The 230,686-nt window shown below is 58.9% G+C and carries 167 protein-coding genes and 3 tRNA genes (2 of these 170 only partly in view); 95 read left to right on the top strand and 75 right to left on the bottom strand.

The genetic code is table 11. The annotated features are described in order from the left end of the window. The 3 genes in view from ABEB25_RS05035 to ABEB25_RS05025 are tightly spaced (at most 41 nt apart) and all read left to right on the top strand, a layout consistent with a single transcriptional unit that may run on beyond the window. A protein-coding gene (locus ABEB25_RS05035) for a DUF1800 family protein (protein WP_345735288.1) crosses the window boundary here: on the top strand, nucleotides 1-2,394 show its 3' portion. The gene continues 7,092 nt to the left of window position 1, outside the view; the window shows 2,394 of its 9,486 coding nt (coding positions 7,093-9,486); its start codon lies off the left edge, out of view; it ends in the stop codon at nucleotides 2,392-2,394. Between the two features lie 41 nt (nucleotides 2,395-2,435). Next, entirely contained in the window at nucleotides 2,436-4,142 is a 1,707-nt protein-coding gene (locus ABEB25_RS05030; RefSeq protein ID WP_345735287.1) for a DUF1501 domain-containing protein, read from the top strand. Nucleotides 4,143-4,161: 19 nt separating this feature from the next. Beyond that, entirely contained in the window at nucleotides 4,162-4,764 is a 603-nt protein-coding gene (locus ABEB25_RS05025) for a hypothetical protein (RefSeq protein WP_345735286.1), read from the top strand. 113 nt (nucleotides 4,765-4,877) lie between these two features. On the opposite strand, the gene ABEB25_RS05020 is transcribed toward ABEB25_RS05025, so the two are convergent. After that, nucleotides 4,878-5,873 (bottom strand): OmpA family protein, encoded by a 996-nt coding sequence (locus ABEB25_RS05020; RefSeq protein ID WP_345735285.1) that lies wholly within the window; start codon nucleotides 5,871-5,873, stop codon nucleotides 4,878-4,880. A gap of 165 nt (nucleotides 5,874-6,038) precedes the next feature. Then, nucleotides 6,039-6,455 (bottom strand): thiol-disulfide oxidoreductase DCC family protein, encoded by a 417-nt coding sequence (locus ABEB25_RS05015; protein WP_345735284.1) that lies wholly within the window; start codon nucleotides 6,453-6,455, stop codon nucleotides 6,039-6,041. Between the two features lie 137 nt (nucleotides 6,456-6,592). On the opposite strand from ABEB25_RS05015, the gene ABEB25_RS05010 reads away from it, so the two are divergent. After that, nucleotides 6,593-7,672: a dienelactone hydrolase family protein gene (locus tag ABEB25_RS05010; protein WP_345735283.1), complete on the top strand. Its 1,080-nt coding sequence runs from the start codon at nucleotides 6,593-6,595 to the stop codon at nucleotides 7,670-7,672. A gap of 88 nt (nucleotides 7,673-7,760) precedes the next feature. Then, complete coding sequence (locus tag ABEB25_RS05005) at nucleotides 7,761-8,624, top strand: DUF4159 domain-containing protein (RefSeq protein ID WP_345735282.1); 864 nt, start codon at nucleotides 7,761-7,763, stop codon at nucleotides 8,622-8,624. A gap of 81 nt (nucleotides 8,625-8,705) precedes the next feature. Here the strand turns inward: ABEB25_RS05005 and gltB are convergent, their stop codons facing one another. The 5 genes from gltB to ABEB25_RS04980 form a co-directional block, all read right to left on the bottom strand. Beyond that, nucleotides 8,706-13,289 carry a glutamate synthase large subunit gene (gene gltB / locus ABEB25_RS05000; RefSeq protein ID WP_345735281.1) on the bottom strand — a complete coding sequence of 1,528 codons (4,584 nt, stop codon included), beginning with the start codon at nucleotides 13,287-13,289 and terminating at the stop codon, nucleotides 8,706-8,708. Nucleotides 13,290-13,643: 354 nt separating this feature from the next. Further along, nucleotides 13,644-13,910 carry a hypothetical protein gene (locus ABEB25_RS04995; RefSeq protein ID WP_345735280.1) on the bottom strand — a complete coding sequence of 89 codons (267 nt, stop codon included), beginning with the start codon at nucleotides 13,908-13,910 and terminating at the stop codon, nucleotides 13,644-13,646. A 24-nt stretch (nucleotides 13,911-13,934) separates the two neighbouring features. Further along, complete coding sequence (locus tag ABEB25_RS04990; RefSeq protein ID WP_345735279.1) at nucleotides 13,935-15,311, bottom strand: tetratricopeptide repeat protein; 1,377 nt, start codon at nucleotides 15,309-15,311, stop codon at nucleotides 13,935-13,937. A gap of 37 nt (nucleotides 15,312-15,348) precedes the next feature. After that, nucleotides 15,349-16,935, bottom strand: coding sequence for a hypothetical protein (locus ABEB25_RS04985; protein WP_345735278.1), 1,587 nt, complete (start codon nucleotides 16,933-16,935; stop codon nucleotides 15,349-15,351). Between the two features lie 176 nt (nucleotides 16,936-17,111). Next, complete coding sequence (locus ABEB25_RS04980; RefSeq protein ID WP_345735277.1) at nucleotides 17,112-17,870, bottom strand: hypothetical protein; 759 nt, start codon at nucleotides 17,868-17,870, stop codon at nucleotides 17,112-17,114. A 151-nt stretch (nucleotides 17,871-18,021) separates the two neighbouring features. Here ABEB25_RS04980 and cdaA point away from each other — a divergent pair, with 151 nt between their 5' ends. From cdaA to glmM, 3 genes are read left to right on the top strand one after another with little or no spacing between them, the layout of a single operon-like run. Beyond that, on the top strand, nucleotides 18,022-18,825 hold the full coding sequence (cdaA, locus tag ABEB25_RS04975; RefSeq protein ID WP_345735276.1) for a diadenylate cyclase CdaA: 804 nt from the start codon (nucleotides 18,022-18,024) through the stop codon (nucleotides 18,823-18,825). Beyond that, nucleotides 18,806-18,961 (top strand): hypothetical protein, encoded by a 156-nt coding sequence (locus tag ABEB25_RS04970; protein ID WP_345735275.1) that lies wholly within the window; start codon nucleotides 18,806-18,808, stop codon nucleotides 18,959-18,961. The genes cdaA and ABEB25_RS04970 overlap by 20 nt, the downstream gene beginning before the upstream one ends. A 58-nt stretch (nucleotides 18,962-19,019) precedes the next feature. Beyond that, nucleotides 19,020-20,384: a phosphoglucosamine mutase gene (gene glmM / locus ABEB25_RS04965; protein WP_345735274.1), complete on the top strand. Its 1,365-nt coding sequence runs from the start codon at nucleotides 19,020-19,022 to the stop codon at nucleotides 20,382-20,384. Between the two features lie 352 nt (nucleotides 20,385-20,736). Here the strand turns inward: glmM and tsaD are convergent, their stop codons facing one another. The 4 genes from tsaD to ABEB25_RS04945 all read right to left on the bottom strand — a co-directional run bounded on the left by tsaD (nucleotide 20,737) and on the right by ABEB25_RS04945 (nucleotide 25,633). Next, nucleotides 20,737-21,738 carry a tRNA (adenosine(37)-N6)-threonylcarbamoyltransferase complex transferase subunit TsaD gene (gene tsaD / locus ABEB25_RS04960; RefSeq protein WP_345735273.1) on the bottom strand — a complete coding sequence of 334 codons (1,002 nt, stop codon included), beginning with the start codon at nucleotides 21,736-21,738 and terminating at the stop codon, nucleotides 20,737-20,739. A gap of 16 nt (nucleotides 21,739-21,754) precedes the next feature. Next, nucleotides 21,755-22,789, bottom strand: coding sequence for an L-threonylcarbamoyladenylate synthase (locus ABEB25_RS04955; RefSeq protein ID WP_345735272.1), 1,035 nt, complete (start codon nucleotides 22,787-22,789; stop codon nucleotides 21,755-21,757). A gap of 82 nt (nucleotides 22,790-22,871) precedes the next feature. Continuing rightward, nucleotides 22,872-24,533, bottom strand: a complete 1,662-nt coding sequence (gene recN / locus ABEB25_RS04950; protein WP_345735271.1) for a DNA repair protein RecN — start codon at nucleotides 24,531-24,533, stop codon at nucleotides 22,872-22,874. A gap of 137 nt (nucleotides 24,534-24,670) precedes the next feature. Further along, entirely contained in the window at nucleotides 24,671-25,633 is a 963-nt protein-coding gene (locus tag ABEB25_RS04945; protein ID WP_345735270.1) for a PstS family phosphate ABC transporter substrate-binding protein, read from the bottom strand. 170 nt (nucleotides 25,634-25,803) lie between these two features. Between ABEB25_RS04945 and pstB the strand changes: the two genes are divergently transcribed. The 4 genes from pstB (at nucleotide 25,804) to ABEB25_RS04920 (ending at nucleotide 34,437) form a co-directional block, all read left to right on the top strand. Beyond that, nucleotides 25,804-26,595, top strand: coding sequence for a phosphate ABC transporter ATP-binding protein PstB (gene pstB, locus ABEB25_RS04940; RefSeq protein ID WP_345735269.1), 792 nt, complete (start codon nucleotides 25,804-25,806; stop codon nucleotides 26,593-26,595). A gap of 76 nt (nucleotides 26,596-26,671) precedes the next feature. Beyond that, nucleotides 26,672-31,522, top strand: coding sequence for a vitamin B12 dependent-methionine synthase activation domain-containing protein (locus tag ABEB25_RS24450; protein ID WP_425571972.1), 4,851 nt, complete (start codon nucleotides 26,672-26,674; stop codon nucleotides 31,520-31,522). Between the two features lie 107 nt (nucleotides 31,523-31,629). Next, nucleotides 31,630-32,760, top strand: a complete 1,131-nt coding sequence (locus ABEB25_RS04925; protein WP_345735268.1) for a glycosyltransferase family 2 protein — start codon at nucleotides 31,630-31,632, stop codon at nucleotides 32,758-32,760. Between the two features lie 51 nt (nucleotides 32,761-32,811). Beyond that, a complete protein-coding gene (locus ABEB25_RS04920; RefSeq protein ID WP_345735267.1) occupies nucleotides 32,812-34,437 on the top strand; it encodes a sodium:solute symporter in 1,626 nt (541 codons plus the stop codon). A gap of 72 nt (nucleotides 34,438-34,509) precedes the next feature. Here the strand turns inward: ABEB25_RS04920 and ABEB25_RS04915 are convergent, their stop codons facing one another. The 5 genes from ABEB25_RS04915 to ABEB25_RS04895 form a co-directional block, all read right to left on the bottom strand. Further along, nucleotides 34,510-35,175 (bottom strand): bifunctional nuclease family protein, encoded by a 666-nt coding sequence (locus ABEB25_RS04915; RefSeq protein ID WP_345735266.1) that lies wholly within the window; start codon nucleotides 35,173-35,175, stop codon nucleotides 34,510-34,512. An 83-nt stretch (nucleotides 35,176-35,258) separates the two neighbouring features. Next, nucleotides 35,259-35,570 carry a hypothetical protein gene (locus tag ABEB25_RS04910; protein WP_345735265.1) on the bottom strand — a complete coding sequence of 104 codons (312 nt, stop codon included), beginning with the start codon at nucleotides 35,568-35,570 and terminating at the stop codon, nucleotides 35,259-35,261. A gap of 104 nt (nucleotides 35,571-35,674) precedes the next feature. Next, nucleotides 35,675-37,114, bottom strand: coding sequence for a DNRLRE domain-containing protein (locus ABEB25_RS04905; protein WP_345735264.1), 1,440 nt, complete (start codon nucleotides 37,112-37,114; stop codon nucleotides 35,675-35,677). Continuing rightward, nucleotides 37,111-37,629 (bottom strand): sigma-70 family RNA polymerase sigma factor, encoded by a 519-nt coding sequence (locus ABEB25_RS04900; protein ID WP_345735263.1) that lies wholly within the window; start codon nucleotides 37,627-37,629, stop codon nucleotides 37,111-37,113. The genes ABEB25_RS04905 and ABEB25_RS04900 overlap by 4 nt, the downstream gene beginning before the upstream one ends. Nucleotides 37,630-37,700: 71 nt before the next feature. Beyond that, nucleotides 37,701-39,905 (bottom strand): protein kinase family protein, encoded by a 2,205-nt coding sequence (locus ABEB25_RS04895; protein ID WP_345735262.1) that lies wholly within the window; start codon nucleotides 39,903-39,905, stop codon nucleotides 37,701-37,703. Nucleotides 39,906-40,193: 288 nt separating this feature from the next. Between ABEB25_RS04895 and ABEB25_RS04890 the strand changes: the two genes are divergently transcribed. From ABEB25_RS04890 to ABEB25_RS04875, 4 genes are all read left to right on the top strand, one after another. Continuing rightward, nucleotides 40,194-40,604, top strand: a complete 411-nt coding sequence (locus ABEB25_RS04890; RefSeq protein WP_345735261.1) for a DoxX family protein — start codon at nucleotides 40,194-40,196, stop codon at nucleotides 40,602-40,604. 134 nt (nucleotides 40,605-40,738) lie between these two features. Further along, entirely contained in the window at nucleotides 40,739-42,142 is a 1,404-nt protein-coding gene (locus ABEB25_RS04885) for a hypothetical protein (RefSeq protein ID WP_345735260.1), read from the top strand. Further along, a complete protein-coding gene (locus ABEB25_RS04880) occupies nucleotides 42,139-43,584 on the top strand; it encodes a hypothetical protein (RefSeq protein WP_345735259.1) in 1,446 nt (481 codons plus the stop codon). The genes ABEB25_RS04885 and ABEB25_RS04880 overlap by 4 nt, the downstream gene beginning before the upstream one ends. Continuing rightward, nucleotides 43,581-44,465, top strand: coding sequence for a DUF58 domain-containing protein (locus tag ABEB25_RS04875; protein WP_345735258.1), 885 nt, complete (start codon nucleotides 43,581-43,583; stop codon nucleotides 44,463-44,465). The genes ABEB25_RS04880 and ABEB25_RS04875 overlap by 4 nt, the downstream gene beginning before the upstream one ends. A 2-nt stretch (nucleotides 44,466-44,467) precedes the next feature. Here the strand turns inward: ABEB25_RS04875 and ABEB25_RS04870 are convergent, their stop codons facing one another. The 3 genes from ABEB25_RS04870 to ABEB25_RS04860 all read right to left on the bottom strand — a co-directional run bounded on the left by ABEB25_RS04870 (nucleotide 44,468) and on the right by ABEB25_RS04860 (nucleotide 47,071). Continuing rightward, nucleotides 44,468-45,571: a site-2 protease family protein gene (locus ABEB25_RS04870; protein ID WP_345735257.1), complete on the bottom strand. Its 1,104-nt coding sequence runs from the start codon at nucleotides 45,569-45,571 to the stop codon at nucleotides 44,468-44,470. A 90-nt stretch (nucleotides 45,572-45,661) separates the two neighbouring features. Then, entirely contained in the window at nucleotides 45,662-46,585 is a 924-nt protein-coding gene (locus ABEB25_RS04865) for a hypothetical protein (protein WP_345735256.1), read from the bottom strand. 72 nt (nucleotides 46,586-46,657) lie between these two features. Then, the gene (locus ABEB25_RS04860; RefSeq protein WP_345735255.1) at nucleotides 46,658-47,071 is read right to left on the bottom strand and encodes an RrF2 family transcriptional regulator; all 414 of its coding nucleotides are present in this window, start codon (nucleotides 47,069-47,071) and stop codon (nucleotides 46,658-46,660) included. A gap of 90 nt (nucleotides 47,072-47,161) precedes the next feature. Between ABEB25_RS04860 and ABEB25_RS04855 the strand changes: the two genes are divergently transcribed. Then, the gene (locus ABEB25_RS04855; RefSeq protein ID WP_345735254.1) at nucleotides 47,162-47,626 is read left to right on the top strand and encodes a group III truncated hemoglobin; all 465 of its coding nucleotides are present in this window, start codon (nucleotides 47,162-47,164) and stop codon (nucleotides 47,624-47,626) included. A 66-nt stretch (nucleotides 47,627-47,692) separates the two neighbouring features. Further along, entirely contained in the window at nucleotides 47,693-48,268 is a 576-nt protein-coding gene (locus ABEB25_RS04850) for a globin domain-containing protein (RefSeq protein ID WP_345735253.1), read from the top strand. A 75-nt stretch (nucleotides 48,269-48,343) separates the two neighbouring features. Here ABEB25_RS04850 and ABEB25_RS04845 read toward each other — a convergent pair whose 3' ends face one another. From ABEB25_RS04845 to ABEB25_RS04830, 4 genes are all read right to left on the bottom strand, one after another. Then, a complete protein-coding gene (locus ABEB25_RS04845; RefSeq protein ID WP_345735252.1) occupies nucleotides 48,344-48,601 on the bottom strand; it encodes a GreA/GreB family elongation factor in 258 nt (85 codons plus the stop codon). Between the two features lie 115 nt (nucleotides 48,602-48,716). Further along, on the bottom strand, nucleotides 48,717-49,061 hold the full coding sequence (locus ABEB25_RS04840) for a hypothetical protein (protein ID WP_345735251.1): 345 nt from the start codon (nucleotides 49,059-49,061) through the stop codon (nucleotides 48,717-48,719). 277 nt (nucleotides 49,062-49,338) lie between these two features. Continuing rightward, complete coding sequence (locus ABEB25_RS04835) at nucleotides 49,339-50,055, bottom strand: HPP family protein (RefSeq protein ID WP_345735250.1); 717 nt, start codon at nucleotides 50,053-50,055, stop codon at nucleotides 49,339-49,341. Nucleotides 50,056-50,062: 7 nt separating this feature from the next. Further along, nucleotides 50,063-50,743 carry a class I SAM-dependent methyltransferase gene (locus ABEB25_RS04830; protein ID WP_345735249.1) on the bottom strand — a complete coding sequence of 227 codons (681 nt, stop codon included), beginning with the start codon at nucleotides 50,741-50,743 and terminating at the stop codon, nucleotides 50,063-50,065. A 136-nt stretch (nucleotides 50,744-50,879) separates the two neighbouring features. Between ABEB25_RS04830 and ABEB25_RS04825 the strand changes: the two genes are divergently transcribed. The 3 genes from ABEB25_RS04825 to ABEB25_RS04815 are packed head-to-tail and all read left to right on the top strand — an operon-like array spanning nucleotide 50,880 to nucleotide 52,519. After that, complete coding sequence (locus ABEB25_RS04825) at nucleotides 50,880-51,311, top strand: MarR family winged helix-turn-helix transcriptional regulator (protein WP_345735248.1); 432 nt, start codon at nucleotides 50,880-50,882, stop codon at nucleotides 51,309-51,311. A gap of 57 nt (nucleotides 51,312-51,368) precedes the next feature. After that, complete coding sequence (locus tag ABEB25_RS04820; RefSeq protein WP_345735247.1) at nucleotides 51,369-52,127, top strand: exodeoxyribonuclease III; 759 nt, start codon at nucleotides 51,369-51,371, stop codon at nucleotides 52,125-52,127. 38 nt (nucleotides 52,128-52,165) lie between these two features. Continuing rightward, nucleotides 52,166-52,519, top strand: coding sequence for a toxin-antitoxin system YwqK family antitoxin (locus ABEB25_RS04815; protein ID WP_345735246.1), 354 nt, complete (start codon nucleotides 52,166-52,168; stop codon nucleotides 52,517-52,519). A 27-nt stretch (nucleotides 52,520-52,546) separates the two neighbouring features. Here ABEB25_RS04815 and ABEB25_RS04810 read toward each other — a convergent pair whose 3' ends face one another. After that, a complete protein-coding gene (locus ABEB25_RS04810) occupies nucleotides 52,547-53,728 on the bottom strand; it encodes a hypothetical protein (protein WP_345735245.1) in 1,182 nt (393 codons plus the stop codon). 317 nt (nucleotides 53,729-54,045) lie between these two features. On the opposite strand from ABEB25_RS04810, the gene ABEB25_RS04805 reads away from it, so the two are divergent. Both ABEB25_RS04805 and ABEB25_RS04800 read left to right on the top strand, forming a co-directional pair. Continuing rightward, the gene (locus ABEB25_RS04805; RefSeq protein WP_345735244.1) at nucleotides 54,046-65,778 is read left to right on the top strand and encodes an autotransporter-associated beta strand repeat-containing protein; all 11,733 of its coding nucleotides are present in this window, start codon (nucleotides 54,046-54,048) and stop codon (nucleotides 65,776-65,778) included. A 117-nt stretch (nucleotides 65,779-65,895) separates the two neighbouring features. Beyond that, a complete protein-coding gene (locus ABEB25_RS04800) occupies nucleotides 65,896-67,158 on the top strand; it encodes a DUF5722 domain-containing protein (RefSeq protein WP_345735243.1) in 1,263 nt (420 codons plus the stop codon). A 3-nt stretch (nucleotides 67,159-67,161) separates the two neighbouring features. Here ABEB25_RS04800 and ABEB25_RS04795 read toward each other — a convergent pair whose 3' ends face one another. Beyond that, a complete protein-coding gene (locus tag ABEB25_RS04795; RefSeq protein ID WP_345735242.1) occupies nucleotides 67,162-68,442 on the bottom strand; it encodes a dihydroorotase in 1,281 nt (426 codons plus the stop codon). 226 nt (nucleotides 68,443-68,668) lie between these two features. On the opposite strand from ABEB25_RS04795, the gene ABEB25_RS04790 reads away from it, so the two are divergent. Genes ABEB25_RS04790 through ABEB25_RS04780 form a run of 3 tightly spaced genes read left to right on the top strand, consistent with a single transcriptional unit; the run spans nucleotide 68,669 to nucleotide 73,323 of the window. Next, nucleotides 68,669-69,835 (top strand): efflux RND transporter periplasmic adaptor subunit, encoded by a 1,167-nt coding sequence (locus tag ABEB25_RS04790; protein WP_345735241.1) that lies wholly within the window; start codon nucleotides 68,669-68,671, stop codon nucleotides 69,833-69,835. A 6-nt stretch (nucleotides 69,836-69,841) separates the two neighbouring features. After that, complete coding sequence (locus ABEB25_RS04785) at nucleotides 69,842-73,006, top strand: efflux RND transporter permease subunit (protein WP_345735240.1); 3,165 nt, start codon at nucleotides 69,842-69,844, stop codon at nucleotides 73,004-73,006. Next, on the top strand, nucleotides 73,003-73,323 hold the full coding sequence (locus ABEB25_RS04780; protein WP_345735239.1) for a low molecular weight protein tyrosine phosphatase family protein: 321 nt from the start codon (nucleotides 73,003-73,005) through the stop codon (nucleotides 73,321-73,323). The genes ABEB25_RS04785 and ABEB25_RS04780 overlap by 4 nt, the downstream gene beginning before the upstream one ends. Nucleotides 73,324-73,383: 60 nt before the next feature. Here ABEB25_RS04780 and ABEB25_RS04775 read toward each other — a convergent pair whose 3' ends face one another. After that, on the bottom strand, nucleotides 73,384-73,743 hold the full coding sequence (locus tag ABEB25_RS04775) for a hypothetical protein (protein ID WP_345735238.1): 360 nt from the start codon (nucleotides 73,741-73,743) through the stop codon (nucleotides 73,384-73,386). A 91-nt stretch (nucleotides 73,744-73,834) separates the two neighbouring features. On the opposite strand from ABEB25_RS04775, the gene ABEB25_RS04770 reads away from it, so the two are divergent. Together ABEB25_RS04770 and proC are read left to right on the top strand one after the other, a co-directional pair. Continuing rightward, nucleotides 73,835-74,206: a TSUP family transporter gene (locus ABEB25_RS04770; protein WP_345735237.1), complete on the top strand. Its 372-nt coding sequence runs from the start codon at nucleotides 73,835-73,837 to the stop codon at nucleotides 74,204-74,206. A gap of 42 nt (nucleotides 74,207-74,248) precedes the next feature. Next, complete coding sequence (proC, locus tag ABEB25_RS04765) at nucleotides 74,249-75,052, top strand: pyrroline-5-carboxylate reductase (RefSeq protein WP_345735236.1); 804 nt, start codon at nucleotides 74,249-74,251, stop codon at nucleotides 75,050-75,052. Nucleotides 75,053-75,067: 15 nt separating this feature from the next. On the opposite strand, the gene ABEB25_RS04760 is transcribed toward proC, so the two are convergent. Next, on the bottom strand, nucleotides 75,068-78,088 hold the full coding sequence (locus ABEB25_RS04760; RefSeq protein WP_345735235.1) for an ABC transporter substrate-binding protein: 3,021 nt from the start codon (nucleotides 78,086-78,088) through the stop codon (nucleotides 75,068-75,070). 105 nt (nucleotides 78,089-78,193) lie between these two features. Further along, on the bottom strand, nucleotides 78,194-79,921 hold the full coding sequence (recJ, locus tag ABEB25_RS04755) for a single-stranded-DNA-specific exonuclease RecJ (RefSeq protein WP_345735234.1): 1,728 nt from the start codon (nucleotides 79,919-79,921) through the stop codon (nucleotides 78,194-78,196). Between the two features lie 67 nt (nucleotides 79,922-79,988). Between recJ and ABEB25_RS04750 the strand changes: the two genes are divergently transcribed. Further along, a complete protein-coding gene (locus ABEB25_RS04750) occupies nucleotides 79,989-80,480 on the top strand; it encodes a DUF3592 domain-containing protein (protein ID WP_345735233.1) in 492 nt (163 codons plus the stop codon). A gap of 13 nt (nucleotides 80,481-80,493) precedes the next feature. Here ABEB25_RS04750 and ABEB25_RS04745 read toward each other — a convergent pair whose 3' ends face one another. The 5 genes from ABEB25_RS04745 to ABEB25_RS04725 all read right to left on the bottom strand — a co-directional run bounded on the left by ABEB25_RS04745 (nucleotide 80,494) and on the right by ABEB25_RS04725 (nucleotide 84,193). Next, a complete protein-coding gene (locus ABEB25_RS04745) occupies nucleotides 80,494-80,982 on the bottom strand; it encodes a hypothetical protein (protein WP_345735232.1) in 489 nt (162 codons plus the stop codon). Nucleotides 80,983-81,014: 32 nt separating this feature from the next. Further along, complete coding sequence (fmt, locus tag ABEB25_RS04740) at nucleotides 81,015-81,959, bottom strand: methionyl-tRNA formyltransferase (RefSeq protein WP_345735231.1); 945 nt, start codon at nucleotides 81,957-81,959, stop codon at nucleotides 81,015-81,017. Between the two features lie 11 nt (nucleotides 81,960-81,970). Further along, nucleotides 81,971-82,600: an adenylate kinase family protein gene (locus tag ABEB25_RS04735; RefSeq protein WP_345735230.1), complete on the bottom strand. Its 630-nt coding sequence runs from the start codon at nucleotides 82,598-82,600 to the stop codon at nucleotides 81,971-81,973. 78 nt (nucleotides 82,601-82,678) lie between these two features. Next, on the bottom strand, nucleotides 82,679-83,596 hold the full coding sequence (locus tag ABEB25_RS04730) for a glycosyltransferase family 9 protein (RefSeq protein WP_345735229.1): 918 nt from the start codon (nucleotides 83,594-83,596) through the stop codon (nucleotides 82,679-82,681). Nucleotides 83,597-83,602: 6 nt separating this feature from the next. Then, nucleotides 83,603-84,193: a hypothetical protein gene (locus ABEB25_RS04725; RefSeq protein ID WP_345735228.1), complete on the bottom strand. Its 591-nt coding sequence runs from the start codon at nucleotides 84,191-84,193 to the stop codon at nucleotides 83,603-83,605. A 73-nt stretch (nucleotides 84,194-84,266) separates the two neighbouring features. Here ABEB25_RS04725 and ABEB25_RS04720 point away from each other — a divergent pair, with 73 nt between their 5' ends. From ABEB25_RS04720 to ABEB25_RS04680, 9 genes are all read left to right on the top strand, one after another. After that, complete coding sequence (locus tag ABEB25_RS04720; RefSeq protein ID WP_345735227.1) at nucleotides 84,267-85,358, top strand: helix-turn-helix transcriptional regulator; 1,092 nt, start codon at nucleotides 84,267-84,269, stop codon at nucleotides 85,356-85,358. A gap of 153 nt (nucleotides 85,359-85,511) precedes the next feature. Next, nucleotides 85,512-87,593, top strand: coding sequence for a TonB-dependent siderophore receptor (locus ABEB25_RS04715; RefSeq protein ID WP_345735226.1), 2,082 nt, complete (start codon nucleotides 85,512-85,514; stop codon nucleotides 87,591-87,593). 4 nt (nucleotides 87,594-87,597) lie between these two features. Then, a complete protein-coding gene (locus ABEB25_RS04710) occupies nucleotides 87,598-88,725 on the top strand; it encodes a PepSY-associated TM helix domain-containing protein (RefSeq protein WP_345735225.1) in 1,128 nt (375 codons plus the stop codon). Beyond that, nucleotides 88,722-88,901 carry a hypothetical protein gene (locus ABEB25_RS04705; protein WP_345735224.1) on the top strand — a complete coding sequence of 60 codons (180 nt, stop codon included), beginning with the start codon at nucleotides 88,722-88,724 and terminating at the stop codon, nucleotides 88,899-88,901. The genes ABEB25_RS04710 and ABEB25_RS04705 overlap by 4 nt, the downstream gene beginning before the upstream one ends. A 98-nt stretch (nucleotides 88,902-88,999) precedes the next feature. Then, a complete protein-coding gene (locus ABEB25_RS04700; RefSeq protein WP_345735223.1) occupies nucleotides 89,000-94,903 on the top strand; it encodes an alpha-2-macroglobulin family protein in 5,904 nt (1,967 codons plus the stop codon). Nucleotides 94,904-94,917: 14 nt separating this feature from the next. Then, nucleotides 94,918-95,289, top strand: coding sequence for a glyoxalase superfamily protein (locus ABEB25_RS04695; protein ID WP_345735222.1), 372 nt, complete (start codon nucleotides 94,918-94,920; stop codon nucleotides 95,287-95,289). Nucleotides 95,290-95,374: 85 nt separating this feature from the next. Next, a complete protein-coding gene (locus ABEB25_RS04690) occupies nucleotides 95,375-96,244 on the top strand; it encodes an ABC transporter ATP-binding protein (RefSeq protein ID WP_345735221.1) in 870 nt (289 codons plus the stop codon). Nucleotides 96,245-96,292: 48 nt separating this feature from the next. After that, the gene (locus ABEB25_RS04685) at nucleotides 96,293-97,171 is read left to right on the top strand and encodes an ABC transporter permease subunit (protein WP_345735220.1); all 879 of its coding nucleotides are present in this window, start codon (nucleotides 96,293-96,295) and stop codon (nucleotides 97,169-97,171) included. Further along, on the top strand, nucleotides 97,172-97,930 hold the full coding sequence (locus ABEB25_RS04680) for a hypothetical protein (protein ID WP_345735219.1): 759 nt from the start codon (nucleotides 97,172-97,174) through the stop codon (nucleotides 97,928-97,930). 29 nt (nucleotides 97,931-97,959) lie between these two features. Here the strand turns inward: ABEB25_RS04680 and ABEB25_RS04675 are convergent, their stop codons facing one another. Beyond that, on the bottom strand, nucleotides 97,960-98,640 hold the full coding sequence (locus tag ABEB25_RS04675; RefSeq protein WP_345735218.1) for a hypothetical protein: 681 nt from the start codon (nucleotides 98,638-98,640) through the stop codon (nucleotides 97,960-97,962). A gap of 216 nt (nucleotides 98,641-98,856) precedes the next feature. On the opposite strand from ABEB25_RS04675, the gene ABEB25_RS04670 reads away from it, so the two are divergent. Then, nucleotides 98,857-99,654, top strand: a complete 798-nt coding sequence (locus ABEB25_RS04670) for a polysaccharide lyase (protein ID WP_345735217.1) — start codon at nucleotides 98,857-98,859, stop codon at nucleotides 99,652-99,654. On the opposite strand, the gene ABEB25_RS04665 is transcribed toward ABEB25_RS04670, so the two are convergent. Then, complete coding sequence (locus ABEB25_RS04665) at nucleotides 99,655-101,604, bottom strand: GAF domain-containing protein (protein ID WP_345735216.1); 1,950 nt, start codon at nucleotides 101,602-101,604, stop codon at nucleotides 99,655-99,657. Between the two features lie 8 nt (nucleotides 101,605-101,612). Continuing rightward, nucleotides 101,613-103,190: a TolC family protein gene (locus ABEB25_RS04660; RefSeq protein ID WP_345735215.1), complete on the bottom strand. Its 1,578-nt coding sequence runs from the start codon at nucleotides 103,188-103,190 to the stop codon at nucleotides 101,613-101,615. Between the two features lie 135 nt (nucleotides 103,191-103,325). On the opposite strand from ABEB25_RS04660, the gene ABEB25_RS04655 reads away from it, so the two are divergent. The 4 genes from ABEB25_RS04655 to ABEB25_RS04640 all read left to right on the top strand — a co-directional run bounded on the left by ABEB25_RS04655 (nucleotide 103,326) and on the right by ABEB25_RS04640 (nucleotide 106,678). After that, nucleotides 103,326-104,291, top strand: a complete 966-nt coding sequence (locus tag ABEB25_RS04655; RefSeq protein WP_345735214.1) for an NHL repeat-containing protein — start codon at nucleotides 103,326-103,328, stop codon at nucleotides 104,289-104,291. 44 nt (nucleotides 104,292-104,335) lie between these two features. Then, on the top strand, nucleotides 104,336-104,914 hold the full coding sequence (locus ABEB25_RS04650; protein ID WP_345735213.1) for a hypothetical protein: 579 nt from the start codon (nucleotides 104,336-104,338) through the stop codon (nucleotides 104,912-104,914). Nucleotides 104,915-104,923: 9 nt separating this feature from the next. Further along, nucleotides 104,924-105,337: an OsmC family protein gene (locus tag ABEB25_RS04645; RefSeq protein WP_184204378.1), complete on the top strand. Its 414-nt coding sequence runs from the start codon at nucleotides 104,924-104,926 to the stop codon at nucleotides 105,335-105,337. Nucleotides 105,338-105,412: 75 nt separating this feature from the next. Continuing rightward, entirely contained in the window at nucleotides 105,413-106,678 is a 1,266-nt protein-coding gene (locus ABEB25_RS04640; RefSeq protein ID WP_345735212.1) for a Gfo/Idh/MocA family protein, read from the top strand. A 168-nt stretch (nucleotides 106,679-106,846) separates the two neighbouring features. Here ABEB25_RS04640 and ABEB25_RS04635 read toward each other — a convergent pair whose 3' ends face one another. After that, on the bottom strand, nucleotides 106,847-107,368 hold the full coding sequence (locus ABEB25_RS04635) for a PH domain-containing protein (protein ID WP_345735211.1): 522 nt from the start codon (nucleotides 107,366-107,368) through the stop codon (nucleotides 106,847-106,849). Between the two features lie 700 nt (nucleotides 107,369-108,068). Here ABEB25_RS04635 and ABEB25_RS04630 point away from each other — a divergent pair. The 8 genes from ABEB25_RS04630 (at nucleotide 108,069) to ppnP (ending at nucleotide 116,344) form a co-directional block, all read left to right on the top strand. Continuing rightward, entirely contained in the window at nucleotides 108,069-108,344 is a 276-nt protein-coding gene (locus tag ABEB25_RS04630; RefSeq protein ID WP_345735210.1) for a hypothetical protein, read from the top strand. A gap of 77 nt (nucleotides 108,345-108,421) precedes the next feature. Then, on the top strand, nucleotides 108,422-110,095 hold the full coding sequence (locus ABEB25_RS04625) for a hypothetical protein (protein ID WP_345735209.1): 1,674 nt from the start codon (nucleotides 108,422-108,424) through the stop codon (nucleotides 110,093-110,095). A gap of 80 nt (nucleotides 110,096-110,175) precedes the next feature. Next, nucleotides 110,176-111,063 carry a hypothetical protein gene (locus ABEB25_RS04620; protein WP_345735208.1) on the top strand — a complete coding sequence of 296 codons (888 nt, stop codon included), beginning with the start codon at nucleotides 110,176-110,178 and terminating at the stop codon, nucleotides 111,061-111,063. A gap of 204 nt (nucleotides 111,064-111,267) precedes the next feature. After that, nucleotides 111,268-111,873: a polysaccharide biosynthesis/export family protein gene (locus ABEB25_RS04615; protein WP_345735207.1), complete on the top strand. Its 606-nt coding sequence runs from the start codon at nucleotides 111,268-111,270 to the stop codon at nucleotides 111,871-111,873. 93 nt (nucleotides 111,874-111,966) lie between these two features. Further along, the gene (locus tag ABEB25_RS04610) at nucleotides 111,967-114,210 is read left to right on the top strand and encodes a tyrosine-protein kinase domain-containing protein (protein ID WP_345735206.1); all 2,244 of its coding nucleotides are present in this window, start codon (nucleotides 111,967-111,969) and stop codon (nucleotides 114,208-114,210) included. Between the two features lie 169 nt (nucleotides 114,211-114,379). After that, the gene (locus ABEB25_RS04605) at nucleotides 114,380-115,378 is read left to right on the top strand and encodes a sugar phosphate isomerase/epimerase family protein (protein ID WP_425571968.1); all 999 of its coding nucleotides are present in this window, start codon (nucleotides 114,380-114,382) and stop codon (nucleotides 115,376-115,378) included. 122 nt (nucleotides 115,379-115,500) lie between these two features. Further along, nucleotides 115,501-115,908: a Minf_1886 family protein gene (locus tag ABEB25_RS04600; protein ID WP_345735204.1), complete on the top strand. Its 408-nt coding sequence runs from the start codon at nucleotides 115,501-115,503 to the stop codon at nucleotides 115,906-115,908. A 106-nt stretch (nucleotides 115,909-116,014) separates the two neighbouring features. Continuing rightward, complete coding sequence (gene ppnP / locus ABEB25_RS04595; protein WP_345735203.1) at nucleotides 116,015-116,344, top strand: pyrimidine/purine nucleoside phosphorylase; 330 nt, start codon at nucleotides 116,015-116,017, stop codon at nucleotides 116,342-116,344. A 39-nt stretch (nucleotides 116,345-116,383) separates the two neighbouring features. Here ppnP and ABEB25_RS04590 read toward each other — a convergent pair whose 3' ends face one another. The 4 genes from ABEB25_RS04590 to mntR all read right to left on the bottom strand — a co-directional run bounded on the left by ABEB25_RS04590 (nucleotide 116,384) and on the right by mntR (nucleotide 118,724). Beyond that, nucleotides 116,384-117,064: a GDSL-type esterase/lipase family protein gene (locus tag ABEB25_RS04590; protein ID WP_345735202.1), complete on the bottom strand. Its 681-nt coding sequence runs from the start codon at nucleotides 117,062-117,064 to the stop codon at nucleotides 116,384-116,386. Nucleotides 117,065-117,091: 27 nt separating this feature from the next. Continuing rightward, nucleotides 117,092-117,889 (bottom strand): right-handed parallel beta-helix repeat-containing protein, encoded by a 798-nt coding sequence (locus ABEB25_RS04585; RefSeq protein ID WP_345735201.1) that lies wholly within the window; start codon nucleotides 117,887-117,889, stop codon nucleotides 117,092-117,094. Nucleotides 117,890-117,934: 45 nt separating this feature from the next. Further along, on the bottom strand, nucleotides 117,935-118,213 hold the full coding sequence (locus ABEB25_RS04580) for a hypothetical protein (RefSeq protein WP_345735200.1): 279 nt from the start codon (nucleotides 118,211-118,213) through the stop codon (nucleotides 117,935-117,937). 64 nt (nucleotides 118,214-118,277) lie between these two features. Continuing rightward, complete coding sequence (mntR, locus tag ABEB25_RS04575; protein WP_345735199.1) at nucleotides 118,278-118,724, bottom strand: transcriptional regulator MntR; 447 nt, start codon at nucleotides 118,722-118,724, stop codon at nucleotides 118,278-118,280. 134 nt (nucleotides 118,725-118,858) lie between these two features. Here mntR and ABEB25_RS04570 point away from each other — a divergent pair, with 134 nt between their 5' ends. The 15 genes from ABEB25_RS04570 to ABEB25_RS04500 all read left to right on the top strand — a co-directional run bounded on the left by ABEB25_RS04570 (nucleotide 118,859) and on the right by ABEB25_RS04500 (nucleotide 147,984). Further along, nucleotides 118,859-119,671, top strand: a complete 813-nt coding sequence (locus ABEB25_RS04570; RefSeq protein WP_345735198.1) for a transporter — start codon at nucleotides 118,859-118,861, stop codon at nucleotides 119,669-119,671. 11 nt (nucleotides 119,672-119,682) lie between these two features. Next, nucleotides 119,683-120,582, top strand: a complete 900-nt coding sequence (locus tag ABEB25_RS04565) for a metal ABC transporter substrate-binding protein (RefSeq protein WP_345735197.1) — start codon at nucleotides 119,683-119,685, stop codon at nucleotides 120,580-120,582. 6 nt (nucleotides 120,583-120,588) lie between these two features. Continuing rightward, complete coding sequence (locus tag ABEB25_RS04560) at nucleotides 120,589-121,497, top strand: metal ABC transporter ATP-binding protein (RefSeq protein WP_345735196.1); 909 nt, start codon at nucleotides 120,589-120,591, stop codon at nucleotides 121,495-121,497. Next, nucleotides 121,494-122,345 carry a metal ABC transporter permease gene (locus ABEB25_RS04555; RefSeq protein WP_345735195.1) on the top strand — a complete coding sequence of 284 codons (852 nt, stop codon included), beginning with the start codon at nucleotides 121,494-121,496 and terminating at the stop codon, nucleotides 122,343-122,345. The genes ABEB25_RS04560 and ABEB25_RS04555 overlap by 4 nt, the downstream gene beginning before the upstream one ends. Then, nucleotides 122,342-123,187 (top strand): metal ABC transporter permease, encoded by an 846-nt coding sequence (locus tag ABEB25_RS04550; RefSeq protein WP_345735194.1) that lies wholly within the window; start codon nucleotides 122,342-122,344, stop codon nucleotides 123,185-123,187. The genes ABEB25_RS04555 and ABEB25_RS04550 overlap by 4 nt, the downstream gene beginning before the upstream one ends. Before the next feature lie 104 nt (nucleotides 123,188-123,291). Then, nucleotides 123,292-123,366 (top strand) — tRNA-Asn (locus ABEB25_RS04545). Between the two features lie 14 nt (nucleotides 123,367-123,380). Then, nucleotides 123,381-123,455 (top strand) — tRNA-Met (locus tag ABEB25_RS04540). A gap of 505 nt (nucleotides 123,456-123,960) precedes the next feature. Beyond that, nucleotides 123,961-131,355, top strand: a complete 7,395-nt coding sequence (locus ABEB25_RS04535; protein ID WP_345735193.1) for a lamin tail domain-containing protein — start codon at nucleotides 123,961-123,963, stop codon at nucleotides 131,353-131,355. A gap of 41 nt (nucleotides 131,356-131,396) precedes the next feature. Continuing rightward, on the top strand, nucleotides 131,397-140,216 hold the full coding sequence (locus tag ABEB25_RS04530; RefSeq protein WP_345735192.1) for a choice-of-anchor I family protein: 8,820 nt from the start codon (nucleotides 131,397-131,399) through the stop codon (nucleotides 140,214-140,216). 144 nt (nucleotides 140,217-140,360) lie between these two features. After that, complete coding sequence (locus ABEB25_RS04525) at nucleotides 140,361-143,621, top strand: hypothetical protein (RefSeq protein WP_345735191.1); 3,261 nt, start codon at nucleotides 140,361-140,363, stop codon at nucleotides 143,619-143,621. 253 nt (nucleotides 143,622-143,874) lie between these two features. Continuing rightward, on the top strand, nucleotides 143,875-144,549 hold the full coding sequence (locus tag ABEB25_RS04520; protein WP_345735190.1) for a pilus assembly FimT family protein: 675 nt from the start codon (nucleotides 143,875-143,877) through the stop codon (nucleotides 144,547-144,549). Further along, nucleotides 144,546-145,058, top strand: a complete 513-nt coding sequence (locus ABEB25_RS04515; protein ID WP_345735189.1) for a type IV pilus modification PilV family protein — start codon at nucleotides 144,546-144,548, stop codon at nucleotides 145,056-145,058. Before ABEB25_RS04520 ends, ABEB25_RS04515 begins: the two co-directional genes overlap by 4 nt. 6 nt (nucleotides 145,059-145,064) lie before the next feature. Then, nucleotides 145,065-146,024: a PilW family protein gene (locus tag ABEB25_RS04510; RefSeq protein WP_345735188.1), complete on the top strand. Its 960-nt coding sequence runs from the start codon at nucleotides 145,065-145,067 to the stop codon at nucleotides 146,022-146,024. Between the two features lie 41 nt (nucleotides 146,025-146,065). Next, nucleotides 146,066-146,803 (top strand): hypothetical protein, encoded by a 738-nt coding sequence (locus ABEB25_RS04505; RefSeq protein WP_345735187.1) that lies wholly within the window; start codon nucleotides 146,066-146,068, stop codon nucleotides 146,801-146,803. Between the two features lie 323 nt (nucleotides 146,804-147,126). Beyond that, the gene (locus ABEB25_RS04500; protein ID WP_345735186.1) at nucleotides 147,127-147,984 is read left to right on the top strand and encodes a hypothetical protein; all 858 of its coding nucleotides are present in this window, start codon (nucleotides 147,127-147,129) and stop codon (nucleotides 147,982-147,984) included. Between the two features lie 6 nt (nucleotides 147,985-147,990). Here ABEB25_RS04500 and ABEB25_RS04495 read toward each other — a convergent pair whose 3' ends face one another. From ABEB25_RS04495 to ABEB25_RS04470, 6 genes are all read right to left on the bottom strand, one after another. Beyond that, a complete protein-coding gene (locus ABEB25_RS04495; protein WP_345735185.1) occupies nucleotides 147,991-148,671 on the bottom strand; it encodes a ubiquinone/menaquinone biosynthesis methyltransferase in 681 nt (226 codons plus the stop codon). A 32-nt stretch (nucleotides 148,672-148,703) separates the two neighbouring features. Next, nucleotides 148,704-148,788 (bottom strand) — tRNA-Leu (locus ABEB25_RS04490). Between the two features lie 107 nt (nucleotides 148,789-148,895). Continuing rightward, nucleotides 148,896-149,546, bottom strand: coding sequence for a prepilin-type N-terminal cleavage/methylation domain-containing protein (locus ABEB25_RS04485; protein ID WP_345735184.1), 651 nt, complete (start codon nucleotides 149,544-149,546; stop codon nucleotides 148,896-148,898). Between the two features lie 22 nt (nucleotides 149,547-149,568). Beyond that, nucleotides 149,569-150,846: a type II secretion system F family protein gene (locus ABEB25_RS04480; RefSeq protein ID WP_345735183.1), complete on the bottom strand. Its 1,278-nt coding sequence runs from the start codon at nucleotides 150,844-150,846 to the stop codon at nucleotides 149,569-149,571. A 116-nt stretch (nucleotides 150,847-150,962) separates the two neighbouring features. Continuing rightward, nucleotides 150,963-152,621, bottom strand: coding sequence for a GspE/PulE family protein (locus tag ABEB25_RS04475; RefSeq protein ID WP_425571966.1), 1,659 nt, complete (start codon nucleotides 152,619-152,621; stop codon nucleotides 150,963-150,965). Between the two features lie 49 nt (nucleotides 152,622-152,670). Further along, nucleotides 152,671-154,314: a GspE/PulE family protein gene (locus tag ABEB25_RS04470; protein ID WP_345735181.1), complete on the bottom strand. Its 1,644-nt coding sequence runs from the start codon at nucleotides 154,312-154,314 to the stop codon at nucleotides 152,671-152,673. Between the two features lie 556 nt (nucleotides 154,315-154,870). Between ABEB25_RS04470 and ABEB25_RS04465 the strand changes: the two genes are divergently transcribed. Then, nucleotides 154,871-155,908 (top strand): DUF3500 domain-containing protein, encoded by a 1,038-nt coding sequence (locus ABEB25_RS04465; protein ID WP_345735180.1) that lies wholly within the window; start codon nucleotides 154,871-154,873, stop codon nucleotides 155,906-155,908. A gap of 393 nt (nucleotides 155,909-156,301) precedes the next feature. On the opposite strand, the gene panB is transcribed toward ABEB25_RS04465, so the two are convergent. Then, nucleotides 156,302-157,072, bottom strand: coding sequence for a 3-methyl-2-oxobutanoate hydroxymethyltransferase (gene panB, locus ABEB25_RS04460; RefSeq protein WP_345735179.1), 771 nt, complete (start codon nucleotides 157,070-157,072; stop codon nucleotides 156,302-156,304). A gap of 283 nt (nucleotides 157,073-157,355) precedes the next feature. On the opposite strand from panB, the gene ABEB25_RS04455 reads away from it, so the two are divergent. After that, nucleotides 157,356-158,426, top strand: a complete 1,071-nt coding sequence (locus ABEB25_RS04455; protein ID WP_345735178.1) for a dipeptidase — start codon at nucleotides 157,356-157,358, stop codon at nucleotides 158,424-158,426. Between the two features lie 120 nt (nucleotides 158,427-158,546). Beyond that, nucleotides 158,547-160,061, top strand: a complete 1,515-nt coding sequence (gene proS / locus ABEB25_RS04450) for a proline--tRNA ligase (RefSeq protein ID WP_345735177.1) — start codon at nucleotides 158,547-158,549, stop codon at nucleotides 160,059-160,061. A 243-nt stretch (nucleotides 160,062-160,304) separates the two neighbouring features. On the opposite strand, the gene ABEB25_RS04445 is transcribed toward proS, so the two are convergent. The 12 genes from ABEB25_RS04445 to ABEB25_RS04390 all read right to left on the bottom strand — a co-directional run bounded on the left by ABEB25_RS04445 (nucleotide 160,305) and on the right by ABEB25_RS04390 (nucleotide 181,364). Beyond that, on the bottom strand, nucleotides 160,305-160,895 hold the full coding sequence (locus ABEB25_RS04445; protein WP_345735176.1) for a hypothetical protein: 591 nt from the start codon (nucleotides 160,893-160,895) through the stop codon (nucleotides 160,305-160,307). Nucleotides 160,896-160,916: 21 nt separating this feature from the next. Further along, nucleotides 160,917-162,635 carry a DUF1501 domain-containing protein gene (locus ABEB25_RS04440; protein WP_345735175.1) on the bottom strand — a complete coding sequence of 573 codons (1,719 nt, stop codon included), beginning with the start codon at nucleotides 162,633-162,635 and terminating at the stop codon, nucleotides 160,917-160,919. 40 nt (nucleotides 162,636-162,675) lie between these two features. Further along, entirely contained in the window at nucleotides 162,676-167,523 is a 4,848-nt protein-coding gene (locus ABEB25_RS04435) for a DUF1800 family protein (protein ID WP_345735174.1), read from the bottom strand. A gap of 372 nt (nucleotides 167,524-167,895) precedes the next feature. Further along, nucleotides 167,896-169,425 (bottom strand): SGNH/GDSL hydrolase family protein, encoded by a 1,530-nt coding sequence (locus ABEB25_RS04430; RefSeq protein WP_345735173.1) that lies wholly within the window; start codon nucleotides 169,423-169,425, stop codon nucleotides 167,896-167,898. 315 nt (nucleotides 169,426-169,740) lie between these two features. Then, nucleotides 169,741-171,414, bottom strand: a complete 1,674-nt coding sequence (gene rpsA / locus ABEB25_RS04425; protein ID WP_345735172.1) for a 30S ribosomal protein S1 — start codon at nucleotides 171,412-171,414, stop codon at nucleotides 169,741-169,743. A 292-nt stretch (nucleotides 171,415-171,706) separates the two neighbouring features. Beyond that, the gene (locus ABEB25_RS04420; RefSeq protein WP_345735171.1) at nucleotides 171,707-172,693 is read right to left on the bottom strand and encodes a GDSL-type esterase/lipase family protein; all 987 of its coding nucleotides are present in this window, start codon (nucleotides 172,691-172,693) and stop codon (nucleotides 171,707-171,709) included. A 67-nt stretch (nucleotides 172,694-172,760) separates the two neighbouring features. Beyond that, a complete protein-coding gene (locus ABEB25_RS04415; protein ID WP_345735170.1) occupies nucleotides 172,761-174,227 on the bottom strand; it encodes a DUF1501 domain-containing protein in 1,467 nt (488 codons plus the stop codon). Beyond that, entirely contained in the window at nucleotides 174,224-176,905 is a 2,682-nt protein-coding gene (locus ABEB25_RS04410) for a PSD1 and planctomycete cytochrome C domain-containing protein (protein WP_345735169.1), read from the bottom strand. Before ABEB25_RS04410 ends, ABEB25_RS04415 begins: the two co-directional genes overlap by 4 nt. A 200-nt stretch (nucleotides 176,906-177,105) precedes the next feature. Beyond that, complete coding sequence (locus ABEB25_RS04405) at nucleotides 177,106-178,560, bottom strand: LamG-like jellyroll fold domain-containing protein (RefSeq protein ID WP_345735168.1); 1,455 nt, start codon at nucleotides 178,558-178,560, stop codon at nucleotides 177,106-177,108. Beyond that, entirely contained in the window at nucleotides 178,557-179,090 is a 534-nt protein-coding gene (locus tag ABEB25_RS04400) for a sigma-70 family RNA polymerase sigma factor (protein WP_345735167.1), read from the bottom strand. Before ABEB25_RS04400 ends, ABEB25_RS04405 begins: the two co-directional genes overlap by 4 nt. 74 nt (nucleotides 179,091-179,164) lie before the next feature. Then, nucleotides 179,165-179,953: a class I SAM-dependent methyltransferase gene (locus ABEB25_RS04395; protein WP_345735166.1), complete on the bottom strand. Its 789-nt coding sequence runs from the start codon at nucleotides 179,951-179,953 to the stop codon at nucleotides 179,165-179,167. A gap of 13 nt (nucleotides 179,954-179,966) precedes the next feature. Next, nucleotides 179,967-181,364 carry an FHA domain-containing protein gene (locus ABEB25_RS04390; protein ID WP_345735165.1) on the bottom strand — a complete coding sequence of 466 codons (1,398 nt, stop codon included), beginning with the start codon at nucleotides 181,362-181,364 and terminating at the stop codon, nucleotides 179,967-179,969. 214 nt (nucleotides 181,365-181,578) lie between these two features. On the opposite strand from ABEB25_RS04390, the gene ABEB25_RS04385 reads away from it, so the two are divergent. From ABEB25_RS04385 to ABEB25_RS04375, 3 genes are read left to right on the top strand one after another with little or no spacing between them, the layout of a single operon-like run. Beyond that, the gene (locus tag ABEB25_RS04385) at nucleotides 181,579-182,859 is read left to right on the top strand and encodes a Gfo/Idh/MocA family protein (protein WP_345735164.1); all 1,281 of its coding nucleotides are present in this window, start codon (nucleotides 181,579-181,581) and stop codon (nucleotides 182,857-182,859) included. 18 nt (nucleotides 182,860-182,877) lie between these two features. Then, entirely contained in the window at nucleotides 182,878-183,696 is an 819-nt protein-coding gene (locus tag ABEB25_RS04380) for an SGNH/GDSL hydrolase family protein (RefSeq protein ID WP_345735163.1), read from the top strand. Between the two features lie 13 nt (nucleotides 183,697-183,709). Then, entirely contained in the window at nucleotides 183,710-185,263 is a 1,554-nt protein-coding gene (locus ABEB25_RS04375) for an N-acyl-D-amino-acid deacylase family protein (RefSeq protein ID WP_345735162.1), read from the top strand. 3 nt (nucleotides 185,264-185,266) lie between these two features. On the opposite strand, the gene ABEB25_RS04370 is transcribed toward ABEB25_RS04375, so the two are convergent. The 4 genes from ABEB25_RS04370 to ABEB25_RS04355 form a co-directional block, all read right to left on the bottom strand. Continuing rightward, on the bottom strand, nucleotides 185,267-185,710 hold the full coding sequence (locus ABEB25_RS04370) for a YiiD C-terminal domain-containing protein (RefSeq protein ID WP_345735161.1): 444 nt from the start codon (nucleotides 185,708-185,710) through the stop codon (nucleotides 185,267-185,269). A 7-nt stretch (nucleotides 185,711-185,717) separates the two neighbouring features. Then, nucleotides 185,718-186,146 (bottom strand): ribose 5-phosphate isomerase B, encoded by a 429-nt coding sequence (gene rpiB, locus ABEB25_RS04365; protein ID WP_345735160.1) that lies wholly within the window; start codon nucleotides 186,144-186,146, stop codon nucleotides 185,718-185,720. 30 nt (nucleotides 186,147-186,176) lie between these two features. Then, nucleotides 186,177-186,854 carry a histidine phosphatase family protein gene (locus ABEB25_RS04360; RefSeq protein WP_345735159.1) on the bottom strand — a complete coding sequence of 226 codons (678 nt, stop codon included), beginning with the start codon at nucleotides 186,852-186,854 and terminating at the stop codon, nucleotides 186,177-186,179. Nucleotides 186,855-186,966: 112 nt separating this feature from the next. Then, nucleotides 186,967-187,938: an alpha/beta hydrolase gene (locus ABEB25_RS04355; protein WP_345735158.1), complete on the bottom strand. Its 972-nt coding sequence runs from the start codon at nucleotides 187,936-187,938 to the stop codon at nucleotides 186,967-186,969. A 301-nt stretch (nucleotides 187,939-188,239) separates the two neighbouring features. Between ABEB25_RS04355 and wrbA the strand changes: the two genes are divergently transcribed. The 3 genes from wrbA (at nucleotide 188,240) to ABEB25_RS04340 (ending at nucleotide 191,235) form a co-directional block, all read left to right on the top strand. Next, nucleotides 188,240-188,839, top strand: coding sequence for an NAD(P)H:quinone oxidoreductase (gene wrbA / locus ABEB25_RS04350; protein ID WP_345735157.1), 600 nt, complete (start codon nucleotides 188,240-188,242; stop codon nucleotides 188,837-188,839). Between the two features lie 140 nt (nucleotides 188,840-188,979). Beyond that, a complete protein-coding gene (locus ABEB25_RS04345; protein WP_345735156.1) occupies nucleotides 188,980-190,257 on the top strand; it encodes a hypothetical protein in 1,278 nt (425 codons plus the stop codon). An 81-nt stretch (nucleotides 190,258-190,338) separates the two neighbouring features. Next, a complete protein-coding gene (locus ABEB25_RS04340) occupies nucleotides 190,339-191,235 on the top strand; it encodes a metal ABC transporter solute-binding protein, Zn/Mn family (RefSeq protein WP_345735155.1) in 897 nt (298 codons plus the stop codon). Between the two features lie 49 nt (nucleotides 191,236-191,284). On the opposite strand, the gene ABEB25_RS04335 is transcribed toward ABEB25_RS04340, so the two are convergent. Beyond that, complete coding sequence (locus tag ABEB25_RS04335) at nucleotides 191,285-192,493, bottom strand: class I SAM-dependent RNA methyltransferase (RefSeq protein WP_345735154.1); 1,209 nt, start codon at nucleotides 192,491-192,493, stop codon at nucleotides 191,285-191,287. Nucleotides 192,494-192,640: 147 nt separating this feature from the next. Between ABEB25_RS04335 and ABEB25_RS04330 the strand changes: the two genes are divergently transcribed. Further along, nucleotides 192,641-194,377, top strand: a complete 1,737-nt coding sequence (locus ABEB25_RS04330) for a hypothetical protein (protein WP_345735153.1) — start codon at nucleotides 192,641-192,643, stop codon at nucleotides 194,375-194,377. 58 nt (nucleotides 194,378-194,435) lie between these two features. On the opposite strand, the gene ABEB25_RS04325 is transcribed toward ABEB25_RS04330, so the two are convergent. After that, nucleotides 194,436-195,434: a sugar phosphate isomerase/epimerase family protein gene (locus tag ABEB25_RS04325; protein ID WP_184204329.1), complete on the bottom strand. Its 999-nt coding sequence runs from the start codon at nucleotides 195,432-195,434 to the stop codon at nucleotides 194,436-194,438. Between the two features lie 198 nt (nucleotides 195,435-195,632). Between ABEB25_RS04325 and ABEB25_RS04320 the strand changes: the two genes are divergently transcribed. The 10 genes from ABEB25_RS04320 to ABEB25_RS04275 all read left to right on the top strand — a co-directional run bounded on the left by ABEB25_RS04320 (nucleotide 195,633) and on the right by ABEB25_RS04275 (nucleotide 209,926). Further along, complete coding sequence (locus ABEB25_RS04320) at nucleotides 195,633-200,459, top strand: PVC-type heme-binding CxxCH protein (protein ID WP_345735152.1); 4,827 nt, start codon at nucleotides 195,633-195,635, stop codon at nucleotides 200,457-200,459. 54 nt (nucleotides 200,460-200,513) lie between these two features. Beyond that, nucleotides 200,514-201,131, top strand: a complete 618-nt coding sequence (locus ABEB25_RS04315; RefSeq protein WP_345735151.1) for a GNAT family N-acetyltransferase — start codon at nucleotides 200,514-200,516, stop codon at nucleotides 201,129-201,131. A gap of 38 nt (nucleotides 201,132-201,169) precedes the next feature. Then, nucleotides 201,170-202,498: a GntT/GntP/DsdX family permease gene (locus tag ABEB25_RS04310; protein ID WP_345735150.1), complete on the top strand. Its 1,329-nt coding sequence runs from the start codon at nucleotides 201,170-201,172 to the stop codon at nucleotides 202,496-202,498. 78 nt (nucleotides 202,499-202,576) lie between these two features. Then, entirely contained in the window at nucleotides 202,577-202,867 is a 291-nt protein-coding gene (locus tag ABEB25_RS04305; RefSeq protein ID WP_345735149.1) for a cupin domain-containing protein, read from the top strand. A gap of 265 nt (nucleotides 202,868-203,132) precedes the next feature. Next, on the top strand, nucleotides 203,133-204,548 hold the full coding sequence (locus tag ABEB25_RS04300) for an efflux transporter outer membrane subunit (protein ID WP_345735148.1): 1,416 nt from the start codon (nucleotides 203,133-203,135) through the stop codon (nucleotides 204,546-204,548). 22 nt (nucleotides 204,549-204,570) lie between these two features. Beyond that, nucleotides 204,571-205,899 carry an efflux RND transporter periplasmic adaptor subunit gene (locus tag ABEB25_RS04295; RefSeq protein ID WP_345735147.1) on the top strand — a complete coding sequence of 443 codons (1,329 nt, stop codon included), beginning with the start codon at nucleotides 204,571-204,573 and terminating at the stop codon, nucleotides 205,897-205,899. Continuing rightward, nucleotides 205,896-206,600, top strand: coding sequence for an ABC transporter ATP-binding protein (locus tag ABEB25_RS04290; RefSeq protein ID WP_345735146.1), 705 nt, complete (start codon nucleotides 205,896-205,898; stop codon nucleotides 206,598-206,600). Before ABEB25_RS04295 ends, ABEB25_RS04290 begins: the two co-directional genes overlap by 4 nt. A 10-nt stretch (nucleotides 206,601-206,610) precedes the next feature. Next, a complete protein-coding gene (locus ABEB25_RS04285) occupies nucleotides 206,611-207,825 on the top strand; it encodes an ABC transporter permease (RefSeq protein ID WP_345735145.1) in 1,215 nt (404 codons plus the stop codon). An 8-nt stretch (nucleotides 207,826-207,833) separates the two neighbouring features. After that, the gene (locus ABEB25_RS04280; protein WP_345735144.1) at nucleotides 207,834-208,484 is read left to right on the top strand and encodes a response regulator transcription factor; all 651 of its coding nucleotides are present in this window, start codon (nucleotides 207,834-207,836) and stop codon (nucleotides 208,482-208,484) included. Beyond that, nucleotides 208,481-209,926, top strand: a complete 1,446-nt coding sequence (locus ABEB25_RS04275; protein ID WP_345735143.1) for a sensor histidine kinase — start codon at nucleotides 208,481-208,483, stop codon at nucleotides 209,924-209,926. Before ABEB25_RS04280 ends, ABEB25_RS04275 begins: the two co-directional genes overlap by 4 nt. A 6-nt stretch (nucleotides 209,927-209,932) precedes the next feature. Here ABEB25_RS04275 and ABEB25_RS04270 read toward each other — a convergent pair whose 3' ends face one another. The 3 genes from ABEB25_RS04270 to ABEB25_RS04260 all read right to left on the bottom strand — a co-directional run bounded on the left by ABEB25_RS04270 (nucleotide 209,933) and on the right by ABEB25_RS04260 (nucleotide 214,112). Continuing rightward, a complete protein-coding gene (locus ABEB25_RS04270; RefSeq protein WP_345735142.1) occupies nucleotides 209,933-212,230 on the bottom strand; it encodes a protein kinase domain-containing protein in 2,298 nt (765 codons plus the stop codon). Nucleotides 212,231-212,376: 146 nt separating this feature from the next. Next, nucleotides 212,377-213,138: an RNA polymerase sigma factor gene (locus ABEB25_RS04265; protein ID WP_345735141.1), complete on the bottom strand. Its 762-nt coding sequence runs from the start codon at nucleotides 213,136-213,138 to the stop codon at nucleotides 212,377-212,379. 50 nt (nucleotides 213,139-213,188) lie between these two features. Continuing rightward, the gene (locus ABEB25_RS04260; protein ID WP_345735140.1) at nucleotides 213,189-214,112 is read right to left on the bottom strand and encodes a LysR family transcriptional regulator; all 924 of its coding nucleotides are present in this window, start codon (nucleotides 214,110-214,112) and stop codon (nucleotides 213,189-213,191) included. 84 nt (nucleotides 214,113-214,196) lie between these two features. Between ABEB25_RS04260 and metE the strand changes: the two genes are divergently transcribed. Together metE and metF are read left to right on the top strand one after the other, a co-directional pair. Beyond that, nucleotides 214,197-216,536, top strand: a complete 2,340-nt coding sequence (gene metE / locus ABEB25_RS04255; RefSeq protein WP_345735623.1) for a 5-methyltetrahydropteroyltriglutamate--homocysteine S-methyltransferase — start codon at nucleotides 214,197-214,199, stop codon at nucleotides 216,534-216,536. Nucleotides 216,537-216,540: 4 nt separating this feature from the next. After that, nucleotides 216,541-217,461: a methylenetetrahydrofolate reductase [NAD(P)H] gene (gene metF / locus ABEB25_RS04250; protein WP_345735139.1), complete on the top strand. Its 921-nt coding sequence runs from the start codon at nucleotides 216,541-216,543 to the stop codon at nucleotides 217,459-217,461. A 56-nt stretch (nucleotides 217,462-217,517) separates the two neighbouring features. On the opposite strand, the gene ABEB25_RS04245 is transcribed toward metF, so the two are convergent. Continuing rightward, the gene (locus ABEB25_RS04245) at nucleotides 217,518-218,531 is read right to left on the bottom strand and encodes a hypothetical protein (RefSeq protein WP_345735138.1); all 1,014 of its coding nucleotides are present in this window, start codon (nucleotides 218,529-218,531) and stop codon (nucleotides 217,518-217,520) included. A gap of 20 nt (nucleotides 218,532-218,551) precedes the next feature. Next, nucleotides 218,552-219,016: a flavodoxin domain-containing protein gene (locus ABEB25_RS04240; protein WP_345735137.1), complete on the bottom strand. Its 465-nt coding sequence runs from the start codon at nucleotides 219,014-219,016 to the stop codon at nucleotides 218,552-218,554. A gap of 148 nt (nucleotides 219,017-219,164) precedes the next feature. Between ABEB25_RS04240 and ABEB25_RS04235 the strand changes: the two genes are divergently transcribed. Continuing rightward, nucleotides 219,165-220,394, top strand: coding sequence for an outer membrane protein assembly factor BamB family protein (locus ABEB25_RS04235; protein ID WP_345735136.1), 1,230 nt, complete (start codon nucleotides 219,165-219,167; stop codon nucleotides 220,392-220,394). Between the two features lies 1 nt (nucleotide 220,395). Here the strand turns inward: ABEB25_RS04235 and kefF are convergent, their stop codons facing one another. Further along, nucleotides 220,396-220,929 carry a glutathione-regulated potassium-efflux system oxidoreductase KefF gene (gene kefF, locus ABEB25_RS04230; RefSeq protein WP_345735135.1) on the bottom strand — a complete coding sequence of 178 codons (534 nt, stop codon included), beginning with the start codon at nucleotides 220,927-220,929 and terminating at the stop codon, nucleotides 220,396-220,398. 149 nt (nucleotides 220,930-221,078) lie between these two features. Further along, complete coding sequence (gene tkt / locus ABEB25_RS04225; RefSeq protein WP_345735134.1) at nucleotides 221,079-223,055, bottom strand: transketolase; 1,977 nt, start codon at nucleotides 223,053-223,055, stop codon at nucleotides 221,079-221,081. Nucleotides 223,056-223,267: 212 nt separating this feature from the next. Here tkt and ABEB25_RS04220 point away from each other — a divergent pair, with 212 nt between their 5' ends. After that, the gene (locus ABEB25_RS04220; RefSeq protein ID WP_345735133.1) at nucleotides 223,268-225,145 is read left to right on the top strand and encodes a DUF1592 domain-containing protein; all 1,878 of its coding nucleotides are present in this window, start codon (nucleotides 223,268-223,270) and stop codon (nucleotides 225,143-225,145) included. A 12-nt stretch (nucleotides 225,146-225,157) separates the two neighbouring features. Here ABEB25_RS04220 and ABEB25_RS04215 read toward each other — a convergent pair whose 3' ends face one another. Beyond that, nucleotides 225,158-225,850, bottom strand: a complete 693-nt coding sequence (locus tag ABEB25_RS04215; RefSeq protein ID WP_345735132.1) for a M23 family metallopeptidase — start codon at nucleotides 225,848-225,850, stop codon at nucleotides 225,158-225,160. A gap of 111 nt (nucleotides 225,851-225,961) precedes the next feature. Between ABEB25_RS04215 and ABEB25_RS04210 the strand changes: the two genes are divergently transcribed. The 5 genes from ABEB25_RS04210 (at nucleotide 225,962) to ABEB25_RS04190 (ending at nucleotide 230,632) form a co-directional block, all read left to right on the top strand. Continuing rightward, nucleotides 225,962-226,432, top strand: coding sequence for a Fur family transcriptional regulator (locus tag ABEB25_RS04210; protein ID WP_345735131.1), 471 nt, complete (start codon nucleotides 225,962-225,964; stop codon nucleotides 226,430-226,432). A 130-nt stretch (nucleotides 226,433-226,562) separates the two neighbouring features. Next, the gene (gene argH, locus ABEB25_RS04205) at nucleotides 226,563-227,930 is read left to right on the top strand and encodes an argininosuccinate lyase (RefSeq protein WP_345735130.1); all 1,368 of its coding nucleotides are present in this window, start codon (nucleotides 226,563-226,565) and stop codon (nucleotides 227,928-227,930) included. Then, a complete protein-coding gene (locus ABEB25_RS04200) occupies nucleotides 227,927-228,553 on the top strand; it encodes an NUDIX hydrolase (protein ID WP_345735129.1) in 627 nt (208 codons plus the stop codon). Before argH ends, ABEB25_RS04200 begins: the two co-directional genes overlap by 4 nt. Nucleotides 228,554-228,588: 35 nt before the next feature. Then, nucleotides 228,589-229,746: a twin-arginine translocase subunit TatC gene (gene tatC / locus ABEB25_RS04195; RefSeq protein WP_345735128.1), complete on the top strand. Its 1,158-nt coding sequence runs from the start codon at nucleotides 228,589-228,591 to the stop codon at nucleotides 229,744-229,746. A 370-nt stretch (nucleotides 229,747-230,116) separates the two neighbouring features. Beyond that, nucleotides 230,117-230,632 carry an RrF2 family transcriptional regulator gene (locus tag ABEB25_RS04190; RefSeq protein WP_345735127.1) on the top strand — a complete coding sequence of 172 codons (516 nt, stop codon included), beginning with the start codon at nucleotides 230,117-230,119 and terminating at the stop codon, nucleotides 230,630-230,632. Here ABEB25_RS04190 and ABEB25_RS04185 read toward each other — a convergent pair. Beyond that, on the bottom strand, nucleotides 230,610-230,686 hold the final stretch of the coding sequence (locus ABEB25_RS04185) for a DUF1501 domain-containing protein (RefSeq protein ID WP_345735126.1). 1,204 nt of this gene lie beyond the right edge of the window; only the last 77 of its 1,281 coding nucleotides appear in the window; its start codon lies off the right edge, out of view; its stop codon occupies nucleotides 230,610-230,612. The two genes, ABEB25_RS04190 and ABEB25_RS04185, sit on opposite strands and share 23 nt — an antisense overlap.

The raw sequence follows: 230,686 nt of genomic DNA, 5'->3' as shown, positions 1-230,686 counted from the left end.
ACGGTGGCCGTCGGTGACAATGAAGCCGCCCAGCCATCCGTGAACGTCACGCCCACCACGGGCAGTGTCACGGAAGGTGGTGCCACCTTCACCTACAACATCACGCTCGGTGCAGCTCCCCTCAGCGGCGCTACCGTCCGTGTGACTCCGGCCGCCTGGCTCCTGAATGCAGCGAACGGCACTGCCCAGGTGACCTTCAACCCCACATCGGTGGACTTCACCAGTGCCACCTCTGGCGGCACCGCCTGGAATCGCACCGCTACCATCACCGTCACGGCTGCGGACAGCACGGCTGCCGAGGCGGCCCTGGACCTCATCATTGTCAATTCCACCTCCATCATTGCTGGCACCGATGCTCGCTACAATGGCATGGTCGCCGCCGATGTGGCGGTGACGGTCAATGACAACGACACCTCGGGAAGGATCGTCATCACCCAGACGGCCAATTCCACACTCGTTATGGAAGATGCCGGTACGGATACGGTAGACATCGCTCTCACAGGTCCGGTGCCTGCGGCAGACGTCACCGTCAATCTGGGCCGTGCGAGCACGCAGTTCCGCTACCGTGTGAATGGCACTTTGGTGGACACCACCGCTCTGACCTTCACCCCTGCTAACTACACCACAGCCCAGACCGTGACGATCATCTCGACCGCGGACACGGGCAGTGAAGGCGTGCATACCGATACGCTGAATGCCACCACCCTGGCCAGCAGCACGGCTGGTTATGCCAGCCTCACCACCACGGTGCCCGTCCGTATCCTCGACAGCGATGATCTGGCTCGCGCGCTCATCTCCATCGTTCAGTCCGGCGGCAATACCCGCGTGGTTGAGGGGGGCGGCACAGACTCTTACACCGTCGTTCTCCGCCGTGCGCCCTCGGCTGATGTCACCCTCTCCTGCTTCTACAATCCGACGCAGGTCAGTCTCTCCGCCACCAGCCTGGTGTTTACCCCTGCCAACTGGAATCAGCCCCAAACAGTCACCGTCACTGCGGTGGATGACACCGACATTGAGAACGCCCACAACTCCACTGTCAACTACGTGGCCAGCAACACGGGGGGCTACCGGGTCACAGACACCGTCAGCACGGGCGCCATCCTGATCGGGGACAATGACGTCTATGGCAGCGCGATGGTGAACATCACCCAAAGCGGTGGCTACACCTGGCTGGCGGAAAACAGCCAGCCTTCAGACACCTACACCATTGTGCTCGGCTCCAAGCCGCAGGGGAATGTCACCATCACTCCTCAGGCTAACAATGCTATCGGCGGCGCGAATCTTGTGAGCTTCTCCCCGGCCTCCATCACCTTCACCGATGCCAACTGGAGCACACCACAGACAGTTACCGTCAATCTGGCTGCCAGTGCGTCTAACAACTCCAGCCGCGCCGTCTTCATCGGTCATAAGATCGCCTCGGTGGACCTGAACTACCAGTTCTACTCCGTGCCCAGCGTTAATGCCATCATCTCGGATGCCAATGAAACATCCGCCACTGTCGGCATCGTCCCCACGGGCACTGGCACCATCGTCAATGAAGGAGCTGTGGGGAATTCCGACACCGTCTATGTCTTCCTGAGGAAGGCCCCCACTGCCACGGTGACCGTCACTCCCACCGTGGCCGCAGGCCAGGCCACCGTCTCTCCTGCGACGCTTACCTTCACCACGGCGAACTGGAACCAGCCGCAGATCCTCACCCTGACCGCCGTGGATGATGCCACGCTTGAGGCTCCGCCTCAGACGGCCGTGCTCACCTGCACGCCAAATGCGGTGGGCGGTTACGCTGTGACCGGTGTGGGCACCCTCACCGTCACCATCAATGACAACGACGCGCTGGGCCGCCTCATCATCACGCAAAACGGCACCGAAGTGCAGGAAGGAGATTCCATCACCTACACCATCAAGCTCTCCAGTGCGCCGACCGCCCCCGTCACCGTGACTATCATCACCGAGAAGCATGTCCGGCCAAATTCCAATCTCGCCTTCGAGTTTGGTTACTTCGCCAGCGATGCCGCTGGTAGCAATCAGCAGAAGGACAACCTTCTCTTTGACTGGTCTGAGCTCACCGGCATCTACACGACGGCCTACCATGCAGCCCGTGGAGCCACGCCGGAGTCCACCACCACCGCACCCGCCGGACATTTGGCCGGATCCAAAGCGGTGATCGACAAGTTGGACCTCTACTGGGGCGGCGGCCGCTTCAAGGCCAAGTGGCCTGATGTCGCCCCCGCGACCGACAATCCACGTCTCGCCATCATCGAAGCCATCCACAATAGCTACAGCCTCACCCGCCTCTCCACCGATGCGACAAACTTCCCCAATGAGGTGCGCGACCGCTGCCGCTTCGCTGCCTACCTCATGTCGGTTTCACCTTCCGCTGTCACCTCGCACTGATCGGTTCACGAACGTCATCGCAACTTTAGATCCACACCCTTATGAATCTTTCTCTTCGCAAGACCCTTGACCGCAGCAAGCCCAACCGCCGCGATTTCCTGGTGCAGAGCTCCTGCGCCACGCTGGGGATCACCAGCATGGTGAACACCCTCTCCCAGCTTCAATTGGTGGGATCCGCCGCCGCTGCGGGTGGCCCCAATGATTTCAAGGCCCTGGTCTGCATCTTCCAGGGCGGTGGTAACGACTCGAACAACCTGCTCATTCCTCGGGGGCCCAGCGCGGCCCGTTCCCACTATGAGTTCTACCGCGGCATCCCCACTTATGCAGGCGGCAGCGGTGGCCTAGCCGTGCCCACGGCGGAGTTGGCCCTCACCGCCATCACGCCGGACAACCCCGGCACCTTTGATCCGGGCGCTGGCTACACGAACAATGACCTCGCCATCCATCCGGCCTGCGAAGGATTGAAGTCCCTCTTCGATTCTCAGGACCTCGCCTTTGTCACCAACGTCGGCACTCTCACCCAGCCCGGCGTCACCCGTGCCAATTTCGCGGCGCTCGCGCCCACGAAACCACCGCAGCTCTTCTCCCACTCGGATCAGGTGTTGCAATGGCAGTCATCCATCGCCGACCAGCCCTTCACCAGCGGTTGGGGCGGTCGCATTGCCGATCTGCTGGATGCCGCCAGCAACACCAACTCCGCAGGTCTCGCCATGGGTGTTTCCATCGCTGGGGTCAACAGCTTCCAGGTAGGCACCAGCGAGCAGCCCTTCGTCATGAGCACCGCCGGTGCGCTCGACTTCGATGGTTATGGCCCAGGCAATGTGGGGTATGCCGATGCTCTCACCAACGTCACGCTGAAACCCTTCCTCGCCGGAGCCAATGGTTATGACCCGCTGACGAGCACGAACTACAAGACCACCGGCCAGGGCTGGCGGCTGAAGGCCCTGGAAAAACTCATGGCCATGAACCATGCCAACCTGTTTGACGCCTCCTACCAAAACACGGCCAAAACAGCCCGTGTGACCGAAGGGGTCGTGGCAGATACCCTGGCCTATACCAACGGCACGGGTGGCCCGGTCTTGGACACCTACTTCACCGCCGCTTTTGGGGGCAACGCCACTGCTGCCAACACCGACTTTGCCAACCAGCTCAAGATGGTGGCGCGTCTCATCATCGGCAACTACGCCCTCCTCCAGGATGGCAAGCCCGCCAACAATCGCCAGACCTTCTTCATCCAGCAGGGCGGTTACGACACCCACGCTTCGCAGATCGCCATCAATGGCAACAACACCGTCAATACGGGTGTGGGCCAGTTTGCCCTGCTGAACGTGCTCAGCCGGTCCATCAAGGGCTTCTATGATTCCATCATCGGCCATCCCCGTGGTGGTGTCGCCCTATGGAATGCGGTCATGGGCTTCACCGCCTCCGACTTCACCCGCACCTTCACGCCTAACAAAACAGATTCCACTGGCGGTTCCGACCACGGCTGGGGCGGCCACATGATGGTCATGGGCGGCGCAGTGAAAGGCAAAAAAATCTACGGTACTTTCCCTCTGCTTGAAGTGGATGGCGGCATTGACTGCACCGGCTCCCGTGGCCGCTGGATCCCCAGCACCTCGGTGGATCAGTATGCCGCCAAGATCGCCGAATGGGTAGGTGTGCCTCCGGCCCAGATTGATGCCGTTTTCCCGAACCTTTCTCGTTTTGGAGCCGGAACCAATCTGGATTTTGTTGACCTGACGATCTGATTTCGGTCACACTTCAGTCATGTCAGGTGCCAGACCAGCTCGTTTCCATCTTTGGGTGGCGGTAGCCGCCGGGGCCGTGGTGGCGGTCTTTGTTTCCACATGGTTGGCGTTGGCTCCCGAGGAGCCCGCGCCACCTGTCGTGGCCAAAAAGACCAAGCCCATCCGCCCGCCGGCAGACCCGTTGCCACCCGTCATCGCCCCCAGGGTTTCCGCTCCGCCGGACCCGATGAGCATTGATCCCGAGATCCAGAAGATGGCGGATGATCTTTCCGCCAAGGTTCACTCCCCCGCCCGGGATCTTGAGTTGGTGGATGAGTTCCTCGACCTCTACCGCCGAGTGTTTCAGCAAGGGAATCCCATCGGCCTGAACGAAGACATCACCGCCGTGCTCACCGGTCGCAATGCTCGCAACGGCATCCTCTTTCCACCAGCCAGCCCCCTCATCGTCAAAGGCCAGCTTGTGGACCGCTGGGGCACGCCCTACTGGTTTCACCCGAACAGCAGCTATCAGATGGAGATCCGCTCCGCCGGCCCCGACAAAAACCTCTTCACCCAGGACGACGTCGTCAAAAACCCCGGCCCCGACAACATGGGCATCGGCGTAGGTATCTCCCAGCCTTAGAGCGGGCGATATGAAAAGGCAGCGGTGAAAGGCATTCAATGCCTAACCAATCATGAGATGATTGGCTGCCACACCTGCCTTTTGACGAGGTCTCCGAGGTGGGTTCGACCTTACTACTCCTTGGCTTCCTGGGGCATCAGCACAACGCGGCGGTTTTTGGCGCGGCCGGGTTCGGTGGTGTTGGTGGCGACGGGGGCCAGGAAGGCGACGCCGGCAGGGGCGAGGCGGTCGCTGGCGATGCCGTGCTGATTCACCAGGGCATTGACCACGGCCTTGGCCCGGCGGTCGGAAAGATCCATATTCGAGGGCAGGCTGCCGATGGCATCTGTGTGGCCGACGACGTAGAGCCGCAGCGCGGGCTGCGCTTTCAGCAAAGCCGCGATCTGTTCCAGCGTGGGGGCGGATTCGGGCTTGAGGCTGTCCTTGTTAAAATCGAAGTAGATGCCGTAGAGCGAGATGCTGCCATCCGTGTCCATGCGGCGCTGCATTTCGTCGGATTTCACCACGACCATGCGGGTATCCATGCTGCCGACGGTGATGAGATCCAGCAGGGCGAAGGGGGCACCTCGGGGTGCCCAGTGAGGCCGGATGGAGGCGGTCTTGCCAGCCCAGAGAGAGGCATAGATTTCCGTGCCCTCGGCGGTGGTTTTTTTGGCGGAGAGGTAGAGGGTCTCGGCGGACAGGCTTTGCAGCGAGGAAGTGAAATCATCGTCAATGAAAGTGATGCCGCCTCGTGTCTGAGTGCCATCTTCCAGCAGGTAAAGCGTCTCAAACCCGGCTGCGGTCAGCTCCTGCTGGTAGTTGCGGAAAAGTTCCAAGGTGGAGCGGTCCGCCTCTGTGCTGTGGTAGGCACGCCGGGTCACGCGGCCTTCCAGCATCAGAGACTTTTCATATTTACCTTCTTTAATTCTGCCGGACTTTAAGGCCTTGCCCAGAGGTAAAAGGTAACGGTCAAAGTCCTTGTCCGAGTAGCGGGAGATGAAGGTGCCGTGATAACGTTTGATGGTGGGGTCGTCCTTTGCGCCCTCCACATCGGCGGCAGGGGGTGCGGCCTGGAGTGAAAGCATGGGGGCCGCGAGCGCCAGGAGAGCGATAAGGGGGAATTTCATGTGGGTGATGGATTCTTACCCATTAAGTTACGCGATCCTGGCGGTGAGGTGTCACTGCACGGCAGGAAAGTTTCAATCCATCACCCAACGGGGTAACGACACGATCCTGGTACCCATGATACTAGGCGCAGTAGACCCTGCGGGCTTTTTGTCACTTGGATCGAATCAACGCAGAAAGCGGCCACGCCATTCCGGGCGGGGCAGGGCACATTGATCATGCTTGCCAAACCACTGGTACCGGTGATCTGCGACAAAGCGGTAGGCGGTATCACGAATGGCACGGGGGATGACCTTGAAGATTTTGGCGAGGCTCCAGGGGAAACCGAGATGGCCGGCGATCTCCAGGGCGGCGTCGCTTTGATGAAACACGCCCTGGGGGCTGATGAAGAGCATCGTGTGGGGCTTTTCAGGGTCCAGCCCGTGCTGGCGGTAGAGCTGGCTGCCGGTTTCGGACTGAATGGAGCCGAAATGGATGCGCCCCTGGGTGTCATGCTTCAGGACGAACTGCACGGCTCCATCGCAGAGATTGCACACGCCATCGAAGAGCAAAAGGTAGGGGTGATCCGATGGGGTGGCTGTCATGGGGGGACGAGGGCTGGCGAAGTGGTGACAAGATACCTACGAATGGAGGGATCTCAAGCGATGCTGCGTGAGCCATGCATGTGGACCGAGACAAATTCGGCCGAAGCTTAGGCATTCCGGCAGCGTAAGTGTGACTCATGAAGAACCTCCGTCTCCTGCTCGTGCTGGCGTTTGGCGTCTCAGGCCTGGGGGCGGCAGAGATCGCGCCCATCCGGGGGCTGAGCCGCACAAATTTGCTCGAGTATCGGGATGAGGCGGGAAAGCTGAAGACAGCTACGACGGTGGCCGAGTGGGAAGTGCGCCGGAAAGCCGCCGTGGCAGCTTTTTTGAGCATGACAGGTCCCCTGCCTGGAGAGGCGATGCGCTGCCCGCTGGATCTGCAGATAGAAGAGGAAGTGGACTGCGGCAGCTATGTGCGGCGGCTGATCAGCTATGCCTCCTCTCCAGGGGGACGGGTACCTGCCTATCTGTGCATTCCCAAAGCCGCGCTGGGCGGAAAACCTGCGCCCGCCGTGCTCTGCCTGCACCCCACGGAAAACGTCATCGGGCACAAGGTGGTCGTCGGTCTTGGGGGCAAACCTCACCGGCAGTATGCGGCTGAACTGGCAGAGCGGGGTTACGTGACTTTGGCCCCCAGCTATCCGCTGCTGGCTTTGTATCAGCCGGATTTGAAGGCTCTGGGATTCACCAGCGGCACCATGAAGGCTGTGTGGGATAACATTCGCGGGCTGGATCTGCTGGAGACGCTGCCGTTTGTGAAAAAGGAAGCAGGTTTCGCCACCATTGGCCATTCCCTGGGCGGGCATAACAGCATCTTCACCGCCGTGCTGGAGCCTCGGCTGAAGGCTATCGTGTCCAGTTGCGGGTTTGATTCCGTGCTGGATTACAAGGATGGCAACATCAAGGGCTGGGTGCAGGAGCGCTACATTTTAAAGATGGGAGACTACCTAGGGCGGCCCCAAGATGTGCCGTTTGATTATTATGAACTCATCGCCTGCCTAGCCCCGCGTGCCTTTTATGTGAATGCGCCGCTGAAGGATTCTAACTTCAAGTGGGACAGCGTGGACCGCATCGCCACTGCGGCAGAGGCCGTCTATAAGCTGCATGGGGCCGAGGGGCGTGTGACCATCCGTCACCCGGACTGTGACCATGACTTTCCCGATACCGAGAGATACGAATCTTATGGGGTGATCGAGAAGGTGCTGGGCAAACCGTGAGCGGTTCAGGGAAAATGGGCTGAAGATTGGGCGCTTCTCTGCTGTTCTAAGCTGGTGCCCTGCGGGGCGACGTGAGATAAAAAACGCGATGAAACTCCTGCCTGCCCTTTTTGCTCTCGCTGCGCTGGGGTTTTGCCTGGCGGAAGATGCACCTTCGCCAACCAACTTTGGTATCAAAGATGGCTCCGTGCCGGAAGATCCGCGTGAAGCCGGGCGCGGCGGGCAGTTCCTGGACTTTCCCACCTGGCCGGTGAGCAAAGAGTTACCGAACGACGTGTTCACCTTTGCCCGGCTGCGGTACAATTCCGAGAGCTGGGGCCGCAGGCGTGGTGGTGGCAAATGGACGACGGACTACCCGGATGCGGACCTGAACTTCAGCTACCGGCTGCAGCAGCTCACTTCCCTACAGGTGAGCCCCAAAGGAGCGGTGGTGGACATTGATGCGGAGCAGATGCGCAACTACCCGTTCATCTACATGATTGAGCCTGGGAACATCAGCCTAACCGAAGGTGATGCCAAAGTGATGCGGGACTACATGCTGAATGGTGGCTTCATCATGGTGGATGACTTCTGGGGAGAGGAGGAGTGGGACACCTTTTACGTCGCTTTGAAGCAGATCTTCCCGGACCGAGAACCGCAGGAGCTGCCGCTGGAGCACGAGGTGTTTCACATGGTGTTCCCGCTGAAGGTGAAACCCCAGATCCCCAGTGTGGGCCATGCGATGGCGGGACGTTCTCAAGGCATCACAGCCGAGCGTTTTGATGCGCAGACGCCGCACTACCGCGCGATCTTTGATGACAAAAAGCGCATCGTCATGATGATCTGCCACAACACGGATCTGGGCGATGGCTGGGAAGAGGAGGGGACGGATCCCTGGTACTTCCGTGAGTTCTCCGAGAAGTATGCTTATCCGCTGGGCATCAACATTGTGTTCTACGCGCTGACGCATTGAGCGGAGCGGACGGAGGGTGGGGCCACAAAAAACCCGCCCTCCTGACGATGCAGAAGGGCGGGTGAATGGAGGGCTAAACGCTTACGCGTTGGCTGGGGTGCCTTCGATGACGGGCAGTTCCTCTTCAGCCGGGACCTGGACGGGTTCGGCCTTGCTGGTCACCTTAACGAACTGAGGCAGGTAGGTGGCCCAGTTGTCGAGGATGTCCTTGGCGCGCAGGCTTTCGGTCTTCTCGAAGTGGTCGCTCACCAGCTTCTTCAACTGGTTGATGTCTTCCGGATCGGTGACTGCGTCGCCTTTGATCATCTCCGAGTTGTGGAGCTGGCCGAAGGCGTTGGTGTCATCCAACAGGTAGGCGACACCGCCGCTCATGCCAGCACCGAAGTTTTTGCCAAAGGTCCCGAGGACCGCGACGACACCGCCAGTCATGTATTCACAACCGTGGTCACCGATGCCTTCGACGACAGCCGTGGCCCCGGAGTTACGGACGCAGAAGCGTTCGCCAGCGCGGCCCGCTGCATAGAGATGGCCACTGGTGGCACCGTACATGACGGTGTTACCCATGATGCTGTTTTCCCAAGTGTTGCAGACTGGGTTGAGCAGCGGGCTCGGGCGGATGATGATTTCACCACCGCAAAGGCCTTTGCCGACATAGTCATTCGCTTCACCGATGAGGGTAAGTTTGACTCCACCACAAAGGAAGGTGCCAAAGCTCTGGCCTGCGCTGCCTTCGCAGGTCACGTCCACGCTGCCTGCTGGCAGACCATGGTTGCCGTGGTGAAAGGCGATCTCACCGCTCAGCTTGGTGCCGATGTTGCGGAAAGTGTTTTTGATCTTGTAGCGGACGGGTTTGACCTTGCGCTTGTCGCTGATGGCGAACTGCGCGTCCTGGATGATCCGGTCGTCCAGCGGGTGCTGGTCGAGGCCGTCATTCTGGTTCATCTGGCAGGTGCGCGGGACGTCCTGATGGAGGTCCTTGCCCACGTCTTTGAGGACGCGGCTAAGGTCGATCATGTTGGCCTTCTTGTGACCGGGGACTTCGCGCTGACGCAGGAACTCGGGACGGCCGATGAGGTCGTTCATGCGGGCCACGCCAAGCTGGGCCATGATCTCGCGGACTTCCTGGGCGACGCCGTTGAAGAAGTTCACCACGTGTTCGGGCTTGCCTTTGAACTTGGCGCGGAACTTCGGATCCGTGGTGGCAACGCCCACAGGGCAGTTGTTCAGGTGGCACTGGCGCACATACACACAGCCGAGGGCGATGAGGGCGATGGTGCCGAAGTTGAACTCTTCTGCGCCGAGCATGGCGGCGATGGCGATGTCGCGACCGTTGCGGAGACCGCCATCGGTACGCAGGGTCACGCGCTCACGCAGACCATTGAGCATGAGCACCTGCTGGGCTTCGGCGAGGCCGAGTTCCCAAGGGAGACCAGCGTGCTTGATTGAGCTGAGCGGGCTGGCACCCGTGCCGCCATCGTGGCCGGAGACCAGAATGATGTCGGCATTGGCCTTGGCCACACCGGCAGCCACGGTGCCGACGCCGGATTCGGCGACGAGCTTCACGCAGACGCGGGCACGGGGGTTGGCTTCCTTCAAGTCATGGATGAGCTGGGCCAGATCTTCGATCGAGTAGATGTCATGATGCGGCGGCGGGCTGATGAGCATGACGCCAGGCGTGGTATTGCGCAGGCGGGCGATCATGCGATTCACCTTCATGGCGGGGAGCTGGCCGCCTTCACCGGGCTTGGCACCCTGGGCCATCTTGATCTCGAGTTCCCAGGCGTTGGCCAGATACTCGGCAGTCACACCAAAGCGACCGGAGGCCACCTGCTTGATCTTGGAGTTCGCCCAGTCACCGTTTTCGTAAGGCTTGAAGCGTTTTGGATCTTCACCGCCTTCACCGGAGTCGGACTTGCCGCCGATGCGGTTCATGGCGATGGCGAGGGCTTCGTGAGCCTCAGGGCTGATGGCGCCCAGGGACATGGCGGCCGTGGTGAAACGGACTCGGATGTCTTCGATGGATTCCACCTCGTCAATCGGGATAGGACCGTCGGAGCTAGGCACGAATTCCAGGAGGTCCTTCAGGGCCACCGGTGTATTCTGAAGCTGGGCAGCCACATAGCTGCTGTAGTCTTCGGCAGAACCGGTTTTGACAAAGGTGTGGAAGTTCTTGATGACCGGGCCGGTGATGGCGTGCGTCTCTCCCTTCTGGCGGGGGCGGTAGTAGCCGGGGTCACCCAGGTCCACATTGCTGGCAGCCGCCTCAGGGGAGGGGACGGGCTGGCCAAAGCCGAGGGCGTGGCGGGCGAGCGCTTCTTCAGCGATCTCGTTGAAGCCGATGCCTTCGATCTGGCTTGGGGTGCCGGTGAAGGCGAATTTCATCACCTCACTGCCGATGCCGACGGCTTCAAAGATCTGAGCGCCGGTGTAGCTGCTGAGCACCGAGATGCCCATTTTGCTCATGATCTTCAGCACGCCTTTTTCCAGGCCTTTGCGGAAGTTGTATAGCGCCTTCGCGTAGTCCACGCCTTCGAGGGCGGGCTTACGGGCGGTTTTGTCATTTTCCAGGACTTCCTGGATGGTGTCAAAGGTGAGGTAAGGGCACACGGCACTGGCGCCGAAGCCGAACAGACAGGCCATCTGGTGGGTGTCGCGGGCTTCGCCAGTCTCGATGACGAGGCTGAGGCGCATGCGCACCTGCTTGCGGTTCAGGTGATGGTGGACAGCACCGGTGGCCAGCAGGGCCGGGATGGCCGCGCGGTTTTCATCCAGACCCCGATCGCTGAGGATGAGGATGCGGACTTCATCATTGACGGCGGCTTCGGCTTCATAGCAAAGGCGGTCCAGGGCCTTCTTCATGCCCGCAGCGCCTTCAGAGATCGGCCAGGTGGCATCTAGCACGCGGTGCGGGAAGTCAGGCAGGGCCTTGATGTCGGCCAGCTCGCTCTCAAAGAGGAACGGGGAGGTGAGGTGAACGACACTGGCGTGTTCCGGAGTTTCACCCAGCCAGTTGCGCTGCCAGCCGAGGACGACGTCCAGGCTCATCACAGCGCGTTCGCGGATCGGGTCAATCGGTGGATTGGTGACCTGGGCGAAGAGCTGTTTGAAGTAGGTGGTCAGCAGGCGCGGGCGCGTGCTGAGGATGGAGAGAGAAGCATCGTCCCCCATGGAGTAGATGCCTTCTTCACCCTTCTGCAGCATGGGCACGAGGGAGAAGTCGATCTCCTCCTTGGTCCAGCCGTAGGCGGCCTGGCGCTGGGAGAGCGGCAGGATGTCCAGCACTTCCTTCGGCGTCTGTGGCGTCTGGACCGTGAGGTTTTTCCGGTTGTTCAGCCACTCGCCGTAAGGCTGCTGCTGGGCGAGGGCGGACTTGATCTCGTCATTGAAACGGACCTTGCCCTTCAGGATGTCCACTTCCAGCATTTCGCCAGGAGCAAGACGGCCTTTTTTGATGACCTTGGCGTCGTCAATGTGGATGATGCCGACTTCAGAACCGAGGGCGAAAACGCCATCTTCCGTCAGTTTCCAGCGGCTCGGGCGCAGACCATTGCGGTCCAGGCTGGCGACGACGCTGAGGCCATCGGTCAAAACCATGGCGGCAGGGCCATCCCAAGGCTCGCTGAAGCACTCGTGGTATTCGTAGAAGGCCTTCAGCTCGCTGGAGGTCGTCGGGTCGATGCCATAGGCGCTCGGCACCAGCATGCCCATGGCATGGGTGAGGGAGCGACCGCTGAGCACGAGCAGTTCCAGGGCCTGATCCAGGCTGGCGGAGTCCGAGCTGTTGGCATCCACGAGGTCCTTCAACAGCCATTCTTCGCTGTCCCAGACTTCGTTTTCGAAGTCGCTGGCGCGGCTGGAAAGCCAGTTGCGGTTGCCGCGCACGGTGTTGATTTCGCCGTTGTGCGCCAGCATCCGGAAGGGATGGCTGAGGGCCCAGGTCGGGAAGGTATTCGTGGAGAAACGCTGATGGAACAGGGCCATCGAGGTGTCGTAGTCATCGCTCTGGAGATCCGTGTAGAATTTCTCCAGGGAGGACGGCAGCAGCAGCGCCTTGTAAACGATGGTGCGGTGGGACATCGAGGCGATGTAGAACTCGGAAAGCTTGGCTTCCTTGGCCTTGATGCGCAGTTCCCGGCGCACGAGGTAGAGCTGGCGCTCAAAGGAGTTGTCATCCATGGCTTCAGGCCGCTCCATGAACAGGTGCTGGATGAAGGGCATGGTGCGGCGGGCTTTTTCGCCCAGCTCATTCGGGTTCACCGGCACGTCACGCCAGCCCAGGACCTTGATGTCGCGGTTGCGCAGGATGCCTTCAGCCACGAGCTGGATTTTCAGGCGCTCCGTCTGGTCATGGGGCAGGAAAAAGACGCCCACGGCGAGGTCCATCGGATGTTCTAGCTTGTGGCCCATCTTTTCCACTTCGGGCATCAGCACCTTGTGGGGGATCTGGGTCAGCACGCCTGCGCCGTCACCGGTTACCCGGTCGGCATCCACCGCGCCACGGTGCTGCACGCTGCAGACGCCGCAGATCGCCTTGTCCAAAATGTCACGACTACGTTTACCATGGATGTTCGCAACAAAGCCGACGCCGCAGGCATCGCGTTCCATGTCCATCAAGTGGAGCGAGCCTTCGTTGGGGATATCCTGGTCGTAGAATGGGTATTTCATGGGGCAGAAAACCCCTCTGCCAGACGACAGCCATCTGGTCGGAGGGGCGGGTAGTTTGTAACCGTCGAAGCCAATTGGCAAGCAACTAGAGTGCCAAGGAGATAATCTGGCGTTCAGGGAGCTGAGGATATCGGGGCTAGAGGAAGCCGCTTTGCATAAATAGGGAGTCGCCCCAGCTTGGATTTTCGAAGGTGAGCCGCAGTTTTAGCCCCGGAAAAGCACTTTTACTGAGGCTGAAGAAGCAAAAACGAAAAATCTTTGTGAGGCCGTGGGTGCGGGGTATGCCCTAGCACCCACTGACCTTAGCTGCGGGGGAGGCTTCCCCAAAAGATGGTAGCCAAGCTGCCGGGAGGGCTAGACGGGCCGGGTGATGATGACAATCGGCGCAGGGGTCTGTGATCCCTGCGGCTGCTGAGACCACGGTGGCAAACCTGGGAGGACCTGCGGAGGTGTGGGGCGTGGGAAGCGCGGCGTGGCCTGCGGCGGTGCCGGTTTCCAAGTGCGTTTGAAGAGGCCGGCTGTGCGGTCAAATTCTTCTTCGGCTTTCACGGTGCCTGCTTGCAGCGAGATCGCGCTGAGCGAAACGAAAGCGATGGCCAGAATGGAGAGAAACTTTTTCATGGGGTAGATTGCCAGAGGTTGAGATCAATAACGGTATCTGAGGCCCAGGCCGACGATGTGGCGCTGGTATTCGGCGAAGGCGACGGAGGAGTCGGCAATGAAGTAGTGGTAGCTGAGCTCGACGCTCAGGTTCTCGTTGAAGATGGGGCGGGAGAGCGAGGTGGAGACCATCCAGGCATTATCCAGTCGTTGAGGATCCGGTGTGTACTGGGTGAAGTCCTCGCTGGAGTAGCTGAGGGCCCCGCGCCAGGTGAGCTTCCAGGGCAGGGAGACTTGTACGGAGGTGTTCACGCTGTGGGCACTGGTTTCAAACTGGGTGCCGCGAGTGTCGGCCCAGCGGTAGGCGTAGCCCAGACCCAAAATGAGGCGGTTTTCACAGAGGTAGAAGTATTGGTCCACTCCGGCGGTCTGGTAGGTGCCATCGCGGGAAAAGGTGCCGGGGGTGGCTGTGTCGTCATTGAAGTCCTTGTCGTCGAGACCGTAGTGGAGGGAGGTCATGGCCCAGGGCTTCCACTGAAGGTCAAAAAGGGTCTTGAAACCGACGGCGTGGTTGAAAAATTCGTTGCCCACCTCGGTGTATTCCCAGTTGCCGGAAAGGCGGGCCCGGTAGGGCAGGGTGTCCAGCTTGCCCTGGCGATCCAGGTAGGCACCGACGATATTTTGATTCACATCAAAATCGTTCAGGGCCTGGCGTTCGTGCCAGCTCTGGTAGCCGTCCAGGGTGAGACCGAGGCTGAAGGGGCCGGAATCCAGCGCCTGATGCAGCGGTGTGTAGTCGAGCGCCCAGCCGAGCAGCACGCGGCCTGAGGCCTCGGGGCCGGTGAGGGGGGAATTGGAAGCACGCGCTGCTACGTTGTCATCGTATTCCATAGCCAGACGCAGTTGAGCCTTAAAGCGCCTCTCGGCCCCGGCTGGGGACTCGATCATGTTGGAGCCGAGGGAGGTGTCATAAAAGGGGGAGATTTCCGCCAGCATGGGGCGCAGCTCAGGCAGCACCACATCCGCCCGGCGAGCATATTCAGAGTCAGGCGCACGCAGTTTCACCTCATCCAGTAGCCGAACCGATTCAGCGACATCGCCATTCGTGCCCAGCGCTTCGGCCAGGTAATAACGGCAGGCGACGCTGTCGGGGTCGATTTTCAAGGCTTGACGGAGCAGGGCAATGGCTTCCGGCAACTGCTCCTTTTCCATGAGGGCGATGGCCTTGGCCCGCAGGGCGGTGACGTCTTGGGGTTGTTGGCTCAAAAGCGCATCCGCCGCCAGGATGGTCTGGTCGGGATCTCCGGCGTTCATGGTGGCAGCCAAGCGCTGATGAGCGGGGCTGAGTTCGGCCTGCAGCGGGGAGGCGAGCGCCAGCAGGAGGGCGAAGGAGCCGAGATGAAGGAGACGGGAGCAATGCATAGGGAGATGAAAGGGGAGTGTGCTGTGGGCCGGGTCTTTAGTATTTATCGTAGCCGGGTTTTTCCATATCTTTGACGGTAAAAGGATCTTTGAAATTGATGGTGCCGCCGCCTTTGTTGGCCAGTTCTTCAGGGTCGCAACCAGCACCGACGGCGACTTTGCTGGGAGGTGGGGCATCAGAGGTATCCACAAATTCTTCGGCGTCGCGGTTTTCCCCAAGAAGGTCTTCGTTGAGCTGATCCTGGAGAGGGCGGATCTGGTTTTCATTGATGACGGAGGGGCCTTTTTTGCCGCCGCCTTTGGAGTGATTTTCGTCGTAGATTTCGGGCTCTGGAGCGGGAGCGGGTTCAGGTTCGGGAGGCTTTTCACCACCCCCGAGGCCGACTTTTTCTGCAATCCATTTCACGCCTGCCGTAACTCCGTCTGCGATGGCCCGACCAGCCCCGGTGGCGGAGAGGGCATAACCAATGGCCATGCCCAGGATGCCGCCGCCGACAAAACCGAGGATGAGGCCGATGGCGAGATCTGAAGCGAGATTGCCCGCAGCGGTGGCACCCGCATTCACCATGCCCGTGGTGTCACCATTGGCAGCAGCCTCCACAAAGGAGCCGCTGCCAGGCAGCAGAATGTCGGCCCCTTTGCCTGCGGCCTGGCCCAGGCTTTCAGACTGCATGAGACCGCCCACCTGCTCCATGGTCTTGCCTCCTTTGCCACCGTAGGCCTGACCAGCGGTACCCAGCCAGCCGCCCGCTTCTCCCAGCGCGCCGGAGGGATCGGTGGCAGGATTGTTGGCAAAAGGGGATTCCCCTTGGTAGCGTTCTTCGCCCGTGTCGTGGTTGAGGTCGGGGCGTTGAAGCCCGCCCTGAAAGCCACCTTTGAGTCCACCGATGCCATCCTTCCCTGGCAGGCCGGTGCCGGGGAGTTCGGCCCCACCTTTGGGAAGCTCCACACTGGGCCGCTCCGGCACCTGCTGGAAGACTCCGAGGTCCAAAGGCCGGGGGTCAATCTGTGGCCCGATGCGCATGTCCTCGGCCTTGATGGTGGGCAGGACCGCGGTACTGGGAGGGGGCAGGTCATTGACCTTGTTAGGCGGAGAAGTGACCGTCTCTGGATTCAGCGGCAGACTTTCGGCGGGGCTTTCCAGCGGGAACACCTTTTTCTCAGGATCGCGTCCGCGGCTGGCGGCGGGCTTTGGCGGCTCCGGCTCAGGCAGGCGGTCGGGGCGCGGTTTGGCCTTGGGCTCCTTGGAGGTGCCGGTGGCGCTCTGGGTGCTGACGCCGCCGCCGGAAGATTTCTTTTTCGGCTCCGGCTGATCCTTGGCTTTGTCGAAGAGGGACTTGATCTTGTTTTTATCGACGGTCTTCGGCTTGTCGGGATTGAGGGAGGAAGGCGGGCGGCGGACGTCGGAGGGACGGACATCAAAGGGCCGCGACGGGTTGGGATTGACCGTGGGCGGGACCCTGGGATTGGGCGTGATGGGGAAATACTCCCGCTCTTGAGAAACGGCCCCGAACGGGAGGCTGAGAAGACTAACCAAAAGAATGGCAAGTAGGACGACCTTGCGACCCTGCACAGGGAGGCTGGCAGGGCGTTCCGCCGCTTTTGAAATTTGTTCGGCGTTCATGCTCGCAACATCCTGTTAGGCGGATGTTTGTAAAATTTTATAATTTCAACGGCAACACTTTAATCTGAGGGGCCGTGGAAACGATGCGCCATGGAAAGAGTAGGGTGGGCGAAAGGCTACTTTGCAGCGGGTGATCGGCGGGTCTTGCAAATCGCCAGGAAACAATTGCGTGGAAGTCAGCCCTGCTTCGCTTTGACGACGATGTCGCCATTCACCAGCAGCCCATGCAGACTGCGGCGATAGACATGCTGTTCGGGCCGCAGCATGCCATGGGTGAGGCCGCATTTGGCAAAGCTGACGGCGAGCTTGGGCGACTCCTCCCATTTGGAGAGATCGTGCCGGGTGCTCTTGCAATATAGCGTGTGGTCGAAGCGCTCTTTCTCGTGAATCTTGCCGTCGTGGATGTGCAGGGTGGGAAAGAAGATTTCTGCGGGCCGCGCTGTGGGAAAGGTGAAGGCCATGGGCTGGATCTTGGAATGGCCGGGCTTCAGCTTGAACACAGCAAAGCCAAACTCGGGATAGCCAGGGAGCTGGGGCCAGACATCGGCGGGCAGGCGGAAGCGCTCATCCAGACGGGTGAAGTCGGCGATGCCGGGCACATAGCTGGCATCGAAAGCCCCGACGGAGACGACCTTTAGGTTGCCCCTTCCGGGCGCAGGCGCGGGAGCGGCCCCAAACGTATCGCTGTACGTGCTTGCAGGCACCGGAAAGGCTTTGTGAAGATCGTCGAAGAGCGCTGGATAACCCTGCAGGTCATGAAATGTGACGGCTTTCTCCCCTTCCCCAGCCTTCACGGGAATAGGCAGGACCATGGCGACTTCCTGGTCCGCCTGGATACCCATTTGATAAACGATGGCCTGATGTCCCCGCTGACCGACCCTGGCAAAAATGCGGGTGTTTTTGACTTCATGGACGGGGCCAGAAAAGCAGCACATGAGCGGCTTTGTATCAGAAAGGGTGGGGCTTTGTCATGAGCATTCTGGAGCCTGGGCCTCAGGAAGTGAGAAAAGGCGGGGCAAATGCGCCGGAACATCATGAAATCCTTGCATACAGCCTTTCGTTAGGCTTTGAGCAAGAACAGCCACCATGTGGGAAATCCTAAAACAGCATTGGCGCGATGGCGTGGAGATTCTCATCCTCGCCGTGCTGGTCTATCAGGCCTACCTGTTCTTCCGCGCCACGCGCGGGGCACGCATCCTCACGGGGCTGCTCATGCTACTTCTGGGGCTGGCGCTGGTTTCGCAGCTTTTGAAGCTGGAGGTGATCACCTGGCTGCTGCAGCGCATTTCGGTTTTCCTGGCCATCGCCCTGGTGGTGCTGTTCCAGCCGGAGCTGCGGCGCGTGCTGGCGGAGCTGGGCAGCCACCGCATGTTTTCGCTGAACCGGCCGGATCCAGAATCGCTGGACGTGCTGCTGGAGGCGATGCAGCAGCTTTCCGCCCGCCGCTGTGGGGCGCTCTTTGCCATCAAGCGCGGCATTGACCTGCGCCTGCTGGCGGAGACGGGGGTGAGCGTGGATGCACGCCTTTCACCGGAACTCATCACCACCATCTTTCATCCGAAGACGGCCCTGCACGATGGCGGGGCCATCATCGACCAGGGCCGCATTGCCTCAGCGGGCTGCGTTTTCCCCGTCAGCCAGAGGGAGGTGCGGGACCGCGCCATCGGCCTGCGCCACCGCGCCGCCATGGGCGTGACCGAAGAGACCGACGCCATCGCCCTCATCGTGAGTGAGGAAAGCGGAGCCCTGTCCCTGGCCTACCGGGGCAAGCTGGAGCACGACCTTGAGCCAGAGGAACTACGCGACCGTCTGAATGAGCTGCTGACCTTTGGCGCTGCCGCCCCCGAACCCGTGCAGGAGGAACCGACCCGTGACCTGGGACCAGTTTAAAAACTTTTTCACCCGCAACTGGCGCGAAAAATTCGTGGCGCTGCTGCTGGCCTTTCTGTTTTGGTTCATGATCAAGAGCCAGATCAGCGTGGGGCCGCGCGACTATCCGCCCCTGCCGCCCCTGCGTGCCGTGTGAGCGACTTTGTGCGGCGGGCTTTGACACTGGGGCAGTCCTGAGGTAAACCGCGCGCTCTATGTCTGAAAAGCGTCAATTCTTCGGCACCGACGGCGTCCGCGCCGTGGCCAATCGCCATCCCATGACCCCTGAGTTTGTCCTTCGCCTGGGGCAGGCGGCGGCGGCTGTGCTGGGAAGCCGGACTGAAGGGGGCGACCGGCCCCGCTGCATCATCGGGCGGGATACGCGCGCTTCCGGGGAGATGCTGGAGTCTGCCCTCATCGCAGGTCTGAACTCCGCCGGGGTGGATGTCGTCCTCGCAGGCATGGTGCCCACCCCTGCCGTGGCCATGCTGGCCGCGCAGACCGGGGCTAACTTTGGCGTGGTGGTCAGCGCCTCGCACAATCCTTTTGAAGACAACGGCATCAAGTTCGTCCACGGCAACGGCCGCAAGCTGAGCGACAAGACGGAAATCGCCATCGAGAAGATCGTCCTCGGCAATACCGAAGAGGCCACCCGTCCAGAAGGGCGTGGCATCGGCCGAGTAAGCCGGATGGCAGACAGTGTGGAGCGCTACGTGGCCCACGCGGTGGCCAGCATGGGCGGCCTGCGGCTGGACGGCATGCGGGTGGCGCTGGACAATGCCCACGGCGCTGCCTCCTACACCAGTGCGCTGGCGCTGGAGCAACTGGGTGCGGACGTGCAGGTCTTTCACAGTGAGCCGGACGGCTTTAACATCAATGAGGAGTGTGGCTGCACGCACAGCGAGGAGCTGGAGCGTCTGGTGCGCCAGTCCCAGGCGCAGGCCGGCATCGCCCATGATGGGGATGCGGACCGCATCGCCCTGTGTGACGAGGAAGCCATCGCCCTGGATGGGGATGAACTGATGGCCATCGCTGCCGAGTCCATGCTGCGCAAAGGCACGCTGAAGCAGAACACGCTGGCCGTGACCATCATGAGCAACTACGGCCTGGACGACCTCGTCTCCCGCCTGGGTGGCCGCGTGATCCGCACCAATGTGGGCGACCGCTACGTGCTGGAGGAAATGCACTCCCGCGGTCTGAACCTGGGTGGCGAGCAGAGCGGCCACATCATCTTTGGCGACTGGGCCACCACGGGCGACGGCCTCATCGCCGGCCTGCAGGTGCTGAAAATCATGAAGGAAACAGGCGAGCCGCTGAGCCACCTGCGCAAGTGCCTCAAAAAATTCCCCCAGGCCGCCCGCAACCTGCGCGTGCGCAGCAAGCCGCCGATCACAGAGCTGGCCGATGCCCAGAAGATCATCAAGGAAACGGAGAAGAAGCTGGGCGACTACGGTCGTGTGCTGCTGCGCTACTCCGGTACGGAGTCCCTCATCCGCCTGCTCATTGAAGGCCGCGACGTGGAGTACCTCGAAGCCCAGGCCGACAAGATCGCCTCGGCGATCCTGGCGCAGATCGGGTGATCTCGGAAGCCCGGCGAGATCTTTCGTTTCGCGGATTGGTTGCCGTGAAGGAGTATCGTGGGTGATTTGGGGGGCGGGTTTGGACTTGGCAGGGTTTAGAGCTTCCAAGGCTGGAACCCCTCACCCTGGCCTCTCCCACAGGGGGAGGAGGGTTTTGTGGTCGCCTTGTATTTCTGGAGCGGACGAGAATCCGCCCGGCTCTCTTGGCAGAAACAAAGCCCGCTTGCTTCTAGATCATGAAGTCCAAACGCCCCCCTCTCCCTGGGGTGCGAAGCCGCGAAGCAAAAGGCCAGGGAGAGGGGCTGCTTGGCTGTCCTGGAGAAAACGGCCCTTGAAGATGATCGACAGGGGACTACACCAAAGCCAAATTCGGGTCCACATCCGCTTCCAGTGGCGAGGTGTGGCCTAACGAAAAGCGTTGGGCGGCGGCGAAGGCGATCATCCCGGCATTGTCCGTGCAGAGGTCTGGGCGGGCGAGCAGAAGGGTGAGGCCCTCTTTGGCGCAGCGGGCGGTGAGTTTTTCCCGCAGGCCGCGATTGCAACTGACGCCGCCGCTGACGGTGACGAGGGTTTCGCCCGTCTGGCGGGCCGCGAGGACGAGCTTTTCCACCAGCACTTCGGTGATGGCCTCCTGCACGCTGGCGCACACGTCAGCGAGGACGGTGGGGTTTTCGAGGTCGAGCTTGGGCAGCTCGTACAGCACGGCGGTCTTCAGGCCGCTGAAGCTGAACTCCAGGCTCTGGCCATCCATGAAGCTGCGGGGGAAGGCGTAGGCGCGGGGATTGCCCTCGCGAGCTTGTTTGTCAATCTCCGGCCCGCCGGGATAGGGCAAGCCGATCATTTTGGCCACCTTGTCAAAGGCCTCGCCCGCCGCATCATCGCGTGTGCGGCCTAACAAACGATAATCGCCCACGCGGCGCACCTGCACGAGCATGGTGTGGCCGCCGCTGACGATGAGGGCGATGGAAGGGCGCACGGGGCCGTTTTCGCCCATGAAGGGGGACAGCAGGTGGCCCTCCATGTGGTTCACGGCGAGGAAGGGCTTTTTCTCCGCCACGGCCAGGGCCTTGGCCATGCTGGTGCCGATGAGCAGGGAGCTGACCAGACCGGGCCCGCTGGTGGCGGCAAAGGCAGCGATGTCGCCGAGCTGCATTCCTGCCTCCGCCAGAACCTCGGCGACGAGGGGGCGGACGTGGAGGATGTGATTGCGCGAGGCCACCTCCGGCACCACCCCACCATAGAGGCGGTGGATGTCTGCCTGGGAGGCGATGCGGGAGGCGAGCAGGCGGCCCTCTGGCGTGCAGATGGCGGCGGCGGTCTCGTCGCAGGAGGACTCGAGGGCGAGGATGGCCATGCGGTGGGAGGGAAAATCAGGCCGGGCGCACGGAGGCACGGCGCAGTTTGTCCATCATGGCCACGCCCATGCCGTGTTCCAGCATCGGTTCGGCGATGATTTCATCCACGCCCAGTTTGTCCAGCTCGCGCAGGACGTAGAAGAAGCGCACTGCCGCCTCCGGCAGCTTGCCATTGCCAGGACTGAGGACCATGACCTGCTCAAAATCAGCGAGGTCGAGGTAGCCGTCCTTCTCTTCGCCACGGTAGCTCATGAGGGCGTAGCGTTTGCCCTCTTCGGGGGTGAAGTCGGAGGGTTTGCTGAGCAGGCGCAAAGGGGTGCGTGGGGCGTAGTGGGAGGCGAGCTGGCCGGGGGCCTCGCTGGCACCATCCACCACGGTGCGCGTCATGCGCTCAAGGCGGCCGTAGAGCTTCAGATCTTCGGGCGTCACCGGGCCGGGACGCACGATGGTGATCAGATTTTTTGGGGTGGCGGGCGTCACCTTGATGATGGTGGACTCCAGGCCATGCAGGCAGGCACCACCATCCACGATGAGGGGGATGCGACCACCCAGTTCGGCCAGCACCGCGCTGGCGGAGGTGGGGCTGATGGCTCCAAAACGGTTCGCGCTGGGCGCGGCGATGGGCTTGTTCAGCGCGCTGGCCACCCGTTTAAAAATGGGGTGGCTGCTGATGCGGACAGCCACGGTGGGTAGGCCAGCGGTGACGAGATCCGGCACGCAGGCTTTCTTCGGCAGCAGCAGGGTGAGAGGGCCGGGCCAGTAACGCTCAATGAGGCGGGCGACGGTTTTTTTCACTTCTTCCGGAATGTCCGCCACCAGGTCCAGCATCTTGATGTCGGCCAGGTGAACGATGAGGGGGTCGAAGGTGGGACGCTCCTTGACCTCAAAGATTTTCGCCACGGCCTGGGGATTCAGGGCATCGGCGGCGAGGCCATAGACGGTCTCTGTGGGCAGTGCCACCACGTCCCCGGCCTGGAGCAGGCGCACAGCCTCCTCCACGGCATGATGCAAAAGGGGCGGCTGGTCGGTCGGCAGGATCGGGGTGGACATGAACCCGCACGTTCCGCCAAGATCCGGCGATTGCAAGAGGGGAGGGGGAGGAGCGCGATGGCACGTCTTCAGTAGCTTTCTCTCAAGCCCGCCAAGCCAGCAGATTCCGCGCGTGTTCACGCGCGGATTCCAGCTTACCGCCGAGCATGCGGGCGAGTTCTTCGATGCGTTCCCCATCAGCGACTTCGCGGATGTGGGATTTGGTGCGGTCGCCTTCGATTTCTTTGGTGACGACGAAGTGGCTGGCGGCCAGGGAGGCCACCTGGGGGAAGTGGGTGATGGCGATGACCTGATGCGTGCTGCCCAGGGAGGCCATCTTGTGGCCCACGGCCTCGGCGATGTTGCCACCCACGTTGGCGTCGATTTCGTCGAACACGAGAAGTGGCACGGCATCCTGCTTGGCCAGGGCGCTTTTCACGGCCAGAAGCACGCGGGACATTTCCCCGCTGCTGGCGGTGAGGCGCAGGGGTTTCAGCGGTTCGCCCGGGTTGGGGGCAAACTGGAAGTCCACCTCCTCCAGGCCCTGGCGGGCGGGTTCGGCCAGGGGTGAAAGTTGGGTCTCGAAGACGCTGCGTTTGAAGCCGAGATCGGCCAAATGGGTGGCCACTTCTTTGGCCAGCTTGGGCGCGGCATCAGCACGTTTTTTGGAAAGCTGTTTGCCGAGTTTTTCCACCTCGGCCCGGCGATCCTTGACGAGTTTTTCCAGGCGCTCCAGTTCCTCGCCTCGGTTCTCGATCTTTGCCAGTCGCTGCTCGGCCTCCTGCTGGAATTCAAGGATGGCGGCGACGGTGGGGCCGTACTTGCGTTTCAGGGTCTGGATGGTGTGGATGCGCTGGTCCAACTGCGCCAGCTCGGCGGGGTCGGTTTCCAGGTCGTCGGCGTATTCCTGCACACTGCTTTCTAGCTCAGTGAGCTCGATCTGGGCGGACTTGAATCCCTCAAACATGGCGGTGGTGCCGGGATCAATCTTTTCCAGCTCATGGATGTGGCGGCTGATTTCGCGCAGGGCATCCAGGATGCCGCCTTCACCCTCGCCCAGACGGGCGGTGATGGCGGCGCAGACTTCGGCTAAGCGGGCTCCATTGGCGGCGATGCGGTGGCGGGCTTCGATCTCCTCTTCCTCGCCCGGCTTCAGCGCGGCGGCGGCGATTTCCTGGGCCTGAAAGCGCAGCATGTCCACCTGTTGGCTGCTGCTGCGTTCGCTGTTGGCCAGGTCTTCCAGCTCGCTCTGGGCGGCACGCCACTGCTGCCAGACGGCTTGGTATTTGTGCAGGGTGTCTTCGCTGCCGGTGTATTTGTCCACCATCTCAAGCTGGCGGTCTTGGGAGTTCAGTGACTGGTGGTCGTGCGGCCCATGCAGGTCCACGAGGTGCTCGCCCAGGGCTTTCAGCACCTGGATGGTCACGGGGGAACAATTGACGAGCTGCTTGTTCGCGCCGCTGGTGCTGATGCTACGCTTGATCAGCAGTTCGCCATCCTGGCAGGGCTCCAGTCCGGCCTCCTCCAGCACGGCATCCACGGCGCGGGTATCCTTCAGATGAAAGCTGGCCTCCACGGTGCAGGTGTCCTGGCCATTGCGGATGAGGCTCCGGTCGGCCCGTTCGCCCAGAATGAGTTTCAGGGCACCGACGATGATGGACTTGCCCGCTCCGGTTTCACCGGTCACTCCGATCAAACCTGCTCGTAAATCCCAGGTGACATCCTCGACGAGGGCCAGGTGACGGATCTTGATGAAAGAGAGCATGGTGGGAAAGGTTTGGCGGAGCGATTATGCGTAGATCTCTGCGGCATTTCAACCGCAAGTACAATTCATTTGAACATGAAAATGCGTCAGAGACGAATCTCTGACGCATGCACAGGAACCAAGATGAACGATGAAACTTACTTCGCCAGGGTGGATTGAGTTTCTTCGATGACTTCGAGCGGGATGGGGTAGTAGCCGTCCTTCACCACCACCTGCTGGCCGTCCTTGCTCTGGATGAACTTCACAAACTCGGTGGTCAGCGCGTCGAGGGGCTGGCCGGGCTTTTTGTTGATGTAGATCAGCAGGAAACGGGCGAGGGGGTATTCGCCGCTGAGGCAGTTTTCATAGGAAGGCTCGGCCAGTTTGTCAGCGCTTTCGCCAATGGGCAGGGCGCGCACGCCGGAGCTGATGTAACCGATGCCGGAGTAGCCGAGGGCAAACTCGTCCGTGCTGATGCCCTGCACCACAGCGGAAGAACCGGGCTGCTCTTTCACGCTGCTCTTGAAGTCGCCTTTGCCGAGAGCGTGCTCCTTGAAGAAGCCGTAGGTGCCGGAGGCGCTGTTACGGCCAAAGAGGGAGATGGCGCGGCCCTTCCAGGAGTCCACACCCAGTTGACCCCAGTCGGTGAGGTCCGCAGGAGCACCCAGCTTGCGGGTGGAGGAAAAGATGGCGTCGATCTGGGCCAGGGTGAGGCCTTTCAGGGTATTGTCCTTGTGGGCAAAGACAGCCAGGGCATCCACCGCCACTTTGATCTCGGTCGGTTTGTAGCCGAATTTTTTCTCAAAGGCGTCCAGCTCTTCCTGCTTCATCTCACGGCTCATCGGGCCTAGCTGGCTGGTGCCGCTGATGAGGGCCGGAGGGGCGGTGGCGGAGCCTTTGCCTTCGATCTGGATGTTCACGTTCGGGTACTTCGCCTTGAAGCCTTCCGCCCAGAGAGTCATCAGGTTGTTCAGAGTATCGGAGCCGATGGAAATGAGGTTGCCGGAGACTCCGCTCACCTGCTTGTATTCAGGGATGGCGGCATCCACCTCAGCGCTGCGGGCGAAGGAGGCCAGGCTGCCGAGGCTGAGGGCGATGAGGAAGGAAGTGCGAGTCATCATGCTTTGCGTAGGTTGGATTGGAGCGTGGCTGGACTCATGGCGGAAGCTTTGTCACATGGCGCGTAAAGACGTGTGACAGTTTTGTCACGTGCCTGGGCGGCATGTATCAGCAATGTGACAAGAAGGGCAGTTGCCAAGTTGACGGCCCGGTTCATCATCTTGCCCGCTCCATGGCTGCCCCCGCAAAGAATCCCGTCTCACACCTGCCTACCTCCATCCAGGTCCGGGATGTGGACTTCTATTATGGCAGCAAGCAGACGCTGTTTGATGTGACGATGGATATTCCCCGGCATCAGGCCACGGCTTTCATCGGCCCCTCGGGCTGCGGCAAGTCCACCCTGCTGCGCTGTTTCAACCGCATGAACGACCGTGTGGATGGTGCTGGCGTGCGCAAAGGAAGCATCAGCGTGGAGGGCACGGACATTCACAGCACCGCGCTGGATGTGGTGCAGCTCCGCCGCCAAGTGGGCATGGTCTTCCAGAAATCGAACCCCTTTCCGCGCAGCATTTACGAAAACATCGCCTACGGCTTGCGCCTGCATGGTGAGAAACGCAAAGACTACCTGGACCACGTGGTGGAGGAGAGCCTGCGCGGCGCGGCCCTGTGGGATGAGGTGAAAGATCGCCTGGAACAAAGCGCCTATGGCCTCTCCGGCGGCCAGCAGCAGCGCCTATGCATCGCCCGCGCCATTGCGGTGAAACCGCAGATCCTGCTGATGGATGAGCCTTGTTCCGCGCTGGATCCCATCGCCACCGCTCGGGTGGAGGACCTGTTTCATCAGCTCAAGGAGACCTACACGCTGGTCATCGTCACTCACAACATGCAGCAGGCGATGCGAACCGCGGACTTCACCGCTCTGTTTTACCTGGGCAAGCTGGTGGAATACGATGAAACCATGGCCCTGTTTGAAAATCCCAAGCAGAAGCTGACGGATGATTATGTGCGGGGTCGGTTTGGGTGAGGCTATTTTTCACATCCTCAAATCATGATGCGTTGATGTGTTATTGACGCATCGCCGCCAGCGGCTATTTTCACCCATGCCCGCCCGCCCCAACGTCCGCTCTGAACTCGAAGCCGCCATGCGCCAGCGCATCCTGGTCATTGATGGAGCCATGGGGACGACGATTCGCGGCTATGGCCTCAAGGAAGCCGATGCCCGTGGGGACCGCTTTCTGACCAATGACAAGGACCTGCTGAACAACGGCGACATCCTTTCCATCACCCGCCCAGACATCATCGAGGACATCCACCGTCGCTTCCTGGAAGCCGGAGCGGACATCATCGAGACAAACACCTTTTCAGGCACCAGCATCGCCCAGGCCGAGTTCTTCCGCGAGGTGCCGCATGGCCGCCGCAAGGATCCTGAGTTTTTCCAAGAGATGCTGGAGGACCAGTTCCTCAACGACATCGCCTGGGAGATCAATTTTAACTCCGCGCAGCAGTGCCGGAAGTGGGCTGACTTGATCGGTGAAAAGTCAGGCCGCAAGCGCTACGTCGCCGGGGCCATCGGGCCGCTCACCGTGTCCCTCTCTCAGTTCCCGGACCTGACGGACCTGAGCTTCCGCTACGTGACCTTTGACCAGGTGAAGCAGGCGTACAAACACCAGATCCGCGCCCTGATCGCCGGTGGGGTGGACACCCTGATGGTGGAGACGATTTTCGACTCGCTCAATGCCAAGACCGCGCTGGTGGCCATCCGTGAAGTGTTCGAGGAGGACGGGCTTGAGTTGCCAGTGCAGATCAGTGCGGCGGTCGGTCCTGGGGGAGAGACGATGATCTCTGGCCAGGTGACCGAGGCCTACCTGAACGCGATGCGCCATGTCAAACCTCTGTCCATCGGTCTGAACTGTTCGTTAGGCCCGGACAAGATGCGTCCCTTCCTGGAGGAACTGTCCGCCAAGGCCGACTGCTTCGTTTCCGCCTATCCAAATGCGGGGATGCCCAACCCACTGGCACCCACAGGCTTTGACCTGCTGCCGCCGGACATGGCCGCGTATGCGAAGGACTTTGGTAGCAGCGGTTTCGTGAACATCATGGGCGGCTGTTGCGGTAACACGCCCGAGCACATCGCCGCCATCGCCAAGGCCGTGGAGAATCTGCCGCCGCGCCAGGTGCCTGCGGATAGGCACACCATGCGCCTCAGCGGCTCGCAGCCGTTTGTGTTTGATTCGGGTGACAAGGACGTGCGTCCTCCTTACCTCATGATCGGCGAGCGCACGAACGTGGCGGGATCGCCCAAGTTCGCGAAGCTGATCAAGGAAGGTAAGCTGGAGGAGGCCGTCACCATCGCCCGCCAACAGGTGGAGAGCGGGGCCAACGTCATCGACGTGTGCATGGACGAAGGCCTGATCGACGGCGTGCCGATGATGACCAAGTTCCTCGTCCTCCTGCAGACGGAGCCGGAGGTGAACAAGGTGCCCATCATGGTGGACTCCTCGAAGTGGGAGATCATTGAGGCGGGTCTGAAGTGTCTGCAAGGCAAGGGCATCGTGAACTCCATCTCGCTCAAGGAAGGCGAGGAGAAGTTCAAGGAATACGCCCGCAAGATCAAACAATACGGCGCGGCCACCGTGGTCATGGCCTTTGATGAGCAGGGCCAGGCGGCGACCTATGAGGACAAGATCCGCATTTGCGAGCGTGCCTACCGCATTCTGGTTGATGAGGTGGAATTCCCACCTGAAGACATCATTTTCGATCCAAACATCCTCACCGTGGCCACGGGCCTGGAGGAGCACAACAACTACGCGCTGGACTTCATCAACGCCACTCGCTGGATCAAGGAGAACCTGCCGTATGCGAAGGTGAGCGGCGGCGTCAGCAACATCAGCTTCAGCTTCCGTGGCAACAACAAGGTGCGTGAGGCCATGCACAGCGTCTTCCTCTACTATGCCATCAAGGCGGGGATGGACATGGGCATCGTCAATGCAGGCATGCTGGAAGTTTATGAAGAGATCCCGCAGGACATGCTGGTGAAGGTGGAGGACGTCATCCTCAACCGCCGCCCAGATGCCACGGAGATCCTGGTGGACTATGCCGAGCAGTTCAAAGGCCAAGCCGGTGCCGCGAAGAAGACGGAAGTGGATATGTCCTGGCGTGAAGCCCCCGTGGCCAAGCGTCTGGAGCACGCCCTGCTGCGTGGCATCACCGATTTCATCAATGAAGACACCGCCGAGGCGCTGACTCTCCTCGGCAAGCCTTTGTCCGTGATCGAAGGTCCGTTGATGGATGGCATGAGCGTCGTTGGCGACCTCTTTGGCGCGGGCAAGATGTTCCTACCGCAGGTGGTGAAAAGCGCCCGTGTGATGAAGCAGAGCGTGGCCTATTTGCAGCCCTTCATGGAGATCGAAAAAGCTCGCAAGGCGCGTGAGCGCGAGCTGCTGGTGGAGATCGCCGGTAAGACTGCCGAGGCCTTGAAAACCGGTGGTGAAGTGCAGGTGAGCGAAGGTTTTAGCTATCTGCCATACCCAGGTCTGACCCTGGAAGAACGCCGCATGGAGGTGAAATTCGCGGCTGAACTGGCGGCAGATCTGGGGGTTTCGGAGAAAGAATACAAACGCCGTTTTGGCATCATCCTCGACCGCAATAGCGTGCAGGAGATGAGCGCCGACTACGCCGCCTCCCGCGAAAGCCGCCAACGCTGGAGCGTGGCGACGCTGGAGCCAGCGGGGGCGTTTGTGGACTGGATGTTTGACAAGTGTCTTCAATCCGCCAAACCAGGGGATGCCATTGTCTTCAATGCCGGAGGCCAAGGCAGCGGAAAAACGACCGCCACGGTCGGTCTGCCTCTGCGGGAAGGTGTGATTGCGGTAATGGACGGCACGTTGCAGAACTATGGCCGTAGTGAAGAGCATTTTGCCCAGGCTCTCGCGGCAAAATGCGCCGTAGACGTTCGTTTTGTGTTTGCTCCCTGGCCACAGGCGATCCGCAACATGGTACACCGCTCCATTGAAGGGCTGGGCAGAGTCGTTCCTCTCAAAAGAGCTGCCGGCGGTCACTTCAATGCCGCCCGCACGACTTTGGCCCTGGTTGAGAAATTTGGGCATTTGCCGGATTTCACCATCACCCTTTTGGATAACAGCCAGCATGGTCATCCCGAGGTCAAGCCTCTGGAATGGCTGGCGGAGCGGTTTTATAAATCCGTTGAAGAACTGCTGATTTTAGGCGAACAAACTCTCAAACAAGAATTCTATGAAAACAAACTCCAGCCCGCCTACACTGACCGGCTCCTGGCGCAATTTCTCTCCCAAACTGAGTCCGGAAACGGCGACTCTGTTCAAGCAGATCGAACAGGACAGCCTGGAGAATCTTCGCCGGGCGGGGCAGGCCGTGCTCATGGAGCCGCAGGCGGAGTATCAGGTAACTCCCAAGAAGCCCTAACTGCCGAAGATTTCATCCCGGCTGAAGCGGCCCAGCAGGGCGGCGGCAAGATCGTCCTCGCGACGGTGAAGGGGGATGTGCATGACATCGGCAAAAACATCGTCGGCATCGTTCTTGCCTGTAACGGTTTTGAAGTGACGGACATGGGCGTGATGGTGCCCTGTGCAAAAATTCTGGAAAAGGCTGTGGAAGTGGGGGCCGATGTCATCGGCCTCAGCGGCCTTATTACCCCATCTCTGGATGAGATGGTGCACGTAGCCTCAGAGATGGAGCGCCTGGGCATGAAGCAGCCGCTGCTCATCGGCGGTGCCACGACCAGCGCGGCCCATACCGCCATCAAAATCGCCCCGCACTACAGCGGCACCATCGTCCACGTGCTGGATGCCAGCCGCAGTGTGCCGGTGACGACGTCCCTGCTCAGTGAAGAGCAGCGCGAAGACTACATTCGCAACAACGAGGCCCGTCATGCTCGTCTGCGTGAGGAGTATGGCAAGAAGAAGGACCGTCAGTTGCTGAGCATCGCTGAGTCCCGCGAGAAGGGCTACAAGTGCGACTGGGCCACCCAGGAGATCGCCACCCCAAGCTTCACGGGGACGAAGAGCTATGAGGGGCCGGATCTCGTCGCCACCCTGCGGCCCTTCATTGACTGGTCGCCCTTCTTCCACTCCTGGGAACTGCGTGGTCGTTGGCTCGCGGCCGAGGGCCGGTTCAACTCCGCCCATGAAGATCCTGAGATGAAAATTCAGGCGGATGAGCAGGCGCTGAAGCTTTATCACGATGCCAACGAACTGCTGAATCGCATCATCGCGGAGCAGCGCTTCCAGCCGCGTGGCGTGTTCGGCTTTTACCCGGCCAACAGCATCGGGGATGACATCGAAATCTACACCGATGAGTCCCGCAGCGAGGTGCGCACCACCTTCCACACCCTGCGCCAGCAGGTGATCAAGAAAGATAACCCGAACTACGCCCTCAGCGACTACGTCGCCCCGAAAGGCAGTGGCCGGGCGGACTACATCGGCGGCTTTGCCGTTGGCATCCATGGCGCGGATGAATTTGCCAAGGAGTTCGATGCCATCCAGGATCCTTACAGCGCCATCATCGTGAAGGCGATTGCCGACCGTCTGGCGGAGGCCTTTGCGGAATACCTGCACCAGCAGGCCCGTTTTGCTTGGGGTTATGAAAAGCCCGGCGACCTGACCCATGAGGAAATGGTGAAGGAAAAATATCGTGGCATCCGCCCTGCCCCAGGTTATCCCGCGCAGCCTGACCACACGGAGAAACCCCTCCTGTTTGACCTCATCCAGGCCACGGAGCAGACTGGGGTTGAGCTGACGGAAAGCATGGCCATGCATCCGGGCAGCGCCGTCAGCGGCCTGTATTTTGGACACCCGGAGGCGCATTACTTTGGCATCAGCGTGGTGGGCAAGGACCAGGTGGAAGACTATGCTGTCCGCAAAGGCATGACGGTGGAGCAGGTGGAAAAATGGCTCGGCCCTTGGTTGGGCTACTGATTCATCTTTTTTACTAGGGGATGAGGTATTGTTAAATTTGAATCTGTTATCATAGTTTTAGACAATTCGCTGGCGCTCGTCCCCAGTCTCGCCATTCAATCACCCCAATGGACCTGACCTTCGTCTTCCCCTGCCTCAATGAAAGCCGCACCATTGCACTTTGCATCAATGCGGTCCGCGCATCGTTGGAGTCCGATCCCTCGCTGAAGTACGAGATCGTTGTCGCCGACAACGGCAGCACGGATGATTCCCGGCAGATTGCCGCGGGTCTGGGTGCCCGTGTGGTCCCAGTGCCGCAGCGTGGTTACGGGGCGGCCCTGCGTGGGGGCATTGAGGCGGCAGAAGGCAAGTACGTCATGTTTGCCGATGCCGATGGCACCTACTTTTACGAGAATGCCCTGGAGCTGTATAAAACCACCTCAGCGGCGGATGCGGACATGGGCATCGCCTCCCGCATGAAGGGGAAGATTGAGCCCGGAGCCATGCCTTTCCTGCATCGCACGCTGGGCACTCCAGTGCTGACGACGCTGATCAACCTGCTTTTCAAAGGCAAGCTGAGTGACTGTAACTCCGGCTTCCGCTGCTTGAAAAAGACGGCTTACCTCACCTGGGACATCCGGGCGAGCGGCATGGAATTCGCCTCCGAACTGCTAATCAAGGCCCTCAAGCACAAGGCCAGCACGGTGGAAATCGTCTCCGGTCTGCGCCCTGCCCCCGTGGACCGCGTGCCACACCTGCGCACCTGGCGGGATGGCATGCGCCACCTGCTTTTCATCCTGTCCGAGCGGCCACGTTTGTTTGAACTGAAGGGCCTGACCCTCATCATCCTGGCCTCCGTGCTGCAGGCGATTGCCGCCTTCACTGGCCCCATCAACTTGGCGGGTCTGAACATCTTCAACATCCACAGCCAGGTCCTGCTGATGCTGGCCGCGCTGCTGGGCACGCAGATCTACATGCTGTCGGCGGCCATGTTCCTGCAAAAGACGGAGCAGCCGCGCTCCATCACGCGCAAGCTCATCGAGATGGATGAAGGCAGCCTGTTCTTCCTGCTCGCGAGTTTGCTGACCGCCATCGGCGGGGTGATCGCCTGGCTGTTCACCGTCTGGGCCCTTTCTGGTTTTGGCGGCCTGAATGAGGCGGGGCCACTGGTCATCTGGCTGCACTTCCTGGCCGTGCCGGCGGTGATCGCCTTTGGCCTTCTGGGCGTGCACATCCTGCGTAAAGGGCGTCTGGGTTAAGTCTGCATAAATTTCTTGGCGACCTGGGGCATCTCCTGCGAGATTGCAGGCATGCCCTACCTTATCGACGCGCTCGTCATCCTCGCCTACTTTGGGATCATCATTGGCATTGGCCTGTCCCAGCGCAGCAAGAGTGGCAGCCTGGAGGGGTTCACCCTCGGAGACCGGCAGATCGCGTGGTGGGCGGTGCTCGCTTCCATCCTGGCGGCGGAGATCAGCGCCGGGACGTTTTTTGGGGCTCCTGGGGAAGGGTACGCCCTGCGTAACTACACGTACATTCAGCTCATGGCGGGGTATCTCCTGGCCCGGCTGGTGGTGAGTGCCGTTTTCATTCCGGCTTATTATCGTTATGGCGTGGTGAGCGTTTATGAATTCCTGGGCATTCGTTTCGGGCCGCTGACACGGCGCTGGGCTTCAGGCATCTTTTTGGTCACCCGGTTGCTGGCCAGCGGATCGCGTCTTTGGGTGCCTACAGTGATTCTGGTGCTGGGATGGAAGCTGTTTGTGAATCCAGACACCACCCCGATGCAGGAGTTTTGGCTCTATGCCGCCGCGTTGGTGGGCATCACGGTGCTGACGGCGATTTATACCACCTTGGGTGGCATTCGTGCCGTGATTTGGACGGATGTGATTCAGATCGGCGTACTTTTTTCAGCCTTGGGTTTTGCCCTCTGGTACTTGCTCAGTCACACCGGAGGCTGGGGGGCTCTTGAAGGTGCCATCCAGGAACCCATGGTCATTGACTGGGGCCGTCCGGATCCTGCTCATCCAGGGGCCTGGGGTTGGGTGAAAGGCATCCTGGAGACGGAGTACACCATTTGGGCAGCGTTCATCGGCAGCACCTTTGTCACTCTGGCCACTCATGGCACCGACCAGGACATGGTTCAGCGCATGCTGACTGCCAAAAACAAACGCCAGAGCGGCGTGGCCACCATCCTTTCTGGAGTCTGTGATATCCCGGTGAATTTCATGGTGCTGAGCATCGGTATCCTCCTCTATGTTTACTTCCAGGCAAACCCGGCTGAACTGCTGCCAAAGAACGCAGCAGGTGCGGTGGATAGCAGTCAGGTCTTCCCCTACTTCATCCTGAATGTGATGCCGCAGGGCCTGCGTGGCCTGGTTGTCGCCGGGGTTCTGGCTACGGCCATGGGGTCTCTGAGCACGGCACTGAACTCACTCGCTACCAGTTATGCCCGTGACTTCCACTTCCGCTGGTTTGGTGAGCCTGAGACCGATGCGGGTCAGGTCCGCGTGCTGCGCTTTAGCACCGTGCTGTTTGCTTTCCTACTCATCGCTGTGGCCTTGGCGACAGCCTGGGTCAAAGCGCACAATCCCAGCCTGCGCATCATCCCCATCATTCTCGGTGTTTTTGGTTATACCTATGGCTCTCTGCTAGGCGTCTTCATGGTCGGCCTCTTCACCAAAACCCGTGGCAATGACCTGGGCAATGGACTCGGCATGTTGGCGGGGTTTCTGGTGGTGGCTTACCTCAGCGGTTTGGATCAAGGGCTGGCGGCCACGGTGGGTTGGGGGCAGGGGATATCACGTCCAGACTGGATGCCTGTGGTGGAGTTCCCGTGGCGCATCTTTTTCGGCACCGTCGTGACCTTTGCTGTGGCCGTCTCTTTCCCTACCTCACTGGGCATGCAGCGGCATCGTTACCTGGCCGAAAAATAGCGGTCGGGCTCGGCTGAGGCGGGTCGCCTCAGCCTTGGGTTGCATGGCGAAGAGACAAGGCTCCGAAACAAATCAGGATTTTTTCCATTCTTCGCCTTCGTCGTCGTCATCATCGGAGCCCGTATAACCGTCGCTGTAGCCGTCGTCCGCTTCGTCCTCATCATCCTCTTCATCCAGGCTCAGGCCTTCGAGAGCCTCCAGATCCAGGTCATCGGGGTCGATCTCTTCGAGGTCTTCGTCTTCCTCCTCCTCGTCATCGGAGGTTTCCTCTTCTTCGGCAGCGGCGGCTTCTTCCAGGCCGCGTTTTTCGATCTGGGCCAGGGTCTCGGTCACGTCTTCCACACTGTCCCACACCTTGCGGGCCACAAACAGGGGCGCCCCCTGCTGCACGGCCATGGCGATGCTATCGCTGGGGCGGGCATCCAGTTCGATGAGCTTTTTCTGATGCAGCTCATTGGAGGCAGAAAGGATCATGCGGGCATGGAAAACGCTGCCTTCCACATGATTGATGATGACGCGCTCCACCTTGGCACCAAAGGCTAGTAGGACACTGCCTAACAAATCATGAGTCAAAGGGCGGTCTTTGGAGACGCCGCGCATGAACATGGAGATGGCCGTGCCCACGGACTCATCCACATAGATCACGAAGGTCTTGTCCGAATTTCCCAGGAAAACGGCAAAACTGCCGTCCAGGGGCAGGACTGCACGCACTTGGGCTTCGACGACTTCGCGGTTCATGCCGGAATTTAAGCCGTGCGTGGCCTTGATGGCAACACGCCCCGTGAAATAATACTGCGCTATTTCAGGCTGCTGGGATCAGATCACCACGTCTGACGGCTGATCTGGCGGTCCAGTTGCTGCCCGTAATTGCGCATTTTCTGGTCCTGGGACTCCACCGAGGAGTAGGGGGCTGGACCTGCTGAGTAGTTGGGCGTGTATGCTGGGGCACCGCTGCTGTAGGTCGCCCCGCTGTAGCTGGAGCCGCTGCTGTAAGATGGGCGGCTTGTGCTGCTACGAGGGCTGGTTTTTACGCCTAGCCAATTGACGTCATTGGAGCCGTAGAGAAAGGTTTTGCAGCTCGTCAGGCTGAGGCAGGAAGTGACAAGAAGGAGGCAGTAGATTGAGACTTTCATGCGTCGTCATGTAGGATTTGTCCAAGAAGCGGTCAACCAAACATTCACTTTGATTTTAGATTTAACCTAAAGGTTGTATTTATAAATCAGTAAGTTTCCTCGATTTACTCCTCCGTCCGTACTTTCAGCATCGGGGGGGCGTTGCGGGTGTTTTCCTTGGTGGCAAAGGCATGAACGAGGCCGTTGCGTGCATGTTCGTCGGTATCGCGGATGACGATGAAGGTGACGAGGCCATTGCTGTCTGTGCGCAGGAAGTCCGCCAGCACATCACCCTTCAGTGTGAAGGCTCCGCGCGTGGTGCCCTGGGGGATGTGCAGTTCCCCCAGCTTCCGCGCCTGGCTGGCCACTGGGGCTACCCGGTGCTCCTGCGCTTCCGAATGAGCGGGGGCCTTTTCCCAGCGGATCTCTTTTTCATCCCAGGCATCCTGGGTTTCCTCGGTGAGGCCATAGATGGAGAAAACGGCGTCCGGCACCAGGGAAGCAAATCCAAGGTCGCTGGGCTCCACATGCAGGGTCAGCTCGGCCTCGGCGATGCGCTTTCCTTGGAAGCGGCTGAGGTCAAAGCCCAGGTAGGCCTTCCTTTCCAGATTGGTGTTGTGCGTGCTGTGCTTGATGCGCACGTAGGCTTCCCGACCGGTGACGTGGTATTTCGGGTCGGACTGGATCCAGGTGTCCTTGCCCTGGCCATAGGCTGTGGTGAGAATCTGCCAGCCATCGCCCAGGTCATTGATCGGGCCGGGGAGCCAGCGGCCCGGCTCCGGCTGCTCCGCCTGGTCGTTGGCATCTGGGTAGGTGGCGCTGTGGAGAAAGCCGCCGTAGTCCACACGTTCTCCTGCCCGCAGTTCCTGGCGGCCGGGTTTGCCCTGGCGCTCCACCTCCACCAAGCCCTCAATCACGTGAACGAGGCACTTGCCATCGTCCCCGGCACTCACGCCAAAGCGGGTCCCATAGTCCACAACTTTGGTATCCGGCGTGTGGATGGTGAAGCCCTTGGCCTGAGGCGGGACTTCGGCCACGACGGTGCCCTTTTTTACCCGGCATTCCATGGCGGAGATGACTTCCAGTGTCACGGGCGCTTCGAGGGCGACTTCGGCCCCGCTGGCAAATTTCAAGGTGGCGATGCCATCCAGCAACTCCAGCATGCCGGGCTGTAGGTCGGCTCCTTCCAGCGTGGGCAGGGCGCTGTTGCCCCACTTGCAGTCGCTTGCTTTGGCCAGCGTCGCCACGGGGGCGGGCTCGCGGGCGATCAGCCAGACTGCCCCGGCGGAGACGACGGCGGCGGCCATCGGTAGAAGGATGCGGGCGAGGCGGGAAGATAAGCGCGAGTTTGTCAGGCTGGCGGCGGCCGGGGCCGGGTCTGCCTCTTCACTGAAGTACCCTGTGCGCATTTCTGCGGTCATCAGGGAGGCCTCGGCGATGAGCCGACGTACCTCTGGCTGGTGAATAAGCGCCTCGTTGAGCTGGCGCTGCTCCTCCTCATTCACGGCGTGGTCCTGGGCGCGCTCCCAGAGTTCCAGCCAATACCAGGTTTCGTCGGGTTTCATGGTTGGGCCTCCATCTGTTTCTGCATGCACTGCATCAGGCTCATGCGTACCCGGCTGAGGGCCCGGTAAACGGCGGCCTCGGTGCGGTTGATACGGTCAGCCACTTGCTCGATCTCCAGTTCGTCAAAGTAGCGGAGGTTCACCATCTGGCGATGCTCGGTGGGGAGCTTGGCCAGGCAGGTGCGCAGGGCATCCTGGCGGCAGGAGCCCTCGTCGGCCAGTTCAGACACGGCGTGGCCCAGGGCCTCAAGGGCCTCTTCATCCAGGGGCAGGTGCGCTCGCTTTTTGAGCCGCCGATGGCTGAGGATCTGGTGAAAGGCGGTCTTGCGTGCCCAGGCGATGAAATGGGTGCCGAGGGTGAATTCATCGAAGTGCTTCCACAGCAGCAGTTTGGTCTGCTGCAGGATGTCCTCGGCCTCGCTGTCGCGGGGGACCAAGCCATGCACATAGAGGGAAAGTGACCGCTCATGCGTGGTCAGCAATTCCAGAAAGATGGTGGTCTTGTCATCGGCCATTCCAGGAGGATAGGCCTGTCATCGCTCGGATTGGACAAAAAAGTGGTCCGTTGGCCTGCGAATCCTTCTTTTTACAGATCTTGTTTCAAGGTGGAGCTGGGCGGCTGCAGCAGGCTGGGGCTGCGGGCAGGCGGTGTTTCCGGCGGCAACGTGGGGACGCTGATCTGCGGGGCTGCCGGGCCGCGAGGCGGTTCAGGCGCCAGGGGGCGTGCCCCTGATTTTGTGGCCGGGAGGGGCGCTGTATTTTCCACGGGCACCGCCTTGATCACGGGGCGTTTGAGCCAAAAGGCATCGCCGGAGGCATGGGCGAGGATGGCACCGATGACGATGGAACCACCCAGGAAGACGGCCGCACGCAGCCAGAACGGCACAAACTCGCTCGGGGGCAGCAGGACCTCGCCTGGGTTGATGGTGGGCGGGGCATCGGCGGCGGTTTTGGCCCAGTCATGCCTGCCACCGCTCTCGGTCACGGAGGTGTCGCGGAAAAGGAGCTCGGCAAAGCCAATGGTGGGCTTTTCTGAAACAGGAGCGAAACCGCTAGTGAGTGCCTGGGGGGCTCCTTCAAGTGCGGTCGGCTTATTGGCGGCAGGGTCTGCGGAGATGGTGCGAGTGCGGGCACCGGCTTTGGGCTGCAGTCCCAGAGGCTCTGAGGCAGGGGCCGCAGCGGGCTTCACCGTTTCGTGATGCTGCACGATGCGGGCATAGCGGGCCAGAAAGTCTTCGCGCAGGCAGACTTTGCCCTCGCGTTGGCGATGGATTTCCTCATCAAAAAGACGGGCCAGTGCTTCGCGTTCCCGCCGCTCTCCAGGTGGCTCGCCCGTGTGGCCAGGGAGAGGCGCAAGCCCGACGAGGAAGCGACCGATGGCCGAAAGCCAAGCTCCGTTCCAGAGGCCGGGCCTGGGGGCTTTGATCGTGGGGAGCAGGACGGCGGGATCCAGTCCACGTCCGGCCATGGAGGCCAGGGTGGGGTGGGCCCGCAGGACGATGGAAAAGGCAGGCCATTCGTTGAGCTTCGTCAGCAGCAGCTTGGCCGTGCGGGCATCCTCCCGTGGGAACCCGGTAAGCAGGAAGATGTCTTCCAGCCGCAGGCGTTTGGGATCCAGGCCGGATTTTTCCAAGGAATCCAGAGCGCCGTCGAGTCCGGCAAGCACCAGATAGGCCTCATGCACACTCAGTGCGCGCCGTTCGCGGAGGAGATCGGCTAAGCTAACTCCCTCGACAAGTTCCTCGGCGAGGCAGGTGATCTCATCTCCTTCGTGGAGGAGGACCATGGGGATGAGGCTGGGGAACTCGCGCTTTTTGGCCAGTGCCAAGCCTTGGTCATCCATGGCGCGGACGCTGCTGCCCACTAGGCGGGGCGGGGGCACCTGCTCCACCAGCACAGTGCGGCCCGTCTTGGTAAGGGTGCCGCGCATGGAGTAAGGGTTGGCCATGTCCAGCCGCTGGCTTTGGATGCGGATGAGATTCACCACGCCACGAGCCACTTCCTGGTAGCTGGCAAAATGAGGAGCCAGCAGGGCGCGGGGTTTGTGCGCGGTGGGGATTTCTCCCGTGAGCTGGTCCGGAGCCAGCTTTTGCAGGGCGTTCTTGAGATCGGTCAAGGCGGTGACCACACTCCGGGCAGCCGCTGCAAGGCAGGCGGCCAGCAGTTCCATGAAATCAGCGCCGGGCAGTAACTGGTCGGGCAGAGTAGGGCCGCCGCCAGACTGTTCCTGAAAGAAGGTGCGCAGGAGTTTAGCCGACTTTTCAAAGGCAGGTTTCAGAACCTTGGCTTTGGCGGCTTCACCGGTCAGGAGCCGATAATCGGCCATTTGGATCTGCACCTGCTGGGAACCTGTCTGGACCACCCGCAGGCCATTCAGCACGTTTTCGGGCAGGCAATCGGTGTTTTCGACCAGGGCGATCACGGCTTCCAGTGCGCGGCAGGCGATCATCACCGCCAGCCAGCCGGGGATTTCCTGCTGGCGGGCGAGGTAGGAGCGCAGCGTCTCGCCATCCACATTGCCAGTGATGTAGAAGGGGTTGCCCTCGTCTTCGCCAGAATCGAGCAGCCTGGAAAGCAGGGGGTGGCCATGGGCCTGGAGACGGCGGCAGGCCTCTTCAAAGGCGGCTTTGTCCGCCAGCGGCTCCAGCAGAACGTGGCAATGGACGAACTCCTGCTTCAGGGTATCGAAGGCGAGCACGGCGACCTGGTCAGCATCGCGGAGCAATTCGACGTTATTCCCGTCCGCGTCCTGGACGATCTGATAGTGCCTGAAAAGACTGGGTTCCGGCATGGGACTGCGTGGGGAAGAAAGGATGGTGCCAAGTGTCCGCTCGGAGGCGAGCTTTTCAACCACAGACTCAATCTGACATGAATTGAGCTGTCCGACGTTCTGGCCAGAGCTGGTGAGTACAGTATCTTCAGAAAACGGGCCAAATCATGAAGCTTTCCTGAACGGCTGAGCCGCAAAGGGTTCAAGTGAGTGGACAGCGCGCAAGGTGGGACGTTCATCATGAGGCGGATGAAGTGACAATCTTTCAGCTTGCCGGAGGTGCCAGGCCTGCCGCATTCTGAGGCCTCTATGATGAATCTCCTGCGACTTTCTTTTGTCCCCCAGTCCGTGGATCTTGGGCTGCTCATCCTGCGCGTCTCTATGGGTTTATCCATGCTGATCCTGCACGGCTGGGACAAGTTTCAAAATTTCAGTGCTAAGGCACCGGGTTTTATGCGGCTGTTTGATATCGTGCCTTCCAATATCAGCCTGGGAATGGCGATCTTTGCCGAAGTGGTGTGCTCGGTCCTGCTCATCGTTGGTTTCTTCACCCGTTTTGCCGCGCTGAACTTGGCCATCACCATGGCGGTGGCATTTTTCATCCAGCACAAAGGCGTGCTCTCGGGCCCGGGATCAGGGGAGCTGGCCTTGGTTTATCTCATCGGTTTTGCCACGCTGGTGTTTGCTGGCGGTGGCAAGTATGCCGCTGACGGAAAGTGAGGCCCCTCAGGGAATGCCAAGAGAGGTTGCCAGCGCCTCTTCGGGTGTTTTGTGACTGTGCTGGTGGCATCGGATCTGCGCCGTGTGGCCGGGAAGTATGGCCTGCGATATCAGATCTCTGGTGGTGAACTCTCATGACAACCGTCACTCCTCTCACTGATTTTCCAGACCTGCTTTCGCCCATGGTGGTGAAGGAGCTGCGTCAGGGGCTGCGGACACGGCTCTTTGGCGGGGTGCTGCTAGTGCTGCATGCCCTGCTGGTGCTCATCACGCTGATGGGGGATGCCTCATCGAACGGGACGGAGGTGCGGGGCTTGATGGATGGCCTGCTGGTCTTTGTGCTGTACTTCATTTTCCCGCTGAGCGGTTTTTCCGCGTTGGCGGGTGAGATGAAGGCCAACACGATGGACATGCTGGTGCTCACCCGGCTGTCGGCCGGGCGCATCGTTTTGGGCAAATGGGCCTCCATCATTGTGCAGTCCCTGCTAGTGACGGTGAGCGTGGTGCCCTACATCGTGGCCAGATATGTGTACGGCGGGGCAGACCTGTTTCAGGACATCCTCACCCTGGGTTTCCAGTGGGTGGCGAGCGCGGTGCTGACGGCCGGCGTCGTGGCGCTTTCCACGCAAAAGCAATTTTGGTTACGCGCCATTTTCATCGCCGTGCCCCTGCTGCTGAGCGGCGTTTCTTCGGTGGGCTGGATGCTCATGGGGACGATGAGTCGCACGATGGCTTCCGGAGGCACCACCACCACGGCCATGGGGTGGCAGTATGCAGGCTGGATCTTCGGTGCGGCCTGGCTGATTTTTGCCCTGCTGAGTTTTGGCGCCTCCCGCATCGCGCCTGCCTCCTCCATGCTGCCGGTGATCAAGCGTCTGGTGAATCTGGCGGCCCTGTTTCTGATGGTGCTGATGGCGTGGCTGGTGGCGGGGATGGCCTCGGTGTCCTCAGCTCTCCCCGAGGTGCTGGTGGTGGTGCTGGTAGTGGCGAGCGTGGATGCCATGACGGACGATGTGCGCAAGCTGCCCTCCATTTATCTGCCGTTCTTCAAGCGCGGCTGGTGGGGCCGGCTGGCGGGGCTTTTTTTGGCCCCTGGCTGGATGCATGGCTTTCTGTATTCTCTGCTACTGGCGGGGATCTGCATCGCCTTGGTCAGAGGGCCGGATGCAGCGAACATCTGGCTGGTGGGCTGCTGCATGTGGGCCTCGGTATTTTTCGCCCAGTTGCTGGCCTTTCGTCGCACGGGTGAATACCTCAGCGCCACCTTTGCTGGGGCATGCATGCTGGCCTTTTTTACCATGCTGATTTTCATGGTCCAAACATCCTCCCGTAAGGAGGAGCTGAAGTGGCTGAGCAGCCTCTTCCCCATCAACACCATGTCCATGCCCCATCACGGCAGTACGGCGGGGATGAATTATTACGATCTAGGCCTCATTGCCAACGGGGTCTGGCCTTTCCTGCTGCTCCTCCTCGCTCTGCGGGCTTTCCGCCAAACTCGTCCGGCCCGCCTGGAAGCCCATCAACTGGCCAGATCATGAACACGTCTCCATTGACCCTCCTGCGTGACTTTGACGACCGCCTGAGCCCCATGGTGGTGAAGGAGCTGCGTCATGGGCTGCGCACACGGATGTTCACTTCGGTGCTGACGGTGATCCAACTCTGCATGATCCTCATCGTAGGTTCAGGAGTTCTCGGGGTGGACATGGAGGTGATCGGCAATCTCTTTTGGGGTTTTGCCCTGGCTGCGCTGCTGGTCGCGCTGCCGCTGCGGGGATTTGGCACCCTGTCGGGAGAGTTTGGCAGCGGGACGATGGATATGCTGACGCTGACTTCCATCCCCTCGCTGAGGATCGTTTTTGGGAAGTGGTCCGCGCTGTTCAGCCAGTCGCTGCTGCTCGCCGTTTCCTTGCTGCCCTACATGGTTGGGCGGTATCATTTTGGCGGGGTGGAAATCTTCCAGGAGGGCATCGCCCTGCTGGTGACTGTGCTGGCATCCGGCTTGGCCACGGCCGCGTTTGTGGCTTTTTCCTCCCAGCGTTCGGTGATCCTGCGCCTGTTTTTGGGAGTGGGTCTTCTGTTCTCGCTCATCCCCGTGACGGCCTTCGTTTTTGTGATGATCAATGAGTCCGGCGGTGACCGTGCGCTGAGCGAGTTTCTCGCCCTTAGGATGTGGGAGCAGGTGGGCATCGTCGGCGGGCTGCTGCTGGTTTCCTGCTATGGGGTTTATACTCTTCTGGCTCTCGGAGCCTCGCGGATCGCCCCCATTTCCGAGAACCACAGCACGGGCAAAAGGCTCATCCATCTGGCGGTGTTGGGCCTGCTGGCCGCTGTGGGGACGGCCCTGTGTTTTCACTCAGATGACGGCGCTTTCTTTTTCGTTTATGTACCCTCCATTGTTCTGACTTTCGTGGTGGGGGTGGATGTGCTGACGGAGGATATGCCGCGCTTTCCCAGCGTGGTGCAGGGGCTGGTGAGGTGGGGGAAGCCGGGCCGCCTGCTGTATCCTGGCTGGGCGAGCGGAGTGTGGTTTTATTCTTTGTTAGGCGCGCTGAACCTGGGCATGCTGACCCTTTATGTCGTCCAAAGATCGGGGTCGGATCTGGAGGAGTCGTTTTTATGGGTCGCTTGCATGCTGCTGTCGGCGGTGCTGCCGGTCTGCCTGCGGATCAACAAGACCAACCGTTTTGCCAACTGGTGGGTGGTCAACATGGGGCTGGGGGTGGCGGGTGTGCTGCTGTCCATCGTTGTGAATATCAGCGACGCCAAGACGGGGAGTTTTCTTGGGTGCATCACTCCGGTGACCGGGCTTTTTGTCATGACAAACCATTACCAGTTTAAGGACGAAATCCTGGTGGCCACCGCCCTGGTCGGCATCGGCTGGCTGGTGGCGGCCCTGGCACTGGTGTCCCGTGAAAACAAGGTTTACGCCCTTTTGGAAACTGAGGCCAAGGAGCTGGATGACGGTTCCAAAAGTTCATGAACACACTGCCTGACATGGCCGAACTGCAGAGGCTCCAGGCGCAGGCGCGGGAGTGGGCGCGTGTGCTGAAGCTGCCTTTTCGCCAGCAGCGCTGGCGGGGCCACAGCGGTGAATTCCAGGGCACGGGCGTGGGCAGCAGTCTCGATTTTCAGGATCACCGCGTTTACATTCCCGGGGATGATCCGCGCCAGATCAACTGGCAGGCCTATGCCCGCACGGGCACCTACACGATGAAGCTCTACCGAGAGGAAGTCCGCCCGCTGGTGGACCTGATCCTGGATGTGTCGGACTCCATGTTTGCCTACCCGGCGAAACAGCAGCGTGTGCTGGAACTGCTGGCCTATGCGGCGGAGGCGAGCCTGCAAACTGGGGCCACGCTGCGGTGTTTTGTCGTACGCGGTGCCGGGCACAGAATGCTGGAAACGGACCTGCTTTTGTCGGGGCGCTGGCCGTCGGAACTTTCCTCCCTGCCCGCCAGTGCCGAGGCTCCTGCTTTGGCCCGCCTGCCTTTGCGTGCCGGGGCTTTGCGGCTGTTCATCAGCGATCTGCTGTTTGCGGCGGAGCCTGAGACCCTGCTAGGCTGCCTGAGTCAGCGCAATGGCCGGGGCATTGTGCTGGCACCCTTTGCCGAAGAGGAGGCCAGCCCGGCCTGGGATGGCAATTACGAATTCCAGGATGCTGAGACGACGCATCTGCATGAACACCGGATCGAGCCGGACATTCTCCGGCGTTATCTTCAGGCCTACGCCCGTCATTTTCAGCTTTGGAAAACGGCGGTGGCCAAGCACGGTGTGGCTCTGGTGAGGGTGCCTGCTGGGCTGGGCTTTGTGGAGGCGCTGCGGACGGAAGGGATTCCCTCCGGCGGCATTGAGGCGGCCTGAGGTCAGGTCTCTTTGCGACCGCGCAAGGCGGCACGAACCATGAGCACCTCGCCCACGTTTTCCGCCGTCAGCAAGCCGACGAGCTTGCCTGAAACGGGATCAATCACCGGCATGGCAGGGCAGGGGGTGGCACGCAGCCTCTCAAGGCCCTCTCCCAGGCTGATGACGGCGGTGACAGAGTCTGGGCAGGTTTCCAGCACCTGAATGGCGGGGTGCATGGGGCCGTGTTCGCTGAGGGCAGAGACGAGGCGGTTGCGCGTGAGCACGCCCAGCATGTTGCCACCGGGGTCCAACATGGGAAAATCCTGCTGACTGCCGGCAAGCAGATGAACGACGGCATCTCCCAGCGAGGCATCCTGGGGCAGGGTGCGGAAATCGGTGAGCATGGCATCGCGCACCCGCAGCCCTCGCGTGGCCTCTTCCTGAGTGACGGCGGCGGCCTCCTGCCCAGCGGCCATGAAGATGAAGAAGGAGATCAGGAGCAGCACGGGATGGAATTCACGGGAGAACAGCATCCACAGCGCCACGGTGAGGGCGATGCCCTGGCCCAGCGTGGCCGCCCAGCGGGTGGCGCGGCCATAGTCGGTAAACATGGCCAGGAAGGCGCGCAGCACACGGCCGCCATCCATGGGAAAGGCAGGGATCATGTTGAAGGCGACCATGAGCAGGTTCCACAGCATCAGTTTCTCCCAGAAATGCCCGGGCTGCTCAAACCGGTACTCGGGATTCACCACCATCTGGAGTCCCAGCGCCAGCTTGATGGCCGCAGCGATGGCCACATTGACCAGGGGGCCGCAGATGGCCACGACGAACTCATGCGAAGGTTTTCTGGGCATGCGCTCTAGCCGCGCCACCCCGCCGATGGGCAAAAGCGTGATGTCGGGCGTGCGGATGCCGTAACCGCGCGCCGCAAAGACGTGGCCGAACTCATGCAGCAGCACGCAAAGGAAGGCGGCACTCACAAACAGAAGGGCATCCACAGCCCCTGCGGTGCCCTGACCTCCGCCCATGCCCTGCACGGCCACCAGGAGCAGAAGAATGAAGAAGGTCACATGGATGCGGACCTCCGTGCCAGCCACCGTTGCGATTTTGAAAGACCATTTCATACGGCCTGCACCTTGCACGCGCCATGCCAGGATGCAAAGGGCGCATGGAGGGTTTCTCCATGCGCCCGGATTCAGACAGAGGATCGAGGATTAAAAGCGGATGCTGACGTCGAGGGTGAATCGGTCATCGGTCAGGCCGTTTGGCTCGATGATGGCTTTTTCATAGGCGAGACCGAGATCCACATTTTTGAAAATGCGCGAGCGGAAGCCCACCGCGAGGGTTCCCTGGGTCACGCCATCGGCGCCGCTGGAGCCGAAGTTGATGACATCGTAACCTTCGCTGTTGAGGGCGATGTTGTTGCCTTCGTTGACCACGGTGTAGGCATTGAAGGCCAGGAAGGGAATGAACCAGCGGCAGGTGTAGTAGTCCGCCATGAGGCTGTAGTGGACGAGGGTGCTGTTTTCATCGCTGTTGTTAGGCAGGCGCAGGCCCAGATTGCCTGAGAGGTGAAAGTCTCCGAATCCTTTTTGGGCCGCCATGAAGAGGTCCCATTCGCCGCCCCCACGCCCCTGGAAGACTTCGCGATCCCCTGTGGGGACTTTGAAGGTGAAGCCTGGGGTGAGGATGAACTGGTGGGCTTCATCATCGATGAGCGCATACTTCAGACCCAGGGCCAGGTCCATCCAGCCTTCAGGATTGGCGATGGCATCGTTGTTGATGTCAAAGTAACCATCCTGGGTGGCGATGATGGCCAGGCGATCTGTCAGCGCGTAGCGGATCTGCAAGGCGTAGAGCTGGGCATTGCCACCGCCGAGGAAGGAATCGTCAATGTTGTGGTAAACAAAGACGGGGCGCAGTTCTGACCGGATCACCGCATCTTCATGGAAGAAGGGATTAGCCACGGGTGAGATGGTGTGCTCCTTCCAGCTCACTGCTTCCACCGGGGTGGTGGGAGCTTTGGCGGAGATGTCCGGAGTGCCGGCCTGGGCGGCGGTGATGAGTGAAACGGCTGCACAGGTGCCCAGGCTGAGGCTGCGCAACCACCGAGGGTGGGAGTATGAGTGATGGTCCATGCATCGAATCAAGCATGGTCTGCCTCTGCATGATCCTCCCGCCTTGGCATTGAGTGAGCCTGGATTTGCAGGCTAGGGAATCAGGCTTTCATGGGAGGCGAGTTCCCGGACCGTCTGTGTATCCAGTACGTCATAAAAAGCGCGGCGAGCCTGGTAGAGCAGGGGCTTGAGGCGGCAATTGTGCGTGATGGGGCAGCTATTGGTCGCGGGAGTGAAACACTCCACCAAGTCTCCGCTTTCGATCAGGCGAACAATCTCTCCGATCTTGGTGCCAGGGGTGTGAGCGGCCAACATCAGCCCGCCACCGGCACCTCGGCTCGTTTTCAGCCAACCGCCCTGGGTCAGCCTTTTGGCCACCTTGGTGAGGTGATTGAGGGAGATGCCATAAAAGTCAGCCATCTCCCGGGTGGTCACATTTTTATCCGGATGATTCATCAGGTAGATGAGCAGCCGGAGGGCGTAGTCGGTGTGGTAGGTGAGCTGCAAAGCGGGTGGAACTGACGATATAAGGAAGCCTTTTTGAAAGTCATTGAAAGAACGCTTTTCAAAATAGGTATTTAATATACCTATTAAAACATGCAAAGCACAAGTTCTCATCTCCCAGACCTCGAGGGCCGTGCCGAAATCGAGCAGCTCGTGAATGCCTTTTATGATCGTGTGCGGGGCGACGATGTTCTGGGTTTTATTTTCAGTGAGGTGGCGCATACGGACTGGGCTGCGCATCTGCCAAAGATGTACGCCTTTTGGGAGCAGGTGATTTTTCGCACCGGCGGTTACACGGGCAATCCGCTGGCGGTGCATGCACGGTTGGTGCCGCTGACTGCGATGGGGAGGCCTCAATTTGACCGCTGGCTGCAGATTTTTCAAAGCACGGTGGACTCCCTGTTTTCGGGGCCAAACGCCGACCACATCAAAAACTGCGCGGCCGACATGGCTCAGGTGATCCATCGCCGGATCAACCCCGATGCAGATCATAGCGCCCACCCTGTCGGGCTGACTCCAGAACAGCGTGCTCGTTATGCCGCTGCCGGTCAGAGCTGACCACCCTTTCGCGTTTTTTCCCTTACCCGGCAAAGCGCGTGAACCCAACCCAACACCACCCCTACCATGAAAAAAGCAGTCCTCCTGTTCTCCTTCGGCCTTTGCCTCACAGTCTTTGCCGCGGAGCCCGTTGCCCCCAAGCCGCTCAACACCACCTGCCCGGTCAGTGGCAAGGCGGCAGATCCGAAGATCACCTGGGTTTATGAAGATCAGACCTTCGCCTTCGCCGACGAAGCCAGCCGCCAGAAATTCGAAGCAGACCGTGCGGCCAGCCTTTATCAAAAGCTGGGAGGCAAGGCGGCGCTTGAGGCGGCAGTGGAGCTTTTCTATGTGAAGGTGCTGGCCGACAAACGGGTGAACCACTACTTCGAAGACATCAGCATGATCAAGCAGAAGCGGAAGCAGAAGGAGTTTCTGGCCGCTGCACTTGGCGGGCCAAACCCGTATGTGGGCAAGGATCTGCGCACGGCACATGCCGACCTGGACGGTCTCAATGACACCCATTTTGATGCCATTGCCGAGCATTTGCAGGCCACGCTTCAGGAGCTCAAGGTGGATCCTGCGCTCATTGCCCAGGCGATGGCCATCGTCGGCAGTACCCGCGATGCAGTGCTGAACCGGCCACAGTCTGCCAAGCCCTGATCCTGGGAGCCTGGCCATGAGATGCCCTACCGGTGTGATGGCCGGTAGGGCATGCTTTTGGTTAGGGGATTCCGGTCAGGCAGTCAGGGCGTGCTTTTCAATGCTGATGATCTGCATGGCCATGCGCTGGCCTTGGGCCTTGAAGGTGATGGTGTCGCCCTCTTTCCGGTGCAGGGCGGCCCTGCCCACGGGGGCATCGGCAGAGATGCGGCCGGCGACGGCATTGGCCTCATGAGGATAGACGATCTGGATGAAAAGGTCATCATCCTCGGAGGATTCGATGGCATTGAGGGAGCGTAGGCGTACGCGGTCGTAATAATGAATTTTGGACATAGTTTGTTAGGTTGAAAACGTGAAGTGATGCCAGGTCGGAGGCCTGGAATGAAGGCATGGACTCTCCCTCCCGGTCGGAATGCCGGGTGTCAGGGGAGCCGTGGGAAGCGCCGGATCAGCCTTCGGCGGCCTTGACGGCCTTCAGGCTGGAGATGGCGAAGTCAGGGTGGGCCTCAAGCATCCGCTGGGTGGCTTCGGCCAGCGCAGCTTCCTGAGTCGCTGCATGGATGCAGTGACGGGACTCTGCGGTGAGCCTGCCAAAATCAGCCTGGCAGGTCAGGGTGCCGGTGACCTTCCAAAGCGATTCATGCGAAGGCGCATCCAGTGCGCTGCCGACATGGACGGGAGGATCCTCCAGCCCCTGCCAGGTTTGTTTCAAAGATGTAATGAGCCTGCTGACAAAGGATGCAAGAGACGAGGGGAAGGCCTCGGGGGCCTTCTGCAAATGGACATGATTCATGATGTGAAAAGAGAAATCGCGGCGATGCCATCAGGCGCGCAGCGGAGTTTGTCTGAATGCCAGTTGAGAGGTGCGGAGCAGCCCGGAAGAACACCAGGGCTGTCCGCTCACGCCCGGCTTGCGCCCAGGCGGTGGCAGAAGGGCACGCCCATGCCTTTCGCTGCCGTGCAGGCGCGATGGCTATTGTGAGGCGTCTCTTTGTTCACGATGAGAAAAAGAATAACACGGCTTCGCCCAAAGGCAAGCCATTCACATCCTCTTTTGGTTCTTTTGTTGGTTAGGTGAGAGCCGCCTGCCTCTTTTCAGGCGTTCTCTTTGGCGCTGTCTTTTGAGGGACGGACAGCAGTTCACAGAGGCGTATGAGGTCGTCCTCGGTGATGTCCACAAACGAGTCCAGGCTGCGGAGCGCAGCCACGATTTCTTCATGGGTCGGCTCCGGCTTGGCCCCTTTGGGTCGCCGGGGACGATGGGTCAAAAAGGCTGGGTAGCGCCGCCAGCGGAAGCAGAGGTTCAGCAGGACGGCCAAGCCAACCATCATGAGGGCATTGGTGAGAATGGGAAACAGCACAAAGCCAAAGCCCAGATCACGAATGCCGGGGCCGCCAATGACCGCCATCAAGGCCGTGGCTCCTCCGGGTGGATGGATGCATTTGAACTGGTGCATTACCCCGATGGCCAGGCCCACCGCGCAGGCACCTGCGACCGCCTGATGAGGAATGTATCGTGCGCAGAGAACACCGACGAGTGCGGACAGTCCATGGCCCGCGATAACGGGCCACGGCTGGGAGAGCTGGCCGTGAGGCACGGCGAAAAGCAGCACCGCCGTGGCTCCCATGGAGGCCACCACCAGACTGCCGTCCGTGCCATCCAGCCCGTGCTGAACCAGCAGGATGAGGAGGAAGATCGAGAGGATCCCACCCGCGGTGGAAATGAGCTTTTCCTTGTAACTGACGGCGCTGAGTTCAATGCCGAGCTTTTCTTTCCATGATTCCATAGGGCGTTTAAAAAATGCCGGGGCTTTTGTCCGAGAGACTGGCAGCCTCCGTGGGGCGGGCCCACCAATCGCTGTACAGCCTGCCCCAGTCGCTGACGCTGCGCTGACGGCACACAAAACCCTCGCGGCAGAGCATGGGGTCTGGCTGGGTGATAGCGGAGGCGGTGATGCCTGTGGCCTTGCGGAAGAAAGCATACAGGAGTCGCAACGTCAGCCACGAGCGGAATCGGCTCAGCGGTGGGCCTGTCACCTGGAAATCTGCCTGCAACCACTGGGCATTGGGGGTGGCGGCCCGGGCCATTTTCACGATGAGGCTGCGCAGCTCTTCCTCACGAAAGCAGTCCAGAAAAAAGCAGGTGACGATGAGGTCAAAGGTGGCTTCGGGAGGTTGCCATTCCCTCGCATCGGCCTGCACAAAAGTGATGCCGGAATGTGCGAACCCGGCCTGCGCGAGCCGTTTGAGTGTCCGCTGCAGCATGCCTGCGCTGGAGTCCACCACCGTCGCCCTCGCGTAAGGAAAGGCGCGACGGTACTCAAGCAGGAAGCGCCCGTCACCCTCACCTAAAATCAGGGCGTTGGCAGGGGGATGCAGCATGGGTAGAAAGGCGGTGCGGCAACGCTGGAGTTCCTTCCCGGCAAACAACCATTCCATCCAGTGATAGTGGGGTGCCAGGGTATCGAAACTCATGAGGAGGAGCAGCAAATTTCCAGGGACTGAGAAGCGGAGGTGCAGGCTCCAGGTAAAATGATGGCCCTGCGATTATATCGTGACACGATAAAAGTCAATCCTGGCATGGTTCGTGATTCATCGGCATCACGCAGCTATGCCCAAGCCCCGAAAAATCTCCCAGAGCCAGTATGAAACCCTCGCCGCCTTCCGCTTTGCCCTCCGGCAGTTTTTGCGCTTCAGCGAGCAGGCGGCCCAGGGTGCGGGGCTGACACCGCAGCAGCACCAGGCCATGCTGGCTATCAAGGGCTTTCCCGGCCGAGCCAGGGTGACGGTGGGGGAGCTGGCGGAGCGGCTGCAGATCGCCCATCACAGCACGGTGGGGCTGGTGGACCGACTGACGGCGGAAAAGCTGGTGACTCGGGAGCCTTCCAAGGAGGACCGCCGTCAGGTTTTCGTCAGCCTGACTAAGCGTGGGGAGCGGCTGCTGGAAGGGCTGTCTTCCGTGCATCAGGAGGAGCTGCGACGCATCGGCCCGGAACTCCGGGAACTGCTGGAGGAAATGACCGGCGGGGAAGGGGACAGCTGAATGGAGACTGTCATCCGCAGTTGAACAAACACGCAGCCGGGCCTAGCAAATGGGCCCATGAAACTCTCGACCTGGAACGTCAATGGCATCCGTGCCTCCCTGAACAAAGGCCTGCGTGAATATCTCCTCGGCAGCGACGCCGATGTGATCTGCCTGCAGGAAACCAAGGCGATGGAATCCCAGGTGGACTTGGCCTTTTTGTCCGGTTACCAGGCGGTGTGGAACAGTGCGGAGAAAAAAGGGTACTCAGGCACTTGCATCCTCAGCCGGGTGCCATGGAAGGGCCACACCCTGGGCCTGGGAATCGGCGAACACGATCGCGAGGGCCGTGTCATCACCACGGAGTTCCCAGACTTTTATCTCGTCACGGTCTATACGCCCAACAGCAAGGCGGAACTCGCCCGCCTGCCTTACCGCCTGCAGTGGGATGCGGCCTTTCGCCATTATCTGAAAAAGCTGGAGGAGAAAAAGCCGGTGCTGACCTGTGGCGATCTGAACTGTGCCCACCAGGAAATCGATCTGGCCAATCCCAAGTCCAACCGCATGAATCCAGGATTCAGCGATGAAGAGCGTGCCAGTTTCACCCAGCATCTGGAGGCCGGGTTTCTGGATGTTTTCCGCGAATTCGACAAATCGCCTGGACGCTACACGTGGTGGACACAGCGCACCCCAGATGCGCGGGCCAAGAACATCGGGTGGCGGCTGGACTACTGGCTGGCTTCCGCAGGCTTGCGTCCTGCTATCACTTCATGCACGATCCGGGACGACATCCATGGCAGTGATCATTGCCCTGTCGAAATGGTGATCCAGCCCTGACATTTCCCGTTATGAAAACGTTTCTTTTCGCCGTAGTCATGATTGCCGCAACTCTGCACGGAGCTGAGCCGCCGAAGCCGACGGAGGCAACTTACAAAGAACTGAAGTGGCAGGATGACGTTTACTTTCTCAATGGTAAACCCTTCTCCGGCCTGGCGCGTGACAAGCATAAGGATGGCAAACCCAAAGGCGAATACCCCTTCACCGAAGGCAGGCTGCATGGAGTCGTCCGCGAGTGGTGGGAGAACGGGCAGCTTTCCACCGAGACCCATTTTGAAAAGGGCCAGCGCCATGGCCTGAACCGCTATTGGTCAAAGAGCGGCGAGCTGATGAAGGAGCAGGTTTATGAGCGCGACAAATCGGTGAGCGAGAAGCACTACGACGTCAAATAGCACGATGGGAGGATAAGCCTTGGTGGCTTATTCGGATTCCAGCCTACCCTGTTTGTGCCGGTATCCTTGAATCATACCCTGGCCAAGATCGAGGTTGTACATTTTTTGTAGGTCCTTAAGTTCCAGCAGGGTCCAGGGAACGAGGGGATTGGCCCCGTTTTTGGTGTAAACGAGGTCATCTGCCAGGTAGATGCAGGAGTGGAAGGCATTGCCTTTGGGATTGATGAACATCAGCACATCTCCAAAGCGATAAGGGGCCTCCACTTGCTGGAAGTTTTCCAATACCGCGCTGGAGGCGAGGTGGGAGTCCAGGTAGTAGTCCTGTGCCGTGAACTTGAAGAAGTTCAGCGTCGTCCAGTGGCAGTCCGGGAAGCGGATGTGCGTGGTGAAGTCGTCGCCTGGAAAGGTGTACAGCAGTTTGCGGGGCAGGGCAGGCAGGACATGGAGGAGGTCCAGGTGCTCAATGCCAGACACGGCGGCGGTGGCTCGGAAGAGCGGCTCCAGCTCCTTGCGCCGGAGGTTCAGTCCGGTGGACCAATAGTCGAGCATCTCCGGTAGATTGCTGCCAGGGTTTACCTCCAGGCGGGCAATCAGGGTGCGGGTGCGGGTGAGCTTCTTTTTGATAAGCTGGGCTTCCGAGTTCGATTCGGCCAGTCCTAGTAAGAGGGGAATGTCACTGAAAGCGAGGGTGTCTCCCCGGTGGTACGACAGGTGGCGAATGGCGGAAATGAGCTCCGGCCGGAGGCCAGAATCCTGAGCCCATTCGTCCACATTCCCGCCCAAGAAGAAGATGGGGAATTCATAAAATTCGTTATGAGGGTAGCTGGCCAGCCTGGCATAGATCCGCTGCCGTTCGGTCTCACTGAGAGCTTCAATGAGGGCCGCGCTGGGAAAAAGGTTGGCGATTCCATTGCGCCGGATCACGGCCCTTGGGTTGAACAAAGGGCTGACCAAATCATTGGTTAGTTCCGTTTCTGAAATGAGGGCCTCAAAATCTGCCAGCCTTTCTTCCGGGATGCGCCAACGGGGCTGTGTGTCGGGCGTGGGTGCGCGTGAAACCACGCTGTCCGGGGCTTCGAGATAAAAGTAGTAGCACTGAATCTTCCCCCAAGGGCCTTCTTTGGTGAAGAAGGAACGCTCTGGAGGTAAGGCATCTTCCTGCCCCCAAATGGATGTAGAAAGGACAAAGGCAAAGAGCCAGGTGCTCATAATGAGGACCTTTGAAAGCGGGCGGCTGGAGCAGATGGGGGGTGCCAGTTGCATGGTTAGGCGGAGGGATACTCAAGTCGCGAAGACGATGTTTCCGCAAGCCTGGATTGATAAAGCTTTGGCGTATTGATGGGGGTCAAAGCTTTGCCTTGGAGTTGGTCAGACCTTAGCCGCAGACAAGCCATCGTCTAATAGCCGCAAGATGCCGAACCAGTTCAAAATTCGAACTGAAATTAAATCGGTAGCGGCCTCAGAGGCACTGCCGATCCGCCTTTTGCACGGTCGACAGTCCATCTCAACCAGCCCCAACCAGCCTGATGAATCCACCTTATCACACCCTTTCCTGCCGCCGTCTATGGCTGGCCATCAGCTTGTTAGGCACCTTCGTTCCATCGGCATGGGCCTTGGATCCCACGACACCCGCAACAGGCTCCTGGAATCTCACCTCGGCCAATGGAAACTGGAGTGACGTTACGCGCTGGCAAGGGGCTGTTCCCAACGGGATGGACCAAGTCGCCGAACTCATCAACAACATCTCTGCAAACCGCACGGTGACCATTGATGCCGCCATCGCTGGCACGAACGTGACTCTTGGCGGGCTGCGGATAGGAGACCTCAGCGGAGGCAACTCCTTCACCCTGGCGGGTGGCACGCTGACGATGCAAGCCTCGGAGGGGAATGCTTTCATCACCAAGCAAGGTAAGAGTGGGAATGATACGATCAGCTCGGCCATTCAGCTCAACAGTGCGGTAGATTTTTTGATTGCCGATACCAATGGCAACAGCCTGGGGCTGACATTGGCCGGAAAAATATCCGGCGGTGTCACGGGCACAGCCATGATGAACCTCGCCGTCAATGATGGGGAGAACTTCGTCCGTCATCTGTTACTGAATAACAATACGAATGACTTTGCCGGGCAGATTGTCGTGAATTCCGGCTTGCTGAGGCTGGAGGGAGGTGCACGTGGAAGTTCAAATGACTTTGGGGCAAGCGCCGCCGGATTACGCGGTGTGGGCAATGAAGTCATCATCAACAACGGTGGCCGCGTGGATCTGCGTGACAGCGACTATGATGTGCAGGCCGATGACACGGAGATTTTCATCATCGCTGGCGCCGGGATGAACGGTCTGGGCGCGCTTGTGAACACCGCTGGCACGGCGTCTCTTTCGCATCTGACCCTTTCAGGCGATGCTTCTGTGGGCGGTTATTCCAGCACGGAACTCAAGCGCTACCTCAATGCTACCGGGGATGAAGAAATGGCTGCCGTTTTCGACTTGGGCGGCCATGATCTCACCAAGATCGGCACGGCGAACCTAGTGATTGAAAATGCGGACATCCGCAATGCGGCGGGTTCATCCATCAACATCCACGAAGGCGCGGTCATGTTCCGCAACAAAGGCGGGTTGCTGGGGGGTGCCCTCATTGGCGGTACAGACCGGGGCAACCAGATTGACGGCATGACCATCAATGTGGCCTATTATGAAGGCACTTTTGACGGGGTGGACCTCACGCAGGGAAGCCGCACGTCGGATCCCTTCAATCCCAACCGTCTCGCGAGTGATCTCTCTGGCAATGCCGTGACAGCCGCTCGGCTTATTTTCCGGACAGACTGGGGCACGGGCAATACCCACGTTCCTAACCAAAAGGTGGTAGAGACCTATGACAATATCACCATCAATCTGAACTACGGGTCGCTGATCCGTGAGGGCAATGGTGAAACCGGGCGCACCTTTGATCACATCTTCGGGCCAGGGACGACTGTTAACTTGGTCGGCGGCGGCATGGGTGAAAACATCTTCAGCATGGGTGGCGGGGCGGTGGGGTATAACAGTGCTACGGACAGCTATGATCATCCTGGGTTGACCGAAATTCAGGGAGTCATTGACAACACTTCGGGTGACAATGAAGGCACTGGCTTTACCAAAAGAGGTAACCGTGAACTGAGGCTGACCGGCAACAATGCCAATTTCAATGGTGACGTGCATGTCAAACAAAGCACCGGGCGTTTCCTTCCTTCGCAATACACAAACACCTCTCCGACAGGGGCTGCGGAATCGCAGTACTTTAGTCTCTCGCTGGCTGGGCCTCAGGGCAGCCTCAATCAGGCCGATTCCATCACCCTCAGCCGCTGGGGCTCGCTGGCCCTGCTGAACAATTCGGGAAATGCCGTCTATGCGAGCGCCAACAACAATGACCGTCTTAATGACAATGGGCTGCTGAATTTGCGGAACGGATACCTGACCTTGGAAACGGATGTCACGGTGGCCAATACGGAAAACTTTGGTCACGTGGCAGTGACTGCGGGCACGAATTATTTGTACCTCGACACCCGAGCCGGTGGCCAGTTCGATGGCAGCTTTGCTTCGCTCACCCAGAGCAACGGCGGCATCCTCAAAATCTACAATCTGAACGGCAGCCACACCTGGGGGACTGGCGCTGCGGATGACCGGCTGAAGCTTAACGATACAAGCGGACTGCCTTTGGTTGGGGCCAACGCGCCAGGCAGTAGCACGCAGCAGGTGATCCCAGGGCTTTTCGGCGGCAGTCTGCCTGCCAGCTTTGCCGCAGCCACCGGGGCGGCGGCCAATCGCACGGCTTACACCATCCAAAATGCCTACGCCTTCGGTGGCTCTGGCCTCGGGCTGATGACGTTGGATAACGGCTATCTCCGGCCTCTGACAGCCAGTGAGTACAGCGTGGGCGGCACTCCGGTGGCTGGGACAAACTGGTTGTTAGACCGCTACATTGATCCGGAAAGCGCCGGGGGCCGCAATAACTATGCCAACCGGAATGTGACCCAGGATGTGATGGTCAATTCCCTGACCATCGGGTTCAATGCAAGCACCTCAGGGCAGGCTGTGCCTGTGGCCGCCCGTGACTACCTCATCATTGAGCCAGGGCGCACGCTCACCATCAATTCAGGCATCATCAATTTCACCTCCTTCATCGAATCTGTAAACACCAACCCTGAGGCCGTGATCCGTGGCGGTAGCATCAGCATGAACGGTCAGGCGGCCATCATCAATTCCGCCCTTTCTCGTCATGATCTGGATGCCAATAGCGGTTCCTTCGGCACCTTCATGCCGGGCAGCAATGCCTTCCTGCGCAGCAACATTATCAACGCCACCGACCTGGTGAAAACGGGGCGCAATAACCTCTACCTGGACACTTGGAACCAGTTCTCTGGCAATGTCTATGTGAGCGAGCAAGGGGGCCTGCTGGTACGCCATCCGGGTGCCCTGGGGGCTGGCGCGGAAGGCCGCGAAGTGGTGGTGGGTGGTGCGGGCAATTTTTACCTCGAGTATGGCACCAACATCAGCGGTGTGAACCTGCGCGTTTCCAACACGTTTGACACCACCCGCACTGTTCTCCGCAACGAAGGGGCCTCGCACAGCACCTGGGGAGGTGATGTCATTTTCGACCTCGCAGATGAATCCGGCTCTGGGGAATTCCAAACCCACGTGATCACCGCCCGCAATAACGGCACGCTGACTCTCTATGGCAATCTCTACACCGCCAACAATCAGAACATGTCCGACAATGACACGTGGAACGACCCAACGGTCATTTCCACCTCTATCGGAGAAAGTGCCACTTTGAATTTCCGTGGCCAGTTTCGCGACACGGAGGCTGGTTCCCTGGCCAATGTGGGTGCCACAGGTGACAATGCGACCCGGCTGGACCGCAACCACTCACTGGTCTTTCAGATGCGTGGGCACGACGAGATGAACGTCAATGTCTTCCAGCAATGGGATGCCACGGGATCGATCTTTGCCACCCAGGGATACTTCCGCATCCAGTATGATCCTGCCGCAACCGGCCTGGACGGCACAGGCTTTCAGACCAGCGATGCGCTGGCGGCAATCACCCAAGACAACACTTGGAATCAAATGTGGTTAGGTGGTCCGCAGAACTCTCTCGGCGTAGCCAATTCCGCCACCAACGTTTATCATGGCCATGTCCTGCTGACTCGGGCAGATCAGGTGCTGAACTACGCGGACCGCATCAACATCAGCAACAACAACCGCAACCACACGCTCACCCTGGGCGGCGAGCACACCAGCGGAACGGCCTACATAGGCAGTGCCGACAACAGCCTTTCTTACCGGATTCTCTTTCAGAACTCCAATACGGAGAGAGACCTCCGCTTCCTTCAGGTGCGCGGCGGCACGCTGGTGGTCAATGCCCGGCTGGAGGATAGCAACACCACGGCGGACAGCTTCAATGCCTCCGTTTCTCTCGTGGGTCCTGGGACGGTGGTCTTCAATCGGAATGCGGTGGGGAACTCCAATGTGGACCGCTGGAACTTCATGGCAGGAACTGCCGTCTGGAGCGGTATGAACGGAGATAACCAGTTTGCCCGCACACGCACCACTGGCACCAATGCCCTTGCCTCTATCACCACCTGGGGCGGAGGAAACCTGGTGCTGGAACAGCCTGTGGGCACGGCCATGCGAACCCAAACTGTGGATGGAAACATCTACCTAATGAAGGGTGCGAGCTCCGCCACTACCCAGCAGAATACAACCCTGACCCTGGGTGCGGCTACCCGTGTGCTGAGGCGTGACTCAGGCTCATCGTTGGCCTTTATGGAAAATGGCAATGGAGCGATCAACATCAGTGCCACCGATCTGAGCACCACGGCTGGGGCTTTCATCGGCGGCTGGGCCGTTTATGGCAGCACCGCCAGCGGTGTCACGGACTGGGCGGGGCGGCAGGCGACAACTGGGGTACAGGCCTTTGCTGCCTACACGAACGACTCATTCGGTGCGGCCAATCACACTAATCTTACCGCCAGCATGGCCCTTTCAGGCAGCACGGAGAGCCAGACATTGCGTTTTGGGGCTGCGGGTCAGCTCGATATCGGGGCGGGGAGTACATTGTCTTTGTCCCAGGGAGGTTTGCTGGTGCCTGCGACGCTCGCGGGCAGTGTCAGCATTCAGGGGGGCAGCCTCACCAGCACCTGGGCTCAAGGCTCCAATGATCTAATGCTTTATAACTATGGCCAGGGGGTAATGACCATCGGCTCAGTCATTGCCAATGATGGGGCGAATAAGGTGAACCTCGTCCACGCAGGCAGCGGCACCACGGTGCTGACGGCAGACAATACAATGACAGGCAACGTCTACCTAAACAATGGGGTGCTTCAGATCAGCAGCGACTCCCAGCTTGGTCAGGTCAATGGCTCCATCTCACGGGTAGTGCTCATTAATGCGGGCAGCAGCTACACCGGTAGCCAGACTGGTGCCGCTGCTTCGTTGCTAGGCGGCAATGGCAGTGGTGCCATAGTCACCTTCAATACGGGCACGAGTACCGTCAGTGCGATCAATGTCACTAACGGGGGCAGCGGCTACACCAGTGGCGTACTTGTCACTCTAGACGGCACTCCCGCGGGTAATAATGCAGGGGCATGGGCTATCCTTGATAGCGGAAATTTGCACTTCAATGGGGGCACTTTGCATGTCACCGAAAGTCTAAAACTCAACAGCGGTCGCACCATTTTCCTCGGTGGGAATGGTGGCACCCTGCGTGTGGATCCGAACAAGGTGCTGACCTTCGATGGTTTCATCAGCGGTGATTACAATCTTGTAGATACCGACAATGGTTACACCCTCTCAGACAGCCTGGGCACTCCTTGGGAGGCCTCCTCTGTTCGGAATCCGGATATTGGAGATCTCACCATCAATGGTGGCGGTACGGTGGTGTTTCGGTATGCGCCTTTGGGGGATGGCTCCACCCCTGCCAATATGGGCCATGCCTATGGCGGCATCACCTGGATCAATGACGGCGTCCTCAGCTTGCAAGGGGTAGGCAGCACCGGGGTCACTGGTGCTCTGGGCACTCACCGCTCCTTCCTCGACAGCACGGTCATCGGTGGGAACGGGAGCCTGGACCTGTTCTTTACTTCGTCAGATCCCACCATTGCCGAATGGCTGACCCTGCGAGGCAGCGGTTTCGAAGGCGGCGGCACCATCCGTTCCATGGTTACAGGTACGGGTCGTGCATACAACCTCACGGGACAAATCCATGTCGAAGAGGATGCCCTGCTGAAGATCTTCAACTCGCATAGCATCTACCTCAACAATGGCGGTGGCGACATGTTTGGCACGGGCAACATCACCCGCATCGGCAACGGTGAACTGCGGCTCTATGGCAACACCCCTGAGTGGACTGGGGCTTTTCTTTCCGCCAGCGGTACATCGCGACTCATCGGCGCCGGCAGCGTGGGTGGTTTGACGCGTATGGGGCTGGACCGCAATTCGATCTTCTACCTGTCCACCGGCGGCACCTCGATTGATGAATTCCGGGATCGTCTTCCAGACAATCTGCCCATCACCGCCGATGGCTACATTCGCCTGCGCATGGATGCAACAGGCGGCGTCCATTCCGGTTTTGAGAAAGCGGGCATCCTCACGGCGCAGGCCGGGGTGCTGGGGCTGGAGTACAACCTGGGTGCCGACTACCTAACCACCTCGGGTGTCACCGCGAACCGTCTGCAGGGCGATTATGCGGGCTGGCATTTCACGGAGATCGTTCGTCAGCCCGGGGCTTCGGTACATCTGCGGAATCTGGATTCAGGAACGACCTTTGCAGGACGTGATTTCTTCAGCGGCAATGTCACGGACAAGGCTGTCCTGCGGGTGGATGTGGCTCCCCTTGCCATTGGCACGGGCAATGGCCTCAATGGCAATGCGCCTGTTGTTCCTGGTTTCTTCGGCGGCACCCGCGATCTGCTCGTCGCCTCTTCGGATGGTGTGACTCAGCGCTTTGACGAATCCTACACCTCGTTCAGGCTGGTGACGTTGGACAGCGATGGCAACGGCAATCATTTTCTGCGTCCGCTGGAGCTGTCCGAATACAAGACGTTGGCAAATCCAGACGGTGCCGTCACCACCACAGTATCACTGGATGACCAGGGCCTAACTAATGATCAGAATCTGCGAATTGTGGGTCGTGATTCGGATTCGCTTCAGTCTGGGCAGTTCGGTGCCACCCGGCAAAATTCACTGTTAACGCTCAATGCCTCGAAAACGGTGAACTCACTCAGTTTCAACTCTGAAACCTACGTGCAGAACGGGGCTGCGAACCCCACCTCTGCCGCGACCCAGGGTGGAGACCACACCACGTTGCAGATGCGGGATGACACCAAGCTCACCGTCGCTTCGGGTATGATTCAGGCGGCTAACTTTGGTGTGCTGGACCGCATGGGCATCACCAACAGCGGCAACTCGAATCTCGACATCCGTTCCCAGATCAACGGCGGTGAACTCGATTTCGCCGGGCAGGAAGCGCACATTTATGTGGGCGGCTTTTTCACCCGATATGATACGGCAGGCCAGCCGAAGGGGTATGAGGGCATTGACGGTGACAATACCACCCTGACCATCGCCTCAGGCATCACCAACTCCAATGGCTTGGTCAAGACCGGTCCAGGCGCTCTCATACTGACTGGCTACAACACTTATTCCGGGGCCACCCATGTGAACCATGGCTCGCTCTATGCGCGCAGTGACTTTGCCCTCGGCCAGAGTGACAGCGTGAATGTGACCGGCGGCGGCAATTTTTATCTCAGCCATGGGGCAAGTGTTTATGGAGCTGACATCCGTGTGGGCACCATCAGCGGGAACAACATCGCCTTGTCGATTGAGCAGGGCGGCACCTGGGGTGGAAACATCGTCTTTGACAACGTGGACAGCGCCGGAGCCACGGGCTACACACGCAGCTTCATCCCGCGTGTCTTGGTGAACTCGACCAACATTGGTACTGTCGAGGGCGACATTTATGGCGGGGCCGGTCTTCTTGCCGCAGGCGTGCAGGCCACAGAGTCCCGTATTTTCACCACTTACACCGGGGCTGCCGGCATTCTCGATTTCCGGGGGCAGATCCGTGATAATGCCTCGGGGGCCATCGGGGCACCCGTCACTGCGGCCAATCAGAACCAAGTGCTGCGCATGGAAGTCATCGCCACCACCAATGAGGCCAATGTTCAGCTCTGGCAGCCTTATGATTCTGCGGGCCAGATCATCCTCAAGCGTGGCTACTTGCGCTACTCCGGCTCGGGGGATTTTTACACCACCGGTGCAGCGGCAGCATTGAACCCGGACAATGCCATGTCCGGTTTCCACATAGGTGGGCGCGGCCTCATCGCCAGTGGTACGGCGGATGGTCTCACGACCTCCAATGCCACTTTCGTGCTGGCCAATGAAGGTTCGGTTTTCAATCTCTCTTCGTGGACTGTCGGCGGGGACATCACAGACTCAGGCAACATCTTTGGCCACGGCAACTGGGGGCTGGGCAACACCACTGGCAACTCCACCATCGGCGGTGAAAACCGCTCGGGAGAAGTCGTCTTTGGCACGGGCACAGGCACACTCCGGTTCACCCCTTACACGACCTTGGCCGACAGGGATCTGCGGCTCTATGCCGCCCCTGGGGGTGAAGTCAGCATTCGCGCAAATCTAGTGGATGGCGGCACGGCGGCCAATCCGGTCAATACCTCGATCACCAAAATCGGGGCCGGGCAGGTGAATCTGCAAGGCTCAACCGCCGGGGCGGGCTCCGTCGAAGGAGTGAATGTGCTGGGCGGGCTGTTGCTGCTGGAAGGCTATGATGCAGCACCCGGCCGCCGTGTGGGGCTGAATGCCAGCCTGCTCCTGGGTGGAGGCACCTTGGCTGTGGACGGTGGGCAGGAAAACTTTGGCACCTTGCAGATCCGCGCAGGTGGTTCGGCCTTGGCGGCCATCGGGGCGGGCCAGCTTGACATTGCTGCTTTGGGCACCCGCAGCAGTGGGGGGGCTCTTCATTTGCAGGGCATCGCAGGCGGCAGCATCCGGTTGGGCGATGTGGCTGAAGGAACCCGCCTGGGTTCTTACGCTACTTTTGGTTCGGCTGCGGACAGCCAGCCTTTTGCCACCGACTGGGCCTCGGTGAATGCTTCGGGTCAGGTAGTGGCCTTTGCCGGTTACGCCAATGATTCTCTCGGGGCTGGCTTGCACACGGACCTCCAGGGTTCCTCGATGGTCGCTGGCGTCACGGAATCGGTGCGGTTTAACACCCCCGGCGCAGCCTTCACCAGTGGCAGTCTGACGGTGAATGATGGGGGACTGCTTTTCACCAGCAACTACGCTGGCGGTGTGGCCATCGCCTCTGGGGTGGGTGTCATCACCGCCGCTGGTCGGGATCTGATCCTGCACAACTATGCCTCAGCACCTGTGACCTTGGCCGGCAATATCACGGGTAGTCAAAATGTGGTCTTCACTGGCATCGGCGAGACGGTCCTCACGGGCAGCAACAGCTACAGCGGCAGCACCTTTGTCACTGGTGCGTCCACACTGACCATGGATGGCATCAGCCGTCTCGGCACCGGCCCGCTGAACCTCAATGGTGGAACAGTGAGCCTGACCGGCACCGGGACTGATACTTACTCCGCCAACGTGGTGCTGGGCAGCGGCGATGGCACCGTAAGAGTGGTAGATGAAGACAAAGTGCTGGTATTTCGGGGCGTCATTTCCTCGGAGGCCAATCCGGTGGCCAGCCTCAGTGGCAATCCCAACAGCGGAGGCCTGCGTATTGAGGGGGCTGGAACGGTCCAGTTCGGTTCACGCACCGATGGTGCCACCCTGGTGGGGGTGGCCAATACTTACACGGGCCTGACCATCCTGGGCGATGGAGTCAACTCCCTGCGGGTGGACCTCCAGGGCGGTGGTGCGAACAACACCCAGCACACGCCCTTTGGCAGCACGGACTCCTGGACGGATGGCACCATTGTGAAGAACAATGTGACCATCGAATTTTCGCCTCAGGAAGGTTCTCCCGCAGGGACGGACCAGGTGCGCTACCGTGAGTGGATGCAGTTCGGCGAACAGGCGGGTGACCAGATCTACCTCAATCACACCACCCGTCGTCAGATCGTTATGGACGGTTTTTACAACCTCGTGGGGGACCTGAACATCCGCACTCAAAATGCGCTTCTCCCCGGCAGCGGCACGGGCAACCGGGAGTTTTATTTCAATCCGAATGAAGGTGGCCTCACGGGCGCGGGCAACATTGTTAAAACAGGCGCAGGCTCGCTGTATCTTTACAACAGCATGACCCAGTGGACCGGTGACCTGGATCTGCGCGAAGGGCTGACTCTTCAACTCATGTATCCCGGGGCGTCTCTCGAGAGTACGGGGAATATCTTGTTAGGCGATCCCACAGGAGTCTCCACCTCGACTGTGCAGTATCGTGTGCAGGCCAGATATGGCAACAGTGACACGGCTGTGGACAGCGGGCGCCAGACTTACCTCATCCCTCGCGATTTCAGTGTGCGCGATAACATCAACCAGGAAGTGCGCATCGCCGGTAGCTACGCCCCAGAATCCACCCTGGACTTCACGGGCGACATCTACCTGGGTTCCGGCAGCACGGGCGGCGGCGGGGCCCTTTCGCCCAATCATGTGCGCTTCTACTATGAGGACTCCACCGCCTACAATGCTGCCGTGGTGGGACATCAGCAGCATGTGCTCATGAATTTCCGGGGCAATCTCAGCGGCTCCAACAACCTCATGCTGGACAATACGGAAGACGGCAGCGCGAACAGCGATCCTTATGACCAGTTTGTGACCTTTCTCTTTGCAGGCGACAACAGCGACTTCACCGGCAGGGTCACCATCGGGGCAGAGCAGGGGGTTGGTACCAACAACTTCGACCGCGACGACAATGAGATCTTCCGCGCAGGCTCTGCCACGGCGCTCACCTCGGCCAACATGGTGGAGATGCGCAATTTGAGCACCTTTCAGACAGGCGGCCAGGGGCTAACGATCGGCGGCCTCATTTCGAATGACGGTGCCAGCACCTCCGGGCTGTATTCATTCACCAGTCCTACCTGGGATCCCACCCGCCAGACCACGGCGGATCTGGCTGCCATCAATGCCAATGTGGATCCGGCTTCGGGGACATTGCACGGAGCCACCGGCACGGCCAACTACACTCCGGTCGGCAACAGTTCGGCCATCGTCGAAAATGCCTCCACCACACCAGGCACCCTGCGCATTGTCCAAAATGGGGACACCGCCTGGGATGTCTATTTCCGTGATGGAGTGCCTTCAGCTCAGTATGAAAAAAGCGCCGCGACGCCAGGCTCCCTGAGCATTGAAAAACTCGGCACAGGTGCCGCCACTCTGACCATCTTCAATGATTACACGGGCACCACCACCGTCTCCGCTGGCACGCTGCAGGTAGGGCAGGGCGGTACGGGCGAATGGGGTTTCGTCAGCCAGGGAAGCACCAATGCATTCACCGCCCTCACGAGCACCAGCGGGCGGATCGCAGGCAGCACTGGAACAGGCATGACGACCGTCATGGCTGGTGCCACGCTCAGCGGCACGGGGCATGTGCGCGGCGGGCTCACGGTTCATGGCACTCTGGCCCCGGGGGATTCGGTGCTGACAGTGGTCGGGGTAGGGAGGGGGACTCTTTTTGTGGGCGATGGCAATGGTGGCGACCTGGTCCTGAATCCGGGAGCCATTCTTTCCATGCAGGTGCTGGGAGCCACGCTTCTGGATTCGGAGCTCGCTGCCGGAAATTTTGTCATCGGTGGCTTTGAGTATGAGGACTACATCTCTTTGCTGCCCTGGATCAATCCTTCCTCCAGCGCCTTCCCAGACTACTTCGGGCAGACTGTCCCCAGCAGCACCGCCATTGTATCGGCTGCGCACGATCACCTCGAAATTGGCGGTGGCCTGACCTGGAATGGAGGCCGCATCGAGGTCCTTCCTACCGATACAGGGTTCATCCCCAGCGCAGGCAATGTTTACAATTTGCTGGATTGGTATGGTGTCGCCGATTGGGGCAGCTTCGATGCCGGATCCAGCCGTTATCTGGTGGGCAACGGCGATGACAATGGCGATCTCAATCTTCCCGATCTCTCCGCTTATCCTCACTTGCGCTGGGACACGGGCCTCTTCAACAGCCACGGCGTGCTGGTCATCGCGGTCGTTCCAGAACCCAGCCGCGTGCTGCTGCTGGTGGTCGGCGTGGCCTTCCTGTTTTTCCGCCGTCGCCGTTAGGCTGCTGCCGATTGGTCGGATGAAGGACGGGCTTCCTGGGTTTTTGTTCCTTCATTCGGCCAGGAATGATTCTTGCCGTTATAACTGGGCGGGCCGGAGCGTTAACTGCGCCCCTTCATGCTCCGCCTTTTCATTGCCTGCCTTTTCTCGGTCTCCGTTTTTGCTGCGCCAAACGCGGAACCTTTCCCCACACCTCCCAGCATCAAAGGACTGCAGGTGCAGATGGTGCCGGATGCCTTGGAACTGGGCATCCACCATGCGGGAATCAACATCAACCTCACCGCCCTGCCGGACCTAGCGAAGAAACCTGGCAATCCCACGCATACGGTGGAAGGGCAGACCTTCGCCTTTAACGCCGCTTATCTGGCCAGTCTGGATAGACAAATCAAACCCCTATCGGACAAAGGCGTCGCCGTTTACCTCATCCTCATCGCTTACCCTTCGAAGGAAGCTGTGCGTGATGCTTTGGTGATTCATCCCCGGGCCCGTGCGGACTACAAATACAGCGTTGGTGCCTTTAACAGCGTGACTCCCGAAGGACGGCTCTGGCTTAGGGCGGTGACGGAATACCTGGCGGCGCGTTGGTCGGGGGACCAGCCACAGCATGGCCGTGTGTGGGGATGGATCGTGGGCAATGAGGTCAATTCTCACTGGCTCTGGTACAACCTCGGCAAGATGCCACTGGCCGAGGCGGCCAGCCATTATGAAAATGCCTTTCGCATCGTCCATCAGGCCATTCGCACCGCCTCCGCACACGCACGTCTCTACATTTCCTTCGATCATCACTGGGCAGTTTCCATGCATGGCATCAGCGCGGAGGAGGCCACCCCTGGCCGTGATTACCTGGACACATTTGCCCGACTCGTGCGCGAGCGTGGAGACATAGATTGGCATGTCGCTTGGCACCCCTACCCGGAGGACCTGGGCAATCCACGGGCCTGGGCGGACAAGAGCGTAACCAACGATGATACCACGCCAAAAGTGACTTTCAAAAACCTCCAAGTCCTACCGAAGCATCTGGAACAAAAGGAACTGCTTTATCAGGGGCAGCCCCGCCGCATCATCCTGTCAGAGCAGGGCTTTCACACGCTGCTCACGCCGGAGGGGGAAAAGCTCCAGGCCGCCGCTTATGCTTACGCGTGGGAAAAATGTCTCACTCTGCCCACGGTGGATGCGTTCATCTACCATCGTCATGTGGATCACGCGCAGGAGGGCGGTCTGCGTTTAGGTCTCTGGCGCAATGCGCCCGGGAGCATCGCCGATCCTCATAGCAAAAAAGCCATCTGGGAACTGTTTCAGAAAGCCGGGACGCCTGAGTGGAAAGCCGCCGCCGCTCCACTGCTGCCAGTCACGGGATTGAAGGATTGGACTCAGCCTTAAAGTTTACCGCGCCAGCAGTTCCTCACCGCGATAGATCACTCGCTCAACCAGCCCCTTCAGCGTCTTGTTCAAGAAGGGGGTGTTGATGCTCTTCGACTTCATGAACTCGGGGGTGAAGGTGGTCGTGCGATTTGGATTGAAGAGGATGAAATCGGCGATGCCGCCTTGCTTCACAGGCACGAGCTCTAGTTTCATCAGGCGGCGCGGCTCCGCGGAGTAGCGTTTGACGATGAGGCCCCAGTCCAGGATGCCTTTTGAGATGAAACAATCAAAGAGGCTTGGCAGCGCCGTTTCCAGGCCGGTGATGCCGAAGGGGGCGCTGGCGAAGGCCTGATTCTTTTCAAACGGCGTGTGGGGTGCGTGGTCGGTGGCGATGACATCGAACCAACCATCCTTGAGCCCTTGCAGCAGCAGCGCATTGTCTTCCTTCGTGCGTAGCGGTGGGTTCATTTTGTAGTGCGTGTCATAGTCGCCGATGTCTTCATGGCTGAACATGAGATGGTGGGGGGCGATCTCGCAGGTGACGCGGATACCCCGGTCCTTGGCGCGTTTGATGGTGCCCATGCCTTCGGCGGTGGTCACGTGCTGGATGTTCAGATGCACGCCCGTATATTCTGCGAGGCGGATGTCCCGAGAGATGCAGATCTCTTCGCTGATGCTGGGGATGCCTTGCAGGCCGAGGGCGTAGCTGATTTTTCCCTCATGCATGCTGCCTTTGCCGCTGAGTTCCTTCACCTCGCAGTGACTGGCCAGGGGAATGTCAAAGTCGCGTGCGTATTCCATGGCGCGGCGCAGCACTTGCGGGTTGTCCACGGCGTAACCATCATCCGTCAGCATCACACAGCCGGCGGCTTTCATGCCGGCGATGCCTGCCAGCTCCTCCCCCTTGCGGCCTTTGGTGATGGCTCCGGAGGTGTAAATGCTGGCCCCGATGCGTGTGCGGCGTGCAGTTTCCAGCACCGTGCGGACGACCCCGGCATTGTCGATCGCCGGGGAGGTGTTCGGCATCATGACAAAACCCGTCACCCCTCCATTGATGGCTGCCTCGGCACAGGTGGCGATGTTTTCTTTGTCCTCCTGGCCCGGCTCACGGGCATGGACGTGGATGTCAAAAAGAGAGGGCAGCAGGATGCGGCCCGTGCAGTCAATAACCTCGGCATCCGCCACCCCGGTGATCTCAGCGGCTACGCCGATGATGCGATCCCCCTCCACCAGAACATCCCCGCGCATCAGTTGGGCGGAGTCTTCGGAGGCGATCTGGGCGTGGCGGTAGAGACGTTTCATGAATGATGAACATGATATGACGCGCGAAAGCCGAGTGGCAAGGGGGACGCTGAAAGTTTGCACGCCCCTGAGCAGGGGATGTTTGTCTCCCAGGATTTTTTTTCGGGGCTACGGAATATCTTTGTCTGTTGGCGGCTCCCAAAGTGCGGGTGGAATTTGCCGTTCCCAGACGTAACCAGTCAGGAAACGGCGAAAAATCCCCTCCCGCGCCGTAATTCTCCCCCCAATGCAAAGACTCCTTGCCCTCAGCCTGGTGCTGGCCGCGCTTTCCTCTTGTGAGCGCGCTCAGCAAAAGACCGCCGCCGCACCGCCGCCCTCCCCGGTCACGGTGGCTAAACCCCTGGCAACTGAGCTGACGGAGTGGGATGAGTTCATCGGCCGCCTGGATGCCCCGGAATCCGTCGAAATCCGTGCCCGCGTCTCCGGTTACCTGGAAAAAATCCACTTTCGGGAAGGCAGCGACGTCAAGGCTGGCGACCTGCTTTTCACCATTGATCCGCGCCCTTATCAGGCCGTGGTGGACCGCACCCAGGCCGATGTGGAACGCGCACAGGTTCGGGTGAAATTGGCGAAAATGGAGGCCGAGCGTGCCAAGGAACTCATGGAATCCAAGGCCATCGCCGTGGAGCAGATTGATCAGCGCAATCAAGCCCTGGCGGAGGCCGAGGCCAGTCTGCGCTCTTCCCGGGCAACGCTTCAGCAGGCGCAACTGGACCTGGAGTTCACCCAGCTCAAATCCCCCATTTCTGGAAGAACGGGGGATGTCCTCATCACCCAGGGGAACCTTATCAACGGCGGCAGCAACAATTCCAACGCCACCGTCCTGACCACCATCGTCTCCGTGGACCCCATCCACTGCTACCTTGACGTGGATGAGCAGTCGGCCCTCAAATACCGTGAACTTCGCCGCCTTGGGCAGCGCGCCAGCGCCTTGGATCAGAACATCCCTGCCGAAATGGCCCTGGCCAATGAGGAGGGATACCCGCACAAAGGCGTAATTGATTTTGTGGACAATCGGCTGGACCCCGGCACGGGCGTTATCCGTTCCCGCGCCCTGTTTCCAAATCCAGACGGTCTCATGGCTCCCGGCTTTTTCGCCCGTGTGCGCATTCCTGGCAGCGGCAAATACAAAGCCCTGCTGGTGCATGACAACGCCATCGGCAGCGATCAGGGCAAGCCGTTCTTGTTCGTGATTTCCACGGAGGGAGTCGCCAAGCAGGTGCCGGTGGAGATCGGGCCCCTGCATGAAGGTCTGCGCGTGGTGAAAACGGGCATTGCCCAGGATGACCGGGTGGTGGTGGAGGGCATGGCCCTCGTCCGCAATGGGGCTACGGTCTTGGTCAAGGAAGAGCGCGAGATGAAGGTCGCCCCGCTGCAAACCGCCACGAAATAAAGCCGCATGAACATCTCCCGCTTTTTCGTGGACCGGCCGATTTTCGCCACGGTTCTCAGCATCGTCATCACCCTGCTGGGGGGTCTGTCTTACTTCGGCCTCGCGGTGAATCAGTACCCCGATGTGGTGCCGCCCACCGTGGTGGTGAGCGCCACTTATCCTGGGGCGAATGCCCAGGTCATTGCCGATACCGTCGCCACTCCGCTGGAGCAGGAGGTCAACGGGGTGGAAAACATGCTCTACCTGTCCTCGTCCTGTACAAACGACGGGCGCATGAACTTGACGGTGACCTTCAAGCTGGGCACCGATCTCGATCAGGCTCAGGTGCTGGTGCAAAACCGTGTGAACGCGGCCCTGCCACGTCTCCCGGAGGACGTGCGCCGACTCGGCGTGCAGGCGCAAAAGCGCTCGCCTGACTTAACCCTGGCCGTGCAGTTCTTTTCGCCGGATGACTCCCGCGACGTCATTTACCTCTCCAACTACGTTTTGCTGCAGGTGCAGAACCAGCTCGCCCGACTGCCGGGTGTAGCGGAGGCCTCTACCCTGGGTGGGTTGGATTTCTCCATGCGCATTTGGCTGGACCCAGACAAGATCGCTGGGCGCGACCTGACCGCTGGCGATGTGCTGAAGGCGATTCGCGAGCAGAACGTCCAGGTGGCTGCCGGGCAGCTCGGTGCCATGCCTGCGCCTGAAGGCACCAGTTTTAACTACACCCTCACCACCAAAGGCCGACTGATCACGGCCGAAGAATTCGGTGACATTGTCATCAAGACCAATGCCGATGGCCAGGTCATCCGCGTCAGCGATGTCGCCCGCATTGAACTGGGGGCCCGCGACTATGCGGTGAAGAGCTACATGGATGGCAAGAATGCCGTCTCCCTGCGTATCTTCCAGCTTCCTGGCACCAATGCTCTGGACACAGCGGATGGGGTGTATGCCAAAATGGCGGAGCTGAAAGAACGCTTCCCGCCGGGGGTGGACTATCGCATCAACTATGACCCCACTCGTTTCGTCCGTGCCTCCATGGAGTCGGTGCTCCACACCCTGCTTGAGGCCATCATCCTGGTGGTGCTTGTGGTGGTGGTGTTCCTGCAAAACTGGCGCGCCTCTCTGATTCCGCTGTTAGCTGTTCCGGTGTCTCTCGTCGGCACCATGGCGGTGATGCAGGCCTTCGGGTTCACGCTCAACAACCTGTCTCTCTTCGGTCTTGTGCTCGCCATCGGGATCGTGGTGGATGATGCCATTGTGGTGGTGGAAAACGTGGAGCGCTTCATTGCCAAAGGCCACTCTCCACGGCAGGCCACCCTCCTGGCCATGAAGGAGGTGACCGGCCCGGTCGTCGCCGTGGCTCTGGTGCTCACGGCGGTGTTCGTGCCTACAGCCTTTCTCGGTGGCATCACGGGGGAGTTTTATCGCCAGTTCGCTCTGACCATCGCGGCCTCCACGATCATTTCAGCGTTTAACTCGCTCACACTCAGCCCCGCCCTGACGGCCCTGCTGCTGCCTCCACACGGGGCAAAACCCGACATGCTGCAGCGCGCGATCGACCTATTGTTCGGCTGGTTCTTCCGGCTGTTTAACAAGTTCTTCAACGGTCTGTCTAATGTCTTTGGTAGCATCGTGGCGAAGCTGGTCCGCATCGGCATCGTGGTGCTCCTGGCCTACGGGGGCCTCATCGGGCTGTCTGGCCACCTGTTCAAGATCACGCCCACCGGCTTCATCCCCACCATGGACATGGGCTACATGCTCGTTGTGGTTCAGCTTCCGGATGGGGCTTCGTTTGAGCGTACCGATGCCGTGGTGCGTGAGATGGACGTCATCGCCCGCGAAACGCCAGGCATCGCCCACACCTTCGCCATCTCCGGTTATTCCTCCGTGCTCCAGGCGAACCAGAGCAATGTCGGTGCCGCCTTCCTCATCTTGGAACCGCATGATAAACGCACGCCCGAGCAAACCTCGGATGCGCTCATCAACGAGATGAAAAAACGCTTCTCCGGTATCCAGGCTGGGCGTGTCATCGTGCTGCCCCCTCCCGCCCTGCGCGGCCTCGGCAATGCGGGCGGTTTCAAGTTCCAGATTCAGGACCTGAACAACGCTGGATTGGCCGGTCTTCAAAATGCGACCAACTCCCTCATGGATGCCCTCCGGGCTGAGCCGGGCTTCACCTCCATGATCTCTGGCTTTCGCTCTAACGTGCCACAGTACTACCTCGATATTGATCGCCAGGCTGCCAAAAACATGGGCATCTCCTTGGCCGATATCAATGAGACCCTGCAGGTGTACATGGGCTCCGCCTACGTCAATGACTTCAACCTCTTTGGCCGCACCTACCAGGTTACGGCCATGGCTGAACCGCAATACCGTGTGCGGCCCGAGGACGTGCTGCGCCTGAAAACGCGTAACCAAAAGGGTGAAATGGTGCCGCTTGGGGCCCTCGTTAAAATGAACCGCATCGGCGGGCCAGACCGTGTTGCCCGCTACAACATGTACACCACGGCGGATGTGAATGGCAACACCCTGCCCACCGTCAGCTCTGGCGAAATGGTCAGCAGTGTCGAGCGGTTGGCCAAAGAAAAATTGCCCGATGGTTTCGCTATCGAGTGGACGGACCTCACTTATCAGCAACTCCTCGCCGGCAACACCATCGTCTTTGTGTTTCCTCTTTGCGTGCTCTTTGTCTTCCTCGTGCTGGCCGCCCAGTATGAAAGTTGGAGCCTGCCGCTGGCCGTGATTCTGATCGTGCCGATGTGCCTTCTCAGCGCCCTGGTGGGCGTGTGGATCCGGCAGATGGATAACAACATTTTCACTCAGATCGGGCTTGTGGTGCTCGTCGGTCTGGCGGCGAAGAACGCCATTTTGATCGTCGAGTTTGCCCGCCAGCGTCAAGAGGCGGGTATGGATCGCTTTGCCGCTGCTGTCGAGGCGACCAAGCTGCGTCTGCGCCCCATCCTCATGACCAGCTTCGCCTTCATTCTGGGCGTGCTGCCTCTGGTCATCGCTAAAGGTCCTGGTGCTGAGATTCGTCAGGCCCTCGGCACTGCGGTGTTCTACGGCATGATCGGCGTGACCTTCTTCGGCCTGCTGTTCACGCCTGTGTTCTTCGTCCTGCTTAGCCGGAATGTGAAAAAGCCAGTGGTCGAAGATGATCACTCGCACGTTGCTGAACTGTGAAGCTTCTCTTTCTCTGCTCTCGCAATCACTGGCGCAGCCCCACCGCTGAGGCCATTTATCAAAATGACCCCCGCGTTCAGGTACGCTCCGCCGGAGTCAGTTCGGCGGCGCGCACCCGGGTAAGTGAAAAGTCGCTGCGATGGGCCGATGTGGTTTGCGTGATGGAGCACTGGCAGAAAAAGCGCCTCCGCGATGACTTCCCCACCGTCATGGGGGATTTACGGATCGAGGTGCTGGATATCCTCGATGACTATGAGTACATGGACCCCGCTCTCATTGAGCTGATTCGAGAGCGGGTGGAACCCTTGATCATGTAGGAAACACAAAAAAGCGGCAGGTCAGAACCTGCCGCTTAAGGGGCAAACAAAAGGGGAGCGCTACTGGCGCACTTCCTTGATGTGCTTGTCAGGTGCTGCATCGAAGGTGGCCTTGCTGGCGGCGTCCGCAAAGGCGACCTGGCGGGAGTAAGTCACGGTTTTGGAGGCATCCACTTTCTTTTTGCTCAGCGGGCACTGCACGCCATTGGCGCTGAGGATGTTGCTCAGGTAGGCCTTAGGCGTAGCATTGAACTGAGATTTGCAGCGATCACAGCAGACGGCCACCGTTTTGCTGTAGTTGCTGGTGATGGCCGCATTGGCGGGTTTACCTGAGATCGGGCAGACCTTATTCAGGGGTTCTGCAGCAGGGGCCAGACTGGAAAAAGCGGCGACGGCAAGGAGGGCGAGGAGACGTTTCATGGGCTAGTTTTTGCGTGTGTCTTTCGACGGTACAACGGATAACTGATTCAATCCTTTTGCATCAACCAAAAATCGAACCTGGATTTTCCTTATGCTGCTTCCTGAAATTCTGACTTGTCTGGGCATTGGGGTGGTCAGTGGGATTGTCGCCGCGCTCTGTGGGGTGGGTGGCGGTGTGGTCATGGTTCCTGCGTTTGTTTTTCTCCTCGCCATGCCTCAGCGGCAGGCCGTGGCCACCAGCCTAGCCATCATCATCCCCACCGCCCTCATGGCCACCACACAGAATTCACGCCATGGACTGGTTAACTGGAAGGTCATGGCCGTTACCTCCCTCTCCGCCGCCCTGTTTGCCTACTATGGCTCTGGCTGGCTGAAGACCCTAAGCAATGAAACCCTGACCCGGATTTTTGGCGTCGTCATGGTCGCATTTGGCCTGCGGATGCTCCTTGTCGGGAAGGCGTGATCTTTCCTTGCGTCACTCCCGCCTCGCCGCCACCATCGCGCCATGTTGAAACTCGGTTTGATCGGATGTGGAAAAATGGGCGGTGCCCTCCTGCGCGGTGTTGAAAAAGCCCTGGGCAGCAAGGAGCTGTCGGTCGCTGTCAGTGATGTGGTGCCTGCGGCAGTGGATGCCCTGCGGCAGTCCCTTGCCTGTCAAACCCGAGTCGGCACACCTGCGGAGGTGGTCTCGGCCTCCGAAGTCGTCCTTCTCGCGGTGAAACCCGGGGACATGAAAAGCCTGTGTGAGGGACTTTCCTCGCTGGAGGGGAGCCGACTTTACATCAGCATCGCTGCCGGCATCTCCGTCGCCCAGCTCGAAAGCTGGCTGGGAGAGCGCCAGCGGGTGATCCGCTGCATGCCCAATACGCCCGCCCTGGTCGCGACCGGTGCCGCCGCTTTTTCGCGGGGCGCGAAGGCCACTGTGGAAGATGCCGCCGTGGCGGTCAAAATCCTCGGCAGCGTCGGCACGGCTGACGAGGTTTCTGAAAAGCTTCTGGATGCGGTCACCGGCCTCAGCGGCAGCGGTCCCGCCTATGTTTACACCGTCATTGAGGCATTGGCTGATGGGGGAGTGCTCATGGGCCTGCCGCGCACGGCAGCCCTACGCCTTGCCGCCCAGACAGTGGCCGGTGCCGCCCAGATGGTGCTGGAAACCGGGAAGCACCCGGCCTCCCTGCGGGATGAAGTCACCAGTCCCGGTGGCACCACCATCGCCGGACTTGAGCAGCTCGAAGCCCATGGCCTCCGCCACGCCCTCATCCAGGCCGTTCGCAAGGCCACAGAGAGGAGCAAGGAACTGGGAGCCTGATCTGGAACCCGTTCTTTATGCCATCTTGTCTCCGGCCTCGCCTGGCAGCAGCCGATGTACTTCCTTCAGTAATTGGGCCGCCGTGTAGGGCTTGCGCAGTAGGATGGCATCCGCAGGCAAAACAGAATCCCGGCGGAACGTCTCAGCCGAATATCCGCTGGTATAGATGATCTTCAGGCTCGCCTTGCGGGCGCTTAGCTGCGCAGCCAGCTCGTGGCCACCGACACCGCCTGGCATGATCATGTCTGTCAGCACCAGATCCACCTGGGGACCGATCTCCTCCCAGAGCGTCAGCGCCTCTTGCCCGTTGACCGCCTCATGCACCTTGTATCCATGGGAGGTCAGCACATGTTTCACGATGGTGCGCACCGTCGTTTCATCCTCAACGATGAGGATGGTGGCGCTGCCCCGTGAACCCAGTGAAGAGGGTAGGGCGATTTCCTCCTCTGCCGGCGCTGGCACTGGGTTGACCAGCAACGGCAGAAACACGCGGAAGGCGGCGCCGGCTCCTGGCTGGCTTTCCACACTGACCCAGCCGCCATGCTGCTGGGCAATGCCAAAGACCGTGGCCAGGCCGATTCCCGTGCCCTGACCGATGGCTTTGGTCGTGAAAAAAGGCTCGAAAATTCTCTCCAGATGTTCTTCTGAAATGCCTGTCCCCGTATCCCGCACTTCCAGGCAGGCATATTCGCCGGGTGCTGCCTGCGTGGGTGCCTGTGGCGGCATTTGCCGCAGGGGGACTAAGCGTGTTGTCAGGGTCAGCGTTCCGCCTTGGGGCATGGCATCCCGAGCGTTGACGGCCAGATTCAGCACCACCTGCTCCATCATGCTCAGGTCCGCATGCACGAGTGCCGGTGCCGGACTCAGGCGGAGGTTGATCAGGATATGCTCCCCGATCAGCCTCTGCAGCATCCGGTTCATATCCGTGACGATCTGATTGAGATTGAGCGTTGTTTTGTTCACGGGTTGTTGGCGGCTAAAGGTCAACAGTTGGCGGGTCAGAGTGCCCGCCCGGGTGGATGCTTCCAGAATTTCGCTGAAGGCACGTGTGGTCATTTCCGGGGACAGTTTCACAATCTTGGCCAGGGATGCATTCGCCTGGATGACCGTCAGCAGGTTGTTGAAATCATGGGCTACGCCGCCTGCGAGTTGACCAATCGCATCCATCTTCTGGGACTGACGAAGCTGGTCTTCAAGGTGCTTTTGTTCCGTCACGTCATCACTGAAAACGGACACACCTGTCACCTCTCCCGAATGGCGGATGGGGTTGAAGGAGGCCTGGAAAATCCGTGTTTTGCCGCGCACTTCCTCGGTAAAGGTGGCCTTGAAACGTTCGCCCTTCAGTGCCTTTTCATAGTGAGGACGCCACTCGGCAAAGTGCGCGGCAGGCTCCACATCCGGCACATGCTGGCCGAGCTGGGCTTTCTTCCCACCGATGACCAGGATATGATCCAGATACCGGGAGTTGAAGGTCAGGTAGCGCAGATCCCGGTCCAGGGACCAGATGGCCCCGGAGCTGTTTTCCAGCAGCGCCAGGAGGTTGGCCTCGGAAACACGGCGCGCGGTTTCAGCGCCTTTCCTGTCGGTGATGTCATATCCCTCTACCAGCATGTAGCGCAGGAATTGGTCCTCCTGCCTCACAGCCCGGATGGAGAAATCAATGGCATGAATATTTCCCGCCCGGTCTGGATGGACGGTTTCAAACCGGACGTAGTCTTTGCCTTGCTGGATTTGACGGATGGCATCGCGGAGTTTGTCCTGTTCGGTGCTGGAGTGGGTCCACCAGATGGTATCCCAGAACCATTTGCTTACCACTTCTTTCAGTTCCACTCCTGCAAAGGCCCGGGCAGCGCTGTTGGCTTCAATCACACGCCCTTCCGTATCCAGCAGTCCCTGCAAGAGAAACGTATTGTCCAAAATCGCAGAAAGCTTCTGCTGGCCCTCCCTGACCTCCTGGGTGCGCACCTCCACTTGGCGCCGTAGCTGTAAAGTCCAGAGCGTGGCCAGACTGCCAATGAGGCTGAGAGCTGCAATGCCCCATAAAAATGGTTTCAGATTTGTTCCAGCCTCAGGCCTCCAGATGAAGCCCTGAAGATGTTTCAGCTCTTTGACAACCTGGGTTTCAACAAAAGTCTGAGCAATGCGTTCCCACCGCCCATCGTTCATGTGACCAACTTCCACCAGATCTGCCTGGATCAGCGGCACCATCTCCCGGGCCTCCACTTCCAGATTTTCCCTCAGGATGCCTCTTTCCTTCACACCGGGTATTTGGAGGATGTGTTCGATAAGTTCCTCCGGGTGCTTCATCGCATAGTCCCAGCCCTTCAGGGAAGCCTCGACAAAAGCCTTCACCAGGGCTGGGTCTTTCTTCACCAGGCCTTCGGTGGTGAAAAGCGTGTCGCCATAGAAATCCACCCCGTAGTCGCTGAAGCGTATGAAGGCGGGAGTCACTCCCCGCAGGCGGAGTTGGGTGGGCTCCACCGTACTGTAGGCGGAAATGGCATCCACACGCCCTTCGATCAGGTCCTCGTTGCTCCAGCTATGCGGCCGAAATTCGATGCGGTCTGCCGGCAGCCCTTCACGGATGATCATGGCCCTCACCTCAGCCTCTCCCTGGTCGGTGGCCACCATCAGCCGCTTGCCCACTAGGTCAGATGGCTTGGTAATACCTTGTTTAGCGACACTCAGCAGAATGTAGGGTGAGTGCTGGAAGATGGAGGCACAGACCACCACTGGTTTGCCCTGCATGCGCGCTAGCAGCACGTCACAGTCTGTCACCCCAAAGTCCGCGTCGCCGGATTGCACGACTTGTAGGGATCGTCGGTTGGGATTGCCCTCCCGCAGTTCCACCTCCAGGCCCGCCTGCCGATAGTACCCCTGAATCTCGGCGGCGTAGTAGCCCGCAAATTGAAATTGATGGTGCCACTTGAGCTGGATGCGCACTTTTTTCGCGGGTGGACCATCTGGCGCGGCCAACGCTTGGGACGAACTTCCGCAGATCCAAAGAACGACCAGCAGTTTGAGTGGCAGGTTCAACGCTGCAATGGCCCCCTGGATCGCTTTTTGACCCGGTGACAAATTGCCTCGGTTTCGGGGCAATGGAGGCAGCAAATCCATGACTCTGTCGTAGTTAAAACGTGTTCATTCAGGTTCAGAGGTGCGCACCGCATCCAGGGTGAGCTGCCACTGTTCCTCTCCACGCCAAAAGTTCCGTTGGACCCGCATCGCCACATCCCAGGGTGGTTTGGGCAGGTTTTTCAAAGGAGCATTGAACCAGCGAGCTTCCATTGAGGCCCCATCCTGGCTCAGCATCACCCGCAGGTGCTTCTCTTTCATCAGCCGCCCTGGCAGGCGGGGGGTGACCCGCTTGCACAGAAATACCGGCTCGTGATTGCGCTGGCCGAAGGGTTCCATCAGCCTGAAATTACGTAGAAATTCCAGGGAAAGATCACGCAGGCGCACTTCCACATCCAGCTCCAGCACCGGGGTGAGGGCTTCTTCGCTCAGCGCCCGGCGGGCGGCTTCGGAGAACCGCTCGCGGAAAATCTCCAGCTTGTCTTCATGGACGGAAACACCCGCTGCCATCGCGTGTCCCCCTCCCCGTACAATGTGCTCCCGGCAAAACTCGATGGCTTCAACCAGGGAGAAACCCAGGATGCTGCGGCCGCTACCTTTGCCCATGCCATTCTCATCAAAGGAAAACAGGATGGTCGGGCGGTGAACCAGCCGTGAAATGCGTGAAGCGACGATGCCCACCACGCCCGGGTGCCAGTTACGCGAGCCCAGAACCACGGCCGGAATGTGTTCCAGATCGCCCATGGCCAGCAGTTGCTGCTCGGCTTCGTTAAAAACTTCCAGTTCCACGGCCTGGCGATCGCGGTTGTGATTTTCCAGCAAGGTAGCGTAGTCCGAGGCAACGAGTGGGTCCTCCGCCAGCAGAAGTTGTAGGGCGGTGGAGGCCGTATCCAGGCGCCCGGCCGCATTTAGGCGCGGCCCCAGGCGGAAGCCCACGTGGTGGGTCTGGATGAAACCATCCACACCTGCGATTTCCTTCAGCGCCCGCAGGCCGATGCGCTCCGTCTGCGCCAGGGCCTCCAGACCTCGGCGTACCAACAGCCGATTTTCATCAATCAGGGGCACCAAGTCCGCCACCGTGCCCAGGGCTACCAGATCCAGGGCCTCCTTGAGGTCAAAGTCCACCCGGCGGGTCTTCAGCAGTGCGTGGGCCACCTTGAACACCAGCCCCGCCGTGCAGAAGTAATGATACTCCGTGCCTAGTTTGGGATTCACCAGCGCGACACAAGGAGGGCGGCCAAAGGGGGACAGCTCATGGTGGTCCACGATCACGCAGTCCACTCCCTGCTCCTGCAGCCAAGTCAGCTCCTTGATGGAGGTGGTGCCGCAGTCCAGCGCCAGCAGCAGGTCCGGTTTGCCAAATTCCTCAAACAGCCGCGCAAAGCCGTCCATGCTCAGTCCATAACCTTCCTCCATGCGGGAGGGCAGAAAGAGGTGGGTCGGCAGTCCGTAAGCCTTCAGCGTCAGGTGCATCAGCGCCATGGAGGTCACGCCATCCACATCGTAGTCGCCGTAAAGGGCCACGCGCTGGTTTTCATCCACCGCTTTCAGGATGCGCGCCACGGCGATATTCATCTCCGGCAGCACGGTAGGGTCGCCCAAAGAGGCCAGTTTTGGCACCAGGAAATCCTGCACCTGATCCGCCGAAAGGAAACCGCGCTGGGTTAGCAGGGTGGTCAGCAGCAGCGGCAGCCCTGTGTCCGCCGCCAAATCCCCCGCGGCCTCAGGCACAGGCTTCAGGAGCCAGCGCGGAGGCAGGGTGTTCGGCAGAGGGATTTCAGAGGCGAGGGCCATTTTCAGATGTGCAACCTCCTTGTATGCAGCACGCTCGTAGGCTAGTCAAAGCATCCCTCCCCCATTCATGTCTTCCACCTCCGTTTCCTCTCTTTCCGGCCGTCTTTGGCTGGCAGGCATGGGCCTGTTTTTGGCTCTGGCCGGGCTGCTCTTTACCTGGGTGCTGTGGACATCGTGGCAGCGTGCGGAGGAGACCCGCCGCTGGGTTCCCACTCCCTGCCGAATTATTTCCGCGCAGGTCTTCAGCGAGCGCCCCACCCCACATTCCAATCCCGCGCACAAAGCCGACGTGCGCTACTCGTACACCTTTGAAGGCAAGCCCTTCACCGGCACTCGCATCAAGCGGGTGGACTCCGCCAGCCAGCACGAAGAAAACGCCCGCAAAAAGCTGGAGGACTACCCCATTGGCCAGGAAACCACCTGCTACGTCAATCCTGCCCAGCCAGACATCGCAATCCTCAAACACGACTCGCGTGCCGCGCTCTACTCCATCTGGTTCCCGCTGCTCTTCGTGGTCGGCGGTCTAGGCATGGCCTGGAACGCGCTGCGGCGGCGGTGAGGGGGCTCTACGTTTACCTTGAATTCTCCACGGCCAATTCACCTTTGGGTTTTACCGTGAAAATGAAGGATGGCGCAAATACCCAGTAATTGTCTCCTTCGTCCTCGTTCATGCAGTCGCAGAAAACGGTGAGTTCGAGGCCATTGGAGAAGGTCAGAAGCAAATCTCCTCCAGGCTTGGAAAGCTTCACATCGCTTACCAAGGCATTCGTGATTTGGTGAAGACCTTGGAGCATCTCTGCTCCAGCTTGATTGTTGCTTCTAGAGGAACAAAGGACTTTTTTTTCTGAGTCCAGCCGCCAGGCTGCGTCCCGGATAAACAAACTCCATTTTCCCTCATACTCCCTGATTATAGGATCCAAATTTTTCACTGGCTTGGCCCGCAGGTGCTTTTCGCCAAATTGAAGTGAGACCATGGAGCCTGTTCCCGCCCCTGCTACGACACCCCAGGCGACCATGCCTACCAACTGATTGAGATGATCTTGGAATGCTTCAAAATTCATCGCTTTAACCTCAATACTTCGAGAGGATTGACTCACCCCAGCACCACCCCAACCTCCAGCGGTTTACCCCGCAGGAAATCTCCGGCAGCGAGGCGTTTGCCGCCTTCGGCCTGCACTTCTTCCAGGGCCAGCAGACCCTGGCCGCAGGCCACGATGAGGCCGGTTTTTGGATCGCTGCCAACCACGGTTCCTGGCACCGGGCAGGCTTCGGCCTCGGGGATGACCTGGGCGCGGTGCACCTTCAGCGGCGCGGGTTTGCCGTCTCCGGGCAGGAGGGTGAAGGTGCCGGGCCAGGGATTGTAGGCACGGATGAGAAGCTCCAGTTCCGTGGCGCTGCGGCTCCAGTCCAGGCGGCCATCTTCACGCTTCAGTTTGCCGCAGTGACTGGCGAATTCATTCTCCTGCGGTTTGCGTGGGGCGGGCCCTGAAGCAATCAGGTCCAGCGCCTCTTCCAGGCTGGCCGGGGCGGCGAGGGCCAGCTTGTCATGCAAGGTTCCGCCTGTGTCGGTGGGCTCGATGGTGACGCGGTCCATCAGCAGGATGTCGCCGGTATCCAGGCCTTCATCCATGTGCATGATGGTCACGCCCGTTTCGGCATCGCCGGCGCGGATCGCGGCCTGGATGGGGGATGCCCCGCGATACTTCGGCAGCAGGGAGGCGTGGATGTTGAGGCAAGCCAGCTTCGGCACATCCAGCACCGCGGGGGAGAGGATCTGCCCGTAGGCCACCACCACGGCCACATCGGCATTGAAAGCTTTCAGCTCCTCCACGGCATTTCTAATTTTCAGGGGCTGCATCACGGGGATGCCCGCAGCTTCCGCCCGCACTTTGATCTGCGGTGGCGTCAGCACCAGCCTGCGCCCGGCAGGTTTGTCCGGCTGGGTCACCACGCCCACCACTTGATGTTTGGGCGTGTAGAGAAGCCACTCCAGCGAGGGCAGGCCGATGTCCCCGGTACCAATGAAAAGGATGCGCATGCGGCAGTCTCTTACACTTTCATCATCTCGATGTCACGCCAGGCTTGAAGGGTCATCACTCCCGCCAGGATGTCGTAGAGCACCTTGGCCGGCGGCTGGCTGGCATCGATGTCCACAATGCGGTCACCCTTGTAGTATTCCAGGATCGGCTTGGTCTCAGCCTCGTAGGTGGCGAAACGCTGCTGGATGACGCTCTCGTTTGCGTCGTCAAAACGGTTGTCCTTGAGGGCACGCTTGCGCAGGCGGCGGGCCAGTTCCGTGCGGTCTGGGCAGGAGAGGTGAAACACCTTCAGGACTTCGATGTCCTCTTCCATGAACTTCGCCTGGTCCACGTTGCGTGGGATGCCGTCCAGAACCAGGAAATCAATCTCCGGCTTGAACTGGTGGCCGTCCACCTTCTGTTTGATGTTCGCGCGCCAGAGCTGGACGGTGACGTCATCCGGCACCAGTTCTCCTCGGCTGGAGTATTGGACAAACTTCTGTCCCAAAGCCGTGCGTGTATCCAGAGAGCGGAACACATCCCCACAGGCCAGATGATGAAACCGGGGGATGGAGCCGAGCACCTTCCCCTGCGTGCCTTTGCCGCTGCCAGGAGCGCCAAGAATCAGAAGAGTACGAAAACGAGGTTGGGATTCAGCCATGATGGAAAACCTTTAGCATGTCACGGGAGCGTCACAAGCTAAGGCTTGAGGCGAGTTTCGAGCTTATTGTTATCGCTCTTACGGAAGACGTTCCATCACCGCAGGGATGACCTTTTCAGGTGTCAGTTGCTCCCAATCGCCTTTTTCAGCCCGAATAACGCTGACTCCCTGCTGAGGAGGTGCCCAGATGTCCGGATTCGTCGGCCCAAAAAGCAGCAGGCACGGCACCCCGCAGGCGGAGGCCAGGTGCGAGATGCCGCTGTCATGTCCCAGAAAGAAATCGCAGGTCACCAGGCGGTCCGCCAGTTCAGGCAGTGGCAGGGCGTGCCAATGCTCGGTCGTCTTGAATCCTGATACAGAGACCCCGCGTTCCAGTTCCGCCTCTCCGGTGATGAGCACCAATTCCAGCTCGGGTCTCTGTTGTTGGAGGGCTGCCGTCACCGCCTGCCAGTTCTCCAGCGCCCAGTTTTTGTGGGTCGAGCCGCTGCCGAGGTGGAGGGCGATGCGGATTGGTTTTGAAGCCGCCTCCGCTCGGGCAAACAGTGGTGTTCGCCAGTCCGGCTCGTCCAGATACATCGCCAGCTTTTCCAGAGGCTTCGCCAGTTGCATGGCGGCATGGCCCTTGCCCGGTTTGACGGAGTGGGGGCATTCCAGCAGCGTCTTCACGCCGATGACTTCAAGCTGGCCGCGCAGGACTCCATCGGGATCGAACAGGTAACTGACGATCACCTTGAAGCTCAGCAGATACTCCACCAGGGCCGGGTCCAGCGGGGCTCCTTTGGCAAATAGCAGGGCCATGGAACGGTGTTCCAAGCTGCGTACGGAATCTGCCAGCCCGGCTTTCACTGCCAGTTCCATGATGCCCGGATAGCCCAGGATCTCCACGTGACATCCAGACAGAGTTTCCCGGATCAGTCGGATCGCGGGCAGGGTGAGGATAAAATCCCCGATGGCCCCACCGCGAATGACGAGGATGCGCGGTTTCTGGCGCTCCATAAAGGTCTAGTAGGTCGTGATGGCCAGCACCAGCAGTAGCGCCCCGTAGGCAACGCCGGACCAGACGGCAAGATTCCAGCGGGCAGGTTTGGCCAACAGCCAGTTCGTCCAGTCCCGCATCAGGTAAGGCATGCCGACAAAGAACATGCCGACGATGATCCAGACGTAGGCCAGGATGGGCAGCAGCAGTCGCGTCACAGGCGGCTGGAGAAAGGCTGCCGCCAGCACAGGACCTGCGGCCAGCAGCATCAGTGAGCCCAGGGCACGCACCGCCAGGAACTCCTTCACATACATCAGCACTAGGACAAAACCGATGGGCACCACCATCAGGAACCATCTCCGCAAAAAGAAGAATTCGCCCATGTCCATGTTGAAAAGGCACATCATGCCCCAGACGAAACCGATGCTCAGCAAGGCCGCTCCCCAGCCATAATGGCGTGGAAAGGCTTTCAGAAACTCCTTCGTACGATCTGCATTTTTCCATGCCCACAGGTGGGTCACCAGAAGGAGCAGCCCCAGCACGATGCCTGTCGGCTTCAGCGGAATGCCACCAGTCGGCTCGAGGTGATAAAGATAATTGTGCAGATCTGTGAGCATGTCGGGAGAATACCGTGTCGCTTCTGCGCGCCGAATCAATCACTTCGAACTGAGCTGCCCCATTTGATTTTCCATGCCACCTGGAAAGTTGTTGAGATTTCGGCTCAATAAGTTAAGCTCGAAGCTCCTTTCTCGTTTGCCTCGCCTTTTTATGGCACGTTCCTCAAGCATTTACGAACTCACCTCCTCTGAGCTGCATGAGGTCTATGTAGAGGCGTCTCACGTAGAAGAAAAAGGGGAAATTGTGGAGGCGGAATACGTGCCGAATGTCACCTGGGTACGTGGCGGAACGACCGTTCGCACGGTGCGTTCTGGATTCTACATGCATTGGGCGGATGAGGTATTTGACCGTCAGCTCCGCCTTCGCTGCGATGAGGAGATTGACTTTTACGTCGTCACCTTTGCCCTTGAGGGGCACTGGCAGGAGATATCGGGAGGACGCCGCCGGATTTACGACCGCTATTCTGGCAGCATGTCCCTTCTACGTTACTGCCAGAGCAGCCAACATCGGGCCATGCCGACTGCCAATGGTCGCAAAGCCAGCCACCTGACTCTAGCCATTGAAGGTAGTCAATTTCGCCAATGGCTGACGGAAAAGGAGCTGACCGAGCACCCGTTGCTCCGACGTTTTTTCAAAGGGGAAGGGGAGCCGTGCCTGATCAGCCCTATCACGCTCCGGGCCCGACTGGTGGTGGAGCAAATCCAGAAATGTCCTCTTCAGGGAATGTGCCGGGCGCTTTTTATGGAGGCGCGCTGCCTGGATCTGATCGTGGAAATGCTCCACTCGCTCAGTCCCTCTCCGGCATTGACGGCCCCTCGTCGTTTGAGCCCCCAGGACATGGAGCGCATCCACGCCGCTGCGGAATTTCTTCGACAATCTTTGGACGCACCCCCCACACTTGCGGAACTCGCCCACCGGTTTTCACTCAGTGAATCGAAGCTCAAGGCAGGTTTTCATCAGGTTTTCGGTACCACTACTTTCGGTTACCTCCGGCAACAGCGTTTGCAGAAAGCCCGCACGCTCTTGGCGCATGGAGAGTGTAGCATTTTGGATGCCTCCCACATGGTTGGAATCAATAATCCCAGCCACTTCGCTGCACTGTTTAAGCAGCACTTTGGAATAAATCCGAAGCAGTTTCAGTTGAACGCCACTCGTCAGAAATAAAACGTCATGAGGTAGAAATTGAAATGATAATGGGTCTCATTAGCTTCCTTCATGAAGCCTACCCCGTTGTTGTTTCTTTTTCTTATTAGCCTGTCCTTCCCACGCCTCAGCGCACAGGAATTATCTGGTAACCCCAACTCTGATGAAGAGGTTTTGCCTGAGATTGTGGTCACGGCGGAGGCAGAGCCCAAGACCAACTACGTGGCTCCAGTTTCCAGCTCGGCCTCCCGTCTGCCTGAGAAGGTGATGGAGAGCTCCCGCTCTGTGCAGACGGTGACTCAGCAGGTCATTCAAGACCGGGCGATTATCGACCCCCAGGAGGCGGTGCAAAATGTCAGCGGCGTGCAGCGCAGCGGTTCCTTCACCGGCACGGGCGAGACCTATCGTCTGCGCGGCTTTTCCCAACAATCTTATATCAAAGATGGCTTCCGGGCAGGCACTGTGCCGGGCGGCATCGTTTTTAATGCCGTTGCTCCCACAGATGTAGCAAATCTCCAACAGATCGAGGTGCTCAAGGGCCCTGCTTCCATCCTCTTTGGTCGGGGCGAGCCTGGCGGCGTGGTGAACTACATCACTCGCAGTGCCGCCTTTGAGGATGCCTACAGCATTCAGCAGATGGTCGGTAGTTTTGATTTTTACCGCACCCAGCTCAATGCGAATTGGGAAGCGGTCCCGGATAAGTTCGCTCTTCGTTTTGATGGGGCTTTTGAGACCGGTGATTCTTACATCGATTATGTTCAGTCGGAGCGCACCATGGTGGCACCGGCCTTCGCCTGGAAGATCAGCGAGGATACGCAGCTCCAATTCCGTGCGGAATACACCCACGATGATCGCTCCACCATTCCTGGCATGCCGTATCAAAACGGCAGTGTTGTCAAAGGCATTCCTTACGACCGCTACCTGGGTGAAACAGATTTTACCCGCAATGTCACGGATACCTACCGTGCGCTCCTCACTTTAGAGCATCGCTGGAATGAGCATCACAAAACCACGCTCTCCATGCATGGACTGACCTCCACCAGTGAAGGTGGCTACTTCATTCTTTTTAACTTTACAGGGCCTCTCCAAGACCCGGTCACGGGTGACATTGCTCGCTCTGCCTCAGCCACAGACTTTTCCGAGCATTATTTCACGACACGGCTGGATCACGTCATCACCTGGGATCTCTATCCCGATGTTAAAAACGAGCTGCTTCTCTCCGCCGAGTTCGATTTTCAAAACAATGACAACACTCGCTACCTCAGCGGGCATACCAGCCTCAATCCCTACAATCCTGTTTACACAGGTTATCAGCCCTTGCCTCTCCTGCCGGGGCTTCCCAACCGCTTTTCTGAAGTGACCCAGACGGATGCGAAGGCCTATTCCTTCCTGCTGATGGACAAAATCTCCTTTGGCGAATCCCTGTTCCTGAACTTAGGGGCTCGTCTGGAGTGGTTCGATGGCACCCATGAAGTCACGTATGCGGACCCGGGCGTGCCTTTTGCCGATTCGCTTGCAGAGTTGGATCAGGGCAGCCTCAATCCCTTTGCGGGGCTGGTGTTCAAACCTCTTCCGCAACTCGCTGTCTACGGCAGTTATTCAGAGAGCACTTACTCTTTCAAAAACATCGCTCTGAGAACCTCCAGCGGTGAAAGCTTGGACCCCGAGCGTGGTCGTCAGTTTGAGCTGGGGGCTAAGACGGAGCTATTGGATGGCCGATTCATTGCCAGCGCTGCCTTCTTCCAGATCAATAAGACCGATGTTGCTGGCACTGACCCTAGCAATCCCTTGTTTTCCATCAATGCTGGGGAGGAACGCAGCCGAGGCTTTGAGCTGGACCTCGCCGGAGAACTGGCCCCTGGCTGGAGGTTGTTAATGAACTATGCCTACCTGGACAGCCACATCACCGAGGCACCTAACGGAGCTAATGTTGGCAATCGCCGTCCGGGAGTTCCTGAACACAGTGGCAGCATCTTCACCACCTATGAGATCCAGACGGGAAAACTGAAAGGCCTGGGTTTCGGTGGTGGTGTTTACATGAGCGACCGAGTGGCCGTGGATACTGCGAATACTGGTAATCTTGCGGGCTTTGCACAAACCGATGCGCTGGTGTTTTACCGTCGCAATAACTGGCAGGTGCAGCTCAATGTGAAGAACCTTTTCGACAACGAAGTCTTCTACGCCACGGATAACGCCACGATGGTCCAGGCCGGCAATGCACGCACCTTCATTGCCTCCGTGAAATTCGAGTTTTGATCTCATGGCCACCCCAACTTCCCTCCGCCGCTGGACCATTCTGCATCGCTGGACTAGTCTCTTTTGCACTGCGAATCTGCTGCTTCTCTGCGTCACGGGCCTCTTGCTTATCTTTCATCCTGAGATTGATGCCATGCTCGGCACCATGCCTGAGATCCAGCATGAAGGGAAAACCATGCTGCCGCCTGGTCAATTGGTGGATGCTGCGCGGGAGTCTCGCCCCGGCTGGGCACCAGCGGTTTACTCGGAGGATGAGGATCACCCCGGGCGCATCTTTGTGACCATGCTGCCGCCAGGGGTAGAAGACCTGGCTAAGAGCGAGGCCGTCATTCTAGATGGCTTTACAGGCCAAGTGGCGGACGTGAAGCTGGATGAAACCTTCAGCATGATGGTGCTGAATCTACATGCGAATCTCTTCGCTGGTTTCATGGGCGAGCTTTATCTCGCTCTGGTTGGCATCGCTTTCTTTGTAGCTTTGATCTCTGGGGTGGTGATCTATGCGCCGTTCATGCGTAACTTGATGTTTGGCATGATTCGCCGTGAGCGCGGGGGTCGTCTCTTGCAGTTGGACTTACATAATCTCGTTGGCATCTCTACCGTGGCTTGGTGCTGTGTTGTCTGTTTGACGGGGATCATTTTGGAACTGGGGAAACCCCTCCTAATGATCTATCAGAGCCACGACCTCGCTGCCATGACGGCCCCTTTCAAAGATCGCCCAGCGCCCGGAAGCATCGTGCCGCTCGATCAAGCCATTCAGACTGCTCAGAAAGCCTGGCCAGAACATCGGCTCCAGTTCGCCGTCTTTCCTGGCACGCAGTTGACAGGCCGCCATCATTTCACCCTTTTTATGGCTGCAGAGACCGGGCTGGCCAAGCGGGTGCCCAAGCTAACCCTGGTGGATGCCTCCTCTGGCGACCTCACCGTGGCCAGTGATGCCCCCTGGTATATTCAGGCGCTCTTCGTCAGTGGTCCGTTGCATTTTGGCGATTATGCGGGCACACCGCTGCGGATCATCTGGGCTCTGTTTACCCTGCTCACCATCATTCTCTGTATCAGTGGGCTGTATCTATTTGTCGCCAAGCTGCGTGGCCGCCGCCGTGACATCACCCTGCTTCAAGAGGCTACTAAATGACGACTTTACGCCGCACTACCTGGGGCATCCCCGCCCTCCTCGCTATCACTTCTCTCACGGCTCTCATCTTGGCCCTCGTCGCCGAGGGGGGGTGGGATTGGCTTTCTTGGGCCTTGCTCGCCTTGCCACCCGTTTTGGTCGGCTGTTTTTGGTTCAAAAGTAACAAACAGATCTAAAAAGATTAAAAACCTCAGCAGAGTCAGAAAAGACTAAATTCTTTTCCGTGCGTCTTCGTCAGTGTGCTATTCTCACTCAGCGAATTTCCCCGCACGTCATGAAACCTATCTCGCGTTTTGGGCTGGCTTCAGCCCTCTGTTTGGCGGCCTTGCTGCCCACGTCTGTCTCTTTGGCGGCTCCTGTGAAAAAGAGCCGTGTCGAAACCAGGGCCGAGCCTGTTTTAGAAGCTGAGTTTTCCATTCACCCGGCTGAGCTCTCGCCGGAAAGCACTCTTGAGGTGGTCTTCCCCACGCCGATGATTCCCAAGGAAAAGATCGGTATGGTGGACCCGGAATCGCCTCTGGTCATCAAGCCCGCCCTGGCGGGTGAATTTCAGTGGGTGAGCACGCGCAGCGGCCAGTATAAACTGACTCAGGCCCCAAAGTTCAATGCGAGTTACGACTTTGTCCTTCGGGCGGGCCTTCGCGACCTCGCGGGTAAGGCCCTTTCCACGGAGTCTCTCGCTTCGGTCAACAGCGCCCAGTTCCGCGTCATTGACCAATCGCCCAAATGGTTCAACGACAGCGAAGCCCGGCGCATGCCGAGGTTCCTTTTCGAATTCAATGACAACGTGACCGCTGGTGATGCCGCAGCTCACATCGCCTTTGTTTCGGAAACGCCACCACTCACCATCCCGGCCACTGCCCGTCATGCCACGGGCAAGGATTTCTCCCGCTACAGCGAACCGCAGCCCACTTGGGCCGAAGAGATCGCCAAGGTTAAACCGACCCTGGCCGAAGGGGCAACCCGCCTCAGCGCCATTGTCGTCGAGCCGAAAGAGCCCCTGCCTGTCGCGGACAAATGGAAGCTCGTCATCCAGCCCACGCTGATGAATGCTTCGGGTTATGTCAATCTGGCCACGGGGGATGCGATCGCCCTGGGTGATGTGAAGCCCTTTGAAGTGCGCAAGACCAGCGGCCACACGCCTTTTGACCAGCCTTATTACATCGACATCGCTTTTAACAAAGCCCTGCTGCCCACCCAGGACACGCCTGCCAAGCCTGAGGAAATCCAGGCCCTGGCCGATAAGATGGCTGCCTCCGTCCACATCGAGCCGACGGTGAATGGCCTCAAGGCTGAGATCCAGGGCTACAGCCTGCGCCTGAGCGGAGGTTTCGCCTTGAAGACGCCGTATCGGGTGGTGGTGGAGCCTAACATCATGTCTGGCGACGGATTACCACTGTCTGCGGTGGCGGAGCAGGAGGTGGTATTCATCCCGAATGCCCCCTATGTGGCTGCTCCGGCCTTTGTGCGGACTCAACTCGCCAAAGGCGGCGGCGACTTTGAAATCTCGGCGGCGAATGTTCGCGAAGTACGAGTGCGGGCGAAGAAGCTGACCGGCCCTGAACTGCTGCAAACCACGCAAAAGTATGAGGCCTACCGCAGTGCCTTTTATCAGAACGAGAAAAAGAAGAAGGAGTTCAAGCCCGAGCCCCTGGATGCCTATCCTGGTACAGTCGTTTTTGATCGCACCTTTCCCGTGACCAAACCGCTGGATCAGAGCGAAATGCTAAAGCTCAACTGGCGCGAGGTGCTGGGTGGTGATGTCGCGGCCCCTTTGTTCCTGGAATTCGAAGGCCGGGCGGCAGATGGCGTGACTGAAAAAGGGGTCATTACTCAGACGCTGGTGCAGTTCACAGATCTTGGCCTCATGCAAAAGAGCAATGGGCGCGAGACACTGGTTTTTGTCACTTCTTTGCAGACGGGTAAACCGGTGAGTGGTGTGCGCTTGACGGCGGTGGATGCGGAGCAAAAGCTCATCGGTTATGCCGATACGGATGCCAATGGCATTGCCGTTTTGAAAGGGGCCAATCCGTCCCTTGTGCTGGCGGAAAAGGCAGGTGATTGCACTGCACTTGATTGTGATGACTCCCACATTGGCGGTGCCGTCCCGTATGACATTCCCACGGCCTGGGAAGATGTCTGGAAGCCTGTCCGTCGCACTTTTGTGTTTTCAGATCGTCCCCTGTATCGCCCAGGTGACACCGCTCATGTCAAGGCGCTGACCCGCACAAGAATGGCAGATGACCTAACCATTGATGCCGAATCCTCCAAGGCCCGCGTGGTCATTCGAGATCCGCGTTACCGCGTGGTCTTGGAGAAGGAGATCACCTTCAGCCCAAATGGCTCCTGGAACGAAGATTTCAAACTCCCTGAAGGCCCCATGGGCTGGTATGAACTCATGGTTCACTTTGATGTTCCTGGCCAGGAAAACCAAGGGGCCAGCGGCTTCTATTCCTTCCGCGTGGATGACTACAAACCCAACAGCTTTGAAGTGAAGCTGGACGGCAAGAAACTGGATGTGCTGGCGGATCGGTTGAAGCTGCCTTTGAGCGCGAATTATTACATGGGCAAGTCCCTCAGCCGGGCCAAGGCGAGCTGGACAGCTTCCTCTTCCCGCGCCTTCACATCGCCGCAGGGCTACGATGATTACCACTTCGGAGATGCGCCTCGATGGGCGCAGTATGCCAAGGACCGAGATGCCGACGGGCACTACGACGACAGCGACTCTGAGGAAGAAGGTGAGTGGTGGGTGAATGGCGATGTTTTCCTCAGCGATGAGGGCACGGCCACCCTGGAAATGCCCATGCCACCTCCAGACCGAGCGGCCCTGCCGCAGCAGGTGCGCGTTACGGCGGAGGTGACGGATATCAACCAGCAGACGATCAGTGCGGCCACTGAGTTTGAGGTGCCGGGTGCGGACTACATTCTGGGGTTGAAAGGGCCGCAGTTCTTTGGTGCTGCCGGGCAGGACGTGCGGGTGGATGTGTTGGCCATCGATTCCAAAGGCCAGCCCGCCGCAGGCCGTGTGAGCGTGGAAGTGAAGGTGGAACGCCAGGAATACCACACGCTGAAAATCGCCACGGCAGGCGGAGGCTCGACCACCAAGGACCAAGTCATCCTGCGTGAAGAACTGAAACAAACCGTCGAGCTGAAATCTCCGGCGGCCAACAGTGCCCCGACGGCACTGGTCAGCTTCAAGCCCACCCGTGGCGGAGTCTATTTTGTGACGGCCGAATCTACAGATGCCAAGGGCAAGAAGATGCTCTCACGCCTCCCAGTTTACATCCTTGGCGGCGGCGAGTTCCCGTGGGCCATGGAAGATGGCGCGCGCATCAATCTCCAGCCTGAAAAGAAGAAGCTGAAGCCCGGTGAAGAGGCCGTGATCGTGGTGAAAACCCCCATCGCCGGGACGGCCCTGGTCACGGTGGAGCGCAACAAAGTGCACCGTCATTTTGTCACCCAAATCTCGCCGGAGCAGCCCGTGATCCGGGTGCCGGTGCAGGATGAGGAAGCCCCGAACGTGTTTGTCTCCGTGGTGCTCGTGCGTGGCAGTGATAGCAGCCCGAAACAGCACAAGATGCCGGAATACAAGGTCGGCTACTGCCAGCTCGAAGTGGACTCAAAGGCCAAGGAACTCACTGTGGCCATCGCTCCTGAAAAGCCAGAGGTGAAGCCCGCTGAGTCCTTTGCAGTGACTGGCACCATCACCGATTTCCAAGGTAAGCCCGTCATCGGCAGTGAGGTCACGCTTTATGCCGTGGATGAAGGCGTGCTCAGTCTCATGAAGCATGAGACGCCGGATCCTTCGGCCTACTTCCATGAGGCTCAGCCGCTGGCCATTGACAACTACACCTCCTTTGATGACCTGCTACCGGAAGAGTTCGCAGCTCGCGAACGTGGTAACAAAGGTTTCGTCATCGGCGGTGGTGGGGAGATGGATGAAAGTGCCCTGCCGGTGCGCAAAAACTTCGTGGCCACTCCTCTTTGGCTGGCCACGGTGGTGACGGACGCCCAGGGCAAGATCAGCACCACGGTGAAAGCTCCGGACAATCTCACCCGCTACCGCCTGATGGCCATTGCCAGCAGTGGCGCAGATCGTTTTGGCAGCGGTGAATCCGCTTTCAAAATCAACAAGCCCCTCATGGTCGAGCCCGTGGTCCCACGCTTTGCGCGCCTGGAGGATGAGACCCTGCTGAAGGCCGTCATCCACAATACCACCCCTCATTCGGGGGATGTGGAAGTGCGCCTGGAACTGGATGCCACCACGGACTTCATTCGCGAAGAGCGTACCTTCATTCCTGCCAGCCTGAAGCCTGCGGCTTCTGCCGAACCAAAAGTATGGTTGCAGACCGTTTCCATCAAGGCGGGCGAAACCACCGCCGTGGCTTTCCCCGTTCGGTTTGCCAAGCTGGGCACGGCCCAGTGGAAATGGTCGGCCAAAACGGTGAAGTGGACAACCGGCGCTCCAGCGCTCAATGACGCCACGGTCTCCACCTTTGAAGTTACCCATCCGGTGCCGGAACTGAAGGAAGTGCGCTATGCCCGCCTCAGCGCCGCGACCCCGGTGGAGAATCTGGCCAAGCAGATCAATCCGGCGTTGCTGGAAGGCGAAGGCAGCGTGCAGGTGAGCATCAGCACCTCCCGCCTTTCGGAGGCAAAGGATGCCCTCGAATACATCCTCAAGTATCCCTATGGCTGTGCCGAACAGACCACCTCCGCCACCATGCCCTGGCTGGCCCTGGGCGGTTACCAGCCGCTGTTTCCGGACCTTATCAGCCCGGACAAGACCAAGGACGCCATCCAGACAGGGGTGAACCGGCTTCTGCAAATGACTACGGACGAAGGCGGTCTGGCCTATTGGCCAGGGGGCAGTGAGCCCTCCATGTGGGCCAGTGCCTACGGTGGTCTCATGCTGTTGCGTGCTCGCGATGCCGGTGCAGCGGTGCCTCCGGAAGTTGTGGATAAGCTCCTCGAATACCTCTCCAAAAAACTGCGTGGCCTGGAAGAGGAAAAGGACTTCTACAACATCACGGATTGCGCCCTTGCCCTCTATACCTTGGCCAAGGGGAAGAAGGCGGAGCCGGCCTACCAAAATTTGCTTCATGGGAAACGTGATCGCCTGCCTGAGACCGCCCGCCTTTACACGGCGCTCTCCATGTGTCTGACGGATGCCCCCAGCCAGCAGATTCAGGAAATGGTGGGCTGGGCACCACCTCCACCGCCGGAGAAGCCCAATGCCAAAAAAGCGACCGCCAAGAAAAAAGTCGTCACACCTGCCCGCCCTGCGGCTCCGGTGTGGTCACACTGGGCAGGCAATGGCGTCAATAAGGCCCTGCGCCTCATCGTTTATACCCACCTCGGCCTGAAACAGGACGCGGAAATTCTGGCCACCTCCATGCTGCAAAGCCGCAATGGCCGTGGCGAGTGGGGCAACACCTTCACCAATGCCTGGACGCTGACATCCCTGGCTGCCTATGAGCGCAGTCTGAAGTCCACTTCGGAACCTCTGCTGGCCAAGGTGCTGTGGGATGCCCAGGAGCAGCCTCTGAACATTCCGGCTCACCCAGGGACGGCCCAGGTCTCCTTTGCCCTCAATGACAAGCTGGCCGCAGCACCGCTGAAGGTGGAGCTGCCCGCAGGCCGTGAAGCCTTCTCTCGCATCCAGGCCAGTGCCTACCCGCCTGCGCGTGACTTTGCGGGTGAAAACAAAGGCTATGCCATTGAGCGCAGCTATCAAAAGCTGGCCGATGACGGCACCCTCCTGCCCTTGGACAACCTACGTGTGGGCGACATGGTCGTGGTGACCCTCCAGATCGAAATCGGCGGTGGTGACCGTTACCTCGCCATCAATGACCCGCTGCCAAGCGTCCTGGAGGCGATCAATCCGGAGTTCGATTCCCAAAGCGAGCGCGAAGGCGACCAGTTGCCAGAAGGCGTGGATGCCTGGTTCTGCGACCATCGCGAAGTCCGTGCCGATCGAGCGCTCTTCTTCACCGACTTCGCTCCTGAGAAGGGCAAGTTCCAGCTCCGTTACCTGGCCCGGGTGATCGGGGAAGGGGACACCATCGCCCCCCCAGCCCGCATTGAGGCCATGTATGAGCCTAACAAATACGGCCTCAGCCCCAGCCAGCGCCTTCGCACGCTGCCATCCGGCGCGGGACAGGTGGCAGGAAAATAAGCTTCACGTTTCTCATGACCTTCTCAGCCCCGGTTCCCATTCTTCGCATCTTCGACGTCACGCGCGCCAAGGATCACTATCTGTCCTTCCTCGGCTTCCAGTTGGACTGGGAAAATCGCCAGAGTGAGGACGGTCCCCTTTATTGCCAGATCTCCAAAGACGGCTGCGTGCTGCATCTTTCGGAGCATCACGGCGATGCCTGCCCAGGCGCGGCGGTGCGCATCGAGACGGTCGGCCTGCGTGAATTCCATGCCCTGTTGCACAGCCAGGCATACAAGTATTCGCGTCCCGCCATTCAGTCCATGCCCTGGGGTACCGATGACCTCACTGTGCCGGATCCTTTCGGCAATCGCGTGACCTTTTGGCAACTCACACCTGAGGCTTGAGACTGGCTTTGCCGTGTCGTGTGTCTCTCGGCAGCGGATGCCGATTGACACACCCCCCGCCTTTCCTTCATTAAAGGAACTGACCATGCCTGAATCTGTTCCCCCCACTCCAGCCGTGACCGTCGAAAACCTGACCAAGGTTTTCAAGGCGGGCTTGGGCAAAAAGGCATTTGTGGCCGTGCGGGATCTCTCACTGCAGGTGCAACCTGGGGAGGTCTATGGCCTCATCGGCCCCAATGGCTCTGGCAAATCCACGACCATGAAGGCCATATTGGGACTTCTGGCACCCACGCAGGGAAAGACCACCATCTTTGGCCGTTCCAGCACCGAGGTGGCCAGCCGTCGCGAGGTGGGCTTCCTGCCGGAGAACCCTTACTTTTACAAGCATCTCAATGGCCTGGAGACACTGCTGTTTTATGGCCGCCTGTGCAGCATGGGAGGCAAGGAGCTGAAAGACCGCGCCCGCGAAATGCTGGCCCTCACCGGCCTGGAAGATGCGGCGGACCGTCGTGTGGCCGGTTACTCCAAAGGCATGCTCCAGCGCCTGGGTCTGGCGCAGGCTCTGCTGCACAGGCCACGCCTCATCGTGCTGGATGAACCCACCGCCGGGGTGGACCCTGCCGGTTCGCGGAAAATCCGTGACCTTGTGCTAGGTTTTAAAAAGGAGGGCATCACCGTTCTCGTCACCAGCCATTTGCTCGAACAGATGCAGGAGGTGTGTGACCGCGTGGGCATCATGGCCCATGGCAAAATGATGCGTGAAGGCCGGGTGGATGATCTCATCGCGGTGGAGAACCATACGGAAATCGTCCTTGAAGATGCTTCCCCCGAATTGCTCGCCCAGATCAGCCGGCTGGTGCAGGAAAATGGCCGCGCCAAACTCCTGAGCAGCGGCCATCCGCGCACGACCCTGGAACGTCTCTTCCTGGAAGCGACCGAAGAAAAAAAGGGCTGATTTTCTCGTCCTGCGTTCACCGTCTCCGCTCCTGAATTTCCCCCCGCTATGCCGCATTCCAATTTCTCGCCCGCCCGCATCTGGACTCTGGCGACAGCCACGGTGACCCAGCTCATGCGCATGAAGATACTCGCCTTTCTGGGCGTCTTCAGCGTCATCGTCGTGGCGGCCAGCTTTGCCTCACCCCTGCTGAATCCAGAGCAGCAGCTCAAGCAGCTCAAGGACGTTTCTTTTGGGGCCCTGCAAATTTTTAGTGTGGTCATCGGCATCGTCGCCACCGCCTTGCTCCTGCCTCGGGACCTGGAGGACCGCACACTTTACACCATCTTGTCCAAGCCAGTGCCCCGTTACGAATACCTGCTGGGCAAGCTCCTCGGCGTGCTGCTCCTCATCGGGGGAGGTCTCATCCTCATGGATGCCGCCTTCAGTGTCGTGCTCTGGCTGCGCGAGAAACTGCTGCTCGCCCAAATGGTACAGTCCCTCAATGCCCAGCGGCCCGAAGACCTGGCTCAGATTGAGGCCTATGTGGCCAAGCAAGGTCTGACGTGGAATCTCCATCTCGGTGTCCTGGCCATCTTCCTCAAAGCCGCCGTGGTCTCAGCCCTTGCCCTTATGGTGTCCTGCTTCGCCAGCAGCACCCTCTTCACCGTGGTCATCAGCTGTTGTGTGGTCATCATCGGCCATGGGCAGACGCTCATGCGGGAGTTTTTCCTCAATGGCAAAATGACCGCATGGATGGAGCAAGCCCTCTCTGCCCTGCTTGCCATCCTGACCCCGGACTTGGCTGTTTTCGACATCGTTGAAAACGTCATCCAGGGGGAAGCCGTCACCTGGGGAGCGGTGCAGGTCATGCTAGGTACCTCGGCCATGTATGTGGTGGGCTACTGCGTGGTGTCACACCTGTTGTTCGTCGAAAAGGAGCTGTAAATGAAACGCAAACTCCAAGCGCTCCTCCTTCTGCTCATCCTGGGCGGGCTGAAATTACCCGTCGAGCAGGCGGCCACCCGTTACCTGCGTGAGGCCAAGCTGCTCAGCCTGCCTCTGGACATGGGTGTCCGGGACAGCATCGGCCAGATGGGTTTTGCCGCCTCGCTTGGCGGCCTGCGATCTCTCGTGGCCAGCATCACCTACCTGCAGGCCTACACCGCCTGGACAAATGTGGACTGGGCCAAGGTGGACACCTACTTCACCCTCACCACCAGTCTCCAGCCGCGTTACGAGCGCTATTGGGACGAGGCCTCCTGGCACATGGCCTACAATGCGGCCTCCAATTACCGCAACAATCCCAAGCTCAACGCCGCCGTGCGGGAGAAGCTTTACAAGGACCACATCCAACGTGGGGTGGACATCCTGAAGCAGGGCCTGCATCTGTTGCCGGACAGTGCCTTGCTTTGGAAGACCCTCGGGGAAACGTATGAACGCCGAGTGCGGGAACCCAAGTCGGCCGCCGATGCCTACATGGAGGTGTATCGCATCACCCAAAGGCTTCACTTCGCCCGTCTCGCTGCTTATCAATACGCCATCACGGAAGATCCTGCCCTTTGGCAAAAAGCCTACGGTCTGTTGAAGGATTCCTATGACAAAAATCAGCGTCCTCCTTCACTGATCAACACCCTCAAGGAATTGGAAGAAAAGCTCAAGATTCCTGCTGCCTCCCGCATCCCTGACCCCGTCAAAAAAATCTGAGCCCGCGTCAGGAGTTGGAGAAGGGTTGACTACTTGGCAAGCGAGCTGCTGGTTCCCTCGGCGGTTGCGCCTCGGTCTTTAGGCACCCCGGCGGAGGCCCATTCATAGACCATTTTACCGTCGTGGGTCAGCTTGATTGCCACACCTTCGATGGCGTCTTTCTGGCGGGAGCGTGACCCATCTAGATAATAAAAACCGCCTTCCAGCTTCGATGTAGTGAGTTTCAGTTCACGGGTCTGCACGACCAGTTCCTCCAGATGCTTGATGCTGGGCACATCGGCTTTGCCGGTCATCTTGCGCGTCACTGCCTGTTTTCCGGCCACCTGGGTGTAGTAGATTTCATAATCCATTTTGAGCCCATCCAGCGTTTGGTTGGATCGGTTGGCCAGCTTGACGTTGCAGGCCCAGGTATCCGTGGTGATCTCTTCGTTGTTGCGGCTCGTTTTGCTGCTGTCCCGCTTGTCCTTGGTGAAGCTCGCCGCGAAGTTGTACTTGATCGCCATCGGGTTCGCTTTGCGCCATTCCGCGATGTAGGTCTGGTCGGCCGCGCTGAATTTGCTGATCTGCACCGTCAAGGGAGTGCCATTGGCCAGCTTCAGGGTCACCAAATCGGCCGTGGCAGACTGGACGTCTGCCTGCAGGGTGCGCCCATCCGGGCTGGTGAAGGTGCGTGGCTCAGCCTGCAGGTTCGCGGCCAGTGCCAGGGCCATGAAAGCCGAGATCCTTAGAGGCGTAAAATGAAGGTTGAGGTGCATAAGATTTTTTCTCTGGATAATTCAGACTTTGTCTTGAGGGAAACGGGTGTCAACGTCCGATTCCTTCATAGAGATGGAAGAACTTTTTTGTGATTATCATTATCGGATGAGACCACAAAAAGCTGCAATTCCGCCCTTTCCCTCGTTGCAGGTTAGGCCTTGTGTGGGGAAGTGAACTTTCGTCTCCCCGTCTTTCTCCTCATTGCCTGCTCAATCTGCACTATGGGCGCTGAACTACCGCTTGTAGTCAGTTTGGCTGGCTCTCCTGGCATTTATACCAAAGCCCAGTGGAAAAAAGACTGGCCCGGTTGTGCTTTTGAAGGCGGCATTGCCCCAGGGCGGGTGGAGTTGGTTAAAACGGATTCGGCTCCGGCCCTGCGTGTGAACTTTGCCCCCGGCCAGATCGGCCCGGAGAAAGGCGGTGCAGGCTGGCGCTGGCCCATCGGCACGCATGAGGCGGCAGAGCTGCGCTACACTTTGCGTTTCAGTCCCCACTTTGAGTTCATTAAAGGTGGCAAGCTGCCCGGACTCTGCGGCGGCCCGGACAATGTCAGCGGCGGGCGTCGTGCCGATGGGACGAACGGCTTTTCTGCCCGGCTCATGTGGCGGCGCGATGGCCGGGGCGAGGCCTACATCTACCACAAAAACCAGCCTGAAGATTACGGCCACAGTTTTCCCTTCCCCGCCGATTTTCGCTTTCCCACGGACCAGCCTGTGCAGGTGCGCCTCGCCGTCACGATGAATCAGCCTGGGAAAAAAGACGGCACGCTGCGTGTCTGGATCACCCTGCTAGACCAGTCGGAAAAACTCATGGTGGAGCAAACGGACATGGAATGGCGCAGCGCCGACACCTTCGGAGTGGACAGCCTTTATTTTGAGACCTTCCATGGCGGCGGTGACGCCTCCTGGGCTCCAAAGAAGCCCTGCTGGGCCGAATTCAGTGCGCTCGAAGTACGACCCGTCAAATAACTAGATCCACCAGCGCATCCGCAGCCAGCGGGTGAATTTGCGCAGCAGCACCGCCCCTGCGGGCTTGCGCCCAAGCTCTACTTTTGCACGTCCGGTTAGGCCGGGGCGCATCAGCGGCTGCAAGGGTTCGGGAATCTCCACTTTCGGCAGAGTGAGGCTGAAGCGGCCTCCATCCGGACCTGACTGCAGGGCGGGGCTGATCTGCTGCTTGCTGGTGAGCTGGCCGTGCAGTTCGCGGGCACTCTGGGTGTAGAGCAGGTAGTCCACAGGCAGGGGTGTGTTCCCATCCAGAGATTCTTCGATCAGGCTGATGTCTGCCTCGGCGATTTCGATGCGCAGATCCCAGGCATCCACTCTGGCCACCTCCGCCATCACTTCTCCGGCTTGCAGGAAGGTGCCATTTTTCAAGTGGACATCCTTGGTCATTACGATGCCGTCCAGGGGGGAGCGCAGTTGCGCCAGTTCGATCTCCATCTGCAGCCGTTTTTCCATCTCGGCCTGGGCCTGCGCCTCCAGCGTGGCCATCCGTGCCAGCGCTTCTTTGCCCTGGCCGCGCTGCCGCTCAGCCTCAGCTTCCAGGCGCTTGCGCGTCTGCGTGGTGGTGTCCAGCTCGTTTTGCAGCCGCCGAATGTCGAGGCGCGCGATGATTTGATTTTTGGTTAGGCGGTCGCCTTCACGCACCAGCACTTCTTCGATCCGCCCCGGTGCCTCGGCTGTCACCAGCGCCCGTTTCAGCGGCAGCAAAGTACAGTCACCCTCCACCCGGACCTTCATCGGCCACAGGGCCGCGAGAATCACCAGGCCGGTAAAGAGCGCTGTTTTGAAGAACCAACGCCGTTTGCGTGTGGCCGAGACTTCCTGCTGCCAGCGGCCCACTTTGGCCAGGGATTTGCCAAAAGGCATCGCCTGATGCGCTAGCGCCGCATTCAGCGACTTCCCGGCCAAGTTGGCCAGCCACTGAGCCAGCACCAGGGCAGGGGGGCGGGGATCTCCGGGGGCCCCGGCAGTGCCGAAGCTGGCTGGATCCGTGCTTTCGCACAGCAGCGTGCCCAGCACCCGTCCTTCGGCCCCATCCCGCAGGGGAACCAGCGCCGCAGACTGCATCTGGCTGTCGAGAAAGTAAGCTTCCTCCGCTCCCTGGAGGACGACCCAGGGCTGATCCTGGGCATGGCGGGCGACGAAGGCCAGCATCTCGGACACCAGTCGGCTGCGTTTATCCACCGATTCCTGCCCCGAGATCGCCACCACCCGCCAGCGATCTCCTTCGCGCACCAGGATGCTCACGCGGTTGATGCCTAACAACTCACGTGCGTGCGCCGTGGCCAGCTTGGCCCCCGTCTCCGCATCCAGCACCCCGGTCAAATCGGAGGCCAGTTGCAGCAGCCGTTGCTGGCGCTGGCTTTGGGCTCCCAGTTCGCGCAATTGGCGCGAGCGCAGGCGCGGCCCCAGCTCTGTCATCAGCGCCTGAATCATCAGCACCAGCTCGGCCAGTTTCTTCGGGTCGCTCTGGGCTGGGAACCACAGTTGCACCGCGCCTAAATGATCATCGCCACTGCGCAATGGCGCACCGATGATGGCATGCGGCCCCAGGTTCACTAGTACTCCTGGAGTCACCGGGCCTTGATCCGGTGGAGATGGCATCAGCACCAGAGGCTGTGAAGAGAGGATGATTTCCGTCGCCGCCCGCAGTGTCTGCTGGCGCTGCTCTGTGTCCGGTGCGCCCGCTGCGGCCTCCACTTGGAGACCTGCGCCTAACCGAAAGGAGATCTCTTGGCCCGATCGCTGCGCCACCAGCCAGATGGCCCCGCCCAGAGCCTCGGTGGAGCCAGCCAGCCGCTGCAGAATGGCCTGATAGATGTCCGCTTCACTGGCATTTTGTCCGGCGATCCGGGACAGCTCGGCGGAGAGGGCCTGCAGCGCCTGCTGACGTTCTTGGGAAGGGGGCGGCATGGACAGATTTAAGGTCGGTTTTTCACGGCCTGGGGTTGGCGGTGGGTGCGGTCAATGCGGATGCCTTGCCGCTCCAGCAGGCTGCCGCTCACCAGGGCCAGTTGCGTGGCCGCCTTGTTGTAATCCGCCAGCGCCGCGATCTGGCGCGTGCGTGCATCCGCCACGTCGCGCCGAGCTTTCAGGACATCAAAGGTGCGCGCCACGCCTTCGCCCAGCCGCTTCTGTTCGGTCTCCAGCAGCCGTTCACCCAGGCGCACGGATTCGCGGGTTGAGTCCAGTCTTGCCTTGGCCGCCTTCACCTGTGCGATGACGGTATCAATCTCCACCGATACATTCAGTTCGGACCTCGCAATGTTCAGGATCGCCTGCTGTTCGCGACTTTCCGCCACCGCGCTGTTCGCCTTGGCCGTGCGGTTGCCTAACGGAATGGAAAACTGAAATCCCACCTGGGTATCGTAGCCTTGGCGTTCAAAGGCACGCTGATACGCCCCGCTGCGGTCACCGCTCAGCCCATTCGCCGTCAGCGTCGCCTGGAGATCCAGCCGGGGCAGGAGTTGGTTGCGGGTGTATTTGACAATGATGGCCTGTTTTTCGGCCTCCTCGATGGCTGCCCGGTGATCGGGCCGCCGTGCCAGCGCCGATTGCAAAAGCGTGTTCCGCTCGGTGCGCGGAGCGATCATCGGCAGCGAGTCTCGTGGCAGAAAGATCAGGCCGCCACCTTCATCGAGAGAGCTGAGAATCTGGCCCTTGATGTTGCGCTGTTTTTCCACCGCAAAACTGAGGGCGGCGATCACTTCCTCCCGCGCCACGGCCACGGCCACTTCCGCCTCCTGCACATCCGCCGGAGAGAGCTGCCCTGCCTCCAGCCGCTTTTCATTCTCCGCCACCAGCTTTTGGGCAAAGATCACCACATCTCGCCGCACCGCCAGATTCTCCACCGCGAAGATGAGATCGTAATACTCCAGCATCACCTGGGCAATGGACCGCTGCAGCCGCACTTCCCATTGGTGATCGGCGATGGCCTCATTCCTCCGGCTCACCCGTACCTCGGCCAGATTCACGCTGGGGCCAAAGCCTCGCAGCAGGGGCTGGGTCAGCGTCACCCCCACAGCCGCTGCATATTCGGGGTAAAAGATGGCTGGTGGCTGCTGGCGGTTCAGGTCATTGCGGAATTCACCCAGGCTGGCAAAGAGACGATATTGCGTGCCCAGCGGCAGCAGCCCTTCGATGCCCGTCTGGCTCAGAAAGCTCTGCTGTTTGAACATGTTCGGCTCATCCAGAGGCACGAAGCTGCCGCCCGTCTGCACATACTCCAGCGCATTCTGCGGTAGGTTGGATTCCCTCCAGGTGGAACTCAGAAAATACGCTGGCTCAAACTTGCCCCAGGCCGCATCCGTTTGCGCATCCGCCACTGCCCAGTTCAGCCACTCGATCTTCACATCCAGGCTCTTTTCCAGCACCTTGTGCAGCGCCTCCTCCATCGTCAGGTAGCTCGGCTGTAGCCCCAGCGTCTCCTCAAACGTCTGCGCCCGCAGGCCTGAGATCAGGCATACGCTAAGGGCGAAAGGCAGCAGCAGGCGGAGCACAGGGCCAAGGTGGGGCAGGAGAACCGCATTGCAAGCAAGGGCATGCGCCGCAGGATGACACACAGGATAAAACCGAATACATCATGTCTTGATGATTGACCCTGGGGTCTGGCTTCGTTTGGAATGGCCTGCGTTATGCGTCATCCCATCCTTTCTCTCCTCACTGCCCTCGCCATGGGCAGCACCGCCGCTGCTGAAGTGGCCTATGAATTCGCCCCCAATTTTATCACCCCGCCTCCTGGCAAGGAAACCATTGGCAATGGCCACGGCGAAATCGCTTGTGACAGCGCCGGTAACTTTTACGTGAGCGTCCAGGGTCCGGAAAACAAAGATGCCGGCGTGCAGGTGTATGGGGCCGATGGCAAGTTCATCAAGGCTCTCAAGCTGCCCAATTCCCTCCACGGTTTTGTCATCCGCAAGGATGAGGGCGAAGAATACATTTTCGCGGCCGTCCTGGGCGAGAAAAAAGTCATCAAGGCCAAGCTGGATGGCAGCATCGTCCTGGAAATCCCCACCAGCGCCTTCCCCGAGGGCAAAGCTGGCCCGAAAGGGCTCGCCCTAACCAATTGTGATGTGGCCCCCAATGGCGACATCTACGTGGTGGACGGCTACGGCCAGAGCTGGATCTTTGTCTTTGACCGCGCAGGCAAGTACAAGACCGTGTTTGGTGGCCCTGTGGAGCCTTTGAAGCTGGCCAACACCCACAAGATTTTCATTGATCGTCGTTTTGAACCTGCCCGCATCCTGGCCTGTGACCGTGGCAACAACCGCCTTTTGCATCTGGACCTTGCTGGCAACCTCATCAGCGTCATCGCCAGTGAAGGCCTTCGCCGCCCCAGCAGTGCCTCCTTCCATGGCGACCTCATGTGCGTGGCGGAAATCGCCGGGCGTGTGAGTGTCTGGGACAAAGAGGGCAAGCAGGTCGCTGTGCTCGGTGTCAATGACACTCCTGGCCAGACGAATACCCCCAAAGTGACCCCACCAGATTGGAAGCAGGGAACCGTCACTTCTCCTCACGGCATCACCTTTGACAACCAGGGTAACATCCTGGAGACCGAGTGGAATGTCTTTGGTCGTGTGCTGCGCTGGAACAAGAAATGAGCCGTCGGTCTCTCATTCTTTTCATTCTCTCAGGGGGAGCCGTCATGGCCCCCCTGTTTGCTTTTGGCCATGCCTGCGAGTTCCTCGTCGCACGGATGGAGATCCAAGCGGATACCCTTCAGTTGGAAATCACGGCGGACTATGGTGGCAACCCACTCATAGCCGATGAAGCCGCCGCGCGTGAGGCATTGCGCAAAATCCTCCAGGTCCGCTCAAAAGGGCAGGGGAGAACCCTGGAAGAACTGGCACCGCTGAAGATGGAACGCCGTGCTGAATGGGATCCCCAGGCACCCACCGCCTTCGCTCCTGCTCCCGATGGGCAGCCTCATCAGCTCCTCACCGCCCTTTGGCAATGGCGGGCGGATGTGGGTGAGTTCTCCCTGGCCGTGCCGGAGGGCAACCTTCACGACGTCTTGCTGTGGACCCGCGATGAGCACCTGCCTGGTAAACAGGCCAAGTGGATGATGCTCATCGAAGGTGAAAACACCCCCCCGATCTTCATCCCTAGATCCACCCCCTGGCTCTCGCTGGCGGGCAGCGCATTCGTCATGGTAGGACTGGGCCTCTGGCTCTGGCGCAAGTCTCTCACATCCAGACTTTCCTTTTCAGCATCGCTCAGGTAATTCAACCGCATGGCTGTTTCCATCACTGTTGATTATGAAGGCGGACTTCGTTGCCGCGCCACCCACGGTCCTTCCCAGAACCAGTTTGTCACGGATGCTCCCGTGGACAATCACGGCAAAGGCGAATCCTTTTCTCCCACGGACCTTGTTGCCACCGCGCTGGCCACCTGCATGGCCACCGTCATGAACATCAAGGCCCAGCAAAAAGGCTATGACCTCGTGGGCATGAAAGTCAGCGTGGAGAAACACATGAGTGAGGACTCCCCTCGCCGCATCGTGCGCCTCCCCATCGTCATCGAAATCCCTTTTCCCGAATCCCATCCGGATCGCAAGATCCTTGAGGCCACCGCTCTCGCTTGCCCTGTGCATCACAGCGTGCATCCAGACATTGATAAGCCCGTGTCGTTTGTCTGGAACGGCTAACGTGCGAAAAGTATCAGAGCCCGTGCCTTTCACCGAGAAAGACCACGGGCCAGGGGCGCGATTCATCTGTTGATCATGAATCGCCGTACCCTTCTTCAGCAAACGTCCGCCCTTGGGATCACCACTGCCTTTTCCTCACTCACTCGGCTGCGCGCTGCGGACCAGGCGGGCAAAAAGCTCAAGGTCGCCGTTGTGGCCCTGGGCCGTGGTATGGCCCATGTGCAAGCCCTGCTGAAGCTCCCAGATGTCGAGATCGCCTACCTCGCGGAGACAGATTCCAATCGCCTGGAAAAGGGCCTCAAAGTGGTGGCGGACCAGCAGGCCGTCTCTTGCCAGGGCGTGAAGGATTTTCGCAAAATCCTCGAAGACAAATCCGTGGATGCCGTCTTCATCGCCACGCCGAATTTCTGGCACACTCCCATGGCCATCCTCGCCATGCAGGCAGGCAAACACGTCTATGTGGAAAAACCCGGCAGTCAGAATCCCGGCGAAGCCGAGGCCCTGGTGGCCGCGATGAAAAAATACGACCGTGTGGTGCAGATGGGCAATCAGCGCCGAACCTGGATGAAAGAGGCCATCGAAGCCCTGCACGGCGGCGTCATTGGCCCCGTCCGTTACGGGCGCGGATTTTACTACAACTCTCGCAAGGAAGTCGGCGCACCTGTGCAGCCCGCATCTGCTGACATGGACTGGAACCTCTGGCAGGGGCCCGTGCCGGACGATGCCAAGCACGACATCAAAAAATACGCCCACTACGACTGGCACTGGCTCTGGCATTGGGGCAATGGCGAGCTGGGCAACAACGGCATCCACACCCTCGACATCCTACGCTGGGGCATCAAGGGCGACTATCCGCTGAAGGTCACCTACAATGGCGGCCGGTACTTTTATGATGACGTCCAAGAGACCCCGGACACTGGCACCGCCGTCTATGATTTTGGCCATGCAGGCATGAGCTGGGAGTGCAGCTCTTGCCACCCACGTGCAGCGGAGAAACCCCTGGCCGAGGTCGTCTTTTACGGAGACAACGGCACCATGGGCATTGGCCGGGATTCCTGGACAATCTATGATCCCAAGGGCAAGGAAATCAGCCAGGGCAAAGGGGCCGGCGGTGGCGACCCCGCCCACATGGGCAACTTCCTTGATGCCATTCGTGGCAAGGCCAAGCTGAACAGCCCCATTGATGAAGGTCAGAAGAGCACCATGCTCTGCCACCTTGGCAACATCGCCTATCGCACCAACACCGTCGTCCGCTGCGATCCTAAAACAGGTCGCATGATTGATAACCCGGAAGGTGAGAAACTGTGGACCCGAGAGTATCGCGCCGGCTGGGGGCTTTGAGGCGTGTCGGGTGACACTCGAACTGCCGGGAGAAGTCCCGGCAGATTTTCTTTTTGCTGCCAGATATGACTGGCACAGAAAAAGCATTTTAGGATTGGGTCCTCTCAGATCCTGAAAATGCAGGCTGATTGACCAGCCTGCAAATCTGTGGATCCCGCGTGCTTTGGCTCAGGTCAGGGCACCTTCACTGCCGTCCACATCCAGTTCCCGCACGCGTTTCCGGTCACGTTCAGCCTGGACGGCCGTACGTAGTTTTTCCCGCACGTTTTCCACCTGGGGAATCGCCTTGATGGCGACATGCGGGCTGCTCGCGTCAGAGGTCACCAGGGTCAGGTTACCCAGGCCGAGGATTCGCAGAAACAGAGGCTGATCCATCGCATAGTCCTTCACTCGGAAAAGTTCCAGTTCATCGAGTTTCCGGTTTAGAACGCCGCTGCTGATTTTGAGTCGCTGCGTCGTCAACTCATATGACGTGCATTTGGTGACCCACCAGCGCACCACCCACATCAGCAGGGGAACCACGAGTCCGATCGCCGACAACCCTGCGGTGAAAGCGGCTCCCACAGCACAGGCTATGGCGAGCAGCACGCAGAAAAAATAATACCAAAAATGGACCCACTGGGAGGTGTGTCCCTGCCAAAGTGTGGTCTCATCAGGTGCACTGGAGGGTGCGGCAGTAGATAGGCTCATAGGATTGTTCGGGGACGTTTCAAGCTACGACGAAGCGTGGTCCGAGCCAAGAGTCTTTCCTGTCTTTTGTTGGGCGTCAAAATTCCGCACCAATCAACATGGATAAAAATTGATCCACCTGATCAAGGAAACACGAAACCCGAGTTTTTCCGGATAAAATAAATTGGACTTTGCTCAGAAACAGAAATTCCTTTGTTCAAAAGTAAGTGTTTCCTTTGCTGGCCTGTAACAAATAGCAACAGCTTGCCAAAATCGTTACAAAAACGGGAGGGCAGGGAGATCATGTCAGGCTAAATGCATCAGGCATTTAACACGATTTTCAAAAAGACGATGTCTTCATGTGGAATGATTTCTGCTTGCTAGCTTAACCTCATCGGCATAAACCATACATTCCATAACAAAATGAAGCCTTCATATTCGGAAATACCATTCCTCATCCGTTTTTCTCCGCGCTTGATGGCAAGGGATTCAATTGGGGGAAAACTGGTTTAAACTTTGCTGTACTGAACAAAATGAGACGCTTAAATTTGACATTCCTTTTCCGTTCAATACATTCCTGGGATTCAGCAGAAACTAAAGCCTAGATATTTTACCTACACTTCAATTTTGATACGCGCAGCCACGAAAGGTTTTTCGATTCTTAAATCACCCTTTTTTTCAAGTTTTGTAACCCCGTGGGCGAAACTACGTACAGCACAGTATGATTAACATTTTGATCCGCCTTTTGACGCTTAATGCGCAAAACGTCATCCCAGAGATCCTCTGGGCTCTCTTGGCGATCTATGTTCTCAGTGTGCTGGTGACGATCACCAGTGTTTGGTCCACCGTTCGAAGTGGTAAGGCTCGTTTTTTATGGATTTTAGTGGTAGTGTTTGTTCCTTTCCTTGGGATTTTGGCGCATTGTGTTCACAGTTTGACACTTGCAGACCTCACTTCGTTGAAACAATTCGGTCTTTTCACCAAGCGATCTGCATGAGGCAGAGTGCAAGCTTCGATTCCTTCTAAAATTTATGGCAATGCAAAAAAAATCTCTTTTTTCAATCCGCCAAACGCTTGCTCGGTCTTGTTGGACTTGTCGGCACTGTGGTGACAGCGCAACATAGCGTTGCTGCGGAGCCGGGCTTGCCCGCAACTGAAACGCAGACGGTTGGATATTTTCCTACCATTGCTGAAGATACGCTTCTGCGAGGCCCGGCAGATTCAAGAAGTTTAGGCATTGGACTGTCTCCTGATTCCGTCGAAGGTCCCGATACTCGTGGGTTGGTGGCGACAGATCTGTTCCGTTACTATGACAACAACCCTGATTTTTATCAGCGGAATCAAGACTTCTTTCGACCGATTAACAAGGGATTGGGTGTTTTCACCGGACATGACGCTTTTACAGTCGAGACCGACAGATTGCAGCGCGCTTCTTTTACGGTCGATGGCAACTTCAATATCCTGACGCGCGAGTTCAATCCAGAACTTGCCCACATCAAGGCAGGTCCCCTTTATTTTGATGTTCTCTTCGCGGGTGCGGGTGTGATCTTTTCGGATTTTAATGGAGAATTGCCCGGCACAGATCTCGACCAGAATGACGACGGCTGGGCTGCCTTCGTTGAAGTGGGTGTTCGTGGTCTGCTCCGCCTTTCGGATTCGATCTACTTGTCAGTTGCGGCCAATCTCATTTACCTTCCTATGGAAAATGAGTTGGCCTTCCGTCTTGGAAATTCTGCCAATCCAGGTCTCCTCTTCCGTTTCAACCTCAATGAGCAACTCGGGGAATGGGAAATTCTCTTCTTTGACGAATTCCTCGGTCGTTCCGGTTTGGATGTTTTTGTGGATGCAGATTCCCCCGGTGTTGATCGTGCTGGCCGTTACTATTTTGGTTTCCTGTCCGACCGCTCCAACGATTTCTACAGCAGTAATCAGGCATTCTTCGTTAATACCGTTGGTTTCCGGGCTTCCCGGCCGTTGTTCGACAATCAGTGGCGTTTCGGCTCTGGTATCGAGCATTCGGATTATTGGACCAGCTTCTCTTTCGATGACCACGGCACGCGTGATTTTCTGGAATTGTTCATGCAGTATGAAGGTTCCACCATCCCTTTTGCTCCCCGCTTCAGCTATCAGTACGTCTCCAACGACGGCTACCGCAGTCTCCTTCATCAGCTCGAACTGCAGCTTACGGGCCGTTTGACAGAAAACCTCAACTGGCTCGGTGCTGCTGGTTACGCATTCCGGACGGGCGATGCTCCAGAAACCAACGACTTCATCTGGAGATTTGAATTGGATCACACCATCACCCGCTCCACTCGTCATTACCTGGCTGTGGGACAAGGCTACCAATACAATGAGTTCCAGGCTGACACTCGTCGCTCTACCTATGGTCGTTACGGGATCGATCAGAGAATCACCTCCCGCTTCAATATTGATGCTTTCGTGCAATACGCAGAAAACGAAACTTCGGTCAACAACCGCTTCCCGATCCGTGATCGTTTCGGCGCTGGTATGATCATGACCTACCTCCCTCTGGATTTCACCGCCATCCGGGCTATGGCCTTGTATGACCAGGTCGATCAGTCGACCACTACCGACGATTCCGCCCGCTGGCTGTATCGCGTGGAAGTTAATCAGCAGTTCAGCCACCGCCTGACTGGCAATGTCTTCTACCAATACGAGGAGATGAACAGCGACGTCAACCCGTTCACCGAACACTTCTTTGGCGTCTCCATGCGCCGTTACTTCTAATTTTTCGCCCTCGACGAGACGCTCCGAACGCACTTCCAAAACTTGAGAAATCTATGAAAACAGGTAAACGGTATTCCAACATGAAATCAAACAGACTGACGAACGTGATCTCCGCCCTGGTGCTCGGTTCCACCATGTCCGCACTTGCAGGTGATCCTAAAGGTGTGGTCGAGCCGACCCCTCCTGCTTTGCAAACCAACCGGGACATCCCCGCTGATTTCCACAAGTATTTCGGCCAGCGCGTCAATAGCTGGCGCGACCGCGAGCGTCAGATCGCCAAGATGGATATGGATGCCGACATGAACCATGACGGCACCATCAGCAATACCGATCCTGCCGACAACGGTGCTTTCGAAGCCACCCCTCCTGGAATGATCCTTGGCGTGGGCGAGCGCACCCGTGTGGTGATCCGTCTGGTCCCATACCGCATTGATTTCGATGGCGAAGTGGTCGTCACCCTTGAAGTCGAAGGCATCAATCGTTCGGCCAAAACGGGTGAGTTTGCTTCTTTTGACGAGGAAATCGCCTCCATGGGCCACATTCGCGTTTGGAAAGACTCCTCCAAGAAGCAGCTTCTTTTGGATTCCAGAGATCCGGCCAAGCGTGTGGTAGAGTTCGCCACCCAATACAAGACCTACCCTTACAACCTTCCTCTGGAAGTCCCTCGTTTTGTGTTCGTGGAAGGCGTTTCTTCCTCCCCCATCCACACGGGTGATGTCCGTCTCCTGATCACCTGCTCTCACCGCGCTATCGGTGAAGCTGGTTATGCAGATCTGACCTCCGGCAAAACATCGGGCAAGACCTTCGGTAAAACTCCTGAGCCAGCTCCTGAGAAAAAGCCTCTTTTCAAGAGCTTCCGGACCAGCTTTGACCACATTCTTTTCACGGTGCAGCCAACCCCGTCGCCTAAAGAATTCATCAACGGCAACAACGAAGGCGTCTGGATCAGTCCAAATGGCAGCTACTAATTAAATAGCGCATTTCTCAGTTTCGAGGAGGATTGATAAATTTTTGTCAATCCTCCTCCGTATTTTACCAGCCAGACGATTTAGGACCAGACCAGACTGCCCGTGATGACGTTTACCCGTTTTAATTCTCCCTCGAAACTCTGCGGGGTGCTGCTGCTGATTTCGTTGCTTCCGCAATGTACAACCGAGCCTACTCAAGATCTCATGCCCGTGGCCCCAAGGATTTCCGGGGCACCGCCAGCGCCTGCGCGTCCGGTGTTTCTTGCGGGTGACCAGCTTGAGCTGTTCGTGAAGGAAGACCTCACTCTCAATGGCAGTTATTTGGTGAGAGAAGGCGGTTACATCGTTATACCGCGTGCTGGCCGGGTGACTGTCGCCGGGCTGTCCCGCGAAGAAGCTGAGCCTCGCGTTCGGGAGTTTCTGCTGAAGACCCAGCTCAAAGAAGCCACGGTCATCGTCGAACGTACTCCAAGTGTGGCTAATTCGACGGCGGTGGGCGGCGGCGGTGCAGCGACGGCCAGCATCCCTCGCGTTTTGATTTACATCACGGGCAGCGTCCCCCGCACTGGCGGCCATGCCATCCCTGTTCCTCCAGGAAAGACGGTGGGTGTTTATGAAGCCCTGCTGATTAGTGGTGGGCTCGGCAAGTTTGCGACTTTGGATAAGGTCGAGATTTTCAGGTTCGATGCCAACGGACGTCGCAAGAAATCGGTCATCGACATGCGCCCCATCATGAAAGGTGAGGCTGAAGACCCAGGCATTGCTGAGGGTGACATCATCAACGTGCCTGAAAAAGTCTTCGGATTTTAATCACATTATTGGGTGCTTCCGCACACCAAGCTGCCATGTTGAACCGTTGCGACTGTCGCTGCTGGCTTCCCGCATCAGGTGGCTTTTCATGCTATGAATTCTAAAGCAAACAGTTCCAGTTCCAAATCTTCGAAGCTCGATGGTTCTACCATCATGCGGATCATTTTGGGATACGATGAGTATTGGCGTCTCATGATCATCCTGATGATGAACGGGGTTCTGGCAGCCACCTGCTACTTTGTTTATGCCAGTGCGGCTTATCAGTCCCAGTCGCTCGTCCGGGTAAATTCCTTCATTGTCGCCAATGATGCCGCCCAGGGACTGCCGGATGGCGACCGCACTTACCGCCAGCTCCGGGCCCTTTCGGATCAGATGATGTCCGGCTATCTGGTTTTGGAAGCGGCCAAGAAGATAGGTATCGCAGATTCCACCACCACCTACGATTACCTCCGGGATACGGTGTTGCGGGTTTGCCGCGTCACGATGCTGGACCAAAGCCACCTGGAAATCCTCATCGTCTCCTTGTCGCCGGAAGTTGTCCGGGACATGCCCAAGGCGCTCGTTGAGGTTTTTGAGGAAGTCCGTCTCAAGATGCGTGATGAATATCGCGAGCAGGCCATCAAACGCTATGCTCAGGAGATCAGTGAAGTCCGCAAAAAGGTCTCGGAGCAGTTGGACAACAAGTTGAAGTTTGAGGAGCAAAGCGCCCTCGCCAGCGCGCAGATTGAAATGGAGCGGTTGAGTAACATCCCCGTGGACATTGTCAGGACGAAATACCGCCTGAAGGAGCATGAAGAAATCAATGCGGTACTGAGCCAGCAGCAGAGTGTTCTGGATGTCGTCGGCAAGCTATCGCTTGTGACCAGTTTCACGGAGGGTGAAAAAGACCCGCTGGAAGCGGGACGTGTGGTTCGTAAAGCAGGGGGTGCTGCCCCATTCACCTTCAGCAGCCCTTCCACCGACAAAAAAGTAACCCAGCTAGTGGTCCAGCCTAACATGGTGGACGGGCTGAAGCCTTGGCAGGAACTTGAGAAAAACAAGCGTTCCCTGGAAGAAAAGATTCGTTTTGCCCGCCTCAAATTCCTCGATGGACATCCCGAGGTGCAGAAGCTGGTGGATGAGCTCAAGCAGGTCGAGGCCGCTCTCGAAATCGAATTGCAAGTGGCTTTATCCGCCTTTGCTTTGGAGAAAGACCGCTTGGCGGAAAAGGTCCAGGAACTGGAAAGCAAACTTCCCGAGTATCATCTCTCCACCAAGACCTTTGATATCAAAAAGCAGGATTACGACCTCCTGGAAAAAAGCCAGCTTGCCTGGGACAAGGCTTATGAAAAGCTCAGCCAGCGTGTGGAAAGTCTGGAGTTCGATTCCGACAGCTCTTCGCTCACCCTGGAGTTCCGCGGATTCACCAATCTGCGCGATGGCGTGCCCATTTCTCCCAACAAGTCCAGACTCTTGATGATGGGCGCTCTTCTTGGGTTGGGCTTGGCAGGTGGCGTCCCTTTCCTGCTCAAGCGTTTCGACAGCTCTGTGGTCGAACTCAACGAATTTGAAGGCAGCCTCGGCATCACAGGCATTGGCTTGGTACCCCTTACGGATCCTAAAATTCTTGAGGAACTGAACCGGTCTCCGGCCATTGGCTCCACGGTGCCCAATGCACTTCTGGAGAACTTCCGTCTGATTCGCAGCAGCATCCTACTCAACCGAGGCCCCAAAGGGGATGGTCGAGTCATCATGATCACCAGTGCGCGTCCTGGTGAAGGCAAAACGACCGTCTCAGCCAACATCTCTTGGGCGTTTTCCTCCCTTGGCGATCGCACTTTGCTGATTGATTGCGATCTTCGTCGCGGTCGCGTTCACAATGTGGTCGGTGCCTCCAATGTGGTGGGCATGACCGATCTTCTGACTGGGCGCGCGACTCTGGATGAATGCATCAAAAAATCCTCCACGGACAATCTGTGGACGATCTCTCGTGGTGCCGTCGTTCCAGGGACGACGGAATTGCTGAATTCCGGTGTATTCGCGGCCCTGCTCGATGAGCTGAAAATGAAGTATGACCGCATCATCCTGGACACTCCGCCTGTCCTGGGATTGAGCGAGACTGCCTTCCTTCAGCATCATGCCGAAGGCATTGTCATTGTGGTGCGCTGTGGCGTCACCCTGCGTAAGGATGTCGAGGATGCAGTTCAGTCCCTGAAAAAACTCGGCGGTCACTTTTACGGCTTTGTGCTCAACGGTGTTGACTTTACCAAGAGGGCCAACCACTACCACTATTACTATTACTCCTCCAGTTACTACGATGCGAACTGGGATGAGGAAGAGCCCAAAAAGCAGATCTGATCCCCATCCGCCGCTTTTGGCACCTTGCCTGAAAAAGGCTGCATAAACTGCGCAATTTGATCTTTGGACGGATCGTTTTTACTTCCCTTTTTTCCGTCCATTCTTCACAACCATCGACTTCTGATTTTAAAATCCTATGAGTAATTCCAAGCCAAAACTTCATAATGCAATGTGGCCCGGACTGGTGGGCAAAGGTGACGCGGAGGGGCAGGAGCCGCCGATCAGTCTCGAACGCATGCTGGACCTCACCGCTGCCGCTGAAGTCGGCGGCCAGAAGTTCGAAGGCATCGACTATTTCCTTTTCCATCCGCACACGGACCCGACGGCCAGCGACGACGAATTAAAGAAGATCGCGGATCTCATCGCAGGCAAAGGTTTCGATGTCGGTTCCCTCGTGGCACCAGTGTGGCCAGGCACCGTCGGTGATTCCGCCATGGGCGACGATGCCTCCCAGGCCAAGTTTCTGGATGCCGTGAAGGTCGCTTGCCGCATCGCCAAGGTCTTCAATGAGCATGGCGTGCGCAAATACGGCGTGATCCGCGTGGACTCCGCCGAGTTTGGCGTGGCCAAATGGCGTGAAAACCCAACGGTGAACACCGCCCGCATTGTGGACACCTTCCAGAAGGCGGCCAAAATCGCCGCCGATCATGGCGAACGCCTGGCTGCCGAAGGCGAAATCTGCTGGGCAGGCATGCATTCCTGGAAGGACATGCTGGATGTGCTGGAAGGCGTGGGCATGCCGGAATCCTTTGGTTTCCAGGCCGATCTGGCCCACACCTACCTCTACACCCTGGGCTACAATGCGCCTGAGCATGCCCTCGTTCAAGAAGGCTACAGCGATGCCGATTTCTGGGCGGCCTATGAGAAGATGACTGACAAGCTGCGCCCTTGGACCATTGACTTCCACGTCGCGCAAAATGACGGCCAGGTGCACGGTGCCGGTTCTCATGACAAGACGGGGAAACACTGCCCGGCTGACGATCCTAATGGCAAACTCGACATCACCAAAGCCGCTGGTTACTGGCTCAAGGATGCCCAGAGCCGTGGCATCCAGCACATCTGCTGGGACGGCTGCATGTTCCCGAACGCCATGCTCGAGAAACCAGACACCTGGAACAAGATTCTCGAGGCCATGATCAAGGTGCGCGATGCCCACGGCTGGCAGTGAGTTTCCCGGGTTGATCCCGTCCTGCAGCCTGAGAGGCTTTTGCTCTCTCAGGCTGTTTGCATTTGATTTGGAGTTGTCCCTTTCCGGTTCGGAGATTACCAAGTGACGCTCGTATCTCAGGTATGTCCGACCTCCCCTTCCACTATGCCATTCACCAGGCAGTAGAGAAAGATCCCCGCTATCACCCTCATGCTTATGAGTTTGTGCGGGATGCTCTGCATGTTGCGGTAAAGCACTTTCGTGAAGGGCAGGAGGACCAGCATGTCACTGGCCAGGAAGTCCTAGAAGGGGTGCGCCAGCATGCCATCGCTGAATATGGGCCGATGGCCTTCACCATTCTCAGCGAATGGGGCCTTCACCAGGGGGAAGATGTAGGAAACATCGTTTATAACCTGATTGAGACCAGCTACTTCGGCAAAAACGAGGGAGACAGTCTCGAAGACTTCGCGGGCGGCTATGATTTTGAAACGGCACTGACTGAGCCCTTCAGACCTCGGTTGCACCGCTCGCCCAAAGAATTGTCGGAGTAACGAGGAGCCTAGCCTCCCATTCATGGCGAAAGAAACCCGGTGATAACCCAGAATTGGGCAAGGTGGAGCTTGAGCCTGGCGGAACTCTTGCCATTCTGCGCGCCTCATGTCCGCTATTCCAGCCGAGTTTACCAACGTCACCGCCGTCACCAAAGCCAACATCTATTTTGACGGCAAAGTCGTCAGCCATAGCGTGCTGTTCCCCGATGGTAGCAAAAAGACGCTGGGTCTGATCTATCCTGGGTCCTACCACTTCGGCACTGATAAGGCCGAGCGCATGGAAGTCGTAGCCGGTACTTGCGAGGTCAAGCTCGACGGCAGCGACGAAAAGATCGTTTACAATGGTGGTGAGTACTTCGACGTGCCGGCCAAGTCAGGCTTCGAAATCGCTGTCTCTGCCGGCATCTTCGAGTACATCTGTTCCTTCATTGACTGAGGCCACCCGGCGGTCTCCCGCCCGGACGGCCCCTAGCTTTCAAGGCTGGGAGACCTTGGCCCATTCTTCACGCAGGATGGGGTCCAGAGTTTGGGTCCACTTGGCATAGCCAGCAGGGCTGAGGTGCAGCAGATCTTTGACGTAATATTTGCGGATGGGGTGCCCCTTTTCATCCGCCAAGTAGCTGGTGCAGTCCACATAGCGCACCCAGTCTTTGCCCTGAATCCAGGCCTGCAGCAGGCGATTGAGTTCCTTTACTTGCGGAATCTGGGCGATGCGTTTTTCACCGATCTTCACGGAGGTGACGATGACGCGGGTCATTGGCAGATTTGCATGCACCATGTCCAGAAATCGGGTGTAATCTGCCAAAGCCTCCAGCGGCGTCAATTTGGCATTGATGTCGTTGCTGCCAGTGTAGGTCACCAGCAGCTTGGGTTCATGGCGGGCCACTACCGTGTCGAAGTGAACGATGAGATCATTGGCCACGCTGCCGCCAAAGCCGCAGTTCAGCACGGGCAGTCCTGGGAAATCTTCGTTGAGGGTCTTCCACAGACGGATGCTGGAACTACCGGTGAAGACAATGCCGCCCTTGTCGGCTGGCTTCGCGGCCAAGGCGGCGATTTCCTTGGCAAAACGCTGCGGGTTCGGACGTGGGGTGGATTCCTGAGCGACTAAACAGGAGGCGGCCAGAAACAGGCTGAGAACAAGCGCGGACTTCATGAGGAGGCTGAAAGGTGTTGGTAGAGATCAGTTCTTGGGGAAGGGGATGAGGCCGTCATTGGCCTCGGTCAGCGGCTGCGGTGTGCTACCGGGTTGGACAAAAAGGAACGAGTTGGAAAAGCCATTGTTGCGGAGGATGTGGCGTTCCTTGTCGGTCGCGGGCTGTTCGTTCAAGATGCTCACGCCGGTTTCACATTCGCCCACTTCGTTGCCTTCGATCAGGCAGGCGCTGGAGTTGAGAAGATCAAAGGCCTTGCGGACTCGGGTGATTCGATTTCCACGGGCAGTGCAGTCCTTGGAGAAATTCCAGAAACCCACCGCTTGGGCTCCGCCGTCCCGGAAGCTGCAGCGTTCGACCCCGCCGCCTTCCGTGTTGTGGAAGAGCACACCGCTGGCTAAAAAGTTTTGCAGCAGACAGTCGCGGATGGTGATGTCTTTGAAGGCGGCCTTTGCCGGGGCCGTCATGCCATCCAACCGGATCAGGTCGGTCACCTGGCCTTTGTTTTCAAAGGAGCCATCCAGGGTGAGGTTGGCAATTTCCAGCGTTTCACCTGTACCCGTGAGGGTGATGAGAGCAGAAGACGTGGAGGGATCTGCCGGGGTTCGTAGCTTCAGGATGCATCGCTCCTTGTTCACGCCGCGGAAGGCCAGTTTTTTGGCCTTTTTGAGGATGAGCCCCTGGTCCAGGACATGAGTCCCTTCAGGCACTGTGACGATGCCGCCACCCGCCTGGATGGCTTCATCAATCCATTGCTGGAGAGGTGGTGCCTCCCCATGCACGAGGGGGCAGAGGGTGAGGACCAGCAGGGCGAAAAAGGGACGCATCAGAACCTGTCGCGCTTGGAGGGGCACTTCTTGCGTCCAGGGAGACTACTTCTTGATCTCGATAAACTTGCCGGCCACGCCCCAGGCGAGCTCTTCGCGAGGAAGTACGCCGTCACCGCCCACATAAAACTTGCTGGCGACGATGTAGTTTTGGCGCTGAATGGCCCCCTGCTTTCCGCCGGAGACCATATCTGCCACGGCCAGGCCCACCGTGCCTGCGATGCCAGCCTTCTGGCGCACGTGTTCGCGGAATTCAGCCTCCGTGGGATTTGTCAGTGCCAGTCCGACAGTCGCGATGATGAGGATGAGGATAGGAAGTTTCATGACTCCTATGATGCACAGCGGCGGCCAGACACCAAGGCTTAAATCATCACGAATAAGTTCGTTTTCACGGGCGGGTCATCTTGCGTTTCAGCTTCTTCAGCAAGTCTGGGTTTCCCTCCAGTTCCTCCATCAGCAGCGTCAGCACGTCCAATGTCTGGCGGCTGATGTGGTGCTCCATACCTTCCACATCGTGGTGCACCGTTTCTGCATCCAGGCCAAAGGTGGACAAAAGACGGGTCAGCACCTCATGGCGGCGGGCGATCTCCTGGCCGATTTTGCGCCCCTCCTCGGTCAGCACCACGCCACGGTAACGTTCGTAAACAAGGTAACCTTCAGCGTCCAGTTTCTGGATCATATTGGTCACACTGGCCTGGGAGATGCTCAGATTTTGCGCGATGTCCACCACCCGTGCATAGCCCTTCCCCTCGATCAAATTGTGGATCTGTTCCAGGTAGTCCTCAATGGCCGGGGAGTGGACGTGGGCGGTGGTTTCTTTGCGCTTGGCGGGCATCGCCAAACCCATACATCAGGCAGAGGGAAGGAAAAATGGATTTCTGACAGGCATGGAAACAAAAGTTAGCCTGGGCTAACTTTTGAGTTGTGAAGTAGCCTAGGCTGATGAAATTAGTCACACCTAACATTATCATGTCAGCCAATATCGTTCGCATCTCACTCCTGCTGCTCACGGCAGCCTTCGGTCACGCGGGTTCGCCGCCGCTGCTTTCGCCCTCCGCGACCGAGATCCGGCCTATGAGCACGGACCGCCCCGACACGACCGAGTCTCCCATCACCGTGCCAGCCGGGATGTTTCAGGTGGAGATGAGCTTCTTCGATTACGAGCGCGACAGCTTTGAGGGGGAGCAGGTGGAATCCTGGGTGCTGGGGCAGATGAATCTCAAGGCGGGTCTTTCTCCAGATGTGGATCTCCAGGTCGTCTTCAACAGCTATCAGGAAGTGCGGCTGAAGTCAGGCTCCCAGTCGGATCGGTTCTCAGGTTTCGGGGATGTGACCGTGCGGCTGAAGAAAAACCTCTGGGGCAACGATTCCGGGCAGACTGCCCTGGCCCTGATGCCTTATGTCACCATTCCCACCGGGTCGGAGCTGAGTTCCGAAGTCTGGGAGGGCGGCTTGATTGTCCCCTTTTCTGTGAGCCTCACCGAGCGCCTGAATCTCGGCCTGATGGCGCAGATGGACATCGTGCATGACGTGGAGACGGGAGGCCAGGATCTGGAATTCCTGCATTCCGCCACCCTCGGTTTCGGCCTCACGGAGATTCTGGGCATGTACCTGGAGCTGGTCGGCATCGCTGGAGAGGATGCCAATTACATGGCCCTTTTTGATGCGGGGCTGACCCTGGCCGTGACAGATAATCTGGTCTTCGATGCGGGCGTACGCATCGGGTTGAACCGTCCTGCCCCTGACTTTGGCGTCTTTTCCGGCGTGAGCTTCCGCTTCTAATTTTTGCCACCATGAAACATCGCTTCTTCCTCCTTCTCTTGGCAGCCTCTCTGGCTTCCTGCGGTCCCTCCTCCACACCGGCCAAGGGTGGTCCCAAACGCATCCTCACCACCTTCACCATCATCCAGGACATGGCCCAAAATGTGGCCGGGGATGTGGCCATCGTGGAATCCATCACCAAACCGGGTGCGGAGATCCATGACTATGAGCCTACCCCTCTGGACCTGGTGAAGGCCCAGCGCGCCGATCTGGTGCTGTGGAACGGCATGGGGCTGGAACGCTGGTTTGAAAAATTCCTCCAGCAGGTGAAGGACGTGCCTAGTGCGGTGCTCACCGAGGGCATCGAGCCCATCGGCATCGGTGAAGGCCCCTACACGGGCAAGCCCAACCCGCATTCCTGGATGTCCCCTGCCAACGCCGTGGTTTATGTCGAGAACATCCGCCGGGCCCTGGTGAAAATCGACCCCTCCAACGAGGCAGCTTACAATGCCAATGCCGCTGCCTACACTGAAAAGCTGAAGGCGGTGGACGAACCCGTGCGAAAAAAGCTGGAGACCCTGCCTGCGGAGCAACGCTGGCTCGTAAGCTGCGAGGGAGCCTTCTCTTATCTGACCCGCAACTACGCCATGAAAGAGCTCTATCTCTGGCCCATCAATGCCGATGAAGAAGGCACCCCCCAGCAGGTGCAGAAGGTCATGGACACCGTGCGTGCCAAGCGCATCCCCGTGGTCTTTTCCGAAAGCACCGTCAGTGATAAAGCCATGCGCCAAGTGGCCAAGGAAACGGGTGCACGTTATGGCGGCGTGCTCTATGTGGATTCATTGACAGGCAACGAAGGTCCGGCACCCACGTATCTGAAATTGCTGCAATACAATGCCGACACCATCGTGAAGGCATTCACCGCTCCCTGATCCTCCATGTCTGCCGTCCCCCCGCCGATCTCTGTCGAAGTTGCCGATGTCACCGTGGCCTACGCAAACGGGCACATTGCGCTGCGGGATGCCTCCTTCACTCTCCAGGCCGGGACCATCTGCGCGCTGGTGGGGGTGAATGGCAGCGGCAAGAGCACGCTTTTCAAGTCCATCATGGGCTTCCTCAAGCCAGCCAAAGGACAGGTGCGCATCGCCGGGGACAGCGTCGCCGTGGCCCGCCGCAACAAGCTGGTGGCCTATGTGCCCCAGAGTGAGGAGGTGGACTGGACTTTCCCCGTCAGCGTTTGGGATGTGGTGATGATGGGACGTTACGGCCACATGAACTTCATGCGCATCCCCCGGGCGGAGGACAAGCGCATCGTCCAGGAAAGCCTGGAGCGTGTGGGCATGGAGGGATTCAAGGAACGCCAGATCGGCGAGCTCTCCGGCGGGCAGAAAAAGCGTGTCTTCCTGGCCCGCGCCCTCGCCCAGAAGGGGCGCATCATGATGCTGGACGAGCCCTTCACCGGCGTGGATGTGCAAACAGAGACTGCCATTATAGAACTGCTGCGCTCTTTGCGTGAGGAAGGGCACATCATCCTGGTCTCCACGCACAACTTGGGCAGCGTGCCTGAATTTTGCGACCAGGTCGTCCTCATCAACCGCACCGTCCTTGCCTACGGGCCGACAGACCAAGTCTTCACAGAGAAAAATCTCACTCATGCCTTTGGTGGTGTGCTGCGCCAGTTCCACTTCGAACAGTCCACCATTCAGGAGCACGACGGCCGCACGGTGAAGCTCCTCTCCGATGATGAGCGCCCGCTCGTCTTTGGCAAAGATGGGCACCTGGAATACACTGACCGCCAGGGGCGCGAAAACCTCGTGCGGGAACGGGCCAAGGAGGTGGGGGAATGAACGAACTCCTCACCCCCTTTCACTACGAGTACATGGTCAAGGCCATCCTCGTCAGCGGCCTCATCGGCGGGGTGTGCGCTTTTCTGTCCTGCTTCATCACGCTCAAAGGCTGGTCGCTGATGGGGGATGCCCTTTCCCATGCGGTGGTGCCGGGTGTTTCGCTGGCCTGGATGGCCGGGCTGCCTTTCTCTGTCGGTGCATTCATCGCAGGGGTGCTGGCCGCCCTGGGCATGGGCTGGGTGAAGGCCAATTCGCGCTTGCGGGAGGATGCCGTCATTGGCGTCGTCTTCACCACCTTCTTTGCGGCGGGCCTGCTGCTGCTCACGCTTTACCCGAGCAACCTCAATCTACGCACCATCATCTTTGGCAATATCCTTGCCATCTCGGATCCGGACATCCTTCAGGTACTCATCATCTCAGCCATTGCCATTCTGATCCTGGGACTGAAGTGGAAGGACCTGCTGCTCTACTGCTTTGATGAAACCCACGCGCGCAGCATCGGGCTGAATACCCGCTTTCTGCACTTCCTCCTTCTCGCCCTGCTTTCGGCCACCGCCGTCGCGGCCCTGCAAACCGTGGGCGCATGTCTAGTCGTGGCCATGCTCGTGACCCCAGGTGCCACGGCTTATCTGCTGACGGATCGCTTTGGCAAAATGCTAGGCATCGCCACCGGCACGGGTGTTTTCTGCGGCGTCACTGGGGCCTATGCCAGCTATTACCTGAATGGCTCCACCGGTGGCTGCATCGTCGTATTGCAGACGGCCGTGTTTCTGACCGCTCTCGTCCTGGCCCCCAAGCATGGTCTGCTGGCTGCCCGCACACAACGTCAACTAGCCTCCCTGTCATGAGCTGGTACGAGCCCTTTCTTTACAGCTTCATGAACGAGGCGCTGCTGGTCGCGGCGCTCGTCGGGGCCGTTTGCGCCGTGCTGTCCTGCTACCTAGTGCTCAAGGGCTGGTCGCTGATGGGGGATGCCATCTCTCACGCCGTCCTTCCCGGAGTGGTACTGGCCTACCTAGCTGGGCTGCCGTTGCCTATCGGGGCCTTCGCCTCGGGCCTGCTCTGTGCTACGGCCACCGGCTGGATCAAGGCCAACAGCCGCATCAAGGAGGACACCGTCATGGGCATCGTCTTCACTGGCCTCTTTGCCCTCGGCTTGGTGATGTTTTCCAAAGTGCAGTCCGAGTTGCATTTGAATCACATCTTGTTCGGCAACGTGCTCGGCATCGAGCGCGATGACATGATCCAGACTGTGGTCACCGCCTCGCTCACGCTGATCATCCTCCTGCTTTTGCGAAAAGACCTGCTGCTTTTTTGTTTCGATCCCTCGCATGCCAGCGCCATCGGCCTGAACACGCGGGCCATCTACTATGTCTTTCTCTCTCTACTGGCCGCCACCATTGTGGCCTCCATGCAGGCGGTGGGCATCATTCTGGTGGTGGCCATGCTGGTGACCCCCGGCTGCACCGCCCGGCTGCTGACGGATCGTTTCGACTGGATGCTCACCCTCGCGGCCGCCTCCTCCGTGCTGGCGAGCTGCCTGGGCGTTTACGTGAGTTTTTTCATCAATGGCTCTACTGGTGCCTGCATCGTGCTGGCCCAGGCCCTGTTTTTCGTCCTGGCCTTCATTTTTGCGCCCCGGCATGGATTGATCGCCAGCCGGAGGGGACTTCGGGGCAGGGAGGCCTGAATCTGGTCATCCTTCCCCAGAAGCGTGAAACATAAAACAATCGCTTGCCAGATGCGCCCTGGCAGTGCAGAATGGCGGCCCGTTTCACAAGAACGGAACCACACTCCTGAGTAGCTCAGCGGTAGAGCGGGTGGCTGTTAACCACTAGGTCGTAGGTTCGAACCCTACCTCAGGAGCCATAAAAATAACACACGGCAGTGTAGCTCAGTGGTAGAGCAGAGGACTCATAAGCCTTTGGTCGGCGGTTCAAATCCGCCCTCTGCCACCACCTTGAAAATCAGGGGGAGACAAAAGGCAGGAAAACGGGCTGCATCACTTCAAGCGGGAACGCTGCGGATTAAAATCATCGGCGCGTTTTTTTTGGTGAGAGGACAGCATCTCTGCCAAAGAAATTGCAAATGGAACTCGAAGGAGTGGCCAGACCGATTGTAAAAAGCGGGTCTGAGAAGTAATGACGGGCGCAATACTGTGCAGCGGCAGCGAGGTAGGAACACAAAGAGTCATCCGCAGGTGATGTGACCCAGAGACAAAACACCCTGGCAGAATCGGCGGAAACAGAATGTTATCATGTTGCATAGTTTGTTAGGTTTGGGTGGTGCCAACACGTTAACATGAAGTGTGAAAAAACTGTAACCTGTTGATCGTCAATTTCGTCACGCTAATCACATCGCCAAAGGCTTTCGTGGTGCTTTGTATGGCGGCTCGTCACTATGAGCCCCCCAAGAACTTCGATCGCTGCTGAAACCCGTGTATGCCTTGCCTTCTGGCTGGCGATGGCAGTCCTTCTGGCTTTGTTGCCATCATCTTCGGTGGCTCAGGATCTGCCGCCGCCGCCATCCACGCAGTTTGGCACTTTGCAGATCCGCCAGAATGACAACCTGAACACGACTACCTCGATCACGATGACCCGTGGCCCTGGCAGCACGCTGCGCTGGGAGCCGGTGACTTTTGCCTCCAATCGTGGGGATTACGGCATCAGCTTTCTCAATGAGAACGATTTTACCTCAGGGACTCTCATCGCTTCCGTGTCTGAAAATGGTCGCGACAACAGTTCTGTGGGCGATGCATTCGGCATTTTTTATCCCACCGTTTCAGTGGCTACGGCGACGGGGACAGATCCTCCGACTGCATATTTCTTCGCCATGGCGCGGGCCGCGCAGGGTTCGGAGGTCAATGCAAACGTCTCTTTTGGTTACTTCCCTTATGACAAGTGGCTGGGAGGCACGGGGTGGATCGGCGACCGCGGCAATGGCCTGCCACTGAACCGTTTCAATGGCAGTCCGGGCCTGGGTCTCAGTGCCAACCTCGTTGACATCGGTTCTGGGGTGACTCAGTTGGACCTGCGCACGGTGGATCCCACCGCCACGCCTGCCAATGGCATCGTGCTGGTGAACCATGCCAAAAACGAGGACAATTACGCCTCCTCTGTGGTGCAGAATGACGAAATTACGGGAGAGCCGGTCAACTGGCGTCTTCACATCCGTGACAACGGTACCAGTAGTCCGAGTCTCGCCCGTCCTGAGACGGAGCAAGACCCTGTGACCTTTGTCTATTTGCCGGTGAACAAGGTGGGCACGGATGGCTTGCTGGCGCTGGGCCGTGTGAACAATGACGCAACCACCGATGTTGCTGGGGGTGTTTTTCAGATTGAAAGGAGCGTTGTTGACGGTGTCACTGTAGACGGGCGGTGGTATCTGAAGATTACCGGAGGCAGCCCGGCCACAGGGACGCTGCTCATCAGTCCCGAAGGCGGTGCCTTGAACAACATGGACAACATCGTGTCCTATCAGTGGGATGCGGCGAACAGCCGGTATGTGATTGAGAGCCGGGACATCATCAATGATTCGACTCTGCCTGTGCTCCAGGGCGGTGCAGCCGCTAAAGAGGACATGTTCAGCTTTGCATTTTTTGCCGCCCCTGTCCTGCCTGAAGTGTTTGTGACCTCACCGACGGAGGGGCAGGTCTATACCAGTCCTGCTACCTTCGCGGTGACGGCCGATGCCTCTGACTTTAATGGCAATGTGGCCCAGGTGGAGTTCTTCCGGAACGGCACCTACATTGGGGTGGATACTGAGGCCCCTTATTCCGTCCAGGAGACAGATCTTGCCGGTGGCCGTTATATTTATACGGCACGCGCCACGGACAATGACGGCCTGGCTCCCCGCAGTTCGCCTGTGACGGCTGTAGTACAGATGGATCCGGTCAACCCCCCGATTCAAACGGCATTGTTCTTCGACGGCTTGGTGGAGCATGTGGCGACCAATCCAGCTCCGCAACTGGGCGTGGGCGGTCCTCCAACGAAAGGGCTGACGCTCGAATGCTGGTTCCGCAAGGAGGGTCTTGGGGCCACGGCCAGTTCCGGTGTGGGCGGGATTGTGGTGCAGCCGCTTTTTGCCAAGGGGCGCGGTGAGTCCGACAACAACAACACGGATACGAACTATCTGGTTGGCATCACGCAAGATGGCCTGCTATGCGCCGACTTCGAGGCTTTCCCGACACCGGGAGTGGTCGCTGGCGGGGCAAACTTCCCGATCTTCGGTACGCATGAGCCTGTTCAGGATGGGCGCTGGTACCACGCGGCGGTGACTTACGATGGCGAAGTTGGTGGCTGGAAGCTCTTTTTGGATGGTGTGCAAGTCGCCACCCGCAGCACCCCCCCTGGTGCCATGCCACGTTATGACAGCAATCATCGGTTCGCCATCGGAGCGGCGTTGAACACAGCCGGCCAGCGCGCAGGCTCCTTCTTTGGGGCCATTGATGAGGTGCGTGTGTGGAACTATGCCCGCAGTGCGGCAGACATTGCTTCGACGAAAGATTCCTCGGTGGTCACGGCTGCTGGTCTGGTGGGGCGTTTCGGTCTGGATGAAGCCACAGGTGTCAATGTCACCAGTTCGGTGGATGGCCTTGTCGGTCAGGTGAGAGGCCCCGTAGACGGAGGTGGCCTGCCGGTCGCAGGCTGGCAGCCACTGTGGGTAGCCGGCGCACCACTGACGAATCAGGCCCCTTCACTGGTCCTTAACACGCCCAAGTCCAATCAAGTATTCCGCAGTGCAACGCCGATTCTGATCTCCGCCACCGCTGGTGACCTGGACGGCAATGTCGTGAAGGTGGAGTTCTTCGATGACGAAACCAAACTGGCCGAGTTGACTAGCGCACCTTATCAGTTCCTGTGGTCTCCAGCCCAGGCTGGTACGCGTGTGATCCGGGCTGTTGCTACCGATGACGATGGTGCCGTCGCTGCACAAATGGTGAACATCACCGTCATCACGCCTTCAGATCTTCTGCTGACGGAGTTGCATTCGAATCCTTCTGGCACCGCTCCTGTGGGAGTGGGTGACTATTGGGAGCTGACCAATTTTGGTTCCACCACCATCTCCCTGGCTGGATACACCTGGCATGATTCCGGTCGCAATCGCAATGCTGCTCTTGCCTGGGCTTTCCCTGAAGGCACCAGCCTCGCCCCAGGTGAATCGATCGTCTTCACTCCGGCAGATTCCGCTGTGTTTAGAACTTGGTGGGGCCTGCCACCGACCACCCGCGTTCTGCAGTCTGTCGGGGCTCCTGGTTTGGGACTGAATGATGGCGTTGTGCTTTACGACAGTGCCGGTGCTGAGGTCTTTTACTTCAGTTATGCCGCAGGCGGGTTCACCCGTTCCAATGGTCAGCCATCCCTCGGCGGCCATGCGGGGGCCTCGGCCGGCGGTTTGGCCACGGAAGCCTTGGTTTGGGATCCAAACTCGGGTCGTGGATTGCCTCGTTACATGGCCGCCAGTTCGGGCGTGAATGGTGGCGTTCAGGCCTCCGCGGGAACCGATGTGGGTTCCCCAGGCGGCTCCGGTGGCACAGGCGTCGATCCTGCGACATTGCTGCTGCTGAAGGTTGCACCTGCCACTTTCAGTGAAGGTGCAGGTGCGGCTGCCGCTGTCGGGACCGTCGAGCGTTATGGCGATGTGGCGGCTGATCTCACCGTCCAAATCGTTTCTGGCGATGCTTCTGAAGCGACCGTGCCAGTGTCCGTAGTCATTCAAGCTGGGCAGTCTGCTGCCACCTTTGAGGTCAGCGCCGTGAATGACATTCTTGCAGATGGCACTCAGCAGGTCTTGCTGACTGCAACGGCTCCGGGTGTGTCCTTGGCCTCTGCCACCCTCTCCGTCCAAGACGATGGTGACGTGGCTCCGCCCACACTCTTTGTTACCGAGATTCACTCCAGCCCTTCGGATGCTCTCGGCGCGGCAGACTATTGGGAACTGACCAATCATGGAACAGCCACAGTCAACCTGAGTGGCTACACTTGGGATGATGAAAGCCGCTCTTTTGTGGAAGGTCAGGCTTGGGCATTCCCGAACGGAACCAGCATCGCTGCGGGTGAGTCCATCATCATTACCACGGCAGATCCGGCCGCTTTCCGCACTTGGTGGGGGCTGGAGCCCACGGTGCAGGTCGTGCAGACGGTGGATGCTCCAGGGCTGGGCCAGAATGATGGCATTGCCTTGTTTGATAATACGGGCCGTGAACTGTTTTTTGTTAGCTACGCGGCACAGGGCTTCCTGCGGCCGGATGGCTCGGCTGCGCTGGGTGGTCACGCGGGTGTTTCGGGTGGCGGTGCCACGACGGATGCGCTCGTCTGGGATGTGCCTTCGGGCGTCATTTCTCCTCGTTACGTGTCGGCTCGTGTCGGCACTTATCAGGCTTTCCAGGCGCCGGGTGCGACCGATATCGGTTCCCCTGGCCGTGGTGCAGCCACCGTGCCGGTATCATACACCCTGCAGCTCTTGCACTTCTCGGATGCACAGGGCAGCTTGCTAGCCCCGCAAACAGCGCCGAACCTCGCCGCCTTGGTGGATGCCTTTGACCAGGACTACGCCAACACCCTGATCGTCTCCGGTGGCGACAGCTTCCTGCCCGGCTCCTTTCTCAGCGCCGGGGCAGACCCCGCCCTCAACGCCGTGGCCTCCGTCGCCGCCACCGCCACAGGTCGCCCGGACCTCGCCATCCACAACCTCATCGGTGTGGAAGCCGCCATCCTCGGCCACCACGAATGGGACCTCGGCTCCGCCGTCCTGGCCAATGCCCTGCAGCCCGCCGGTGCCTGGGTGGGCGCCCAGTTCCCGCTGCTGTCCCTGAACCTCGACTTCAGCGCCGACAGCCAGCTCTCCGGGCTGGTGACCACCATCCCGCTGGACACCGACGACAGCCTCGTGCCGGAAGCCTCCACCGTGAAGGGCCGCTTGGTGCCCGTGACTGTGGTGAACAAAGGCGGTGAAAAAATCGGCCTGATCGGCGTCACCACCCAACTGCTCGCCTCCCTGACCAACCTGGAAGGCACCGTAGTCAAAGGCGGCAACAGCGTGAACCTCGACGTCCTCGCCGCGCAGATCCAGCCCAGCATCAACGAGCTGAGCAGCGAAGGGGTCAGCAAGATCGTGCTGCTGTCCCACCTCAACGACCTGGCCCTGGAACGCGCCCTGGCCGTGAAACTGGCCGACGTGGACATCATCGTGGCCGCCGGATCCGAAACCCGCCTGGGCGACAGCGACGACACCGCCGTGGTCTTCCCTGGCCACGAGGCGACCTTTGAAGACACTTACCCGCTGCTGGCCGAAGACCGCAACGGCACGCCGCTGCTCATCGTCAATACGGACAGCGAATACAGCTACCTGGGCCGCCTGGTGGTGGACTTCGACCTGGAAGGCAGGCTGATCACCAGCTCGCTGCCAGACCGGCTGCCCGAAAACGGTGCGTATGCCGCAACCGCCGCCAACGTGGCCGCTGCTTGGGGCGTGGCCGAGGCGAACCTCACAACAACCGCCTTTGCCGCCGGAACCAAAGGCGCGCAGGTGAAGCAGGTGACCGATGCCGTGCAGGCCGTGATGACAGCGAAGGACAGCATCGTGTATGGCTACAGTGCCGTGTATCTGGAAGGAGCAGCCCCGAGCGTGCGCAGCCAGGAAACGAACCTGGGGAACCTGGTGGCCGATGCCAACCAGCAGGCCGTGAGAGGGATCGTGGGAGGGAACGAAGCCATCGTATCGCTCAAGCACGCCGGAGGCATCACAGGTCCGGTGGGATCGATCAACGGCCAGGGAGGCGTTGCTGAAAAAGGCCCGACGTTGGCCAATGCAGCCGTCGGCAAACCAGCGGGAGCGATCTCGAAGCTGGACATCGAAAACGCATTGAGAGGGAACCAGAAACTGATGGTGTTTGAAACGACACCCGCAGGGCTGAAGGCGATCCTTGAACACGGCGTGTCGCAGGGGACCAATCAGGTGCAGTTCCCACAGTTGGGCGGGGTGCAGTTCGCGTGGGATCCAGACTTGGCGGTGGGATCACGGGTGCTGTCGATCGCGTTGCTGAAGGATGACGGGAGCGCCGGAACACCGATCTACAAGGCAGGGAACCTGGGCAGCGGACTGCTGCCGGGAGCACCCTCGGTGATCCAGGTGGTGACATTGAACGGCTTGGCCAATGGCGAAGCCGGGTACCCGATGAAAGCGAACGGAGAAAACTTCCGGTATGTGCTGGGAGACGGGACGCTGGGAGCGGTGGTGTCCGAAGGGCTGGACTATACAGCCGTCGCCCAGGTGCCGGTCAATGGACTGAGCGAGCAGGAATCGTTGGCGGAGCATGTGCAGAACCGTCATGGGAACTTGGCGCAGGCATACCGAGTGGAAGAGAGCGGAGCGCAGCAGGACACAAGGACGCAGAACGTGAACGTGCGTGCGGATACGGTGCCACCGGTGACGGGAGCCGACAGCGATGGCGACGGCCTCACTGATATCGAGGAAATCATGCTGGGAGGAAATCCCACCACACGTCTTCGGGTGGGTGAACGGGTGAATTTGAACCTGGGTCTGTATGCTCAGGCTGGCCAGACGCTGAAGATGGTGGGTCGCCTGCCGCCAGGACTAACATTCAATGCAACCACGGGTCGCCTCACAGGTGTACTCGGTGGAACCGCCGCACTTTATGATCTGCAACTGCAGGTACTGGTCGGTGGCAAGATCGTCAAGACGATCATTGTGCCTCTGGTTGTCGAGGCCTTCCCTGCCCGTCTGCTCGGTAGCTATGAAGCTTTGCTGGAAACGGCCACGGATCTGCCTCAGGGCATCGTGCGGGTGACAGTGACACAGTCGGGTCTGTGGTCTGCCACACTGGATCTGCGCGGCACGGCCCGCCGTTCCTCGAAGGGAAGTTTTGAACTGATGTCGGGCAGCCGTCAGGTGAGCCTGCCGATGGTTTTCAAGAGCAGCCGCACCACGCCAGAAGTCACGGTGCAGATGATTCTGGACATTGACAGCCCGCAGGTGACTGGCACGCATGCCGGCACCGCTTCCAATGGTGCTGTGCGTGGCATGCGCATGGCCACCTTCGGGGCCAGCCCACCGACGACTCGCCGCATGAATGTGGTGCTGGATGCTGGCACCCAGGATGGTGTGGCCTATCCGGCTGGCCTAGGCTGGGCCAAAGGCACGGTGACAAACAAGGGTGCCGTGAACCTGGCGGGTGAATTGGGCGATGGACAGAAGATGACGCTCTCCTTGCGCCTCGGTGTGACCGGCCAGTCCCTGGCCTGGGTGCAGCCTTACAAAAACAAAGTGGACTCTTACTTTGGCGGTGTGTTGCCTGTGCCGAATGTCGGCCAGCCTGCGGCCATGACGCCGGCTTTGGAGTCCGGCACCATCTGGTTCAAAGCGGCAGATGCCAAGGAGTTGAGCTACGACACCGGCTTTGCAGCCCCTCTGCCTGTCAGTGTCATCGCCACGGCTTTCGATCCTGTGAAAACCGTAGTCGAGCTTGAGACGCTGTTAGGCCTGACGGCTTCGACCTTGAATGTGGAAATAGAGGGCGCTGGCTTGAGCTCCACCACCGGAGTGCCGATCGTCCTGCCAACCGCTTTCAAGCTGGCCACGACCTTCTCGCTGACGACCTTTGCTCCGGTCAATGGCCCCCCTGTCCCATGGACAGGCAAGATTAACAAGGCGGACGGCGGCCTCACCGGCGCGCTGACTTTGCCAGCCAGTGCAAACACCCTCCCAGGCAAGGCGGCCGCGACAGGCATCCTCCTCCGTGGCCTGACGGATGGCACTGTCGGCGGCGGCATCGTCCGTGTGCCTGTGCCTGGCAAGAAAGGGCAATTCCGAACCGCGTCCCTGCTGCTGCAACGCTGATCCTTTGCTGACCACCAACCCTTTATTGAATCTCCTGAAAGATGAAAGTTAGATCCCCCCTTCTCCTGGTGCTGTTCAGCCTCGCGGCCTTGCCCTTGTCCAGCGCCGTGGCGCAGACAACTCAAGTCGGCACCATCTTGGTGCAGCAAAATGATGCTGGTAATGCCGTCACCTCAGTGACGCTGACACGCTCGGCTGGCAGTTCCTCCTTCTTTACTCCGGTCGCGACTGGTTCAAGCCGGGGAGACTTTGTTTTGAGGTTTGAAAACACCGACAATGTCGCCGCTGGCACCCTTATCACTTCTGTGGCTGAGAACGGACGGGACAATACGGCCTTCGGTGACACCATTGGGCTATTCTATGCGACCTCCAGTGCTGAAATCACCGGCACCAATTTCTACATTCCTGTCAATGACAGCGCGCGCGAGGGAGAGGTGAACATGAACGTCGCTGCGGGCTTCTTCCCTTACAGTCGTTGGCTCGGGGGCTACGCCCGCAACGCGGCTGGGGACAATGGTGCGCTTACAAACCAGTTGCGTTCTCATGCGAGTATCCGCTTGGGGACGGAATTTCGCACGCTGGGTTCCGGTGTGTTCCTTCTGGACCTCCAGTCTCCTGCCGCAGGGGGGTATTCTCCTTTGAATGGTGTGTTGCTGGTCACACATGCCAAAAACGAAGCGAACTACGCCACTTCCCGCGCCAATCCAGATGGCACCTTCAACCTATTTGTGCGAGGCAACAATGCCACGAGCATTGCCAATGAGCAGGACCCGATTGCTTTTGTTTACCTGCCAACAACCTCACTCAATACCGATGGTCTGATCGCCCTAGGCCGGGTGAATAGCAATGCCACGACTGACGTGCTGGCTGGCCCTGCCCAAATTACCAAAGGTCCCACAGGACGCTGGTACTTGAAGATTGAAGGACACAGCCCTGAGACGGGTACACTTCTCGTCAGTCCCGAAGGTGGTGCTGCCAACAACATTGACAACATTGTCAGCTATCAGTGGGATGCGGCGAACAACCGCTACATCATTGAAAGCCGGGACATCCAGCCTCGTCCCGACCCGGACGCGCCGCTACCCCTACCTGGTCTTCAAAACGGTGCAGCAACGGAAGACATGTTCAGTTTTGCCTTCTTTCGTGCGCTCAAGGCTCCCTCTGTTTCCATCAAGGCTCCTCTGGAAGGAACCTCCCTGGTGGGTCCTGCCACCTTCACGGTAGAAGCCGAGGCCATCGACGAAGATGACGGCATCAGCCGGGTTGAGTTTTTGATCAACGGTGTGCTGGCAGCCACGGATACCACGGCCCCTTTCGAGCTGCCGCAAAATGCCCTGCCTGCAGGTAGCTATCGTTACACGGCACGTGCTGTGGATATCAACGGCCTCACGGCCAGTGCCACCGTGCAGATGTCTGTTACCTTGGATCCCAACGTGCCTGTGGCCAATACTGCTCTGTGGTTTGACGGTGTGAATGATCACGTGACCCTGGGCACAGCGCCAGAACTCGGCGTGGGCGGCCCTCCTTCCAACGGCTTTACCCTCGAGTGCTGGTTCCGCAAGGAAGGCCAGGGCGTGGTAGCCGGTGGCCTGGGGAACCTGCTGCCTCTCATCAGCAAAGGGCGCGGCCAGGCGGATAACAGCACGCTCGATATCAACTATGGTTTGGGCCTGACGGCGGGTGGACTTCTGAGCGCCCAATTTGAAGCCTTCCCGGTCAATGGGGTCGCAGGCGGGGCCGACTTCTCGGCAACGGCCACGCATACGCCGGTGGTGGATGGCCAATGGCACCACGCTGCCGTCACCTACAATGGCACGACGGGCACCTGGGAGTTTTACCTGGATGGTGCACCCGCAGGCACCGTGGTGGGCACACCCGGGGCACTGCCTCGTTATGACAGCATTCAGCCTTTTGGCATTGCCACGGCCTTCACTTCGGACGGTGCTCCTCAGGGGGCCTTCCCAGGCGTGATTGATGAGGTGCGCATTTGGAACTATGCCCGCTCGGCCACAGACATCCTCAGCCATCGCGATGCGTTCGTCCTGGATGCCGGCGGATTGGTGGGCCGGCTGGGCCTGGATGATGGTCGCGGCGCTCAGACTTCCAGTAGCGCGGGTAAACGCACCCGTGGTACTCTCGTGAACGGTCCTGTTTGGGTCAATGGTGCGCCTATGATTGGGCAGGCCCCTCAGGTCGCCCTGACACGGCCACTCGCAGGAGACCGCTTCCTGCCCGGCACATCCGTTTTCCTGGCTGCGGCTGCCGCCGATCTGGATGGCAACGTGACGAAAGTCGAGTTCTTCGAAGGGGCTAACAAAATTGGCGAAGTCACCGCTTCACCGTTCGTGTTTGAGTGGACTGCTGTTGCCGCTGGGTCTTATTCCCTCACCGCCGTGGCGACTGATGCCTCCGGCTTGGTGACGACCTCCGATGTCGTGGTGGTACAGGTGGTGGATGTGTCTCCTCTCATCATCTCCGAAGCGCAGTCCAGCCAGTCCGCCACGGCCCCGGTCGGGGCAGGGGACTATTGGGAGCTGACCAATGCGGGCGCAGCACCTATCTCACTGTCCGGATACCGCTGGGACGATTCCCGCCGCAGCTTCAGCGCCGCACTGGCCTGGGCCATCCCTGCTGACACCACCATCGCCGCCGGTGAATCGGTGATTTTCACCAAGGCGGATCCTGCCACATTCCGCGCCTGGTGGGGCCTTCAGCCGACGGTGCAGGTGATCCAGAGCCTTGGCGCTCCAGACTTGGATGCCAATGACAGCATCACCCTCTACGACAGTGTCGGCACGGTGGTAACTTCCCTGTCCTATGCTCAGTCGGGGTTCAATCGCAGCAACGGTCTGCCTTCACTCGGCGGACATGCAGGTGAATCCGCAGGCGGTGCGGCAACGGCAGCGCTGGTTTGGGAAGCTGCCTCCGGCTACATCCAGCCTCGATATGCTTTTGCAGGTGCAGGCACCAACGGTGGTGTCACCGCTGTCACAGGGAGCGATGTCGGTTCCCCTGGCAACGGCGGGGGCCCAGCGCAGGAACCTGCGGTGGTCCTTTCTCTGGCCATCGCTCCGAAGGTCTTCCTTGAAAGCTCCGTCAATCCGGCGTCGGTTGGAACTCTGTTCCGCAGTGGCGATATCACCGCTGCTCTGGATGTCTCCCTTCTTTCCAGTGACGTCTCCGAAGTCACCGTGCCAGCACTCGTAACGATTCCTGCTGGCCAGGCATCGGTGACCTTTGCGGTGACGGCGGTGAATGATTTCCTTGTGGATGCAGCACAGACCGTTCAGGTCTCCGCCCTGGCTCCAGGTGCCACCTTGGCCCGGCAGGAACTGACCGTCCTGGATGATGGCGATCTGCCACCGCCCGATCTGCGTGTGACCGAAGTCCAGTCCAGCCAGTCCCCAGAAGCCCCGGCGGGTGCCGCAGATTACTGGGAGCTGACCAACTTCAGCAACCGCGTGGTGTCGCTAGAAAATTATACTTGGGATGACAGCCGTCGCGATGTGACTGCGGCCCAAGCCTGGAAGCTCCCTGCGGGCATCACCATGGCGATCGGTGAATCCGTCATCATCACCACCGCAGATCCGGCGGCCTTCCGTGCCTGGTGGGGCCTCGCTCCGACGGTGCAGGTGCTCCAGACACCCGGCGCGCCCACCCTGGATGCCGATGACAGCATCACCCTTTACACAGAGAGCCAAGTCGAAGTCTTTACTTTTGGTTATGCTGCCAATGCCTTCACCCGCACCTTTGGCCTGCCTTCCTTAGGTGGCCAAGCAGGGCCCTCAGCAGGCGCAGCCAGCGATTTCATCGCCCTGGTTTATGACCCTGCTTCCACCGCGCAGGCACCGCGTTACCTGGCGGCCAATGGCTACCGCCTCGGCGGCCGTTTCGCCACAGTCGGCACGGATGTCGGCTCTCCCGGTGTCATCAATGGCGCGTCGGTCACCCCGCCTGCACCTGCCATCACCACGCGTGGGCCTTTGCAGTTCACCCATGTTTCCACCGTGCCCCTGGCTGGCTCGGAAATCTCCGCCTATGACGCTGCCAGCAAGCGCCTCTTTGTCACCAGCAGTGTCGGCTTGCAGATCCTGGCGATGAATGATCCCGCCTTCCCGGTGAATCTCGGCACGGTCAATTTCACCCAGGCTCCTTTCAATCTCACCTCCACCGACATCACCAGCGTCGCCGTCCGCAATGGCGTGGTGGCTGTGGCCGTGCCGAATGCCGTCAAGGATCAGCCCGGCCGCGTCGTCTTCCTCAATGCCGCCAGTGGCGCACTTCTCAGCATCGTGACCGTCGGCGTGCTTCCAGACATGATCACCTTCACCCCCAACGGGGCCCGGGTTCTCACCGCCAATGAAGGCGAAATGCAGGCCGGTGGCGCAGATACCGCTCCAGGCTCGGTTTCCATCATCGAAGTCGCTGGTGGTTTCGCCGCCCCGACCGTGACCACCGTCGGCTTCACCGCCTTTGATGCCCAGGCCGCCGCGCTCAAAGCTGCAGGCGTGCGGATTTTTGAAAGCCCTCCCGGTTCTGGCATCCTACGCCTGCCTTCGCTCGATTTTGAGCCGGAATACATCGCCGTAGCTCCAGACAATCTCACCGCCATGGTGGTCTTGCAGGAAGCCAATGCGGTGGCCATTCTGGATCTGACTGCCAAAGCCTTCACCTCCATCAGACCTCTGGGCGAAAAAGACTTCAGCACCTTGCTGGCTGACTTCAGTGACCGCGATGCCGAGGGCGGCAGCACCGGTGCCAACCTCCTGACCACGGGTAATCCGGTCTTCGGCCTCTACATGCCCGATGCCATCACCGCCTTTCAGGCCAAGGGCCAAACCTATTATGTGACCGCGAACGAAGGCGATGACCGCGATGACTTTCAGACGGAAACCATCCGCGTCGGCGCCGGTGGTTATACGCTCGATCCCACCGTGTTTCCAAATGCCGCAGAGCTGAAGGCTAACAATAAGTTGGGTCGCCTCACGGTGTCCAATTCGGCGGGCCTTCGCGGTGACACCGACAATGATGGCGATGTGGATCGCATCCTGGCTTACGGCGGACGTTCCATCTCCATCCTGAATGCGGCTGGCGAAATCGTCTACGACAGTGCAGATCTCATGGAGCGCCTGGTCTCCAGCCTTGGTCAACCTTGGTTTGACGATGGCCGCAGTGACAACAAGGCCGCAGAGCCCGAAGGCGTGGCCATCGGTGAAATCGAAGGTCGCTTGTATGCCTTCGTTGGCCTGGAGCGTGCCCGTGGCGTCATGGTCTTTGACATCACGGATCCCGCCCGTGTCGCCCAGGCAGGATTTGTCAGTCTACCTTCAGATCAGAATCCTGAAGGCATCACCTTCATCACAGGTGCCCAGTCACCCAATGGCCAGCCCATGATCGCAGTCACCAATGAGACGAGCAACACGCTCAGCCTCTACAACGTCAGCCGTTACACCCTACAGCTCTTGCATTTCTCGGATGCGCAGGGCGGTTTGCTAGCGCCGCAAACAGCGCCGAACCTCGCCGCCCTGGTGGATGCCTTTGACCAGGACTACGCCAACACCCTGATCGTCTCCGGTGGCGACAGCTTCCTGCCCGGCTCCTTCCTCAGCGCCGGGGCAGACCCCGCCCTCAATGCCGTGGCCTCCGTCGCCGCCACCGCCACCGGTCGCCCGGACCTCGCCATCCACAACCTCATCGGTGTGGAAGCCGCCATCCTCGGCCACCACGAATGGGACCTCGGCTCCGCCGTCCTGGCCAGCGCCCTACAGCCCGCCGGAGCCTGGGCCGGTGCCCAGTTCCCACTGCTCTCCCTGAACCTCGACTTCAGCGCCGACAGCCAGCTCTCCGGACTGGTGACCCCCATCCCACTGGACACCGACGACAGCCCCGTGCCCGAAGCTTCCTCCGTGAAGGGCCGCCTGGTGCCCGTGACCGTGGTGAACAAAGGCGGTGAAAAAATCGGCCTGATCGGCGTCACCACCCAGTTGCTCGCCTCCCTGACCAACCTGGAAGGCACCGTGGTCAAAGGCGGCAACGCCGTGAACCTCGATGTCCTCGCCGCGCAGATCCAGCCCAGCATCAACGAGCTGAGCAGCGAAGGCGTCAGCAAGATCGTGCTGCTGTCCCACCTCAACGACCTGGCCCTGGAACGCGCCCTGGCCGTGAAACTGGCCGACGTGGACATCATCGTGGCCGCCGGATCCGAAACCCGCCTGGGCGACAGCGACGACACCGCCGTGGTCTTCCCTGGCCACGAGGCGACCTTTGAAGACACCTACCCGCTGCTGGCCGAAGACCGCAACGGCACCCCGCTGCTCATCGTCAATACCGACAGCGAATACAGCTACCTGGGCCGCCTGGTGGTGGACTTCGACCTGGAAGGAAGGCTGATCACCAGCTCGCTGCCGGACCGCTTGCCTGAAAACGGTGCCTTTGCTGCGACGGCAGCCAATGTGGCCGCCGCCTGGGGAGTGACGGAAGCCAACCTCACAACAACAGCCTTCGCTGCCGGAACCAAAGGCGCGCAGGTGAAGCAGGTGACCGATGCCGTGCAGGCCGTGATGACAGCGAAGGACAGCATCGTGTATGGCTACAGTGCTGTGTATCTGGAAGGAGCAGCCCCGAACGTGCGCAGCCAGGAAACAAACCTGGGGAACCTGGTGACCGATGCCAACCAGCAGGCGGTGAGAGAAATCGTGGGAGGGAGCGAAGCCATCGTATCGCTCAAGCACGCCGGAGGCATCACAGGTCCGGTGGGATCGATCAACGGCCAGGGAGGCGTGGCCGAAAAAGGCCCGACGTTGGCCAATGCAGCCGTCGGCAAACCAGCGGGAGCGATCTCGAAGCTGGACATCGAAAACGCATTGAGAGGGAACCAGAAGCTGATGGTGTTTGAAACGACACCCGCAGGGCTGAAGGCGATCCTTGAACACGGCGTGTCGCAGGGGACCAATCAGGCGCAGTTCCCACAGTTGGGCGGGGTGCAGTTCGCGTGGGATCCAGACTTGGCGGTGGGATCGCGGGTGCTGTCGATCGCGTTGCTGAAGGATGACGGGAGCGCCGGAACACCGATCTACAAAGCAGGGAACCTGGGCAGCGGACTACTACCCGGAGCACCCTCGGTGATCCAGGTGGTGACATTGAACGGCCTGGCGAATGGCGAAGCCGGGTACCCGATGAAAGCGAACGGAGAAAACTTCCGGTATGTGCTGGGAGACGGAACGCTGGGAGCAGTGGTGTCCGAAGGGCTGGACTTTGCAGCCGTCGCCCAGGTGCCGGTCAATGGACTGAGCGAGCAGGAATCGTTGGCGGAGCATGTGCAGAACCGTCATGGGAACTTGGCGCAGGCGTACCGAGTGGAAGAGAGCGGAGCGCAGCAGGACACGAGGACGCAGAACGTGAACGTGCGGGCGGATACAGTGCCACCGGTGACCGGAGCCGACAGCGATGGCGACGGCCTCACTGATATCGAGGAAGTCCTTCTCGGCATCGGGGACAATACGTTGCTGCGCGTCGGTGACTATGTGGACCTGAATCTCGGTGCTTTTGCTTCCGCAGGTCAGACGCTGAAAATCGTGGGCCGTCTACCGGCTGGCCTAACGTTCAATGCAATCACGGGCCGCCTCAGCGGTGTGCTTACTGGCACAGCGTCGCTTTATGATCTGCAATTGCTGGTCATGCAGGGAACCATCCCGCTCAAATCCTTTAACCTGCAGCTCACGGTCGAGGCATTCCCTGCTCGTCTGCTCGCCAGTTATGAGGCACTGCTGGTGGATGCCAATGGCCTGCCCAAAGGCATCCTGCGGCTGACCGCGACGCGGCCTAGCTTGTGGACGGGATCTTTAGAAGTCATCGGTCAGGGCCGCCGTGCCGGCACAGGCAGCTTTGTGTTGGTCCCCGGCCGTCAGCGGGCTGAAATCCAAATGGTCTTCAAGGGTTCTGCGACTGTCCCACAGGCCAATGTCACTGTGACCATCAATGCGGAGTCCGCACTGGTGACGGGTACCTTTGCTTCTGGAACGGTGACTGGCGACCTGCGTGGCTTCCGCCTCGCTTCTCTGGGCGGCAGCCCACCCGCCATTCGTAAGCTGAACCTCGTTCTGGATGCAGGCGTGCAGGATGGCGTGGCATACCCCGCCGGGTTCGGTTGGGCAAAGGGCTCCGTCACCACCAAAGGCGCTGTCTCTCTCAAAGGCCAGTTGGGAGACACTCAGGCCCTTGTCCTTACGGCCAATCTGGGCGTGACTGGTCAGGCCCTCGTCTGGACCCAGCCTTATAAAAACAAGGTGGACTCCTACTTTGGCGGCGTCATGCCGCTGCCAAACTTGGGGCAGCCGGAAGCCACCATCGAGCAGCTTGTGCCTGGCACTTGGTGGTTCAAGGCCGCCGATGCCAAAGAACTGAGCTATGATGCAGGCTTTGCAGCCCCGCTGCCAGTCACGCCTGTCGCGGCGGCATTCGATACCGTCAAAACAACCACGGAGCTGGAAACCGCCCTGGGCCTGACGGCTTCGACCTTGAATGTGGAAATCGAGGGCGCGGGCCTCAGCAGCACCACCGGTGTGCCCATCGTCCTGCCCACTGCTTTCACGCTCGCTTCTAACTTTTCCCTGACGACCTCGGCCCCGGTCAGTGGACCTCCCGCCGCATGGACGGGCAAGGTCAACAAGGCCGATGGCAGCCTCACCGGCACGCTCACACTGCCAGCCAGTGATGGCACCCTGGCCGGTAAAGCGGCGGCCAGTGCGGTCCTTCTTCAGGGCCTTCCTTCAGGTGAAACGGTCGGTGCCGGTCTCATCCGCGTGCCTGTCCCTGGCAAGAAAGGTCAGTTCCGAACTTCCTCCCTGCTGATTGAAAAATAATCCCCCCGGATGTTTACTTCCCCCCCCCACGTTCCTCTTGGTCATCCTTCAGGTACTGCCGCCGCGCACTGCTTGCGAAGTCTAACATTGAATGGTGATGGGGGTGGCCCCGGTCGCCCTCCGAGGCGGGGTTTTACCCTGGTGGTGACCTTGGTCATCCTCGCCGCAGTGACCATCCTGGTGGTGGGTCTCTACGGGATTGTCTCGCGTGAAAGTCAGACCTCCGCCAGCTACGATGCCGTGGAGCAGGCAGATCTTGCCGTGCAATCCGGGCTCGACCGTGTCGGTCTCATCCTGCAAGGGGCCTTGGCCGATGAGCTGGGGGTGGTCTTTTCCGCCCCCCTTTCGCCAGCGCTGGATGAGAAGCAACGCCCGCGCGAAATGCTCATGGTGGCCAACTACGATGCCACGGCCAAGCAGTGGAAATACCAGCCCCTGGCCTCAGGGGTGGCCAGCCCGCCAGCGGGTGACAAGTTGCAAATGCCGGCTTCCGAGTTTGAAAAGAAACCTTCCACGGATCCCGCCGTCGGACCTTCAGTGGAGGCCAGCGAATTAGAGGCGCGAAAGCTTCCTGCACCGGCCCCTTGGATGGCCCGTGTCCCTCGTTATTGGATGCAGCTTCGCCTCCCTTCAGACCCTGGAAAATCTGAGTCGGAAGGTGAAGACTCGGCTGAGGGAGAGGAAGGTGAGGAGAAATTGGTCGCCCGTTATTCCTTCTATGTGGAGGATCTACAGGGCAAGCTCAGCCTGGCCAATGCGGGCATCCATGATCGCGACAAGGACCTGCCTTATCACGCCACTGACTTGGTGAATGAAGTGGTGCCCGGGCCGGTTCCTTTTGTGCCAGGCCTGTTCATTGATCCCGGTGGCCGCTGGCGGCGGAGCCCCTCTTCCGTCTGGACTCTCCTGCGACCGGATGTGGAGCCACTCACCTCCGGCGGCACCCCCCAGAGCATCAATGCCATGCACAGGCGGCTGACCGCCATCAATTCCAAGCGTCTCTCTTTCAGTCCAGACATGTGGCGGGAATTGCTGATCGCGCCCGATCCTCTCACGGACTGGCCCGGCCTGGACCCGGCGCGGTTGAGTGGCCCGACGGCCCGTCTTGCCAATGGCTCCCTGGTTGATGAGCAACTGCGGGCGCTTGAGGAAAACACCACCGGTTACCTTGCTCCCTATGATGAACTCGCCCTCGTGCCTCATGGACCAGGCTTCGCCTACGGCGGCGAGCGCAAGATCAATCTCAACGAGGTCTTGAACAAGATCGGCGCGGACGTGGGCCCCACGACCCATAACACCATGTCCACGGAGGTGGATCGTATGGCCAGGCACATTGACCGTTATCTACCAGAATTCAGCCAACGTGGGGGCGGATACACGCTGCCTCGCCGGGTGGCGCTCACCCAGCGTGATGAACACCAGATGGCCTACCTCAAAAACTTGGCAGCAGGCATGATCGATTATGCGGACAAAGATGCCCTCCCCTCCATCAACGTCGCTTTCGGCGGCGCTGGCAGCGAATCGGACGAAGCTAACATTGAGTACCGGGGAACCGACGCCCACCCCCTGGTGAACGAATACTGGCAACGCCATCGGTTCGAGCGTTTCCTCTCACGTGAGGTGGAATGTTCCTTGACCGACTATGTGGAACTCTGGAATCCGACGAACCAAGAGATCACGGGTGAGATAACTTGCTGCTTTGAATATCGCGGTCGTTTCTCCGTGGGCTTACGCAGCTACCCCGTCATGTCCTCACTCGGCCTGACTGTCTCCGGCAAGCCTGAGGAAATCTCCGGGTTGAACGGGCTGTGGTTCACTCCACAGACCATCACCCTCAAGCCTAACGAAATCCGTGTCATCGCCTTTGATCCCGTGCGATTCAAGCTGGATGGTGGTGCTGAGGGCAATGTCACCGGGGTGCAGTATTTTGGCCAGCCCGCCAACGGCAACGATGACCGCGAAAGTCGTTATCGTCTCGCCTTCCGCCCATCCGGCACCACCGACTACACCGTCGTGGACATGCCCTTTGCTCCGCTGGAACGTTATCAGATGAGTTCCAACCTCAGTGTGCGCCAGCGGTTCAATGTCAACCAGCCTGGGCTCTCCTACCGCCTGCGCGACAAAGACTGGGCCTTCAATGTCGGCGATACCCGCGCTGCCTACTATATTGACTATCATCAGGAAGTCATTGACTACGATGACGGTTCCAGCCCCTGGGGCCGCAACTTCCGCCGCTTTGAAAACTTGGCCGGGGAGTCGCGCACTTACCTCTGGCCCGATGGCGGTCACAACAGCCTCCCTTGCCCCACACGCATCGGCTCTTTCGACCGAAATCCGGATGACATCACCATGCAATCGCCTGTCAATCCCACCAACAGCCTGGCGGAACGGCAGAAGTTTGTGCAGCGCATTTCCAATGCCGGACGCTTTTACAGCACCACCGAACTGGGGCACATTTTCGATCCCGTCATGTGGAGCCCCCGTGGCACCACCTGGAGCGACTCCAACATGCCCAAGGGCGACCTCCTTGAATATGATGAGCATGCCGACATCCGGCCAGGTGAGGTTAAAATTGATCCCAGCTCCAACGAACTTGATGCCCATAAACGATTCTGCGGTGGCAACACGCTACGCATTGGCCGTATGGAGCACAGCCTCTTCCGTCCTGACTATCGCGCGCAGCCGGATTCGGGTCGCCCCGTCCATCGCGGGCTGGCATCCTCCTCTTTGTTAGACCTGTTCCATTGTGGGGACAGCAACTCCCTCGAGGCTGCGCGCATTACCGGGCCGCTCGTGCGCATTGATGGTCATGTGAATGTCAACACGGCCAGCCGCGAAACGCTGCGGGCACTCATCGCGGGCAGGCTGTCTTCGGATCCCTTGCTCAAAAAAGACAGCAACGATGCCGAACCCACCGCCGAGAAGCCCGTCGTCCTGCTGCCTGCCTCCACCAGCCGAACCAAGGCGCAGGCGGACATTATCGCTTCGGCCATCATCCAGAACCGTCCTTATGTTACCCCGGCGGAAGTGGCTGAAAAAGCCGTGCTCTCCCAGGCTGATGCGGCGACCCTACAAGAAGATCCCGAACTGCCGCCGCTGGAGGCGAATATGCCCGTCTTTGGCTACACCAAGCGGGATGAGGCGGAACCCCGGCGTGTGCGCCCGGAATGGAGCGATGCGGCGGCAGAAGAACTCTTCAGCCGCCTCTGGAACAACAGCACGGTGCGCAGTCGGCACTTTCAGGTGATCGTCTGCGGCCAAGCCGTCAAGATGGGACGTGATGGCAAGGCAAATGTCGTGGCCACCCGCTCGCGTCTGTATCATCTTTTTGTTAGGCCTGTCCGCAATGCTGATGGCACCCTGGAACGCCAGGTGGTCGAGGTAACTTATTCACGCGCCCTTTAATTTCACCGCCCATATCGTTTTCCAAAATCGTCTGACCGAAGTGACAAGAGTGCCGTTTGCAATCTTGGTCGCGGATAAGAGACCGTCAGTCTCTTCATTCGGCAGATCATTTAAGACAAAGATTGGGAAATCGGTATAACCAACCCTTGTCTCACAAAATTGACACACGGCATTGGTTGTTCGTCAGCACTTATCAGTGAACTGAAGTGACCACGAAAGCTGTCTTAAAACCATGTTGATCCCCCCCTCATTCATGCGGCGACAAAGCCCCTTCCGTCAGTTGAAGCTACGTTCTGGCGGTTTCACTCTGCTGGAAATCCTCGTCGTGATTAGCATCATGACCATCATGATCGGTCTCGTTCTCGGCAAATCTGGAGCGATCAGCGGCACCCAGGGCATGACTGCCATGCATCAGGTCACCGCCATGTGCGACCTCGCCAGGGCGCGTTCACTGCGTGGTGACGGCACTGTTCTCATGGCCTTTGCGACAGTGAATGGCGGCCTCACAGGTGAGCCTTATCGTTCCGTCGTTCTTTGTGCCGAAGATGTCACCACGGAGGATCCTGATGACTATGCCGCTATCTCGGAATGGTTCCATCTTCCCCAAGGTTATGTCTTTACCAATGTGGGCGCAGCCTCTCCCAATGCGGGCGCCAACGTGCTGACAGCTCCCAATGCGACTCGCCGTGTCAGATTGCCTGGCAATGGTCCGAGCGTCGAACTCCCCTGCGTGGGTTTTGGATCTCTGGGAGAGGTGGTGTTTCCTGAGGCTGATGCCAATTCTTTGGACTCGCTGTTGATCGCCATCGCGGAAGGCCAGGCCAGCTCCAGCGGGCCGCTGTCGAAAAAAGGCGAGGTACATCGCCCAGACGAGTGCCGCTGGCTCGCCGTCCGCCGAAATTCCGGATCCCCCATGATTCTGCCATGATTGTTCACTTCTCATCTTTTTCTCCGTCTGCTAACCGCACACACCGTCGGCCTTCATTCAAAGGTTTCAGTCTGGTCGAGTGCATCCTCTCGGTGGCCGTCACCGCCACCAGTCTGCTCGCCATCATTGGCATGCTGATGGGTACCCTCGGTGTGGCCAAAGATTCCAAGGTGGAGACCACTTCCGGCGTCCTTCTCCGTCAATTGGCAGGTGAAATTCGGGAGATGCAGGCACCCACCTTGCCCGATGCCGAACCTCAGCCAGTGATCCTGCTCATGGATGAGTCCATGAAGATTTTGGAGCACAGCCGCTTCGAGGGTAGCAGCGTGCGGGAAATGTATGACTCCGGTGCTTCCCAGGCATCGGCCGCCTCCTTCGCACGGATTGATCGTGTGCCCAATCCCGAGGATCCGCTCATGGACCGTATCATCATCCGTGTCGAATCCCCTGCGGCTGCCCCTGCTGCCATTCGCACGGTGCGTCGTTACGCCGCCCTGAGCCCGAAATAATCCAACATGCGAGGAACTCTGAAAAAGAAAACGCCTCTATCTTCTGGCTCTGCTGCGCGTGTGGCGGCCCCGCGTGGATTTTCGCTGGTGGAGCTTCTTGTCACCATCTCGGTGGCCTTCATCGTCATTACCGCGCTCATGCAGAGCATGGTCGCCACTCTGGATTCCTGGACCAAACAGGATAAGCAGTTCTCTAGCCAGCGGGAAGGCCGCGCCGCCTTGCGCCTGTTGACGGATGATCTGGCCTCCATTGCTGTCATCCCGGCAGGAGGGCCTCTGGCAGATGATCCGCAGGCGGTGGCCGGGAAGCAGCCGATGCGCTTTCTGCTCCAGTCAGGCACGCCTACTTCCACCTCCACTTCGCGAATGGCCTTTTTGCGGACTGTGAAGCGTGCAAGCAAGGGAACCGACAGTGGTCGGGGAGATTTGCAGTTGGTACTCTATGGCATCGCCCTTACGCCCGATGGAGGTGCCAGCGGGGTGGAGGAAGATGCCAGCAGCCAGAAGCTGGTGCGCCGCGAGTTTTCACCTGCGGAAACCTACCGCAGGCTGGAAGGCCACCGCATTGGCGGCCAGCCCATGGTCTTTGAAGAAGACTGGAAGGAACTGGAAAGTCTGCCCAAACCCACCACGGGAGAAGAGACCCCTGCGGCAGCTCCTCCTTCAGCCCGCAATGCAGTGCTCGCGCATGACGTCATCCGCTTTGAATGCAAGGCCCTAGAAAGCCTGATGCCTGGCCAGCCGGTGCCGCAGCCCTGGCCCACGGAGCAGCTTCCCAAGTGGGTGGAAGTCACCCTGCGTGTCACCAATCGGCAGACGGGTCGCTTGCTCAAGAGTGCGCAGGATTGGCGCGGTGAAGGAGTCCGTGCGGCAGCCATCACCAATGGCACACCGGAAGTTTACGAGGACGATGCTGAAGTGCGCACCTTCTCCATGCGCCTGCGCCTGCCTCCCGTCGCCTTGTAATTCCCTCCGGCGTTGTCTGCCCTGTTTTGTTGAAATCTGCCATGAACGCTTTCGTGAAAACCTCCCCCTTTCAATCTCGTCGCTTCATCCTTGCGGGTGCCGCCTTGCTGCTCACAGCCTGGCTTCCGCTGCCGGCCCAGGAGGCCCCAGGCCTAGAGGTGCCGCCAGATTTGGCCTTTATCCGGCTGGTCAATGCCGTCGGCCTGCCCGGTAGGCTGAAGGTGCGCATCAATGGCAATGAGGCCGATCCCGCAGGCTTTCAGCAGGGAGATGCTACGGGAGCTGTGGGCCTGGCTCCCAAGTCCTATCCGGTGGAACTGGAACATGAGACGTTGGGGAAGGAAACCCTTGAGGTTCCGTTGCAGACCGGGCAGATCACCACGGTCATTGCTTACATGACGGAAAAGCCAGCCCTGGACCCCAAGACCAAAAAGCCTGCAAAAGGTGAAGCTGAAAAAAAAGGCCCCCGTCTTGCCTGGCACTTGGATCAGTCGCCCACGAGCCCGCCGGACCTGAAACAGCCTAGCTTGACACTCGTCCAACTGACCTCCGCCGACGAGATGGACTTCAAAGTCTCAGGCACACCCGCGACCGTTCCTGCGGCAAAGCCCGTGCGCGTTCCCATCACCCGCGCCATGGGCGCTTTCCCAGAGGTGCACTATCAGAATAAGCCCGTTAGCCTGCTCAACTTCAAGTTTCCTGCGGACCAGCTTGTCGTCTTCTTCACTGGCGATGACGGCACCCTCAAGCAAGCTCCGATGCGCAACGATGTTCAGTAAGATCTCAGGACTCTGCGGTTAGTTCCGCAACCTCACCGGGCCTGGAGATGAGAATAGTATGAGGCGCAGAATCGTGTCCTCAAATATTCTTTTGGATGCTTGCCTAGGCTGCATCTCAACTTGATTCCCGGTTCAAGTGAAGTATCTCGGCGGTCAACGGCAGTTCCCGACGTGAGCAGCCGAACAACTAAAATCTATTCCGAGGTTTTATGGGCGAGCATTCTTCACCGTCTCAGGGCATTGAACCGAACTTAGCGGTCATGCGGCAGCATCGGGTTGTTAATAAATTACTTTTTGTTAGGCTGATTGCTGCCTTGTTCTTCATGCTTTCACTGGCGGCCCAGGCCGGAGTGTTGGACCGCAAACCTGATTATACCGATTACGATGTGCCTCTTTACGAGCAGATCACCAACCGGATCAGAGCCAAGATCCTGGCCCGTTTAGGCGAAGGGACAAACACCCGCGACCGCTACTTCATCATCCCGTTTGCCTATCAAAACAAAGGCAACGCCCCCGAGTTTTCGCATTCCTTCATGTCAGTCATCCGGGTTTTGGCTGACCATCGGCAGCGTCACCTGACGGCCGGACTCACCAAGGGGACCTACAAACACCGGGAGTTTGAGGCGTTTACCATTAGCTGGCTGCCCCACGATTTTTCGACCAACCCTCATCTGTGTGTCTTCAAGGGTTTTGGCAGCCGCCTCTTTCCCAAGATGAACGCCTGCCCGCTGTCTGTGGGCAGGGACTTCAACCTCGCAGAAACCATCCAACTGGCCGTGAATGCCAAAAACGCGGTCTGCATGTGGGGGCCCTATGAGATCAGCCAGGGAGGATTCGACCTCGGTGTGCAGCGCCTGCGTCTACTCGAAAGCGGTGCCATCATGTATCGTGCAGATGACCGCCTTTATCGAAAGAACAGGTCGGCCATCAACTGTTTCCACGCCATGGCAGGGCTGTATGATCTCTATCCCAATGGCGGGATCTTTGGCACCGGTTTCAAGATGTGGGGCGTCAATGGCACCGCGCGAGTCCTGATGGAATACAGGGATACGGCGAACTTGCGCGGTCTCCTCCTCGAGACTGTGGATGAGAAGAAGGACCGCTTCGGCTTTGTTTATGCCGATCCCAATGGTCGTAAACCTTACAATCCCTTCAAGGTGGCGTCGGCTTATCGAAAATAACTGCTATCAGGCACTCTTGGTGCCGATGTAGAGGGAGGCGATGCCCAGCGATAAACGGTATGTTTTGACCTGATCGAATCCAGCTTCACGGATCAGCTTCTCCATGGCTGGTCCTGAAGGGAAACGCTCCACGGAGCTGCACAGGTATTCGTAGGCGGCCCGTTCTCCTGTGATCCAGCCGGCGATTCTGGGCATGACGTTCTTCAAGTAGAACAAGTACATGGGCCGGATAAGCGGCAGGGTGGGCAGTGAAAAGTCCAGGACGTAGAGCCTGCCTGCAACCTTCAGCACCCGGCTCATCTCCTGCAAGGCTCCTGGCCAGGAGGCCATGTTGCGAAGGCCGAAGGCGACGGTAAGGGCATCGAATGCACCGGATTGGAAGGGCAACTGCATACCATCCGCCGCCACGAGGTGGGTGGACCGATGAACCTGGGCTTCGCGCATCATCGGGATGGAAAAGTCGGCCCCCAGCACTTTTGCATCGGGGCAGCGTCTCTCGAGTTCGCGGGCGAGGTCGCCGCTGCCAGTGGCGAGGTCGAGGATCAAACGGGGCCGGGTTTCAGCGACGAGGCCGGACGTTTTGCGGCGCCAGAGGACGTCAATGCCGAGGCTCAGCACATGATTCGCCAGCATGTATCGCCGGGCGATGCCTGCGAAGGCTTTTTTGACATAACCGGCGTCCTGCATTTTTTTAACGGCACCCCAACAAGTTGTTGAGGTGGTGCGCGCGAGAGGACTCGAACCTCCACGATGTTACTCACTAGAACCTGAATCTAGCGCGTCTACCAATTCCGCCACGCGCGCAAACGCCTTGGGTCGGGGTGGAAATAATCGGTCACCCCAACTGTTTCTCAACTGAAAAATGAGTTATTTAACAAATTCTTTGGGCAGAGACTTTCTGCCCTCGGAGTTTACCAATTCTTGATCCATCGCTGGCTTGCGTCTTTGACGGCTCCAGGTGCAATGGTATCGATGGAACGGGCGCTGGTGTTTTCTTCGTCATCCCCGAAAGACCAAAGGTCATAGGTAGAGTTGACGGTGGTGGGTTGCTCACCTGCAACCTGCGGGGCAGCTTTGACATATTGGAAGGGGCGGCCAAAGCCGTCTGTCATGTAATAGCGTCCGTCACGGTTGATGTAGAACTCCTTCGGCATGTCGGTGAGCATGACGTTCTTGGACTCGGTCTCATCGAGCGAGCCATCGGATGATGCCGGGCCGCCGTTGCTGGGGGTCTGAGCCAAGAGGATGTTGTCGTAGCCATCGCCGCTCAGGGCCTGGTAAAGCATGGCTGCGGCACCAACTTCATAGGTCTTGTCGCCAACAGCAACCGTGTCACCAGGGTTCTGCGGGGCAGGGTATTCACCAAACTCGTTGTTATACCGTTCGAGGGCGCTCTTCATGGCACTCATGGCCGCCGTCGTACGGCTGCGAGCCGCCGATTTTTGGGCATAGGTGAAGCCGCCGATGGTCAGGGCAAAGAGAAGGGCGATGATCGTGATGACGACGAGAAGCTCGATCACTGTAAAGCCTGCCGGGGCAAGCTTCCGGGAATGACTTTTCATAGGTTGGGGGGATGGAGGGTTACTATGAGCCGCCGCTGAGGCCTTTGATGACTTCGATGAGCGGAAGGAAGAGGGCCATAACGATGACACCGACGACGACGGCCAACATCACGATCATGAGAGGTTCGAGCATAGAAGTGAGGCCAGCAACGGCGTTGTCCACTTCATCCTCATACACGTCGGCGATCTTGAGAAGCATTTCAGGGAGCTGACCAGTTTCTTCACCGACGTCCACCATGGAGATCACCATCGGCGGGAAGACACTGCTCGACTCCAGCGGGGCAACCATGGACTCACCTTCTTTCACGGCGTCATGCACCTTGGTGATGGCGTCGGAGACAACGACGTTGCCGGCAGTTTCACGGGTGATGTTAAGGGCCTGAAGGATGGGCACACCGGAGGTGACGAGGGTGCCGAGGGTGCGGCTGAAACGGGAGATGGCCGTTTTGCGCTGCACATCGCCGAAGAGGGGAAGCTTGAGCTTGAGGCCGTCAATGACACGGCGTCCGCCCACAGTGGCAGCATAAAGCTTCCAAGCGACGGTGAAGACGATACCGCCAGCGACGAGGTAGAGGAAATTTCCCTGCATCCAGCGGCTGAATCCGATGACGAGTTTGGTCAGTTCCGGGAGCTTGTCTGCAGAACCCAGCATGTCTTCGAAGATCTTCTCGAAGCGCGGGACGATGACGAGCATGAGGAAGACCATGATGAGCACGGCAATGATCATCACAATGATGGGGTAAACCATCGCCGCGACGACCTTATTCTTCAGCTTTTGGGCTTTTTCCTGGTATTCAGCAAGACGGTTGAGGACGACTTCGAGCACACCGCCCAGTTCGCCAGCCTTCACCATGTTGATGTAAAGCTTGTTGAAGATCTTGGGGTATTGGGAAAGCGTCTCGGAGAAGGTGCTGCCGGTCTGGACGTTTTCAGCAATGGTGGAGACGGTGCTCTTCATCACTGGATTCGGCTCCTGACGTGCCAGAACGGTGAGACCGCGAAGCAGAGGGAGGCCGGAATCGATCAGTGTGGCGAGCTGGCGGGTGAAGATCATGAGGACCTTGGCCTTGATCTTGGCGTTAGCCCCGGCTTTGACGGCCTTGCCTTTGCCCTTGGGGGCGGCAGTGGACTTGGCGCGTTTTTTCACCGCCGCGTCACCCTTGCCCTCCTGGGCGACCTGAGTTGGGTAAAGCTGGCTCTGACGGAGGAGGTTGATGGCCTCGGCTTCGGTGGAGGCATCGAGTTCACCGGCGACTTCTTGACCGTTTTGATCGAGGGCGATGTAGTGGAACTTCGGCATAGAAAATGGGCGCTGCGGGGGTTCTGGGGCGTTTTTGAGATTACCGGGTCAGGAGGGAGAATGTCCAACAAATAAATGGTGCCAGAAACGACAATGAACCGTTTCTGAGCCTGGGATCAGGTGTATTTCAGCACTTCTTCAATGGTGGTTTCTCCGTCATAGATGTTGCGAAGACCGTCTTCGCGAAGGGTCACCATGCCGAGTTCGATGGCTTTCTGTTTGAGAACAAGAGTAGGAGCTCGTTGGGTGATGAGCTCGCGGATAGGATCGTTCACGTGGAGCAGTTCGTAGAGACCTTTGCGGCCTTTGTAACCGCTGCCGCCGCATTTTTCACAGCCGTTGCCGGTGTAGAACTGCTTACCGCCGATGTCCGAGGAACTGAGGTTGAGCTGGTTAAGGATCGAGAGGCTGGGCTCGTAGGCCACGCGGCAGTTTTTGCAGATGGTGCGCAGAAGGCGCTGAGCGAGCACGCCTTCGAGGGTAGCAGCGACGAGGAACGGTTCCACGCCCATGTCGACAAGACGGGTGACGGCACCGGCGGCATCGTTGGTGTGCAGGGTGCTGAGCACCAAGTGTCCCGTGAGGGAGGCCTGGATGGCGATCTGGGCGGTTTCCTTGTCACGCATTTCCCCGACCATGATGCGGTCCGGATCCTGACGGAGGAAGGCGCGGAGAGCGCGGGCGAAGGTGAGGCCGACGGCATCGTTAACAGGAACCTGCATGACACCGTCCAGTTCGTATTCCACCGGGTCTTCGGCGGTAAGAAGCTTGGTATCAATGGTATTGATACGGCGGAGGCAGGCGTAAAGCGTGGTGGTCTTGCCAGCACCGGTGGGGCCGGTGACGATGAAGATGCCGTTCGGTTTGTTGATGGTCTCGGTGATGTAATTGAAGAGTGGGGGCGGCATGCCCAACTGCTCGAGGTCGAGATTCACGGAACTGCGGTCAAGCACACGAAGCACGACGGACTCTCCATGCTGAGTGGGCAGGGAACTGACACGCATGTCCACCGGCTTTCCGTTGACGGAGGTCATGATGCGTCCGTCCTGGGGAACACGCCTTTCGGCGATGTTCATGTTGGACATGACTTTGATACGGGAAATGATGCTGGTGGCCAGATGAACGGGCGGTGGTGCCATTTCATAAAGGGCTCCATCCACACGGTAACGGATTTTGAATTCGTGCTCGAAGGGCTCGAAGTGAATGTCGGAGGCGCGTTCCTTGATGGCCTGGGTCATCACCAGGTCAACGAACTTGACGATGGGTGCGGAGTTGGCCTCGATTTCAGGGGAGTTCTTACCGGCGTCCTTGAGGTTACCAAAAATCTCGTCAATGCTCGGGGCACCGGTGCCGTAGTGCTTGTCGATGAGATTTTGGACCTGGCTGCGGCGTGCAACGACGGGAACGACGGTCTTGTCCAGACCGAAGCGGAGGTCCTCGACCAACTGGGGATTGAGCGGGTCGGTAAAGGCGACGTGAAGGCCGCGGCCATCGAGGGTGATCGGAAAAGCCCCATAAAGGCGGGCCATGCCGGCGGGGATGAGGCCGATGACGGAGGATGGCGGTTCGAATTCGGTCAGGTCAAAGTGGTCGGCACCGAGTTCTTCGGCGACGAGGGCCCAAAATTCATCTTCACCCGTGAAGATGCCGTAATCGAGAACCACCTGGAGGATTTCTTTGCCATTGTGGACGGCGTCCTGGGTAATGTCATAAGCCTGGCCATTGTCAATCAGGCCCCGGGCTTCGAGCATATCTACCACATTCTGGGGAGTCATAGGGGGGAGTCAGTCGTTCTAAGTTTTAATTCGCAGGGGCGCAGGCGCATCAGTCAGCATCTGCCATGGTGGCCTCGATCACTTCTTCGGCGGTGGTCAGGCCGGCGAGGACCTTGCGCACGCCGTCTTCGCGCAGGGTGCGCATGCCCAGTTCACGGGCGCGCTTGCGGATCTGCGGGGTGGTGAGCTGCTGGTTGACCATGTTGCGAACTTCGTCGTCAATCTTGAAGATTTCGGCGATGACCATTCGGCCTTTGAAGCCGGACTGGCGGCACTTGTTACAGCCTTTGGGCCCCATGATGTTGGCGTTGAAAAGCTGGCTGGCTTCGAGGCCGAGGCTGCGGAGTTCGCGCTCGCTGAGGCCGGAAGGCTGCTTGCACTCGCCGCAGAGTTTGCGGACGAGACGCTGGGCGAGAATGCCGCGGACGGCGGAGGCGATGAGGAAGGGTTTGACGCCGATGTCTGCGAGACGGGCCACGGAGCTGGGTGCGTCATTGGTATGCAGGGTGCTGAAGACCAAGTGACCTGTGAGGGAGGCGTTGATGGCGATGGAGGCGGTCTCGAGATCTCGAATTTCCCCGATCATGATGATGTTGGGCGCCTGACGGAGGATGGCCTTCAAGGCTGCGCCGAAGCTCATGCCGACATCTTCGCGAACCATGACTTGGTTGATCCCGGCGAGCTCGTATTCCACCGGGTCTTCCACGGTGATGATCTTGCGATCAGGGCGGTTGATGAAGTTAAGGCAGGCGTAAAGCGTCGTTGTTTTACCGGAGCCGGTAGGCCCCGTCACCAAGACGATGCCGTCCGGGAGAGTGATCAGCTTTTCAAAGGTGTCTTGGTCATCCGAAAGGAAGCCCAGGTCTGCGAGACCGAGGCGGAGGCTGCTCTTGTCGAGCACACGCATGACCACGCTCTCTCCGTTGTTGGTAGGGATGATGGAGACACGCATGTCCAGCTCCTTGTCATTGAAGGCCATCGTGATACGGCCGTCCTGGGGGACGCGCTTTTCATCGATGCTCATGGATCCGCACATGATCTTGATGCGGGCAATGATGGAGGAGTGGAGACGTTTTGGGTGGTGCTCCACATCGTGGAGCACGCCGTCGATGCGGAGGCGAACGCGGACGTCTTTTTCCAGCGGTTCAATGTGAATGTCGGAAGCGCGGTTTTTGAAGGCTTCCAGCAGGATGTTGGTCACCAGCTTGATGATCGGGGCATCGCCGTCGGAACCACCCGAGCCTGGGGCCGGGGTGACAAACTCATTGCCGTAGATGTTGGTCTGCAGGAGCTGGATGAGCGCCGGGGTGGAGCAGTAAAATTCGATGTCTGGCTGCAAGACGTGGGGAAGGGCGTCGAGCGTCTCGAAGTCGTAGGGATCGGCGACGACGACCTGCATGGAACTGCCGTTCATGCCGATGGGGGCCACCTTGTAGCGCTTGGCGACTTCCATGGGGATGAGGCCTTTGAGGGCCGGATTGCCAGGGAAACCGTGAAGGTCCATGTACTCCATGCCGGAGTTGACGGCCACGGTTTGGGCCACTTGTTCATCGCTCACCACCCCCGTTTTGATCAAGCAGTCCAACAAGCTTTCGTTGGGCTTCTTGGTCGTCTTGGCCTTTTGGATGTCAGGATTGGAAATCAGCCCTGACTCGGTGAGCAGTTCCAGGAGATACTCTTCGTTTGAATACATGCAGCGGGGGGATTCGCGGAATTTTTTTGAGAATAATCAAAGTAGAGGATTTTGGAGCCGAGTGTCAATCATCGTGGGAGATTGCCCCTGATTTCTTTTGAAAGGGTGGGGGAAGGCGGGGCGGGGATGAGTGACCGAGGTTGTCACCGGTGGGGGATGGGGAGAAAAAATGCGATTTTCCCCATGTGGGGATTTTGAGTCGCAACGCATTGAGCGACAAGGGTTTGCGGATGGGGATGATTTCCCCATGCCATCCCCATCTGGGGAGAAAATCCCCATGTGGGGATGTTTGGGGAGGGGGGAGTGGCCGTTGGAAAGGGCGGGATGCGGGCTGGGGGCTGTCACGCGGGTGCCTGTGAAGGTGGAAGGAGAAGGCGACTCGGGCTGCGCTAGACATTATTTAATGATATCCTGAAAATGGGGGATATCAAGCCGTCTGATGGTTTTCGGGGCTGCCATGGCGGGGCTGGCGGGTCCTTAAAATGAGGGGTTGGGCAGGATGAATGACAAACTTGCCTTGTCTGGTGCGTTCGTTACTGCCATTCCTCACCTTCTTATGTTTCGCCCATCCCTTGCCTCGCTCGCCTGCGCCGTTCTCTTTTCTCTTTCCACGGGGCAGGCCCATGAGGCGGGTATCCAGATGGCGGAGGTGGCGGATGTGTTTCTGCTGTCTCTGAATGAGGAGCAGAAAGCCAAAGCCACCTTCAAGTTTGACGATGAGGAGCGGGTCAACTGGCACTTCATCCCGCGTGAGCGCAAGGGGCTGCCGATGAAGGAGATGACCCCGCAGCAGCGCCTGCTGGCCCATGCTTTGATGAATACGGGCTTGGGATTCCGTGGGGCGGCCAAGGCGGTGACGATCATGTCCCTGGAGGAAGTGCTCTTCCAGATGGAGGGGGCGGAGGAATCCAAGCGGGCCGCAGCCCGTGAGAAGCGCGATCCTGAGAAGTATTTCGTGAGCATCTTCGGCACGCCGGACCCGAAGGGGACCTGGGGCTGGCGCATCGAGGGGCATCACATGTCCCTGAATTTCACGATCAAGGACGGCCAGTTGCTGCGTGCGACGCCTTCCTTCATGGGGACGAATCCGGGCGAACTGCGCCAGGGGCCGCTGACGGGCCTGCGGGTGCTGGGCAAGGAAGAAGACCTGGGACGCGAGCTGGTGAAGTCGCTGGATGAGGCCCAGTTCAAAACCGCGCTTTTTGATGCTGTGGCTCCGAAGGAGATGCTGACGGAAGCGGCCAAGAAGGTGGACCCGCTGAAGCCTGAAGGCCTGGCCGACACGGCCCTGAATGCGACGCAGAAGGCGAAGCTGCGCGAGATCATCGACGAATACCTGACCCGCCTGCGCCCGGAGATCGCGGCGGAAACCTGGGCTGAGATTGAAAAGAATGGCCCGGTTTATTTCGCCTGGGCAGGAGGCAAGGAGCGCGGTGAGCCGCATTACTACCGGGTGCAGGGTAAGACCTTCCTGATCGAGTATGACAATGTGCAGGGCAATGCCAACCACCCGCACAGCGTGCTGCGCAGCTTTGATGGTGACTTTGGCCGCGACCTGCTGGCGGAGCACTACAAGGAAGCTCACGGGAAGTGAGGTGTGGCAGTGCTCAGTATCCGGTGTTCAGTTTTCTGTGAACTGAGCACGGGATAGTGGGCTCTGGCGAAGGGGGGAGCTGCCGATGAGGTCGAGGGGTTCGTGCGTCGCGCTGCGACGCCAGGCGGTGAGGCGTGCGGTGAGTGGATGAGACCCGGCCTTGAAAGGCCGGGCTAGGACACGGTTGCCGCTCTGCGGCAGAGGTAGGGGATCAACCCGATGGTGGGTTTGGACGAGAGGGAGCAATCCGTTGCTGCGGTCGAGGGGTGTGAGTCGCGCTGTGACGTTTGGCGGTGAGGTGTGCGTTGGGGGATGAGACCCGGCTTGAAAGGCCAGGCTAAGACACGGGTGCCTTTATCAGCGGATGAATCGAGCGGAGTTAATGAGCCTCAATTAAGGGGCTGGTTTCGCTGTTACGTCGGTCATCCATTCCTTCACGGCGCGCTGGATTTCGCTGGCGACATCGGCGCGGGCTTTGGCGAAGGGGGGGCGGAACCAGGGGAAGCTGCCGATGAGGTCGGGGGTGACGAGGACCTGGGCATCGGTGCCTGGGCCAGCGCCGATGCCGATGGTGGTGGCTTTGACCTGACGGGTGATTTCTGTGGCGACCTCGGCGACGACGCTTTCCAGGACCATGGCGCAGGCTCCGGCGGCATCGAGGGCGAGGGCATCGGCGATGAGCTGTTCGGCCTGGGCGGGGGTTTTACCTTTTTTCTTATAACCGCCTTCGAGGACGACGCTCTGGGGGAGCATGCCGATGTGGCCGACGAAGGGGATGCCTGCCTGGACGATGGCGCGCACCTGGGGGATGAAGGCAACGCCGCCTTCTAGTTTCACGGCATCGGCCCCAGCCTCCATGAGCAGGCGGGCGCTGGCCAGGGCTTGCTCGGGCGTGTCGTAGGTGTGAAAGGGCAGGTCGGAGATGACGGGCACGCGCTTGACGCCCCGGCGGACGGCGGCGGTGTGGTGGCGCATCATGTCGAGGGTGACGCCGGTGGTGTCTGGCAGGCCGAGGACGACCATGCCGAGGGAATCGCCGACGAGGAGGAGATCGACGCCGGCTTCATCGAGAAGGCGGGCGGTGGGGTAGTCGTAAGCGGTGAGGACGGTGACGCGTTCGCCGGCTTGTTTTTTCAGGGGGAGATCGGTGAGGGAAGTCAGCATGGCGGGGGAGGGGAACCATTCGCAGGAGAAGGCAGCGGTCAATGCGGGAGCGGGGTTCTTCTGCGGAGTGGATGAGCGATGAGGTTGCAGCGGGGAGATGATGTTATGTGGGATTCGGGTGGGTGCTTGGAAGCGCGGGGTAGGGCTGGGCTTCGAGATTGCTTTCCGCTCAGGGACTGAGCGGGCTACCTGGGGAGCTATTTATCCAGCGGGTATTTCAATATGGAAGACGGTGCTTTCCGTGCGCATAAATGACGGAGCTGCGCACGTTCCTGTCCTACCCATGCTTACTTTTGACGCCCACCTTGATCTGAGTCTCAATGCCCTGGAATACAACCGCGACCTGCGCCTGCCTGTGCATGAGATCCGCCGCCGGGAAGCGGGGATGACGGACATCAAGGGGCGTGCGGCGGGGACGACGGCGTTTCCGGAGATGCGCCAGGCGGAGATGGGGCTGTGCGTGGCGACGCAACTGGCCGGGTGCATGGTGGGTGCGCGGCCCATGGCGAACTGGATGTCCCCGGAACAGGCCTATGCGCAGACGCAGGGGCAACTGACCTGGTATCGTGCGATGGAGGAGGATGGCCAGATGCGGCAGATCAAGGATCTGCGTGGGCTGGAGGCGATGATTGATCTGTGGACAGACGGGAAGCCGAATGAGGGCAAGCCCATCGGCTACATCCTGAGCCTGGAAGGGGCGGACAGCATCCGCAGTGTGGGGCACCTGGAGCGGCACTGGGAGCAGGGGCTGAGGGCGATGGGGCCGGCGCACTATGGGGTGTGCCGATATGCACTGGGGCATGACCAGGTGGGCGGGCTGCCTGCGGTCGGCAAGGAGCTGATCCAGGAAATGGACCGGCTGGGCATGATCCTGGATGTGACGCATCTGTCTGATGGGTGTTTTTGGGAGGCACTGGATCTTTTCCAGGGGACGATCTGGGCGAGCCACAGCAACTGCCGGGCGCTGGTGCCGGATGTGCGCCAGTTTAGCGATGAGCAGATCAAGGCGCTGATCGAGCGAGGGGCGGTGCTGGGCGCGGCACTGGATGCGTGGATGATGGTGCCGGGCTGGATCCGCGGGAAGACGACGCCGCAGAGCGCCGGGCTGAAGCTGGAGGTGATCTGCGATCACATCGACCACGTGTGCCAGCTCGCGGGGAATACGCTGCATTCAGGCATCGGTACAGATCTGGACGGGGGCTACGGGATCGAGCAGACGCCGGAGGACCTGGATACGATCGCGGATCTCACGCGCATTCCGGACATGCTGGCGAAGCGGGGGTACACGCAGACGGACATCGAGAATGTGATGCACGGGAACTTTTTGAGGCTGCTGAAGAAGGCGTGGGCGTGAAGGGGCGGGACAGTGCTCAGTGCTCAGTTTTCGGGGCAGGGGTAAGGTGGTGGGTTTGGGGGCTTGCTTGCACGCCCTGATTGACCGTGGGCCGAATGGTCTTACTGTGCGCGTCCGATCATGAGCCAAGCCCCCGCTATTTCCCCAACCCGAGAGAAAGATTTTCCTGAGTGGTATCAGCAAGTTGTCCGTGCCGCCGACATGGCCGAAAATTCGGAGGTGCGCGGGTGCATGGTGATCAAGCCGTGGGGCTATGGCCTGTGGGAAAACATTCAGAAACAACTGGATGTGAAGTTCAAGGAAACCGGGCATGTGAATGCCTACTTTCCTTTGCTGATCCCGCTGAGCTATCTGGAGAAGGAAGCGCAGCATGCGGAAGGTTTTGCTACGGAGTGTGCGGTGGTGACGCATCATCGTCTGGAAGCGCAGAAGCAGCCGGACGGGACGACGAAGATGATTCCGACGGGCAAGCTGGAAGAGCCTTTTGTGATCCGCCCGACTTCTGAGACCATCATCGGCGCGGCCTTTGCCCGCTGGGTGCAGAGCTACCGTGACCTGCCTTTGCTGATCAACCAGTGGGCCAACGTGATGCGCTGGGAGATGCGCCCGCGTCTGTTCCTGCGCACGGCGGAATTCCTGTGGCAAGAAGGCCACACGGCGCATGAGACCCATGAAGAAGCCATGGAAGAGACGAAGCTGATGCACAAGGTGTATGCCGACTTCCTGCGCAACCATCTGGCCATCCCGGTGATCCCTGGGGAGAAGACGGAGAACGAGCGTTTCCCTGGCGCGGTGAACACCTTCACGGTGGAAGCGATGGTGCAGGACAAGAAGGCCATTCAGGCTGGCACTTCGCATTACCTGGGGCAGAACTTTGCCAAGGCGGCGAACATTCAGTTCCTGGGCCGTGACAACACGCGCCAGTTTGCCCACACGACGAGCTGGGGTATGAGCACGCGCCTGATCGGCACGCTGATCATGGCGCATGGCGATGATGACGGGGTGATCATGCCGCCGCGGATGTCGCCTTACCAGATTGTCATCCTTCCGGTTACGCCGAAGCCGGACACGCGCCAGGAAGTCATCGATGCCTGCGAGGCGCTGGCGAAGACGCTGCGCACGCAGACCTTCCACGGCGAGTCGCTGCGCGTGCATGTGGACAAACGCGATCTGCAGGGCGGGGCGAAGAACTGGGAATGGATCAAAAAAGGCGTGCCTCTGCGTGTCGAAATGGGGCCGCGGGACATCACCAGCCGCAGCGTGGCGGTGTGCCGCCGCGACCAGGGGCCGAAGGCGAAGGAGATCGTGGGCAAGGAAGACTTCCTCCGCGATGTGACCGAGAAGCTGCAGGAGATCCAGGACGCGTTACTGGCTCGTGCTACGGAGATGCGCGATGCGAACATGAAGAAGATGGACACGCTTGAAGAATTCCAGGCTTTCTTTGCCGACAGCGGTCCGGGCGGCTTTGCGCTGATGCACTGGGCAGGCAGCAATGAGGAGGAGGACAAGATCGCGAAGGAGATGAAAGTCACGATCCGCTGCGTGCCGCTGAGCGACGAGTTTGCCGAAGAAGGGAAGTGCTTCCTGACGGGCAAGCCGAGCCAGAAGCGCGTGGTCTTTGCGAAGAGCTACTGATCCGAAGTTTTTTGAGTGCCCCGTTTCCTTGTTAAATGGGAGCGGGGCATTTGAGTTTGGGGTAGGGGGATCTCTATCTCAATGGAGGCCGCGAGAGCGTGGGGCCATGAAGATGGCGAGACGTCATCGCGCCTTGAACCGTTTGGCCTGGGCAGATTTTCCACCGAAGCTTATCGGGGGAAGGTATGAATCGAAGGTGCTTTGGCTGGCTTGGGATCTTTGATCCCAGGGCAGTTCTGCCGGCTATGGCTCGGGCTGCGTGGGTGTGGCGCCGAAGCCGGCGGGGCTGCCGTTGAGGATGATGTCGTCGGGCGAAAAGAGGTCTTTGTCGGGGCCGGCGGAGCGGATCTCGATCTGGTTACCGGAGTTTGGGTGGAACCAATAGGGGGAGCCCCAGCGGTCGAGCAGGAGGCCGTCGCGGATGCGGGGAGACTGGCGGGGGAGCCAGGCGCCTTTGCCGGATTCGCCGATGAGGGAACGGGTGACGTCGCCATTGTCCCCGAAGGTGCCATTGCCCACGCCACGCTGGTGGAGGGAGATGAGCTCTTGGATGATTTCGAGTTCGCGTTCCGGAGGTGTTTCGGGCTGAGTCATCTCCTGGTGCATGGAGGCGATGACGGGGTCCAGCTCTTCGTTCGGCGGAGGTGTGGGGGCGGCCGGTGGCAGCGGGGCGACAGGCTCGGGCTGGCGTTCGCGGGCAGCCTTGCTTTGCACAGCGGCGCGGAGGATGGCGGGGTCCGTCAGGGCCTTGGTCATCCAGTAGGTGAGGATGACCAGGACGGCGAGAAGCAGGACAAGGATGTAGGGGCCTGGACGCTTGGGGAAGGCGGACATGGACCAGTATATACGGACGAATCAGGCCGTGTAGTCCACAAAGTCGAGCTTGGCGGCGGGGCTGAAGGGATCGGTGAAGCGGGCGAGGTTGGGGAAGACGGCGCTCATCTGGCCGGGGCTGACGCCGAACCATTTGGCGATGACGGCGGCGTACTGGTCCACGGAGGTGGAGGGGATCCAGCGGCCGCGGTTGCCCTGGACGTCGATGCCGCCATTGACGGTAAGATTCGGGAAGGTGCCGAAGATGCGTTTGCCCTTCACGGCACCGCCCATGACCATCATGTGGCCGCCCCAGCCGTGATCGGAACCGCCTGTGGCATCTGTTTTGTTAGGCGTGAAGGTGCGGGTGAAGTCGGAGGCGGTGAAGGCCATGACGTCATTCCAGAGGCCGGGCACGCTGTTGACGCTGTCGTAGAAGCCTTTGATGGAGCAGGAGAGGAGGCGGACGAGGCGGTAGTAGCTTTGATCGGTGCGGGCCACATCGTTGAGGGTGGGAATCTGGGAGGTGTGGGTGTCCCAACCGCCGAGCTGGACGAAGAAGACCTGGCGTTTGTTTTTTAGCACACTGTTGCCGATGATGAGGCGAGCGACCATTTTCATCTGGCGGGCGAAGTCTTCGGTGAGGCCGTTGATGCCGGTGCCGTTGAAGGCATTGGTGAAAAAGGTGTCGAGTGCGGTGTTGCCTCCGCCGGTATCTGTGACGGCGAGGGCGCTGCCGACGAGGCCTTCGGTGACGCGGGCGTTTTTGGCGACGTTGACATACCCCTGATCGAAGAGGTTGCCGTGGCTCATGGCCATCATCTGCTCGAAGGCGGCGAGACGCCAGCCAGTGTTGTTGTTCTGATAGTTGGAATTGGTGCTGCCCGGGGTGAGGGCTGGATTGTAGCCTGAGAAGGGCTGCAGAGCGGGGTTGGTGAGGCCGCTGTTATAAGGTGAGCCAAAGCCGCTGTAGGAGGAGACACCGGTGCTGCCCATGACGTAGGGCTGCTGCTGAATGCCTTTTTGGAAGCTGTTGATGCCGTTGACGGAGACGCTCATCGAGAGGCTCTCGGGATCGATGTTATGGACGCCATCGAGGATGTCGGCGATGCGGCCACCCCAGCCGCTGGTGAAGGGGCGGTCGGGCACGGAGGACTGCCACTGGACCTGTTGGTCGGAATGGGAGAAAAGCTGGGGTGGCTTTTGGGAGGCGGGCAGGCTGTTGAAATTGGCACGCGTCACATTCGGCTGGGTGAGGGTGCCGACATTGCAGATAAAGGCGAGGTGCCCGGCATCGAAAATGGATTTCAGGTGGGTGGCACCAGGATGCACGGCAAAGCGGTTGCCATTGCCATCGGCCGGGATGTAGCCGGAGGCGTGCTCGTATTCAGAGGGAGGGTTGTCGGGGTTAAGCTGGGTGCCTGCGGCGGTGATGTCGGCCAAGGGGATGGCGATGCCACCGGTGCCGCCTGCATAGGTGGGGATGCCACGACCGCTTTCATAATGACCACGGGCGGTGCCTGCGCCGCCAGAGACGGGGATGAGGATGTTGTTCGTATCCGTGCCTCCATTGAGGAAGATGCAGATGAGGGCCTTGTAGTCGCTGCCGGCTCCCTGGGCGGCGGCTGCGCCGACGAGCTTGAGCTGTGCGATGCTGTTGACGACGCTGGTGACTCCCAAGGAGGCGGCTCCAGATTGGAGCATGAAGTCGCGGCGGTTGGGCTGGCTGCGGTCCGGGGTCTTGCGAAGAAAGGGATTCATGACTCGGAGTAGGGGTGGCGGAAAGGAGGCGGGCGGCGGATCAGCGTGCGCTGAAGGACTGCGGGGAGATGCTGACCAGATAGGCAGCGATGCGGCAGCGGTCCCGCACCTCGTTGTTGTAGTTGGTCGTGTCGGTGGTGAGACGGGTGGTGCTGTAACCACGGTAAACGCCATTGACGACCGACTTGCGAGGGTTGGTGATGCCCATGTTGGAAAGGTCGGCCAGGGAGAGATCTGGAGTCTGTGCCTTGAGCCTGCCGCCGCAGAGGTAGAGATCCAGTTTGTCCACCACGGCCAGGGTGCCGGCGAAGTGGGCGGTGGAGGCATTGGCATTGCCGCCTGCGGCCACATAGGCGGCATTGTAGATGCTGATGATCTCGCTGTAATCGAAGATGAGGCGGTCTTTCTGGAGGGCGGAGCCGGAGGTGTCGTTGCCAAAGTAGCCCGAGGCTTTGGCCCAGTTTGACATCGGGGTGGGATGCCGTTCGGGGGTGACTGTGATGGTGACATTGGCATCGGGCTGGGAGCCTAGCCGGAGGGTGTAACTGTCCGTGTTGGCGGCCTGCGGATTGCCTGAAGTGGTGGCTGAACTTTCGACGACGGAGGTGCCGCCGCTGGTTTCGGAGATGATGACTGAGCCGCCGTCATTGTCCTGGATGGTGACGGCAACGTTCTTGGTGTTGGTGGCTGTGTAACCACCGCCAGAGGGGACATTGGTGATGGTGAAGGCTTCGGTGCCTTCGATGAGGGCATCATCCACGGCGGTGATCTGGACCTTTTGAGGGATGTTCCAGTTGGTGGTGGTGAAGCTGAGGGAGGGCGGTGTGGCCGTCAGGTCAGCGTTGGTGTTGATGGCCATGGCGACCGTGGCGGTTGGCGCACGGCGCAGATTGAGGTAGTAACTGTCCGAAGCGCCGCCTTCGAGGGCGAGCGTGCCATTTTGAGTCTGCAACAGATTCACGTCATTGCTGCCGGTGGGATCGTTGTCTGCCACAAGGACGTTGATGGAGGCGACACCGACTTGGCGATAAACGGTATCTGCGGTGGTGAGGCTGTGGCCGATCTGGGCGATTTCTAGGACTTCGCTGGTGGTGTCGTTGACGGCGGTGACGGTGACCGTTTGCGGAGCGCTCCAGTTGGCGGAGGTGAAGGTGACGCTGGCGGGGGAAACGGTGACCTCGGTGGTGTAGGTACCGATGTTGTTGACCGTAGTCTGAAGATTGACCGTGACTGGCGAGACAGGGGCCTGACTGAGAGCGAGGGTGTAAGTGTCAGTGGTGCCACCTTCGGCGACGAGAGTTTCGCTGCCGGTCTCGGCAATAATCACGCGGGCGGTGCCAGCGGTTTCATTGTCATTGATAGTGACGTTGAGGCTGGGGATGGCGAGATTGCTGTAGTCGGCATCGGTGCTGCTAACGGCGTGATGGATACGGGTGGTGTGGCTGCCTTCCGCGATGTTGTCATCCACGGCTGCGACGGTGACGGTCTGGGCGGTGTTCCAGTTGGCAGGCGTGAAGGTGTAGCTTTGCAGGGCGAGGAAGGAGTTTTCCGTGGCGGTGGGAACCAGGGACTTGGAGACCTTGACCTGGGGGCCTGCATTGCCGGTGAGCTGCACGGGATCCTCCAGATCCACGCCGGGGAAGGTGGTCATGCCGGTGAGGGACATCCAGGTGAAGGTCCACAGGCGGTTCACGCGGGCGACGATGCTGGTCTCAGTGGCGATCTGCATTTCAGGGGCGACGAGGCCAGCCTCTGACATGGCACCGGGCACGCTGTAATCTGGCAGGAACCAGTTGAAGACGCTGGGCGCGCGGAGGGGAGACTGGCCGAGCTGGGAGGAGGTGTCGGCAAAACGGAAGCGGGAGGCATTGGGCACAAACTTGTCCACTTCCGCCTGTGGATAAGGGGTGCTCATGGGGCTGTCCGTGCTGCTGAAGGGGATGGGGACATCGCGAAGGGTGGTGAGGGGGATGCCGGTGTAGCCTTTCAATGCACGGATGACGGCCATGAAGTGGACCATGGGCTCTTTCATGCGGCCATTGCCCACGGTGGTGTCGGCCAGCTCGATGCTGCGGGCTTCGTGATCCAGCATGATGGCCTTGAGCACGCTGCCCAGGTTGCCATTGGTTTGGCGGTAGCGTTCGCTGACGCGGTAGAGGTAGCCGGAGCTGGGATTGGAGGAAGTGAGGCGCTGAATGAGCCAGCGTGAAATGTTGATGGGGGTGTTTTGGTGGCCGTTGTAGCTGCCGGAGGAGGGATTGCCGGCGAGGCAGTTGTGGGCCAGCGTGATGTCGGCCTCCGCCATGGTGTGGCTGGTGCCGTCGGCCGTGGCTGTGACGACTGTCTGGGCAGGGACGAGGGTCTGGCCGTGTTTGCCGGCGAGGAGGGTCTTGGCCCCGAAGTCGTGGAGGGTGGGTGCCGCTGCACTGACGGTGCCGACCTTGCCAAGCACCTTCATCGGATAGATCCAGGGGGCCTGCCACCAGGAGTCGCCACCGCCTTCGCTGAAATTCGTGAAGGTGGTTCCGTTGCCGTTAATTCCCCCAGCTCCGCCCTGAATCTCGATTGTGGGGCTGACGCGGATGTTGGAGGCGGCCATATACATTCCGTTGAATCGTTGAACTGAAGCATTGAGATGGCGGGCACCGTGGCAGAAGCCGGTGAGGACGCGGGCGAGTTCGGTGATGTCGCCATTGTCATAGGTGGGTACGGGGAGTCCATCCTGACCGAGGACGAGGCTGCCATCGGGATGGCGCAGCACCAGGCCGATGGAGAAGAGCTGCATGATCTCACGGGCGTAGTTTTCATCCGGGCTGATGGTGACGCCGCCGCTGATGTAGGTGGCGCGGTTGCGCAGATGGCTGAGGTAGATGCCCATCATGGGGTGGTAGGTGACCTTTTGGAGGAGGTCGCGGTACTTGCCGAAGGCATTGTCGGCCAGCATGTCCCAGTAGGCGGCAGCGCCGTAGTGCTTGCCCTGGACGGTGGCATCGATTTCGGAGATGACGAGGATCTCGCTGAGGGCCTGGGTCATGCGCTGGCGCACCTGGGCCTTGGATTGGAGGGCAAGAGTCCACTGTTCGCGTCGGCGGTTGTTGTGAAAGGGGTGGTTGTTGTTGTAGGTGCCGTTGCTGGTGGTGGAGACGGTGGGATTGCCAAAGGCATCGTAGCTGACTCCATAGGACACTTCGCCGTATTGAGGGTCGTTGCCGCTCCAGAGGGGTTTGTTCCCGCGCAGGACGAACTCTTCATTGTCCGCCGCCATCGTGAGGGTGGTGAGGCTGGGATTCGGGGTGATGGCGGGGTCCATCTGCTTATCCAACCAGTTTTCCAGGCCCTTGAGATAGGTCTGGCCCCCGGTCATGGCGGCATCCACTTCGGCGCGGACTTCGGTATAAAGCTCGGCGGTGGGGCCAAAGGTGCACTGCTCCAGGAAGCGGTAGATATCGCGCTCAATGGCTGCCCCGGCGACGGACTGCCATTCGGGCGAGCCGTAGGCAGGACCATCATGCAGGGCAGGGTTATAGGCGAAGGAGGTGGAGCCGGTGGCTTTGTTGAAGTAGCCGCGGATTTCGCCGGTGGGATTTTCAGCGGTGGTGATGCTGATGTAGAGCTGACCGGCGTGCAGGGCGGTGAGCATGGCCTGATCGGTAAACTTGGTCTGGGCGGCGCGGATCTGCCACTGCTTGCCGGTGACCTGACCGAGGCCGACATTGATGATCTCCAGATCACTGTCCACCCGCAGGTAAGCGGTGTTTTGGGGGGAGGTGAGGTTGCTGAAGGTGAGGCTGATGAGGGCCTCGTCATTGTCCCCCTGAACGAGGGCGGTGGCGATGCCGGTGGCGGTGGTGCTGACGCCTGCCTCCTTGCCCAGGTAGGCGACGAAGAGGGTGCGATTGTCCTCATTGGTGGGATCTGCATCGCGGATGAGGGCGGTGCCGGTGAGGGGCGGGGTGGCGGGGCCGCTGCCGGGCCGAAGGATGTTCAGGGTGAGCAGTTCTGGAACTTCTGGGGTGCTGTCCAGGACGGGATGGACGATCACATCCATCTGGCTGGCCCCAGCGGGCAAGGTGAGAGTGCCGGTGGCGGCACCGGTGATCTGGCCGGAGGGCTGATCCACGGTGAGGGTGAAATCCCCAGAGCTGGCGCTGCCACGGCTGGGGACGGGATTGCCACTGCTGGCATAGGCCAGGGTGAGGGGCATCGCGCTTTTGTCCGCCGGGCGGCTGAGGCGGATGCGGGAGGTGAGGCCTTCCTTTTCCTGGGCTCCGGTGGTGCTGGGGAGGGTGGTGGTGGTGAGTGCGAAGAGGCTGGCAAGCACATCGGCATCGGAGGCGGTGCCACCGGAGGCATTGCCCGGGCTGGTGGCGAGGGCAGGATTGGTGCCGGTGATTCCTTCGGCCCAGTCGTTGATGCCGTCCTCATCGGTATCCTGATCGGACGTTTCCACCTTGTAAAACTTGCGGTTGGTCCCGTCGCCTTTAGGTGTGGTGAACTGAATGGCCGCCCCGGTGCCGGTGAGGGCCGAGCCCTGAGGGGTCCAGACAGGCCCGTTCGGGGAGTCACTGCTGAGGAGCTGGTAGCGTTTGCCCGTGGAGGAGGGGAGCGTGAACCGCACGTCATTTTCCACCAGGGCGGATTCGGAAATGCGGAGGACGTCAGCCGGGTTTCGGGGATCGGTGCCGGCGATGCTTTCCAGGATGTTGCTGCTGCCGTCGCCATCTTCATCGTCACCAGGCAGGAGGCTCCAGGCATTGTGAAGCTGCTGCCAGACATCGCAAACGCCGTCTCCATTGTAGTCCGAAGCGGCTGAAAGCGGCGAGGACAGGGGGAGCAACTGGGAGAGCACCAGGGCTTTCACTGTCATCCAAAGGGGAGCACGGCGCATGATTGAGGGAGAGAGGTTAAAGTGGAGTGAAGCCCGGAAAGACTCACCTGGAACGAGTTGTTTTAACAAAAAGTGAGGAATGCCGTCAATCTCCATTTTTGTTAGGCGGTGCTTCCCGTCTGTGAGGGTGAAAACAGGTCCTTGGGATCTTTCAGATCGAAGGCTTGAGGGTTCAAGGAGTGACGGCGTCCCGCCGTGCACTTGCGGCCAGGCGGGTGCGACACGTGGGCATGAGGGCGAACGGGCGGGCGAGAAATGGGGGTGCCTGGTTGATGGCGGGACGCCATCACGCCTTGAACCGGTTGGCCTGCGAGGGTTCTCGACCTAAGATTCTTGGCGGTGAGTCGTGGGTGGGGAATTTGAACCTTGGGTCTATTTCGTGGTTTGATCGAGGACGGGTTTGAGCGCTTCGGCCCAGACGGCGTAGCCTTTTTGGTTAGGATGCAGGGCGTCTGGCATGATGTCTTTGGAGATGGAGCCATCGGCCTCAAGCCACTTGGAGGTGATGTCGAGGAAGGTAATGCCGGGCTTTTGGCCCAGGGGAGCGAGGCGCTGATTGATGTCTGCCAGAATGGCGCGTTTCGGGTCGGCGGCGGTTTTCCCCCGAGGGAAGATGGCCATGAGGATGACCTGGGCTCCGGGGCATTTGGCCTGGGCCTTTTCGATGATGAGGCCGATGGCTTCGGCGATCTCGGCGGGGGTGTTGTCGCGGGCGTTGACGGTCTTGGCCAAATTATTGGTGCCGATGTGGAGGACGATGGCCTTGGGTTTGAGGCCGTCGAGCTCGCCTAACTGGATGCGTTTCAGCACGTTCTGGGTGCGGTCCCAGCCGAAGCCGAGATTCAGCACAGGACGGCTGCCGAAGAGGGACTGCCAGGTTTCGCTGCCCCGGTTGCCCATTTTGGCCCCATCTGGCAGGCCGCCCCAGAAGTGGGTGATGGAGTCGCCGATGAGGACGATTTCAGGATTGAGGGTGTCTTTGATCTTGAGGATTTCTGCGTGGCGTTCTTCCCAGCCGTAGCCGTCCTTTTCCAGCTTGCTCATGGGCAGGATGGCCGTGTTGACGGAGGTGAGGGTGGGAATGATTTTGGTGATGGCTGCGGCCACTTGCTCGGCCAGACGGTCGTAACCGGGGCTGCTGAAATGGACGTCCTTGGGGTTCTGGAATTTGGCGAGGTCGGGCTCGATCCAGGCGTAGAGATCGTTGATGGTGATGCCGTGCTTTTGCATCACACGAGCAGCGACTTCGTTGCGGGCGACGAGGTCGGCATTGGTGGCGTCGTTCATGCCGCCTTCGGCGACGGGGGTGGTGTTGGCCCAGACGACTTTGGCTCCGGTGGCCTTGAGTTGGGTGGCGAGGCTGTCCAAACGCTGTTCGTAATCGGCCAGGGGAGTCTTGCGGTCATGGATGCCGAAATTGAAATGGATGATGTCCCACTTGCCTGTGCCCAGCCAGACGGGGAGCTTTTTCAGGCCGTTGGCGGTGGGGCCACAGTTTTCCGGGGCGCGGTGCAAATTGGCCACGCCAGCCAGGGCCTTGCGGGTGGCGAGGGTGTAGCCCCGGGAGATGGAATCGCCGATGAGCAGCACGCGCGGCAGCTTGGGGTCGTCCTTCACGTAGTCCCAGGCGGTGACTTTGCCGGCCAGCTTTTCAGCCTGGTAAATGGGCAAGTAAAAACCCATGCCGAGGTTCTGCTCCAGCACGGTTTCCCAGGCCTGCTGTTCGGGAGTAAGGGTGGCTTTCCACGCGGCGAATTTTTCGGCGTTGATCTTCTGGTCGGCGGCCTTTTTCTCAGCGGCGGCTTTTTGCGCGGCTGCCTCCGTGGCGTTGGTGGGCTCAGCGGCAGGGGCGCTGAAGGCGAGCAGAAGGAGGGCGGGGAGGAGACGGAAAAGAGGGCGCATTGGAAGGCGGAGTTTACGGAAGATTGGCAATGGGTCTTGCCCGTGTGTTTTTACAAGGGGTGGTATGGAGCATTGCTAGTATATGGAGGGAATAGGTGCCTCGCCCTTTCAGGGCTTTTGATGCAAGGGGAGTATTGTCGGGATTTACCCAGGGCGTTGCCCTGGGCTTTGTTGTGCCACCCCTTTGGGGCTGGGAGCGGCTGGAAGGAATGGGCGGGACACTTTGCGAGCAGCGAGGTTAGTTTGCAGGCACAAAAAAGAGGGACGTCTTGCGACGTCCCTCCGTGATTTTTTCGAGGCTGTTGCCGGGGGCGATTACTGCCCTGGGCGCCAGTCTTCGGTGGCGAACTTGAAGGCCTGCTCGAGACCGACGAGGTCGGTGCTTGGGCGGAGGGCTTCGAAAGCTTGGCTTTCCTTCTGGATTTCGGCTTCGCTGTAGTTCATGGCCTTGATGGAGAGACCGACGCGGCGCTCCACTTTGTCCACCTTGATGACGCGGGCTTCGACTTCGTCGCCGACGTTGATGACGTCCTTGACCTTGGCCACATGATCTTCGCTGAGCTGGGAGATGTGAACCAGACCGTCGATGTCGCCTTCGAGTTCCACGAAAGCGCCAAAGGAGGCGATCTTGGCGACCTTGCCCTTGACGACGTCGCCGACTTTGAAGCGGCCGTCGATTTCGGACCATGGGTCGGTCTCAAGCTGCTTCATGCCGAGGCTGATGCGCTGGTTGGCCTTGTCGATACCGAGCACGGTGGCTTCCACTTCCTGGCCCTTCTTGAGCATTTCGGAAGGATGGTTGACCTTGCGTGTCCAGGAGAGGTCGGACACGTGGATCATGCCGTCGATGCCTTCTTCCAGTTCCACAAACGCACCGTAAGCGGTGAGGTTGCGGACCGGACGGGTCATCGTGGTACCGATCGGGTAACGAACGTCGATATCGTCCCAAGGATTGGTTTCGAGCTGGCGGACGCCGAGGCTGATCTTGCGCTCTTCCTTGTTGATGCCAAGGACGCGAGCTTCGATTTCCTGACCGACCTGAAGGACGTCGGAAGGACGGGCGATGCGCTTGGTCCAGGAGAGTTCGGAGACGTGAACGAGGCCTTCGACGCCTTCTTCCACTTCGCAGAATGCACCGTAAGCGACGAGCTTGGTGACCTTGCCACGAACGGTCTGGCCAACAGGGTAACGGGCTTCGATGTTTTCCCAAGGATTGTTCTGGAGCTGCTTGAGGCCCAGGGAGACGCGCTCTTTCTCGCGGTTCACTTCCAGGATGACGACGTCCAGGCGCTGACCGATGCCCACCATTTCGGTAGGATGGTTCAGGCGGCCCCACGACATATCCGTGATGTGGAGGAGACCGTCCATGCCATTGAGGTCCACAAACACACCGAAGTCGGTGATGTTCTTGACCACGCCGACGACTTTGTCGCCAGGGTTGACGGAATCGAGGAACTTCTGGCGCTGTTCGGCGCGCTCGGCCTCGATGACTTCGCGGCGGGAAAGGACGATGTTTTTGCGGTCGTCGTTGATCTTGACGATCTTGAATTCGAACACCTTGCCGACGTACTCGTTGAGATCCTTCGGCGGGATGATGTCGATCTGGCTGCCTGGGAGGAAGGCTTCGACGCCGACGTTGACCATGAGGCCACCTTTGACGACGGATTTGACCTTGCCTTTGACGAGCCCGCCATCGCGGAACACGGAGGCGATTTTTTCCCAGTTCTGTTTGTAGGCGGCCTTTTCCTTGGAGAGGACGACCATGCCTTCATCGTTTTCGAGACGTTCGAGGAGGACTTCGACTTCGTCGCCGACCTGGATGTCGTCATCTTCAAACTCGTTGGCGGGGATGGCGCCTTCGGATTTGTAACCGATGTCCACGAGGACGATCTGCGGTTTGATTTCGAGGATCCGGCCTTTAACGATGGATCCTTCGGAGAGTTCACGGAAGGATCCTGCGATCATCTCCGCGAGAGTAGCTGCGCTCATGTATGTTTTTCGGGTTAGGAGTGTTCTGTTGATAACCGAACACGGCCTCCCACTCCTGAGGGCTGCGTCGGGCTGATGTCCCGCGCGGCCAGAGGGCCACCGGACAAAAGGGCCGCCATATTCGGGGGAGATCGCGGAATCGCAAGGGGAAAGACGGGCCTAAAACGCCGCATGAGCGGAATTCCCGCCCTCCGGGGCTCGCCTTGCAGGGAGGTTCGTCTGCCTCCGGCAGGGGGCAATCTCGCTAGCGTTTGGTCACCTCATCTCGGCTGCAACCCCGGGAGGGAACTGATTACAGTGTCTTTTTGTTAGAGAGCAGCTCGGCTTTGAGTTCCTGAATCTTGGCGTCGGCCTGGTCGATCAGGGGATCAAACATGGGGATCTCCTTGGCGTTTTGCCCCTGTTCGTGCTTTCGGAAGCCGAAGAGGTAGGTCTCGTTCTGGGGGCGCCAGCGGTTGAAAAAGAGTTCGTCTTTTTTCAGGACTTCTTTCTGGAGGCCGCCGAGTTCCGCCTCGGAGATCTGGGGCGGGGTGAGGCCCAGGCCCTGGACGAGCTTGGTGCTGAGCTTTTGATAGCCTTCGCGGGTGTAGTGGACGCCGTTTTCGGTGAGGGGCTTGGCGGTCTGGCCGGGTTTGGGCATGCCGCCCATGAGCTCGAACCAGTCCACGAAGTAGGTGTTCTGGGAGCCGGCGAATTTGCGCAGGGCATCGCGGAAGCTGGAAAGATTTTTGTTGGCATCCGTTAGGTCGGGCATCGGCGGTGGCAGATTTTCCAGAGGTGGCGGTGTGGCGATGATGACGCGGACGCCGGGGGCCTGCTTGCGGATAAGGGCGAGGAGATTGCGGTAACCCGTGAGGAAACGAGGGAGATCGCTGAGGCCTTCGAAGGCCATTTCAGAACCGTAGCAGAGTAGCACGACGGTGGGTTTCAGCAGTTCCAGGTGCTTGGCCATGCGCTCGAGGCCCTCTTCTGGGGGGCCGAAGTAAGAGCGGGCGTGGCCGTAAACGGTATCGCCACTCCAGGCGAGATTGCGGATCGTCACTTTGGTTTCGCCAAGGGCGAGGGCCAGTCGGGGCTCAAGGGTGGCGTAGCGTTGCTCGCGCTCGATGACGGTGTTGCCGATGAGGACGAGGCGGTCGCCATCCTTAAACGCAAAGGCTGCTTTCTCAGCGGTAGCGGCGGCAGGGGCAGCCGGAGGTGGAGTCGTGTCCTGGGCGAGGAGGTGCGTCCCGCTGCAAAGGCAGGCCAGGGCGGCGGTGAGGGTGGCGGTCCGAATCATGCGGCCCGTATTGGAGATGATGCGGCGCGGGATGTCCAGAGGGGAATGATGAAGGGCATGCGCTTGTTTAAGCGAGGATGCCTTTGATCACATGGCCGTGGACGTCGGTGAGGCGGCGGTCAATGCCGTTGTGGTAGTAGCTGAGGCGTTCGTGATCCAGGCCCAGTAGGTGCAGGATGGTGGCGTGGAAATCGTAGATGGTGGTGACCTTTTCGACGGCTTTGTGACCCAGCTCGTCGGTGGCTCCGTAGCTGACGCCGGGCTTCACACCAGCTCCTGTCATCCAGACGGTGAATCCCTGGGGATTGTGGTCGCGGCCGCTCGCGCCTTTTTGAAAGGTGGGCATGCGGCCAAATTCCGTACACCAGACGACGAGGGTGTCTTCCAAAAGGCCGCGCTGGCGGAGATCGTGGATCAGTGCAGCAGCAGGTTGGTCAAAGATGGGCGCGTGTTTGTCATACTGCTCCTTCAGCTTTCGGTGACCGTCCCAGTTGCCGATGCCTTCGCCCATGGCATAGGCTCCATTGTAAAGCTTCACGCAGCGGACGCCGCGCTCCAGCAGGCGGCGTGCGAGGAGGCAGTTTTTCGCAAAGCCGCTTTTGACGGGATTGGGATCATCCACGCCGTAAGCTTTTAAAGTGGTGGCGGATTCTTTGGAAAGGTCGCTCACCTCCGGCACGGAGAGCTGCATCTTGGCGGCGAGTTCGTAACTGGCGATGCGGGCGGCGAGTTCCGTGTCACCGGGGAATTTTTCCAGGTGCTTTTCATTGAGGAACTTCAGGACATCGCGAGAGGCGAGGTCGCTGGCGGCGGAGACTTTCTCAGGCCGAGCGAGGTTGTAAATAGGGCGGCTGGAATTGAAGGCAGTGCCCTGAAAGACGGCAGGAAGGAAACCATTGCCCCAGTTGTTTACGCCTGCCTGGGGGACGCCGCGCGGATCCGGGATGGCGACATAGGCGGGCAGGTTTTCTGCTTCGGAACCGAGGGCGTAGCTGACCCATGAGCCGAGGCTGGGGAAGCCATCGAAGATGAAGCCGGTGCTCATCTGGTTTTCCGCCGGGCCATGGGTGTTGGACTTGGCCGTCATGGAGTGGATGAAGGTGAGGTCATCCGCCATGGAGGCGAGGTGGGGGAAGAGATCGGATACCATCTTGCCGGTCTGGCCGCGAGGCTTGAAGTCGTAGAGCGGTCTAACCAAGTTTCCGTTTTCGCCCTGGAAAGTGAGGAAGTTTTCTTTGGCCCCTGGCATAGGTTTGCTATCCATGCGTAGCAACTCGGGTTTCCAATCCCAGGAATCCAGGTGGCTGACGGCCCCGGAGCAGAAAAGAACGAGTACGCGCTTCGCCTTGGGCGCAAAGTGAGTGCTGCGTGCGCCGAGTGGGTTGGAGGGATCAATGGCCGGGCGGATGGGCCTCGTACTGGCCAAGGAGGTGTTTTCGCCTAGCAGGGTGGCTAGGCCTAGGCCCGCTGCACTGGAGAGAAAGTTGCGGCGGTTCAGCAGACCCAGGCCGTGGGTGGAGAGAGGCGCAGTCATGGCACAAAAATGAATTCGTTGGCATTCAGCAGCACGCGGCAGAGGGCGGGCAGGCCGTGCTCTTGGATGAGGGATTCACACACGCGTACTTCATCGGAGGAGGGCGGACGCTGGGTGGTGAGGGCAAAGGCCCGCTGGATCTGCTGGGCTGGTGTCTTGCCTGCGTCTCGTTCCAGGCGGGTGGCGAGGATTTCGGCCTGCTGATTGACAAAGCCGCTGTTGAACAGGCTGAGGGCCTGGATGGCCGTGGTGGAACGGGGGCGCTTTGGCTGGGACTGGCCGGCATCGGGACAGTCGAAGCTGCCAAAGGTGGAGTCCTGCGCCACGCGGACCTTGGTCATGTAGATCATACGTCGCCAGTCGGCGGGGCCGAAGTCGGCCTTGGGGTCGTACACACGAACGTAGTTGTTGTTAGGTGCGAAGGCGCTGTAACCGGGGCCGCCCATTTTGAGATCCAGTGTGCCTGAGACGGTGAGCATGGCATCCCGGAGGGCCTCTGCCTCCAGGCGGCGGGGCGGGAAACGCCAGAGGAGCTGGGTTTGCGCATCTGCCGTTAGGCCATCCTGGCGTGGGGCACTGCTCTGTCTCCAGGTCTTGCTCATGACGATGAGTTTTTGCATGTGCTTGATGCTCCAGCCGCTGCGGATGAATTCGGTGGCGAGCCAGGAGAGCAGTTCCGGGTGTGTGGGTAGAGCTCCATTGCGGCCAAAGTCGTTCGGCGTGTTGACGATGCCTTCGCCAAAATGGTGCTGCCACAGGCGGTTCACTAGCACACGGGCAGGCAGAGGATTGGCAGGATCAGCGAGCCATTGGGCCAGGGCGATGCGGCGTTTTTGTTCGGGCAGGTTTTTGTCTAGGGTCAGAGGGGCTCCCAGCGCGGAGACCGCTCCGGGCGAGACTTCTTCCTTCGGCTGGGTGACATCTCCTCGGTTCAACCGGAACGAGGGGGCAGCAGGTTCAAACCGGCCTGCATAGACCATTGGGCCTGTCTTGGCCGTGCTGAGTTTGCTTTCCAAGGCATTGACTTCTCCTCTGGCCTCATGCCAGGCAGATACCTTGCTGGCATCTTGCGGCTCTGGCTGAGAGAGGCGGGCTTTGGGGCCTGGATAAGGCAGGCGATCTTGTGAAGCTGCAACGAGCTGCCAAGTGCCATCGGCGCGAGCGATTTCGACGCGATACTCCACAGGCAAGCGATCGTTGAAGTCATCCAGCCGGTCCCGGCCCCAGACGATGGCTTCGATGCTTTCCGTTTTGGGGAATTCCACCTGCACCCAGCCTGCTCCTTTCGTCTTGCTGATCCAACTGCGGTCATTGCCATATTGGCCGTCGTTGAGATGGATCAGGCGATGTTTGCCACTGTCCCAACTTGGCGAGGCAGTGACCTTGGCCCCTTGTCCAGTGAGGGCGATGTTTTGCCCGGCGGTATTGTAGATTTCCAGTTCGTCAAGGCAGGGCTCGTAGCGGTTGTTCTCTGAAGTGGCCAGGACGGTGAAGCGCAACTTTTGAGTTTGGACCGTGGTAAAGCGGTCAATGTTGCGGTGGGTGTGAATTGGAGGTCGCGGTGAACTTGCGTTAGCCAGTGGTTCAAACTGGATCAGCCGATGAGTCGCTTTGGCTAGACGTGGCAGCAGGGTGGCGTTTTCTTCCTCATACTTTCGTGTCTCGGCTGACTTCAGCGGACGCTCCCCATGACGGACGCCTGAAAAGATGGCCTGCAGGCCATAGTAGTCCGCTTGGGATACGGGATCGAACTTGTGGTCATGGCAGCGGGCGCAGTGCAGGGTGAGGCCCAGAAAAGCGCCACCGGTGACGCTGACCATGTCATTGAGTTCATCCTGACGGGCCTTGGCTTTGGACTCTTCATCTTTGCCGATCTGGCCGGGAAGCAGGGCGGCGCTGGCGACGATGAAACCCGTAGCGGCATCTTTCCCCACGGTGTCTCCGGCGAGCTGTTCCAGGATGAATTGGGGATATGGGGTATCTTCATTGAAAGCCTGGATCACGTAATCTCGATAGGGCCAGGCATTGGGGCGTGGGGTGTTTACCTCAAATCCATGGGTTTCCCCAAAGGCGATGACATCTAGCCAATGGCGTGCCCAGCGTTCGCCATAACGAGGCGAAGCGAGCAGGCGATCCACCAATTTTTCATAAGCCTTGGGATCGTTGTTTGCGGCGAAGGCTTCGATTTCTTCGGGAGTTGGTGGCAGTCCGTGCAAGATGAGGTGAAGCCGGCGGATGAGGGTCCGGCGATCGGCTTCTGGAGACAGGTGAAGACCTTTTTCGGCAAGCTTGGCCGCGATGAAGGAATCCAGGCTGCCTTGCTGAGGCGGCAGTGGTTTGAAGGCCCAGTGGTCGCGTTTGTCCACGGTCTTGGCCGTGTCCACACCTTCAGGCCACATGGCTCCTTCATTGATCCAGCGGGTGAGCAGGCCCACCTCGGCGGTGGACAGCCTTTCCCCTTTTGGAGGCATCCGGGTGTCCTCGTCATCTGTGGTGATGAACTGGATGAGCGGGCTCTCTGGGGCTTTGCCGGATACAATGTTAGGCGCATGGGAGTCACCGCCGCGCAGGGCATCGGCCTTGATGTCCAAACGCAGGCCGGATTTTTGCTTGTCCGGCCCATGGCAGGAGTAGCAGTGTTTTTCCAGAACCGGGCGTATCTCATGGACAAAGTCCACGGGTGCGGCGGTAAGGTTGGCGGTGAAGAGTATGGAGAATATCCATCCTGGCTGTTTAAGACACAGGCGGGACGCATGGGCTCCATGCTTGAGCGCTCCATGTTTGATTATGGAGGACAGGCATCCTTGGTGTTTAGACACAGGCGGGACGCCTGTGCTCCATGCTTGGGTACTCCATGCTTTGAGCTTTAGGCTAGAGTTCATAAGTATGGATTGCCGGCGTCAAACAGGGCGCGGATTTCATCGTCGGTCATGGTTCGGCCTAACAAAATGAGTTCGTCCACGCGACCGCTTAGTTTGCGGTCTTGAGAGTCCCAGTTGCCGATCTGCGCAGGCCCCAGCAGGGCCGGGTGGGCGGTGGCTTGAAGGCATTCTTTATCAAACCTTCCATTGAGGTAAAAGCGGATGAGTTTGGCCTCGGCATCGTAGGTCACGGCCACGTGCACCCAGCGCCCTTTCTCAGGCAGGACCGGGGTGGCGGAATCTGGGAAGCCGTCTTTCTCAGAGGAGCCGGGAAGTAAGGTATTGCGTTTGAGCGCGAGGCGCATGGTGGCGTCCTTCTTAATGATCCAGTGGACTTGACCTCGCTTGTCATCATCCCAACCATCGGTGTGATAAAGGGACTGGTAGAGGGCTTCCAGCCGGTCTAGCCGCACCCAAGCGGCGAGTGTGAGTTGGGGCCAGGTGTGATCACCGCCCGCATCGAGCTTCATGTGATCGCCCACATTGACGAACTCGGGGGCGCGTGATCCAGGCCAGCGGCCCTGGGTCATGCGAAAAGTGCCGGGCGGTAGTTTGGAATTTTCAAAGTCGAGCAGGGCGATCAGGGTCGGGTCTTGTCGCAGTGCGGCCATGGCGGCATCCGAACGGCTGCGCTGACCGGAGGTGAGGGCCGCCTGCAGGGCAGGCATTTCATCGGGCTGGATAAAAGCTGCGGAGCGGATCTCTCGCGCGGCTCCTGCCCCGGATTGCAGGGAGTAGGCCTGGCCATCCTTCAGGCTCTGGCGTTTGCCTCCCTTGAAGGATTGGGCGATGACTTCGCCCTTGAAGACATGGATTTCTGCCTGGCCCTGCTGCGGCACATCCACACCAAATTGGGTGCCCAGGTCCACGGCCTGGCCTGTCGGGGTGATGACGGTAAAACCTTTCGCCGAAGGCGGCACATCCGCCGCCACCCGGCCGCGTTTCAGCCACAGCCGCTGGCCATTTTCAAACTGGAAACTCGCGGGGGCTTCGATGACCACCTTTGCCCCACGTGCGGTGATGAACTCCACGGTGCCAGCTTCCATTTCATAGGCCGCATTGTGAATCTGCATACCTTGAGAAAAAGTGCTGCTGCCAATGCCACGGGCCACGGTGGCATGAGCGGCTCCGTTGCTTTGCCACCACCACGTTCCGGTGATGAGCAGGGTCAGCGCTGCGGCTGCGGCTAACCAAAAGTGGGGAATGGCTGTCCGCTGAGGTTTGGCCGACTTTCCTTGGACAGGGGATTCCCAGCCAGTGGCCTGTTCGGCGAGGGCGGCATCCAGATTGGCCAGATCCGCAAACAGGCGTCGTGCTTCAGGCTGGGTGAGCAGGATGTTTTGGAGCTGCTGCACCTCCTCGGCAGTGGCGAGCCCATCCATGTAGCGGTGGATCCGTTCATCCAGGTTCATGACGCATCCTCCTTGGCCAATTCACGCTGAACACAGTCGGCCAGCAGGCGGCGGATCCGATGCAGCCACTGATAAAAACCGGTGACGGAACGTCCGCTGGTGGCGGCCACCTGCTGAATCTGCGCCTGCGGCTGATACGCCTGCATGAGGAGATGCTTGTGGTCGGGCTCCAGCTTTTGGGTGCAAGTCTCCAGCGCGCGGCGCTGGCGCTCCAGCCGGGTCTCATCCAGGGCCGTTTCTTCGGCGATGAGGTCCACGACTTCTTCACTGAGGACGAGGCGGTCGCGGCCTTTGTCACGCAGCCAGGACAGGACTTTAAAGCGGGCGATGCCAAAGGCCCAGGGGCGAAACTCGGCTCCTTGCCGGAACTCGCTGAATTTTTCCCACAACACGATGGCCACTTCCTGCATGACGTCATCTGCATCGGCCCGGGAGGGCACCAATCGTCGCACATAGGCACGCACGGCAGGTTCATGCGCCGTTAGGCTGCGCAGGAAACGCTGGTGCTGTTCGATTTCGGCTGGTGACATGGTGGGCTCTCAAGAGTCTTTTCCTGAAGCCGGGCCGATTTAACGAACTATTTCACGCGTGAGGGAAATTTAAATCACCGCCGTTTCAACACGAGCACGATGTCGGGGTAGCTGTCGTCCAGCTTGCGCGGGGTCTCGACTTCATAGGTGAAGTCATAACAAATCTGAAGTTCAAGTTCGGGCACTTGGCGCAGAAGTGCCTTCATTTGGCGGACGTCGTAGGTGCGGAACTGCCAGCGGGTCTCCTGAATGTGGCTGCGGCCCTGGTGGCTGATTTTAAGCCTGGTGCGCAGGGCTTCCAGGCGTGTCTTGCGGTCCGGTGGCCAAGTGTGGGTATTGCACACGACTTCGATGTCATCCCGCCTGGCCTTCCAGCGTTCGTGCTCCTCTTTGGCTGTGGTGTAGTTGCTGAGATGCAGCCCTAGAACGAAGATGCCGCCGGGCTTTAAAGCGGCGCAGACCCGTTGCAGGCAGGCGATGGCATCGGCCTCGGTGTGCAGGTATTTGAAGGTGCTGACGAGGCAATGGGCGAGATCGTAATGGTCCTTTTTGGGGGTGGTGAAGCTCTGCATCCAGTCTGGCCATAGGTGGGCTTTGAGGCCTTCTTTTTTGAGGCGTTCCCAGGCAAAGTCCAGCATCCGCTCGTTGCCATCGAACCCGGCCACGTCCCAACCCCGGCGGGCCATTTCGATGACCAGCCTGCCGCTGCCACAGGCGGGCTCCAGCAACCGACGGGTGCGGCTTTTTTCGCCAAAGATGGTCCACACGGTTTCCAGGAAGGTGGCCTCGCGCGGGGTATCGGCATCGAAGATGATGTCGTAGTATAGCGGGGTGTCGTACCAGTCGCGGTGGTCAGTGGGCATGGCGTTGCTCTTGTTAGCTGTTCACGGGTTGCTCAGGTTTGGATGGTTTAGGTTCAACTTCCTCTGCGTGTAGTAGGTAGCAGAAGAAAGAAAGGATTGAAAATGCGGCGATGACAAGGCCAAGGATGCCATTTGAAAAAACATTATAAAGACCATGGGTGATTGCCATGAAGACGATGCCCACAACAATGATTGGCCAGCCTGATGATTTGCGCTCGCTCGCAATTGCTACAAACCAGCCGACCGTGCCCGCCCAAACCGCGTGCAATAGAGGTAGGGGAATAAATCGTACTATTTGAATGGTCAGCGTGCTTCCGTAATGCTCACCGAGCTTTGGAACGATACTATCAATCCTGGATACAAATTCGTTGGTATTCATGGACTGAGCAACAGCTTCCGTAATGACCAATGCGCTAAGTTGAGCGGATTGTTGCCAATAGTTAACCGAGTACAGGACGACCTCGGCTAAAGCGAAGCCTAGGCCAGACATGAGCCCCAGAAAAATTCCTTCTCGAATTGGAAGAGATCTACGTAGTGAAAAAAACAACAATGGAAGTGCTTTGCAGGTTTCTTCAAAAACCCCGACACCAGCTACGAATCCGAATGCCCTGATAATGAAATTTTCACTCTCAGAACCGAGGTAAATATCAGCAATAATAGGCATTTCTTTCCAAGCCAGCAGCAAAGGAATTCCAACAAAGGAGGTAAATATAAAATATCCTAAACCGCGCTTCCAAAGAGGTCGTTGGGGCCGAATTAGACCGTTGAAATAGACAGCCCAAAAATAGCAAAAGTATCCGCCGATAAGCCAAGCAGATTGTTCGAAACGTAGTCCAAAAAAAAGAACGCAAAGCGAAATTAACATTGGGAAAAGTCCAAAGGTAAGAACCCATGTTACAGCGCGTTTGCTAATGAAGCTTGGACTGAATATTCGGCGTAATGGAAACAGGAGGTTATAATCCAATTCGCGGAAATGCTTGTACGTATCGCGTATAGCAACGGCAATCTCATTAGTGGGCGGGTTATGCCCTGCAACATCACTGATATTAGAGTCAAGAGACGTGGCAATTGATGAGGGCTGAATGCTTTGCGATGGTGGAGGCTTCGGCGTGGAAATCGGTCTCAAATTGCGAAACAGAATTTCCACTCCTCCAACTGCAATCATGTCCCCGCTGTGTAACGGTGCTGTGGTGATCTTCTTGCCATTTATGAACGTGCCGTTGGATGACCCAAGATCAGTAAGGCCATAGACCCCACCTTCTCGGCTGATAATGGCGTGCGCGGTAGAGACTGAGGCCTCATCGATAATGGCATCATTAGCCTCGCTCCGTCCAATTTTGAATATTGCGGAGGTTAGGCGATACGGCAAACCGTCGACGACGATTTCAGCAAATTCTTGTGTCGATGGCATGAAGTTTTTGAGTTAACTGCCTAATGACCTCACTACGAAGATGATGCTCCAATTTCAAGTGATAAACTTATGAGGGTGAGAAGTTTAATGGGCCGAGATTTGTTTGGCGCGGCAGTGGCAAAAAAGGCGCGGGATGCCTTCAATACAGCATAGCAGTTTCAAAGTTGGTCACAAAGAGGTGGTGAATTGATCTCCTAGCTTCCGTTTTTTGTTCATGTCTGACAGCCATTCCTTTTCCCGCCGCCAATTTCTGAAAAGCGCCGCGCCGTTGATCCTGCCTGCCGCTGTTTTGGGCCGTGCGGGCGCGGTTTCACCGAATTCAAAGATTCGCCTGGCCTGCATCGGTGTGGGCGGGCAGGGAACGACCAACCTGAAGGCTTTTCTGGCGGATGAACGGGTGCAGGTGGTGGCCATCTGTGATGTGGATGGCAAACACCGCGAACGCGCGATGAATCTGGCCAAGCTGACGCCCGCAGATTGCTACAATGACTACCGCGAAGTGCTGGCGCGCAAGGATGTGGATGCGGTGATGAATGCCACACCCGACCACTGGCATGCAAACGTGGCCATCGAGGCGGCGAAGGCGGGCAAGGATCTGTTTTCTGAAAAGCCTCTGGGTGCCAGCATTGCCGAAGGGCGGGCCATCTGCCGGGCGGTGTCGGAAAACAAACGGGTGCTGCAATGTGGCACCTGGAGACGATCCGGCCTCAAAGTGCGTATGGCCTGTGAACTGGTGCGCAATGGCTACATCGGTGAACTCAAAGAAATCCAGGTGGGTGTGCCCGGGACTTTTGCCATCCGGGGCGGTTACACCGGGCTGGAAGGTCCGCAGGAGGTGCCGCCACATCTGGACTATGCGATGTGGCTGGGCAGTGCTCCTGAGCGCCCCTACACGGAGGGACGCTGTCATTTTAACTTCCGCTGGATTGATGAGTATGCGCCGGGCTACATCACGGACTGGGGTGCCCACTTTGTGGATGTGGCGCAGTGGGGCGCAGGCATGGATGACACCACGCCCACCGAAGTGGAGGCGATTGAGGTAAAACGCCGCGCGCAGGGTCTCTACGATGCCCCGGAGGAGTACCGCATCGAGTATCGTTATGCCAATGGGCTGAAGCTTTCGATGTTCAGCACGAAGGATGCGGCTACTTACGGCACCAAATTCATCGGCAGCGATGGCTGGGTGTTCACGGAGGCGGAGACGCTGAAGGCCAGTTCCCTGGACATTCTGCGCATCAAGATGAAGGAGGGCGACACCCGCCTGTATGTCTCCAAACATCATCACCGTAATTTCATTGATGCGATGATTTCCCGGGAACGCACGGCGGCTCCGGCAGAGATCGCTCAGCGTGCGGCCACGATCTGTCATCTGGGGGCCATCTCTGCTAAGCTGCAAAAGGGCCTGAAATTTGACCCGAAAGCCGAGACCTTTGTCGGGGACGATGCTGCCAATGCCCTGCTGATGCGCCCCATGCGCGATGCCTGGAAGATCTGAGCTTAAGGTTCATTCATCATGAAAACATATTCATTGTTAGGTGTGGTCTTGTTGGGGCTGCTTTTTTCCTCCGTCCCTGCAAAGGCTGAGCATGAGGGGAAACTGCAAGTGCTGCTGGTGGGGGATAGCACAACGGAGGGCAGTATCCCACGCAAGCTCAGCCCTAAAGGGCCTCATTTGGAAGAGGTGATCCGCGTTTTGTTGGCGGCGGAAAAAGACCTGCCGCCATGCAACGTGATCAATCTGGGACTGAGCGGTGAGTATGTCCGCAGGCTGCTGGATTCCGGGCGCTATGACAAGCAGATGGCGAAACTTCCAGGGGTGGATTACATCTTTATCCGGTATGGCATCAACGACTATGCACGGCGTGAAAAGTTCGCCGAGAACTTTACCAAGGACTATGCCGAACTGATCGGAAGGATGCGCAAGGATCACCCGAGTGCCCAACTTGTGATCATGACGGTGATCCCCTACATGGATTCGCAAAAGAGCAATGAGATCAATACCCTCAACCGGAAAGTGGCTGTGCAGCACAGGCTGCCGCTTTTTGACATCTATCCCAGGTATGCGCAGGCCCTGAAGGATGGGCCTAACATGCTGAACTACCGACGCTACGAGCTGAAAAACATCCCCGTCCAGTATCATGAGTTGGTGAAACCTTTCGTGGCTGAGAATCCTCCGAAAGTGGTGGTGATGGATAACCAGTTTGACGCTCATTTTGGCAAGCTGCCAGGCTGGTTTGGCGACCGCCATCCGAACTTGGCAGGGTATCACGTCATTGGCGATGAGACCGCCAAGTATCTGGCCAAGATGATTCGTGAGAAGGTCAAAAAGTAAGCATTACATCCTCATGCATCTCCCCCTCTTCCTGGTTGCACTGCTTTGTCTGCCTGGGGTGGCCAGTGCGTATGATCTCATCATCAAAAACGCCCGCATCGTGGATGGCACAGGCAAGCCTGCTTACTCGGGCAGCATCGGCATCCGGCATGGACGCATCACAAGCCTCGGCCAGGTGGAAGGCACAGCGAAAGAGGAGCTTGATGCCCGAGGGCAGGTGGTGGCTCCGGGTTTCATGGACGTGCATACGCACTCTGAAAAGATCTGCGAACTGCCGGCGGCGGAGAATTTTTTGCGCATGGGTGTCACGACGATTGTGACGGGGAACTGTGGGGCTTCGCGCACCGATGTGGCGGCCTTTTTTGAAGAGATCGAAAAGGCCAAGGTGAGCCTGCATGTGGGCACGCTGATCGGCCACGGGGCCGTGAGGGAACAGGGCATGGGAGGCCGGTTCATCCGCGCGCCGGATGCGGCTCAACTGGAGACCATGAAGTCCCTGGTGGACCGAGGCATGAAAGACGGAGCGCTGGGGATGAGCACCGGCCTGATCTATGTGCCCGGCTCCTTTGCCAAGACGGAGGAGATTCTGGAACTGGCCAAGGTGGTGGCGGCCTACGATGGCATCTATGCCAGCCACATGCGCTATGAGACGAACCGCATTTTTACCGCGCTGGATGAGCTGACGCGCATCGCCCGTGAGGTGAAGGTCAAGACGGAGCTTTCTCACATCAAGCTATCTGGACCTAGTGCCTGGGGAAAGGCCGGGGAGGTGCTGGCCTACCTGGACAAAGCGCGGGCCGAGGGGCTGCGAATCACGCACGATCAGTATGCCTACACCGCCTCCAGCACGGGCTTGCGGCAGACGATTCCTGACTCGGCTCTGGAAGGCACTCGCGAGGACTTCATTGCCCGGCTTAACAAGCCTGAGCAGAAGGCGAAGATCATCGCTGGCATGCAGGAGATTTTATCGCGCAGCGGTCGTTCGGATTATAGCTATGCAGTGATCGCCCGCTTTGCTGCGGACCCCTCGCTGAACGGTCTGACGATTCCGCAGGCCGCGATGCGTGTGCGGGGTGCCGACAGTCTGGAAGACCAGATCGAGCTGCTGCTGGACATTGAAAAGCGCGGTGGGGGCAGCGGCGTTTTTCATGGCATGAATGAGGAAGATTTACGCCTTTTCCTGAAACATCCGCTGACCATGATCGCCAGTGACGGCGGGCCGCGCCTGCTGGGCGAGGATGTGCCGCATCCGCGCAGCTATGGCAACAATGCTCGCATCCTGGCCCGCTATGTGCGCGAACAAAAAGTGCTGTCGTTGGAGGAAGCGATCCGCCGCATGACCAGCCTGCCGGCGCAGACCTTTGGGATTCGGGACCGTGGTGTGATCAAAGCCGGGGCCTGGGCGGATCTGGTGATTTTTGATCCTGAAAAGGTTCAGGACATCTCGGCCTTCGATGATCCGCATCACTATGCCGAAGGGTTTGGCGAAGTGCTGGTGGATGGGGTGCCCGTGATCCGGGCGGGGAAACTGACGGAGGCCCGGCCGGGTGGTCCGCTGCGGCGCTAAGGTTTACTTCAGCGCCACAAACTCACCGCTGAACTCTACGCAGGTCTGACCTTCTTCCTGGATGATGACCTGAAGATTCATGCGCGCTTTGCCTATTTCGGCAAAGAGCGTTTTAAAATCGAGGATCGTGGTGGGATCGGGCTGTTGGCAGATGGCCCGGATCACCCCGCGCACTGGGCGTCGGTAACGGATGGTGCTTTCCCGAATGACGATGTGGGAACTGCGATCTCCCAGCATCAGCCAGAGCAAGCTGTATCCCGTGAGCGTGGCAATGGCGCTCAGGCTGCCGCCAAAGGCTGTGCCGAGATGATTGTGATTCGGCTCCAGGGGCGCGGTGATCACCAGCGTTTCGCCATCGTAACTTTCCACCTGCACGCCCATCGCCCGGGTGAGGGGGATCTGCTCATGGAGGAAGCGTTCCGTTTCGCGCAGGAGGTCATCGTTCATAGGCGGCTCAGGCGTCCAGTTGCTGGATGCGGGCCAGATGGCGGCCTCCTTCAAAGGAGGTGCTGAGAAAAAGATCCACGATCTCCAAAGCTGTCTCCAGATCCATCATGCGTTCGCCCAGGGAAAGCACGTTGGCGTCGTTGTGCTGCCGGGTCAGGAGGGCGGATTCTAGGTTCCAACAAAGACCGCAGCGGATGCCTTTCACACGATTGGCCGCGATGGCCTCTCCGTTGCCAGAGCCACCAAGGACGATGCCACGTTCGTATTTTCCAGCGGCCACCGCTTCTGCCACAGGGCGGATGAATTTGGGGTAGTCGGTGGACTCCTCCGAATGGGTGCCGAAGTCAGCCACAGAATGCCCGGTTTTCTCCAGATGAGCGATGATGGCTTGTTTGTAACGGTAGCCAGCGTGGTCTGAGCCAATGGCGATGTTCATGATGAATGAAAGATAGTTAGGTTTGGGGCATCAGTGAGTCCACCATTTGGAGAGGCGGGCCTCGGCCGATTCGGGCTTGTTGAGGCTGCTTTCAGCGTAATGGGAGGTGTCATTGAAGAGCATGAGACGAGCGCGTACGGCATCCTTGAAATCGACGATGTTCAGGGCTGCGGGGTCTTGGTCCAGATTGTCCCGGTAGCGGCGCGGATCAAAGCCCAGGAGGGAACTCAGCAGCAGGCGGATGGTGGCCTTATGAGACACGACGATCACGGACTGCCCTTCGTGATGACGCACGATGTCGAGTAAGGCGGGCAGGGCGCGGGCGGTGACGGCCAGGCCGCTTTCGCCGCCTTCTGGCGCGAAGGTGTAGGGATCTTCATCCCAGGCTGCAGCTTCCTCGGGGAACTGCACTTCCACCTCGTGGCGGGTCATTTGTTCCCAGTGACCGTGGGAAATCTCCTTCAGTCCCTCACGTGGATTCACTTCCAAATGATGGGGGCTAGCCAAAATGCGTGCGGTCTCCATCGTGCGGTCCAGCGGTGAGGCATAAACGGCGGCGATGTGCAGCGAGGCGAGCCGTTGGGAAAGTGTGGAGGCCTGATGGCGACCTTCATCGGAAAGAGGGACATTGGTGGCTCCGGCAAAACGGTCCTCGGCGGTCAGGATGGTGGCTCCGTGGCGGATGAGGTAGATGCGTGTGATGGGCATAGGCGTCGCTGATGGATAGCACTTTCAGGACCAGACGCTGGGCGATGACTTCTGCAAATGAAAAGCCCGCAGAAGGTAGCTCTTCTGCGAGCGGGACAGGGGAGGAAACGGATCACGCAAGAGCCTTGCGAAGCAGGTCATTCGCTTGGGCGATGGCGGCGCGGGCGGCAGGGGTTTCCGTGAGGACATTCAACATCACGAAGTCATGGATGATGCCGAGGTAGCGGCTGGAGGTGACGCTGACTCCGGCCTCGATCAGCTTGCGGGCATAGGCTTCGCCCTCATCGCGCAGTACATCGGCCTCACCCGTGATCACCAGAGCCGGGGGCAGGCCGCGAAGCTGTTCAGTGGTCGCTCGCAGAGGAGAGGCGGTGATCTCATCACGCACGGCATGGTCGGGAGCGTAATGATTCCAGAACCACTTCATGGCCTCTCGAGTGAGGAAGTAACCTTCCTCAAACTGGTGATAGGAGGCCGTGTCAAAGTTCGCATCCGTCACAGGATAAAACAGCACCTGGTAACGCAGGGCGGGGCCTTGACGTTCTTTGGCCAGCAAGGTCACGGCGGCGGCCATGTTACCGCCGACGCTATCCCCAGCTACCGCAAGACGGTTCGGGTCAATCTGAATGCTGTGAGCGTTTTCGGCCACCCATTTCAGGGCTGCGTAGGCTTCCTCAATGGCCACGGGGTAGCGTGCTTCCGGCGAAGGAGTGTAGTTGACAAAGATCACGGCGGCCTGGGCTCCGTGGGCGATTTCCCGGACGAGACGATCATGAGTATTTTGGTCGCCCAGCACCCAGCCTCCGCCGTGGAAATACAGCACACCTGGAAGCACCCCCTGGCTTCCCTGAGGACGCACGATGCGTAGAGAAACTTGTCCGCTGGGGCCGGCGGGAATGGTGAGTTCTTTGATGTCCACGGGGAGCTTCGCCACCGGACCTGCTTGCGCTCCAGTCAGCACATCACGGGCATCGGGGACGGAGCGTTCATAGATGGCGGGCCCACCCTGGGCAACTAGGGTGTCGAGAAAGGACTGTGCGGCAGAGTCGAGAACGGGGGCTGTGGAAGCGTTGATGGTGTTCATGGCGATGGCTTGCTTGGATGACTTATGGTTAGGTTCGTCAGGGATTCCCTGATTGGCCTTGTTGTTTTTCGGTCGTGGACAGATCCTAAGCCGTTCATGAAAAACCTGAAAATGCAGGCTCGCTGGTCTCAGCATGCGGATGGGGCATGTCTGCGTAGGCAAACTTGGTTAGGAGGTGGTCCCAAGATGGGAGTTTCAGGGTATGCCCAAAAGTAAGGCTGAGACTGACGCCGTCGCATTGGCATCCACCATACATCCGGACATTGTTCAAATGTCGAAGCCATCTTAACTCCGAAACATTATGTCCAAGCTCCTCGTCCTCTATTACTCCACTTATGGTCACATCGAAACCATGGCCAATGCCATCGCCGAAGGGGCGCGCTCGGTTGACGGTGTGGAAGTCACTCTGAAGCGCGTCCCTGAAACCATGCCGCCCGACGTGGCCGCTAAGGCTGGTGCCAAGCTGGACCAGAGTGCTCCGGTGGCCACACCTGCAGAACTGGCAGATTACGATGCCATCATTTTTGGCACCCCCACCCGTTTTGGCAACATGGCAGCTCAGATGCGCAATTTCCTAGATCAAACTGGCGGCCTGTGGATGAAAGGGGCCCTCATCGGCAAGGTAGGCAGTGTCTTCACCAGCACGGGTACGGGCGGTGGCAATGAGTCCACAATCCTCACCACAATTCCCACCCTCCTGCATCATGGCATGATCTACGTAGGCCTCCCGTATTCAGCGCCTGAACTCACGGACATCAGTGAAGTGCGTGGTGGCAGCCCTTACGGCGCAGCCACCATTGCTGGGGCCGATGGTTCCCGGCAACCCAGTGAAAAGGAGCTGTCTTTGGCCCGCTTTCAGGGCAAACACGTGGCTGGGATTGCAGCCAAGCTGACAGCCTGACGTTCCAGATTCATCGCTCTCTTTTGAAGGCGCCCCACTCTTGGATCAAGGGTGGGGTTTTTGCTGGGGGTGAGATCAAATGCAAAAAAGTTGTGAAAACGGCTTGATGTTAATGCAAATTCATTGCTTTATTGATCGTCATGCATCCTCCCGTTGCTTCTTCTTTATCTCTCGTCTTGGCCGGTAGCCTTTTGGTTTCCGGCGCTGCCTGGGCGCAAACTTCCGCCCAGTTTGAGGCTCAGCAGCAACAAAAATACGAGTATTCTACCTTCAGTGCGATGTCCGCACCCGTAGTGCTGCCGATGGATGGTAAGGCGGATTGGCTAACGGGTCTGGACGTGAGTCTGGCGGGCAAAATCTTTCCTCACATTCACATGGACACGGCTTTTGGCACGGCCTCCACCGAGCAGGAAGAACTGCGAACTGGTCATCATGATCCAGAGGAAAGAGACGCAGTGACTTTTCAGAACATCGAGTTCTCTCTTTCGGGGCGACTGGATGAGTACAACGAATTTTTCATCACCTATGCAGCGGCTGTGACGGGCGGGCGCATCGACCCGATCTTCGAAGAAGTGTTCTGGAAGTTTAAAAATCTCCCAGGCGGCTTCGAGGTTCGTGGAGGCCGAGTTTACAACCGATTTGGTATTCAGAATACTTACCACCCGCACGGGTTTGACTGGATTGACCAGTATTTGGTGAATACCCGGATCTTGGGCGAAGACTCCATGACGACGATCGGTGCGGAGATCACCTGGCTGGCCCCAGTGCCGTGGACCTCCCAGTTTGATGTGGCGTTAGGCGTGGCCCCCAAAGGTGAGGATGACCATGGTCATGAACATGAGGATGAAGGGGAGGCGCGTTATGCTACCGAGGAAGCCTTCTTCGGAGAAGATGAGTTCATGCTCGTGGCCAACTGGACGAACGTGTACAACTACAATGACTTTCACCAGTTCCGTGGCGGTATTTCCGGGGCTTGGGCGGACAATGTTTCGGGTTACCGCACCAGCATCTATGGTGTGCATGCGGAGTACCAGTGGCGCGAAAACGGTTTTGATCCAGGTGGCCGCTACTTCCGGGTGCGCTCGGAGGCCATGTTCAATCGCTTCAAGGTGGAAGACGAGTTGGTGGAAGGACGTAATCCTGAAACTCAGCAAGACTTTGGTGCCTACCTGAGCCTGCTTTACGGTCTGCCGAACAATCTGGAATTGGGCCTGCGTGGTGAATACGTGGCTGGGAATGCCGACACGGCCCAGGATTCACGTTTTCGCGTCAGCCCTGGTGTCACCTGGTATGCCAATGATGCACGCACACTGCGCTTTCGCCTGCAATACAACTATGACAACTCCAATGAGCGGGGCACGGATCACGCCGTGTGGGCCCAGGTGAGCTTTGCCTGGGGCGGACCTGAAGTGCGCTGATCTTTAGCAACAATTTTGCATTAACAATCGTTTCTTATGAGGCACCTTGGTGGCAAGGTGCCTCCATTTCCTTCCTCCAATATGAAAACTTTCCTCTCTCTCTTTTTTCTGCTGTCCTGGGGGCTCAGTGCCTCGGCTGCTGTGAAGGTGGCCACGCTTCACCCTATTTTGGCGGATGTGGCCCGGCAGGTGGGCGGCCCTCATGTGGAAGTGGTGGAGGTGATGAAAGCGGGAGGTGACATCCATCATTTTGAACCGTCTGCGCGTGATATCGCCTCCATGCGCGGGGCCCCGCTGGTGTTGGCCTGCGGTAAGCATTTGGAGACTTACCTGGACAAGCTGCGGGACAGCGTGGGCAGCGGGGTGAAAATCGTGGAGGTGGGCCGGCCGATCCCTTCCTTGCTGCTGGATCCCAAGAATGAAATCTTTGTGTGCTGCCCGGCCCATGCCAAAAGCAGCGTGGACCCTCACTGGTGGCACAGTGCCGAAAACATGAAGCGGGCCGCCCGTGTCATCGCCAGTGAACTGAGTGCAGTGGATCCTGCCAATGAAGCGGCCTATGAGGCCGGGGCCAAGGCCGCAGGAGAGAAGTTCATGCAGCTCAAGAGTTGGGCGCAAAAGGAGATTTCGCGCATTCCTCGCGGGGATCGCAAGCTGGTGACCGCGCATGCTGCTTTCGGCTATTTTTGCAAGGAGTATGGATTTAAGACCATCCCCATGCTGGGCATCGGCCGCAGTGATGACATCTCGGCCCAATACATCGCGCAGACGATCCAGGCGATCCGTGACAACAAGATCAAGGCGGTGTTTCCAGAAGACCAAGCCAACCCTAAAGTGCTTTCCGAAATCGTGCGCAGCACTGGGGTGAAGACGGGCGAAGCCTTGGTGGCTGATGGCACCTCTCTCCATGCCCATACCTTTGAGACCATGCTGGCCCACAACGTTCGGGTTATCGTGGCGGCGTTGGTTCCTCAATAAGAGCCAGCACAAATCCCCACCTAACGAAGTGCCAGGTGGGGAGGGTGGATCAACGGCTCAGCGTCATCACACACTCCAGGTGCTTGGTCTGGGGGAAGAGATCAAAGGGCTGGACCTTTTCCAGCTTGAATCCTGCTTCCGTGAAGAGCACGAGATCGCGCATCTGGGTGGCGGGATTGCAGGAGATGTAAACCACGCGCTTGGGATCGAAGGCAAAAAGCTGCTGCAGGAACTCTTCACTACAGCCGGCTCGTGGAGGGTCAATGATGACCACGGTTTCCTTGCCGGCGTGCGGCACTTCTTTGAAGATTTCGCGAGCATCTGCTGCCAGGAAGCGGCAGTTGGTGAGGCCATTGATTTCAGCGTTATGGGCGGCTTTGCGGACAGCACTCTCGGAAAGTTCCACGCCGATGACTTCCTGGAAATGACGGGCGGCACTGATGCCAAAAAGGCCGCTGCCACAGTAGGCATCCACTAGGTACTGAGCTCCCGCTGATTTGGCTTCATCCACGGCGTAACCCACGAAGTCAGCCAGGATGAAGGGATTGTTTTGGAAGAAGTCGCCTGCCTGGAATTCGAACTTCACGTCGCCCACCTGTTCGATGGCGATTTGGTCCGCTTTCGTCAGCACGCCATTCACGGCAGCTCGCATCAGGAGTGTGGCTCCGTTTTTAAACGCCTCCTGATTGGCCCGAGCTTCTGCACGAACGACGGTGAGTTGTTCATTGAGCTGGCGCATGGCGATGGGGCACTGCTCCACATCCACCATCGCATTGCGAGTTCCCACGCGCAGAAAGCCAATGGCCCCGATTTCTCCCGCCTTCGGTTTGTGAAAATGCGGGGTGATTTTGGAGCGGTATTCGTATTGCTTGGGCGAGGCAATCACAGGCAGCACCGGGTGCTCAATCTTCGCCATGTGCTTCAGCAACTCTTCCACCTGCCGCCGTTTCCATTCGATCTGTTTCGCGTAATCGAGGTGCTGGTACTGGCAGCCGCCACAGGTGCCAAAAAGAGGGCAGGGGGCAGCCACGCGCTCGCTGGAAGGCTCCAGCACTTCTACCAAGTCGGCATTGCTGTAGTTCTTGTGATTGCGGTAGATGCGGCAGCGCACTAACTCCCCAGGCAGGGCAAATGGGACAAAGACGACCCAGCCATCCACACGCGCGACTCCGCTGCCCTCATTGGTCAGGTTATCGATGCGGACATCGAGCTCCTGGTGATAGGCGAAAGGGTGGGCGACAAACTTGCGTGGGACCATCGTTACCCTGTAGCAGAGGCGGCGGGCAGGTCAAATGAGGGGTGAGATCAGATGTGGATAGGGGAAGGCAGGGGAGTTTAGGGATTGACGAAAACGCGTCAGAATCTTTACGTTCACGGATTAATCCTCGTGGCCCTGGCCTAACCAATGAAACTTTCATTTTATTCCTTGATCCTTCGTGTGGCTGTTATGACGGCCTGCCTGGGGGCTTTTCTTCCTGCCGAAGGTCAGGGGGCCAATCCCGCTTTCCAAAGTACAGAAAGTTTTTTGACGGCCCTCAACAATGCGGACTGGGAATGCTCCTTCACCAGTTACCCGCGACTGCGTTTTGGGGCGGACAAAATTGAGATTCTCAGTTCCGACGGAAAAATCACCGGCACCCTCAAAAACGTCACGCATCCAGAACCCGGCCTGATCCGGGTGGGATTTAACAACGGAGGCGTGGTGCTCTTCTCGTTTTCCGATGACCTTCAGAGTTTTGTGATCGCGAATATGTCAGAGATGAGCGAATTCGACATCCCCGGCGCAATTGCAGGAGTGAAGCTGCCTGCCACCGCCGCAGATGCGCCTTTGGAAGTCACCTTCAAGGACCATCCCTACTGGAAAAAAGCACGTCTACATGCCGCAAAAATGGAGGTGTTGGATGAGAGCGGTGCGCCCTTTGCCACCAATGAGGGCTTCGCTTTTTCTCCCCATGGGCTGGGGCTCAAACTGCCAGAGAAGGGGGCTGGATTTGCTGTTCTCTCTCGGCAGCGGGCGGGGGGCTGGTACCTCGGTGGGAGGCATTTGGGCAGCGGGGTTCGCACGCAGGCTGCCGGGGTGTTTCGGCCTTTTCTTCGCAGTAAGCTCACGGACTTCGCCCTGCGCTCAGCCCATTTCACTCGCTCTCTTTTGTTGGCTAGGCAGGAATCCATGGCCCATGCCCAGGAGCAATACGCCCTCTACAATGCCGCTAACATTTATGGCGAGGCCTCCGAGCAGGTGACCTATGCCTATAATGAAATCGGCAAGCTGCGCGGTTATGCCCTGAGCTTTGACCGAGCTGCCGACTGGCATGCCCGGGCCTACGCCGCGACCAAGGCTAACTTCGCTCAGGACAAGGCCAAGCTCTTGGAGATAGGCACCGATCTGGCCGAAAGTCAGGCCGAGAGAGGCGACTTTGCGTCGGCCAAGGTGACCCTAGCGGAGGTCTTTCCACACCTGCCTCCAGAGGGGGGCGATGCCCGCATTCCGTATGCGTTTTACAAAGCTTTGGGGGCCGCTGAATTCGGCCTTCGCAATTACCCCCAGGCAGCAAAGCAATTTGGGGACAATCAAAAGCGCGCTGAGGCGGCGAACTTTAATGGGTATGTCATTGAGTCTCTCCTGGATCTGGCGGCTTGCCAAATGGCGCAAAACCAGCCCATCGAAGCGGCCACCAGTGTCGCCCTGGCGATGCAGCGGCAGGATGAGTGGACGAAAAAGAATCCCAACTACAACTTCGACACCTACAAACTTGCCCTCGCCTGTGTGGCGCTTCAAAAATGGGACGAAGCGGTCAAATATTCATCTCTCAGCCAGCGTCGGAATTCCGTCTCCTATGAAGAGTACGCCCGTCTGCTTTCTCTGCTGAACCGGGGAGACAAACCTGCGGCTCAAAAGCTGGCCCAGGATTTCAAGCGCCGTTTTGCAGGAGGGCTGGATGACATTCAGATCCGCCGCGACATTGATGCGATGACCGTCAAACTTACCGAGGCTGTCTCCGCCCTCACACCGGCAGCCACAGCCGACCTGGAGCAGACCTGGGCGCAGCAGGTGGAGTCCCTGCGCAAACGGCCCCTGCAAAACTACATTTTCGCGCGTGCTATGGTGGCTGCCATTGCGGCATTGAAGAGTGGCGGTTAGGCCCCCCAATAAAAAACCGGAAGGTGCAGGGCACCTTCCGGTTTTCGATAGATAGGGCTTACTTGCTGTTCTCGGCGAACTGCGCATCGAAGATGATCTTCGACGGCGGGAAGTCGAGTTTCTTCACGAAAGCGGCAGATTCAGTGGCTCCGAACTCGCGGTCCATCGCGCCGTCTTCCCACTCGACACTGAGAGGACCACCGTAGCTGATGTCATTCAGCGCGCGGATGATCTTCTCGAAGTTGATGTTGCCACGGCCCACGGACTTGAAGTCCCAGTAGCGGCTAGGCTTGTGGAAGTCCACATGACCTCCGAAGACGCCTGCGTCCACGCCCAGGTTCCAGGCCACGTCCTTCATGTGTACGTGATAGATGCGGTCGCTGAACTTGTAGAGGAACTTCACATAGTCCACGCCCTGGTAGCCGAAGTGGCTCGGGTCATAGTTGAAACCGAAGGCCGGATGGTAATCCACGGCCTGGAGGGCACGCTCGGCACTGGCGATGTCGAAGGCGATTTCCGTTGGGTGGACTTCGAGGGCGAAGCGCACGCCCAGCTTCTGGAATTCATCGAAGATGGGGATCCAGCGTTTGGCAAAGTCGGCATAACCTGCGTCGATCTGGCCTGGCAGGTTCGGCGGGAAAGAATACACCAGATGCCAGATGGAGCTGCCCGTGAAGCCGTTCACGACATTCACGCCGAAACGCTTGGCGGCATGGGCGGTCTTGATGATTTCTTCTGCCGCGCGCTGGCGCACGCCTTCCGGTTCACCATCGCCATAAATGTGGGGAGGCAGGATCTGGGCGTGGCGGGGATCAATGTTGTCGCACACGGCCTGGCCCACAAGGTGGGTGGAGATGGCGTGGCACTGGAGGCCGGCGGCTTTCAGCGCGGCGCGTTTGGCATCGCAGTAGGCCTGATCCGCCTTGGCGACTTCGAAGTGGTCGCCCCAGCAGGCGAGCTCGACACCATCATACCCAAAGGCCTTGGCCTTCTGCAGCATGGTGTCAAAGGAGAGATCGGCCCACTGGCCGGTGAAGAGGGTGACGGGTCTGCCCATAGGAATTGGTAGGTTTGGGTTTGGTTTAGGGATGGGGGTCGGGAAAAACGACGTGCGCCGATTCTCTTTAGCCAGGGCACCTTGGCAATCGAAATGTCACCTGGGGGCGCTTTCCGCCATGTGCATTCCCGATAGTCCCCCGTGGCTAGAATAGGCTTCCCTCGGGCCGTTGATATCGCCTAGCATCCATTCACAACCATGAAGCGTCTCATCCTGGCCGCCGCCTTTCTTTCCTCTTTCAGCCTTTCGCAGATTGCTTCTGCGGCTGAGCCTTTGCGGGTTTTTATCCGCGCGGGTAAAAAGTCACATGCCCCTGGGGCCCATGATTTCCCCCAATTTCTCAAAGACTGGGTGCCCCTGCTGAACGAGCGCGGAGCGCAGGCCGATGGTGGGCTGGAATTTCCCACCAAGGAGCAACTGGATAAAACGGATGTGCTCATCCTTCACGCCCAGGAGGCCGGAAACATCAAAATCGGCGAGGAACGCAAGAACCTCATGGAATTCTTGAAGCGAGGTGGTGGCCTCGTGGTCATCCATGCGGCGGCCGTTTCCCGCGATCATGATTGGTTCAAGACGATCATCGGAGGGTCCTGGAACTTTAGCCGCACCAAGTGGCTGGAGGCGCCCATGAGCCTCTACTTCACCGATCACGAAAACCCCATCACGAAGGACATCTCGAACTTTGATCTGGATGACGAGATCTACTATGACATGGACATGCTGCCCGAGGCCAAGATCCTCGCCGCCGCCTACACCCCTAAAGCCGCAGACACGGGAGGCAAAGGCAACAAGGAGGCCCAGCAGCGTGCTGCCGAGGCCGTCGCCAAAAAGAAAGCCGTGAACATCTACGACATCCAGCCGCAGATGTGGACTTACGAGAAAGAAAACTACCGCGCTTTCACCTGTATTCCCGGCCACTGGTACAAAAACTTTTCCCATGTCGGCATCAAGACCGCCATCCTGCGCGGCATCGCCTGGGCAGGGAAACGGGAGAACGTGGACGAACTCTGCAAGCCGGAGGAACTGGGCGATGCGCTGCGTTACGCCGAAGGCGGCGTGCCGCGCCCGCAGGAGATGCCGAAGCAGCTCGAAATACACCCAGAATTTGACCTGACCCTGGTCGCCGCCGAGCCGCTGATCAATAAGCCCATGAACATTGACTGGGATGATAAAGGCCGTCTGTGGGTGGTGGAGACACCGGAGTATCCCAACGGTCTGCGTCAGGCGAATGTGGATGCCTGGAAGGACTCCGGCTCCATCAAGCCCGGCCAGTATGAGCGTGAACCGCTTGATCGTGTGTCCATTCTTTCAGACAGCGATGGCGACGGTGTGATGGACAAAAAGACCGTCTTTGCCGAGAAGATCGAACTGGCTACCAGCAGCGTGTTTTACAAGAATGGCATCATCGTCTGTGCCGCTCCAGACATTTGGTTCTTTGAAGACACGGATGGGGATGACAAGGCCGATAAACGCACCAAGATTTACACCAACCTGGGCAATCGTGATACCCATGCGGTGATCAACAACATGCGCTGGGGCATGGACGGCTGGGTGTATGCCACTCATGGTTATTCCAGCACGGAAGATGCAAAATCGGGCGATGGCAGCAAAGGCTTCGGCCCCATCGGTGCCGGCGTGGTACGCTTCAAGCCGGATGGCAGCGCCATCGAGCAATACGCCTCACGCGGCGGCAATACTTGGGGCCTCGACATCACCACCGATGGCCAGGTTTTTTATACCCAGCCTACCAGTGGCAATCACTTCATCCACGTGGTGCTGCCTGAGTATGTTTTGGCTAAAGGTAAGCTGCCCGGCGTTGTCGGCACAAACGCCATGTTGCCGAAGGAGCCCACCTATCCTGCCATGCACTGGGAGCAGCAGGCCTATGTGCAGATTGACCAGGTGGGCAGCTACACCGCCGCCGCAGGCTGCGCCATCTATGAAGGTGGTGCCTGGCCGCAGAAATGGAACTATGGCTACTTCACCACAGAACCCACGCTAAACATCGTCAGCCACTTCATGGTGGAGCCGGATGGCGTCACTTACAAAGCCAAACGCGAACCTGGTCGCGAGCAGACCGAATTCATCCGCAGCAGCAATCTCTGGTTCCGCCCCATCGAGGTCCGTGTCGGTCCGGATGGTGCGCTCTACGTGGTGGACTTCTGCAACCAAGCCATCATTCACAATGACACCCGTGGCCCCACACACGGCCCGGCCAATGCCGCTGTGCGTCCTGACCGCGACCACTATTATGGCCGTATCTGGAAAGTTCAGCACAAGCAGGCGAAGCAAGTCGCTGCCCACGTTTCGACAAACTCGAATGGCACCCAGGGCAGTGCTGCCCTGAAAACCTACGAGGCCGCTCAACAGGCTGTGCAGAGTGACACTGGCCGCCAGCAAGTGCTCAAAGACTTCGCTGGCGCTCAAGATGACTGGACTCGTTCGGCCATCATCGCGGCCTGTGGTTCGCAGGCACAGTTCTGTGTCGAGGCTGCTTTGATCAGTCCGCTGGCAGGTAAGCTAGATTCTTTTGTAGCCGCGCTACTGCCTTCTTCTTTGCCTGCGGGCGCTGCCCAACTCATCACTGCATGTGCCTCTACTGACTCCGCTGTGGATGCTTTGAAAATTACTCTCCTGCGTGGCATCTCCCAGCAGGTCAATGAAGCTCCTAAGTTTACCCCAGAGCTTACAGCTTCGCTGAATAAGCTCCTCGCCCAACCTTCGCTTGCCGCCGCTACGTTGCCATTGATCACGAAATGGGACAAAGACAGGGCGCTGGCCGCAGAGGTGAAAGCTCAACTCGGTCAATTCACCACGACGCTGTCTGACAAGGCTGCACCTGTTGAGGCACGCATCAATGCTGCCAAGGCACTCATTTCTGTCGGTGGCGAGGCCAGCGGTTCTGTCGTCCAAGCTTTAGCCGCTCCTGACTCTCCCGAAGCGCTGCAATCTGCCATCATCGCTGCCATGGATGATAGCGGGCAGGTGCTTGACCTGGTGCCTGCAATGAGCCGCCTCAAAGCGGGGCTCCAAAATAAAGCCTTCGAAGCCATCCTTAAACGTGCCGATGCTACCAGTGCTCTGCTGGCCGCTGTCAAAGAGGGCCAGTTGGATCGGGCTCTCTTTGCTCCGGGCGATGTCGCTCGTCTGCGGTCGCACCCGAACAAGCCGATCGCCCGCACGGCTAACGAATTGTTTAAAATCAACAACACCGCGAAGGATGCGATCATCGCCAAGCTGATCCCCGAGGTGGAAAAGCCGGGTAATGTGGCCAATGGCAAGATGCTCTTCAGCGCCGCCTGCGCGGTGTGTCACAAGCTAGGAGACATTGGCGTGGCCGTGGGTCCGCCGCTGGATGGCATGGGCGCTCATGGCCCGGCGGAATTGCTGATTCACATCGTGGATCCAAACCGTGAAGTGGACCCCAGTTTCTGGGCCTTCAACATCACCACGAAAAAGGGCGAAGCCCTCCAAGGCGTGATCACCAGCGAAAACACCGCTACCGTGACTCTGGCCACGCAGGTGGGCAAACGCGAGGTCGCCAAGGCAGAAATTGATAAGCGCGAAAACACCCGCCGGAGTTTGATGCCGGAGGGTCTGGATGCCTTGGGGCCGGAGGCTTTGCGTGACATCCTCGCCTTTATCTGTGGCGATGCGTCCAAGCACTATCGCATCTTAAACCTCGCTGAGGCTTATACCGCCGATAGCCGCGAAGGGGTCTTTGCAGGGCCGGCAGCCAATCAGGGGCAGGTGCGCCTGGCGAAGCTGGGCAATGTGCAGGTGAATCAGGTGCCTTTCTTCATCCAAGATGCCGCGAAAAGCGCCACGGGAGCGAACCTCATCGTGCTGAAAGGTGGCCCACCCAAGAGTCAGAGTGCGACGTTCCCAGCCAAGGTGGAGGTGCCCATTCATGTCGCAACCAAACGTCTCCAGTTGCTCAGCGGCATCGCCGGGTGGGGTTTCCCCGCTGTGAAGAATGAGGTGCCTGTGCTCAAAGCCACGGTGATCTACGACAGTGGTGAGAAAGAGGAATTCACCTTCCTCAATGGCGTCCATTTTTCTGACTATGTTCGGAATGTGGAAGTGCCGGGGTCTAACTTTGTGGAAGGCATCACCCAAGGACAGCAGATGCGTTTGATCTCCATGGACCTCACCAAAAAAGGCGTGGCTAAAACGCTCCTCCTGGAGAGCCCCGAACGCAATCCCACCGCGCCTGTCATCGTCGCCATTACGGCAGACATCGAGGGCAAAGGCCCCGCGCCTGCGAATGCCTCAGGTGGCCGTAAAGACAACGCTCAAATGGAACCCAAAGAAGGCGGTAAAGGTGATGGTCCCCTCGTCCCTGCCACTCCTCCCCAGTGGGAAGCGGGCAAGACCAAGGTCCTGGTCATTGGCGGAGGCTCCTCACACAACTTCGCCACCTTCTTCGGCAGCACGGATGTGGCCACGTTGAAGACCGCCGGCTATAGCGTCCACTACACGGAAGATCGGGATCAGGCCGCCAGCGAGCTGCCCCAGGCGGACGTGGCTGTCGTCAGTGTGAACCGGAAGTTCTTTGATACAGCGGCTTATCGCAAAGCCCTCATGGACTTTGCCGCCGCAGGGAAGGGCATCATCATGCTGCACCCCGGCACGTGGTATGGTTTCACGGGCTGGCCTGAATTGAACGCGCAGATCGTCGGAGGTGGCTCACGGGGGCACGACAAGATTCATCCTTTCGAAGTGAAGACGGTAAAGGAACACCCCATCATGGAAGGAGTGCCCGCCAGCTTTACGGTGGAGGACGAATTGTATTACATGAATGCGGAGCCTGAGAAAATCCCCGCAGGCACCGCTGCCATCGAAGTGCTGGCAGAGACCAGCCCCAGCAACAAATTCAACAAACCGCATCCTAGCATCTGGATCACGAAGCATCCGACGGCGAAAGTGGTGGGCATTGCGCTGGGGCATGACCAACGTGTTCATGACATGGAGGCTTTCCAGAAACTGCTGACGAATGCCGTGAAATGGGCGTCTGGTAAGTAGCGATCCTGTCTTGCATCATCTTGAGAAATCCTTTCCTGTGGGACAGGATGATGCATGGCCTTTGACCCCGAGCGCGAACTCAGCTTTTCCCTGGCGGATGGCACACCCCTGTGTGTGCGTTCCATCCGGCCAGAGGATCGTGATTTCATCACGGAGGCCTTTCGTCGTCTTTCGCCGGAGTCTCGGTACTTTCGTTTTTGGACGCGCGTTCGCGAATTAAACCCCCGCCTTATTGAGGAGATCTGCTCGCCTGATCAGAAAGACCATGTCGCCTGGGTGGCTCGGCACCAGACTCGCGATGACATCCCCGGCGTGGGCGGGGCCTCCTTTTGGCGATTGAAAGAGGATGCCACCGCCGCCGAAGTTTCCTTTACCGTGGCCGATGAATTCCAGGGACGTGGCGTGGCTACTTTGTTGCTGGCTGTGCTTTGGGAGCATGCGGTCAGTCTTGGCATCACGCGTTTGGTGGGGCATGTGCTGCATGAAAACGTCGCCATGCGTGCTTGGTGGGATGCGCTCGGGGCTACGGAGCAGGAGGCCCCGCGCCACTGGCTCACCACGTTGGTATTGGACGAATCTTTGCTGGAGGATAACTCGGCAGGCAGCAGCTTGCGGGCTCGTTTGACTCAGGTGCGGGCCTGGATGAATGAGGAAAACGTGCTGAAGGATTGACCATCTGGCGCGTTTCTGTCTTTCTGTCTTTTTTCGCTGTGACTCCTGAATCCATCCACCTGCTGTATCTCTCTGCTGGCGCCGTCGCGGTGCTGATTGTTCTCATCGCATGGCTGCGCATGAATGCCTTCTTGGCCCTCCTGATGGCAGGCTTGGTGATCGGTCTCGGCTCCGGCATGGGGCCTGCCAAGGCGATGACTTCCTTTCAGGACGGCATGGGTGCCACGCTGGGTGGCATTGCAGGTGTTCTGGGTCTGGGGACCATCCTCGGCGGCCTTCTGGCGGCCTCAGGTGGGGCAGAAGTATTGGCGAAGGAATTGATCCGTCTTTTTGGCCCGAAGCGCGTCCATTGGTGTCTGATGGTGCTCGCCCTTTGCATCGGCCTCACCACTTGGTTCGCCGTGGGTTTGGTGATGCTGGTGCCCATCCTGGTGACCTTAGCACGCGAGACGAAGGAACCCTTTTTAAAGCTAGCCATTCCCATGCTGGCGGTGCTGTCCATCATGCATGGCGTCATGCCTCCGCATCCTGGACCCGTCGTGGCGCTGGATGCCCTGGGCGCAGATCTCGGCAAAGTGCTCCTGTGGGGCTTACTCGCGGCCGTTCCTGTGGCCGCCATCTCGGGGCCTATCTTTGCTCGCTGGGCCGTGAAACACGTGCATGTGGAGACACCCGAGCCTCCTCCCGTGGACCCTATTTTGGCAGCGCGTGCAAAGCCTTCCCTTTTTATCACCAGCGCCGTTTTGGCTCTGCCCATCTTACTGCTGCTCAGCCAGACGATTGCCGAGCTTTTCTTTACCAAAGATCATCCCGTGAGAGGTGTCACCACGGTGATTGGAAATCCCACCTTGGCTCTCGGCATCTCGGTGATCTTTGCGGGCATCGTCTTTCGCTTCAGCAAAACCGAGGCGCTCAAGATCGGTGAAAAAGCCATCGCAGCCGTGGGCATGACCTTGCTCGTTGTCGGTGGTGGGGGTGGTTTCAATCGCGTGCTCAGGGATTGTGGCGCGGCGGATGCCATCGGCCAGATGGCCTCGGCAGCGCATCTGCCGCCGCTTGTTTTTGGCTGGGTCTGTGCCGCCCTCGTGCGTGTGGCGACTGGGTCTGCCACAGTGGCCATCACGGCTGCTAGTGGTCTGGTGGCTCCCTTGGTCATCGGCAACCCGAATGTGAACCCTGAGCTCGTCGTCGTTGGTATCGGCTGTGGCTCTCTTTTCCTTTCGCATCTCAACGATGCTGGTTTCTGGATCGTGAAGGAGACTCTCGGCATGACCGTGGGCCAGACCCTACGCACTTGGACGGTGACGGAAACACTGGTGGGCATCACCGGTCTATTTGTCGCCTGGGGTCTGGACATGGTCTTTTAATAATAGGGCATCATTTCACCATCAAAGCCGGGCATTTGCGCCACAGCATCCAGCGCAAGAAAGAGCGATGTCCGGCGCATGAGACGGACCCTTGATTTTGGCGACCACGCCCACCGCTGCCTGTTCCAGAACGACTGTGTACAGGCACATCTGTTGGGCCTGAAATCTGGCTGCCTCTCCTTTGAGGCCTGTTTTCCCCAGGATGCTACCGTCATCCTCACGTTCGGGGAGGCCAGTGCGCGCATCGCTGGTAGTATGCATCAGTTGCAGGCGGGGGATCAGGTGGAAGTACCCCATGCCAGCCCCCTGCGACTTCTGACCACAAGCGAGGCGGATGTGATGTTGCTGCTGAAACCCAAAGCTGCCTGATGAAATGTGGCTGCTAAGCCCCTCGGCATTCAAAGCATTGAGGTTATTTCGTCTCATCTCGTGTCGTCTTTAAGGCGGGATCATGGAGCCGATCAGCCCTAGAGATCCGATTCATTGCGCCAGGAAATAACGATCTCTCGTCCCCTGACTCACGCATGAGAAAGGGGTTCGGTATCTTTCTCTCATTTTTTTTGTGTGCCTTAACCTTTTCTAAAGGTTGTCGGAGGAATGTGCGGACGGGAGCAGACCTCTGACCCAGCGTTTCATGAAAATCACCAACCCCCCCCGCCCCCTCATCGGCCTGACTGGATTGGCTCTAGCAGTGCTGATGGGGGGCTGCACTTCCGTTTCACGGCATGAGAGTGACCTCGCTATCCCTGCCGCATGGAAGGGAAAAAAATCTGGTGTGGTTCCACTGGATACCGCAGGCCTGACACAGTGGTGGCGTAAGTTGAATGATCCAATCCTTAATCAAGTGCTTGCTCAGGCTTTGCAGTCCAGCCCTGATGTGCGCACAGCCTTAGCACGGATCGACGAATCGCGGGCCCGGCGTGGGGTGGAAAAAGCCACGCTTTTCCCCTCGATCACTACTGGCAGCACAGGCCGTGGCGAACGCAGTGATAGCAAGCTGACGGGCCTTTCCACGAGTGAAAGCTACAGTGCCAGTGTGGACATGAGTTGGGAGGTAGATCTATTTGGTAAGCTGCGTCAAAACGTCAACGCGGCCTCCGCAGACCTCGCCCAGGCGACTGAAAACTACCACGCTGCCCAGGTGACTTTAGCCGCCGAAGTGGCCGAGGCTTATGTGGACCTCCGCACCGCCCAGGCCCAACTGGAAGTGTATCAACGAAATCTCTCCACCCGTGGGGATACCGTCCAGATCACCCGCTGGCGTGAGCAGGCAGGCGAAAGCACCACCTTTGAAACCCAACAGGCCGCCAGTACCCTGGAGCAGGCACGCGCCACCCTGCCCAGCTTGAAGCAGACGATCGAGCAGACTCAAAACCGCCTCGCCTTGCTGTCTGGCAAGACCCCCGGCGCGCTCAATGCCCTACTGGCTCCACCCCGCCGCGTACCCGTGCCTGCAGCCGTTCTGGCTCTGGGCATCCCTGCAGACACGCTGCGCCAGCGGCCAGATGTGCGTGCGGCGGAGCGTGGTGTGGAGGCCGCCGTGGCACGCACGAAATCGGCCGAAAAGGAGCGCTACCCCACCTTCACTCTCAGCGGCTCTTTGGGCGTCGATGCTCTGAAGGCGGGCAGTCTGCTCTCTCCTGAAGTCGCCGCTGCGAGCCTGCTGGGAAATCTCTCTGCCCCCATCTTCAATGCGGGGCGCATTCGGCAGACCATCAATGTCCAGAGTGCCCAGGAAAAGCAGGCGCTCATCGCTTATGAGTCCACCGTGCTGCAGGCCTTGTCTGAAGTGGAGAATGCCCTCATCGCCGTGAGCCGTAGCAGCGAGCGGCTACGCACGCTGGATGGCGCGGTGACCTCTGCCAAAGAGGCAGCCACCCTGGCCGCGCAGAGTTATGAAGCCGGGCAAATCGATCTCCTGCAAGTGCTAGACGCACAACGCACGCTTTTGAGCCTGGAAGAGCAGCAAACCCTCACCCAGGGAGATCGCGCCAGTGCCCACATACAGCTCTACAAAGCCCTCGGCGGCGGCTGGTCGCGCCAGGGTTAGTTTCATTTCATCCCCCCTCATTATGGAATCACAATCAGCCACCCCCCCCGTTGATTTAAGCGAGCTGATCGGCAGCAAGAAGAAGCGCAGTTGGCTAGGCTGGATGGCCTGGATCGCCGGATCTGCCGCCATCGCCTACGCTGCTTATTTTCTTTGGGCTCAAACTCACGAGCCTGCCGCCCCACCTCCCCTTTACGTGACGGAACCTCTCGCTCGTGGGGATATCGGTCTCACCATCACAGCCACGGGCAATCTGGAGCCGACCAATGAAGTGACCATTGGTAGTGTGCTTTCCGGCACGACGGATGAGGTTTATGTAGACACCAATGACCGCGTGAAGAAAGACCAGCCTCTGGCGAAGATCATCATCCGCCGTTTGGACCAGGATACGGACAGCAGTCGCGCGGCGGTGAATTCTGCCAAAGCCAAAGTTAAGCAGGTGGAGGCCACCCTGAAAGAAAACGAGGCCAGCCTCTCGCGTCTCGAAGAACTGCACAAACTCAGCGGGGGCAGAACACCATCCAAGGCGGACATGGTCACCGCCACCGCCGCTGTGGCACGTGCACAAGCAGACCTCGGCAGTGCTAAGGCCGCCGTGGAACAGTCTGAGGCTGAACTGAGAGCCAATGAAAGCGATCAGCAAAATGCGATTTTGCGCTCACCCATTGAGGGCATTGTTCTCACGCGGAGTCTGGAACCCGGCCAGACCGTGGCTGCCAGTTTCACCGCTCCAGAGCTTTTTGTCATCGCAGAGAACTTGGAGCACATGAAACTGAAAGTTGCCGTCGCTGAGGCGGATATCGGACGCGTTGCCAAAGGCCAAAAAGCCAACTTTACCGTGGATGCCTGGCCGGATCGTTCCTACAATGCCACCGTGACGAAGGTCGCCTTTGGCTCCGCCGTGACAGACAATGTAGTCACCTATGAGGCCGAGTTGGAAGTGACCAATACGGACCTCAGTCTGCGGCCGGGCATGACGGCGACTGCGGACATCAATGTGGCAGAAAGCAAGGAGGTGCTCATCGTTTCCAATGCGGCGTTGCGTTTTAGCCCCGAATCATCCTCGGACAGCCCGAAGGGGGGGGAGGCGAAGAAATCTTTTGTGCAAAGTCTCATTCCTAGACCGACTCGCCGCTCGGGTGGTGGAGGCGGGCCAGGGGGGGCTGAGAGCCAGGAACCCGTGCCCAAAAAAGTTCCCGGTCAGGCCCGCATTTGGATCCTTAAGGGTGGGCGGCCTCAGCCCGTAACTGTAAAGACCGGGCTCACCGATGGACGCCACACCGAAATCACGGGTGAAGGTGTCACCGAAGGTCTTCCGGTCATCACTCGCGCCAATCCTGTGACTCCATGAGTGCCTCTGCCACCAGCCTGATTCAACTTCGCCGTTTGACCAAAACTTACGGTCAAGGTGACGCCGCTTTCCAGGCGCTGCGCGGTGTGGATCTGCAAATCAACAAAGGTGAATTTGTGGCCGTCATGGGTCCCAGTGGCTCTGGCAAATCCACCTTGATGAATCTCCTGGGTTGCCTGGATACCCCCACCTCTGGCAACTATCTCTACCAAGATATTGCGGTGGAAAACCTGAATTCAGATCAGCGCTCTTTGCTGCGGCGTCATGCCCTGGGCTTTATCTTCCAGGGGTTTAATCTTTTGGCCCGCACCAGTTCCTTGGAAAATGTGGAGCTGCCCCTCGTCTATCGCGGCATGTCCAAAAAAGAGCGTCGTGAGCGTGCTCAGGAGGCCCTGGTTTCCGTGGGTTTGCCTAACAAGATGCGCAACACGCCGGCGGAGCTTTCCGGCGGGCAGCAGCAGCGTGTCGCCATTGCCCGCGCCATCGTTACCCGTCCTAGCACCCTGTTTGCCGATGAACCGACGGGGAACCTGGACACACGCACCACGGATGAAATCATGGAGCTACTGACCCGGCTGAATGAAGACCGGGGCATCACCGTGCTCATGGTGACCCATGAGGATGAAGTGGCTACACACGCCAAACGAATCGTGCGGGTCAAAGATGGCCTTATCGAGTCAGACATCCGCACGAAATCTTAACCTCACGATCATGCTCTGGAATGCCTTCTCCATCGCCCTGCGCGAAATTCGCCGCAATCTCATGCGGGCGTTTTTGACCGTGCTAGGTGTCATCATCGGGGTGGCTGCCGTCATCACCATGGTCACGCTCGGGCAGGCCACCACGCAGGCGGTGAAAAATCAGATTTCCAATCTGGGGAGTAACCTTCTCGTCCTGCGCCCAGGGATGGGCTTCGGCCCCAGATCCGCCTCCGCCGGGGTGCCTCAGTTTACCCAAAAGGATGTGCAAGCCATCGAAGATCAGGTGCCTAACATCGCGGCGATTGCCCCTGTCAGCAGCTCCTCCATGAGTACGGTGTATCTGCAAAATGCGCGTATGACTTCGGTTACGGGAACGACGCCACCTTATTTTTACATCAATAAATGGACCCTGGGAGATGGCCGCCTTTTTAACGAGGCTGACTACAAAGCGGGTAAGGCAGTCTGCGTCATCGGCAACACGGTGAAGACCAATCTTTTTGGCAATCAAAATCCCGTGGGGATGAAGATCCGCCTGGGCAAGGCCTCCTGTGAGATCATTGGGGTGCTGGCCAGCAAAGGTCAATCCGGCATGGGGGACCAGGATGATACCATCATCGTACCGCTCACCACCCTTCAGCGGCGTCTAACGGGGAAAACTTCGTCACGTGAAGTGAGCCAGATAACCATCTCAGCTGAGGAAGGATCAAACAGCGAAGTTCTCATTGATGACATTTCTTCTCTCATGCGCCAGCGGCGTAACTTGCAGCCTAACCAGGAGGATAACTTTAATGTCTTTGATACCCGCCAGATCGCGGAGACGTTGAGTGCCTCGACTCGCATGATGACCACCCTCCTCGCCGCCGTCGCCGGTGTGAGCTTGTTGGTAGGCGGTATCGGCATCATGAACATCATGCTGGTCTCGGTGACGGAGCGCACGCGGGAGATTGGCATTCGTCTGGCCATCGGTGCCCGGGCCAGGGAGGTGCTGCTGCAGTTCCTAGTGGAGGCCATCACGCTTTCCTCCATCGGTGGCCTTGTCGGTATTCTCACGGCCTTTGCCCTGTGCTTCGGGCTGGCTCAGCTCATCCAGGTGACGTTTGTTTTTGATCCGCAGATCAATCTCGTGGCCTTTTTCTTCTCGACCGCTGTCGGGGTGCTGTTCGGCTTTACCCCCGCCCGCCGCGCGGCGAAGCTTGATCCTATCGAAGCCCTGCGCCACGAATAATCTCCACCATGAGAATCCTCGTCATCGAAGATGATCCGCACCTCCTCCGTAGTCTGGCGGCGAATTTGCGAGAGGAAAATTATGCGGTGGATACGGCGATGGATGGTCTGGAAGGGCTAACCAAAGCCCTGGATGAAAGCTATGATGCCCTGGTGCTGGATGTGATGATGCCGCGCATGAATGGCTGGGAAGTTCTCGCCCGGCTGCGTCCCTCCTGTAAAACTCCGGTGCTGATGCTGACGGCCAAGGACACCGTTCAAGACCGCGTGAAGGGCTTGGATCAAGGGGCCGACGATTACCTCACCAAACCTTTTGATATTGATGAACTACTGGCTCGTCTGCGGGCTCTTATTCGGCGGGCAGCAGGTCAAACCCACCCCGTCCTGGAGATTGGCCCTCTGTCGCTGGACACGGCGATCCGTCTTGTGAAACTCTTTGGGCAGGAAGTGCCGCTGACTGCCCGTGAGTACGCACTGCTGGAGTACCTGGCCCTGCATCGTGGGCAGGTGGTCACCCGCACCACTCTATACGAACACCTTTTCGATGAGGAAGACAGCACGCTATCAAACCTCCTGGACGTGCATGTTTCGAATCTGCGTAAGAAGCTAGGTTCGGACATCATCACCACACGCCGAGGTCACGGTTACTGCATCGTATGAAGACCTTTTTTCACTCACTACGCTGGCGGCTGCAGGCCTGGCATGGGCTGCTACTGCTACTCGTTGTTGTAGGGTCCACCGCCCCTGCTTACCGGCTTGCGAGGGATAACCAGATGCAGCGGCTGGATAAGGAACTCAGCCAGTTGGAGCGGAATCTTGTGCGCTCCTTGTTAGACTTGGTTCAGGCCAGCCCACCTTCTCCAGTTTCTGAAGAGCCTTCGCAACGCCAATTTTTGGGCCCTGCTGACTTTGTCCGCCGTCTGGTCGGCCAACCTGTGCAGTTACCAGAAGCTATCCTGGTTCAGTTTCGTGGCAACCAGCCAGGTTACGCCTACTTCAGTGTCCGGGACCGAAACGATCAAATCATTCTCCAGTCCGAGAATGCTCCGACGGATTTGGTTTTTCTGCCTTTGCCGACCGTGGATTTGGTTGAGGAGACGCGTAGCGTCGGCACGCGCCGTGAAACCCTGCGAAGTTCGGTGCATGGGCTAAAGGTCGTCGTAGGACGAGACATCACCCCTGAGTTGCATGAAATGCACAGCATCGCCTGGCTGCATTTATTCATCGGTCTCGGTGTTTGGTTATTCGGTTTGTTAGGCGGTTGGTGGCTCTCAGGTCGCGCCATCCGCCCCATCCGCACCATCAGCCAAACCGCTGCCCGCATCGCGGAGGGCAACCTTAAGGAGCGCATAGACATCCGCGAAATGGATACGGAACTGGGCGAACTGAGCCAGGTGCTGAACCAGACCTTTGAGCGTCTGCACGCCGCATTTGAGCGCCAACGCCAGTTTACTGCCGATGCCTCGCATGAGCTTCGCACGCCCATTACCATCTTGCTCTCGGAAACGCATCGCCTGCTCAAACGTGAGCGCTCACCGGAAGAATATCGTGAAGCTCTGGAAACCTGCGAGGCCACCGCCCAGCGAATGCGACGCTTGGTGGAGTCTCTGCTTTTACTCGCTCGTCAAGAGAACCCACCTGCCGCTGCGGCTCATCATTCTGTGTGTGATCTTTCGAGGGTCCTCAAAGAGGCAGCCGATCACTTGACCCCGCTCGCGAGAGAACGTGGTTTCCGCATTGAGACTACCCTTTCCCCCACTGTCTGCCGTGTCGATGCAGAAACCCTCTCCCTGTTGGCAACCAATCTCATGGCCAATGCCCTGCAGCATGGGGGTAATGTGAAGCTGTCCTGCGCCTCGCAGGGGCAGCAGGCAGTCTTTTCTGTGGAGGATGATGGGCCTGGCATTGATGAGGCCGATCAACCGCATGTTTTTGAGCGTTTTTACCGGGCAGACCAAGCCCGTACGGGCAACTCCGGGCACTCAGGCCTTGGGTTGGCGATAGCCAAAGCCATTGTGGACAATCACGGTGGCACCCTCACCTTGCGAAGTACGCTGGGGAAGGGTGCCTGCTTTGAGGTCCATCTGCCAGCCGGGGAGTGATCTGCATCAGCGTTTCCGTTTTGCCAACGCTTCAGCGATCTTGGTCTCGAGCGTAGCCCCGCGAAGATCCGTTGCTATGATCTTACCGGTATCACCATCAATCAATACTGTGGCAGGGATACCGCGGACTCCATACAGCTTGACCAGAGCTGAATCAAACTCCGCCGCATCACACACCTGCGGCCATACCATGCGATGCTTTGTCAGTATCGCTGGGAGATTATCGAGACTCTTTTCCGTATCTAGGCTGACGCTCAAAATTTCAAGCCCCTGATCATGAAACTTATCGTAAGCAGCAGAGACATTTGGCAATTCCCGGATGCAAGGGCCGCACCAAGTGGCCCAAAAGTCCAGCAGCAGAAGCTTGCCCTGGTAGCTCTTCGGGATCTCCACCGTGCCATGTTTCATCGTGCTGGCCGTAAATGCGGGTGCCACTTCTCCTGGTAGGATTTTCGCGCCTATAAGACGTGTCTTTGGCATGGTTTGTGGGGGTAGCTTTTGCGGGGCGATAGGGTTATTTTTCAAAGGCTCTTGGGGCTCGATGTGCGCCGCTTGAACCATAGCATTCCCAGAGGGCGAAATATCCGAGAGGAGAAATTTAACCTGATTGATCTGAAACGTCGTTGCATCGGCAAAGTACTTTCCCGTGCGTCGGTATTCGCCATCGCCATCAGTATCCACATGGATGGAGGCCCCGGTACTAAAGTCGCCATCTCCATCTGAATCTCTCAAAACAACTGGCAGCCAGATCCCTTTGGGACCTTGGATTTTACCCTCGGTATAACTATCCAAAGAATAAACGATTGTAGGAGGACTCTCGCTATCCAGGGACTGTGGCATCGTATGGAAACGCACACTCACTCGGGAGTATTCTCCCTCATAAGGAAGACTCGCCCAGCCAGTGCCGCTCAAGCTGAAGCTACCGTTCTTGAGCCTGCCCATATGCTCAAGTTCGGCGGGCGAGTCATCCGTGAGATCGCCATTGCCATTGCTATCCAGGATTACTCGCGTCTCTGTTTTCCCCACCGCCCGGTCCACTAAAAAAGTGAGGGTGCTGAATTTGGACAGCGCCTTCGATCCTAGCTTCACCTGAGCATAAAAAGGCCGCAGCAAATTGTCTGGAAGGCGAGTGATGCTATCAGGCTTGGTCGGGGTCGTTTTCAGGAGGGTCGGTTTGTAGCTTCCCACACGTTGCACGCCACCTTCTGCATGCCACTGGAGAGGGATACGAATAGGCTCTACGTTGCCTTGAGTCATATCCGTCGATCCACGCATATCGGATTGACCATACTTGCTGTTAGGTGGTCGGCCAGGTTTTGAATAAAAAACCCGGATGACCAAGAAGATGCTGAAAAGGGCGATGATGGTACCGATGACCGAAAGGGTGGCAACTTGCAGGGTGCTGGCTTTGCGGGTCGAGTTTTTGAGCGTTTGTTTTTGAGGCGAGGGCGTGTGTTGAATCGTGGCCAATTGAGTGCGGAAATCTGCTGCTGTTTGAAACCGTAGCTCAGGGGATTTTTCCAGCGCCCGAAGTACAATCTCGTCCAGACGCACATCCACCTGGATGCGCTCTGACGGCGGCTGGAGGCTGGCTGTGGGAAGTTCTCCGGTGAGCAGCTCATACAGCACCACCCCTAGCGAATAAATGTCTGCCCGGTGATCCGGTGCCGCGCACTCTTTTTGCTCTGGGGCCATGTACGGCGGCGTCCCGCCGATGAAGGTGGCATGTGTCTCCTGCGTAGTGCCATCCGTCTCCTCACTTGACTCCGCATGGCCCACCATTTTAGCAATGCCAAAGTCGGCTATTTTGATCTGCCCTTGCTTGTTCAGCAGCAGGTTTTCAGGCTTGATGTCACGATGCACAATGCCCCGCTCATGGGCGTACTGTAGCGCTTCGCAAACTGGGGGTACGATGGCGAGCGCTTGCTCTGGGGTGATGCGCCCTGCTTGCATGGCCTGCCGGAGGTTCACCCCATCCACATACTCCATCAGCAGGTAGTAAAAGCCGCCGCTTTCCCCGAAGTCATACACCGTGACGATGTTTTGATGAACCATCTGGGCCAGTGCCCGGGCCTCCGTGGCAAAGCGTTGGGCAAAGGCGCGATCCTTCTCAGTATCCGGTGAGAGAAGCTTGAGCGCCACAAAGCGGTCCAGGCTCTTTTGTTTGGCCTTATATACCACGCCCATGCCCCCCCGGCCAATGAGTTCTAACACTTCCAGTTGCGGAAAATGTGGGGCGAGTTCCTCCGGAGTCAGCAGCTTTTGTGGCGCCGTTGCTGGTTGGGTGGCCTGTGTCCAATTCATCGCCACCCCCATGAGGCAGACTGGGCATAGATCATGATGGGTGCTCTCAGTGATGGGTTCACCACATTTAGGGCAGGGATGGGAAGAAGGACTGAGTTCGCTCATACCGAATGCCTGACGGGTTTGCTGACAACAGTTGCAAAATTTTAGCGACTTCTCAGGGCCGCGAAAAGCACGCGCATCTCTTCTTCCACATCAGCACCGTCCTCCAGTGTGGAGGCCACCTCCTCTCGTACCTTCATTCGAAAGCTTTGTTTCAGCCGATGCACCGCTGATTTCAGCGAGTTCAAGTTCATGCCCAGACTTTGAGCCAAAGCCGCCTGATCTCCATGATCGGAATTTCCGGTCAACCACGGCGTGAGTTTTTCAAAAAGCGCTCCTCGTTCTTCCTTATCACACTCCTGCTTCAATGACTTTAAGGCGCGCTCCAGCACGGTCAAAGCCCATTGCCGATCAAACGCTGCATCGGGTGTAAGTTGATCTTCATCCCGCAGGCTCTGCGCCGCATCATCATCCATAGAGACAGGTTTCACCCCTGACCCACGCTTTAGTCGCTGCTCCAGTTCATGCTGGCGAAGGAGAAAATGTTTCACTGCGCCTAGCAGGTAGGAACGAAAGCGACCGCGCATTTGTTCGGCTGTACGGATGGCTTCACCTCGTAACATGTAGGCGAAGAATTCATGGGCCAGTTCCTGCGCGGCATCAGGGTCCCGCAGCTCCCGGCGCAGGTAGGCCATTACAGGCGCGTAGTAGATGTCACAGAGGTCTCTCAGCGCCTCGCGTCCTTCATGGGAGGATTCCTTTGCCCGCACCACCTGCGTCCACCGAGTGGTGTAAAAATGACCAGTCTGCTGCATCGCGCCGAGAGCAGGGGGATGAGACGATGGATCCGCAGGCAAGTTCATCATGAGGAGAATAATGGCATCATGATCTTTGTACGCGGAAAAGTTGCAGGAAATCAGTCCTCTTCCCCGACTGGTCGGATACGTTTTAGGGAATCAAAACTCACCCGCTTCATGATGTTCATGAATTCCTTCATGTATGCCGTTTGGGAAAGGCTGCGTGTCGTCGCCGCATGCAGATTCGCAAACAGGCCCTGCTTGCGCACCGGGCGATATTCCACATAGCCTTTTTCCAAGTAGGGCTGCACGGCCCAGCCAGGCATGGCGGCGATACCCCGGTGACTGGCCACCAGTTGTAAAATGGCCACCGTCAGCATCGCGGTGCGCCGCACCGGATTCACCCCCACTGGCCCCAGCACCTCCCGAATGATGTCGATGCGATCATCCGGAATCGGGTAGGTGATCAGCGTTTCTTTGGCAAAGTCCTGTGCTGTCAGAAAAGCCTTTCTACTCAGTGGGTGTTTTCGTGCGATCAGCGCCAGCACCTCATAACGAAACAATGGATGATAGACCACATCCTTACGGGGTGGGGCTTTGGAGACGATGACTAGATCCGCCTGATCTTCTAGGAGCAGCCCGGTGGGGTCCGGTTGAAAGCCAGACACCAGATCCATCTCCACTTCCGGCCAGGCTTCGCGAAAGCTATCCATCGCAGGCATCAGCCAGTCAAAGCAGGAGTGGCATTCCACGGCGATCCTGAGTTGCCCGGCCTTCCCTTCTGCAATGCGTGCCACATCCCGCTCACACTGCTGCATGGTTTTCACTACCTCATAGGCCGTGCCTAACAAACGCTCACCCGCCGGGCTCAATCGTAGCGGGCTGCTTTTTCGCTGAAACAATTCCACGCCCAGGTGCTCTTCCACCGCTTTGATTTGGTGTGATAAAGCAGGCTGTGACAGGTGAAGACGGCGACCTGCTTTGGAGAGATTTCCCGTTTCAGAAAGGGCGATAAGGGCCTGGAGATGGCGGACTTCGAGCATTCGCCATTATAAGCAATTTGAATGATGATCCACAAAACTCTGTGGATTGTTTATATCGAAACTGGCGATAGTTGTTTTATCGCCATGAGCGATATCTACACACACAATCTGGGCTACCCACGGATCGGGCAGCAACGCGAACTCAAAAAAGCCACGGAAGCTTACTGGCACGGACGCCTCACTCGCGAGGACCTGGAGGCCACGGGCCGCCGCCTGCGCAAGCAAAATTGGGCCACTCAGCAGGCCGCTGGCATGGACCTCATTCCCTGCAACGACTTCACCTTCTACGACCAGATGCTGGATTTTTCCTGTCTCATCGGCAACGTCCCTCCGCGCTTTGGCTGGAAGGGCGAGACGATGGATCTGGACACCCTGTTTCTCATGGCTCGCGGTTCCCGTGGCGAAGCCCATGACACCTGTGATCATGGCTGTAGCCAGCAGCCCGCCTTTGCCTGTGAGATGACCAAGTGGTTCGATACCAACTACCACTACATCGTCCCTGAATTTCGCTCCATCACCCAGTTCAAACTGGTCGGGGACAAAGTCTTTCGTGAATTTGAAGAAGCTCAGTCTTTGGGTCATCGAGCCAAACCCGTGCTGCCTGGTCCTGTGACTTACCTTTCGTTAGGTAAAGTTCAAGATTCAGCGAACCCTGACTTCGACCGCTTCAGCCTTCTCGATGGGCTTTTGGATGTCTATGAACAGATACTCCAGCGTCTGCAAAGGCTGGGGGCTGAGTGGGTGCAGATTGATGAACCGATCTTCGGTCTCGATCTTTCCAAGACTCAGCGGGATGCTGTTTTGGTTGCTTGGCAGCGTTTAGCTAAGGCTGCTCCAGGCTTAAAAATTATGGTCACGAGTTACTTCGGCGAACTGCGTGAAAACCTTCCCCTCTTCCTTTCCTTGCCCGTTCAAGCCTTGCACTTCGATGCCGTGCGCGGCGGGGCAGAACTGGATGCCTTGTTGGCTCGTTTCCCTTCGAACAAGATTCTCTCCCTCGGTGTGGTAGATGGGCGCAATATTTGGAAAAATGACTTCACCGCCTCCTTGCGAATCTTGGCGGAAGCTCAGGCTGTAGTCGGTTCTGAAAGACTCTGGGTCGCCCCCTCCTGCTCCCTTCAGCATTCTCCCGTCACCTTGGCCAATGAGCCATCTCTAGATGCCGAACTCAAAGGCTGGATGTCCTTTGCCGATCAAAAACTGGAAGAGGTTACCACCCTTAGCGGTCTGTTGAGAGGCACTGCGGATCAAAGCTTGCTTCGATCCAATCAAGAGGCGCTTCAGGCTCGTCGTGAAAGCTCACGCATCCACCGTGCGGAAGTGAAGACTCGCTTAGCCTCAGTGAAGGCCACGGACTATGATCGCCAATCACCCTTCGCACAGCGTCAATCCTTGCAGCAGGCCAAGTTGAAATTGCCGGAGTTCCCAACCACCACCATCGGGTCCTTTCCCCAGACCGCTGAGGTCCGTGCCATGCGCGGCCGGTGGAAGAAAGGCGAACTCAGCACGGAAGCCTACGAAGTCTTTCTCCAACAGGAGATCCAGCACTGCGTAACTTTTCAGGATGAGATCGGCATGGACATGCCCGTCCACGGAGAATTCGAGCGAAATGACATGGTGGAATACTTTGGCGAACAGCTCGACGGTTTTGTCTTCACTCAAAACGGTTGGGTGCAGAGTTATGGCTCCCGTTATGTGAAACCCCCAATCATCTTTGGCGATGTCAGCCGTCCCATTCCCATGACCGTCCGCTGGTCCCAGTATGCCCAGTCGCTGACATCGCGCCCAATGAAGGGCATGCTCACCGGGCCCGTCACCATCCTGCAGTGGAGCTTTGTACGTGATGACCAGCCTCGTTCTGAAACCACCCGCCAAATCGCCCTCGCCATTCGGGATGAAGTCGTGGATCTCGAGACCGCGGGCATCGCCGCCATTCAGATTGATGAGCCTGCCATCCGAGAGGGCCTGCCGCTACGCCGCAGCGACTGGGCAGCTTACCTGGACTGGGCCGTGAATGCCTTCCGCCTCTGCGCCAGCGGTGTGCGGGACGATACCCAGATCCACACGCATATGTGCTATTCCGAATTCAATGACATCATTGAATCGATCGCCGCCATGGATGCCGATGTCATCACCATTGAAACCTCCCGGTCTAACATGGAGTTGCTCGAGGCCTTTGTGGATTTCAAGTATCCCAACGAAATTGGACCAGGTGTGTATGACATCCACTCTCCGCGCGTGCCCAGTGTGGAGGAAATGGTGGCCCTCATGCATAAGGCGGAGGCCGTCATTCCTCGTGCGCAGTTGTGGATCAATCCCGACTGCGGCCTCAAAACCCGAAGTTGGGTGGAAGTGAGATCTTCCCTCCTTCACATGGTGGAGGCTGCACGCCAGCTTCGTGCCAGTAAGCCTGTAAACGCCTAACGACATGCATATCAAAGACATCTTTCTGGCCGCGCAACGTCCCACGTTGTCGTTTGAGTTTTTTCCTCCTCGCACCCCTGAATCCGTGAAAGAGTTGCAGGATTCCCTGCAGCAGCTCGCAGCCTGGCGGCCTGACTTCGTCAGCGTCACCTATGGCGCGGGCGGCAGCACGCGGGATCGGACCCAGGCGCTGGTCGGGGAGCTCAGCCAGTCGGATGTCTTTGATCCCATTCCTCACCTGACCTGCGTGGGCCACACGCAGGCAGAGGTTAGGCTACTTTTAGAAAATTACGCCGCCGCAGGTGTTAGCAATGTGCTGGCACTGCTCGGCGATTTACCGAACCAAGAGACACGGGAGGGCGATTTTAAAACCGCTGCCGATTTGGTCCGTTTCATCCGTCAGTTCAATGAACAAGGCCTGCATCCAGACCCACGCGGATTTGGTATCGGTGTCGCTTGTTTTCCAGAAGGTCACCCCGCCACGCCTAACCGAATGCTGGAAATGGATTACCTAAAGGCCAAGGTGGATGCCGGGGCTGACTACCTGTGCACTCAGGTCTTTTTTGACAATCATGACTTCCATGACTTCCGCGCCCGCTGTGAGCTGGCTGGCATCCACGCCCCCATCCTCGCTGGCATCCTGCCTTTGACCCAGCCAAGTAGCCTGCGCCGCATGGCGGAATTATCCGCAGGCTCGCGTTATCCCGCTCGCCTACTTCGTTGTTTCCAGAGGGCAGGGGACGATGCCGAAGCCTTCCGCCAAGTCGGTATCCACCACGCCATCACCCAGTGTGCCGATCTTCTGGATCACGGCGTCTCAGGCATCCACTACTACACTCTCAACAAAGCCACCGCCACCGTGCAGGTGCTGCGTGGCCTCGGGTACAGTAGTCACCACTCTCCGAGTAATGCGATCCAGAGATGATACTTTATGGCAAATCTGTTAACGCCTCACCTTTCGCATCACTCGGAAAGTGATGACTACTGTACAATCCCGGATTCCTTGAGCACATCGGCCCATTGGTCTCTTTGCCAGGAGGCTGCTTCGGGTCTTAAGCCTACACCGCCAGCAAACTCACCGCGCACATCATAAAACTCGATGCAGATGACTTCGTCACCGCCGAGTTCAAAGCGAGTCGCCCAGGTCTGGCCTCGGTGGTTGCAGCCGCGCAGGGTCATTTGAGAGGCCTCACCAAAAAAGGTGGTGCCGCAGCCACACTCACCCCAGTGAGTGGGGAAAAAGCCGCTGGGGAGAAACACCGCCTCATTGCGCACCGCTCCGCCGAGAGGCACTTGGCCCAGGGTCATGGATTGTAGCGCCTGCCGCACCACCCTGCGCGGCAGGCGCCAGGCCAGATCCTGCCCCGCTGCCTCCAGCGCGGAGAGGCGGGAGACGCCCTCCATGCCGGGAAAGGCAGAGTCAGGCAGGCTTCTCGAGAGGCCCTTCCAGAGCTGCCGCACCGTCTGTGAATCAGGTGCAGGTGGCTCTTTTCGGACTTCGGATTTCTGGCCAAAGGGGTGGGGCCGCCGTCCACTTGCGTGACGGGCCACAAGGTCCTCAAAGACCTCGTAGTCGGACCAATTGGTGACAAGGATCTTCAAGCATCCTTCACCACCACGATCAAAAAATTGGAAACTGGCCACCTGCTGGTCGCCTACGGTTTCGACCACCGCCATGCCCCCGCCTAAAGCAGCCGGTCGCAGCTCGGCCCCGGAACTCAGGCACACCCATTCATCACCGCCGGGGTAATTTTGAAACCAAGGCCGCTCCCAGGCGACAGCCAGGCTTAAGGGGCCGTGGGCCGCCGTGACCATCACCAGACCCAGTTCTCGCAGATTGCTGAAAAATTCAGTCCATTGACCATCCAGGTGAATGGCTAGCGCGGCACCGCCATCTGCCTCAAAGCACCATTCTGGGCGCACTCGCCGCAGATCAAAAGTATGGGCCGGAAAGCTGTAAGCAATGCGTGGCGAATGATGCGAGGTGGAATCCATGATCAAAGTGCAATCAAGAGTTAGGCTGCCAGCAAACGCTCCTCCGCCAGGATGGCGAACACGCCTTCAATCCAGGCGTCGCAGGGATCCTCATAGTCAATGTCGCAGTCCACTCGGGTATGAAAGCGGGTGGCTCCATGTGCCTCCAGCGCTTCATCATAATCTTTGCCGCACTGGCAAAAACGATCATAACAAGAATCTCCTAAAGCCAGAACGGAGTATCGCAGATGCTCCAGGCGGAAACGGGGGTGGTTGACCACCTGCTCATAAAAATTCTCGGTGCCGTCCGGTGGATCGCCATCGCCATAAGTACTGGTGATGAGGAGGGCAGTATCAAACTGCATCAGCACATCCGCCGTGGAATCCATCATGTTTTCCAGCACTGGATCGTACCCACGCTGCCGGGCGACGCTGGCGGCTTTTTCTGCGCAGGATTCAGAGTTCCCTGAAAAGGTGCCGAAGAGGATGAGAAGTGGCTTGGACATGGTTGGATGACACCGCATCATTGCCTCAGCCCCGATCCTCCTGCTGCCGCTGGTTTGTCATGAATGGTCGAAGAAATGACTTCCTTTCACCAGCCGCACTGCGTGAAATGGGCCTGCCTTCACAGCCGTATTAAAGGCATCTCTCCCCATGAAAATCTGGCTTTGCTTCTTGGCCCTCACCCAGCTCGTCTCAGCGGCAGACTGGCCGCGCTGGCGCGGGCCCACAGGGGATGGGCGTTGGAATCCCGAGAACGTGCCTGCCGACTTAGCCAATCGCCCACCAGAGCAGCTTTGGACTGCCGATATCGCCGGTGGTTATGGGGGTGTTACCACCAGTGATGGGCGGGTCTATGTTTTGGATCGCCCCAAAGAACCTCAGGATATTGAACGCATCCTTTGTTATGCCGAAGATTCGGGCAAGCTGCTATGGTCGCAGAGCTGGCCCGCCGTCTATGGACGGATGGACTATGGCACAGGCCCTCGATCCTCAGTCTCGCTTCAGGAGGGCAAAGCCTACGTTTTAGGAGCTGCGGGCATGGCCCTGTGCCTGGACGCGGCTGAGGGAAAAATTCTATGGCTGGTAGATACGGTGAAGGAGCATGGTGCGCAGATGCCCACCTGGGGCTTTGCCGCCTCTCCCGTGTTGGATGGAAACAAAGTCCTTTTGCATGTGGGCGCTATGCTAGATGGCAGCGTTCTCGCCTTGGATAAGAACAGCGGCCAGCTTCTCTGGCGCGGTGGGCCAGACCCCGCAGGCTATTGCACGCCCGAGATCATCACCCATGCCGGGCAGCGACAGCTCATCGCTTGGGGGCCAGAGCACATCCAAAGCCTGAACCCCGAGACCGGAGCCACGCTTTGGACCTATCCTTATAAAATCACTTATGGCGTCAGCATTGCGCAGCCGCTTTATCGGGATGGCATCCTGCTGGTATCCGGTTACTGGCACGGCACCAAAGCCCTGCGTCCTGATGCCAAGCCGACTCTACTTTGGAAAAATGAAAAGGACATGTGCGGCCTCATGTCCGCTCCATTATTCAAAGACGGCATCGTTTATCTGCTCGATAAAACCAAGGGGCTGCAAGGCACCGAACTCACCACAGGAAAAATCCTTTGGAGCGATGCCAACACCCTCACCCCGAAAGACCGTAATCCTCAGATGAGCCTCGTCTGGTTGCGTGAAAGTGAAGGACTCGCCGCCCTCCTCAATGCCAGCGGAGAGCTCGTTTATCTCCGCTTGAAGGCCGAGGGCTTTGATGAGCTGGCTCGTCACCAGATCATTGGCAAGACCTGGGCTCACCCCGCCTTTGTGGGAAATCGTATTTATGCCCGTTCCGATACCGCCTTGGTCGCCTTGCGGCTGTGGCCAGACAAATGATTCAGAGATTTCTCAATTCGAGAATGCGCTGCTTGTAACGTTGTGCCCAGACTTGGATCTGCTCGTCCGTCAGTTGCCTAACTCCATGGATGACAAAAGGGTCCAGATACTCCATGCCGCATAGGCGTGCTGTTTGGTCAAAGGGAGCCAGCAGTTCCTTCATCGTGTAGCGGTTGTAGCCTTCCCGATGGTAGGCTTCCTCAGGTCCTCCGGTGGTCAGCGCACTCATCACCTTTTTACCCGCCAGCTTGGTGCCGCCTTCCCCGTAGGCAAAGCCATACTCCAGCACCACATCCTGCCATTCTTTCAGGATCGCAGGCGCCGAGTACCAGTAAAACGGGTGCTGCCACACGATGACCTCATGCTCCAGCAGCAGCTCCTGCTCCGTTTCAAAGTCAATGTGCAGGTTCGGATACTCTTCATAGAGATCACGAAACGTCACGCCTTCCATCCCTTGCACCGCCTCCATCAGCGCCACATTGATGCGGGAGCGATGCAGCGCCGGATGGGCAAAGAGAATGAGGACACGGGCCATGGGATTCAATGGCAGATTTCTGGGCTAGAGCCAAGCGGAGAGAAGGGCTTTTCTCCTCGCTTGATTGAAAAATGGTCGCAAAAAAGGGAGGCTGTTGCCAGCCTCCCTTTGGGATCTTGATCTACGAGGCGGTCTAGGCCGCGTCAGCCTCAGGCGAGGGCCTTGGCGACTGCATCGGCGGTGATGCCAAGTTCCTTGAAGACGACGTTGCCTGGGGCACTGATGCCGAAGCGGTCAATGCCGATGACCTGGCCCTGGGTGCCGACGTATTTCCACCAGAGGCCGGTGACACCGGCTTCGATGGAGATGCGCTTCGTGCAGGCGGCTGGCAGCACGGACTCGCGATACTCAGCGTCCTGACGGTCGAAACGCTCAAAGCAAGGCAGGCTCACGACGCGGACGCCGGGCTTGCCCTTGGCTCCTTCGACGGCCCACTGGACTTCAGAACCGGTGGCGATGACGATGGCTTCCAGGGGGGCGGTTTCCTTCACGAGGACATAACCACCTTTGAGGGTGCCTTCGCGGCGGGTTGCGGCGCTGGCGCTGCCCTGGTGTGGCAGATCCTGACGACTGAGAGCCAGCAGGGTCGGGCCATCGGCGCGGCTGAAGGCAGCGGCAAAAGCGGCCGCTGCTTCTTCTGCATCGCCTGGGCGGATGACGTCCAGATTCGGGATCACACGCAGACCACTGACGGTTTCCACCGGCTGGTGGGTCGGGCCGTCTTCACCCACGCCCACAGAATCATGGGTGAAGATGTAAGTGACAGGCAGCTTGGCCAGGGCGGCCAGGCGGATGCTCGGGCGGCAATAATCCGCGAACACCAGGAAGGTGGCGCAGCTACCCAGGAACAGGCCGTCGTAGGCGATGCCGTTGCAGATCGCGCCCATGGCGTGCTCACGGATGCCGAACCAGATGTTGCGACCCGTCGGGTTGGTGGCGCTGAAGTCACCAGCACCAGTGAGGTAGTTTTTGGTGGAGCCGAAAAGGTCGGCGCTGCCGGTGATGAGATGAGGCACCGCCTTGGCGATGTGGTTCAAGATCTCGCCGCCGCTGTTACGGGTGGCAGCCTTGCCTTCAGTCGGATACTCAGGGATGACCTTGAGGAGGTCTTCAGCCTTCAGGCTGCCATTGCGGGCGGCGTCCAGTTCAGCAGCCAGGCCAGGGTTGGCGGCGCTCCAGGCACTGAAGGTCTGGTTCCACTCCGCGTGGGCGGTGGCACGCTGGGCCTTGAGGTCGGCAAAATAGGCCTTCACCTCGTCGCTGACGTAGAAATGAGTGCCTTCAGGGATGCCCAGGCCTTTTTTGGCGGCGTCCACAAACTTCGCGCCGCCTTCTCCGTGGCCCTTCGCTGTGCCAGCGACTTCAGGGATGCCTTTGCCAATGATGGTCTTGGCGATGATGATCTTCGGCTTGCCGTTGTCGTTCTTCTTGGCGGCTTCGATGGCGTTCTTCACGGCTTCGAGATCGTGTCCGTCAATGGTCACAGCGTCCCAGCCGATGGCGGTGTAGAGAGCCTGGGTGTCTTCGCTCTGGGTCACCTTGGCCATGGCGTCGAGAGTGACGTCGTTGGAATCAAAGATGACGATGAGGTTGTCCAGACCGTTGTGGGCAGCAAAGGCCACCGCTTCACGTGCCACACCTTCTTGGAGACAGCCGTCACCTGCCAGGGCGATGATGTGGTTATCAATGATCTTGTGCTCAGCGGTGTTGTACTTCGCTGCGGCCATCTTGCCGGAAAGGGCATAACCGGCGGCATTGCCGATGCCCTGGCCGAGAGGGCCCGTGGTGGACTCCACTCCAGGAGTTTCATGAAACTCAGGGTGACCGGGGGTGATGGAATGCAGCACGCGGAAGTTCGACACGTCTTCGATGGACACCGCGTAGCCGCTGAGGTGCAGCCAGGAGTAAATGAACATGGAGCCGTGACCTGCGGACAGGATGAAACGGTCGCGGTTCAGCCACTTCGGCTCCGCAGGATCGCACTGGAGGGTTTCACCGAAGAGGACGGCACCGATCTCAGCCGAGCCGAGGGGCAGGCCGAGGTGGCCGGAGGAGCACTTGTGCACGGCGTCCATGGCGAGACCACGGGCTTCGTTGGCGGCTTGAGCGAGGATGGCTTTGTTCATGAGAAGGTTATCAGGGAGTCTGGAGTCAAGATTGTCAAAAGAAGCGCAGGAGGCGGCCAGGCGCAAGAGGGCCGCTATTTACTGGCGCAGGGGGCGGTTTCAAGAGAGAAAACCGCGACGCCTCGTCAACAGCAGGGAGGAGAAGTGAAATTGGGCCGCCGTTTTCCGATTCTGGAAAAAGGCAGCCAACCGTGCCACGTATGCATCCTTACATGATCGAACGCAGCAGTTTTTGGGCAATTTTGGCAAGCAGCTTTCTCGCAGTCACCGCCATGGCGGATGAATCTGCTGTCATGTCCAGGCTGGGAAAGGACATCCTGCCCTTTTTGGAAAAAAACTGCCTGGAGTGCCATGATGCCGATGCCGCTAAGGCCGATATAAACCTGGAACCTCTATGGGATGCTAAATCGGCCCGGCTGGACGTGCGCCTGTGGGATAAAATTGGCGATCAAGTGCGAACCCGGCAAATGCCCCCGCCCAAAGAAAAAATCCAGCCCACCGACGAAGATCGGCAAAAACTAGGCGATTGGATCCAGCAGGCGCAACAAGTCGTGAAGGCGCAAACACCTACGGACCCCGGCTTCCGGAAGGCCCGCCGCCTCACCCGCCGTGAGTATAGCCTGACAATGCGCGACCTTCTCTACGGAGCCAGTGACACGCTGGGCGATGCCTTCCCCACGGATGGCGCTGGCGGCGAGGGTTTCGATAACAATGCAGATACCCTCTTTATCCCACCCCTCCTCATTGAGAAGTTTATCGGGGCCGCCGATGCCGGATTGGCTGCCGCCTGGGGAAAATGGGAGATCAAAAAACAACTCATCACCCAGTGGCCCAGCGAGAGTAAAAAGCCCCAGCAGGCCGCCCAGGAAACGCTGCACACCTTCGCCCGCCGCGCCTACCGCCGTCCTGTCACCGAGGCCGATGTTTCACCGTTGGTCGCCATTTTTGATCGTGGGCTGAAGGGGGGGCTGGACTATGAGACCTCCCTGAAGCGGGCTTTTAAAGCCGTCCTGCTTTCCCCCAAGTTCCTCATTCTCCAGGAGCAGGAGCGCCCCGGTGAAACCAAACCTTGGCAGGTCAGTGGCCATGAAATGGCCCAGCGTCTCTCCTATTTCCTCTGGTCCACTATGCCGGATGCCGAACTCAGCCGCCTGGCGGATGAAGGCAAGCTCCAGGAAGCAGCCGGCATCGAAGCTCAGGTGAAGCGCATGCTGGCAGATCCCAAAGCGGAGGCTTTGACGAAACACTTCGCCGCCCAGTGGTTGGGCCTGGATGCGCTTTTTAACACCGTGGATCCCGATCGCGGCAAGTACAAGGAATTCACCCAGAGCCTGCGCCAGGCCATGTATGACGAAGGGCTGTATTTTTCCTCTGCCATCCTGCGGGAAAACGGTCGCGTGCTCGATTTCCTGGACAGCAAACACACCTTTGTGAATGAGGAACTGGCTCGTCTTTACGAGATTCCCGATGTCAAAGGGCCTGAAATGCGCCGGGTCATGCTGAAGGATGAACGCCGTGGCGGTGTCCTTGGCATGGGTGGCATGCTGGCAGCCACTGCTTACCCCCAGCGCACCAGTCCTGTGCTGCGTGGGAAATGGGTGCTAGAGACCCTCATGGGCACCCCACCGCCGCCACCGCCTGCGAATGTAGGCTCCCTGCCGGAGGATGATCGCAAAATCGAAAACTTGACCTTCCGTCAGCAACTGGAAAAGCACCGCAGCAAAGCCCAGTGCATGGGCTGTCACAATCGCCTCGACCCTCCCGGATTCGGGCTGGAAAACTTCGATCCCATCGGCAAATGGCGCGACAATGAAAATGGCAAAGCTCTGGATGTCTCCGCTAATTTCGTGGATGGACGCACCTTCAGAGGCCCGGCTGAAATGCGCCGCATCCTCATGAGTGAAAAGCACAAATTTGTGCGCAATTTCTGCGCCCGCCTGCTGGGATACGCTCTCGGTCGTGGCCTGGAGCCCCAGGATCAACCCACCCTTCTGCGGCTGGAGGAAACGCTCGTCAAAAACGACTATCACGCCCTGCCGCTCATCATCGCGGTGGCGCAGAGTTACCCTTTCACCCACCGGCGGCAATGACCGACCGCTTTATCAAGGGTTCAGTTTCGGGGCGGCATTCATTTGCTCTTCCGGAGCCCCACGCCTTTGAGCGATGAAGGCCTCTGGGGAGACTCGATTCAGCGGTGCATCCGCATAACCCTGTCCTGGATTGACATACGGCCCTTCACGCACTTCAAAATGCAGATGCGCTAGATACTGTCCATCGGCCGTCCCCACCGTGCCAATTTTTTCTCCCCGATTCACGACCTGTCCTAGCGCGATCAGAATCTTGTCCAAGTGCGCATACACAGTTTGGTAGACACGCTCCTGGCTCGCATCCTCTAGATCTGTCACCCGGTGGGCCAGGATCACCATGTTTCCCCAGCCCGGACCTGGAACCCCGGCATACACCACCTGACCCATCCCTGCTGCAAAGACCGGATCCCCCAAGTCAGAGTTTCCACCGCCAATACCGTTCAGGTCATCGCCCAAATGGCGGGAAATCCGGAAAGGCTGGGCGTTGTAGGTGAAGGCACCATGCGCCGTGCCCATGGGGTGGTCAAACCGGATGGCGAGGGGTAATCGCGCCTTGTCAGCCGCGCTCAGCCGCAAAAAAGCGGGGTCCAAAGGTCTTGCTGAGCTGTTTTTCCGCCGCGTCGTCCACTCTCTCAGGCCCACGGGTTCCCAAATCAGCCATGCCAGCACGCCTAGGAGGCTGAGAGTCGTGGTAAGAGGCAGGCGCATAGGGTGTCTGAGAGCCTTCAATAGACATCATGCGAACAATGAGAGCAAAATGTGATCCTGGCTTGCGTTCAGTCTCAATTAGGCTAGACGTTTCTCAATATGGACCCACGAGTGAAAGAACGCCTCGAAGCACACCTGACCAACACTGGCCTGCGTCGTACCAAGCAGCGTGAGACAATCGTCGAAGCTGCCTTTGCGACCGACGACCACTTCAATGCCGAGGAACTGCTGGAAAAAGCCCGCAAGCTGGATCGCACCGTCTCCCGTGCCACGGTCTATCGTACCTTGCAGTTGTTGGTGGATTGCGACCTCCTCCGCGAGGTGGACCTGGGCCGGGACCAGACCTATTACGACCCCAATTTCCTCGACAAACCCCAGCACAATCACCTCATCTGCCTGGACTGTGATCGTGTGGTGGAGTTTGAAGACGATCACAGTGCCGTTCTGCACGACTGCATTACCCGCCGTCTTGGCTTCCAGCCCCAGATGAAGGCCATGCGCATCCAGGCGCATTGCGATGAATTTGCCAAAACAGGGGGGTGCAAATACAAGACCGAGCACGACGCTGCCCTGGCCCGTTAAGGCTGTGAGAAGGTGTTTTGAGGCCGACTTGTGATCGCGCCAGAAAAGCTTTTTTCCTCTCTGGGCGTTCGTTGAACGTGGCTCCAGGGTTGCACCCGCACACATTGCCGCTACTCTCCGCGCCCTGTTTATGTGGAAAGGCCGCTTTGCTCAAGAAACCAGCCAGCTCGTCCAGAGCTATGGCGAATCCGTGTCCTTTGACTGGAGGCTGTTCGCTCACGATATCCGTGGGTCCATCGCCCATTCCAAAGGCCTGCTGAAGGCTGGAATCCTCACCGTGGAGGAACAGGCCGCCATCGAAAAAGGCCTCTTGGAAATTCGTGCCGAGATCGAAGACGGCAAATTTGAGTTCAAGACCTCCCTGGAAGACGTCCACATGAACATCGAGTCCGAGCTGACTCGCCGCATCGGTCCTGCCGGGGCCAAGCTACACACCGCTCGCAGTCGGAATGACCAGGTGGCCACGGATGTGCGCCTCTATACTCGGGATGCCGTCGCTGAAATTGTGGATCTCGTCGCAGAGCTTCAGCGCTCGTTGGTGGAGGCCGCTGACCGCGCAGGCCCGGCCGTCGTGCCCGGCTACACCCACCTTCAGCGGGGCCAGCCCGTCCTCTTCGCTCACCATCTTCTCGCCTATGTGGAGATGCTGGAGCGCGATGCCCAGCGCCTGCTGGATGCGAATGATCGCCTCAATGTCATGCCTCTCGGCTCAGGTGCCCTCGCGGGTTCCACCATCATTCTGGATCGCGAATACGTGGCCAGCCTGCTGGACTTCGACACCGTTTCCCAAAACAGTATGGATGCTGTGAGCGACCGCGACTTTGCCGCCGAGGTACTGTTTTCCATCGCTCTCTGCGGCGTGCATTTGTCCCGCCTCAGTGAGGACATCATCCTCTGGTGCAGTGCCGAGTTTGGTTTCGTCACCCTCAGTGATGCCCACACCACCGGCTCCAGCCTGATGCCGCAGAAAAAGAACCCGGACGTCGCGGAACTGACCCGGGGTAAATCGGGCCGTCTGGTGGGGAATCTCATGGCGCTGCTCACCCTGCTTAAGGGCCTGCCCATGACCTACAATCGCGACATGCAGGAGGACAAAGAGCCCCTCTTTGACTCGCTGGATACCATCAAAGCCGCCCTCGCCGTCTTCGCGGAAATGATTTCCGGCATGGAGGTGAATGAAACCCGCACCCGTGCCGCCACCAGCGACCCCATGCTGCTGGCCACGGACCTGGCCGACTACCTTGTGAATCACGGCGTGCCCTTCCGCCAGGCCCACGAAGTCATCGGCAAACTGGTCGCCCATTCCCTCGCGGAGAAAGTCGCCTTTGCCGATATTCCGCTGGCGCAGTACCAGGCCTTTTCCCCAGCCTTTGAGGCGGACCTTTTTGACTGCCTGAATCTGGAAACTGCCCTCGCTGCCCGCAAAGGCATCGGCGCACCTTCCCCAAAGAATGTTGCCGCGCAGATCACCTTTTGGAAGGAGGCCCTCTCGGAATGAGTGGAGCCACCATCCCTTCACCTAGCTTCCCCTTGTTCAAGGTGGAAGATCGGGATGGCTGGCAGAAAGTCAGTTCCACGCGCCTTTTTGACAATCCCCACATCAGTGTGGACCGAGTGGAGTGCCTGACACCCCACCGCCATGAAAAGCCCGTTCCCTGGCTGGTCGTGCAGCGCAAGGCCGCCGTCGCCCTGGCCCCCATGACGGCCGATGGTCTTTTCGTTCTCATTTCCCAGGAGCGCGTGCCCGTGCAGCAGACCCTCTGGGAATTTCCCGCCGGACAGATCGATGTTCCTGTAACGGAGATCACCCCTTCGATCGTTGTGGATACCGCCCTGCGTGAACTCCATGAGGAAACCGGCTACGCTCTGGAAGCTGGCGGCACCTTGGAACCACTCGGTTGGTTTCTTCCTTCGCAAGGATTCACCGACGAGCACGTTTACCTCTTTCAAGCGAAGCCCGTGTGCGTCGTCAGCCGTCCGGAACCGGATGGAAGCGAGCACATCAGCGACGTGCGTTTAGTCAGTGCAGAAGAACTGCGGAGGATGATCGCTGCCAATGAGATCACCAACGCTCTGACACTGGCCTTATTCGCGCGGATGGCGGCCAAGGGAACGATTTGAGGCGTTGAGCTAACCCCCCGAAACTTTCACCTGATATGTGGCAAGGCATCCTGAACAAAGTCTTCAAAGTCCGCGAAAAAGTCGCGATGAACCTGAACAAGGAGGATGAGGAGAAGCCCTTCCTCGATCACCTGGACGATCTGCGCACCATGCTCGTGCGCATGGGCATGACGCTCGTCGCCGCCACCATCATCTCCTTCGTTTTTTACAAGGAGCTATTTAACATCCTGCTTTATCCCATGGTGCTGGCCGGCTTCGCGCCAGACATCGAGGCCGCAAGGAAACTGCTCATCAATATTGATGTGGCAGGGCCCTTCATGATGGCAGTGAACGTCTCGCTGATCGCGGCCGTCATCGCCTCCTTCCCTCTGCTGCTCATTTTTGTTCTTCAGTTCATCCTTCCAGGGCTGAAATCGACCGAGAAAAAACTCATCTTTCCCGCGATTGCCATCGGTACAGGTCTCTTTCTGGGCGGTGCCTCTTTTGCCTACTGGGTGGTGCTGCCCAGGGCGCTCATCTTCTTTTCCGAGTTTGCCGCCTCCGTGGGGGCCAATCAGATGTGGGCTCTCAATGAGTATGTGACTTTCACCACGCGGTTCATCCTCGTCTTCGGCATCGCCTTTGAGCTGCCGGTGATTGTCATGGCCCTGGTGAAGCTGGATTTCCTGAACTTCCGCATCATGAAGTCCACCTGGCGGCACGCGCTGGTGGCCATCACTCTCTTTGCCGCCGTCATCACACCGACACCGGATGTCTTGACGCTGATGCTCATGTCCGGGCCTCTGTATGTCCTTTACGCCATCTGTGTGACCCTCGCCTACTTCATGGAGAAGAAGGACAAGGAAGCCTACCCCGAATACTACGCCGAACTGGAGAAAGACCAGAAAGAGCTCGAAAAAGAAGGGGGCGATGAATGGGACAACGAGAACTACAACCCTTGGTTCTCCGACGACGAAAAAGACGAGGACGACGAGTATCAGAAACCCCGTGCCGTTCCGTCTGCGCCCCCGCCTGAAATCGAGAAGGCGCCGAAGACCGTTTCCATGGATGAACCTCTGGATGAGGGTGAGGACCAAGGTTCCGTCCCGGCCGAGGATGAGCCTGAAGTTGATCCGCCAGCACCTGCGTCTGAAAAGACCACGGAGGAACTCGCCCGCGAAGACGAGTCACGCAGCGGCAACCCACCAGCCTGATCTCTGGCCTTTGTCCTGGTTTTCCGGCCCTGCCATCATTCGATGGTTGGGCCGGACGTTTTTTGGGGGCCGTAGCTGCGGCATTCAGCCGATGTCGGAAAAGACCTTGATAGAAATCTGCTCACGATCTCACTGGCTGGCATACCCAGCCATTTACAGACAGGACTTCTCCCTAACTCAAATTCATCGGTGCAAAGCATTGTAAGATTACCTGTAAAGGATCTCTGAGGGGGAGCGTGTTCAAGTTTTGAAATGTATTGAAAATACAATTATTCTACTTGGTCTTGGGGTTAAATGCGCTGTGGATATGGCTTACAAACTCCTTACTTGAGGGTGTCGTTGTTGGGCGCGTTTAAGCCGTAAGTTATTTATGCGTTTAAGCCTCTTTTCAGATTACTCCCTCCGAGTCTTGCTTTTTGGAGCAGTGAAAGGCAGTGCATTCCCGCTCCATGAAGTTGCGGACGCTTACAACATCTCCCGTCATCATTTGGTGAAGGTGGTGAACAATCTGACAAAACAAGGCTACCTCTCTACCCGCCGTGGGCGTGGCGGCGGCATCGAACTCGCGATGAAGCCGGAAGAAATCATGATCGGACGGCTGGTCCGGAAAACAGAGACTTCCGTTCCTCTGGTGGAGTGTTTTGATCCTTCCACCAATACCTGCCCCATTCATGGCTGCTGCGGCCTAAAAGGCGCACTTGCCCAGGCGGTGGGAGCTTTCTACGGTGCTTTGGACAGATACACGCTCCAAGACATTATCGAAGGCAACCGACTTCATTCGATGAAGGACATCTTGTTGGCTCCAAAGCTTGCCCGCCCAGATGTCCCTCCCAATGACCAAGAGGCGGAAGAAGAATCCGACCTCATCCCAGTACTTCCGGGATGACCGTGCCCTTGTCACCCACGGTGAAAGGTCGGTTGCTGGGCGACATCACAATCT

The organism is Prosthecobacter algae, from assembly GCF_039542385.1.
In the GTDB taxonomy this organism is placed as follows: Bacteria; Verrucomicrobiota; Verrucomicrobiia; order Verrucomicrobiales; family Verrucomicrobiaceae; genus Prosthecobacter; species Prosthecobacter algae.
This window is presented reverse-complemented; position numbering and strand designations above follow the sequence as displayed.

Excerpts from the sequence above, each read along its gene's own strand:
- fmt (WP_345735231.1), bottom strand. The coding sequence starts at position 81,959 with ATGCGCATCCTTTTCATTGGTACCGGGGACATCGGCCTGCCCTCGCTG.
- ABEB25_RS04570 (WP_345735198.1), top strand. The coding sequence starts at position 118,859 with ATGTCAGCCAATATCGTTCGCATCTCACTCCTGCTGCTCACGGCAGCC.
- ABEB25_RS04795 (WP_345735242.1), bottom strand. The coding sequence starts at position 68,442 with ATGAAACGTCTCTACCGCCACGCCCAGATCGCCTCCGAAGACTCCGCC.
- ABEB25_RS04710 (WP_345735225.1), top strand. The coding sequence starts at position 87,598 with ATGGCCACCCCAACTTCCCTCCGCCGCTGGACCATTCTGCATCGCTGG.
- ABEB25_RS04925 (WP_345735268.1), top strand. The coding sequence starts at position 31,630 with ATGGACCTGACCTTCGTCTTCCCCTGCCTCAATGAAAGCCGCACCATT.
- ABEB25_RS04610 (WP_345735206.1), top strand. The coding sequence starts at position 111,967 with ATGAATTCTAAAGCAAACAGTTCCAGTTCCAAATCTTCGAAGCTCGAT.
- cdaA (WP_345735276.1), top strand. The coding sequence starts at position 18,022 with ATGTGGGAAATCCTAAAACAGCATTGGCGCGATGGCGTGGAGATTCTC.
- ABEB25_RS04605 (WP_425571968.1), top strand. The coding sequence starts at position 114,380 with ATGTGGCCCGGACTGGTGGGCAAAGGTGACGCGGAGGGGCAGGAGCCG.
- ABEB25_RS04845 (WP_345735252.1), bottom strand. The coding sequence starts at position 48,601 with ATGTCCAAAATTCATTATTACGACCGCGTACGCCTACGCTCCCTCAAT.
- ABEB25_RS04870 (WP_345735257.1), bottom strand. The coding sequence starts at position 45,571 with ATGAAATGGTCTTTCAAAATCGCAACGGTGGCTGGCACGGAGGTCCGC.
- ABEB25_RS04245 (WP_345735138.1), bottom strand. The coding sequence starts at position 218,531 with ATGGATTCCACCTCGCATCATTCGCCACGCATTGCTTACAGCTTTCCG.
- ABEB25_RS04680 (WP_345735219.1), top strand. The coding sequence starts at position 97,172 with ATGAAACGCAAACTCCAAGCGCTCCTCCTTCTGCTCATCCTGGGCGGG.
- ABEB25_RS04700 (WP_345735223.1), top strand. The coding sequence starts at position 89,000 with ATGAAACCTATCTCGCGTTTTGGGCTGGCTTCAGCCCTCTGTTTGGCG.
- panB (WP_345735179.1), bottom strand. The coding sequence starts at position 157,072 with ATGCTGACTTCCCTCACCGATCTCCCCCTGAAAAAACAAGCCGGCGAA.
- ABEB25_RS04580 (WP_345735200.1), bottom strand. The coding sequence starts at position 118,213 with ATGAAACTTCCTATCCTCATCCTCATCATCGCGACTGTCGGACTGGCA.
- ABEB25_RS04190 (WP_345735127.1), top strand. The coding sequence starts at position 230,117 with ATGCGTTTAAGCCTCTTTTCAGATTACTCCCTCCGAGTCTTGCTTTTT.
- ABEB25_RS04675 (WP_345735218.1), bottom strand. The coding sequence starts at position 98,640 with ATGGCCCTGGCACTGGCCGCGAACCTGCAGGCTGAGCCACGCACCTTC.
- ABEB25_RS04820 (WP_345735247.1), top strand. The coding sequence starts at position 51,369 with ATGAAACTCTCGACCTGGAACGTCAATGGCATCCGTGCCTCCCTGAAC.
- ABEB25_RS05005 (WP_345735282.1), top strand. The coding sequence starts at position 7,761 with ATGAAACTCCTGCCTGCCCTTTTTGCTCTCGCTGCGCTGGGGTTTTGC.
- ABEB25_RS04555 (WP_345735195.1), top strand. The coding sequence starts at position 121,494 with ATGAACGAACTCCTCACCCCCTTTCACTACGAGTACATGGTCAAGGCC.
- ABEB25_RS04985 (WP_345735278.1), bottom strand. The coding sequence starts at position 16,935 with ATGAACGCCGAACAAATTTCAAAAGCGGCGGAACGCCCTGCCAGCCTC.
- proS (WP_345735177.1), top strand. The coding sequence starts at position 158,547 with ATGAGCCAAGCCCCCGCTATTTCCCCAACCCGAGAGAAAGATTTTCCT.
- wrbA (WP_345735157.1), top strand. The coding sequence starts at position 188,240 with ATGTCCAAGCTCCTCGTCCTCTATTACTCCACTTATGGTCACATCGAA.
- ABEB25_RS04465 (WP_345735180.1), top strand. The coding sequence starts at position 154,871 with ATGTTTCGCCCATCCCTTGCCTCGCTCGCCTGCGCCGTTCTCTTTTCT.
- ABEB25_RS04530 (WP_345735192.1), top strand. The coding sequence starts at position 131,397 with ATGAAAGTTAGATCCCCCCTTCTCCTGGTGCTGTTCAGCCTCGCGGCC.
- ABEB25_RS04685 (WP_345735220.1), top strand. The coding sequence starts at position 96,293 with ATGCCGCATTCCAATTTCTCGCCCGCCCGCATCTGGACTCTGGCGACA.
- ABEB25_RS04565 (WP_345735197.1), top strand. The coding sequence starts at position 119,683 with ATGAAACATCGCTTCTTCCTCCTTCTCTTGGCAGCCTCTCTGGCTTCC.
- ABEB25_RS04640 (WP_345735212.1), top strand. The coding sequence starts at position 105,413 with ATGAATCGCCGTACCCTTCTTCAGCAAACGTCCGCCCTTGGGATCACC.
- ABEB25_RS04880 (WP_345735259.1), top strand. The coding sequence starts at position 42,139 with ATGAACACGTCTCCATTGACCCTCCTGCGTGACTTTGACGACCGCCTG.
- ABEB25_RS04510 (WP_345735188.1), top strand. The coding sequence starts at position 145,065 with ATGCGAGGAACTCTGAAAAAGAAAACGCCTCTATCTTCTGGCTCTGCT.
- ABEB25_RS04435 (WP_345735174.1), bottom strand. The coding sequence starts at position 167,523 with ATGCGCCGTGCTCCCCTTTGGATGACAGTGAAAGCCCTGGTGCTCTCC.
- proC (WP_345735236.1), top strand. The coding sequence starts at position 74,249 with ATGTTGAAACTCGGTTTGATCGGATGTGGAAAAATGGGCGGTGCCCTC.
- ABEB25_RS04895 (WP_345735262.1), bottom strand. The coding sequence starts at position 39,905 with ATGCCGGAACCCAGTCTTTTCAGGCACTATCAGATCGTCCAGGACGCG.
- ABEB25_RS04385 (WP_345735164.1), top strand. The coding sequence starts at position 181,579 with ATGTCTGACAGCCATTCCTTTTCCCGCCGCCAATTTCTGAAAAGCGCC.
- ABEB25_RS04360 (WP_345735159.1), bottom strand. The coding sequence starts at position 186,854 with ATGCCCATCACACGCATCTACCTCATCCGCCACGGAGCCACCATCCTG.
- ABEB25_RS04730 (WP_345735229.1), bottom strand. The coding sequence starts at position 83,596 with ATGGAGCGCCAGAAACCGCGCATCCTCGTCATTCGCGGTGGGGCCATC.
- ABEB25_RS05025 (WP_345735286.1), top strand. The coding sequence starts at position 4,162 with ATGTCAGGTGCCAGACCAGCTCGTTTCCATCTTTGGGTGGCGGTAGCC.
- ABEB25_RS04430 (WP_345735173.1), bottom strand. The coding sequence starts at position 169,425 with ATGCGCCCTCTTTTCCGTCTCCTCCCCGCCCTCCTTCTGCTCGCCTTC.
- ABEB25_RS04495 (WP_345735185.1), bottom strand. The coding sequence starts at position 148,671 with ATGCAGGACGCCGGTTATGTCAAAAAAGCCTTCGCAGGCATCGCCCGG.
- ABEB25_RS04835 (WP_345735250.1), bottom strand. The coding sequence starts at position 50,055 with ATGGAATCATGGAAAGAAAAGCTCGGCATTGAACTCAGCGCCGTCAGT.
- ABEB25_RS04585 (WP_345735201.1), bottom strand. The coding sequence starts at position 117,889 with ATGCGTCCCTTTTTCGCCCTGCTGGTCCTCACCCTCTGCCCCCTCGTG.
- ABEB25_RS05020 (WP_345735285.1), bottom strand. The coding sequence starts at position 5,873 with ATGAAATTCCCCCTTATCGCTCTCCTGGCGCTCGCGGCCCCCATGCTT.
- ABEB25_RS04480 (WP_345735183.1), bottom strand. The coding sequence starts at position 150,846 with ATGCCGAAGTTCCACTACATCGCCCTCGATCAAAACGGTCAAGAAGTC.
- ABEB25_RS04520 (WP_345735190.1), top strand. The coding sequence starts at position 143,875 with ATGCGGCGACAAAGCCCCTTCCGTCAGTTGAAGCTACGTTCTGGCGGT.
- ABEB25_RS04615 (WP_345735207.1), top strand. The coding sequence starts at position 111,268 with ATGCCCGTGGCCCCAAGGATTTCCGGGGCACCGCCAGCGCCTGCGCGT.
- ABEB25_RS04810 (WP_345735245.1), bottom strand. The coding sequence starts at position 53,728 with ATGAGCACCTGGCTCTTTGCCTTTGTCCTTTCTACATCCATTTGGGGG.
- ABEB25_RS04345 (WP_345735156.1), top strand. The coding sequence starts at position 188,980 with ATGCATCCTCCCGTTGCTTCTTCTTTATCTCTCGTCTTGGCCGGTAGC.
- ABEB25_RS04535 (WP_345735193.1), top strand. The coding sequence starts at position 123,961 with ATGGCAGTCCTTCTGGCTTTGTTGCCATCATCTTCGGTGGCTCAGGAT.
- ABEB25_RS04415 (WP_345735170.1), bottom strand. The coding sequence starts at position 174,227 with ATGACTGCGCCTCTCTCCACCCACGGCCTGGGTCTGCTGAACCGCCGC.
- ABEB25_RS04235 (WP_345735136.1), top strand. The coding sequence starts at position 219,165 with ATGAAAATCTGGCTTTGCTTCTTGGCCCTCACCCAGCTCGTCTCAGCG.
- ABEB25_RS04745 (WP_345735232.1), bottom strand. The coding sequence starts at position 80,982 with ATGAATTTTGAAGCATTCCAAGATCATCTCAATCAGTTGGTAGGCATG.
- ABEB25_RS04900 (WP_345735263.1), bottom strand. The coding sequence starts at position 37,629 with ATGGCCGATGACAAGACCACCATCTTTCTGGAATTGCTGACCACGCAT.
- tatC (WP_345735128.1), top strand. The coding sequence starts at position 228,589 with ATGTGGCAAGGCATCCTGAACAAAGTCTTCAAAGTCCGCGAAAAAGTC.
- ABEB25_RS24450 (WP_425571972.1), top strand. The coding sequence starts at position 26,672 with ATGCCCGCCCGCCCCAACGTCCGCTCTGAACTCGAAGCCGCCATGCGC.
- ABEB25_RS04645 (WP_184204378.1), top strand. The coding sequence starts at position 104,924 with ATGGCTGTTTCCATCACTGTTGATTATGAAGGCGGACTTCGTTGCCGC.
- ABEB25_RS04500 (WP_345735186.1), top strand. The coding sequence starts at position 147,127 with ATGCTTTCACTGGCGGCCCAGGCCGGAGTGTTGGACCGCAAACCTGAT.
- pstB (WP_345735269.1), top strand. The coding sequence starts at position 25,804 with ATGGCTGCCCCCGCAAAGAATCCCGTCTCACACCTGCCTACCTCCATC.
- ABEB25_RS04285 (WP_345735145.1), top strand. The coding sequence starts at position 206,611 with ATGCTCTGGAATGCCTTCTCCATCGCCCTGCGCGAAATTCGCCGCAAT.
- ABEB25_RS04655 (WP_345735214.1), top strand. The coding sequence starts at position 103,326 with ATGCGTCATCCCATCCTTTCTCTCCTCACTGCCCTCGCCATGGGCAGC.
- ABEB25_RS04890 (WP_345735261.1), top strand. The coding sequence starts at position 40,194 with ATGATGAATCTCCTGCGACTTTCTTTTGTCCCCCAGTCCGTGGATCTT.
- mntR (WP_345735199.1), bottom strand. The coding sequence starts at position 118,724 with ATGCCCGCCAAGCGCAAAGAAACCACCGCCCACGTCCACTCCCCGGCC.
- ABEB25_RS05030 (WP_345735287.1), top strand. The coding sequence starts at position 2,436 with ATGAATCTTTCTCTTCGCAAGACCCTTGACCGCAGCAAGCCCAACCGC.
- ABEB25_RS04630 (WP_345735210.1), top strand. The coding sequence starts at position 108,069 with ATGATTAACATTTTGATCCGCCTTTTGACGCTTAATGCGCAAAACGTC.
- tkt (WP_345735134.1), bottom strand. The coding sequence starts at position 223,055 with ATGAACAAAGCCATCCTCGCTCAAGCCGCCAACGAAGCCCGTGGTCTC.
- ABEB25_RS04485 (WP_345735184.1), bottom strand. The coding sequence starts at position 149,546 with ATGAAAAGTCATTCCCGGAAGCTTGCCCCGGCAGGCTTTACAGTGATC.
- ABEB25_RS04905 (WP_345735264.1), bottom strand. The coding sequence starts at position 37,114 with ATGAAACCCGACGAAACCTGGTATTGGCTGGAACTCTGGGAGCGCGCC.
- ABEB25_RS04215 (WP_345735132.1), bottom strand. The coding sequence starts at position 225,850 with ATGCGCCTGCCTCTTACCACGACTCTCAGCCTCCTAGGCGTGCTGGCA.
- ABEB25_RS04200 (WP_345735129.1), top strand. The coding sequence starts at position 227,927 with ATGAGTGGAGCCACCATCCCTTCACCTAGCTTCCCCTTGTTCAAGGTG.
- ppnP (WP_345735203.1), top strand. The coding sequence starts at position 116,015 with ATGTCCGCTATTCCAGCCGAGTTTACCAACGTCACCGCCGTCACCAAA.
- ABEB25_RS04290 (WP_345735146.1), top strand. The coding sequence starts at position 205,896 with ATGAGTGCCTCTGCCACCAGCCTGATTCAACTTCGCCGTTTGACCAAA.
- ABEB25_RS04440 (WP_345735175.1), bottom strand. The coding sequence starts at position 162,635 with ATGAATCCCTTTCTTCGCAAGACCCCGGACCGCAGCCAGCCCAACCGC.
- ABEB25_RS04775 (WP_345735238.1), bottom strand. The coding sequence starts at position 73,743 with ATGAAACGTCTCCTCGCCCTCCTTGCCGTCGCCGCTTTTTCCAGTCTG.
- ABEB25_RS04720 (WP_345735227.1), top strand. The coding sequence starts at position 84,267 with ATGCCACCTGGAAAGTTGTTGAGATTTCGGCTCAATAAGTTAAGCTCG.
- ABEB25_RS04785 (WP_345735240.1), top strand. The coding sequence starts at position 69,842 with ATGAACATCTCCCGCTTTTTCGTGGACCGGCCGATTTTCGCCACGGTT.
- glmM (WP_345735274.1), top strand. The coding sequence starts at position 19,020 with ATGTCTGAAAAGCGTCAATTCTTCGGCACCGACGGCGTCCGCGCCGTG.
- ABEB25_RS04275 (WP_345735143.1), top strand. The coding sequence starts at position 208,481 with ATGAAGACCTTTTTTCACTCACTACGCTGGCGGCTGCAGGCCTGGCAT.
- ABEB25_RS04955 (WP_345735272.1), bottom strand. The coding sequence starts at position 22,789 with ATGTCCACCCCGATCCTGCCGACCGACCAGCCGCCCCTTTTGCATCAT.
- ABEB25_RS04260 (WP_345735140.1), bottom strand. The coding sequence starts at position 214,112 with ATGCTCGAAGTCCGCCATCTCCAGGCCCTTATCGCCCTTTCTGAAACG.
- ABEB25_RS04980 (WP_345735277.1), bottom strand. The coding sequence starts at position 17,870 with ATGTGCTGCTTTTCTGGCCCCGTCCATGAAGTCAAAAACACCCGCATT.
- ABEB25_RS04270 (WP_345735142.1), bottom strand. The coding sequence starts at position 212,230 with ATGAATTGGACACAGGCCACCCAACCAGCAACGGCGCCACAAAAGCTG.
- ABEB25_RS04650 (WP_345735213.1), top strand. The coding sequence starts at position 104,336 with ATGGCCCCCCTGTTTGCTTTTGGCCATGCCTGCGAGTTCCTCGTCGCA.
- ABEB25_RS04790 (WP_345735241.1), top strand. The coding sequence starts at position 68,669 with ATGCAAAGACTCCTTGCCCTCAGCCTGGTGCTGGCCGCGCTTTCCTCT.
- ABEB25_RS04815 (WP_345735246.1), top strand. The coding sequence starts at position 52,166 with ATGATTGCCGCAACTCTGCACGGAGCTGAGCCGCCGAAGCCGACGGAG.
- ABEB25_RS04330 (WP_345735153.1), top strand. The coding sequence starts at position 192,641 with ATGAAACTTTCATTTTATTCCTTGATCCTTCGTGTGGCTGTTATGACG.
- ABEB25_RS04320 (WP_345735152.1), top strand. The coding sequence starts at position 195,633 with ATGAAGCGTCTCATCCTGGCCGCCGCCTTTCTTTCCTCTTTCAGCCTT.
- ABEB25_RS04665 (WP_345735216.1), bottom strand. The coding sequence starts at position 101,604 with ATGCCGCCCCCTTCCCAAGAACGTCAGCAGGCGCTGCAGGCCCTCTCC.
- ABEB25_RS04280 (WP_345735144.1), top strand. The coding sequence starts at position 207,834 with ATGAGAATCCTCGTCATCGAAGATGATCCGCACCTCCTCCGTAGTCTG.
- ABEB25_RS04325 (WP_184204329.1), bottom strand. The coding sequence starts at position 195,434 with ATGGGCAGACCCGTCACCCTCTTCACCGGCCAGTGGGCCGATCTCTCC.
- metF (WP_345735139.1), top strand. The coding sequence starts at position 216,541 with ATGCATATCAAAGACATCTTTCTGGCCGCGCAACGTCCCACGTTGTCG.
- ABEB25_RS04875 (WP_345735258.1), top strand. The coding sequence starts at position 43,581 with ATGAACACACTGCCTGACATGGCCGAACTGCAGAGGCTCCAGGCGCAG.
- ABEB25_RS04315 (WP_345735151.1), top strand. The coding sequence starts at position 200,514 with ATGGCCTTTGACCCCGAGCGCGAACTCAGCTTTTCCCTGGCGGATGGC.
- ABEB25_RS04990 (WP_345735279.1), bottom strand. The coding sequence starts at position 15,311 with ATGCATTGCTCCCGTCTCCTTCATCTCGGCTCCTTCGCCCTCCTGCTG.
- ABEB25_RS04475 (WP_425571966.1), bottom strand. The coding sequence starts at position 152,621 with ATGACTCCCCAGAATGTGGTAGATATGCTCGAAGCCCGGGGCCTGATT.
- ABEB25_RS04915 (WP_345735266.1), bottom strand. The coding sequence starts at position 35,175 with ATGAACCGCGAAGTCGTCGAAGCCCAAGTGCGTGCAGTCCTGCCCCTG.
- ABEB25_RS04920 (WP_345735267.1), top strand. The coding sequence starts at position 32,812 with ATGCCCTACCTTATCGACGCGCTCGTCATCCTCGCCTACTTTGGGATC.
- ABEB25_RS04910 (WP_345735265.1), bottom strand. The coding sequence starts at position 35,570 with ATGAAAGTCTCAATCTACTGCCTCCTTCTTGTCACTTCCTGCCTCAGC.
- ABEB25_RS04560 (WP_345735196.1), top strand. The coding sequence starts at position 120,589 with ATGTCTGCCGTCCCCCCGCCGATCTCTGTCGAAGTTGCCGATGTCACC.
- ABEB25_RS04405 (WP_345735168.1), bottom strand. The coding sequence starts at position 178,560 with ATGAACCTGGATGAACGGATCCACCGCTACATGGATGGGCTCGCCACT.
- ABEB25_RS04725 (WP_345735228.1), bottom strand. The coding sequence starts at position 84,193 with ATGCTCACAGATCTGCACAATTATCTTTATCACCTCGAGCCGACTGGT.
- ABEB25_RS04855 (WP_345735254.1), top strand. The coding sequence starts at position 47,162 with ATGCAAAGCACAAGTTCTCATCTCCCAGACCTCGAGGGCCGTGCCGAA.
- rpiB (WP_345735160.1), bottom strand. The coding sequence starts at position 186,146 with ATGAACATCGCCATTGGCTCAGACCACGCTGGCTACCGTTACAAACAA.
- ABEB25_RS04885 (WP_345735260.1), top strand. The coding sequence starts at position 40,739 with ATGACAACCGTCACTCCTCTCACTGATTTTCCAGACCTGCTTTCGCCC.
- ABEB25_RS05010 (WP_345735283.1), top strand. The coding sequence starts at position 6,593 with ATGAAGAACCTCCGTCTCCTGCTCGTGCTGGCGTTTGGCGTCTCAGGC.
- ABEB25_RS04300 (WP_345735148.1), top strand. The coding sequence starts at position 203,133 with ATGAAAATCACCAACCCCCCCCGCCCCCTCATCGGCCTGACTGGATTG.
- ABEB25_RS04690 (WP_345735221.1), top strand. The coding sequence starts at position 95,375 with ATGCCTGAATCTGTTCCCCCCACTCCAGCCGTGACCGTCGAAAACCTG.
- ABEB25_RS04240 (WP_345735137.1), bottom strand. The coding sequence starts at position 219,016 with ATGTCCAAGCCACTTCTCATCCTCTTCGGCACCTTTTCAGGGAACTCT.
- gltB (WP_345735281.1), bottom strand. The coding sequence starts at position 13,289 with ATGAAATACCCATTCTACGACCAGGATATCCCCAACGAAGGCTCGCTC.
- ABEB25_RS04305 (WP_345735149.1), top strand. The coding sequence starts at position 202,577 with ATGAGACGGACCCTTGATTTTGGCGACCACGCCCACCGCTGCCTGTTC.
- ABEB25_RS04395 (WP_345735166.1), bottom strand. The coding sequence starts at position 179,953 with ATGCCCACTGACCACCGCGACTGGTACGACACCCCGCTATACTACGAC.
- ABEB25_RS04400 (WP_345735167.1), bottom strand. The coding sequence starts at position 179,090 with ATGTCACCAGCCGAAATCGAACAGCACCAGCGTTTCCTGCGCAGCCTA.
- ABEB25_RS04335 (WP_345735154.1), bottom strand. The coding sequence starts at position 192,493 with ATGGTCCCACGCAAGTTTGTCGCCCACCCTTTCGCCTATCACCAGGAG.
- recJ (WP_345735234.1), bottom strand. The coding sequence starts at position 79,921 with ATGGCCCTCGCCTCTGAAATCCCTCTGCCGAACACCCTGCCTCCGCGC.
- rpsA (WP_345735172.1), bottom strand. The coding sequence starts at position 171,414 with ATGAGCGCAGCTACTCTCGCGGAGATGATCGCAGGATCCTTCCGTGAA.
- ABEB25_RS04840 (WP_345735251.1), bottom strand. The coding sequence starts at position 49,061 with ATGAATCATGTCCATTTGCAGAAGGCCCCCGAGGCCTTCCCCTCGTCT.
- ABEB25_RS04515 (WP_345735189.1), top strand. The coding sequence starts at position 144,546 with ATGATTGTTCACTTCTCATCTTTTTCTCCGTCTGCTAACCGCACACAC.
- ABEB25_RS04735 (WP_345735230.1), bottom strand. The coding sequence starts at position 82,600 with ATGGCTGAATCCCAACCTCGTTTTCGTACTCTTCTGATTCTTGGCGCT.
- ABEB25_RS04635 (WP_345735211.1), bottom strand. The coding sequence starts at position 107,368 with ATGAGCCTATCTACTGCCGCACCCTCCAGTGCACCTGATGAGACCACA.
- ABEB25_RS04865 (WP_345735256.1), bottom strand. The coding sequence starts at position 46,585 with ATGGACCATCACTCATACTCCCACCCTCGGTGGTTGCGCAGCCTCAGC.
- ABEB25_RS04420 (WP_345735171.1), bottom strand. The coding sequence starts at position 172,693 with ATGATTCGGACCGCCACCCTCACCGCCGCCCTGGCCTGCCTTTGCAGC.
- kefF (WP_345735135.1), bottom strand. The coding sequence starts at position 220,929 with ATGGCCCGTGTCCTCATTCTCTTTGCCCATCCGGCGCTGCATCGCTCC.
- tsaD (WP_345735273.1), bottom strand. The coding sequence starts at position 21,738 with ATGGCCATCCTCGCCCTCGAGTCCTCCTGCGACGAGACCGCCGCCGCC.
- ABEB25_RS04370 (WP_345735161.1), bottom strand. The coding sequence starts at position 185,710 with ATGAACGATGACCTCCTGCGCGAAACGGAACGCTTCCTCCATGAGCAG.
- ABEB25_RS04505 (WP_345735187.1), top strand. The coding sequence starts at position 146,066 with ATGAACGCTTTCGTGAAAACCTCCCCCTTTCAATCTCGTCGCTTCATC.
- ABEB25_RS04265 (WP_345735141.1), bottom strand. The coding sequence starts at position 213,138 with ATGATGAACTTGCCTGCGGATCCATCGTCTCATCCCCCTGCTCTCGGC.
- ABEB25_RS04600 (WP_345735204.1), top strand. The coding sequence starts at position 115,501 with ATGTCCGACCTCCCCTTCCACTATGCCATTCACCAGGCAGTAGAGAAA.
- ABEB25_RS04295 (WP_345735147.1), top strand. The coding sequence starts at position 204,571 with ATGGAATCACAATCAGCCACCCCCCCCGTTGATTTAAGCGAGCTGATC.
- ABEB25_RS04355 (WP_345735158.1), bottom strand. The coding sequence starts at position 187,938 with ATGAACACCATCAACGCTTCCACAGCCCCCGTTCTCGACTCTGCCGCA.
- ABEB25_RS04550 (WP_345735194.1), top strand. The coding sequence starts at position 122,342 with ATGAGCTGGTACGAGCCCTTTCTTTACAGCTTCATGAACGAGGCGCTG.
- ABEB25_RS04995 (WP_345735280.1), bottom strand. The coding sequence starts at position 13,910 with ATGAAAAAGTTTCTCTCCATTCTGGCCATCGCTTTCGTTTCGCTCAGC.
- ABEB25_RS04825 (WP_345735248.1), top strand. The coding sequence starts at position 50,880 with ATGCCCAAGCCCCGAAAAATCTCCCAGAGCCAGTATGAAACCCTCGCC.
- metE (WP_345735623.1), top strand. The coding sequence starts at position 214,197 with ATGAGCGATATCTACACACACAATCTGGGCTACCCACGGATCGGGCAG.
- ABEB25_RS04800 (WP_345735243.1), top strand. The coding sequence starts at position 65,896 with ATGCTCCGCCTTTTCATTGCCTGCCTTTTCTCGGTCTCCGTTTTTGCT.
- ABEB25_RS04705 (WP_345735224.1), top strand. The coding sequence starts at position 88,722 with ATGACGACTTTACGCCGCACTACCTGGGGCATCCCCGCCCTCCTCGCT.
- ABEB25_RS04340 (WP_345735155.1), top strand. The coding sequence starts at position 190,339 with ATGAAAACTTTCCTCTCTCTCTTTTTTCTGCTGTCCTGGGGGCTCAGT.
- ABEB25_RS04455 (WP_345735178.1), top strand. The coding sequence starts at position 157,356 with ATGCTTACTTTTGACGCCCACCTTGATCTGAGTCTCAATGCCCTGGAA.
- ABEB25_RS04445 (WP_345735176.1), bottom strand. The coding sequence starts at position 160,895 with ATGTCCGCCTTCCCCAAGCGTCCAGGCCCCTACATCCTTGTCCTGCTT.
- ABEB25_RS04380 (WP_345735163.1), top strand. The coding sequence starts at position 182,878 with ATGAAAACATATTCATTGTTAGGTGTGGTCTTGTTGGGGCTGCTTTTT.
- ABEB25_RS04620 (WP_345735208.1), top strand. The coding sequence starts at position 110,176 with ATGAAATCAAACAGACTGACGAACGTGATCTCCGCCCTGGTGCTCGGT.
- ABEB25_RS04850 (WP_345735253.1), top strand. The coding sequence starts at position 47,693 with ATGAAAAAAGCAGTCCTCCTGTTCTCCTTCGGCCTTTGCCTCACAGTC.
- ABEB25_RS04695 (WP_345735222.1), top strand. The coding sequence starts at position 94,918 with ATGACCTTCTCAGCCCCGGTTCCCATTCTTCGCATCTTCGACGTCACG.
- ABEB25_RS04590 (WP_345735202.1), bottom strand. The coding sequence starts at position 117,064 with ATGAAGTCCGCGCTTGTTCTCAGCCTGTTTCTGGCCGCCTCCTGTTTA.
- ABEB25_RS04375 (WP_345735162.1), top strand. The coding sequence starts at position 183,710 with ATGCATCTCCCCCTCTTCCTGGTTGCACTGCTTTGTCTGCCTGGGGTG.
- ABEB25_RS05015 (WP_345735284.1), bottom strand. The coding sequence starts at position 6,455 with ATGACAGCCACCCCATCGGATCACCCCTACCTTTTGCTCTTCGATGGC.
- ABEB25_RS04945 (WP_345735270.1), bottom strand. The coding sequence starts at position 25,633 with ATGATGACTCGCACTTCCTTCCTCATCGCCCTCAGCCTCGGCAGCCTG.
- ABEB25_RS04750 (WP_345735233.1), top strand. The coding sequence starts at position 79,989 with ATGTCTTCCACCTCCGTTTCCTCTCTTTCCGGCCGTCTTTGGCTGGCA.
- ABEB25_RS04390 (WP_345735165.1), bottom strand. The coding sequence starts at position 181,364 with ATGCCATCGACACAAGAATTTGCTGAAATCGTCGTCGACGGTTTGCCG.
- ABEB25_RS04770 (WP_345735237.1), top strand. The coding sequence starts at position 73,835 with ATGCTGCTTCCTGAAATTCTGACTTGTCTGGGCATTGGGGTGGTCAGT.
- ABEB25_RS04805 (WP_345735244.1), top strand. The coding sequence starts at position 54,046 with ATGAATCCACCTTATCACACCCTTTCCTGCCGCCGTCTATGGCTGGCC.
- argH (WP_345735130.1), top strand. The coding sequence starts at position 226,563 with ATGTGGAAAGGCCGCTTTGCTCAAGAAACCAGCCAGCTCGTCCAGAGC.
- recN (WP_345735271.1), bottom strand. The coding sequence starts at position 24,533 with ATGCTCTCTTTCATCAAGATCCGTCACCTGGCCCTCGTCGAGGATGTC.
- ABEB25_RS04830 (WP_345735249.1), bottom strand. The coding sequence starts at position 50,743 with ATGAGTTTCGATACCCTGGCACCCCACTATCACTGGATGGAATGGTTG.
- ABEB25_RS04470 (WP_345735181.1), bottom strand. The coding sequence starts at position 154,314 with ATGTATTCAAACGAAGAGTATCTCCTGGAACTGCTCACCGAGTCAGGG.
- ABEB25_RS04220 (WP_345735133.1), top strand. The coding sequence starts at position 223,268 with ATGATCGAACGCAGCAGTTTTTGGGCAATTTTGGCAAGCAGCTTTCTC.